The following is a 230,686-nucleotide window of genomic DNA, read 5'->3' as shown; positions in this document are numbered from 1 at the left end:
CGATGCTTTGCCGCTTGAGGTGACGCATCAGAATGATAAACCGTTCCGCCCGGTCAACCGGGAACAAACGCTTGCCGCTGTTAGCCTGTTGGAAAAAGCGCGCTATAGCGTTCTGGAACGTGAAGATAAACCGACCAGCAGCAAGCCGGGCGCACCGTTTATTACCTCCACGCTACAGCAGGCTGCGAGCACGCGTCTGGGCTTTGGCGTGAAGAAAACCATGATGATGGCACAGCGCTTGTACGAAGCGGGTTACATCACCTATATGCGTACGGACTCAACAAACCTGAGTCAGGACGCCGTCACCATGGTTCGCGATTACATCAGCGATAATTTTGGTAAAAAATATCTGCCGGAGAGCGCGAACCAGTACGCCAGCAAAGAGAACTCTCAGGAAGCGCACGAAGCTATCCGTCCCTCCGATGTCGCCGTACAGGCGGAATCACTGAAAGACATGGAAGCTGATGCGCAGAAACTGTACCAGTTGATCTGGCGCCAGTTTGTTGCCTGCCAGATGACGCCGGCGAAATACGATTCCACCACCTTAACCGTGGGCGCGGGTGATTTCCGCCTGAAAGCGCGTGGTCGTATTCTGCGTTTCGATGGCTGGACCAAAGTGATGCCTGCGCTGCGTAAGGGCGATGAAGACCGTATCTTGCCGGCGGTGGATAAAGGCGATACGTTGACGCTTGTCGAACTGACGCCAGCGCAACACTTTACCAAACCGCCTGCGCGTTTCAGTGAAGCCTCGCTGGTTAAAGAGCTTGAAAAGCGTGGTATTGGTCGTCCATCAACGTATGCGTCGATTATTTCCACGATTCAGGATCGCGGCTATGTTCGCGTTGAGAACCGTCGCTTCTATGCTGAAAAAATGGGTGAAATTGTCACCGATCGTCTGGAAGAAAACTTCCGCGAACTGATGAACTACGATTTTACCGCGCAGATGGAAGACAGCCTCGACCAGGTGGCAAATCACGAAGCCGAATGGAAAGGCGTACTCGACAACTTCTTCACCGATTTTACTCAGCAACTGGATAAAGCCGAGAAAGATCCTGAGGAGGGCGGTATGCGTCCGAATCAGATGGTGCTGACCAGCATTGATTGCCCGACCTGCGGACGCAAGATGGGTATTCGTACCGCCAGCACCGGCGTTTTCCTCGGCTGTTCCGGCTATGCGCTGTCGCCGAAAGAACGCTGCAAAACCACCATTAACCTGGTGCCGGAAAACGAAGTGCTGAACGTGCTGGAAGGCGACGACGCGGAAACGAACGCTCTGCGCGCCAAACGTCGCTGCCAGAAGTGCGGCACGGCGATGGACAGCTATCTTATCGATCCTAAGCGTAAGCTGCATGTATGTGGTAATAACCCTACCTGCGACGGCTATGAGATCGAAGAGGGTGAATTCCGCATCAAGGGTTATGACGGTCCTATCGTTGAGTGCGAAAAATGTGGCTCTGAAATGCACCTGAAAATGGGGCGTTTCGGTAAGTACATGGCGTGTACCAACGATGAGTGCAAAAACACCCGTAAGATCCTGCGTAACGGTGAAGTCGCTCCGCCGAAAGAAGATCCGGTTCCGCTGCCGGAACTGCCGTGTGAAAAATCTGACGCGTATTTTGTGTTACGTGATGGCGCTGCAGGTATCTTCCTGGCGGCAAATACGTTCCCGAAATCACGTGAGACCCGCGCGCCGTTAGTGGAAGAGCTGTACCGCTTCCGCGATCGTCTGCCGGAAAAACTGCGTTATCTGGCAGACGCGCCGCAGACGGACCCGGACGGCAACAAGTCCATGGTCCGTTTCAGCCGTAAAACCAAGCAGCAATACGTTGCCGCTGAGAAAGACGGTAAGGCGACCGGCTGGTCCGCGTTTTTTGTTGACGGTAAATGGGTTGAAGGGAAGAAATAACGGCATTCCGCCTGAATTTCTCCTTAAAGGGTCGCGTATGCGACCCTTTTTGTTTCTGGCGTATTATTTTTTGTCATGCCTATACAGCTTACATAGAAATGATATAGTGGTTATAGTTAACACGTTTTTTATTATTAAATCGTATTAGCAGCGCTAACGAGCCTGCTTTGAAACGATGATCTGATGGCATAAATCGGGATGGCTTAACATGAAATTACAGCAGCTTCGCTACATTGTTGAGGTGGTGAACCACAACCTTAATGTCTCCTCAACGGCGGAAGGGCTTTATACCTCCCAGCCAGGCATCAGTAAGCAAGTTCGTATGCTTGAAGATGAACTTGGCATCCAGATTTTTGCCCGTAGCGGTAAGCACCTGACGCAGGTTACGCCAGCGGGGCAGGAAGTCATCCGTATTGCGCGTGAGGTACTGTCGAAGGTGGATGCCATTAAGTCCGTTGCCGGCGAACATACCTGGCCGGACAAAGGCTCGTTATACATCGCGACGACCCACACACAAGCACGTTACGCACTGCCAAACGTGATTAAAGGTTTTATTGAGCGATACCCTCGCGTCTCTTTGCACATGCACCAGGGATCGCCGACGCAAATCGCCGAAGCCGTTTCGAAAGGGAATGCAGACTTTGCCATTGCGACAGAAGCCCTGCATCTGTATGACGATTTGGTGATGCTGCCTTGCTATCACTGGAACCGCTCGATCGTCGTGACGCCGGATCATCCGCTGGCGGGAAAAGCGTCCGTTTCTATTGAAGAGTTAGCGCAGTATCCGCTGGTCACCTACACCTTCGGTTTTACCGGGCGTTCGGAACTGGATACCGCGTTTAATCGTGCGGGTCTGGAGCCGCGGATAGTTTTTACCGCTACCGATGCCGATGTCATTAAAACCTATGTGCGTCTGGGCCTCGGCGTGGGGGTGATTGCCAGCATGGCGGTTGATCCCGTCTCCGACCCTGATCTTGTACGTGTTGACGCGCACGATATCTTCAGTCATAGCACCACCAAAATTGGTTTTCGTCGCAGCACGTTTTTACGCAGTTACATGTATGATTTTATTCAACGTTTCGCGCCACATCTGACGCGAGATGTGGTGGATACTGCGGTGGCGCTGCGTTCTAATGATGATATCGAAGCCATGTTTAAAGATATTAAATTGCCTGAGAAATAATACCAGCTGTTACCTCGTCGGTATCCTCCGGCATAAAGCGATACCGACGGGAAACACTGAACTAATTGATAATTTACAGTGAATAAATTAACCATATATAGTTTATGGAAAAGGTTCTCTAAAGTAGTTTCAAATTAGTCAGCTTGCCAAAAATTCCTTTCAAATATTTATAACCGATCAAACAATCGATTTATTTATCAGGACGAGTCAGAAAATTAACTGGCTTTTTTTCGCCTTTTTTATTAGGATTTCTCCTATCTGATGATTAATTGTACCGATTGTTTGGTGCCTAAATGATAAGTGATTTCGATAGTATGAGGTTAGCGATGCCTTCAGGAAACCAGCCTGCACGCAGGGATCCCGCGATGAAACGTAAAGCCTGGTTTGCTGTTTTTCTCGGCTCCGCTGTGTTCTGGATTGTCGTCGCGCTCGTGGTCTGGCAAGTGTGGGGGTAGGTCATGTCCGCACCGGAACAACACGCCACCGTAACGCCATCTCCTCATGAAAATGAACAAGAGAGCAAGAGCGGCGCAGAGAATGGGCCGGAAATCCCCACCTCCTGGACGCTTTCCCCGGAACAACGCGCGTTTATTGATCTGTTTACTGATGATGAACAGAAACAGTAATTAATACGAATTTTATTGTCATTATTATTCGCCCTCTGTCTGATACTTCGTATGACTTATTACATGCAATCGCGATGTCCCCGCTAATCAGCATATTATCGATTGCATACATACCTGTTACACATTAAGCCTCATAGCCTTCGCTCTCGAACCTTCTCCTCGTAATTTACGCCACACTCCGCTTTTCCTATGTTCTCCACTTTTATCAATTTGAGTTGTTATCAAAGCGTTACATTTTGTTTGTGTTATCTTTAATACTAACCCTGAAGAAAATCAGGGGATCCAACCCTGTCATTTAAGGAGGAGCTATGTCGTCGACCCTACGCGAAGCCAGTAAGGACACATTGCAGGTTAATGATAAAACCTACCGTTACTACAGCTTGCCTCTGGCCGCACAAACACTGGGTGATATCACCCGCCTGCCTAAATCGTTAAAAGTTTTGCTGGAGAACCTGCTTCGCTGGCAGGACGAAAATACCGTTACCGAAGACGATATTCATGCCCTGGCGCGTTGGCTGGAAACCGCGCATGCCGATCGTGAGATTGCCTATCGACCCGCTCGCGTTTTGATGCAGGACTTTACCGGCGTACCCGCAGTGGTCGATCTGGCCGCTATGCGCGAAGCGGTAAAACGTTTGGGCGGGGATACGGCAAAAGTGAATCCGCTTTCGCCAGTGGATCTTGTGATAGACCACTCCGTAACGGTGGATCGTTTCGGTGATGATGACGCTTTCGAAGAGAACGTCCGTCTGGAAATGGAACGTAACCATGAGCGCTATGTGTTTCTGAAATGGGGACAGCAAGCATTCAGTCGCTTCAGCGTTGTGCCGCCGGGAACGGGGATTTGTCACCAGGTTAACCTTGAATATTTGGGTAAAGCCGTCTGGAGCGAATTACAAAACGGTGAATGGGTGGCTTATCCGGATACGCTGGTCGGTACCGATTCCCATACTACGATGATAAATGGTCTCGGTGTGCTGGGCTGGGGCGTCGGGGGCATTGAAGCCGAAGCCGCGATGCTGGGCCAGCCGGTCTCAATGCTTATCCCTGACGTGGTGGGCTTCAAGCTGGTAGGTAAACTGCGGGAAGGTATCACCGCAACCGATCTGGTGCTGACCGTCACCCAAATGCTGCGTAAGCACGGTGTGGTTGGGAAATTTGTTGAATTCTATGGCGATGGTCTGGACACCTTACCTCTGGCCGATCGGGCAACCATTGCGAACATGTCGCCGGAATATGGCGCAACCTGTGGTTTCTTCCCGATTGATGACATCACTCTTGAATATATGCGCCTGAGCGGACGCAGTGAGGAGCAGGTCGAGCTGGTCGGCGCTTATGCTAAAGCGCAGGGGATGTGGCGTAACCCAGGCGATGAACCCGTATTTACCAGCTCGCTGGAGCTGGATATGGGGAGTGTGGAGGCGAGCCTTGCCGGGCCGAAACGTCCGCAGGATCGGGTTGCGCTCGCTGATGTCCCGAAAGCGTTCTCGGCGAGTAACGAGCTTGAAGTGAATAGCTCGCTAAAAGATCGTCAGCCAGTGGACTATACAATGAACGGGCATCAATACCAGTTGCCGGATGGTGCGGTGGTGATTGCGGCGATCACCTCCTGTACCAACACATCTAACCCAAGCGTATTGATGGCGGCGGGGCTGCTGGCGAAGAAAGCGGTTACGCTCGGTCTGAAACGTCAACCCTGGGTTAAAGCTTCACTGGCGCCTGGCTCTAAAGTCGTTTCTGACTATCTGGCGCAGGCCGGGTTCACACCGTATCTCGATGAGTTGGGCTTTAACCTCGTGGGTTATGGCTGTACTACCTGTATAGGTAATTCCGGACCGTTGCCCGATCCTATTGAGACGGCGATCAAAAAAGGCGATCTCACGGTTGGCGCAGTGCTTTCCGGCAACCGTAACTTTGAAGGACGCATCCATCCGCTCGTCAAGACGAACTGGTTGGCGTCTCCGCCGCTGGTAGTAGCTTACGCGCTGGCGGGGAATATGAATATCAACCTGACGAAAGATCCGTTAGGTCATGACAGAAAAGGCGATCCCGTTTACTTGAAAGATATCTGGCCAACTGCGCAGGAAATCGCCCGAGCCGTTGAGCAGGTGTCTACCGCTATGTTCCATAAAGAGTATGCCGAAGTGTTTGAAGGCACGCCGGAATGGAAAGCGATTCAAGTTGATCGGGCTGACACCTATGGCTGGCAGTCGGACTCGACCTATATCCGTTTGTCGCCGTTCTTTGATGGTATGCAGGCTACGCCGGATCCGGTGCAGGACATTCATGGCGCCCGCATTCTGGCGATGTTAGGCGACTCGGTGACCACCGACCATATTTCTCCGGCAGGTAGCATTAAAGCGGATAGCCCGGCCGGTCGGTATTTGCAAAGCCACGGCGTTGAGCGCAAAGACTTTAACTCCTACGGCTCCCGACGCGGAAACCATGAAGTGATGATGCGCGGTACTTTTGCCAATATTCGTATTCGTAATGAGATGGTGCCAGGCGTGGAAGGCGGGATGACGCGGCATTTGCCGGGGACGGAAGTGGTGGCTATCTATGATGCCGCCATGCAATACCAACAGGAGAATGTTCCGTTGGCAGTCATTGCCGGTAAGGAATATGGTTCTGGCTCCAGTCGTGACTGGGCTGCGAAAGGGCCACGCTTGCTGGGTGTACGCGTGGTTATTGCTGAGTCCTTTGAGCGAATTCACCGTTCTAACCTGATCGGCATGGGGATTCTACCGCTTGAGTTCCCACAGGGGGTTACGCGTAAAACGCTGGGATTAACCGGTGAGGAAGCGATTGATATTACGGACCTGCAAAACATTAAACCGGGGGCGACAGTTCCGGTAAGTTTGTCTCGGGCGGATGGGCGTAAAGAGGTGATTTTGTGCCGTTGCCGCATCGATACCGCGACGGAGTTAACTTACTATCAGAACGACGGTATTCTGCACTATGTCATTCGTAATATGTTGAAATAACATGTAAAAAAGCCTGCGTTAGCAGGCTTTTTTCTGTGCCGGGTAAACGGATATTATTTATTTAACAAATGGCCCATCTTCGCGGCTTTGGTATCCAGATAATGTTCATTATTCGGGTTACGACCCACAATCAGCGGCACGCGTTCAACGATATTGATACCCGCTTCGGTCAGAATTTCCACTTTCTTCGGGTTATTGGTCAACAAACGTACCTCGTCAACGCCCAGCAGCTTGAACATGTCCGCACACAGCGTGAAATCACGCTCGTCTGCCGCAAATCCTAACTGATGGTTGGCTTCAACCGTATCATAACCCTGGTCCTGCAACGCATAGGCGCGGATTTTATTTAGCAGGCCAATGTTGCGTCCTTCCTGACGATGATAGAGCAGAATGCCACGCCCTTCTTCAGCAATGTGGGACAGGGCCGCTTCAAGCTGGAAACCGCAATCGCAACGCAGGCTAAACAGCGCATCGCCAGTCAGACACTCAGAGTGGACACGCGCCAGGACAGGCGTTTGGCCTGTAATATCGCCAAAAATCAGCGCGACATGATCGTGTCCGGTTGCCAGTTCTTCAAATCCCACCATCAGGAAATCGCCCCAGGGGGTTGGCAGTTTGGCTTCTGCCACACGTTTAAGCTGCATGTAATTCTCCAGATTATGCTGGCACTGTCGTGCCGTCGCCTGTTGGCTTCTGTTCTGTATTGCACTATTTTGCCATAAGCCAGCGATGTTCACCTAATTGCGACAACGGATTCGCTTTTGGAATGGCACAAAATTGTCAATTTTTCCGGCGTGCGCATTTTTCAGTTATGATTGTGAGACTTATCGACGAAAGGAGAGGCAATGCTTTCAATTGCAAAGCGCACCGCAGTCGGCGCCGGGCTGCTGCTTATCATGCCGGTTGCTGTATGGGTATCAGGTTGGAGTTGGCAACCAGGGCATAATGTCTGGTGGTTAAAATCCTTGTACTGGGTAACGGAAACGGTGACACAGCCATGGGGAATTATCACTCATGTAGCGCTCTGTGCATGGTTTTTGTGGTGTTTGCGTTTTCGTCTGAAAGCAGCGGTAATGCTGTTTGCGATCCTGGCAGCAGCGATTTTAGTTGGGCAGGGCGTGAAGTCCTGGGTTAAAGACAGGGTGCAGGAACCGCGGCCATTTGTCGTATGGCTGGAAAAAACGCACCATATTCCGGTTGATGAGTTCTACACTTTAAAACGTAAAGATCGTGGGAACTTAGTCAAAGAACAATTAGCCGAACAGCGGGACGTGCCAATGTTCCTACGTAAGCACTGGCAAAAAGAAACAGGGTTTGCTTTTCCATCCGGACATACGATGTTTGCTGCCAGTTGGGCTTTGTTGGCGGTAGGATTGCTGTGGCCACGCAGACGTACGCTGACTATTGCATTCTTGCTCATCTGGGCGACGGGTGTGATGGGGAGCCGTTTGCTGCTCGGAATGCACTGGCCCCGTGATTTGGTGGTCGCAACGCTGATTTCCTGGCTGTTGGTGACCCTGGCAACCTGGCTTGCGCAGCGGATATGCGGGCCTTTAACACCGCCAGTACAGGAGACAAAAGAAATTGCGCAGCGTGAACAAGAAAGTTAGCTATGATTGATTTTTCGAATTTTGCCCTTAAATCAGAAGGCATAAAGCGCTTTTCCATTTCGCACTCGGTGTGAAAATGGTAATTTAAAGGGCTCAACGCGGTAAGTTGGACACGATTTATTCGCTCAAACCACATAACGGGAAGTAATGTGAAATATTTACTCATTTTCTTACTGGTGTTGGCGATTTTTGTTATTTCGGTGACATTAGGTGCGCAAAACGATCAACAGGTTACGTTTAATTACCTGCTGGCTCAGGGTGAGTATCGTATCTCTACGCTGCTTGCTGTATTGTTTGCCGCAGGTTTTGCGATTGGTTGGCTAATTTGCGGCCTTTTCTGGCTGAAGGTTCGAGTGTCTCTTGCGCGCGCCGAACGTAAAATCAAACGACTGGAAAACCAGCTTGCGCCTGCGACCGACGTTGCGGTATCCGCCGATTCGTCGGTTGTAAAGGAATAATTATTTATGTTGGAGTTGTTGTTTCTGCTTTTACCTGTAGCCGCTGCCTATGGGTGGTATATGGGTCGCAGAAGTGCGCAACAAACAAAGCAGGATGAAGCTAACCGACTTTCCCGTGACTATGTCGCCGGGGTTAACTTCCTCCTGAGCAACCAACAAGATAAAGCGGTGGATCTGTTCCTCGATATGCTGAAAGAGGATACGGGCACCGTTGAGGCTCATCTCACCCTCGGAAACCTGTTCCGTTCGCGCGGTGAAGTCGATCGTGCAATCCGCATCCACCAAACCCTTATGGAAAGCGCCTCGCTGACCTACGAACAGCGTTTGCTGGCAGTGCAACAACTGGGCCGCGATTACATGGCCGCCGGCCTGTATGACCGTGCGGAAGATATGTTCAATCAGCTGACCGATGAAACCGATTTTCGCGTTGGCGCATTACAGCAGTTGCTGCAAATTTATCAGGCAACCAGCGAATGGCAAAAAGCCATTGACGTTGCAGAGCGTCTGGTAAAGCTTGGCAAAGACAAACAACGCATTGAGATAGCGCATTTTTACTGCGAACTGGCGTTACAGCAAATGGGCAACGACGATATGGATCGTGCCATGACGCTGTTGAAAAAAGGGGCGGCAGCAGACAAAAACAGCGCCCGCGTTTCCATCATGATGGGGCGCGTATATATGCTGAACGGCGATTACTCCAGGGCGGTTGAAAGTCTGCAACGGGTGATTTCTCAGGATAAAGAGCTGGTCAGTGAAACGCTGGAAATGCTGCAAAGCTGCTACCAGCATTTGGGCAAAAACGATGAGTGGGCAGAGTTTTTACGCCGTGCGGTTGAGGAAAACACAGGTGCCGCCGCTGAACTGATGCTTGCAGATATCCTTGAGGCGCGTGAGGGGACTGATACCGCTCAGGTTTATATCACTCGTCAGCTGCAACGCCATCCTACGATGCGTGTATTCTACAAGCTGATGGATTATCATCTTAACGAAGCGGAAGAAGGGCGTGCCAAAGAGAGCCTGATGGTGCTGCGCGATATGGTCGGGGAGCAGGTACGTAGTAAGCCGCGCTATCGCTGTCAGAAATGCGGGTTCACGGCTTATACGCTGTACTGGCATTGTCCATCCTGTCGTTCATGGTCAACCATTAAACCTATTCGCGGGCTTGATGGACTGTAATTTTTAAAAAACATTCAATTTAGTTACAACATCCTAATGAAGTATAACCATCCCATCATCAACCTCCGCTGCCAGCTCGCCGGGCAGAAATGTAATCGTGCCTGTTAATTTTCTATTGCCGCAGGTAGAATGCACGCCGTTTACCCATTTTGCGCCACCGGTGGCGCCCATCCTCAGGAAGGTCTGGTCATGACGTTTACTGCTTCATCTTCTTCTCGTGCTGTTACTGATTCTCCTGTCGTTGTCGCTCTTGATTATGCAAATCGTGATAAAGCATTAGCTTTTGTCGACAGAATTGATCCTCGTGATTGCCGTTTGAAAGTGGGCAAAGAGATGTTCACGCTTTTTGGACCTCAGTTGGTTCGTGAACTACAACAACGTGGTTTTGATGTCTTTCTTGATTTGAAATTTCATGACATTCCCAATACAACTGCACATGCCGTAGCTGCAGCTGCCGACCTCGGCGTGTGGATGGTTAACGTACACGCCTCTGGCGGGGCGCGCATGATGACGGCTGCCCGTGAGGCCCTGGTGCCTTTTGGTAAGGATGCGCCATTGCTAATTGCTGTGACGGTTCTGACCAGCATGGAAGCCAGCGATCTCGCCGATCTCGGTGTGACGTTGTCACCAGCAGAGCATGCTGAAAGACTGGCGCGTTTAACTCAACATTGCGGGCTGGACGGTGTCGTATGCTCAGCGCAGGAAGCGGTACGTTTCAAACAGGCGTTTGGACAGGCATTTAAGTTAGTGACGCCGGGTATTCGCCCTGAAGGCAGCGAGGCGGGCGATCAGCGTCGTATTATGACGCCAGAGCAGGCGCAGTTAGCCGGTGTGGATTACATGGTGATTGGTCGTCCGGTCACGCAGTCTGCTGACCCGGCGCAGACGCTGAAGATGATCAATGCCTCTCTGAAACGAGGTGTGTAAATGAGCGATTCAAACTCTCGCCTGGTCTATTCAACCGACTCCGGGCGAATTGAAGAACCGAAGGCTGCCCCTGAGCGTCCAAAGGGTGATGGTATTGTCCGCATTCAACGCCAGACCAGTGGCCGCAAAGGGAAGGGCGTGTGCCTGATTACCGGTATTGATCAGGATGATGCTGAACTGGCTAAATTAGCCGCGGAACTGAAGAAAAAATGTGGTTGCGGTGGGGCGGTAAAAGATGGTGTGATTGAAATTCAGGGCGATAAACGTGACCTGATAAAATCATTGCTGGAAGCCAAAGGCATGAAAGTTAAACTGGCTGGCGGTTAATAAAAAGCCACGGAGATAATCCGTGGCTTTTTAAAATACAGAGCTGAAAAAGTAAACGTTTAATTATATCGAGCTGGTCAACCGTAAATTATTTACCTACCTGATGGCCAATAATACCACCGACAGCAGCACCACCCAGCGTACCCAGCGCGCTGCCATCCGTCAGGACTGCACCACCTACTGCACCCGCACCAGCCCCGATAGCGGTGTTACGGTCGCGTTTGGACCAGTTAGAGCAGGCGCTCAGAGACATTGCCAGAGTAAGCGCCAGAATGGCTGCGGTCATTTTTTTGCTCGTTACTAACATAATACTTTCTCCTGAATTATTGATTCACGGAATCCAGTGTTCTTTAAGGATAGCGCTAAATCATGACTATCAAAGATATTTCCGTGTAACCGTTTAGCGAAAGCATGACAACCAATATCCTGCAGTTGGATGTTCGCTCCTGTTATATCGCTAACATTAATTTTACGAGTTTATCCTGTTAACAACAGGTAAAAAGTCTTAATTGGGTTGTCAGATAACTCTCAGAGAAGAGATGATTTGTCTGCCGACAAATCATCTTGCGCAGGCATTATGCGTTGGTATCAATGATATTGACGGTTAATCCTGAATGCTCAAGCTGCATTTGTACGCTGGCGCTGAGCTTAGAGTCCGTCACGACGCGGCTGAACCGCTCTAAAGGCCCCAGGGTGTATGGGTGAATGGCGTCGAATTTTGAGCTGTCGGTAAGCACAATAACCTCTGCGCCTTTTTCCAGTACCGCATTAACCACATCAGAACGCATCATATCGCGTCCGGTGAAGCCGGTGTCTGCCTGCCAGCCATCAATGCCGATAAAGGCCTTACTGAAGTGTACCTGCTGGATAAACTGACGCGTTAAGGGGCCGACCATGCTTTCACTTTTCTTCTGATAAATCCCGCCGAGGAGAATCACTTCACAGGGCGTTTCTTTGAGCAGGTGAGCGATGTAGCTGCTCACCGTAATGATAGTGACATCTTTTTGCTCCGCCAGCGTTCTGGCCAGGAGCGCGTTGCTGCTGCCGTTCTCAATGAATACAGACTCGCCGGGGCTGACCAGAGATGCAGCGAATTCAGCCAGCTCACGTTTTAGCGTGAAATTGGTCATCATACGCGTTTCCACATCATCGCTGTTTAACGAAACAGCAAATCCGTGCGCACGGCGTAAATAACTCTGTTTTTCCAGCGTATTCAGATCCTGTCGAATCGTCACTTCTGAAACGCCGGTGATCTTTGCCAGATCGGCGACGCTCATCTGACCTTTATCGGTCACCATCTGCAAAATAGATTGTTGTCGGGAATTCATAGTATTAATTTTTATAGCAATGTCGTATCGGAAAATAAACGGAAGTCTGCTGATAGCAGTAACATCAAGAGAGCGATGTCATCAGATCTCCCACGGAGCTTTCTGTTTTGTTGACAAAGATTGAGTATCTTCTTTGACCGTGTTTAACAGTTCAGCCTTCAGAATTTCGAGATTGTGGATGGCTGAGTGGTAATCACCTGCAACGAGGATATCCAGCACGGTATCAATGCGTTCGGCCAGACGCTGAGCGTCGATATCAGACATGATCATCATCCAAAGGGCAAATAGAGTTTGAATTTCATGATGCAGAATTTCATGGCAAAAGAGAAGGGAAAAATAGTATTAACCTGAATGATTGAAGAATATTATATATTCTGTGATTACATACAGATAGGAACATCACGAATTGTCCATTTATGGCTATTTTCCTCGATCAATCTTTCTGCATTATCGCGTATTTTTGTTCAGGTGTCGTCGATACCATCGTTCAAACGCCGCTGCAGGCATGGGCTTGGCGAATAAAAATCCCTGACGCTCATTGACGCCATTCTTGGTCAGAAATGCATCCTCTTTTGCACTTTCAACGCCTTCGGCGATGACCTGTAGGTTGAGCGCCTGCGCAACCGCGACAATGGCCCGCACCAGCGACTGCGAAATAGGTTGCTTGTGCACATCTCTGACAAAGGTTTGATCCAGTTTTATGGCATCAAGCGGGAAGCGGGCCAGTTGAGACAGCGACGAATAGCCGGTGCCAAAATCATCCAAATGGATTTGTGCCCCCAACTGGCTAAATTGCTGAATGACGGATAGCGCCAACTGCTCATTTTCAATCAAACTGCTTTCCGTTAATTCAACATCGATGGGGCAGTATTCAAAGTTGAGATCGTGAAGCACCTGCTTGAGAGCGGTAAAAAGCGTCTGGTCGGCGAGCTGGCGCGCAGACACGTTTACCGCCACGCGTAGATTTATTCCCTTGGCACGCCATTTTGCCACCTGGCGCACAACGTCCAGAATAACCCATCGGCCGAGTGGAACAATGAGCCCTGATTCTTCGGCGTAAGAGATAAACTCTAACGGCGGTATGAGGCCACGTTCCGGGGACTGCCAACGAACCAAAGCCTCAAGACTCCGTACTTCACCGCGCCAGGTTATCTTGGGCTGATAGTGGATAACCAGTTGATCGTTTTCCAGCGCCTTACGCAGATTGGTATCCAGCCACAGATATTCAAAAACCCGCTGATTCATTTCCGGAGAGAAGACGCAAAACTGACCACGACCGCCTTCTTTTGCCGTATACATGGCCGTATCCGCGTTACGGATGACGCTCTCGCCATCCTGTCCATGCTGTGGTGCGAGAGAAATACCGATTGAACATCCGGTATAGACCTCTATTAGTCCAATGCGAAAAGGTTGACGCAGGCGCGTCAGAATACGCGATGCCGTAGCTTCCAGCGCGCCCTGAGACGTTTCGGTGGCAAGGACAATAAATTCATCACCGCCAAATCTTGCCAGTAGTTGGTTGTCGTCGAGGCAACTGAGGATTGCCAGCGATACACTCTGTAACAGCTGATCGCCAAACATATGTCCGTAGGCATCATTAACTTTTTTAAAGTTATCTAAATCGAGATATACAATCCCGACCTGGGTATCACCCGCGTTTTCGATGGCGTTGCTGATCAGCTCGTGAATTGCGTTGCGATTCGGTAAACCGGTGATGGAGTCGGTATTTGCCAACACCCGTAGACGTTCCTGCGCGCGGCGCTCTTCAGTGATATCGGTACCGGAACAGATCAGAAATATTTCGTTCTTACCGCTACCGTTATGCACAAACTTATTGCGGAACAGAAACAGACGCTGGCCTTTGCAGGTTTTAACCCAACGTTCGACCTCATAAGAATTACCATCGCGAAAAAACACCTCAATGTTGCGTCTTGAGGCTGCGGCTTCGCGCCGGCTCATAAATAGCGTGAAAACGCTTTGGCCAATCACTTCACGCTCTTTGAGACCGGTGTACTCTTCGCACAGGCGATTAAAGCGCTGGATGTTGCCCATACGGTCAAGAATGACAATGACGGCGTTAGCTTCAGAAACAACCTGCTCAGCGAAGGAGAGGCCGTGAGCCAGGTCGCGCGCGACGGAAGGGGTGTCATCCCAGGCGGATGCGCTACCGGCCCATTCGCGCTTATTGATTTTCCTGCCGACCAGATGGACGGGAATGTCGTCATCTTCAATGGGGAGTGTCATCAACAGGCTCGACGTAATCACTGTCATTTCGCGAATGCGGTCGGCTTGCTCAACTGACAATTCGACGGTCTGATCGGCTGCTGACGCTTCGTCGATAGAGAAATGCAGGATGTTGCAATCCTCTGACAGGCGCCAGTAGGGGTTATGAGTGCCCACATAGCTATACAACGTAACCCGCTCCCGGACGTCTTTCATGATGTGTACTATCCCGCTTAAAGCGCATAGAGCCTCAAAAGTATAGGTAGCCATGATTCATACAGGGTGATTATGGCTGAACGTATTGTTTTATTTATATATTGATATGTAATCCAGAATCTAAAAAAAGCAAAGCTAGCGGAACTGAAAATAGTAAAAAAATAAATTAGACCGGATGAAAGAAGTGTAGTGCGTGGTGGAGATTTGGGAGAGAAAAGAAAACGACCTTTCACAAGAAGAGAAAGGCCGTTAGCTTCATCGATGTTACGCGGCTGGACGAGCGATAACGCTGCGGGTTTCCATCCGCACTTCAGCAATGGTGACATCAATCACATCTGTGACTTTGTAAACCACTTCACCTTTGATTTGTACGGTACCGCTTTCCTGGCTGCATACCAGTTCGTCACGAACAGCATGCAGGAACGGGGCTGGAATAAATGCGACTGCACCATTATCCACTAAACGCACTCGCATACCGCCGCGGCTGACGTCAACGATCTCGGCAGCGAAGCGGGCGTCGGTGCCTGCTTTGTCGCTCAGGAAGCGGGCGTATAACCAGTCACCCACATCGCGTTCGGCCATGCGGTTCAGGCGACGACGTTCGGCCATTTGCAGGGTCGTATCATCCTGCGGACGGGCAATCGTTTCGCCTTTGATGACCGCCTTAAGCAGACGGTGGTTGATCATGTCGCCATACTTACGAATAGGAGAGGTCCAGGTGGCATAGGCTTCCAGACCCAGCCCAAAGTGCGGACCTGGCTCGGTACTGATTTCAGCATACGACTGGAACCGGCGAATACGGCTATCGAGGAAACCGGAAGGCTGCGCATCCAGTTCGCGGCGCAGTTTGCAGAAGCCTTCCAGCGTCAGAACCTCTTCGGCATCTACGTGCATACCATGGGTTTTCAGCAGCGCAGCCAGTGCGTCGGCGTTTGCCGGATCAAATCCCATATGGACGTTATAAATGCCGAAGCCCAGCGTGTCGCGAAGTACGCGTGCAGCACAAATATTTGCCGCAATCATTGACTCTTCCACGATACGGTTAGCTATGCGACGCGGTTCCGCCACAATATCCAGCACTTCGCCTTTTTCACCGAGGACAAAACGGTAATCCGGACGATCTTTAAATACCAACGCGTGGTTGTGACGCCATTCACCACGGCTCAGACAAATACGATGCAGTAGACGGATTTGTTCAGCAATTGCGTCATTTTCAGGCTGCCAGTCGCCGGTGCCTTCCAGCCAGTCAGAGACGTTATCATAGGCCAGCTTCGCTTTAGACTCGATAGTCGCTGCAAAGAAGGTGATGTTATCCTCAATCGTACCGTCGGCGGTAATGCTCATACGGCAAGCCAGAACCGGGCGCACTTCGTTAGCGCGCAGAGAGCACAGATCGTCAGACAGCTCACGTGGCAGCATCGGGATATTGAACCCCGGAAGATAGTTGGTAAACGCACGAATTCTCGCCGTTTTATCCAGTTTGCTGCCTTCTGCAATCCAGGCGGTAGGATCGGCAATAGCGACGGTTAACTGTAGCGTGCCATCGGCCAGTTCTTCGGCATACAGCGCATCGTCCATATCTTCGGTGCTGGCGCTGTCGATGGTGACGAAATTGAGGGCGGTCAAGTCCTGACGCACCAGACCTTCGTCCAGCATTTCAGTCGCTACGCCGTCCGGGGCTTCTTTTTCGAGATTATGGCGCGCCAGCGTGACCCACCACGGGACAAAGTGATCGTCCGCAAAGGTGATAAATTGGGTTAATTCAGCGTAGAAGGTGCGATCGCCTTTCAGCGGATGGCGGCGCATTTCGGCCACGGCCCAGTCACCTTCTTTAAATTCATGTTCAACGCCACGGGCGGCGCGACAAGGGATCGCATCTTTCAGTAACGGATGGTCCGGCACAATGGACAGACGGTCATTTTTGCCCTGAATTTTACCCACGAAGCGCGTCAGGAAGGGTTCGATAAGTTCTTCCGGCTCAGCAGACTCGCGATCTTTTTCCGTATGGATCACCGCAACAATACGGTCGCCATGCATCACTTTTTTCATCTGCGGCGGTGGAATGAAATAGCTTTTTTGTGCATCGACTTCCAGGAAGCCAAAGCCTTTTTCCGTGGCTTTTACCACCCCTTCAGCACGCGGCGTCTGGGAATGTAGTTGCTGTTTAAGCTGCGCTAGCAGCGGGTTGTCCTGAAGCATAATTGTCTATTTTCGTGGCTAAAAGAGCGGCTGACAGTTTTACGCGATTCTGCCAGTTGCAGCAAGCGCTCTTTAAGTAGGTGGATCGGTTAATACGTCTCGCCCAGCGCGATTTTCAAGCGATTTAACCATCCGCATAATCCACTCCAGGCCAGCAGGTTAATCGCCTGTTCTGAAGAGATACCCTGATCGAACAACGGTGTTAACAGTGCGGCGCTAAAGCGGTCGGGCGCTCGGGTGAGCCATTGTACCGCCTGCAGGGTGACGCGCTCAACCGGATGTCGTTGTTCCCAGCGCTGCAATTCACGTTCATCCTGACGAAGGACAGTGATGATGTCAGTTAATTCATGTGCGGTATGCGCGTGTTCATTAAAGCAGGCCACGCTGCCGTTAATGCGTGATGTCATCAGGGTCGTCAGAGAAAATGCCCGCGCCGGCTTATCGCTGCGTTGTATGCTGGAAATCAGTGAACTGAGTACATCTAATACGTCAGGTGAATGTGTTAGCAAGGGGAGCAGTGCGTGCAGTTCGTTGGGGTAACCCGCTATTAGTTCAACGGAGACATTCTGTTTTTCGAGCGATAATGGCGCAGGGTGCCAGATTGAGTTTGCGGCGCTAAATGGCGAAGCGTGCGCGAATTGCTGTATATCCAGACCCGGTATGCGACGTACCGGGTGGGCGCACCAGGCCTGAAGTAATGCGACTACCCGCGCCTGAAAACCAACAAAGCCGATGATTTGATTCATCAGTATGCTATCGCAGGTGGTCAGCCCGACCGCATCAAGGTGCTGACGATCGCGCTCGCCAATCACAGCAGGTGAGCTGGCGAGCTGGCGCGCATATTGGGTAATTTGCGCCAGTCGGTGATTACTTTCACGAGACGAATCAGGGCCCGGCAGCGGCGTTAAACGTGCGGCATAGTGATTACACAATCGCTGCACGCCATATACCTGAGCGACGGTCAGGGCGGTACTCATCCGTTCATAGGCGCTGAATGTATGCATCTGATCCCTGTCTACGTGAGCAGGGAAAAGAAGTTGGGCAAGTTTACGGGCAGGGGTTAACCAGGATTGAAAGGGCAAAAGTACGTCATCAGATATCGCCAGGTCCAGTAAAAAGCTGTCGTCAACATGAGCGGCCTCCGGCACCAGCGGCAGAACATCTTGCGGATACGTGCTGGATTGCGTCTCATGATACCAGTGGCTTTTGCCTACAATTCGGCGTTGTTCCATGGGCGTTCCTTGGTCTAAAAAGTGGCGACCCGGACACGTCGTCATACACCTACGCCGGATCGTTTGCGCTGCAATATCCTGACGTAAGCCGATGGGGGGATGAAAGATTGTTACGTGATAATAAATATCGGAAAAGTATATATGGCGAAGGGCAGTGGCGGAGGCGGTGAAAATCATGGGCGACGGCAGGCCGCCCACTGAAGACTAAACGATTATTTCAGATCCAGCTCGTTCATCGCTGCAATGCTGAAGCCACCATCAACGTGAACAACTTCACCAGAGATACCGGCAGACAGATCGGAGCAAAGGAATGCTGCGGAATTGCCCACATCTTCAATAGTCACGGTGCGGCGAATCGGCGTAACCGCTTCACAATGCGCCAGCATTTTACGGAAATCTTTAATGCCGGAAGCGGCAAGAGTGCGGATAGGACCTGCGGAAATGGCGTTCACTCGTACACCTTCAGGACCCATTGCGTTAGCCATGTAACGGACGTTTGCCTCCAGAGAAGCTTTCGCCAGACCCATCACGTTGTAGTTAGGGATCGCGCGTTCTGCGCCCAGGTAGGATAGCGTCAGGAGCGCAGAGCCTGGGTTCAGCATAGAGCGGCAAGCTTTTGCCATCGCAACAAAGCTGTAAGCGCTGATGTCATGAGCAATTTTAAAACCTTCGCGGGTGACCGCATTCACATAGTCGCCATCCAACTGGTCAGCAGGCGCGAAACCGATGGAATGCACGAACCCGTCGAATTTCGGCCAGGACTGGCTCAGTTCAGCGAACATCGCATCAATGCTGGCGTCTTCGGCCACATCACATTGTAGTACGATGCTGGACCCCAGTTGAGCGGCAAATTCTTCCACACGGCCTTTTAGTTTGTCGTTCTGGTAGGTGAACGCCAGCTCAGCGCCTTCGCGATGCATGGCCTGAGCGATTCCCCAGGCAATGGACAATTTACTGGCAAGACCCGTCACCAGAATACGCTTACCGGAAAGAAAACCCATAGCTTTAATCCTTATGATCAGTGCTTCTTCGTAGCAATCAATGCGTGATGATTGCCATCTCAAAAACGCGCGAAATTGGTCTGAAATTATATCCTACTCATTGTTCCTTTTTGAATGGTTATCAACCCTAAATGACTCTTGCCATTCATTGCAAATGGCGAGGATATTACTTCCTCTGGTTGTGCCTTGCCCGACCCGTATTCCATTGAAGACAATGAGAAAATACAAGCCTTTAAAGGCATTAAAATGGTATTATTAAGGTGCTAGCTGATGTTAATAAACATAGCAAGGTAAGAACTTTCTTAAAACAAAAAACATGCATATATTCAGTTTGTTATGATATATTGTTTTTATCGATCAATATCGATACATTGATCGATATTATTGATTGATTGTGATTAAAAGTGCATTATCAGGAAGTTATGATCAATTGGAGTGGTCTTATGCACTATCATTTCATCGCGGAACCGATGAGAGACACAACAAATAAGTTGCTGGGTGTGGAGATGATCGCCCGGTTTGCTGCAGATACGGTTCGCCCATTGCATGCAGATATCATCGTTTCTGCGTGGGATAGCGAACAAAAGCGTAATTTCATGCTCAAGCAAATTCAGTTAATTGCCGAAAAGCGTGATTGGTTTGAGAGCAACAATCTGCTCTGTACCCTTCATCTTATTGATGAAATGGCGCTTCTGGCAATTGGTGATCCGGTCATCAAGTCGGCCCTACACGCAATGCCCTTTATTGCACTGGAACTGTCAGAGCGTTTTCTGTCGAGTACGATTTGCCTGAATAATCTGCTGATTAATTCACTCTGTGATGGCCCAAACGCGCTATGGCTGGGCGATCTCGGCTCCGGTATCGTCGGGGCAACTCCACTGGTTTGCGGTCATTTTGACGTGGTTAAATTGGATCGCGGTTTTTTCCTTGAACAAGTAGAAAAGCCGATGTTCCCGGTGCTTATCAAAAACATCCGGGAATATTGCGATCGCGTCGCGGTGGAGGGGATTGACGACGCCTGGTTAAGCGATGTGCTGATCAATGCGGGCATTTGGGCCGTGCAGGGCGGTATTTTCCCGTCCGTTGCGTTTAACGATATAGAAGCATTGCTACCAGCAGATATTTTCCACTGACGTTATCAGAAGTCCTCCATTAGAGGAGGACTTCTGCCACGCTTGCGATCTTGTCGCCGGGCATCCACCCAAGAGAAATGGAACGTCTGGTTAGCGCCTATCCTGTTTTATATGGTTAGCTTCAAATATTGAAATCCCTTTCTGACGAATAGAATCAATCCACAAATCTGCCATCCATGCGCCAATAGCAAAATGCTGAATGGTACATTCACGCATAAGACGGTGCTCGTTCGCTATTGTTGTTGGCATCAACGCACTGTCATCCGTGTTCAGACATACCGATAGCGGGCCGGAGCGCAAGCCATATTTGTTGAATTTATCACCAGGTTTTAACCATTCTGGATTAGGCGGGTTCCAACGAAACAGGGGATGCTCATGGTATTTTTCAAACCGCCCGATGTAAATATTTGAGGTGGGGCAGGCTTCAATGACCAGCCCGATTCGACTGTATTTCTCAATGAGATAGTCCTGGATGGCTTCGTATAATCGGAGTTCGCCTGGCGAAATAATGTCCTCATCGTCGCAGGTATGTGCCACAAAACTTTCAGTGTCGCCCGGTAGACAGTTGACGGAAATTATACGATTAACGGACGGATTTTTATCGCTATCTAAATAACGTTCCCATAGCTTCTTTGCTGTCACTTTAGTTAGTGGATTTTGACCTTCACAAGCAAACATATTCCAGTCCGGAACCCATTCCTGTCGGGTGGCTATTTCAGTTTCCAGGAAAGAATAGTCGGGCCAGTTTCGGCGGAGTAACCATGCCCGGTACAAAAGGTCGGGAGTATAAATATCTTCATGCAACAATTGAGACCAATAGTGGATCTTATCCCTTAATTCATGCATCACAGGGATATGTTCAACGGTATGCTGTGAAAGTAAAACAGCCTGGTGATATGCCCAGACAAGATTATCAAGATGTTGTCCTGCGGTAATGTAGGCACGACGTTGCCGTTTTGCCCAATCGTAAACATCTACCCCTAGTGCTAATCCATGTCCTATTCGATCCCCTTCACTGAGCTGACAAAATTCGACTGCTTCATCCATTGAACGCAGCCCACATAACAGGTGGCTGTAATCTTCTCCGGCATGAACGGTGATAAATGGTCTTGGTAATCTTACCGACCAGTGTTCTCCGGCACGATACTTGGCGGCACGTAATACGCGTAACGCTGGAGCAAACACCTCAACAGGTACGTCGTTTTCATTACCCGCAACATCATAACCACGAATCAATTTACGCACATCAATCTTTTGTTCGGGACTACCGAGATTGGTCTGGTAATCCGTTTCCTGAATGGTGACCGATGCGGAAAAACTCTCTAGCGCGCGTACCTGCGTCAGTAACTCATTACGCAGTGTTTCCAATCGACGATCGTTACGCGGGTGCTTACCGTATCCCCGACGAAAGTGCACAACGATATGCGCTTGCTCAGACATTGCCCGCTGATCGTGGCGCATAAAGAAGTCAGTGAGTTTATGGTGGTAAATATTATTTTTATTGCCTAACACGAAGGTGGGACTGACTCGATACTCTCGATTAATATTGACGCTATTGTCAAAATCAACAGTATCACTGTTACTGTTATCTTTACTGGCACCAAGTCTGCCAACGTCAAAATAATCGACGAACTGACCCAAGCCGACAGCAGAGACCACCATGTAATTGCGTAAAATATTACAAACTCGGATCAAATTAATAAGAACTGACGGGTAGTGATTTGTTGACGTGTTCATCATTAATCCACAGCAGAATAATAACCACCGCTGATGACCAAAAGGATGTGTTTGAGTGGCCGTTTTTAAAATTCTTTGTTGGGGCGTTGTCGGTTCTTGCGTGTAAGGAAGATCGTGTAGCGACAAACCTTCGCCATTGGATAGGTGAGCATAGTTGATCGGGGTTGAGGTGTTGAAAATGCTGCTGAGTAAGCATGATGAATACTTTTTCATCCACTTCGGCAGATCGTTTTTTTTCAGTCTCTGGCTTTCAAAAAAAGTATATTCCTGGCGATAAGGCCATTTAACCTTTTTTCCAAGAGTATTATCATTATCAATGAAACTCAACATAGACATTGACGTATAGCCATGCCCATTGAAATGAACATGGTTATCTGCGTAAGCAATTCCATTGGGCTCGCCGGGGAAGGCAAAGGGGCATTGATTTTCTGTCAGAAGTATTACAATGTCTTGCTCTGATAATATCTTCTGAGCATGCAATTGCGCATAGGCTTTGGCAATGATCCATGCGGGATCAATCACCGAGCAAAGCATCGACCACGCTTCTAAACGTTCACGACGAACCTCAAAACAATTGCCGCGCCAGACTAAGAAATCATCCGCTAACTTGGCAATGAGTTTTAGATAGTCGCCATCTGCACAGGGGATCTGCCAGAAGCGCATATTGTTCTGAATATCTTCTTTACGAAGATGTCCACCGAAGTAGAACTGATAATCCAGCGCAGCTTGAGAAACAATTTTTTCCTCTGTATCTGTAGGACTTCTTGTGACTTCCTCTTCGCCGCGGTGGCGCATGAGCTGGTGATAGAACACCCGGTCAGATGCGAGCAATACGGAAGGTATCAGCCAGTGAGGATCTTGGTTATACATAATTTAGTTATTGACCTCTTCTCCGACGCCCTGGATAAGACCACGATAGAACCATGAAACTTGGTTATTTTCTTTAAGTAGCGACTGCATTACGCGTGAAGAATGCATGCATTTAAGAATATTATGGGCAATTTCGATATTGCTACTTGCCCACAGTTTAACTTCCTGTGTTTTGATTGTCGTATTGCCCGTCTGTTTATAGTAAAAATCGCGAATGTCAGTAAACGTCATTTTTGAAAAATAGTTTTCATTAAAGAGATCCGTCGCGTTGTTATCGCCAATAGGATAACATTCCGGAGGGTCGATATTGAATATGGGATGGCACCACATAGAAATAACAAGTTCAGCATGTTCACTTTCGTTGATTGTTTTAAGATTTAGAATGTTATCATTATCAACAGTCAAATCGACAACTCCACTGAGATTGCGTGATAAAGTACGGTCGTATTTTGTGAACTCTGTGTAATCTCTGACTATTGATGCTCTGGCGCCAGTGGCTACGTTAGTATTAACAACAAGTCCATCTTTAGTGAATGTTAATAACGCATTGATAAATATATACTCAAAGCGCCGCGCCAGATCTGATAGAAGTTCTTCCCGTGACTTTTTCTTATCTATCAAATTCATCCTAAGCACGGACAGTTGAGAAAAAACCTTATTAAAAATAACGCTGAGTAGTGGTATTAGGTTTTTACCTTTAAGTTCTGTTATTTTTCTATTTTCACACCAGTTATAAATTTTTTCTATTAACTCATTGATATTGCTGGAGTAGTCGATAGGATTGTCGGGGCGATTCAGACCATCATCACTTTCTTCTATTTCCCGGGTGTGATTCATCGCGAAAATTGAATAGAAGGGGGCTCGTAAGAAAATATCCTGAAAAAGGGCTGTAAATTTATCTTTTTGATAAAAGGTGTCTGGCAAATTTCCGGTTATAGCCAGTAGGGACCATCCAATAATTTCAAAGGCCCGGCTAAAAAAGATATGATGTCGTCGATTTAGCTGCCGGCTATAGTAATCATGGTGTGTATACAGTGCCAGCAGCAGAGAATTACCATTTTTAGCCTCTGACACCGATTTGCTTATAAACATTGGCTCCATGATAAATTCTAAGGCTGGCATACTGCGTAAAATATCCGAACTATTTTTTACTGATTCTAAGATACTTTGGTTGGTGTCATGGGCTTTCATGTCCGCGGCTATATCGCATTGCTGACTAATAAATTCTTTGCTTGCCCAATGGCATCGATTCATTTGTAATACTGGGTTGAATGCGATCAACTGGCTAAAATTAAGCTGTGCCACTTGTTGTGCCAGTTGAATATGTAGATAGGTTTCCATATTCGTGAGGGCAACACCATCGTGATGTATTTCAGCCCAGTAAGCATATTTCTGCCAGATGTCAGACGTGGTATGTTCTCGTTCCTGTAGCAACGAAGGCGGTAAGCTTCTAATTAGTTGGGTGACTTCTCTGGCGCTAATAGGGTGAACCCATTCAGTACTGCGTTCTTGCCCATTGCATAAACTATAGAAGGTGTCTTTTAATAGATCTTCATATTGCGGGAAGGTCAGGCTTGATATTTTTCTGGTGCTTTCTATTTCTGAATATTTATAGCGAATTTCCAGTCTTGGTAATATTTGTTCAATGGGTTGCAAGGGCAGGCGAATATGATTCGGGAAGACTTTTGTCAGATAGGCATCGGATAAACTCTCTGCCATATAACCAACACCGAATATATTATTAGGACCCTTAGAAAATGCTTTTTGCGTAATGTGACGATAGAGTTGATCGTCACCGCTGACTAATGGGAGGATTAGCGGACAGGAGAGTAAACAACGGATGTCATCCAACACGGCGAAACCATTGTCAATTTTCATGTCAACATCATCAATGGGCAATACTAACGCATCACAACCCAACAGGTTTACAGTGGCAATCAAGAAACGATGAAAATCCCGTTCGAGATGAATACCGGAACGGTACTTTTGAATTCTATCAATACCCCGAAGTTCATCTATTTCTTGTGGCTTTCCTAATGCACCGGCCAATGTTCTTAAAGCCTGGAAAAAAGCCTCTTTTATTGACTGGCTAATCTCAGGTTGGTTCAGTTTACCTTCAACGGAAGCATAAATAGAGGCAATAATGACTTCGGAGAAGCGGTCATCAATGTTCAATAATGTTGGATCAATAACATCGATAAAGTGCAAGTCGGGGAATTGTGACGATTTTGCGGTGTAGTTAGCCCATGCGGCGCTGGCATTGCGTAAGAAGACGGTTTTTCCCGCTCCACGTGGACCATTGATAAAAATGGCATGATGGTAACTGGTGAGCCGGGCTGTTTTGGGATCTTGTAAATCATTTTTATACTGTCGAGCCTCCAGTCCCATACGGGCCAGGTTCTCAAGCATTTTTTGAGTCGCCTGCTGTTGCCACAGGTTATTTTTCTCGCCTTTGGTGCCATCGCCACAAAAATCATCACGGTATTCGGGTAAATCTAGATCGAGTATTATCTCACTGGCCATAAGTCCCTCATGAAATTAAATCCCAAAGCATGCCGCTGTGGTTAACTAAAAGTATGCAGGAGGTGACCAGATATAACTAAAAACTGAATGGCGCATGCTTAACTAAGAGATCGATTATGTCCAGTTAAGGCCGTCTACACCTCCGTATGATGAGGCAATACTAGCATAGCTATTATGTCTAACCTACTGTTTTGGAATAGTAAAATCAATCAGTCAGCGGTGAAGAACTTCAGGCAACAGGAAACAGAAGGTTCCTGTGCCCAAAGAGGATGTCAGCTAGCGATCTTTCCGCCAGGCGTCGGCGGTAAGCGCCTCGCCAAAATGCCCTGCAATCAGGCGACGAGTCAGCTCATGCAGCGGGGAGGCCAGAACATCCGCGGTACTACCGCGCTCAACAACTTCCCCCTGATGCATGACTAATACCTGATCGCTAATGTGCTTCATCATGCCGATATGCTGAGTCACATAGATATATGAAATCCCCTGTTTTTCCTGTAATTCCAGCATCAAATTGATGAGCTGCGAACGCATCGACATGTCGAGAGAGGCAAGGGCTTCGTCGGCGATAATCACTTTAGGTCGCAAAATGAGCGCGCGGGCAAGCCCCAGGCGCTGTTTTTGCCCCGGCGCTAACATATGCGGATAATAGCTCACATGGTCAGGCAGAAGGCCAACCATGCGCATCGTTTCAATAATCTGTTTGCGACGCTGTTCAGGTTCCAGGTCGGTGTTCAGACGCAGCGGGAAATCGAGGATCTGTGAAATACGCTGACGAGGGTTAAGCGATGTTGACGGATCCTGAAAAATCATGCGGATCCGCTGACTACGGAATGAGTAATCACCATACTTTAGCGGGTGATCGTCAATCAGCAGTTCACCGCTGGTGGGTTCAATCATGCCAGCTAACATCTTTGCCAGCGTGGACTTACCGGAACCATTCTCGCCAATGACGGCGAGCGTCTGACGTTCGCGCAGGGTAAAGCTGAGTGGCTTAACGGCCTCAACGGTCTGTCGGCGAAATAAACCCGTCCGGTAGCGAAAGGTTTTGCTCAGATTGCGAACTTCGAGCAGGGTTTCTACCATCTCACTCTCTCTCCATATTCAGCGGGAAATGACAGGCGTAGAGATGATTCTTTGCTCCGGTCAGTCGTGGGGTTTCAATACATTCACGTTGAGCATAAGGGCAGCGCGGCCCCAGACGGCAGCCGATGGGTAATTGTTCCAGCAATGGAATCGCTCCTGGCATGGTATTCAAACGACTTTTATGCGGCATGGCGCTACCAAAATCAGGAATGGCGCGGATCAACGCCTGCGTATAAGGATGATGTGGAATCGTCACCAGATCTTTACTGGGCGCGGTTTCCACCGTTTGTCCGCAGTACATTACGTTGATTTTGTCTGCCCACTGGCTGAGCATTTGCAGGTCATGGCTGATCAACAAAATGGTGGTATTGCTATTTTGGTTCAGCCGGGTCAGCAGGCGAAATATTTGCGCCTGGGTCGTTGGCTCCATCGCGTTCGTCGGCTCATCAGCAATCAGCAAGCGCGGCTGATTAGCCAGTGCGATAGCGATCATTACCTTCTGACACTCGCCGTCGGTCAGTTCATACGGGAAGCTGCGCATGGCATCTTTATGGTCTTTTATCCCGACGCGGTGCAAAAGCTCAATCGCCCGGCGTTTACGCCAGCCGATGCGCTGCCACCAGCGGCCCTTGTAGGTCCAGGCTGGAATATTTTGCATCAGCTGTCGTCCAATACGCTCGGACGGATCAAGGCACGATTGCGGTTCCTGAAAGATCATGGAAACGTTATGACCGACCAGCTTGCGTCGTTCACGCGCGGAAAGGCGCAGGAGATCGATATCATCAAAGCGCATACGGTCGGCGGTTACGCGCCAGTTATCTTTAGCGACGCCGCAAATGGCCTTGGCGATCAGGCTCTTGCCGGAGCCAGACTCGCCAACCAGTCCGCGGATTTCACCCTCATTGAGGGTCATGCTGACGCGGTCAACTGCTTTTACCCAGTCGTCACCGGTTCTGAATTCAATGGTCAGGTTGCGGATATCGAGTAATGGCATTATTCCACCCCCGCAATAATTGCGCGGCGCACGCCATCACCCAGCAGGTTAACCAACAGCACGCTTATCATGATCGCCGCCCCTGGCAGCATGACAGTCCACGGTGCGACATAAATCAGCTCCAGCGCGTCGCCGAGCATGGCTCCCCATTCCGGTGATGGCAACTGCGCGCCAAGGTCGAGAAAACCCAGCGCGGCGATATCCAGGATCGCCATCGACAGCGCACGGGTGATTTCAGTGATAAGCCCGGCGGTAATATTGGGCAGAACAGCGAACCACAGGATATTGAGCGTGGTTGCGCCATCAAGGCGAGCGGCGATGACATATTCTTTTTCCAGCTCGTCATGCACCATGCTGTAGACGGAGCGAACCATCCGCGGTAACAGCGCCAACCAGACGGCAAACATCGCGTGAGTCAGATGCGGCCCGGCAAAGGCCACCACAATAATCGCCAGCAACAGCGAAGGAATCGACAGCAGGGTGTCGAGAATGTGATTGAGCACCGCGGAACGCAAACCGTGTGTTGCCCCGGCAACCACGCCAAGCAATAAACCACACAGCGTGGCGGCAAGGGTGACGACAAACGCGCCGCCCACGGTTGGGGCCGCACCGCTGAGCAGGCGGCTTAAAACATCACGCCCCAGATCATCAGTCCCGAGGAAGAAAGAGACTTCGCCATAGCGCGACCATGACGGTGGCAAAAGCTGGTAGCCGAGAAACTGTTGGTCGATGCCATAAGGCGCGAACCAACCACCAAAAATACACAGAATCGCCAGTCCCGCACAGCCATACAGGCCGATCATTGCGGTTGCATCGCCGTAAAAATTGCGCCATGCGGTGCGCAGCGTACCAGGCGGGCGCTTTTCGCTGTAGACGCTATCGTAAGGCATACCATTCCTTATGTTTCAGAGGGTTAGCCATAGCACCCAAAATATCAGAGATGACGTTAACAATGATAACCAATGAGCCTATTACCATCACACCCGCCGAAATAGCCGCGTAATCTTGCTGGCGAATCGCGTTAATCAGCCAACGGCCAAGACCTGGCCAGCTAAAGACCATCTCGGTGATCATCGCCAGCGTCAGCATGGTGGAAAACTGTAAACCCAGGCGCGGGATAACCGGTGGAAGTGCGTTGTGCAGTACGTGACGGCGTAAAATCGTTAACCGTGACAGACCACGAGTAGCCGCCGCTTTAACATAGTTTTGATCAAAGACCTCAATGGTGCTGATACGCATCAGACGAATAACTTCCGTCGTCGGTGCCACGGAGAGCGTTAATACCGGAAGCACCATATGACGGATCGCACTGACCAGCATTTCATCGCGCCAGGGCGAGTCGGTGATCCACGCATCAATAATGGCAAATCCGGTAACGGGCTTAACTTCGTAGAGCAGATCAAAACGCCCGGAAACGGGCAGCCAGCCGAGGGTCAGTGAGAAGAGCAACGTCAGCAGCAGCGCCAGCCAAAAAACCGGAATAGAAAAGCCCATCAGAGCCAATGCGCTGATGCAACGGTCCTGCCATTTATTACGTGTTATGCCCGCTAACATGCCTATCGGGATCCCGACCATCAGTGCAAAACCAAAGGCCAGAATGCACAGCTCCATCGTCGCCGGAAACACCTCTTTCAGTTGTTCTGAGATTAACTGGCCGTTAATACTGGACACACCAAAATCCCAGTGAATCAGGCCATTGAACCAGAATACCCAGGCGTTCCACAGCGATGCGCCCTGTAACGGCGCATGAGGTGTGAAGTAGCTCAGGCTGAACCCAATAAAAGTCAGGAAGAACAGGGTGACCAGCAGTAATAAAAATCGGCGCAGGGTGAAGATAATCATGGTTTTTTCACCTCTTCAGCCTTTTCCCTGGAAACCCCGGCAAAAGAAGCGTTGCCGAACGGACTGAGCACCAATCCTTTGATGTCATAGCGGTAAGCCTGCAAACGGAGCGAAGAGGCCAGCGGCAGGATCGGCAACTCGCGTGCGAGAATATTTTGCGCTTCGTCGTAGGCATCAATTCGCGAGGAGAGTTGTTGCGAAGAGAGGGCTTTGCGCAAAATGCTGTCAAACTCCGGATTGCACCAGTGGGCAAAGTTGGTCTGTGAGTTAATGGCGGCACAACTGAGCATCGGTCGGAAAAAGCTGTCAGGATCGTTACTGTCAGTTGCCCAGCCGGACAACGTCAGATCATGGTTCATATCCATTAATCGCGCCTCCTGAAAACGACCTTCTACCGGGATGATCTTCACTTTCACACCCACCTGAGCCATATCAGCCTGAATCAGCTCTGCGGTTTTCAGCGGACTGGGGTTCCAGGCCTGAGAGCTTGTGGGGACCCAAAGTTGTAACGTCAGATTTTCCAGCCCCAGCGCTTTTAACTGCTCGCGCGATTTTGCCGGGTTGTACTCAGTAATTTTAGCTTCGTTGTCATAAGCCCACGAGGCGCGGGGCAAAATAGATGCCGCGGTTTCCGCCGTACCATAGTAAATAGATTGCATTAACCGTTGGTTGTTAATAGCCAGCGCTAACGCATGTCGTACGGCAGGGTTGTTCAACGGCGGTTTATCCGTGTTGAACGCCAGATAGGCGATATTCATCCCCGGACGCAGCGTCAGACGCAGCCGAGGATCATCACGCAATATGCTGAGCTGGCTGGCAGCGGGCCAGGCCAGGACATCGCACTCGCCGGTCAGTAATTTCGATAAACGTCCGGTTCCGCCAGAGCCGAGATCCACCACGACCTGCGGCATCAAGGGGGTACCACGCCAGAATTTTTCATGCCGTTGTAGGCGAATATATTGGCCTGCACGATTTTCTGAAAGTTGGTACGGTCCAGTGCCGACGGGTTGTCTGTCGAGTAATTCCTGGCGATCCTGTTTTGCTAATTTGGCAGCATATTCTGCCGACATCACAGAGGCATAATGTGTGGCAAGGTGCCACAAGAAAGAAGCGTCGGGTTGATTTAAGCGAAATTCAACGGTGTTGTTGTCCAGCTTGCGCACGCTTTGGACGTTATCGGCGAACTGCAGGCTGTCAAAATAAGGAAAACTGCTGCCATTGACATTGTGCCACGGATGCTGGCGATCAAAGATGCGCTCGAAGGTAAATACCACATCGTCCGCATTCAGTTTGCGGGTGGGTGTGAACCAGGCTGTCTTTTGAAACGGAACATCGCGACGTAAATGAAAGCGGTAGGTTGCGCCGTTATCCATGACTTCCCAGCTTTCAGCCAGTTCTGGCACCAGGCGATAGGTATAGGGATCGACATCAAGTAGTCGGTCATACAATTGGGCCGCTAATGTGTCTACGATGAGACCGCTGCTCGCTTTTTGTGGATTGAACGTATTGACCTGCCCACTAACGCAATAGACAAAGCCACTGTCACGAATATCAGCGTACGGGGCCTGCTCAGGCGCAGCTACAGCCTGACCACTCAGAAATCCAGCCATCACGATCAGAGATGATAAAACCAGGCGCATAATTTTAAAGGGTTATATATAAAGAAGCTATCTTACTAATACTTAATGACATTTGCCATTACCGTTTGTGTTTGGGGCTGCAGGGGTGATGACCGCGAATTCAACATCGTCAGTTGGTCAAAATTCATACCTGCTATCCACGTTGCATATACTCTATTAGCTATCTTAGCATTTTCATGGCACCTCTGACTCGCTTAAACGCCGGATTCAATGGCGGGAGGTGTCTGACGGGAAAAATGAGTCTGTTGTGTGGGAGGAATGTCTGCAGAATCAGAGGAAAATAAACAAGAATGAGGCCGGGAAGAGTGAATATCTTCCCGGATGTCGAATTACTTCTGGATTTTATTAACGCGTACCACCGGCGGTTGCATTTTAGCGTCAAGGCTACCGTTAATCCTGATCATTTGATCGGGTTTTACCGTTCGGCCATCAAAGACGGCAAGCGGGATTAGCGTATTGATAGTGCCGGTTTTGTCCCGGAAGATAAACTTATCTCCTCCTTGAGCCTCAATGAGATTACCTCGTAAAGAGATGGTCGCACCGTCATGCATGGTTTTAGCTTGTTGGACGGTCATGATTCTTGCATCTTCAGTGCCACGATACCCTTCATCCAGTGCGTGCGCAGGTGGCGGGGCGGTATCTTTTTTTAATCCGCCATTATCATCGGCAAACGCTGTGGGCAATAAAAAACAACACAGTAAGGGGGCGAGAGATATTTTCATAGAGCCTCCATTGAAATCGATTTGACTTATTAAGTTTGGTTGCTATTTATTAATCTGGCGAGTGGGATAAGTCTCAAATGATAATTTTTCAATAAAACAAAGGATTGGTGCGATATAAGCGAGGCGGTGAGATGAACAGAAAGAAAGCCCATTTGCAAGGCGTAAAAGAGAGTCAACGTTTTCTGAATTTTGAATCAGGCTTTCACAAGATTGGTTTTATCTGTTTGTTCTGCATTGTTTTACTTGCTATGGCGGGATCGTTTTCCGGGGGATATTTAAGTGAGGTGACGAGAAAAAACAGCTTAAAGACAACAGAGTTACAATACGAAAGGTTTGGGCGTTTGCAAACGGAATTTAAAATTAAAATCTCTGCACAAAAGCATGATTCTGTGAACAAGACGTTACGCATTGGCGGCGATTTCAACAAATTTTATGAGATGGAAAATATTTGGCCGCAGCCAGACAGCATGTACAGCAAGGGTAACGATCTTTACCTCGTCTACAATGATTCTGAAGCAACGCAGGATTTTACTGTCTGGCTGCAGGTTACGCCCGTGAAGCCAGGAAGTGTAATGAGTTTTCTCCAGCTAAATGGCGAACCTGAAATCCGCTTCAGACAATTTATTTATCCTTAGGAGGTGGGTATGGAGATGGTCTTCCGGGCATTAGCCATTTACCTTATTTTGCTGGTGGTTTTCAAAATAGCCGGTCGCCGGGCATTGTTACAAATGACCAGCTTCGATCTGATTTTATTACTGATTATCAGTGAAGCAACTCAACAAGCCTTATTGGGTAATGATTTTTCGCTAACCGGCGCCATGATCACGATTGTCACACTGGTTACTATTGATATTCTGTTTGGTTTCATTAAGAAAAAGGTAGGTGGGGCAGAATCCGTGCTGGATGGCTCTCCGGTTATCCTGCTTGATCACGGGATACCTTTGTTGGATAAAATGAAGAAAGTGGATGTTTCTCTTGACGATATATTAGTCGCTGCACGACAAAATCAGGGGATTACCGAATCCAGTAAAATCAAGTATGCCATTCTGGAACGTAACGGACATATTTCTGTCATTCCTGAAGAGAATTAGCGAGGCGGTAATGAACACGGAGTACAATGACGCAAAAACACGCAATGAACTGACGAAACGGGTTGCAAAAACGCTTATTGATCGCGGTTTAACGTTGACTACCGCAGAATCTTGTACAGGAGGAAACTTGGCCGCCGCGCTTTGTGCACAGGCGGATACCGCAGAATTTTATGATATCGGCGTTATAACCTTTAGCGATCGTGCCAAGCAGAAAATGCTCGGCGTGCGGGCCAGTACATTGGAAAAATATAGCGCCGTTAGTGAGCAAACTGTCAGTGAGATGTCTGTAGGAATACGTGAGCAAGCCGAAACCGACATCAGTATAGCCATCAGCGGATATGCAGGGCCGGAGGGCGGGGAGGATGGTACTCCCGCAGGAACCGTGTGGTTTGCGTGGAATTTCCGCGGGCAGATAATAACAAAACGGGAATATTTTTCCGGGGATTGCCAGGACGTCATTGAAAAGGCAGTACGTTTTAGCTTGGCTGTATTGATTGAAGAAGTTTCAGCCTGGAAGAACAAATAAATAAACCAGGACTTAACCGAGGAAATATCTCCACGCTATGTGAAGTTGTCATTGTGAGAACCAGGTTAATATTAGGAAAAAAATTAAGTGTTGGGTAAATTATAAAGGTCATGTCATTCATTTTGTTCTACGCTTATTAGTCTTTGCGATGAATGATGACTCATGAGAGGTGATTGAATGACTGACCTAAATAAAGGAAAACAGACCACCAATAAAACTAATTCAGAGCGTTTTCCGCAGCCGCCTTTTCCACATCAAAAACAACCTTTTCCGGGTCTGGCTGGAAAAATGCAACCGCGTCCCGATCATGGCGAAGAAAGCTATCAGGGAAGCGGCAGGTTAAATGGTCGCAAGGTATTAATTACCGGAGGTGATTCAGGTATTGGGCGTGCAGTTGCCATTGCTTATGCCCGCGAAGGCGCCGATGTCGCGATTAATTACTTACCTGAAGAAGAGGACGATGCGCGCGAAGTTGTCGAATTGATAAAAAAAACAGGGAGACAAGTCGCGGCGATTCCCGGTGATATTCGTGACGAAACTTTCTGTAACCATCTGGTAAAACAGGCGGTAGAAGCGCTGGGAGGGTTGGATATTCTGGTGAATAACGCCGGTCGTCAGCAATTTTGCGAATCGATCGAAGACCTCACCACAGAAGAGTTTGATGCGACATTCAAGACCAATGTCTACGCCATGTTTTGGATCACCAAAGCGGCTGTTCCTCATTTCTCACGAGACAGCGTGATTATTAACACCTCGTCGGTACAGGCTTATGAGCCAAGTGAGATCCTGCTTGATTATGCTCAGACCAAGGCGGCGATAGTGGCATTTACTAAATCGCTGGCAAAGCAACTGGCACCCAAAGGGATCCGTGTGAATGCTGTGGCGCCTGGACCGTACTGGACGGTATTGCAGTGTTGCGGCGGCCAACCACAGGAAAAAATTGAGAAATTTGGCGCAAATGCGCCGCTCGGTCGGCCAGGCCAACCGGTAGAAATTGCCCCTCTGTATGTCACTTTAGCGGCTGAAGAGAACAGCTATACATCCGGTCAGGTATGGTGTTCTGACGGGGGGACCGGAACTCTCTGACGTCTATGTTCGCTGAGTCGAAACGTCCGCGGGGGAAAGCCAGCGCGGACAATATTGTTTAAGGGCAGGGGGCTGCATGTACCGCTCCCTGAATATTAACCAATGACAGCGATGCCAAGACGTTCCAGGATCAACGATGCCTGGTCGCTGTCCAGTTTAACGCCTTGCAAATCAACACCCCGGACATCGAGATCGCCCAGTTCTGAATTGGTCAAATCACAGTGCGTAAAGTTTGCTGCCCGCCAGTCGAACGATGAAAACTCGCCGCCTGAGAGGTCCGATCCACTGAACGTTGCGCCAAGTACCTGAGTACCCAGCCAGCGGTTTTCCCACAGCTCGCACTTTTCCAGTACGACTTTTGAAAAGTTGGCGTAGCTTAAGTTGGTATTGGTGATATAGGCGCTACAAAACCAGGTGCGTGTGGTAATCATATTCATAAAGCTTGCGCCGCGAAAATCTGAACCTTGTGCGCGGCAGTGGCGAATTTCGATTCCCAGCGCACTCACATTCCTGAAATCCGCCATGGAGAGATCGCAACTTTTGAAAATGGCATCTTTCAGGATAGCGCGGCTAAAATTACACCCTTTCTGGCTCTCTCGATCATAAAATTGGCAGCCAATAAACTCAGTACCGCTAAGGTCGGCACCCGAAAAATCACAGTTGAAAAATGTGCTATTTTCGACTTTCTCACCGGTGAACCTGTTTCTGTCAATTTTTTCGCCAACTAACGCAAGAGTCATCATGATTAACCTGTTTTTTTATACAGTGATTGCATCATGGTAAACTGTTTTAACCCTCGCGTCCAACGTCTGCCCCTGTACGCTAAATTTGGTGTTTCTTGAGTAACGCACGGAGCTGATGGTAGGTCAGACCTAATAATTCAGCGGCTTTTTTCTGATTAAATTTCGCTTGCTGTAAGCTGGTTTGCAAAAATTCCTTCTCCTGCTGCTGTTGGAATTCACGCAGATCCAGCGGTAAGGCTACTGATGTGTGTCTGGTTTCTTGCACCAGCGGCGGTGTGGTGTGACGCCTGAACGGGTCAATCACAATCTCATTCAGCGGGTAATCGCTGGTCCCGTGTCGGTAAACCGAACGCTCCACGACGTTTTTCAGCTCACGAATATTGCCCGGCCAACGGTAGTGGAGGAGCGTTTCTTTGGCCTCGTCGGTGAACCCTGGAAACAACGGTAACCCGATCTCACGGCACATCTGAATGGCAAAATGTTCAGCCATTAGCATGATATCGCTTTGACGTTCGCGTAACGGTGGGAGTTGCACCACATCAAAAGCCAGACGATCCAGCAGGTCGGCGCGGAACGTGCCTTCACTCACCATGCGTGGCAGGTCGGCATTGGTTGCACAAACCAGTCGTACGTTGACCTGCAGCGGCTGGCTACCGCCTACGCGTTCCAGCTCTCCGTACTCAATAACGCGCAGCAGTTTTTCCTGTACCAGCATCGGGGCGGTCGCCAGTTCATCAAGAAACAGCGTGCCGCCATCGGCGCGCTCGAAACGACCCGGATGACGTTTCTGCGCGCCAGTAAAGGCGCCAGCTTCGTGACCGAAGAGTTCAGAATCAAGTAAATTTTCGTTGAGCGCCGCGCAGTTAAGTGAAATAAACGGGCCTTGCCAGCGGGTGGAGAGATAGTGCAGGCGGTTGGCGATAAGCTCTTTCCCCGTACCGCGTTCCCCAATGACCAGCACAGGTTTATCCAGCGGCGCGAGATGAGAAACCTGCTCCAGAACTTCAATAAAGCTGTTCGCTTCGCCCAGAAGATTATCTTTGTATCCTGCCATGATGAAATTCACCATTTGTTAGTGTTATTCACCAATTTACCCTATTTATCCCGGCAGGTAAAATTGGATATTTTCAAATAATTCAATGAATTAAAAAGTTGGCATGCGAAGTGCATTAGAACAGCAGCAGGGCATTGCCCGATATCAGAACAGTAAGTGAGGATTACATTATGGGTATTTTTTCTCGTTTTGCCGACATCGTGAACGCCAACATTAATGCGTTGCTGGAAAAGGCTGAAGATCCGCAGAAGCTGGTGCGGTTAATGATCCAGGAAATGGAAGACACGCTGGTTGAGGTGCGCTCCAACTCCGCACGCGCTCTGGCAGAAAAGAAACAGTTATCGCGTCGTATCGAACAGGCCAGCGCCCAACAGGCAGAGTGGCAGGAAAAAGCAGAGCTGGCGCTGCGTAAAGAAAAAGAAGATTTGGCGCGTTCTGCGTTAATCGAAAAACAGAAACTGACTGATCTTATTGCCTCGCTGGAGCATGAGGTGACGCTGGTTGACGATACGCTGGCGCGTATGAAAAAAGAGATCGGTGAGCTGGAAAACAAACTTAGTGAAACCCGTGCTCGTCAGCAGGCGTTGATGCTGCGCCACCAGGCGGCGAGTTCTTCCCGTGATGTTCGTCGTCAACTGGACAGCGGCAAACTGGATGAAGCGATGGCGCGCTTTGAATCTTTTGAGCGCCGTATCGATCAAATGGAAGCTGAAGCTGAAAGCCATAACTTCGGTAAGCAGAAGTCTCTGGATCAGCAATTTGCTGACCTGAAAGCAGATGATGAAATCAGCGAGCAGTTGGCGCAATTGAAAGCCAAAATGCAGCAAGACAAGCAATAATAATATCTGGCGGTGCCCGAACGCGCCGCCGTTCATCACCTGTAAGGAGTACTCATGAGCGCGCTATTTCTGGCCATCCCGTTAACCATCTTTGTGCTTTTCGTCTTACCGATTTGGCTCTGGCTGCATTACAGCAATCGTTCCAGTCGCGGCGAGCTGGCGCAAAGTGAACAACAGCGTCTGGTAGAACTTAACCAGGATGCACAGAGGATGCGTGAGCGCATTCAAGCGCTGGAAGATATCCTTGATGCTGAACATCCAAACTGGAGGGACCGCTAATGGGGGGCGTTAATCTGAATAAAAAACTGTGGCGTATACCGCAGCAGGGCATGGTGAAAGGGGTTTGCGCGGGTATTGCGCATTATCTCGATGTTCCTGTGAAACTGGTGCGGATCCTGGTGGTACTGTCCATCTTTTTTGGTCTGGCCTTTTTCACCTTTGTCGCCTACATCGTACTGACGTTTGTGTTGGATCCGATGCCGGACAACGTGGTTTCCGGAGATCAGCAGCCATCAAGTGGTGAGCTGTTGGATGCTGTCGATCGTGAGCTGGCTGCAAGTGAAAAGCGTTTGCGTGAGATGGAGCGTTATGTGACGTCTGATACCTTCACATTACGCAGCCGCTTCCGCCAATTGTGAGGTTAAAAATGAATAATCGCTGGCAACGTGCCGGGCAAAAGGTAAAGCCGGGCTTTAAAATAGCAGGTAAGCTGGTGCTGCTGACTGCGCTGCGCTATGGCCCGGCAGGGGTAGCAGGGTGGGCGGTGAAGTCCGTGGCCCGACGTCCGCTAAAAATGTTGCTGGCGTTAGTACTTGAACCTTTGTTGAGCCGGGCAGCGACAAAATTGTCGAAACGCTATTCAGGTAATCAACCCTGATATCCGAAACAACAAAAGCAAGCAACAATTAATCAACATTCCCTCAGTTAATTTGCGGCAGCTCACAAATACGATTTTTTGGCTGCCAAAATTCTTTTATAACCCCCCTCCAGGCCACCTCAGCTGATTGACAGCTTATTTCCGGCAGAGTAGTCTCTTGCGTCATGGGACCGCTACCACGAGAAATGAAGGTGAACCAAAAAATCCAAAAATGTCTGAGTGAAGTCTATGGAGACACATTTTCTTCACTTCACTATGAAGCGCTGGTTGCGCGTTTAGAAAAAGCACGAAAATTAATTAAAAAAAACCGTAAAGCGCATTGGGATGAGGGCGATGTCGTTCTGATCACTTACGCCGATCAATTTTACGCGGAAGATAAAAAACCGCTGCCAACGTTTAATCAGTTTTATAATGAATGGCTTAAGTCGATATTTTCTCATGTGCACCTGTTGCCATTTTATCCGTGGTCATCGGATGATGGTTTTTCAGTAATTAATTACTATCAGGTTGCCGAAGAAACCGGTGACTGGAATGATATTAAGCAATTAGCTGAATCCAGTCGACTGATGTTTGATTTTGTTTGTAACCATATGTCAGCTAAAAGCGAATGGTTTAATAACTATTTGCAACAGCTTGACGGTTATGAAGATTTCTTTATTGCGATGGATCCTGATACGGACCTGAGCAACGTCACGCGCCCGCGCGCATTACCGTTACTGACCCCGTTTACGTTGAAAGATAATACAGTGCGTCATCTCTGGACGACGTTCAGCGACGACCAGATCGATCTCAACTATGCCAATCCATTAGTATTACTGGCGATGATCGATGTACTACTGAGTTACCTGGAGCAGGGCGCTGATTATGTCCGCCTGGATGCGGTTGGTTTTATGTGGAAAGAGCCAGGGACAACCTGTATTCACCTGGAAAAAACGCATCAGCTTATCAAACTGTTCCGCGCTATTGCTGATTGCGCGGCACCTGGTACAGCGATCATTACTGAAACGAACGTTCCGCATAAGGATAACATTTCCTATTACGGTAATGGCCGCGATGAGGCTCACATGGTGTACCAGTTCTCGCTGCCGCCGCTGGTGCTGCATGCGGTACAACGCCAGGATACAACGACATTGTGTCAGTGGGCGCAATCACTGGAACTGCCATCGACTGAGACCACATGGTTTAATTTCCTCGCATCGCATGACGGAATTGGCCTCAACCCGTTACGGGGCCTGTTACCTGAAGATGAAATCATGCGACTGGTGACGGAATTACAACAAGAAGGCGCCCTGGTTAACTGGAAGAATAATCCTGATGGTAGTCGAAGTCCGTATGAAATTAACGTCACGTATATGGATGCGTTAACGCCGGGTAATAGCAGTAATACTGAAAGATTTGCCCGCTTTATTCTCGCCCATGCCATTTTGCTGAGTTTTCCAGGCGTACCGGCGATTTACATCCAAAGTATCCTCGGGTCACGTAATGACTATAAAGGTGTGGAGGAACTGGGTTATAACCGGGCGATCAACCGTAAAAAATATCATATCAGACAAATAGAAACGGAACTGGCTGATGAAACCTGTTTGCGTCACGCCGTTTACCATGAGTTATCCCGATTGATTGTTCTACGACGTAATAATAAAGCATTCCATCCTGATAGTAATTTTAAGATTAACAGTGTTACACCGGCCGTTATGCAAATTAAGCGTACGGCAGAGACAGGCGAAGAAATTACCGGTTTATTTAATGTCAGCGGTCAGACACAAACCATTAATATTGATATTGAAAATGGATTTAATTTGATTGGCGAAGAAAGTATTTCGGGTAAGGAATTAACACTACACGCCTGGCAGGTTATGTGGGTTAAGAAATAAAAAGGAACATTTCATGCTTAAAGCTAAAATTGTGCTGATTTCAGCACTGGTGTCCTGCGCCCTGGTTTCTGGGTGTAAGGATGATAAAAAATCCTCTGTCGCAATTGAATTTATGCACTCTTCTGTAGAGCAGGAGCGGCAGGCGGTTATTGCCAAACTGATTGAGCGCTTTGAAAAAGAGAACCCCGGTATCAGCGTCAAACAGGTTCCTGTTGAAGAGGATGCTTACAACACCAAAGTGATTACCCTCGCGCGTAGCGGTTCACTTCCGGAAGTTATTGAAACCAGCCATGACTACGCGAAAGTCATGGACAAAGAATCGCTTATCGATCGTAAAGCGGTGGCGCAGGTCATTAACGGTGTAGGTGAAGACGCGTTTTATGATGGCGTACTGCGTATTGTACGCACCGAAGATGGCTCTGCATGGACCGGGGTTCCGGTCAGCGCCTGGATTGGCGGGGTCTGGTATCGCAAAGATGTACTGGCAAAAGCAGGCCTTGAAGAACCGAAAGACTGGCAGCAATTGCTCGACGTGGCGCAAAAGCTAAACAATCCTGCCAGCAAAAAATATGGTATTGCGCTCCCTACGGCGGAAAGCGTATTGACCGAACAGTCCTTCTCCCAGTTCGCGCTTTCTAACCAGGCTAACGTTTTCGATGCGCAGGGAAAGATAACCCTTGATACGCCAGAGATGGCGCAGGCGCTGGAATACTATCGCTCGCTTGCGGCAAACACGATGCCGGGTTCTAACGACATCATGGAGGTCAAAGACGCTTTCATGAACGGCACTGCACCAATGGCTATTTATTCCACCTATATCCTCCCGGCGGTGATTAAGGAGGGGGATCCTCAAAATGTTGGCTTTATGGTACCGACGGAAAAAACCTCTGCTGTATATGGCATGTTGACGTCGCTGACCATAACCGCAGGACAAAAAAACGAAGAGACAGAAGCCGCAGAAAAATTTGTCACCTTTATGGAGCAGGCCGACAACATTGCTGACTGGGTAATGATGTCCCCAGGTGCCGCGCTCCCGGTTAATAAAGCGGTGGTGAACACCTCAACGTGGAAAGATAACGCCGTCATTAAAGCGCTGGGTGAGTTACCCAATCAGCTGATTGCCGAACTGCCGAATATTCAGGTCTTCGGCGCAGTCGGCGATAAGAACTTTACCCGCATGGGTGACGTTACGGGTTCCGGCGTCATAAGCACCATGGTGCACAACGTCACGGTAGGAAAAGCTGACCTTTCAACGACGATGAAGGCCAGCCAGACCAAACTGGATGACCTTGTTGAACAGCGCTAATGGGGAAATGGAAAGCCGTGATGAATAAGTTCTTTTCAGGTCGATCGGATATGCCATTTGCCATGCTGCTGCTGGCGCCCAGTTTGCTCTTGCTGGGTGGTTTAGTTGCGTGGCCGATGATATCTAACATCGAAATCAGCTTTATGCGTCTGCCGCTCAATCCGCAAATTGAGTCAACATTTGTCGGCCTGAGTAACTATATCCGTATCTTAACCGATCCCGGATTCTGGCATTCGCTGTGGATGACGGTCTGGTATACCGCGCTGGTTGTTGCCGGGAGCACGGTGCTGGGGCTGGGAGTGGCGATGTTTTTTAACCGTGAGTTTCGTCTGCGGAAAACGGCGCGCTCACTGGTGATCCTCTCTTACGTAACGCCATCTATTTCGCTGGTGTTTGCCTGGAAATACATGTTCAACAACGGCTACGGCATTGTGAACTATCTCGGCGTTGATCTGCTGCATCTGTTTGAGCAGGCGCCGTTATGGTTCGACAATCCAGGCAGCAGCTTCGCACTGGTCGTGCTGTTCGCCATCTGGCGCTACTTTCCGTATGCCTTTATCTCGTTTCTGGCGATTTTACAGACTATTGATAAATCGCTGTATGAAGCGGCGGAAATGGATGGCGCGAACGCCTGGCAACGGTTTCGTATCGTCACGCTGCCAGCGATCATGCCGGTGCTGGCGACCGTAGTCACGCTGCGTACGATCTGGATGTTCTATATGTTCGCCGATGTTTATCTGCTGACCACTAAAGTCGATATTCTCGGGGTCTATCTCTATAAAACAGCGTTTGCATTTAATGACTTAGGCAAAGCGGCCGCTATTTCTGTCGTCCTCTTCGTCATCATTTTCGCTGTTATCCTGCTGACCAGAAAACGGGTGAACCTCAATGGCAACAAATAAACGCACGCTTGGCCGCATCGGCTTTTACTGTGGATTAATTGTCTTCCTGGGCATCACGTTATTTCCGTTTTTTGTGATGCTGATGACCTCATTCAAAAGCGCAAAAGAGGCGATCTCGCTGCATCCCACGCTGTTACCTCAGCAATGGACGCTGGAACATTACATCGACATTTTTAACCCGATGATCTTCCCGTTTGTTGACTACTTCCGTAATAGCCTGGTGGTATCGGTCACGTCATCGGTGGTGGCGGTGTTTCTCGGCGTGCTTGGGGCGTATGCGCTTTCCCGTCTGCGTTTTAAGGGACGGATGACCATCAATGCCAGTTTTTACACGGTGTACATGTTTTCGGGGATTTTGCTAGTGGTGCCGCTTTTCAAAATCATTACGGCCCTCGGCATTTATGACACCGAAATGGCGTTGATTATCACCATGGTGACCCAAACGCTGCCGACAGCCGTGTTTATGCTGAAAAGCTACTTCGACACCATTCCGGATGAGATAGAAGAGGCCGCGATGATGGATGGATTAAATCGTCTGCAAATTATCTTTCGCATCACCGTGCCGTTGGCCATGTCCGGTCTGGTTTCAGTCTTTGTGTACTGCTTTATGGTTGCGTGGAATGACTATCTGTTCGCCTCGATTTTCCTCTCCAGCGCCAGCAATTTCACCTTACCGGTCGGTCTGAACGCGCTGTTCAGTACGCCTGACTATATCTGGGGACGCATGATGGCCGCATCGTTAGTCACCGCATTGCCGGTGGTCATTATGTATGCGCTTTCCGAACGTTTTATTAAGAGTGGTTTGACCGCAGGCGGCGTGAAAGGCTAAGCGGCCAGTTTAATTAAGGAGTTGTAAATGAAGAAGTTAGTTGCCACCGAACCGCGTGTTGCAGCGCTGGTGGAATATGAAGACAGAGCAGTTTCCGCCAACGAAGTGAAAGTCCGCGTACGTTTTGGCGCACCGAAACATGGCACCGAAGTGGTCGATTTTCGCGCTGCCAGTCCGTTTATTGATGAAGATTTTAACGGCGAATGGCAAATGTTTATGCCGCGTCCGGAAGGGGCGCCGCGCGGAATTGAGTTCGGTAAGTTCCAGCTTGGCAACATGGTGGTGGGCGATGTCATTGAGTGTGGTAGCGATGTGACCGATTACGCCGTCGGCGATTCTGTATGCGGCTACGGCCCACTGGCAGAAACGGTAATCTTTAACGCCGTAAACAACTACAAACTGCGCAAAATGCCAGAAGGTAGTTCGTGGAAAAATGCCGTGTGCTATGACCCTGCACAGTTCGCCATGAGCGGTGTGCGCGATGCCAATGTGCGCGTCGGCGACTTTGTGGTCATCGTCGGGTTAGGGGCAATTGGCCAGATCGCCGTACAACTGGCTAAGAAAGCGGGTGCGTCAGTGGTTATTGGCGTGGATCCGATTGCCCATCGTTGTGATATCGCGCGTCGCCATGGGGCTGATTTCTGTCTGGATCCGATTGGCACCGACGTGGGTATGGAAATTAAAAAGCTGACCGGCAAACAGGGCGCGGATGTGATTATCGAAACCAGCGGCTATGCGGATGCGCTGCAATCGGCGCTACGCGGTCTGGCCTATGGCGGAACCATTTCCTATGTCGCCTTCGCAAAACCTTTTGCTGAAGGGTTTAACCTGGGCCGTGAAGCGCACTTCAACAACGCCAAAATCGTCTTCTCCCGCGCCTGCAGTGAACCAAATCCAGATTATCCGCGCTGGAATCGCAAGCGCATTGAGGAGACCTGCTGGGAACTGTTGATGAACGGTTATCTGAACTGTGAAGAGCTTATCGATCCGGTAGTCACCTTCGCCAGCAGCCCGGAAAGCTATATGCAGTATGTCGATCGCCATCCGGAACAGAGCATCAAAATGGGCGTGACGTTTTAATTAAGGAATACAGAAAATGAAAATCGGAACACAGAATCAGGCTTTTTTCCCGGAAAATATTCTCGAGAAATTCCGTTACATCAAAGAGATGGGTTTTGACGGTTTTGAAATTGACGGCAAATTGCTGGTCAACAATCTTGAGGAAGTGAAAGCGGCGATCAAAGAAACGGGTCTGCCCGTGACCACCGCCTGCGGGGGGTATGACGGTTGGATCGGTGATTTTATCGAAGAACGTCGTTTGAATGGTTTACAGCAGATTACACGCATTCTCGAAGCGCTGTCCGAAGTAGGCGGGCAAGGCATTATTGTCCCTGCCGCCTGGGGCATGTTTACCTTCCGCCTTCCGCCGATGACCTCTCCGCGTAGCCTGGAAGGCGATCGTAAAGCCGTCAGTGATTCATTGATTTATCTTGATAAAGTTGCCGAGCGTACGGGGACGGTGGTGTATCTCGAGCCGCTCAACCGCTATCAGGATCATATGATCAACACCCTGTCGGATGCTCGCCGCTATATCGTGGAAAACAACCTGAAGCATGTGCAAATCATTGGTGATTTTTACCATATGAATATCGAAGAAGACGATATGGCACAGGCGCTGCATGACAATCGCGATCTGTTGGGACACGTGCATATTGCGGATAACCATCGTTATCAGCCGGGGAGCGGTACGCTGGATTTCTCTGCGCTGTTTGACCAACTGCGTGAAGATAATTATCAGGGCTATGTAGTGTATGAAGGGCGCGTACGGGCGGAGAACCTGCCGGAAGCATACCGTCAGTCGCTGGCCTGGCTGCGTACCTGCTAAGAGGATTTCCGTGAAAAGTGCACTGACAAGCGCTCCGCTACGTGTCGCCATTATCGGCGCCGGGCAGGTAGCGGATAAAGTTCATGCTTCGTACTACTGCACCCGCAACGATCTGGAACTGGTGGCTGTCTGTGACAGCCGCCTGTCACAGGCGCAGGTGCTGGCAGAGAAATATGGTAATCCGCAGGTTTGGGACGATCCTCAGACGATGTTACGCGAGGCTAAGCCAGATATCGTCAGCATCTGTTCGCCCAATCGTTTTCATTATGAACACACCATGTTGGCGCTGAACGCCGGCTGCCATGTGATGTGCGAAAAGCCCCCAGCCATGACGCCAGACGAGGCGCTGGAGATGTGTCAAACGGCGCGGCGGATGGGGAAGGTACTGGCTTACGATTTTCATCATCGTTTCGCACTGGATACACAATTGCTTCGCGAACAGGTAATGAGCGGCGTGCTGGGTGAAATCTATGTCACTAATGTCCGCGCCTTGCGCCGCTGCGGCGTACCCGGCTGGGGTGTTTTTACCAACAAGGAACTGCAGGGCGGCGGGCCGCTGATTGATATCGGTATCCATATGCTTGATGCCGCGATGTATGTGTTGGGCTTCCCGGCGGTAAAGCGCGTTAACGCGCACAGCTATCAACGTATTGGTACGCGTAAGAACAGCGGCCAGTTTGGGGAATGGGATCCCGCGACGTACACCGTTGAGGATTCTCTGTTCGGCACGATCGAATTTCATAACGGCGGGATCCTGCGCCTTGAGACCTCTTTCGCGCTGAATATTCCTGAACAATCGATTATGAACGTCAATTTCTGTGGCGATCTTGCCGGGGCGACCTTATTTCCGGCGCAGGTCTATACCGATCGTGACGGAACGCTGGATGTGCTGTTCCAGCGCGAAATAGCCGATGACAATCGTCACTTTCGCAGCATGGAGTCTTTCGTAAATCACGTACAGGGCGAGCCTGTCGCTATTGCGGACGCAGAGCAGGGCGTCGTTATTCAACAACTGGTTGCCGCACTGTATGAATCGGCTGAAACAGGAACATATGTAGACTTATGACGAAGCCAGTAATGCTAACCGAACCGGCTTTTTGCCCACACAGTCTGAATAAATTCGCTTCACTCATGACGACCGGCAACGGTTATATGGGAATTCGCGCCAGCCATGAAGAAGCCTACACTTTACAGACTCGCGGCATGTATATTGCGGGACTGTATCATCGGGCAGGGAAAGGCGAAATTAATGAACTGGTTAATCTGCCGGATGTCGTGGGCGTGGAGATTACGCTTAATGGCGAGATTTTCTCGCTAACCAGCGGCGTGATTGAGAGCTGGCACCGAGAACTGGATTTTACCAGCGGTGAATTACGCCGTGCCCTGGTCTGGCGAGCGCCTGGCGGTGCACGTTTCGCTATTGAGAGTCGGCGGTTTGTCTCGGCGCAACAACTGCCGCTGTTTGCTATGGAAGTTGCTGTTACCCCATTGGGTGGTGATGCCTTCATTGGCATCTCAACCGGGATTGATGCCACGATCACCAATCACGGACGTCAGCATCTGGATGAAACGCAGGTCCGGGTATTTGGTCAGCATCTTCTGCAAGGCATTTACACCACCCAGGACAATCGTAACGATATCGCGATCACGACGTTTTGCGACGTAGACGGTACGGCGCAGCGCTGCTTCACCGCGAAAGAACGTCGGTTGTTACAACACAATAGCGTGCAGGCGAAAACCGGGCAGCGCGTTACGCTGACGAAAATTAGCTGGATCGACTGGGCGAGCGAGCGCAGCCTGTCGCTGGAGACCTGGGGACGCCAGTCGCTGCGTAATCTGGAAGCGTACGCCCAGCAGGGATATGACGCGCTGCTGGCGGAATCGACCGCCAACTGGCATGCCTGGTGGCAAAGCCATCGCGTTCAGGTCACCAGTAATGATATGAGCGATCAGCGAGCGCTGGATTATGCGCTCTATCATTTGCGTGTAATGACGCCAGATCACGATGAGCGCAGCAGTATTGCAGCGAAAGGTCTGACGGGAGAAGGGTATAAAGGCCACGTTTTCTGGGATACCGAGGTCTTTCTGTTACCGTTCCATCTCTTCACCGAGCCGAAAACCGCAAGAAGTTTATTGCGTTACCGCTGGCATAATTTGTCGGGCGCGCGTGAGAAAGCCCGCCGCAACGGTTGGCAGGGGGCGCTGTTTCCCTGGGAGAGCGCGCGCAGCGGTGAGGAAGAGACGCCTGAATTCGCGGCGATCAACATTCGTACCGGGCTGCGGCAGAAAGTGGCCTCCGCACAGGCTGAGCATCATCTCGTGGCGGATATTGCCTGGGCGGTGATCAATTACTGGCATGCCACCGGGGATATGAACTTTATGTCCCGTGAAGGTATAACGCTGCTTCTGGAAACAGCAAAGTTCTGGATCAGCAGAGCCGTTATGGTTAATGACCGTTTAGAGATCCACGATGTTATTGGCCCGGATGAATACACCGAGCATGTGAACAATAATGCGTTCACCAACTACATGGCCTGGTACAACGTGGAGCAGGCGTTGGATTTTGCGCGTCGCCTGGGCTGTAACGATGAGACCTTTATTCATCGTGCTGAGCATTTTTTACGCCATCTCTGGCGTCCGGAAGCGTTGTCCGATGGTGTGTTACCTCAGGATGACAGCTTCCTGAGCAAACCGGTTATCGATCTGTCCAGTTACAAAGCGAAAGCGGGCAAGCAGACGATTTTGCTCGATTACTCCCGCGCAGAGGTCAATGAGATGCAAATTCTCAAACAGGCCGATGTGGTGATGCTGACCTATATGCTGCCGGAGCAATTTACCCCGCAAATCTGTCTGGCGAACCTGCGGTTTTACGAGCCGCGCACCATTCATGACTCGTCTTTGAGTAAGGCTATCCATGGGATTGTGGCTGCGCGTTGTGGTGATTCAGAGCAGGGATATCGCTTCTGGCGTGAAGGATCGCTTATCGATCTCGGAGACGATCCACATAGCTGTGATGACGGTATTCACGCAGCGGCGACGGGGGCCATCTGGCTGGGTGCAATCCAGGGATTTGCCGGCGTGAATGTTCGCCACGGGGAGTTACATTTTGCCCCTGCATTACCTGACCATTGGCAAACTCTGTCTTTCCCACTGCGTTGGCAGGGTGTTGATATGCAGGTCACTATCAATAAAGCTGAAATCCGCATTAGCACCACTGAGCGTATTACCTTGTGGGTTAATGGCGAAAAGATCGCCGTCCAGGGGGCGTCAGCGATTACTTATGACGGTGTTATTACGTCTATTTATGGGACCGCTACCACAAAAAAGGATGATGAATGATACTCAAACCACAGGCCATCATTTTTGATTTGGACGGCGTGATTACCGATACCGCACATTTGCATTTTCTGGCATGGCGGCAGGTAGCCAACGAAGTAGGGATTGCGATCGACGAAGCATTTAATGACAGCCTGAAAGGGATTAGTCGCAGCGAATCACTGCAGCGTATTTTGCACCACGGCGGGAAGGCGGGGGAGTTTACTCCGGAGACTTGCGCACAATTGGCTGAGAGAAAGAACCGGCTGTACGTCCATTCTTTGCGCCAGTTAACGGTCGACTCAGTATTGCCTGGGATTCGCGAGCTGTTAATGACGTTACGGGAAGAGCGGATTCCGGTTGGGTTGGCCTCAGTGTCGCTCAATGCGCCCACTATTTTACAGGCGCTTGATCTTAGCGCTTGTTTTGACTTTTGTGCGGATGCAGCGCTGATAACCCATTCAAAACCGGATCCGGAAATATTTCTGGCGGCCTGTGCGGGGCTTGGCGTTGACCCGCAGCAGTGCATTGGCATAGAAGATGCACAAGCGGGCGTTGATGCGATCAACGCCTGCGGCATGCTCTCCGTTGGCATCGGTACGGGGCTGAACGGGGCAAGCTTGCAGCTTCCTTCAACCGAATTTTTGACGTGGCCGTGCTTATCGGCTTTCTGGCAACACGACAAGTAAAGGATTCAACATGGCACAGCTTTCGTTGCAGCATATTCAAAAAATTTACGACAACCAGGTGCACGTCGTTAAAGACTTCAATCTGGAAATTGAAGACAAAGAGTTTATTGTTTTTGTTGGGCCTTCCGGTTGCGGGAAGTCAACGACGTTGCGCATGATCGCCGGCCTGGAAGAGATCAGCGGCGGCGATCTGCTGATTGACGGTAAACGGATGAATGATGTGCCGGCGAAATCGCGCAATATTGCGATGGTTTTTCAGAACTACGCGTTGTACCCGCACATGACCGTCTATGACAATATGGCGTTTGGCCTGAAGATGCAGAAAATTGCTCCGGCAGTGATTGAGGAGCGCGTGAACTGGGCGGCGCAAATCCTTGGCCTGCGCGATTATCTGCAGCGTAAACCTGGCGCGTTATCTGGCGGTCAGCGTCAGCGCGTGGCGCTGGGACGTGCGATTGTTCGTGAGGCTGGGGTCTTCCTGATGGATGAGCCTTTATCGAATCTCGATGCCAAACTTCGCGTGCAGATGCGGGCAGAAATTAGCAAACTGCATCAGAAACTGAATACCACCATGATATATGTTACCCATGATCAAACCGAAGCCATGACGATGGCAACGCGTATTGTGATTATGAAGGATGGCATTGTTCAACAGGTTGGCGCACCTAAAACGGTTTATAACCACCCGGCAAATATGTTCGTCGCCGGATTTATTGGTTCACCGGCCATGAATTTTATTCGTGGCGCGATTGATGGTAATAAATTTGTTACCGAAACGCTGAAATTAACCATTCCCGAAAATAAATTAGCACAGTTAAAAGCGCAGGGTTATGAGCATCAGGCCGTTATACTGGGTATTCGTCCTGAAGATATACATCCGCAGCTTAATAATGAAAATAATGTATCGGCAAAAATTAGCGTGGCAGAACTAACTGGCGCTGAGTTTATGCTTTATACCGTTATTGGGGGGCATGAGTTGGTGGTCCGTGCCGGGGCAGTGAATGATTATCACGCAGGAGAAAATATCACTATTCATTTTGATATGGCGAAATGCCATTTCTTTGATGCTGAAACTGAAGTGGCTATTCAATAAAACTCCGGGGGGATACCCCCCAAACCTTGGGGCATTTTTGCGAGTATTTTAACAAGGAATAATAATGAAAACCCTACTGTCCGCTACTGCGCTGATGATGAGCGCAGGAGTGGCCTGCGCGCAGGCCGCTGAAAAGAATGACTGGCACTTTAATATTGGTGCCATGTACGAAATAGAAAACGTTGAAGGTCAGGGCGAAGATATGGATGGACTGGCTGAGCCGTCTGTCTATTTTAATGCGTCCAATGGGCCATGGAAAATATCTCTGGCCTATTATCAGGAAGGCCCGGTTGATTATAGCGAGGGTAAACGCGGTACCTGGTTTGATCGCCCGGAACTGGAAGTTCGCTATCAATTCCTCGAAAGCGAGGATGTTAATTTCGGATTGACCGGTGGTTTCCGTAATTACGGCTATCACTATGTTAATGAACCAGGAAAAGACACTGCAAATATGCAGCGCTGGAAAGTTCAGCCGGACTGGGATATTAAACTTACTGACGATTTGCGTTTTAGCGGCTGGTTGGCAATGTATCAATTCGTCAATGACTTGAGTACCACAGGTTACTCCGATAGTCGCGTTGAAAGCGAAACCGGTCTGAATTATACCTTCAACGATACGGTGGGCTTAACGGTCAACTATTATCTCGAACGCGGCTTTAATCTGGCGGAATCGCGTAATAATGGTGAGTTCTCAACCCAGGAAATTCGTGCTTACTTACCGTTATCTTTCGGCAATACCACCCTGACGCCGTACACCCGTATTGGACTTGATCGTTGGTCAAACTGGGACTGGCAGGATGATCCGGAACGCGAAGGGCATGATTTCAATCGTCTTGGTTTACTGTATGCCTATGATTTCCAGAATGGTTTATCAATGACCCTGGAATATGCCTATGAATGGGAAGATCATGACGAAGGTGAAAGCGACAGATTCCATTATGCGGGTATTGGTGTGAATTACGCATTCTAAAATGTGCAGGGGCATTGTTATGCCCCTGTTTTTACACCAGTGAGTCGGCTAACGATATTTGCGTGCTCACGGTGATGTTCTGCAATCCTTTCTCACCGGCAATCAGATTAAATAATAAATTACAGCTTTGTTCGCCGAGCTGCTGAGTTGGGACATCAATGCCTCCCGGCACGGGTGTCAGCATAAATGACAGCAGTTCATTACTGTAGCCTACAACGGCAAGCTGTTGCGGAATGGCGATATTTTTCTCAGCCGCCACGCGATATAAACTCATTAATTTTAAACTGTCGGTGGCAAATACTGCGTCGGGTAACGGTTGTTGACTCAGTAATTTCCGCGAAGCGAGCAGGGCTGTTTCATGAGTATAACCCCCATCAATAATCCACTCATCGCGTATTTGAATGTTATGTTCCTGAAGGCTGGCTTTATACCCATTGACGCGATCAATGGAAACATGAACGTCAAGCGGGGCATGTAAACAGGCAATATTACTGTGGCCGCTCTCAATAAGCGCATTTGTCAATGTAATGCTGTCGCGATAATTATCAGTGTCTACAGAATAGACATTGGCGTACTCACCTTCCACTTTACCAATAACCACGACCGGAACGTTGTATTTATCCAGTCTTGCAAAAAATGATTCATCAGCGGGAGAACTCAGCATAATGATGCCTTTGATCAATTTTTGCTTAATTTTACTCTCACATTTTTGTAAATCATCTTCGGTGCTTCGCGACGTCTGTAATATGACATCAAAACCAACTTCTTCGGCTTTGGCCGTAATAGCATGCAGCACTTCAGAGAAAAAGGGATTACCGGCGGTTGTTTTGGCAGAACGAGTCGATATCACCATTATTGCGTCAAAGCCGGAAGAGGTGAGTGCCCGAGCCAGTTTATTAGGCTGATACTGTAACTCATCAATCGCACGCAGCACTTTTTCCAGCGCTTCCGGCGAGATGTTGGTTTGCTTATTCAGCACGCGCGATACCGTAGATTTTGATACGCCAGCGGCTCGTGCAATATCATAAATGGTAGGAGACATAGATCCCAAGCTCCGTCCGAGAGTCAATGGCGGACATATTATGGAGTTCACTGCCGAATGACAACAATCACGGAATGCAGACAGAAAAATCAAAAGGCACACCGCACAATGTGTTACCTGAAGAGCAATGTGATCTGCTGGCGTGTGCGATGATAATGGAGTCGCAATATTTTCTTAAGAACTGGCGTATAGTGTTGTAGTGAAATCCAACTCTCGATCAGGAAGATATTATGTTTAAAAAAGGCGTATTAGCGTTGGCACTGGTCATTGGTATGCCGGTTTACGCTGCCGAACACTGGATTGATGTTCGTGTTCCTGAGCAATACCAACAGCAGCATATTCAGGGTGCCGTCAACATTCCGTTAAAAGTGATGAAGGCGCGTATCGCAACAGAAGTGCCTGATAAGACCGACACCGTGAAGCTGTATTGTAACTCCGGGCGTCAATCGGGACAGGCGAAGGATATGCTTGTTGAAATGGGCTACACGCAGGTGACGAATGAAGGTGGGATCAACCAGATCGCGCTGCCAAAAGTAGAGAAGAACTAAACCACCCGCATTTCTTCTGCAACAGGCGGCAGGAATAATGCCGTCTGACACCGCTCAGGTAGTTGATAAATAAGAATTGCCCCCAATCTTTACTTCCTGTTTGTTATAATTTCTTCGGTTCCTTCAGCATAACGGGATGGCGATGAAGCGACTTAAAAATGAACTCAATTCGCTGGTTAATCGCGGTGTAGATCGACATTTGCGCCTGGCTGTCACCGGGCTTAGCCGTAGCGGTAAGACGGCGTTTATCACCGCGATGGTAAACCAGTTACTCAATATTCATGCCGGTGCGCGCCTGCCGTTGCTCAGCTGCGTGCGCGAAGAGCGTCTGCTCGGCGTTAAACGGGTTCCTCAACGTGATTTTGGCATTCCGCGCTTTACCTATGATGAGGGACTGGCTCAGCTGTATGGTTCTCCGCCAGCCTGGCCGACACCAACGCGCGGGGTGAGTGAGATTCGCCTGGCCCTGCGCTATAAGTCCAATGACTCTTTGCTGCGCCACTTCAAAGACACTTCCACGCTGTACCTGGAGATCGTTGATTATCCGGGCGAGTGGCTGCTCGATCTACCGATGCTGGCGCAGGATTACCTGAGCTGGTCGCGGCAAATGACCGGATTATTACAAGGTCAGCGGGGCGAATGGTCGACCAGATGGCGACAGCTCAGTCAAGGATTAGATCCGTTAGCGCCTGCCGATGAAAACCGTCTGGCGGAAATCGCCGCCGCGTGGACGGAGTATTTGCATCAGTGTAAACAGCAGGGGCTGCATTTTATTCAGCCAGGACGCTTTGTCCTGCCGGGAGATATGGCGGGTGCGCCTGCGCTGCAATTCTTCCCGTGGCCGAATGTGGAAGAATACGGTGAGTCTAAGCTGGCGCAGGCGGACAAACACACCAACGCAGGCATGTTGCGCGAGCGGTTTAATTACTATTGCGAAAAGGTTGTGAAGGGTTTTTATAAGAATCACTTCCTGCGTTTTGATCGCCAGATTGTACTGGTGGATTGCCTGCAACCGCTCAACAGCGGGCCACAGGCGTTCAATGATATGCGTCTGGCGCTGACCCAATTGATGCAAAGCTTCCATTACGGGCAGCGTACGCTGTTTCGTCGGTTGTTCTCTCCGGTGATCGACAAACTGCTGTTTGCCGCCACCAAAGCTGACCATGTCACGGTCGATCAGCACGCCAATATGGTGTCGTTGCTCCAGCAACTGATTCAGGATGCCTGGCAAAACGCCGCGTTCGAAGGTATTAGCATGGATTGTCTGGGCCTGGCATCGGTACAGGCAACCACCAGCGGCCTGATTGATGTGAAAGGCGAAAAGATCCCGGCGCTGCGTGGCAATCGCCTGAGCGATGGCGAACCGCTGACCGTCTATCCCGGCGAAGTGCCCGCGCGGCTGCCAGGGCAAGCGTTTTGGGACAGCCAGGGATTTCAGTTTGAAGCATTTCGCCCGCAGGTGATGGATGTTGATAAACCCTTACCGCATATCCGTCTTGATGCCGCGCTGGAGTTTTTAATAGGAGATAAATTGCGATGAGCGAGCCGTTAAAACCGCGTATCGATTTTTCAGGTCCGCTAGACGTGGAACAAAACCCGGCGTTTAAAGCGCAGCAAATGTTCAATGAAACGGAAGCGCAGACCTTTGCTCCGGCGACACTGGATGAGCCTCTGGAAGACGAAGGTCAGGCAGAAGCGGTGATTGATGCTGCCTTGCGTCCTAAACGCAGTTTGTGGCGCAAAATGGTGATGGGCGGACTGGCGCTGTTCGGCGTGAGCGTTGTCGCACAGGGCGTGCAGTGGACCATGAACGCCTGGCAGACCCAGGATTGGATCGCGCTGGGAGGGTGCGCCGCGGGCGCGCTGATCGTCGGCGCGGGCGTGGGGTCGGTGGTGACCGAGTGGCGCAGGTTGTGGCGTTTGCGCCAGCGAGCGCATGAACGTGATGAAGCGCGAGACCTGCTTCATAGCCACGGAACAGGAAAAGGTCGCGCATTTTGTGAAAAGCTGGCGCAGCAGGCGGGTATCGATCAGTCGCATCCGGCTTTACAGCGCTGGTATGCCTCTATCCACGAAACGCAAAACGATCGTGAAGTCGTCAGCCTGTATGCCCATCTTGTGCAACCTGTGCTGGACGCGCAGGCGCGACGCGAAATTAGCCGTTCTGCGGCGGAGTCCACGCTGATGATTGCCGTCAGCCCGCTGGCGCTGGTGGATATGGCATTTATCGCCTGGCGCAATCTGCGGCTGATTAATCGTATTGCCTCGCTGTATGGCATTGAGCTCGGGTATTACAGTCGTCTGCGTCTGTTCCGGCTGGTGCTGCTGAATATCGCCTTTGCCGGCGCCAGCGAATTGGTCCGCGAGGTTGGCATGGACTGGATGTCGCAAGATCTGGCGGCGCGCTTATCCACACGTGCTGCGCAGGGTATTGGTGCCGGGCTGTTAACGGCGCGTCTGGGTATTAAAGCGATGGAACTCTGCCGTCCGCTCCCGTGGATCGATGACGATAAACCACGCCTTGGGGATTTTCGCCGCCAGTTGATTGGTCAGGTCAAAGAGACCTTACAAAAGAACAAGTCTCCGCGTGAAAGTTAGCCAGAAGAGGGTGCCGATCGTATAACTTTACGCCGCGGCCCCCTATTTTCCGGCGTGCTGTCAATATTTGTTGACAGAGTTCTTCCTGCAAACCAAATACTGTCTTATCATTTAACACATAATCCCTTGTCCAGGTGAAGGTTCCTATGCGTTTGGAAGTCTTTTGTGAAGACCGACTTGGTCTGACCCGCGAATTGCTCGATTTACTGGTGCTGAGAAGCATTGATTTACGCGGTATCGAGATTGACCCCATCGGGCGTATTTACCTTAATTTTGCGGAACTGGAGTTCACCAACTTCAGTAGCCTGATGGCTGAAATCCGCCGTATTTCAGGGGTTACGGATGTACGTACCGTGCCCTGGATGCCTTCCGAACGTGAACATCTGGCACTGAGCGCGCTGCTTGAGGCATTGCCTGAACCCGTTCTTTCTCTGGATATGAAAAGCAAAATTGAGATGGCGAACCCTGCGAGCTGTCAGCTTTTTGCTCACTCTCAGGAGCGGATGCGTAATCATACTGCCGCCCAGTTAATCAATGGCTTTAACTTCCAGCGCTGGCTCGAAAGCAATCCGCAGGATTCGCATAGCGAGCATGTCGTGATTAACGGACAGAATTTCCTGATGGAAATTACGCCAGTCCATTTGCAGGGTGAAAATCAGGAGCAAATGCTGACGGGAGCCGTCGTTATGCTGCGTTCCACCATCCGGATGGGGCGTCAGCTGCAAAATATGACCACGCAGGATCTGAGCGCGTTTAGCCAGATTATTGCCGTCAGCGCCAAAATGAAGCATGTCGTAGAACAGGCCCGTAAGTTGGCGACGCTGAGCGCACCCCTGCTAATCACCGGTAATACCGGTACGGGTAAGGATCTCTTTGCCCACGCCTGTCATCTGGCGAGCCCGCGCGCGGCGAAGCCGTATTTGGCGCTGAACTGTGCGTCGATTCCTGAAGACGCGGTCGAAAGCGAGCTGTTTGGTCACGCAGGGGAAGGTAAAAAAGGGTTCTTCGAGCAGGCTAACGGCGGCTCGGTGTTGCTGGATGAGATTGGCGAAATGTCGCCGAGCATGCAGACCAAATTGTTGCGTTTCCTCAATGACGGGACCTTCCGCCGGGTTGGCGAAGATCATGAAGTCCATGTCGACGTGCGTGTGATTTGCGCCACGCAAAAGAACCTGGTGGAGCTGGTGCAGAAAGGACTGTTCCGTGAAGATCTGTATTATCGTCTGAATGTGCTGACCCTCAACCTGCCGCCGCTGCGCGATTGTCCGCAAGATATCATGCCGCTTACCGAACTGTTTGTGGCGCGTTTTGCCGACGAACAGGGCGTACCACGCCCGAAATTATCCGCCGATCTCAGCACGGTGTTAACCCGCTACGGCTGGCCGGGTAACGTGCGCCAGCTTAAAAATGCCATCTATCGGGCGTTGACCCAGTTGGAGGGGTATGAGCTGCGGCCACAGGATATTTTATTGCCGGATTACGATGCAGCAACGGTTGCGGTCGGAGAAGATGTGATGGAAGGCTCGCTGGATGAAATTACCAGCCGCTTTGAACGCTCGGTGCTGACGCAACTGTATATGAACTATCCCAGCACGCGTAAACTGGCGAAAAGGCTTGGCGTTTCCCATACCGCAATAGCCAATAAACTGCGCGAGTATGGCCTGAGCCAGCAGAAAAAAAGCGAAGAGTAACGATGATAATGAAAATGCCTCCATCTGGAGGCATTTTTGTATGCAGACGCAGCTTAAGCTTTCAGTACGTCCAGCGCCGCATCATAGTCCGGCTCGTTGGTGATTTCATTAACTAACTGGCTGAAAACGACGTTGTCATTCTCATCGATAACGACCACGGCACGAGCGGCCAGGCCTTTCAGCGGGCCTTCAGCGATTTCAACGCCGTAGTTTTTCAGGAATTCTGCATTGCGCAGGGTGGACAGCGTGATAACGTTGCTCAGACCTTCCGCACCGCAAAAACGTGAGTGGGCAAATGGCAGGTCGGCTGAAATGCACAGTACGACGGTATTGTCGATTTCTGTCGCCAGTTGGTTAAACTTACGTACCGATGCAGCGCAAACGCCGGTATCGATGCTTGGGAAAATATTCAGTACTTTGCGCTTGCCTGCAAACTGGCCTAGCGTAACGTCAGACAGATCTTTAGCCACAAGGGTAAAAGCCTGAGCTTTGCTTCCTGCCTGAGGAATGGAGCCAGCGACTGCAACCGGGTTGCCCTGGAAATGAACGGTTTGTGACATGGTTATCTTCCTGTTTACATATAGTTAACGTCGAGGCTAGTTTATGCCATCAGCAGTTAACACGGCAAACGCTATTTGCGGATATCCGCTTCAGGGACTGCACTAAGGAAAACGAATGAGAACAGTAAAGGTATATGAGGAAGCCTGGCCGCTGCACACTCCCTTTGTTATTGCCCGTGGGAGTAGAACCGAAGCGCATGTGGTGGTTGTCGAAGTGGAAGAAAATGGCGTCACAGGCATCGGAGAGTGTACGCCTTATCCGCGCTACGGTGAAAGCGATGCCTCAGTGCTGGCGCAAATTATGAGTATTGCGCCACAACTGGAAAATGGACTGACGCGCGAAGAACTGCAAAAGCTGTTGCCAGCGGGAGCGGCGCGTAACGCGGTGGACTGTGCGTTGTGGGATCTGAGTGCGCGTCAACAGCAGCAGTCTCTGGCTGAACTGGTGGGTTGCGAACTGGCGGAGGTGGTGACGACAGCGCAAACGGTGGTGATTGGTACGCCGGAACAGATGGCGGCGAGCGCGGCAGCACTGTGGGAGAAGGGGGCGAGACTGCTGAAAGTCAAACTGGATGAGCGTTTAATCAGCGAACGGATGGTTGCCATTCGTGCGGCTGTTCCTGATGCCACGATCATTGTCGACGCTAACGAATCCTGGCGGGCAGAGGGGCTGGCCGCGCGCTGTCAGCTTCTGGCTGATTTAGGGGTTGCGATGCTGGAACAACCGCTCCCGGCGCAGGATGATGCCGCGCTGGAGAATTTTGTGCATCCACTACCGATCTGCGCAGATGAAAGTTGCCACACCCGCAGCAGCCTGAAAGCGCTGCACGGGCGCTATGAAATGGTCAATATCAAACTGGATAAAACGGGTGGCCTGACCGAAGCGCTGGCGCTGGCCGTTGATGCTTGCGAGCAGGGATTTGCGCTGATGCTTGGCTGCATGTTGTGTACATCCCGGGCGATTGGTGCGGCGTTACCCCTCACGCCGCAGGTCAGTTTTGCCGATCTCGATGGACCTACCTGGCTTGCCAGCGACGCGGAGCCATCCCTGCATTTTACGACCGGACAGCTTCATCTCTAGGGTGCCAACGCAGGAGATTGGACATGGCCAGCAGGTATTTCTCGCTCGCTTCATCGGATGAAATGGGCGGGAATTCGGCGGTGATACAGTGCAAGTTCAGGTCGGCACACCAGCTACCAAAAGAGCCGGGAGTTTCATAACCTACGCTGGTAACCAGGGGCAACTCAAATGACTGCGCCAGCCACGCGCCCAATTCGCTGCGTCTGGGATCTTCAATACAGGCCAGCGGATCGTGGAAAGACACCACCCAGGCGGGATGAATCCGGTGAATAAGCTGACACAGCGCCTGGGTTTCTGGTTCTGACCCCGGATGCTCGCCGGTCAGCAATACCACGTCGCGTTCTTCTGCGCTACTGTTCCAGCGATACACCGTTTCACCCGCTTTCCAGTTTGCGGCAGGAAAGTTACGGTTAAGATCTACGCCGTTCGCATTTGCGCGTAGCCCAAGCTGGCAACCGTCGGGGTTCACCGCCAGCACAACATGATGACGACGCAGGGAAGGGTTAAGCGTACGCAATGCGCAGGAAAGGGTGACGACCGATGAGTTTTCATCACCGTGTGTACCTGCCAGTATCAGGCCGCTTTCACGATCGGCTGCCAGCGCAGGAAACCAGATTAGCGGTGCGCCTAACGATGAACGTCCGTAATGTTCGGTTCCTGGTGGAAATGCGCCGCGCACGGCACGGGGACGGGTAGCGGTCATAGTCATCTCTGAATGCTCGAATAGTTACTCGCAGTGTTGTGCAAAATGTATGGATAATCAAATCGTTTTCACACACTTATCTTTTCAGGTGTAATATCACTTTCTTGTCGGAAGTTAATTGCATTTCCTGCTGGCGATACAAATAATTACACATTCACTTAGTAGCCGGAATTGAGGGTATTTTATGCAGCATTCTGTTTCAGTAACCTGTTGTGCGCTGTTGGTTAGCAGCATTTCCTTATCCTGGGCTGCTGATGTTCCCAGCGGAACGGTACTGGCAGAGAAACAAGAACTGGTGCGGCATATAAAAGATGAACCGGCGTCACTTGATCTGGCAAAGGCCGTCGGACTTCCTGAAATTCAGGTTATTCGTGATTTATTTGAAGGGTTGGTCAATCAGAATGAGAAGGGAGAAATTGTTCCTGGCGTCGCCACCCAGTGGAAAAGTAACGATAACCGCATCTGGACGTTTACGCTACGCGACAACGCGCAATGGTCCGATGGTACACCGGTAACGGCGCAGGATTTTGTCTACAGCTGGCAGCGTCTGGTTGATCCCAAAACACTATCACCGTTTGCGTGGTTTGCTGCGCTGGCGGGTATTAGCAATGCTCAGGCGATCATCGATGGCAAAGCAACGCCTGATAAGCTTGGCGTTAGCGCAGTCGATGCGCGTACATTGAAAGTTCAGCTGGATAAACCGCTCCCCTGGTTTGCCAACCTGACGGCAAGTTTTGCATTTTATCCGGTACAAAAAGCCAACGTCGAAAGCGGCAAAGAGTGGACCAAACCGGGGAATTTGATTGGTAACGGCGCCTATGTGCTCAAAGATCGCGTCGTAAATGAAAAACTGGTCGTTGTACCGAATACGCATTACTGGGACAACGGCAAAACGGTTCTGCAGAAAGTTACCTTCCTGCCCATTAATCAGGAATCGGCAGCCACCAAGCGCTACCTTGCGGGTGATATTGATATCACTGAATCCTTTCCGAAAAACATGTATCAGAAACTGTTGAAGGATATTCCGGGCCAGGTTTATACCCCGCCTCAGCTTGGCACTTACTATTATGCCTTCAATACCCAGAAGGGACCGACTGCTGATTCCCGCGTGCGTCTGGCGCTCAGCATGACGATCGATCGTCGTTTGATGGCGGAGAAAGTATTGGGTACCGGCGAGAAGCCCGCATGGCATTTTACGCCGGATGTTACGGCAGGATTTGTACCTGAACCTTCGCCGTTTGAGCAAATGAGTCAGGAAGAGTTGAATGCTCAGGCGAAAACGCTGTTGCGTGCGGCAGGCTATGGTCCACAGAAGCCGCTGAAACTGACGCTGCTGTACAACACCTCTGAAAACCACCAAAAGATTGCTATCGCTGTGGCTTCTATGTGGAAGAAGAATCTCGGCGTTGACGTAAAACTGCAGAATCAGGAGTGGAAAACCTATATCGACAGCCGTAATACCGGCAATTTTGATGTGATCCGCGCTTCCTGGGTGGGGGACTACAATGAGCCTTCGACGTTCCTGTCGCTATTAACATCGACCCATACGGGCAATATCTCCCGCTTTAATAATCCGGCATACGATAAAGTTTTAACTCAGGCTACGTTGGAAAATACCGAGAAGGCGCGGAATGCGGATTATAATACGGCAGAGAAAATTCTGATGGAACAGGCACCTATTGCACCAATTTATCAGTATACCAACGGGCGGTTAATTAAACCTTGGCTGAAAGGGTACCCGATTACTAACCCGGAAGATGTCGCATACAGTCGCACAATGTATATTGTGAAGCACTGATTAAGAAGTAGCTGGTTACCGGCATGGGCAAAGAGCGCCACTGCCGGGCAGCCCTGAGAATAAACAAAGGGTACGCGCTCCACTCAGCCAAGCCCGTTCTGATACGTTCAGCAAGAGTGATGTCGTCGCCCTTATCCCTTCTTGCCGTATCTTCAACAGAATAACCTCGTCTGTATTAATGAATTACATGCATAGGTCAAATCAGAGATGACTGGGTAATCACGGCGGGGTTTCTGGCCTAATATGGTGTTTTAACATGACAGGGGCTTGGCCGTGGAATACTCAGTACTAAGTAACAACTGCAGAATGCCGATGGTTGGTTTTGGCGTTTTTAAGGTCACCGATAAAGAAGAGTGTAAGCAGTCAGTATTAAGCGCTATTCGTACCGGTTACCGCCTTATCGATACCGCAGCCGTGTACAGCAATGAAGATGCCGTGGGTGAGGCGGTTCGTGCAGCCATTGCCGAAGGTCTGTGTACCCGCGAGGAGTTATTTATCACTTCTAAGCTGTGGGTCCAGGATATGGCCAACTACGATATGGCTCAAGCCGGTATTGAGGCGTCGCTGAAAAAATCGGGCCTGGAATATATTGATCTTTATTTATTGCATCAGGCCATGGGCGATTATTTCAGCGCCTGGCGCGCGCTGGAAGAGGCTTATGAAGTCGGTAAACTGAAGGCCATTGGCGTCTCCAACTTCTATGCGCATGTATTAGCTAACTTCTGTGAAACCGTCAGAATTAAGCCGATGGTGAACCAGGTCGAATTACATCCTTACTTTGCGCAACCTGTAGCTATCGAAACCATGAAGCGCTACAACGTTCAGCCTGAAGCCTGGGCGCCGTTAGGCGGTGGCAGGCATAAACCGTATGAAGATGAAATGCTCCAGGGGATTGCGGATGCCCATCAAAAAACGGTTGCTCAGGTCGTTCTGCGCTGGAACGTGCAGCGCGGCGTCACGGTGATTCCTAAATCCACCCGGCAGGAGCGTATTGCAGAGAATTTTGCCATCTGGGATTTCTCACTCACGGATAGCGAAATGGCGCAAATCAGTGCGCTGGATTTAGGCTATGTGGGTGAGGCGGTGAAGCACTTTAACCCTGAATTCGTTCGCGGCTGCCTTGGCGTTAAAATCCATGACTGAGCGTGGAGAAAACGTCGCGAGCTCGTAAAACGGACAACTTTTTTGCCTGCGTTAAAATGGCTGGTGTGATTTTCCACCAGCCATTTTAAGTTTCCGGGGGCTGGTGCTCCCGGCAAATCAGCAACGCATCCTCTTCACTCAATCTCTCTTTCGTCAGATTACAATATCCCTGACCACCCGTTTTTTGGTGGAAGCGACAGCTATGGCAAAGTCCAAAGCCAGGCACATTGTTGGTCCGCTGGATCCCACGTAAAAGTTCAAACAGTAGCTCCTTAAGTACAGTCGCGCGTTCACCCATCGCCGTTTCACCCGCCACCAAAAACGCTGGCGGGAGCAGGGCGTCCAGTAACGTACCGGCTGATTCAGTTAACTGTAAATGTACGCTGCGTTTATCGCGGGCATCCTGCTTACGAACAATCAGTCCTTTGCTTTCCAGCAGCTTCAGCGATTGCGATACGGTGCCTTTGGTGAGGCCGAGGTAGTCCGTTACGCCAAGCGGCGTATTGGAATAACGGTTGCAACGGGCCAGATACATTAACGCGCTGAGTTGTACAGGTTGCAGATCCGCCAGTAATGGATGTTGGCGAAACCACATCCGTGTCAGGCTGGAAAGCCTGTCCAGGACATCGAAAAGTGACATGTCGTGCATAACAACTTCCTCCTCGACATATAGTATCGATTGAAAACTATATTGACAAAGCATAAAAGTGGCGTAGCATAAATTATAGTATCGAATCGATACTATAATTTAAAAGGAGATATATCATGACTAAAGCCCGTTTTTATCATGCCGGTTGCCCGGTTTGCGTTTCCGCAGAACAAGCGCTGCTTCAGCATCTGTCCTCCGATGTTGAAATCGATATTATTCACCTGGGAGAGCAACCTGGCCGGGTTACGGAAGCAGAACAGGCTGGCGTGAAGTCCGTTCCGGCGCTGGTGATCGACGGCAATGTGCTGCATATCAATTTTGGCGCGCCCATTGAAGCGCTGAAATAACCTGGTGCGTTCGGGAAGTGGCGTAAGCAATTTCCCGAACATCCGCGGCAATAAGGAAGAGGCGTTATGAATGTGACGGGAAAATACCATCCTATAGATTGCGAACTTCACGATTATCTGGAGATCGCCTGTCTGTACCATTATTGGTTACGTATTGAGCTAACCGATGGCTCGTGTATGAATGCCACAGCGTTGACGACCTGCACCACCAGAGATAAAGAAGAGTTTCTGGTGGTGGAATACAATGGCAATCCGCTAAAAATTCGTCTGGATCGTTTGTCTGCGATCGCCGCGCTGACGGCCGGGGCGACGTTTAGCGTCGTCAGCTTTCGTTGAGTAACGACGCAACGAACGCGCCGCCGCTGTTATACGGTATAAATACGAATGTCATGCGCCTGGAAAGCCGTGGCATACTCTTTGCTGATATTTTCCTCCACGACAATCACATCAATATTGCTGCTTTCGGCGACGACATAGCGGGCGACGGCTGGGATCTTTTCCGCCGTCAGTGCGACGATAGTTTCATTGCACTGTTTGATTACCGCTTTTTTGAACTCGCAATCCGCATAATCAAATCCGGTTAAGCCGGATTCTGGCGACATCGCGCAACCGCCAATAAAACCCTGATCGAATAAGATGTTCTGCACTTGGGCGATGGCGGCGGCCCCCACACATCCACCCGAGGATCTCTGTACCGCGCCGCCTAACATGATGACCTCAAACAGCGGTTTTTCCAGCAAAACGGCGGCAATCTCTGGGGAGTTGGTCACTACGGTTAACGCCAGTTCGGCGGGCAGAGCTTCAGCCATCGCTAAATTTGTGCTGCCCGTGTCGATAAAAATGCAGCTGCCGGATTTGACCAACCGGGCGCACCTCTGCGCGATACTGTTTTTTTTCGCCACATTAATGTTCTTGCGTACGGCGATGTCTTCGGATTCAGGAAGGGCAATGACCGCGCCGCCATAAACCTTTTTACACACGCCATCTTTACTTAGCTCATGTAGGTCGCGGCGGATCGTATGTTCAGAAACGCCTAGCCGACTGGCGAGCTCGGAACAAATGACTCTGCCGTTTTCCTGCAAGATCTGATAGATAAGCGCCTGGCGCTGTTCCGGGAAGGCAGCATAATCAAGCATAAATACTCCAGATAAAACAAATAACGAGCAATAATGAGCATGATCGTGCATGATGATTAACGATGTCAACACCCTTGAGAACGTATTGTTCGGAATACTACGAGAAGAGGTTCGTGATGAAGATTGCGCATATGGCTTTATGGACACAGGATCTCGAGCAGCAAGCTCGTTTCTGGGTCACGTTCTTTGACGGCAAGATTAACGAAAAATACTGCAGTAAAACCAATCCTGGATTTGAATCTTATTTTGTTCGTATTGGCGATGAGGTTGCGATTGAAATAATGACCAAACCGGGCCTTACAAGACGACAGCCAGACAATAACACCTGTGGATGGGTACACCTTGCGCTCTCCGCAGGCTGCGCGGAAAAAGTTGATGCCATCGCGAGACTCGCGCAGGAACAGGGGATTTTAATTTCTGCTCCACGAACCACCGGTGATGGCTATTACGAAGCGGTAATACAAGATCCTGACGGCAATTTAATTGAGATTGTTGCCTAACGTTGTACAAATTTCCCTGCTGATAAATGGCATCGGGGACTGATCATTGATGAGTATTGTTCATAGGTTCGTTCTTATTTAATCCTCTAATCAGCGGTGCGTTAGGCCTCTATAATTTTACTGTTTTCAGTATCCGGCGGCAGTACGCTGGCGTTATTTTGGAGAGTCATACATGCAACATCAACTGGATGCCAGACAGCAGGCAATCATACCTATTGCCGCGTTTACCGCTACAGGCCAGGGCGAAAACCTGGACGCGGCGTTGAATGCCGGGCTGGATGCGGGACTCACCCTCAATGAAGTGAAGGAAATTCTACAACAGCTTTATGCTTACTGCGGTTTCCCCCGCAGCCTGAACGGACTTGCTTGTTTAATGTCTGTGGTTAAACGCCGTAGAGAAAGAGGAATTACCGACGCAGAGGGAAATCCGGCCACGCCGCCGACGGAGGGCTGGGACAGCTTCCAGGCGGGGAGTCGCACACAGACCCAGCTCGTTGGGCATCAGGTCAGTGGGCCGCTGTTCGACTTTGCCCCTGTCATTGATGTCTGGCTAAAGGCACATTTATTTGGCGATATTTTTCAGCGTGACGTCCTTAACTGGAAGATGCGGGAGCTGGCGACGGTTTCTGCGTTAGCGGTATTAGGCGGTGTGAACAGTCAACTGAAGAGCCATTTTGCTATCAGTCTGAATATCGGTATGACTACTGATCAACTGATTGAATTTATTGCAATACTTGAACAGCATTGTGGTGCTGAGATCGCGACTAATGCCCGCGCGGTTCTTGATGAATGTCGCTTATGAATGCTGGTTAAGGTAGTACCTAATCCCTGAGGAAATCATAATGGTCATGAACGTGAAGGGTTATGCCGCTCTGGCGGTGAAAGAAGATTTAGTTCCACACAGCTTTGTTCGTCGCGATCCGCGCGAAGATGATGTGGTGATTGATATCTTGTATAGCGGTGTTTGCCACTCAGATATCCACAACGCCTATAATGACTGGGGCAGCGCTAAGTATCCGATGGTTCCGGGACACGAAATCATTGGCCGTGTGGTGCATGTCGGGAAGTCGGTGACCAAATTTGCCGTAGGCGATCTCGCCGGGGTTGGCTGTATGGTTGACTCATGCCAGCATTGTAGCGCCTGCAAACAGGGGCTGGAGCAATATTGCGAAGAGGGTAACACGCTCACGTATAACGATATCGATCGTCATGACGGGCTGCCTACCTTCGGGGGCTATTCCGACAAGATTGTCGTTACCGAAAAGTTTGTGGTGAAGGTGCCAGAAGGGATAGATTTACGCGGTGCCGCGCCGCTGCTTTGTGCCGGGATCACCACATGGTCGCCGCTGCGTCACTGGCAGGTTGGTGAGGGCAGTAAAGTCGCGGTTGTTGGGTTGGGCGGCCTTGGGCATATGGCCATCAAACTCGCTAATGCGTTGGGGGCTGAAGTTACGCTGTTCACGCGTTCGCCGGGCAAAGAAGCAGATGCCAGACGTCTGGGTGCCAGTCACGTTGTGCTTTCCACTGACCCTGAGCAGATGAAGGCCGCAGCTAATCAGTTTGACCTGATTATTGATACTGTCCCGTACGTTCATGACCTGAATCCCTATATCCCAACGTTGGCGCTAAGCGGTACGCTGGTGCTGGTTGGCTATCTGGGCGCGTTGGATCCGTTCCTGAATACGGTTCCCCTGATTCTCGGGCGGAAATCTGTTGCGGGGTCGGTTATCGGCGGGATTGCAGAAACGCAGGAGATGTTGGATTTTTGCGGCCAGCACGGTATTACAGCCGATGTCGAAGTGATCAATATTCAGGATATTAATAACGCCTGGCAGCGGATGTTGAAAAGCGATGTGAAATACCGCTTTGTAATTGATATTGCCTCGCTGAAATAACGGTAAAAAAGACGCGGATTTCCGCGTCTTTACTTTTTGTTAGTGTGCCGATGGCGATACTTCAGGATTATCCATATACAGCGTCTGGCTGGGGAATGCAAAGTCGGCGCCGTTTGCCTGGACTATCGAAATAATTTTCAAATAAACGTCTTGTTGTACTGTAAGCCATTCCTGCCATACGGTAGTTTTCGTGAAGCAATACACCATGATATTTAATGATGAATCTGCAAATTCATTGAAATAGACCAGTAGCGTTTGCTTCTGGTCTATCCCTGGATGATTTTGCAGCATTTGCCTGACCGCCTCGACAACAGCCTCAATTTTATCGGCATCTTCATATCGTAACCCGATCACCGTTTTGATTCTTCTGTTGGTCATACGCCCTGGATTTTCTACGCTGATAGAGGAGAAAATCGAGTTGGGTACATATAACGGACGATGATCGAAGGTGTTAATTTTGGTCATTCGCCAGCCAATTTCTGTCACAGTGCCTTCAATATTACGGTCCGGGGAACGGATCCAGTCGCCGATGCTAAACGGTCTGTCGAAATAGAGCATAATGCCGGAGAAAAAATTGCTCAGGATGTCTTTACCTGCCATACCTACAGCGATACCACCGATGCCGCCAAAGGTTAGCAGACCAGATAAGCTCATGCCGAAATGTTCGCCATACAGCAAAATGATGGCGACCACGATGGTAATCTTAATGATCCGCGACAGGATCCTCGCGCTGGTAATATCTCTGCCTTTATTAATCTGCGTTTTTTCAAACTGATTAATCACCAGAAAGAGTTTGATCGTCAGAATCAGCGCAATCAACGAGGTGCAGATAAAATCGACTACGCTGGGAGAGATAAATTTCAGGTTGTAACTCTCGATCACGTTATTGGCAATACTGCCGAACGTTCCAATGATAATGGCATAGACGAAAAATTGTGCCGCATGAAATATGAATCCTTTGCAACGTCTTTCGCCACGGTGAAACCAAACGCTCATCAGCACCAGTGCGGTAAAACAACTGAGAATTACCGTCAAATTAAACGCATTATTCATAAACAGTTCAGCGATCATGATCCTTCCTGGCAGCTCCGTGGTTGCTAAATATCATCTGACATTCTGCTCATCGGATATTTTACGCAGTTTTGGCGCTCAGATCATTAACCAAAGGGCGAGAGAAATAATGCAATCAGCGCTAATTTCAGCGCAATCGCGCAGGTGTCACTCGTGAAGGAGCGTTATGTAGCAGACAGTAAGTTGATGTCATGGTATTGTTAGCGCAAAGTAACAAGCTTTTCATCTGCAAAAGGACAGTACTATGATCATGGCTAAGCTGAAGACAGCGAAGGGACGAAAGTTTTTGTTGTGCCTGCTTGGGGTGTTTATTATCGCTGCATCGGTAGTCACGCGAGCGACGATCGGCGGCGTTATTGAACAGTATGGCATTCCGCTATCCGACTGGACCGCCTCAATGTATGCCATTCAATCTGCAATGATTTGTGTCTACAGCATGGTGTTTACCATTCTGCTTGCCATCCCTCTGGGCATCTACTTCCTCGGTGGCGACGAGAAACACTAATTATTTGTTATGCCGGATGAATATCCATCCGGCATTGTATGGTGTGGTTAGTCGTCTTCGTCGTCGTCCAGCTCAACGGGCGTCTGATACTGATCCGGCTTGATAACCAGCAGGTCACAGCGTAGATGATCGATAACCTGTTCCGCGGTATTTCCCAGGAACGCGGCAGAGATGCCGGTACGTCCAACGGTGCCCAGGACCACGATGCCCGCCTGTAAGTGTTCGGCTAAATCAGGAATAACCTCTTCAGGTAATCCCTTTTCAACATGCGTTACTTTCTCATCGATACTGAATTTCTGGCGTAAGGCTTTCATGGCCAGCAGATGCTGTCCACGGATCGCATCGTTATATACGCTGGGATCAAATTCAGGGAGTTCAATCGCAATGTTGATGGGGGTAACAGGGTAGGCGCCAACCAAATGCACTTCGGTATGGTTAACCTGTTCCGCCAGTTGCAGCGTTTCTTTAACCAGTTTTTCATTGAGGGAGTTGTGATAGGCCTCTTCACTGGCGAGGTTCACCGCAACCAGCGCTTTACCGCCCTCAGGCCACGGCTGGTCTTTAACCATCCACACCGGGCTTGGACATTTACGCAATAAATGCCAGTCGGTCGGGGTGAAAATCACGGCTTCCAGACGGTCGTGTTGGTGCGCCATTTTTAGCACCAGATCATGCCTGGCGCTGATGACTTCCTGGATGATGGCTTCAAAGGGGCGGTTGTGCCAGACTACTTTTATCTCAAGAGGGATCCCTGCTTCGATGTAGTATTTCGCTTGTTCACGTATCCACGCCGTTCGCTGGCTGATGACACCCTGACGCATTGCCGTACGCTCATCGGGCGACAGCAGGGTGGTCATCTCATAGGAAAAGTCGTAGATCGGCAAAAAGGCTTTAATTTTGCCACCAATCCGTTGATGCAAATAAACAGCTCGCCGTAATGCTGGTTGATCGTCCTGGTTAGGGTCGATGACGACCAGCATATTTTTATACATAGCCATACAGGGTCTCCTTACAACTGTCATCGCAGTTTGTAATTAAAAGAGTAACCCAATAATGTGGATTGAAACAGGGGAGAACCTCCTGCCAGATCAATAAATCGGGAAAATTTAGTGATTTGACAGAAGGATAACAGAGATATTTGCAGAACGATTATGCAACGTTACGCGTGTGACCAGCAAGAACTGCCAGAGCGTCGCTATTCTCAATAGTGATATATTTGCCTTTTACCGCCAGCATACCGCTTTTCTGGAAACGACCCAGCAGACGGCTAATTGTTTCAACCGTCAGACCGAGGTAGTTACCGATGTCGCCACGGGTCATGGTCAGGCGGAATTCACGAGGCGAGAATCCACGCTGGGCGAAGCGGCGGGACAAATTGTAGATAAAGGCCGCCAGGCGTTCTTCAGCGTTTTTCTTCGACAACAGCAGGATCATGTCCTGGTCGCCTTTGATTTCGCCACTCATCAGACGCATCATCTGTTGACGCAGATTCGGCATTTTGCCGGACAGGTCATCCAGAGTTTCGAAAGGAATCTCGCATACCATTGAGGTTTCCAGCGCCTGGGCAAAGCTGGGGTGATGACCGCTGCCAATCGCGTCAAAACCTACCAGGTCACCTGCCAGATGGAAACCGGTGATTTGCTCATCGCCTTGCTCGGTAATGGTATAGCTTTTAATCGTTCCGGAGCGGATAGCATAAAGTGATTTAAGCTCATCACCTGCTTTAAAGAGCGTCTGCCCCTTTTGGATAGGCTTTTTGCGCTCGATGATGTTATCGAGCTGGTCAAGCTCATGCTCGTTAAGTGTGAACGGGATGCAAAGCTGGCTGATGCTGCAATCCTGGCAATGGATAGCACAACCGCCAGACTGAATGCGCCGTATAATTCGCTTTTCCGGGATCATAGGTCTGCTCAAGCCGTAATTGATATTTGTCAATTTTAACATCTTTTTGGTGAGCACGTAAGCCTGAGCTACTCCCAATAGAGAATAATTCAGGCATAACTGGGTTGAATGTTTGTATCTACCTGATTAACCGCACTTTATTTAAGGCTGTATTATGTGGAAGTGTGATGAATAAGGCATTAATTGCCTAGATTCTAGAGTAGCAAATAGCCCTCATGACGCAATAGCCACTCTTTTCGTTGCACACCACCGGCATATCCGGTCATGGTACCGTTACGCCCAATGACGCGATGACAAGGGACGACAATGCTTACCGGGTTTGATCCATTCGCCGCCCCGACGGCTCTGGCAGCACCAGGACGTCCCAGTTGTTCGGCCAGTTGACCATAATGCATGACCTGTCCACAGGGAATGGTACGTAACGCTTGCCAGACTTCACGCTGGAAAGGTGTCCCCGCGGTGGCGGTTTCCAGTGTGTCAATAATGCTAAGGTTTCCGGCAAAATATTCAGCCAGCTTATCACTCAATCCGCCAGGGTTTTTGGCAGCGATACGCTGATAACCTTCAGCGCGATAATGAATGTCCAGCAACTGCACCATACGATCGCTGTGTTGATCCCATTCGACCGCGCGCAGACGAAATTGCTCATCGCAAATAATCCACAGCGGGCCCAACGGTGTGGCGATGGTGTCTTCCAGTAAGTTCAGCATCCGTTTCTCTCATTACAGCATTACAGGCAAGGTGACACATTATCACGCCAGTTATCGTCGCAGCTATACCTCTAAAAATGGATATCAGTTTGTTGGAAGTAGATCGCTTTCACGGCGTGAATCTGGTGAATTATTGGAAATAATCGTAAACCGTTGTCGGTATAACAGTGCGCGGTTATGATAAGACCCGTCGTAATACGCTGGAGGATGAAACATGAACCTTGATGACGCATCGTTGTTTCTTGACGCGATGGGGGATGTTCAACCGCTGAAAGGCTGCACCGAGGTGCACTGGCAGCCCACGCGCAATCTCCGCGCTCCGGCACGTATTGATACGCTCCAATTGGATAATTTTCTCTCGACGGGTTTTCTCGATATTGTCCCGTTAAGCGTACCATTGGAATTTCGTCGCGAAGGTTTGCAGCACGGCGTGACTGACAAGCTACGAACCGGCAAATATCCGCAGCAGGCGAGTCTCAATCTCGTCCGTCAGCCCGTTGAAACCTGCCGTCAGATGCTCTTCAGTTTTATTCTGCAGGCACAGCAAGAAGGATTGCGTAACGTGCTGGTGATACACGGCAAGGGGCGCGACGATAACTCTCATGCCAACATTGTTCGCAGCTATGTAGCGCGTTGGCTGACGGAATTTGAAGATGTACAAGCCTACTGTGCCGCACTGCCGCATCACGGCGGCAGCGGGGCATGCTATGTGGCATTACGTAAAACCGCGCAGGCAAAACAGGATAACTGGGAGCGTCATGCTAAGCGCAGTCGCTGACCGACATAAACATCAGGCGGCCAGCACCCGGTTCCGCCCTTCGTTTTTGGCTTTGTACAGCGCGTCGTCAACGCGTTTGAATAGCTCATCGATGCTTTCATTCGTTTCGTGCCGCGCAACGCCGATGCTGACGGTAAAGCGGGGAAGGCCAGGGAGCGTCACCTTGGCCACCGCCGCGCGTATTACTTCTGCGAGATTAAGGGCAACCTCCAGTGAGGTTCGTGGCAGAAGGAGCACAAATTCTTCACCTCCCCAGCGAAAAATCAGGTCGTCCTTTCTTGCACAGGACTCCAGCGTTCGTGCCAGAGCGCAAAGCACATCGTCACCTCTTAAATGACCGAAGAGATCGTTAATGCTTTTAAAGCGATCGGTGTCGATTAACAGCAGGCTGTAGTCCTGCGTTAATGACATCGCGTGCGTCTGTTGCGGTTCGGTTACCTGATAAAAATGTCGGCGGTTCAGTAATCCGGTCAGGGCATCACGCAGGGCCGCTTGTTCAAGTTCCTGCTCCAGCCTTTTTTGTTCGGTAATGTCATGAATGATGCACAGCATGAGCTTATTGCCATAGATTTCTATCGGCCCGGCATAAGTTTGTACGTGACGTGAGGAACCATCAGCAAGCTTATGAACAAAATGCAAGGGCTTATGGCCGCCGGGCAGATGGGCGATTTCATGCATCACCGGTAGGATATGACGGCCCAGCATGTTGATTTCCCATGTATGTTTCTGGCACATCACATCATGGCTGTAACCATAAAAATTCAGGGCACTGAGATTCGCATCGACGATCAAACCATCTCGAGATGGATCGATAAGTAACATCGGCGCGGAATTAGTCTGGAAGAAGCGCGCGTAAAATCCCTGCTTGTTTCGCTGATAGTTCGCAGAACGACTGGCTTTCAGTCCCTGCGCGGTCGGTGTTTCAATGCCTTCGAAAACGATGATATCGCCAATATCCGGGAGCGAGTTAATGGACAGGCGGCTGGCCATCGCAGTTTCCTCACCGTTGCGATAAACCGTGAGAATTTCCACAATATAGTGATGATTTTTCAAGTCGCTGAGATACATGGTTAAATCATTTTGTGCATATGTTGAGAATATGCCTTTTCGCAGTGGAGAAAAACAGGGATCCTGCATTAGCTCCCGTGCAACGGCATTTGCGAACACAAGTTCTTCGGTATGTGGTGAAACTATCCAAACCGGAAGAGTTAATAAATCCAATGAATGCAGCGCGGTTATATTCATCGATAATCCCGTTATCTTATCTGCTGTGTTGCCCATTTAATGGCGAATTTTTTATATTACCGTCTCATAATGTTTTGATTGTCGGTGAGACAAGGGGGTACAACTGGTTTTTTTTGATGTTGGTTGCAATTCATGGTACTGGCTATGCCAATAATAGTAGACACTATTTTGGCATGTTTACCGTTATCGCTAAAATATACTTTCAATTTTTAATTCTAGTGCCAGACGCGGTTTCAACATCAATATATTTGAATGAATGGGGCTGGAATCATCAACAAAAATGGTGATCCCCATACATTGGGTCACGCCACCAGATAATCGCCAGAAGGCAGCTCAATGTCAGCCAGAGATCGCCACCTTGACTGTACTCATATTTTTACACTGTGTATTAGTTAGAACCACAAAATATTAAGAATGCTGCAATAGTGCTTATATATGTATTCATGATAATTATAACTCTGTACGTTTTACATTCGCTGCGTGCTCACCATCACAATAATCTGATAACAAACCTGGCCATCACCTTTGGTGGAGTAAATCACTGGATTAAGGCAAATAAATAGCGCCATTGTGTGCTTTAAGTAAAAAGGTTATCGACTCTTATTGAATATTCACTTTTCGTATCCGGGCTATGGCAATTTATATGGCAGGTGCTATAAAAAATAATATTCTCCTCGTTTTCTTGGTAAACAGGGCTAAAATGTTAAATGATATTAGCGTCAGGACCTTTATTGTTTTATTTTTGGTGATTACGGCAGTGGCTCTCAATGTGGTGGAAATAATACTTTCAGCCAGCGTTGATGTTATTATTGGTACCAACTTAGTAAGCTTTATTTCTATAGTATGTCTGTGGGGGTATATGACCAAATATCTGGTAATGCCGATTAATACGGTTAAAAGAAGTATTGAAGAGGTTACATCCGGGAATCTGGCGATCAGCATTCCAGAATTTGGTAATAACTGCGCGGGTAGACTTATTCCGGGCATCAATAGCTTATCCAGTAATATTTCAACACTTGTGAATGAGATAAGGATATCTTCACAAACGGCGATGGCGCTCTCAGAACAGCTTGCAGAACGTAGCGCCGAGCTTTCAGTGAAAACAGAACAGCAATCCGGAGCATTAATGCAGACGGCTGCCAACATGGATGAGATCGCGGTGAATACGCGAAACAATGCTGATAACACGCAAATAGCCAGCGCCCAGGCGACAATTGCTACGCAGTGCGCCCGACAGGGGGGCGAATTAATGGTGCAGGTGGCGACAAATATGCGATCAATCACCGAATGCGCGGAACAGATGACTGAAATTATTACGCTGATAGATGGTATCGCATTCCAGACAAATATTCTGGCATTGAATGCAGCTGTGGAAGCGGCGAGGGCCGGGGAACATGGCAAAGGGTTTTCCGTGGTGGCCGGTGAGGTAAGAAAGCTGGCGCACCGTAGCGCAGATGCAGCTAAAAATATTAAACAGCTGATTGCCCAGACTCATCAAAATGTTCAGCAAGGCGCGGCTATCGTACGCGAAGCAGAAAAAAATATGCAGGATATCGTCGGGGGCGCCGGGCAATTAAGCCAGTTAATGGGCGAGATATTAACAACTACCCAGGAACAGGAGAAAGGGATCATCAGGATCACGCATGCTCTGGCCGAACTGGAGAACGTAACGCAAAGTAATGCCGTTATGGTGGATGAGCTTTCTGATTCCTCTGGCATCCTGAAAAACCAGGTTATTGATCTCCAGTCCCGGACCCATCAATTTCGCTTAAGTAAGACACTTGAGCCCGCAATACACCAGCGAGCATAACAGGCTCTCTCTCACCACAAGCGTCGCATTCGTCGACGCTTTTTCTGTTATCGGATACTTTTATGAATCATTTCAGCGCAATGGGACAATGAGATATTGCTTAACCTATTCTGACGGCTAGACTATCGAAAAAAGCTGAATGTTTGTGGAGGCGTTGTGGAAGCCATTAAGGGAACGGATGTTAATGTGCCAGATGCCGTGTTTGCTTGGCTGCTGGATGGCCGTGGTGGGGTGAAACCGCTGGAAAATAACGATGTTATCGACGCTCAGCATCCCTGCTGGCTGCATCTTAATTATACCCATTCTGAAAGTGCGCAATGGCTGGCGACCACGCCTCTGCTTCCTAATAATGTGCGTGATGCGCTGGCGGGTGAAAGTACGCGTCCACGCGTAAGCAGAGTCGGGGAAGGTACGTTGATCACGCTGCGCTGTATTAATGGCAGCACCGACGAGCGACCTGATCAGCTGGTCGCTATGCGCCTATATATGGATGAACGTCTGATTGTCTCAACGCGCCAGCGCAAAGTACTGGCACTGGATGATGTGGTCAGCGATCTCCAGGAAGGTACAGGGCCGGCTGACTGCGGTAGCTGGCTGGTGGATGTCTGCGATGCGTTAACCGATCATGCCAGCGAGTTTATCGAGCAACTGCACGACAAGATTATAGACCTGGAAGATAACCTGCTCGATCAGCAAATCCCCCCACGCGGATTCCTGGCATTACTGCGCAAGCAACTGATTGTGATGCGCCGCTATATGGCGCCTCAGCGGGATGTCTATGCGCGCCTGGCGAGTGAGCGTTTAGCCTGGATGACCGACGATCATCGGCGACGGATGCAGGATATCGCCGACAGGCTGGGAAGAGGGCTGGATGAGATAGACGCCTGTATCGCCCGGACCGGTATCATGGCGGACGAAATTGCGCAGGTTATGCAGGAGTCTCTGGCGCGCCGCACCTATACAATGTCCTTGATGGCGATGGTTTTTCTACCCAGTACATTTTTAACCGGGCTATTTGGCGTTAACCTCGGTGGTATCCCCGGCGGAGGCTGGCAGTTTGGCTTCTCACTTTTCTGTATTCTGTTAGTGGTCCTGATTGGTGGTGTTACTTTATGGTTGCATCGTAGTAAATGGTTGTAACAACAACATTTTTTAGCGACTTTTGCGCATGAAAACGGGCAGGTTTTTGAGCGAAGTCAATAAACCATCTACCTATTCGGGGCAATATCTCACTCGCAGGTGAATGCAACGTCAAGCGATGGGCGTTGCGCTCCATATTGTCTTACTTCCTTTTTTGAATTACTGCATAGCACAATTGATTCGTACGACGCCGACTTAGATTAGTCGGCTTTTTTTTGCCTGCAGGAAATCAGCGTCTACCCTAAAAGAGTCAACCTGATGACTGGAGGGCTATATGACCTGTCTGATTGCAATGCTACAGCGGCAAGTACTAAACGCTGATTCGCTACCCACCGACCCGGTTCCTGTTCCCGATCCGCTACCTCGTCCGCAGCCTATGCCGGATCCGCCCCCGGATGAAGAGCCGATTAAATTGTCGCATCGCGAGCGCAGATCTGCGAGGATACGCGCCTGCTGAATGTGAGTTTTTACCGCGAGATTAAATTGTGACCGCTTTTTCGACCCTGAATGTTTTACCTGCCGCCCAACTCGAGAACCTCAACGAGCTGGGCTACCTTGAAATGACGCCTGTTCAGGCTGCTGCGTTACCGGCAATCCTGGCGGGGAGAGATGTTCGCGTGCAGGCTAAAACCGGCAGTGGCAAAACGGCTGCTTTTGGTCTTGGATTGTTGCAGCATATTGATGCCGCGCTGTTTCAGACGCAGTCTCTGGTGCTGTGCCCAACGCGTGAGCTTGCCGACCAGGTGGCAGGGGAACTGCGTCGTTTAGCGCGCTTTCTGCCAAATACCAAGATCTTAACCCTGTGCGGCGGGCAGCCCTTTGGCGCACAGCGTGACTCCCTACAACATGCGCCACATATTATTGTCGCCACGCCTGGGCGTTTACTTGACCACCTGCAAAAGGGCACCGTTTCTCTGGACGCTCTGAATACGCTGGTGATGGATGAAGCCGACCGCATGCTGGATATGGGCTTTAGCGATGCGATTGATGAGGTGATTCGCTTTGCACCAGCGTCACGTCAGACGTTACTGTTTTCTGCGACCTGGCCGGAGGCGATTGCCGCCATCAGCGGTCGGGTACAGAAAGATCCGCTCACGATCGAAATTGATACGGTGGATGCGCTGCCGGCGATTGAACAGCAATTTTTTGAAACGTCCAGCCACGGTAAAATCCCGCTACTGCAAAAATTGCTCAGTCAGCATCAGCCCGCATCCTGCGTGGTTTTTTGTAATACCAAAAAAGATTGCCAGGCCGTTTGCGACGCACTGAATGCGGCAGGGCAAAGCGCACTCTCGTTGCATGGTGATCTTGAACAGCGCGATCGCGATCAGACGCTGGTACGTTTTGCCAACGGTAGCGCACGTGTACTGGTTGCTACCGATGTGGCCGCGCGTGGTCTGGATATCAAGTCGTTGGAACTGGTGGTTAACTTCGAGCTGGCGTGGGATCCTGAAGTCCATGTCCATCGTATTGGACGTACTGCTCGCGCTGGTAACAGCGGTCTGGCGATTAGTTTCTGCGCGCCGGAAGAAGCGCAACGTGCCAATATCCTGGCTGAAATGCTGCAACTCAAACTGAACTGGTTGCCTGCGCCAGGCAATGGTTCAATCCTGCCGCTGGAAGCTGAGATGGCTACGTTGTGCATTGATGGCGGTAAAAAGGCTAAAATGCGTCCCGGCGATGTTCTCGGCGCTCTGACCGGCGACATTGGTCTGGATGGGGCTGATATCGGCAAAATCGCCGTCCATCCGGCGCATGTCTATGTCGCAGTACGCCAGACTGTGGCGCATAAGGCATGGAAAAAATTGCAAAACGGAAAGATTAAAGGCAAGACCTGCCGCGTTCGTTTATTGAAATAAATGCGCGTTGGAGCGCCCGATGGCGCTCCGCTTATCTGGCATGATAAGTTACTTCACTTCCACAACGTTCAGGCGCAACTCATCCAGTTGGGTATCATCCTCTTCTGGCTGCCAGCCCGCGGGTTGCAGCGGGATCTCTTCGCGGTCAAACGCTAAATCACCACCGTCCACAACTTCTGAGCCGTGTTTAATGCCTTTAAAATCGAACAGATTGATATCACTCAAATGAGAAGGTACAACGTTCTGCATTGCGCTGAACATGGTTTCAATGCGGCCTGGATAGCGTTTGTCCCAGTCGCGTAGCATGTCGGCGATGACCTGACGTTGCAGGTTAGGCTGTGAGCCACACAGGTTACACGGAATAATCGGGAAACCTTTCGCTTCAGAGAAACGCTCAATATCTTTCTCACGGCAGTAGGCCAGTGGACGGATCACGATGTGCTTACCATCATCACTCATCAGCTTCGGCGGCATACCTTTCATTTTCCCGCCGTAGAACATGTTTAAAAACAGTGTTTGCAGGATGTCATCACGATGGTGGCCGAGCGCAATCTTGGTGGCGCCTAACTCGGTTGCCGTGCGGTACAGAATGCCGCGACGCAGGCGAGAGCAGAGCGAGCAGGTCGTTTTACCTTCAGGAATTTTATCTTTGACGATCCCGTAGGTATTTTCTTCGACGATTTTATACTCAACGCCCAACTGTTGCAGATACTCCGGCAGAATATGCTCCGGGAAGCCAGGTTGTTTCTGATCGAGGTTAACCGCAACTAAGGAAAAACTGATCGGCGCGCTTTGCTGCAAATTACGCAGGATCTCCAGCATGGTATAGCTGTCTTTCCCTCCGGAAAGGCACACCATAATGCGATCGCCGTCTTCGATCATATTGAAGTCGGCAATCGCTTCGCCCACGTTGCGACGCAGACGTTTTTGCAATTTGTTCAGGTTGTATTGTTCTTTCTTGCTAATATCTTGATTTTGCGACATTTAATAGAGGCTCAATTCATATTGTGGCATCAGAAGAGTATGCATCACGCCGGATAGTCCGGCAAAAGAAGTCTGATATAAAAACTGTGGCGTGTATGGTACGGATAAGCGGGAAAAATGTCAGCACATTTAGGACAGGAATCGTGGGGTATGAAGGGGAAAACAAAAAGCCCGCCACGATGTGCGGGCCAGACAGCTTAGCGGACAACCAGAACTGAACACTCCGCATGACGCACCACGGCTGCGGCGTTAGAACCCAGCAGGTAAGTGGTGATGTCAGGTCGGTGAGAAGCGATAATGACCATATCAGCCGGTAATTTTTTAGCCATCTCCAGAATTTTATCTTTCGGCGCACCTTCCGCGACATGAACGTGCACTCTGTCCGTTGGGATATTGAACTTCTTGATAATCTCTTCCAGTTGAGATTTCGCTTCGGCTTTCAGATCGTCCATGGCCGGCAACTCTGCCGAGTAGGCCAGTCCCAGGGAAGCATAATAGGGCAGTGACGGAATAACGGTCAAAAAATGGACCTGCGCATCGTCAATTTTTGCTTCTGCTTCAACATGGGCAATAACGCGTTGAGTTAATTCTGAGTCTGAAATATCGATGGGTACAAGAATCGTTCTGTTCATAAAACCTCCTGTTTAAGTATCCATCTAAAGCTTACCGCGTAATGGCACTTTATGTACAATGACAAAGATCACATTTTGGCATCACTTTATTTTGATTTCAGGGAATTTTCCTTTTATTACCCCATCATAAAATCGACCTTTAGAGACGACGCTCAGGAAATCACGAAAAATACGGGCAGGCACATGCTGGTATTGCAGCGTAGACAATTGATGAAAGCGAATTTCAAGCGTGCAGGAGGATTCGTCATAACCGACGGATGCAATACGGGATGATTTTACAGGGTGATGATTCATTGCAGGTATCCTCTACTACAGGTCTTTATGCAATATATCATCTATCAGGGATGTGTTTTGAAGCAACAGATATAATGTTTTGATCTGGATAAACCGCCGTTGCCGGCGGGCTGACGAATCAGAACTGGTATACCATACCCAGAGCTACAACGTCATCGGTAGAGATGTTGTTACGAGTGTAGAAGCTGTCATCTTCGTCCAGCAGGTTGATTTTGTAATCAACATAGGTGGACATGTTTTTGTTGAAGTAGTAAGTCGCACCTACGTCAGCATATTTCACCAGGTCTTTGTCGCCGTCGGTAGAGTTCAGGTCTTTACCTTTAGACATCAGGAAAGATACTGCCGGACGCAGACCAAAGTCGAACTGGTACTGTGCAGTGACTTCGAAGTTCTGCGTTTTGTTGGCTACACCGCTGTCGCCGTACGGAGTCATGTTACGGGTTTCGGAGTACATAGTTGCCAGGTAGATATTGTTGGCGTCGTATTTCAGGCCGGTAGTCCACGCGTCAGCCTTGTCGCCGCCTGCATTGTAGGAATTGATCTGCTCGTTAGTACGATCAGAAGAAGTATAGGCGGCACCGAAGCTTACGCCCATACCCAGATCGTAGGTAGAGGAGATACCGAAACCGTCCCCATTGTCGTAACGTGCATCGCCATCTTTGCGGTTATTAGTACCTACGTTATCATCGTTAAGGCTTTGGTTTTCGTTTTTACCCTGATACTGCAACGCAAAGTTCAGACCGTCCACCAGCCCGAAGAAGTCGGTGTTACGGTAGGTTGCAACACCGTTTGCACGGCCGGTCATGAAGTTATCTGACTGAGTGTAAGAGTCACCGCCGAATTCTGGCAGCATATCGGTCCAGCCTTCAACGTCGTACAGTACGCCGTAGTTACGACCGTAGTCGAATGAACCGTAGTCGCCGAATTTCAGACCGGCAAAGGCCAGACGCGTAAAGCTGTTGCCATGATCGCTTTCTGTAGTGTTAGCATTAACCTGATATTCCCACTGACCGAAACCAACCAACTGGTCGTTGATCTGGGTTTCGCCTTTGAAGCCCAGACGCATATAAGTCTGATCGCCATCTTTAGAAGAGTCGTCAGAGAAGTAATGCAGGCCGTCTACTTTGCCATAGAGATCTAATTTGTTGCCGTCTTTATTATAAACTTCAGCAGCGTGAGCCGCGCCTGCAGCCAGCAGGGCAGGAATTACGAGAGCCAGTACTTTTCTGTTCATTGAAATAATCCTTTAGTTTTTTTATTTAACCTGTGACTACCCATGTTGGGAGTAAAAGCATGCTAAAGGAGAAGTTCCGTAAAGAGATAAATATGAATTGTTACGTCTTAAGTAAAACCTTAAATAAATAATTCCACAGAAACAGTGATAATTTCAATGAATGTGTTTATTAAAAATATATAAAATAAAAATTATACAAGTGAATTTTGTTGAGCTATTCTGCGCGTGTTATATGCCTTTATTGTCACGTTTTATTTTTTCGTTGACGTATTGATAGCCAATATTAATTAGCCAGCGAATAAATTGACAAGCCCGAACAACTGTTCGGGCTTTTTTTTCGTTCCACTTTAACGCTGAACTAAGCGTATTACTCGGTTCCGCTCTTTTCCGCCTTACCTGCCAGTTGCGCCAGGAAATCGTAGCGTTTTTGCAGATCGGCTGTTGCATCTTTCCACAGCTGTTCAGCCACTTCAGGCTGTTGGGCATTTAAGCGGCGGAAGCGCTGCTCGTTAAGTAAAGTTTCAGCCAGTGCATCTGACGGCGGGCGAGAATCCAGCGCCAACGGCAGTTTACCTTCGTCAGCACGACGCGGATCAAAGCGATACAGCGGCCAGAATCCGGTTGCCGTGAGCTGACGCATCTGATCGTGGCTCAACGCGAGATCATAACCATGCTCCTCGCAAGGGCTATACGCGATAATCAGCGACGGCCCCGGATAGGATTCCGCTTCCTGAATAGCTTTCACCGTCTGGTTCAACTGGGCACCCAGGGAAATCTGCGCGACATAAACATGCCCGTACATCATCATACTGACACCAAGATCTTTACGAGCCTTACGTTTGCCGTGCTCCCCAAATTTAGTGACAGCCCCAAGAGGCGTGGCTTTTGATGCTTGTCCGCCCGTGTTGGAGTAACACTGGGTATCCAGCACCAGAATATTGACGTTCTCGGTCAGACTCAGGACGTGATCCAGCCCGCCGAAGCCAATATCGTAGGCCCAGCCATCACCGCCAATCAGCCAGATGGATTTCTCAACCAGCGCGTCGGCATCGGTTAACAACTGCTGTGCGCCTTCGACATCTTTCAGGTGCTGGCGCAGGGCCGCTACTTGCTCACGACGAACCTCCGGCGTGGCTTCTGCATGCAGCGCATCATTCAGTTCAGCCGGGATGTTATCGGCAAACTGCTCCAGCAGACGCATAACGCGCACTCGGTGTTGATCCACCGTCAGACGGAAGCCCAGGCCAAACTCGGCGTTATCTTCAAACAGCGAGTTTGCCCATGCTGGCCCACGCCCATTGGCGTCTGTGGTGTAGGGCGTTGAGGGCAGGTTACCGCCATAAATTGATGAACACCCGGTGGCATTCGCAATCAACATCCGGTCACCGTACAGCTGAGTGAGTAGTTTGATATACGGCGTTTCACCGCAGCCAGAGCAGGCACCGGAATATTCAAATAACGGCGTAATCAGCTGCGAGGTGCGAATATCAATACGTTCCAGTTTGGTGCGATCAATTTCCGGCAGATCGAGGAAGAAGTCATAGTTAACTTTTTCTTCTTCAACATGCTCAAGGCGCGACATCATATTGATGGCCTTGATTTCTGGATTTTGACGATCTTTCGCCGGGCACACTTCGACGCACAGATTACAACCGGTGCAATCCTCTGGCGCGACCTGCAGAACATATTTCTGACCACGCATATCGCGTGATTTCACATCCAGAGAGTGCAGGCTGGCAGGGGCGTTTTCCATCGCTTCTGGGGAAACCACTTTGGCGCGGATTGCCGAGTGCGGGCAAGCGGCAACGCAGTGGTTACATTGCGTACACAGCTCTTCTTTCCAGATGGGGATCTCTTCGGCGATATTACGTTTTTCCCAACGCGTGGTGCCCATTGGCCAGGTACCGTCTGGCGGCAGCGCGGAAACGGGAAGCGCATCACCCAGACCGGCGAGCATTGCTGCGGTGACGGTTTTCACGAAATCTGGTGCGGCATCAGAAACCACCGGTGGGCGGTTGGCGCTATGCGGATCAACCGGCTGCAGGGCTACTTCGGCGACGGATTCACGCGCCAGAGCCAATGCCTGCCAGTTACGTTCGACCAGATCCTGTCCTTTACTGCTGTAGCTTTTCGCAATCGCACCCTGCAATTCGATCAACGCGCTGTCGCCGGGTAAGATTTGCGTCAGGTGGAAGAACGCCATTTGCATCACGGTGTTTATACGCGCCGCCAGACCACACTCACGGGCGATTTTGGCCGCATTAATGACGTAGAAACGGGCTTTCTTTTGATTCAGTACAGCCTGAACTTCCTGCGGCAAACGCGACCAGACTTCATCCACGTTATACGGGGTATTAAGCAGGAAGATACCACCTGGTTTCAGGCGCTCGGCCATTTGATACTTATCGATAAATTGCAACTGGTGGCAGCCGACAAAATCGGCTTGTGAAACCAGATACGCTGAGCGAATGGGATGTTCGCTGACGCGCAGGTGGGAAACGGTCAGGCCGCCTGCTTTTTTCGAGTCATAGACGAAATAACCCTGCGCATACCACGGCGTAGAGTTACCGATAATCTTGATATTGTTTTTGGTGGCCGACACGCTGCCATCGCTACCCAGGCCGTAAAACAGCGCTTCGAGCTTAGCGGTGCCGGGCAGGGTGTTTTCTGGCAAAGGCAATGACAGGTTGGTGACATCATCATAGATACCGACCGTGAAGCGTGGTTTTGGTTTCGCGCTATTCAGCTCATTAAAGACCGCCATGACGCAGTCGGGTCCAAACTCTTTGGACGAAAGACCATAGCGTCCGCCAATCACACGCGGTAAGGTTTCTCGTTCACCACAGTTAAACGCTTCCGCCAGCGCGGTCATGACATCCAGGTATAATGGTTCTGCCTGCGCGCCGGGTTCTTTGGTGCGATCCAGAACGGCGATGCTCCGTACGGTTTCCGGTAGGGCGCGCAGCAAATGTCTGGCAGAGAATGGGCGGAACAGGCGCACTTTCAGCACGCCAACTTTCTCGCCGCGAGCCAGCAGTTCTTCGACGACTTCTTCACAGGTGCCAATCGCCGAGCCCATCAAAATAATGACGCGTTCTGCCTGCGGATGGCCGTAATATTCAAATGGCTGGTACTGGCGACCCGTTGCTGCGGCGAAGTCGTTCATCGCCTGTTCTACATGATCGTAAACCGCGTTGTACCACGGGTTGGTCGCTTCGCGTGACTGGAAGTAGGTGTCCGGATTCGCTGATGTACCGCGGATAACCGGATGCTCTGGATTTAGCGCCCGAGCGCGGTGAGCATCGATCTCCGCCTGAGGCATCAGTCCGAGGATCGTGTCATCGGCCAGCGGCACAATTTTGTTGATCTCATGCGATGTACGGAAACCATCAAAGAAATGAATAAACGGGACCCGGCTTTTGAGGGTGGCCATTTGCGAAATTAGCGCAAAGTCCTGTGCTTCCTGAACACTGCTGGCGCACAGCATCGCGCATCCCGTTTGACGTACCGCCATCACGTCGGAATGATCGCCAAAGATCGATAACGCGTGAGTCGCAATCGTACGTGCCGCAACGTGCAGTACAAACGGGGTCAACTGACCGGCCAGTTTGTACAGCGTTGGGATCATCAGCAGCAGGCCCTGCGATGAAGTAAACGACGTAGAGAGCGCACCGGTCTGCAACGCGCCGTGAACGGTCGCTATAGCACCGCCTTCTGACTGCATTTCTACGACGCGAGGAGTATCCCCCCATACGTTTTTAAGCCCGTTCCCGGCCCAGGCATCCGCCTGTTCAGCCATCGTCGAACTGGGCGTAATCGGGTAGATGGCGATAACTTCGCTGGTACGAAATGCGACCGAAGCAACCGCACCATTACCGTCAATTGTTTGCATACTGACACCCTTACATTGCGCAAAAAGAGGGACTCGCGTAACAGCGGCGAATCCTGTAATTATCCTTCTATTTTAGCAAAAGCCATTCAGGCGCATTTTCGCTTTTGTGTCCCTGGAATAAAGAGAATGAATGGTTTGATCAAAGGAGCAGGCAAAAAATTGCCAGAAAATGTAAACAGCGCGCATAAATGCGTGGTTTGCCTCTCGACGGCAGTGTGTCTGCTGCCTATTATTTATGGCTGTGTCGTTTGGTTAATATTCAGAGGGGAGTAAGATGCGCGCAGCGTTTTGGGTAGGGTGTGCCGCGTTATTATTATCGGCGTGTAGCAGTGAACCTGTTCAGCAGGCAACTGCAGCACATGTTGCACCGGGCATGAAGGCAGCAATGTCCAGTTCCGGAGAGGCAAATTGCGCCATGATTGGTGGTTCGCTCTCTGTGGCCCGTCAACTGGATGGCTCAGCCATCGGGATGTGTGCGCTACCCAACGGCAAACGCTGTAGTGAACAGTCGCTTGCCGCCGGAAGCTGCGGGAGCTATTGAGCCACCTCGTTTATTACATTAAATCCGCAAGTTTATACGTCAGCGTTTGTTCTGCCGTCGCCAGTGTCAACTGGTCAGCAGTCAAATCGACCTGTGCGCCTTGCTTAAACATTTCGCTGACGATGCCGTCGAGCGCGTTAAGCTGTGGATCGGCGCACATCATGCGAGTCATCGCCATATTTTTCACTTTCAACTCGCCGTCGGACAGCTTGCCCTGGCCGTGGAATTGATTACACATCTTTCCCGATACCGTCATGTTTTCGCCAAAACTCAATTCGGGTGGGTTGTTGGCGACGGTAACAGCTTTACCATTCACGCTCTGCAAAACGAAACGGTGATGCTGTAACTGGTCGCGATTGACGGAAACTTTTCCACTGCTCACACAGCCGGCCATCAGCGTGCTGAGGGCAATTAACGTGACAACTTTCTTCATTAAAATTCTCTAAGTTCGTGACCGGAATACATTTAATATAATAATGATACTGACTATTTTATCATCGGCAATTATCTGAAAATGCCCCCCTAAAGCCAGGGGGCACAAGGATTAGAAGAGGGCGTTTGGACAGGTTTCGCCTTTGGCGATTTGTTTCAGATTTTGCAGAGTCGTTTCAGAAATGCTGGTCAGCGCTTCGGCGGTCAGAAACGCCTGATGCCCGGTAAATAGCACGTTATGACAGGCTGACAGACGGCGGAACACGTCATCCTGAATCACATCATTGGATTTATCTTCAAAGAACAGATCGCGTTCGTTTTCATATACATCCATACCCAGTGAACCAATTTTCTGGTTTTTCAGAGCATCGATAGCCGCTTGTGAATCGATCAGCGCCCCACGACTGGTGTTAATAACCATCACGCCGTTTTTCATTTGCTCAAAGGCTTCCTGGTTGAGCAGATGATAATTCTCCGGCGTTAACGGGCAGTGCAGGGAGATAACATCGGACTCCGCAAACAGCGTTTTAAGATCGACATATTCCACGCCTAATTCCAGAGCAGCGGCACTTGGGTAGGGATCGAACGCCAGCAGGCGCATACCAAAACCTTTCAGGATCCGCAGCGCAGCAATACCGATTTTACCGGTACCAATCACCCCAGCCGTTTTGCCATACATGGTAAAGCCGGTCAGCCCTTCAAGAGAGAAGTTGGCATCACGGGTACGTTGATACGCGCGATGAATACGGCGGTTCAGGGTCATCATCATGCCAATCGCATGCTCAGCGACGGCTTCAGGCGAATAGGCCGGGACGCGTACCACCTGCAGACCCAGCTCTTTTGCCGCGTCGAGATCGACGTTATTGAACCCGGCACAGCGCAGGGCGATATATTTCACACCCAGCTTTTTCAGTTCTTCCAGAACCGGTCGGCTGCCATCGTCGTTGACGAAGATGCATACCGCTTCGCAACCATGGGCTGTTTTAGCTGTTTTCTCCGTCAACAGAAAGTCAAAAAATTCAAGTTCAAAACCAAAAGCCTCGTTAACCTGCTGCAGATACTTTTTGTCGTACTGTTTTGTACTATAGATGGCGAGTTTCATAAGACTTTCTCCAGTGATTTTGACGTCACATTAGTTCAATTCAAATTATTTTACAAAATCTAAAAAGTTATTGATAGTCATAGAAGTAATGAATAATTTTAGAGTATCTCTTCTTAATGTGGTCACATTGCTGGATTTAAACCACTTTACTCAGCATAGGGTGATGGCGGAGTAGATACACACTCTTTAGCTGAGTAGTATGAAATTTCAGCGTGGGCAGGCAAAATGCCGTGAGCAGAGGGATTAGGGACAGACGAAAGTGAGGTACATTCACATTCTTCCTTGGGGGATGTCTTAACATAACTAGAAATATAGCAAATACATAAGGTTAAATGTGGGTCGACATGAGTGTTAGCTTTTACCTGGCCGTTCCTGACTATAGACATTTGTACTGATAGTAGACTCTTGTCTCCAGGAGTCTACTATCGCCGAACAAAGTATATTTGTGTTATTCAGAAGGCCTGAATTCGCTATCTATTCATTGATTTTCCAGTATTGCCCAGCTTCAATGTAGCTTAGCCCGATGCGTTGGGATGCTCGCTTGTTATCATTAATAAGATAAAAAATATCTGAAAGCACAGAACGTTCTTCGCTTGGGTAACTATGGCCTATAAAGCTAGTATCAACGCTGGTTGCGTCAATCGATTCTATTCCAGGATAATAAATCAAACCAGTAGACGAATCACCCGCTCGCGGATAACGGTGTATCGCCTGGGATGCGGCTAACGCCTTATCTGTTGATGAAGCATACAAAGTAACAGGCTCTCCTTTTGCCACCAATGCAGGGGCAATGTCTCGTTTGAAAACATCGGCATCTATGTCAGGAGCAGTTAGAATGACCTCTTTTATACGATTTCGATAATCTGGATTTGTATTCAATACATCAATAACCGCCCGCGATAAAATTCTATTACCCATACTGTGGGCTATCAGGTAAATATTTTTTGAATCAGATTTCTCAAGAAAATCGATAAGGAAATGTTTTAGGTTGGTTTGTGTCCACTCAGCATTTTGCTCATCAATGGTATAAGCAGAGGTTCTGGCTTGTGAAGGCCAACTATAAAAAACAGGGACCATATCGATGTTTAAATCATAGTATATTTGAGCTGTTTTTCTGGCTGCCTCGGCGAATGAAACATTATACCCATGAACAAAAATGAAGGTCTTTTTCTCTGGTGTATTGCTTACTGTAGACACAAGGTAATTGAAAAAATCATTTTTAGCTAAAGGCGTTACACCAAGTAAGGCTACGTGTTTTTTAGGGTCTTCTTTGAACTCAAGTTTTAAAAATGAAGGTTGTTCAGTTACTCCTATAATGTGGTGTCGAGGAATGCTAACTTCACAGAATCCATAGGAGATTGAGGCTCGATTGATTCCATATGATTGGTTGGGTGGTGCGCCGCTGTTCTGATTTCTATCGGTGGCATACAAAACCTTGACAATGGCATAATCTGGTTTTTGAGCTGAAATATCTATTTCATTGCTGCTGGATGCCATACTGGTAACACCAGTGTTGGACGTGCTGCAACCACTTAGTATAGCGATAAAAATACTGAAAGCTATGTATTTTAATGTTTTCATTTTACTTGGCCTTGCTTCAAATTTGGTTAGAGCGCCTTTACCTTTATTGATGTTTTTCTGAATATTGCCGACTAAAATTAAGTGGGGGTAATTAATATTTACGTGTTTTCGCAGGGGATAGCATTAATAAAATGGTTTTAATTTGGACTGGCAGGATAATAATATTTTATTAGTGGCTGTTTATTAGATGACGCATGTAGTTAGGCAAAGAGTATGCGACTTCTGATTGATACCTCGCGAGTAATTACTACGAACTTCTTACCGAATACTCACTGTTTCTGACTCATATTTTCAGGAAGCAACTAGCATGGTTTCTGCGGTCGGTTGATCAAACGCTCTTCACTATGAGGGAGACAGCATGTTTGGACTTGAAACGCTTGATATATTAATTGGGATGATGACTGTGTATTTCATTTTTGGGATAGCGTGTACCGCGATTGTTGAAACTATTTCTGCGTGGGCCTGTATTCGTAGTCAAAATCTTGAAGTGGCGCTGAACGAGTTCCTTTCAGGCGAGTTGGCGCAAAATCAGCAATTTATTACTCAGTTTTTTGAACATCCGTTAATTCAGTCCCTAAGTAAAGGAAACCAGGGGCGTCCTTCCTATATTCCCCCAGACATTGTCGCGCAAGTCGTGGAGGCGTTAGTTGTCAGCAAAAGTGCGATGGCAACGCTCTCCGCTGGAGTAAACGCGCTGCCGGGAAATGCCAAAAATAACCGGATCAAAGGCATCCTCGAAACAGTGGTGGCGCAGACGGGCAATAACGCGGCCACGTTTCGCAACGCGGTTGCAAAACAGTTTGATGCGGTAATGGATCGCGCCTCGGGTTGGTACAAACGAAAAATGCAGACCATCACGTTGATTGTCGCCACCGTTTTGGTTCTGGGGGGAAATATTGACAGCCTCAATCTTGCGACGGTGCTGGCCTCCAATCCTGAGGTTCGAGAAAAAATGGTGGCGATCGCGCAGCAGGAAGTCAATGAGGCGAAAAATCAGGCTCAGGACGAGGACCGTATCGCGACAGCTGAAGGTAAATATAAACACGCGATTGCCGTTATGCAGTCTGCAGGTTTCGAACTGGGCTGGAAAGGATGGCCTCAAGGGGCTGCGGAATGGCTGGCAAAAGTGATGGGACTGCTGGTGACTATTTTCGCCGTCTCACTTGGCGGACCTTTCTGGTTCGATATTCTTCAACGGGTTATGCAAGTCCGTTCCACAGGCCCAAAACCCGCAGAGCAGGGTAAATCCGACAGCATGAAAAAGTAAGTGAAGTGTAATGATTAACTATCAATAGAGAGGGGCATCATGATACTTACGCCAGCACAGAAAAGTCTCTGTGAACGAGTCCTGAATGCGTTTGAAACCGGCTCGGCCGAAGGTGATTACTCGGCTATCGCGATATTCCATGATGGCCCTCACGGGATCAGGCAGATCACTTACGGTCGTTCACAAACTACGGAATACAGCAAATTGCAGGATCTGGTGACCCGTTACGTTAATGAAAATGGGCGATTCAGTGCCGATCTTGCTCCGTTTGTTCCAAAGATAGGTAATATCGCACTGGTTGACAATGAACCGTTTAAAGACTTATTACGACGAGCAGGGCGCGATGATCCGATAATGAAATCGGTACAGGATCGGTTCTTTGATGAGCGCTACTATCTGCCTGCGCTGAAATGGGCACAGGACTTTGGTTTTAAAGATGCGCTTTCACTTCTGGTCATCTATGACTCATTTGTTCATAGCGGCGCTATTTTGACGTTCTTGCGCGCCCAGTTTCGTGAAGTGCCTCCAGCCAGTGGGGGTGATGAACATACCTGGATTTCCCAGTATGTTGAAGTGAGAAATTCATGGTTAGCCAACCATAGCAACCCCGAACTTCATCCTACCGTTTATCGTACAAAATGTTTGCGATTTGAAATAGATCGCGGCAACTGGGATCTTTCACAGGTCCCCATTAATGCCAACGGTATACTCGTCGGGCCATCACCTGATATATCAATCACTCAGACGTCGCTACCTCCGGTGGAACAACCCAGCGTTCCGTATTTTGGCGAGGAAACACTCGTCTCTGGTTTTGCAGATAACGCCGCGTCGATCGCAACTGACGAGTGGCTGTTTTTTGGCGAGCAGCGCTACAACCGCAATGGTGGCCTTCTTCATTCCGGACACAAAGAGGGTGAGGATGGCTGGTGGCAACGTGTTGGCCTGTATTGGGCAAAAATCGGGCGGGACGATCTGGACGGGCGAGATCATGACTGGCCGTGGTCGGCGGCGTTTATTTCATGGGCCATGCGTCAGGCTGGCGCGGGGGAGCGTTTTTCCTACTCCGCTTCGCATGCGACGTACATCAGCAAATCGATTCGCGACAGAAATCAGGGCAATGCCAAAGCGTTGTACTGGGGATACAGGCTGAATGAGCATAAACCGCAGGTGGGGGATTTAGTCTGTTGGGACAGAGATCCCGACAAAGTCGTTGATTACGATCATCAGCATCTGGGCAACTACAGTAGTCACACCGACTTAGTTGTTTCCGTTGGCACTAATGAGATTGAAATTATTGGCGGTAATGTTGGTAATTCGGTGACGCGACGCCCGTTGGCGCTCACCGCCGACGGGTTCCTTGCCAGCGATGTACAAGGAGGGGAAACGCTGTTTGCCATCATGGGGTATCGCGGAGAGTGAAAAATGAAACGATCTAATATAGTGCTTAATTCCGCTGCCCGGATGATGTTGTGCACTTTCCTTTTACTGAGTGGGTGTGCCTTATTCGTTTCACACTACGATGCAGGAGCGTACCAGAACTTCACAAATTTGAAGGCGTTCCACCTTAAATTTCTCGAAGATAATACAGCTAAACCCGGGAATACCTTTGATGAAACTAAGGTAAAGGCTACCTGCGATACCGGGGACCTCAAGTTCCGTGAAGCGACTGAATATGCTGCAGGCAAGCATGATGACTCACGTGTACGGGCTATTCATTACCTCGATAATGTCTTTGAGAGTGATTGCCGAATGGCGATGAAGGATAAAAAGTTATTTAGCGTCGCCTATGTGAACGAAAAAATCGATGTAGTTAAGTTGAACTACGATCTGGCCATTCGGGGAGAAACTTCCCGCGTGGGGTCTGTTGTAAAATAGGGGATGAAAAATGTCAGATATTGATGATGCCATGAATGCGATTAAAAATGAGGTTGCTGAATCCATTAAAGAACAACTGAAAGCGCTCTTGCTCTCAGCTGCAAAAGATACGAATGAGGTAATAAACGATACCGGTAAGAAAGTTGCATACTGGCTGCGTCTTCGTGGGCAGGGAAAACTGAGTGACAGTGAACTGGAGGCGTTGCTCTACGCCAGAGATCAACTACTGCGACAATATAAAAACACGGTGGCAATTACAGCAAGAGCTCAGGTTGAGAAGATTGCTATTTCGCTGGTTAATATTGTGCTCGACAAATTATTGGGCATTGCCTTTCACCAGAAATGAGGCACGGCATAGGGCGAACAGGGAAAAAAATGGTCGGTTTTCTGCGTTACTGACGGATATGGTACAGGAGTACCTCCCTGAGAGACCACTATTTTTTATTATCCACAACCTATAAATATTACATATATTTCAATGGCATCTATTCTTAAGGTGGGCATGTTTAGTTAAACATGCCACAATACAGGCCTAAACCGGCTTAAATTTTGCTAAATCAGGATATTAACTACCCATGAAGGGTAAATATAAAGCCGTTCTGGCACTCCTTTTATTATTGATTCTCGTGCCGCTGACGCTGGTGATGACGCTTGGTTTGTGGGTCCCGACCCTGGTGGGCGTCTGGTTACCTGTGGGGACACGTATCGCGCTGGATGAGAGTCCACGGCTGACACGGCATGGGCTGCATATCCCGGAACTCCGCTATCTGGTCGATGATTGCCCGCTGGCGCGCATTACTCAGGCGGACCTGTCCCATCCCAGCCGCTGGTTGCTCAATGTCGGGACAATTGAGCTGGATTCCGCTTGCCTGGCCAAATTACCGCAGACAGAAGCGTCTCCGGTAGCACCCAAAACGCTGGCTGAATGGCAATCGATGCTGCCCAATACCTGGATTAACATCGACAAACTTATTCTTTCTCCCTGGCAGGAATGGCAGGGGAAACTGTCGCTTTCGCTAGCGCCCGCTACTCAGCAACTGCGCTACCAGGGTGAAAAGGTTAAATTCCAGGGGCGTCTGCATGGGCAAAATCTCACGGTAAATGAGCTGGATGTCGCTGCATTTGAAGGACAACCGCCGGTAAAACTGGTCGGTGAATTTACTATGCCGCTGGTTCCGGATGGGTTACCAGTGAGCGGTCATGCCGTTGCGACGCTGAGCTTGCCGCAGGAACCCACGCTTGTGGATGCCGAACTGGAGTGGCAAGAAAACAGCGGACAACTGATCGTCATGGCGCGGGATAGTGCCGATCCACTGCTCGATCTTCCGTGGGAAATAACCCGCCAGCAGTTGACCATCAGCGATGGTCGTTGGAACTGGCCTTATCAGGGATTCCCGCTAAGCGGGCGGCTGGGCATGAAAGTTGAAAACTGGCAGGCAGGGCTGGAAAACGCCGTGGTGAGCGGGCGTCTGAACATTCTGACGCAAGGCGATGCCGGTAAAGGAAATGCCGTTTTAACGCTGGGGCCAGGTAAGTTGGGTATCGATAATAACGAGATGCCGTTACAGCTGATCGGCGAAGCGAAACAGGGCGATCTGATCTTCTACGCAAAATTACCCGCCAAACTCACCGGCAGCCTGAACGATCCGCAACTGGCGTTTGAGCCTGGGGCGCTGTTGCGTTCGCGGGGGCGGGTAATTGATTCGCTGGATATTGACGAGATTCGTTGGCCGTTGGCGGGCGTAAAGGTAACACAACGCGGGGTGGATGGCCGTCTACAGGCTATTTTGCGTGCGCATGAAAACCAGATGGGGGGCTTTGAACTGCATCTGGATGGTCTGGCAAATGATTTTCTTCCTGATGCCGGTCGTTGGCAATGGCGCTACTGGGGCGAAGGCAGCTTTACGCCGATGCATGCTCGCTGGGACGTGGCGGGTAAGGGGGAATGGCATGACAACACGCTGAAGCTCTTTGATCTCTCCACCGGATTTGATCACCTGCAATACGGCACCATGACGGTGGAAAATCCACGCCTGGTAATGGATGAGCCGATCGTCTGGGTACGGGACGCGACCAAACCGACGTTTAGCGGCGCACTATCACTGGACGCAGGAAAAACCGTCTTCACCGGCGGAAGCGTCTTACCTCCCTCAACGCTAAAGTTCAGCGTGGAAGGCAGCGACCCGACGATTTTCCAGTTCAAGGGCCAGCTTCACGCGGGTGCGATTGGCCCCGTACAGCTAAATGGTCGTTGGGACGGGATCCGTCTGCGCGGGCAGGCCTGGTGGCCAAAACAATCACTCACCGTGTTCCAGCCGCTGATCCCGCCTGACTGGAAAATGAAACTGCGTGAAGGTGATCTCTATGCGCAGGTCGCATTCTCGGCCGCGCCGGAACAGGGCTTTGAAGCAGGCGGTCATGGGGTATTAAAAGGCGGTAGCGCCTGGATGCCTGATAACCAAATTAATGGCGTCGATTTTATCTTGCCGTTTCGGTTTAGCGAAGGTGCATGGCAACTAGGTACGCGTGGGCCTGTTTCACTGCGTATTGCGGAAGTCGTGAATCAGGTGACGGTGAAAAATATTACTGCCGATCTGCAGGGCGCGTACCCCTGGAGTGAAGGCAATCCATTACTGCTGAGCGATGTCAGCGCCGAACTGCTGGGAGGCAAAGTCATCATGCAGCAACTGCGGATGCCACAGCACGACCCAGCCTTATTAAGGGTGCAGAATATCTCCTCCAGCGAGCTTATTAGCGCGGTTAACCCCAAGCAATTCGCCATGTCGGGTCCGGTCAGTGGCGCGTTGCCATTATGGTTAGATAACGAAAAGTGGATCATCAAAGACGGCTGGTTAACCAACCCAGGTCCAATGACGCTGCGCATTGATAAAGACACGGCGGATGCCGTCGTTAAAGATAATATGGCGGCTGGCGCGGCAATTAACTGGCTGCGCTATATGGAAATAACCCATTCCTGGACGAAAATAAACCTGGATAACCTGGGCGTCTTAACGATGCAGGCAACCGTTACTGGCAATAGTCGAGTCGATGGCAAAGTGGGTACGGTTAATTTGAATTACACCCATGAGGAAAACATCTTTACGCTATGGCGCAGTTTGCGTTTTGGTGACAATTTACAGGCATGGCTTGAGCAAAATGCAGCGCTGCCGGAAACCCATTGCCTGGAAGGCAAGGAATGTGAGGAACAACAATGAAAACGATAGCCGCCATGCTGAGTTTGCTGGCTTCATCTCTGGTGGTAGGTTGTACCCCAAGAATCGAAGTGGCTGCGCCAAAAGAGCCGATCACGATTAATATGAACGTCAAAATTGAGCATGAAATCCATATCAAAGTTGATAAAGACGTTGAGAGCTTATTGAAATCGCGCAGCGATCTGTTCTGAGGTAATGATGAAAAAACAGCTTGCAGCGATCCTGGTGGCGCTGAGTTTTATCACCAGCAATGCGTGGGCGTTGACCCTGAATGAAGCCAGAACCCAGGGGCGGGTGGGGGAAACACTTAATGGTTATCTGGTGGCATTACAAACCGATGCTGAAACGCAGGCGCTGGTGAGTGAGATTAATAAGGCGCGAAGCGCCAGTTATCAGCAGCTGGCTGAGAGCAATAATATTCCGCCAGACGAAGTGGCAAAAATGGCCGGGCAGAAGTTAGTTGCTCGCGCTAAACCGGGGGAGTATGTGCAAGGTATAAACGGTAAGTGGTTGAAAAAATAATGGATTGTTGTTTATAAAATCCGATTTTCAATTGACTCGCTAAAAAGTAATAGGCGGCAGCGATTAATTAATACACTATAGTTCACTCAATTATTATCAAGGAGTGATGATGACGCTTTATCAGATAAAGCCCGCTTTTCAGGCGCTTTTACGCCCATTAATGTTCAGGCTTCATAAAAAAGGCGTCACAGCAAATCACGTTACTCTTGCCGCGATGGCGCTTTCTATTGTCACCGGCGCCGTGCTGGTCGTTTTTCCCCATCCTCAATATTTTATTCTCTTGCCTGGCGTATTGTTTATACGGATGGCGCTTAACGCGCTGGACGGCATGTTGGCGCGTGAATGCAATCAACAATCACGCCTTGGGGCCATTCTTAATGAGAGTGGAGATATTCTTTCCGATCTTGCGCTTTATCTGCCATTTATGCTGCTTCCAGGCAGCAACGGACTGATGGTTATCGTGATGCTGTTCTGTGCGGTGATGACGGAGTTCTGTGGCGTTCTGGCGCAAACGATTAATGGCGTCCGCAGCTATGCCGGGCCGTTGGGTAAAAGCGACAGAGCGCTGGTATTTGGTACGTGGGGGCTGGCGCTCTCGCTTTGGCCGCAGCTAGTGCAGTGGAACAATATCCTCTTTGGGGTAGCCATATTTTTGCTGATCTGGACAGTGATTAACCGCTGTAAAAGTGCATTACGCGAAGAGGGCGTGAAATGATGCTGCTGGAAAAATCCCTCGCGGTTATTTTCGCGCTGTTGTTGGTCGCAACAGCGGTGAATGGTTTGCTGGTGTGGCTACGTCCAGGCAAAGACTGGCGGGAGCTGACGCTACGCATTCGCACCTGGTGGATAATCATCGTACTGTTTTCTCTGGCTATTTTAAGCCCAAACTGGCTGGCGTTAACTTTTTTCGCATTGGTAAGTTTTATGGCGCTAAAAGAGTTTTTGACGCTGACGCCTTCGCGCCAAACCGATCGCATGCCACTGCTGTGGATGTTTATTGCTATCCCGATTAACTACTGGCTGATTGGCATCAATTGGTACGGCATGTTTGTGGTGTTTATCCCGGTATACGCATTCTTATTCTTACCCGTACGAATGGTCATTGCGGGCGATACGCAGGGGTTCTTGCGCTACGCTTCGCAGCACCACTGGAGCCTGATGACCACCGTTTTTGCCTTCAGCCATGTTGCGTTTTTGCTGGTTCTGCCGGATGACGGCAAACAAACCGGCGCATTGCTGGTGCTGTTCCTGGTTGGCTTAACGGAATTCAACGATATCGCGCAGTACCTGTGGGGCAAATCGATTGGGCGGATCAAAGTGATGCCCACAGTCAGCCCTAATAAGACGCTGGCGGGACTGGTTGGCGGCGTAGCGACCACCACGCTGTTGGCCGCGTTGTTAGGACCGTTGATGACGCCGCTAAGCATACCGCTGTCGCTACTGGCTGGCTTTATTATCGGTATTAGCGGTTTTTGTGGCGATGTAGTGATGTCGGCTATCAAACGTGATATTGGCGTGAAGGACAGTGGAACACTGCTGCCTGGCCATGGCGGGATCCTTGATCGGCTTGACTCTCTGATCTTCACAGCTCCCGTATTTTTCCATTTCATTCGCTACTTTTGCTACTAACTTATGCTGAGTTCAATTCTGCGAACGCTGTTTACGCTGTGTATCGTCTGGCCGGTGATTTGGCTGTGGTTGGGGCTGCGTATCAGACATCGGGAGCGTTTGCCCACCCGCGGACCGGCAATTATTGTCGCCAATCACAACAGCCATATGGATGTGTTTGCGTTGCTTTCGCTCTTTCCGCTGCGCCGGCAGTCATTGGTTCATCCGGTGGCTGCCGCTGACTATTTCCTGCGTAATAAAGCAATGGCCTGGTTTGCGCTAAATATTCTCAACATTATTCCTATCTCGCGAAAGGGCGGAGAAACCAATCCGCTGGCGCAGTGTGAACAGGCATTACGCGACGGAAAGATCCTGATCCTCTTTCCGGAAGGGACGCGGGGAGAGCCTGGAAAATTATCGCCGTTGAAGTCAGGGTTATGGCATCTGAGCCAGCACGTACCTGAGGTACCGATTATTCCCGTCTGGCTACGTGGCACAGAATCTGTCATGGCGAAAGGGAATCGTATACCGCTCCCGCTGTTTATTGATGTCAATTTTGGCAGTGCTTTGTATTTTCATGGGGATAAATCTCTCTTCATGGACGGGCTCAGACAGCAACTGTTGCTGTTGGAGCAACAAACTAAAGGATTACATTCGCATGAGTAATACACGCGTACCTGACGAACGTCATTTTGTGACCAGTGACAACACCGAATTGTTTTATCGCTACTGGCCGGCAATTGCCCCTGACGCAGCGCCTAAAGTGATCGTCATGTTCCATCGCGGACACGAACATTCCGGGCGCCTACAGCATATTGTGGATGAGTTAGCGATTCCGGATACCACATTTTATGCCTGGGATGCGCGAGGTCATGGCCATTCTCCGGGCCAACGTGGCTATAGTCCTTCTTTGGCGCGTTCAGTTCAGGATGTCGAAGAGTTTGTGCGTTTCGCCGCCGCAGACAGCCATGCCGCAATGGAAGATGTGGTGGTCGTGGCGCAGAGCGTTGGCGCGGTACTGGCCGCGACCTGGGTACATGACTACGCACCCGCTATTCGTGGACTCGTACTGGCATCTCCGGCCTTCAAAGTGAAATTGTATGTGCCGTTTGCCCGTCAGGGGTTGGCATTGATGCACCAGTTGCGCGGCCTGTTTTTCGTCAACTCTTATGTTAAGGGTAAATACCTGACGCATGACGTCGATCGTGTGGCGAGCTTTAACCTTGATACCCAGATCACCCGGGCTATTGCGGTGAACATCTTGCTGGATCTCTACAAAACGGCGGAACGCATTGTCAGCGATGCCGCCGCCATTACGCTACCAGTGCAGTTACTGGTGTCCGGCGATGATTTCGTTGTGCATCGCCAGCCGCAAATTGATTTTTATCAGCGCCTGAGAAATCCCCTCAAGGAACTGCACGTGTTGCCGGGGTTTTACCACGACACGCTGGGCGAAAAAGACCGGCATCTGGCGTTCGCTAAAATGCGTGATTTCATTTCTACGCTTTACGCTATGCCGCCGCAGCATTTTGATTACAGCAACGAAGATCGCTGGAGCCCTGGCGCCGATACCTGGCGGATGCTCAACGGGGGACCCGCGCCGTATTCTCTCGACGACATTGCGTACCGTGGCCTGCGCTACGGAATGAAGCTTCTGGGCACGCAATCGACGGGCGTTCGTCTTGGGTTTGAAACAGGCTTTGATTCCGGCAGCACCCTGGATTACGTCTATCGCAACCAGCCGCAGGGTAACGGTGCGCTGGGGCGTTTAATCGACAAGAACTACCTGAACAATGTCGGCTGGCAGGGGATCCGCCAGCGTAAGATTCATTTGCAGATGCTGATTAGTAAGGCTGTTGCACAGTTGGATGAGCGGGGTACGTCGGTACATGTGGTGGATATTGCTGCCGGACACGGACGTTATGTGCTCGACGCGCTGGAGGGCGAAAAGGCAGTACGTTCAATTTTACTGCGTGATTACAGTGAACTGAATGTGAATAAAGGTCGGGAAATGATCGCCAGCAGAGGCATGGCTGACATTGCGCGTTTTGAGCAAGGCGATGCCTTCAACCGCGAACAGCTGGCGGCGCTGGAGCCTCGTCCTGCTCTGGGGATCGTCTCTGGTTTGTACGAGCTTTTTCCTGAGAATTCGCTGGTCAAAAACTCTCTGGCCGGGCTGGCAGAGGCGATACCGCCGGGGGGCGTATTGATTTACACCGGGCAGCCGTGGCATCCGCAGCTTAAAACGATAGCCTGGTCGCTGACCAGTCATAAAGACGGCAAAGCATGGGTTATGCGCGTGCGTACACAGGGTGAAATGGATGCGCTGGTCCGCGAAGCGGGCTTTGAGAAGTGTGCGCAGCTGATTGATGAGTGGGGTATTTTTACCGTTTCCATGGCGGTACGCCGTGCTTCCTGAACAGCGTAAAATTATGGTGCAGGCAGTCGGGTGGTTGCTGCTGCTGGCCCCCTTTTTTCCTTACGTACGGCAAGGTGAATCAGTTTACCGCCTGGCAGGATGCTCAATTTCACAACGTTGGCAGCATCGTTTTTACCTGGGAATCTGCCATTCCTTTTATTCCGTGGACCATCATCCCGTACTGGAGTCTGGATCTTTTTTACGGGTTATCTCTGTTTGTTTGCACTACACGTTTCGAGCAGCGTCGACTGGTGCTCCGGCTGGTGCTGGCATCAATAATTGCCTGCGGCGGCTTTTTACTGTTTCCGTTGCAGTTTAGTTTTACGCGTCCTGAGGTGACCGGTGCGGCAGGGTGGCTGTTCGCACAACTGGAACAGTTCGATCTACCCTATAACCAGTCGCCGTCACTGCATATCATACTCTGCTGGCTGCTGTGGCGGCACTTCAGTCGCTATCTGTCCGGCGGCTGGCGCAGGCTATGTGATAGCTGGTTTTTACTGATCGCTATATCCGTGCTGACCACCTGGCAGCATCATTTTATCGATATTATTACCGGTCTGGCGACAGGGATGCTGATTGACTGGCTGGTCCCGGAACAACACCGCTGGCGCTGGTGTAAGCCGGATGCTGCTCGCCTGAGGCTGATGCGTCGTTATCTGTTTGGATCAGCATTATGTTTTATCACCGCCGCATTGCTGACGCCGTGGTTGTTATGGCCTGCGCTGGCATTGCTGATGGTTGCGTGGGGTTACGCTGGATTCGGCGCAGCGGTGACGGCTAAAGATCCGCAGGGCCAACTGCCTCCCGCCGTTTACTGGCTGTCATTACCGTGGCGAGCGGGAATGTGGCTGTCGATGCGCTGGTTTACCCGACGTCTGCCTGCGATAAGCCCGGTGGTGGCTGGCGTGTATCTCGGCTGTTACCCGCACAGCGTGCCTGCGCAAAATGCGGTGCTGGACGTGACCTTTGAGTTTCCACGTGGTCGTGCGACGGCTTCGCGTGTTTATCACTGCGTACCGATGCTGGATTTAGTGATCCCGAATGAATCCGAACTGCAGCAGGCGGTGAATACGCTGGAGACTCTGCGTGAGACGCAGGGCTCGGTGCTAGTTCACTGTGCCTTAGGTCTCTCGCGCAGTGCGATGGTGGTTGCGGCGTGGTTGTTACGTTACGGTCATGCGGCGACGGTAGGGCACGCCGTGGCGCAGATTCGGGCGAGTCGGCCACAGGTGGTACTGACAGATAAACATCTGGAGATGCTGCAACAATGGCAACAGAAAGTGACGACGTAACAGAAAGTGAAGATCTTCAGAGTGGTTTGTTGCGACATACGTTAGCGAGCTGGCGCTTCATCCTGCTTTTTTCCCTGCCGCCGCTGGCGTGGGTGCTTTTTGTCGCGCCGCCAGGAATACTGCGAGCCGTTATCGCCCTGTTATGCGCCATAGTCTGGTTTGGCTGTTGGCGATTATGGCTCGACGAACGTTATTTTTCGCTGATCACCGCACAAAACAATACGCAGGCTGGAGAGGCGCTGTACTTTATCTGGCAACGTGAACGACTGAAGACACTCACGCTGGCCGATCGCCAGTCAGGCGCATTAAAACAGTATCGACATACGCTCTGCATGGTTGCGGTTCAGTGGGCTTTCTGGCTCGTGCAGTTGGTATAGCATTCATTCGGATTATTCATCGACATCGCAATAGTTGCCACACGGCATCAAACTGATGTTGATATAGTTCAACACCGGTCGCGTCGTGGAGTGAAATCATGTGGCTTCTCAAGTGGTATGTCTGGAATCGTTGGGTGTTCAAGCTGTTAAGCCGGGATGTCGCGGAGCCGGAACAATTTTTACTTCATTGCTGGGAAGAAAATCTGGCGAAGTGCAGGGAATATGCCACCATCTGGCGTGATATTAATCGCATTCACGGCAAGCAGGTACATGTGCGGGCAAAGAAGTAGGTACCGAGAATCCCTCCCACCGGATGGTGAGAGGGTGAATTATCAGGCAGCAACCACGCTGTCGATAGCGGCTTTCGCATCGGACTGTGCTTTAGATGCCACTTCCGGGCCGTAAGCGATACCTTCAGCAAAGACAACGTTCACGTCGGTGATACCGATAAAGCCCAGGAACACGTTCAGGTACGGTGTGATCAGGTCAGTCGGCGTATCTTTATGAATACCACCACGGCTGGTCAGCACCACTGCGCGTTTACCGGTCACCAGACCTTCCGGACCTTTCTCGGTATAACGGAAGGTCACGCCAGCACGGGCAATCAGGTCAAAGTAGTTTTTGAGTTGCGTCGGAATGTTGAAGTTATACATCGGCGCGGCGATAACAATCACATCATGCGCTTTCAGTTCAGCGATCAACTCGTCAGACAGCGCCAGCGCTTCTTGCTGACGCGGCGTCAGCGGCGCATCGCTTGGGCGCAGCGCACCCACCAGTTCGCCATCCAGCACCGGAACAGGATTTGCAGCCAGGTCGCGGACGGTGATTTCATCAGCAGAGTGCTTTTCACGCCACTGTTCAACAAAATAATCAGACAACTGACCAGACTGAGAGTACCCTGCCAGAATACTGGATTTAAGAACTAATACCTTGCTCATGGGTGTTTCCTTTTATGTGTTTGAAGGGGTAGTGCCCCGTTGCTTGTTGACACTTTATTCACAATCCTGTCGCAGTGATAGCGCAATATATCGAATCCTATGTTCGAAATTATTGAACAACACATAAAAAGCCCCGATGTGGTACTCTATATCTATCATCTAAAAGAGATTTAACCCGGCAGAACTCTGCCTTTTAACGCTATGACAGAACAACCAAAATTAACCTTCAACATGCTGCAACAACAGCTGGACTCGCTGATGCTGCGCGACAGGCAGCGTTTTGCGCGCCGTTTGCACGGCGTGAAGAAGGTTAAAAATCCTGATGCACAACAGGCCATTTACCAGGAGATGGCAAAAGAGATCGACCAGGCAGCCGGTAAAGTTGTGCTGCGTGAAGCGGCGCGTCCGGTCATCAGCTACCCGGAAAACCTGCCCGTCAGCCAGAAAAAACAGGATATTCTGGAAGCCATTCGCGACCATCAGGTGGTGATTGTGGCTGGTGAGACCGGTTCAGGTAAAACCACCCAGTTGCCGAAAATCTGTATGGAGCTGGGACGCGGGGTAAAAGGGCTGATCGGCCATACCCAGCCGCGTCGTCTGGCGGCGCGTACTGTGGCGAACCGTATCGCGGAAGAGCTGCAAACCGAGCCGGGCGGCTGTATCGGTTATAAAGTCCGTTTTAGCGATCATGTTAGTGACAACACCATGGTTAAGCTGATGACGGATGGGATCTTGCTGGCGGAAATCCAGCAGGATCGGCTGCTAATGCAGTACGACACCATCATCATCGATGAAGCGCATGAACGCAGTCTGAACATTGATTTTCTGCTTGGCTACCTGAAAGAACTTCTGCCGCGTCGTCCGGATCTAAAGATTATCATCACTTCGGCGACCATTGACCCGGAACGCTTTTCTAAGCATTTCAACAATGCGCCGATTATCGAAGTCTCTGGCCGAACCTATCCGGTGGAAGTACGCTATCGACCGATTGTTGAAGACGCAGATGACACTGAGCGCGATCAGCTACAGGCAATTTTTGATGCCGTAGATGAGTTAGGGCGTGAAAGTCAGGGCGACATTCTGATCTTCATGAGCGGCGAGCGCGAAATCCGCGACACCGCCGATGCCCTGAATAAGCTGGATTTGCGTCACACCGAAGTGCTGCCACTGTATGCGCGTCTCTCCAATAGCGAGCAGAACCGTGTATTCCAGTCACACAGCGGTCGTCGTATTGTGCTGGCCACCAACGTGGCGGAAACCTCGCTGACCGTACCGGGCATCAAGTATGTGATTGACCCGGGCACTGCGCGTATTAGTCGTTACAGTTACCGTACTAAAGTCCAGCGTTTGCCGATTGAACCGGTGTCGCAGGCCTCTGCCAACCAGCGTAAAGGCCGCTGCGGTCGTGTTTCAGAAGGGATCTGTATTCGTCTGTATTCTGAGGACGACTTCCTGTCGCGTCCGGAGTTTACCGATCCGGAGATCCTGCGTACCAACCTGGCGTCCGTTATTTTGCAGATGACCGCGCTGGGGTTGGGGGATATCGCGGCGTTCCCGTTTGTTGAAGCGCCGGATAAACGCAATATTCAGGACGGGGTGCGCCTGCTCGAAGAGCTGGGGGCGATAACCACCGACGAACAGGCAACCGCTTATAAGTTAACGCCGTTGGGCCGTCAGCTGTCGCAACTGCCGGTGGATCCGCGTCTGGCGCGTATGGTGCTGGAAGCGCAAAAACATAGCTGTGTGCGTGAGGCAATGATCATCACCTCGGCGCTGTCCATTCAGGATCCGCGCGAGCGCCCAATGGACAAGCAGCAAGCTTCCGACGAGAAGCACCGCCGCTTCCATGACAAAGAGTCTGATTTCCTGGCGTTTGTGAACTTATGGAATTACCTCGGCGAGCAGCAAAAAGCGTTGTCGTCAAACCAGTTCCGCCGTCAGTGTAAAGTCGACTTTCTTAATTATCTGCGCGTACGTGAATGGCAGGATATCTACACGCAACTGCGCCAGGTGGTAAAAGAGTTAGGGATCCCGGTTAACAGCGAACCTGCTGAATACCGGGAAATCCACGTCGCATTGTTGACCGGTTTACTGTCGCATATCGGGATGAAAGATGCCGATAAACAGGAGTTTACCGGTGCGCGTAACGCCCGCTTCTCGATCTTTCCGGGCTCCGGTCTATTTAAAAAACCGCCGAAGTGGACGATGGTAGCGGAGTTGGTGGAAACCAGCCGCCTGTGGGGACGTATTGCCGCGCGTATCGATCCCGAGTGGGTGGAGCCAGTTGCGCAGCATCTGATCAAGCGATCATACAGTGAACCGCACTGGGAGCGCGCGCAGGGCGCGGTAATGGCGACAGAAAAGGTCACCGTCTACGGCTTACCGATTGTTGCTGCCCGTAAGGTGAACTACAGCCAGATCGATCCGGCGCTGTCGCGTGAACTGTTCATTCGTCATGCGCTGGTGGAGGGTGACTGGCAAACGCGCCATGCTTTCTTCCGTGACAACCTGAAGCTACGGGCTGAGGTGGAAGAGTTAGAACATAAATCGCGCCGTCGCGACATCCTGGTCGATGATGAGACGCTGTTTGAGTTTTACGACCAGCGTATTAGCCATGATGTGGTTTCTGCCCGCCACTTCGATAGCTGGTGGAAGAAAGTCTCCCGCGAGACCCCGGACCTGCTCAACTTTGAAAAGAGCATGCTTATCAAAGAGGGCGCGGAAAAAATCAGTAAGCTGGATTATCCGAACTTCTGGCACCAGGGCAATCTCAAACTGCGTTTGAGCTACCAGTTCGAACCGGGAGCCGATGCGGACGGTGTGACCGTGCATATTCCGCTCCCACTGCTCAATCAGATCGAAGAGAGCGGTTTTGAATGGCAAATTCCAGGCCTGCGCCGCGAGCTGGTGATCGCCCTGATTAAGTCGCTGCCGAAACCGGTACGACGTAATTTTGTGCCTGCTCCGAACTATGCTGAGGCATTTTTAGGCCGCGTGACGCCGCTGGAACTGCCGCTGCTGGACGCGCTGGAACGTGAACTGCGCCGGATGACCGGTGTCACCGTTGACCGCGATGACTGGCATTGGGATCAGGTACCCGATCACCTAAAAATTACCTTCCGGGTGGTGGATGATAAGAACAAGAAGCTACAGGAAGGGCGTTCGCTACAGGATCTGAAAGACGCCTTGAAGGGTAAGGTTCAGGAAACGCTGTCCGCGGTGGCGGATGACGGTATCGAACAGAGCGGGTTGCATATCTGGAGCTTCGGGCAGCTTCCGGAAAGTTACGAGCAAAAACGCGGCAACTATAAGGTAAAAGCGTGGCCAGCGCTGGTCGATGAGCGTGACAGCGTTGCCATCAAATTGTTTGATAATCCGCTGGAGCAGCAACAGGCCATGTGGTGCGGTTTACGCCGCCTGTTGCTGTTAAATATTCCTTCGCCGATTAAATACTTACACGAGAAGTTGCCTAACAAAGCCAAGCTGGGGCTGTATTTTAACCCGTATGGCAAAGTGCTGGATTTGATTGACGACTGTATCTCCTGCGGTGTGGATCGGTTGATCGACGCCCATGGTGGTCCCGTGTGGACGGAAGAGGGCTTTGCGGCGTTGCATGAGAAGGTGCGGGCTGAACTGAACGATACGGTGGTGGATATCGCGAAGCAGGTCGAACAGATCCTGACCGCGGTGTTTAATATCAATAAACGTCTGAAAGGGCGTGTGGATATGACCATGGCGTTAGGGCTTTCAGATATCAAAGCGCAAATGAGCGGGCTTGTGTACCGCGGATTTGTTACCGGCAATGGTTTCAAACGTCTCGGCGATACGTTGCGCTATTTGCAGGCTATTGAAAAGCGTCTGGAAAAACTGGCCATCGATCCACACCGCGACCGCGCACAGATGCTGAAAGTGGATAGTGTGCAGCAGGCCTGGCAGCAATGGTTCAATAAACTGCCGCCTGCACGCCGTGAAGATGACGACGTCAAAGAGATCCGCTGGATGATAGAAGAGCTGCGCGTCAGCTACTTTGCTCAGCAGCTTGGTACGCCGTATCCTATTTCAGATAAACGTATTCTGCAGGCGATGGATCAGATCACGGGATAACGCGGTGCGGGACTGTAGGCCGGACACGGCGTAGCCGCCATCCGGCCTCTGTACCCGGTAAAGAATAAACACCAGGAGTCATGAATATGAGTCAGTTTCCGACGCTTTCCGCGACCACGCTGGCGGCGATTAATACTGTAGGGCAATGGCTGGCGCAGAGCGATTTTACGGGGGGCATCACGGTTCAGTCAGATTGCGTAATTCTGGCGGGGAACGCGGTGATCCCGACCATCGACGCCGCCTGTCGGATCGCGAAAGACCAACAGGTTCCCTTATTGATTAGTGGGGGCATCGGCCATTCCACGCGCTTTCTGTATGACGCGATTGCCCGACATCCTCGCTACAATATTATTCGAACCACCGGACGTGCAGAAGCGGCGATCCTTGCCGATATCGCTCACCAGTTCTGGCACATTCCGGGGGAGAAGATTTGGGTGGAAGACCAGTCAACAAACTGCGGTGAGAATGCCCGATTTAGCTGTGCGTTACTGAGCCAGGCGACAGAAAGCATTCATACCGTCATTGTGGTACAGGATCCGACCATGCAACGCCGCACGATGGCCACGTTTCAGCGCGTAACCCGCGATGAGCCGCATGCACCGCGCTGGTTGGGTTTCCCGGGATTCGTCCCGGAGTTGGTCCAACAGCGCGACGGCGTGGACTTTGCGCCAACGGTCGAAGGACTATGGTCGGTAGATCGCTATCTTTCGCTCATTACCGGAGAGTTGCCGCGCCTGCGGGACGATGTTAATGGCTATGGTCCCTGTGGCCGCGATTTTATCGTGCATGTGGATATTCCAGGTAACGTTGAGGCAGCCTGGCAGCAACTGAAAAGCGATACCACGTTGTCAGACTTACTGGAGAGCCGCTCTCTGTGATCTCCGCTGCCCGTTTGTAAGCGTTTTGCTGCAAACGGGCATAAATCCCGCCCGTTTTTTCCTTTCATCATCGCTTTGCCAGGCGCTTTTATGAAGCCGCTCACAGAACAGTCACTGTCGTGATAATTCGTCAGGCATGATTGATATTAATTAACAATAGTTTTACTTGTTAAAAACAAATCAATCACAGGAGAAGCGCATGTCAGTACCCGTACAACATCCTATGTATATCGATGGGCAGTTTGTGACCTGGCACGATGACGCCTGGATTGATGTCGTCAATCCGGCCACGGAAGAGGTTATCTCACGTATTCCGGATGGACGTGCCGAAGATGCGCATAAAGCGATAGACGCCGCCCAGCGCGCTCAGCCTGAGTGGGAAGCGCTGCCTGCCATTGAACGGGCGAACTGGCTACGCAAAATATCTGCGGGTATCCGTCAACGCGCCAGCGAAATCAGCGCATTGATAGTGGCTGAAGGTGGGAAAATACAGCAACTGGCCGACGTTGAAGTCGCATTTACCGCCGATTATATCGATTACATGGCGGAGTGGGCACGTCGTTATGAAGGCGAGATCCTGCAAAGCGATCGCCCGGGCGAAAATATCCTGCTGTTTAAGCGCGCTCTGGGCGTGACGACGGGCATTCTACCGTGGAATTTTCCGTTCTTCCTGATTGCTCGCAAACTGGCCCCCGCGCTGTTGACGGGCAATACCATTGTTATTAAACCGAGTGAGTTTACGCCCAACAATGCCATCGCTTTTGCCAAAATTGTTGATGATATCGGCTTGCCGCGCGGGGTATTTAATCTGGTCCTTGGACGCGGTGAAACGGTCGGCCAGGAACTGGCCGGAAACCCGAAAGTCGCAATGGTCAGCATGACCGGTAGCGTTGGCGCGGGCGAGAAAATTATGGCTGCAGCGGCCAAAAACATCACTAAAGTCTGCCTGGAACTGGGGGGGAAAGCCCCGGCGATCGTGATGGATGATGCTGACCTTGAACTGGCCGTGAAGGCAATTGTTGACTCACGGGTGATCAATACCGGACAGGTATGCAACTGTGCCGAACGTGTGTACGTCCAGAAAGGTATTTATGACCAGTTCGTTAATCGCCTGGGGGAAGCGATGAAAGCTGTACAGTTCGGCAATCCGGCTGTGCGCAATGACATTGCGATGGGACCGTTGATTAACGCCGCTGCGCTGGAACGAGTAGAGCAGAAAGTTACGCGAGCGGTGCAGGAGGGGGCCAGAGTGGTGCTGGGCGGTAAGGCGGTAGAAGGCAAAGGCTATTACTATCCACCGACATTACTGTTAGATGTGCGCCAGGAGATGGCGATTATGCACGAGGAGACATTTGGTCCGGTGCTGCCTGTGGTGGCGTTTAATACGCTGGAAGAGGCGTTGACGATGGCCAACGACAGCGATTATGGATTGACCTCATCGATTTACACGCAAAATCTGAACACGGCGATGAAAGCGATTAAGGGGCTGAAGTTTGGCGAAACCTATATTAACCGTGAAAACTTCGAGGCAATGCAGGGCTTCCACGCAGGGTGGCGCAAGTCCGGGATTGGCGGGGCAGACGGTAAACACGGTCTGAACGAATATCTGCAAACGCAGGTGGTTTATCTGCAGTCCTAAGTTTTTAGCCGGGTGAGTTTGTACGTCACCCGGCGCAATTCTTACACTTTGGCGGCTATACCGTTCATTCGACCTCCGCCACAACGTCAGAGCTTGATAAATTTATCCAGCGTACGAATAAGTTGGGTCACAAAACCGTACTCGTTATCGTACCAGGCGACGGTTTTTACCAGTTGCAGATCGCCCACTTCGGTAATCTCGGTTTGTGTCGCATCAAATACCGAACCGAAATGTGAGCCAATCACATCTGACGAGACAATCTCCTCGTCGGTATAGCCAAATGACTCATTATTCAGCGTGGCTTTTTTCAGCGCGTCATTAACCTTTTCAGCGGTAACCTTTTTACCCAATACCGATACCAGTTCCGTGACGGATCCGGTTTTCACCGGTACGCGCTGGGCGTGGCCTTTTAATTTTCCGCTCAATGCCGGAATCACCAGGCCAATCGCTTTCGCCGCACCGGTGGTATGGGGAATGATGTTCTCTGCCGCCGCCCGCGAGGCGCGCAGATCTTTTCCGCGAGGGCCATCTACCAGCGATTGTGTCCCCGTGTAGGCATGGATGGTTGTCATGGTGCCCAGTTGAATACCGAAGTTGTCATGCAGGGCTTTCGCCATCGGCGCCAGGCAGTTAGTGGTGCACGATGCGACAGAGATAATTCGATCGTTCGCATCCATCGTGTCGTCGTTCACGTTAAAAACAATGGTTTTCATGTCCCCGGCAGGGGCGGATATCAGGACTTTTTTGGCCCCTGCGTCCAGGTGCGCGTTGGCTTTTTCCGTTGAGGTATAAAAACCGGTACATTCGATGATGATCTCTGCGCCGGTGGTTTTCCACGGGATATTTTTGGCCTCTTTTTCTGCATAAACAGCGATTTTTTTACCGTCGACAATCAGCGCGTCTTCGGTAAAGTCGATACTCCAGGGAAATGGACCGTAATTTGAGTCGTGTTTTAACAGATAGGCGAGAATTTTGGGCGAGGTCAGGTCATTAATGGCGACGACCTCCACGCTGCTTTTGACCTCCAGTAGTCGACGCAATACCAGACGACCGATACGACCAAAACCGTTAATGCCAATTTTACTCATGGTTTTCTCCTGTCAGGATGAGGCGGTACGACATATTTTCCCTACCAGGCATAGTCCAGTCAGGCATCCGGGGCAATAGCTGTTTTTGCGCTTAAACGTAACTGACTGATAATGGATGAACAAAAATTAATGAATTTTTAACAAAAGCCCGTTATGTTGACGCATTATTATTTTTATTCAGGAAGTGTTATGGGGAATAAGTATTCTGGCCTGCAAATTGGTATTCACTGGCTGGTTTTTTTGTTGGTCATTGTGGCCTACAGCGCCATGGAGTTTCGCGGGTTTTTCCCGCGTAGCTATCGTCCCTTGTTCAACATGGTGCACGTATCCTGTGGCATCACGATTTTAACGCTGATGGTGGCGCGTCTGCTGGTCAGGCTGAAATATCCGGCGCCGCCGATTGTGCCAAAACCGAAACCGATGATGACCGGAATGGCGCATCTGGGGCATCTGGTTATCTATCTGTTATTTATTGCGTTGCCGATTATTGGTCTGGTGATGATGTACAACCGGGGGAATCCGTGGATTGCATTTGGCATTGTCATGCCATATGCGGCAAAAGCCAACCTTGACCTCGTGGAGATGCTGAAGTCCTGGCACGTGACGCTGGCAAACCTGGGCTATTTTGTTATTGGTTTGCATGCCGCGGCTGCCCTGATGCATCACTACTTCTGGAAGGATAATACGCTGCTGCGCATGATGCCGCGTAAGCGTTCCTGACGTAACGCCCCGCAAGTGTGGGGCTTTTTTACCCCTTTCAAATCGAGATACCTTTCGTCCTTATCGTTCCGGTTAAATGAACATCTTCCTCTGCGGAATAAAACAGAAATTATTTTTCCAGATGCGATAAAAGCTTACCGACGAGATGGTTAAACAACACCCAGTTCGCTACTTTCGTCACTTGATCGCCGTCCTCATTAAAACTACTGTATATAAATACAGTTAAGTGAGAGGCCGATTATTATGTTGTTTTTCCAGCCTGCAAAACGTCGACAAACGAAAAATTTTCCCCTGTTCAGCGACCTTGTGCCCTGTGGTTTTCCTTCTCCAGCGCAGGACTACGTTGAGAAAGGTATCGATCTCAATGACCTGCTGGTACAGCATCCCAGCGCAACCTATTTTGTTAAATCATCGGGTGATTCTATGGTCGGGGCGGGGATCGGTGAGGGTGATTTGCTGATTGTCGACAGCGCCAGAAACCCGGCTCATGGAGACATCGTGATTGCCGCCATTGAGGGAGAATTCACTGTTAAACGTCTGCAATTGCATCCAATTGTGATGCTCAGGCCAGAGAACAGAGCCTACACGCCCATCATAATCAGCAGCGAGGATTCGCTGGATATCTTTGGCGTGGTGACGTTTATCGTTAAGGCGGCTGGCTAATTATGTTTGCCCTGGTGGATGTTAATTCGTTTTACGCCAGTTGTGAGATGGCATTCAGGCCCGATCTGAAAGGCAAACCGGTTGTGGTTCTTTCCAATAACGACGGTTGTGTTATCGCCTGTAGCGCGAAGGCTCGGGCGCTTGGCGTGACAATGGGTGCTCCGTACTTCAAACAGAAAGATCTGTTCCGGCGCTACGGCGTGGTGTGTTTTAGTTCCAACTATGAACTGTATGCGGATATGAGCGGCCGGGTCATGTCTATCCTGGAAGACCTCTCTCCACATGTGGAAAGGTACAGTATTGATGAGGCCTTCTGTGATTTGACGGGAGTAAGAAACTGTAGGGATCTGACGGATTTTGGTCTCGAAATAAGGGCCACAATTCTACAGAAAACACGACTTCAGGTTGGCGTTGGCATAGCCCAGACCAAAACGCTGGCAAAACTCGCGAATTACGCCGCCAAAAGATGGCAGCAACAAACCGGCGGAGTGGTGGATTTATCAAATATTGAGCACCAGCGTAAGCTGATGGCCGCACTCCCTGTTGGTGAAGTGTGGGGCGTGGGCCGCCGTATCAGTAAAAAACTGGACGCGATGGGGATTAAAACCGTCCGTGACCTGGCTGATACCGACATTCGTTTTATTCGCAAACACTTCAACGTTGTTCTTGAAAGAACCGTACGGGAATTGCGCGGTGAGTCGTGCCTGGCGTTGGAAGAGTTTGCGCCGGTTAAACAGGAAATCGTCTGCTCACGATCGTTTGGTGAAAAACTCACGGACTATAACGCGATGCGTGAAGCAATTTGCACCTATGCCTCACGTGCGGCGGAAAAGCTGCGCGGTGAGCATCAGTTCTGTCGATTTATCTCTGTGTTTATCAAAACCAGTCCATTTGCCCTAAAGGACCCTTATTACGCTAACAGCGCGTCGGTAAAACTGCTGATCCCGACCCAGGACACACGGGAAATTATGAGTGCGGCAACGCGCAGCCTGGACGCTATCTGGCGAGAGGGGCAACATTATCAAAAAGCGGGTGTGATGTTGGGCGATTTTTTTAGTTCTGGCGTGGCACAACTGAATCTGTTTGATGGCAACGCCCCCCGGCACGGCAGTGCGGAACTGATGAGGGTGATTGATCGGCTGAATAAAAAGGGGCGCGGGACAATCTGGTTTGCCGGACAGGGGATTGAGCAGTCGTGGCAAATGAAACGAGAAATGCTCTCACCTCGCTATACGACGCGTTTTACTGATTTACTGCGCGTGAGGTGAGTATTAATACCGGTTGATTCAAATCTTAATGTATCGATGACGGGTAGTAAAGATAAAGAGCTGGTGGTCGTTCCGGGGGCTAACCGAACTGGAGGCGAGAAGTATTTCGCTAATTATGCCACCCAGAAAAACACTCGACGATTATATCAACAATGAATTCGACCCATCTGACTTGGCTGCAATTTATAACGTGTGTCGCCTGAAGTGTGAGGTGAAATTTAAGAACGCTTGCCACGCCTCTGGTATAGCCATTAAGGGGGGAGTGATGTTACAGCAAACCATTTTGGACGTGTGTTGCGGCCCCCGCATGTTCTGGTTTAACAAACTGGACACCCGCGCCGTGTTCGCAGATACATAGCACAATAAAAAAGCAGGATAATAATCCTGCTTTGATCTGTGGTTTCTTAGTTATTTTCCAGACAGTTTTCTCCAGATACTCTGGCTAATGCCAAAAGCAACAGCTAAGAAAACAAGACCAGACCAACGCTCTATCCCTTGCGCCATCACCAGCATAGCAACTCCGATACATCCAAGAGGAATAGCAGTGATAACAAAAAGAATAATACCCCAAAAAAATTGGCCTGCAGTGGGCTCTTGAGACATGACAACACCTTTAATGAAGGAAACCGTTAACTAACGCGCCATTTTTTATGGTTATTATATAGTTCCATGTAGCACTGAGGCTTCTGTGTTTGCTGTACCTTCCCTGGGCGTGTCTGCTAATTTTACAAAAGTAACTAGTTGTTTCAACTCCTATTTATGGTGGGTGTTATGCTTCCCACGTTTGTCTGCTAAGTCGCGATTAACCAGCCTCTACTCCTGAGTGGGGGTAAATCACGCTGGTGGTTTGAGTGTACAACAGCAAACGATCTGGTTGTTGTGGTCGGCGGCGTGGAATACCCACTAACTTTCACGGTAAACGGTAAAAAACCTGACGCCAACGGGAATGTTACTATCAGCACCGGCACAACTGCTGCTGTAACAGACGTTCGTTTGGGGACGGTGATTTCGACTAACCTCATTTTTAGGAATCCGGGGCGCAGATTTTGGGGGCATAGAAAAGACTTCGTATGTCCGCATATGGTTGATAGCGGCTTAACATAAGTCACTGATATTAAATAAATCTTATATTTTACAATCATATAAAAATTCTGATAGTATACCCCCCTATAGTATCTGGAGGGCGTATGCCACATTCACCTGAAGATAAAAAACGTATCCTCACCCGTGTTCGTCGTATTCGCGGTCAGGTTGACGCGCTTGAGCGCGCGCTGGAGTCCGGCGAACCGTGCCTTGCGATCCTGCAACAAATTGCCGCTGTACGCGGCGCATCCAATGGCCTGATGGGCGAAATGGTGGAGATCCACCTGAAAGACGAACTGGTCAGCGGCGAGACAACGCCAGACCAGCGAGCCGTACGTATGGCTGAAATCGGCCATCTTCTTCGCGCTTATCTAAAATAACACCATCACCTCGCAATAATGGGAAGAGACAAATGAAATCACGTGCAGCAGTTGCATTTGGCCCCGGCCAACCGCTAAAAATTGTCGAAATCGACGTCGCACCGCCAAAGAAAGGTGAAGTTCTGGTTAAAATTACCCACACTGGCGTGTGTCATACTGACGCTTTTACGCTCTCAGGCGACGATCCGGAAGGGGTATTCCCGGCGGTGCTTGGCCATGAAGGCGGCGGTATTGTGGTTGAAGTGGGCGAAGGCGTCACCAGCCTGAAAGCGGGCGACCATGTCATTCCCCTGTACACGGCAGAATGCGGTGAGTGTAAGTTCTGTAAATCGGGGAAAACCAACCTGTGTCAGGCTGTACGCGCCACCCAGGGCAAGGGCCTGATGCCGGATGGCACGACTCGCTTCTCATATAACGGTGAGCCGATTTATCACTATATGGGCACCAGTACCTTCAGTGAATATACCGTTTGCGCGGAGATCTCACTGGCGAAGGTTAACCCGCAAGCTCCGCTGGACAAAGTGTGTCTGCTGGGCTGTGGCGTCACTACCGGGATCGGAGCAGTACATAACACTGCGAAAGTGAAAGAAGGCGATACCGTGGCCGTATTTGGTCTTGGCGGCATCGGCCTGGCGGTGATTCAGGGCGCGGTGCAGGCGAAAGCCGGACGTATTCTGGCCGTTGATACCAATCCGGAGAAATTCAAACTGGCTGGTGAAATGGGCGCGACTGATTTCATCAACCCGAATGATTACGATAAACCGATTCAGGATGTGATTGTTGAGCTTACCGATGGCGGTGTGGACTTCAGCTTTGAATGTATCGGCAACGTTAACGTGATGCGTGCGGCGCTGGAATGCTGCCATAAAGGGTGGGGCGAGAGCATCATCATCGGCGTGGCAGGTGCCGGACAAGAAATCAAAACGCGTCCGTTCCAACTGGTTACCGGGCGAGTCTGGCGCGGTTCGGCGTTCGGTGGCGTGAAAGGGCGCACTCAACTCCCGGGAATGGTCGAAGAAGCGATGAGCGGGAAAATTCAGTTGGATCCGTTTATCACTCATCGCTTACCGCTGGAGCAAATTAACGAAGCATTCGATTTAATGCATCAGGGTAAGTCCATCCGTACCGTTATCCATTTTGGCGATAACTGATTCATTGGCCAGCGGATTTCTCCGCTGGCACTTTCCTGAATTTTTTAGAATTATGTTGTGAAAGTGTGACGAATCCGGCGCTTTTTGCGGTAAGTAAACCTCACGGATTGCCGATGACTATCTAACGGGCGTGTTTTCACGCATAAACCCTACAAGAGAGTCGACGGTCATGGACAACACAACATCGATGCAGGCCCAGCATAAACTGGGTTTTTTGCATCAAATCCGACTGGTTCCGCTGTTTTCCTCCATTCTCGGTGGCATCCTTCTGTTGTTCGCCTTAAGTTCAGGGCTGGCAAGCTATTTTCTTATGCAGGCCGATCGCGATCAGCGCGATGTGACCGACGAGATTCAGGTCAGGATGGGGTTATCTAACAGCTCTAACCACTTACGCACCGCACGTATCAACATGATCCATGCCGGCGCGGCGAGTCGTATTGCCGAAATGGATGACATGAAGGCCAATATCGCCGAGGCAGAAAAACGGATTAAGCAATCGCAGGACGGCTTCAATGCTTATATGTCGCGTACGGTGAAAACGTCTGCTGATGAAGCGTTAGACGCCGAATTAAGCGCCAGCTTCAAAGCCTATACCGACGGTTTACAGCCAATGCTGAAATACGCTAAAAACGGCATGTTTGAAGCGATTATCAACCACGAAAATGAACAGGCCAGACCGCTGGATTCTGCCTACAACAAGGTGCTGCTGAAAGCCATTGAAATTCGCACTGCCAGGGCGAATAACCTCAGCGAGCAGGCGCACCGACGTACGCAACTTGGTATGGCGTTTATGCTCGGCGCATTTGCCCTCGCGCTGGTGCTCACCGTGATGACGTTTATCGTTCTGCGCCGCACCGTTATTCATCCTCTGTTACGTGCAGCCCTGCGCATCGAGCAAATTTCGGCAGGCGACCTGACTATGCCGGAGGAGCCGACCGGGCGCAGTGAAATTGGTCGCCTGAGCCGTCATCTGCAAACTATGCAGCATTCGCTGGTGAAAACCGTGGGTACGGTGCGCCAGGGGGCAGAGGAAATTTATCGCGGTACCAGTGAGATTTCTGCAGGGAATACCGATTTGTCCTCACGTACGGAGCAACAGGCCGCGGCGATTGAAGAAACGGCGGCCAGTATGGAAGAGCTAACGGCTACGGTGAAGCAAAACGCTGACAACGCGCACCATGCGAGCAAGCTGGCGGAAGATGCTTCCGGCAAGGCGAGTCGTGGCGGTCAGATGGTTTCTGGCGTGGTGAAAACCATGGGCAATATCTCAGGTAGTTCGAAGAAAATCTCTGAAATCACAGCCGTTATAAACAGCATTGCTTTCCAGACGAATATCCTGGCGTTGAACGCGGCGGTAGAAGCGGCGCGGGCGGGAGAGCAGGGACGAGGGTTTGCCGTGGTCGCCAGCGAGGTGCGCACGCTGGCGAGCCGAAGCGCTCAGGCGGCAAAAGAGATTGAGGGTTTGATTAGCGAATCGGTACGACTCATTGACCAGGGATCCGATGAAGTGGTCGCGGCGGGTAATACCATGACGGATATTGTCGATGCGGTAAAACGCGTGACCGACATCATGTTGGAAATTGCGGCGGCCTCTGATGAGCAGAGCCGGGGCATTGTGCAGGTGAGCCAGGCGATTTCGGAGATGGATAAGGTGACGCAGCAAAACGCCTCTCTGGTTGAAGAAGCGTCGGCCGCAGCGGCATCGCTGGAAGAACAGGCCGCACGTTTAACTGAAGCCGTCGGCACATTCCGCTTGCAGGGCGCAAGTGCGATAAAGCGCGCTCCTGGTACCAAAACGTCGAGCCATTCAAGTCCGCAGGCAGCAACGGCCAGTGGTGATAACTGGGAAACGTTTTAACACGCTATAAGGGACCAGATGGTCCCTTAATTTTTGGTATCAAAACGGTATGGTTTTGCGTATCGCGCCAATGAGGATTTGTGCGGCAGAGGAAAGCTGCACGTCTACACGGGTAAGAATGCCAATAGGTTCACCCGCCCCGTGGGTGGGAATCGGCAATGATACCAACGTCGCCTGACGTAAATCTTCCCGGACCGCGCCTGACGGCACAAACCATACATAGTCGTAGTCAACCGTCAACTGGCGGGAAAGCGATGCTGACAGCGTTTCGATGCAGCCCGGCGGCATTTTGCAACCCTGGCTTTGCAGCAGCGTCTCCGCGTGCTGACGAGGAGCCGTTCCTTTTGGTGACACCACAACAGGCCATTCCATCACCCGACTCAGCGTGATGGTTTCCTGCAACAACGGGTGGTTAGGTCGCACAACCAGTTTGAGCGACTCAAGGAACAACAGCTCGTAATTCAGACCGACCATTAATTCCGGATCGGCCATCCGACCGATACCGAGATCGATTTCTCCCGATTTTAAACCGGCCAGAATCATGGGATTACTCATGGTGGCAACTTGCAGCGTCGTTTCCATTTGCTGCTTATGGAACGGACCGATTACCGCCGGAAGAATACCCAACGCAGCGGTGGGTAAGGCCCCAATCCGTACGACGTCAGTCTGCGACTCTTCGCGCTGGTTTAACGCCTGTCCGGCAGTATTGAGCGCGTCCAGTACTCTCACCGCGTGGGTAAGAAACTGCTCGCCGGGCAATGTTAACTGCGCGCCAAGGCGACCGCGTTCAAAGAGCCGGGTACCGGTCAACTGCTCCAGTTCATTTAGTGTTTTGGAGAGGGCCGGTTGGCTCAGATTAAGGGTTTCAGCCGCGCGCCCCAGCGTTCCCTGTTGTGCAACGGCGACAAAAGTATGCAGGTGGCGCAAGCGAATGCGCTGATTGAACAGAACATTTTTTTCCATAAGCGATGTTAAAAACAGAGCCGTATCGGTGACAAGTGAAGTTGTTTGTTTTTGATAACTTGATAGCAAAATATTATTAACATTTATCATGTTTTACTTACAACTTATTTATTTTGCTTGTGTTTTGTACAGTCAGGCAGGGTGGTGGGATCATGGAAGGGAATGTATCCGGTCGTTATACTTTGAATATTGTTTGCTTTTGCACCCTTTATCTTCACAAGGCACTGATTAATGATACATGTAGTAGGACACCATAATCCCGATAGCGATGCCATTTGCACTGCCGCAATGACGGCGCGTTGGCTTACCTTACGCGGTCAGCAGGCAACGGCATGGCGTCTGGGGGAAGCTAACCGCGAAACGCAATTTATCTTTGCGCAAGCGGGGCTGACACTGCCTGAACGACTGACGTTTGAATTGACCGATCGTGACGTCTGGTTGGTTGATTTCACCGAACCTGCCCAGGGACCGCAATCGCTGGCAGACTGTAACGTCGTGGGGATTATCGATCATCACCGACTTGGGGGATTAGTCACCCGTCTGCCGCCAGAAGTGTGGGTGAAGCCTGTCGGCAGTAGCGCAACGCTGTTATGGCAACTGATGTCGGAAGATGAGCGTAGCCAGTTATCTCCTGCGGAGGCCGTTTTGCTGCTGGGTGCCGTGTTGAGTGACACTGTCACGCTTCGTTCACCCACGACCACCGCCGACGATCGCCTGGCGGTCGATGCGCTGACTCAAAAGGCTGGTGTAGACCTTGATGCCTTCAGCCGTGACCTGCTGTCTGCCAAAACGAGCGTGGAAGGAATGAGTGCCCGCGAACTCCTGCAGAAAGACATTAAAACCTTCACTATCCATGGGCATCAGGTCTGTGTGGCGCAACTTGAACTGTATGCACTGCAACAGGTTGATACAGTGCTGGATGAATTACGCCAGGAAATGGCGCGCTATGCGCAGGAAAAAAATGCCGCGCTGGTTGTGCTCATGCTCACCGATATTAATCTGGGCGACACCAGTCTGTGGTTTGCCGGTTCTGAGCTTTCAGACATCCCGCAGCCCTGCAAGGTGGAAGGTATGCTCAGCCGTAAAAAACAGATGCTCCCCTGGCTGGAAAGTCATTTAAAACCACGCCAGTAGGTTCTGTTCGCCGTCTGTATAGGGTGGGAAATTTACGCGGGGTCACACTTTGTAAATTCTTCCCACCGGACTTTGCAGCGTTCTCTACACTCCAGGTAATATTCACTGGAGGCATGACATTATGGCGAACACCATCACGGCAGATGAGATTCGGGAACAATTTTCGCAGGCAATGTCAGCAATGTACCAGCAGGAAGTCCCGCAGTATGGCACGTTGCTGGAACTTGTCGCTGATGTGAATCTGGCGGTACTGGAAAATAACCCGACGTTGCATGAAAAACTGGCTAATGCGGATGAACTGGCCCGGCTAAACGTTGAGCGCCACGGAGCCATCCGGGTGGGTACTGCGCAGGAACTTTCTACGCTGCGCCGGATGTTTGCCATTATGGGCATGTATCCGGTGAGTTATTATGACCTCTCTCAGGCCGGCGTCCCTGTACATTCCACGGCTTTTCGGCCCATCGACGATGCATCGCTTTCGCGCAACCCGTTTCGGGTATTCACATCGTTATTACGGCTCGAATTAATCGAGAACGTAGCGCTGCGGCAAAAGGCTTCGGAGATCCTCGCGAAACGCGACATTTTCACTCGTCGTTGTCATGAACTGCTGGATGAGTTTGATGCGCAGGGCAGTTTTACGCCTGAGCAGGCGCAGGAGTTTGTCCATGAAGCACTGGAAACTTTCCGCTGGCATCAGCACTCCACGGTAGATGAAGCGACCTATCACGCATTACACAACGAACACCGGTTGATTGCCGATGTGGTGTGTTTCCCTGGTTGTCACATCAACCATCTGACGCCGCGCACGCTGGATATTGACCGGGTACAGTCCATGATGCCGGAATGCGGTATAGAGCCGAAAATATTGATTGAAGGGCCGCCGCGCCGCGAGGTGCCGATTTTATTACGTCAGACCAGTTTCAAAGCACTGGAAGAACCGGTGATGTTTGCCGGTGAAATGCGCGGTACTCACACGGCGCGTTTTGGTGAGATTGAACAGCGCGGCGTAGCGCTCACGCCGAAAGGCAGAGCCTTGTATGACGAACTGCTGAATAAAGCGGGAACGGGAAAAGATAATCTGACGCATCAGTTACATCTTCAGGAGGTTTTCAAGGCGTTCCCGGACAGTGAGTTTCTGCTGCGCCAGCAGGGACTTGCCTGGTTTCGTTATCGACTGACGCCATCAGGCGAAGCGCATCGCCAGGCTATTCGCCCGGATGACGACCCGCAACCGCTTATTGAGCGCGGCTGGCTGGTTGCGCAACCTATCACCTACGAAGATTTCTTACCGGTGAGCGCTGCGGGGATTTTCCAGTCAAATCTGGGTAATGAAACTCAGGCTCGCAGCCATGGGAATTCCAGCCGCGATGCGTTTGAACAGGCTCTGGGTTGCACGGTATATGACGAGTTTATGCTGTATCAGGAGGCGGAGGAGAGAAGTAAACGGCGGTGTGGTTTACTTTAACGGAATTTACACGGGATTCGGTCTGTTCCCATCGACATAAAATATTTTCGATTTTGTACAGATAATCGGCGACCAACAATTGGATTATTAATGAATTTTGTCTAGAGTGAGCGGTCAGAAATGTGCACTCTCTTGCCGCAGATTTTGACCGGCGCGGGACCATTTACACGACCAGAAGGACTCACTTTCAGGCATGAATCGCAGACGATTTATTAAAGGTTCAATGGCAATGGCCGCCGTGTGCGGAACCAGTGGTATTGCATCACTCTTTTCCCGCGCCGCCTTTGCGGCAGAGTCTGACATTGCAGACGGAAAAACCGTACGTTTTGATTTTTCCGTTCTGCAATCGATGGCCCACGACTTAGCACAGAAACCCTGGGGCGGCGCGCCGCGTGCGTTACCCGACACGCTGGCGAAATTGACGCCGCAGGCCTACAACAGCATTCAATATGACGCAGAGCAGTCTCTGTGGAACAATGTTGAAAATCGTCAGCTTGATGCGCAGTTCTTCCATGTGGGAATGGGATTCCGCCGCCGGGTTCGCATGTTCTCGGTCGATGACAGTACGCATATGGCGCGTGAAATCCACTTCCGTCCGGAGCTGTTTAAGTACAACGACGCGGGTGTGGATACCAAACAACTGGAAGGGCAAACTGACCTCGGATTCGCGGGTTTCCGCGTGTTTAAAGCGCCAGAACTGGCCCGTCGTGATGTGGTTTCTTTCCTCGGCGCCAGCTACTTCCGCGCAGTGGATGACACCTACCAGTACGGTTTATCGGCGCGTGGTCTGGCGGTAGATACCTATACCGACAGCAAAGAAGAGTTTCCTGATTTCACCGCTTTCTGGTTCGAAACGGTCAAACCGGGAGCGACCTCCTTTACCGTGTATGCGCTACTTGATAGCCCAAGCGTAACAGGCGCCTTTAAGTTCACGATCCACTGCGAGAAAACGCAGGTGATCATGGATGTACAAAACCATATCTACGCGCGTAAAGACATTAAACAGCTCGGCATTGCGCCGATGACCAGCATGTTCAGCTGTGGTAACAATGAACGCCGGATGTGTGACACCATTCACCCACAAATTCATGACTCCGATCGTCTGGCGATGTGGCGGGGCAACGGCGAGTGGATCTGCCGTCCGCTGAATAACCCGCAAAAACTGCAGTTCAATGCCTATACCGATAACAACCCGAAAGGGTTTGGTTTACTGCAGCTCGATCGCGACTTCTCTCATTACCAGGACATCATGGGCTGGTATAACAAGCGTCCTAGCCTGTGGGTCGAGCCGCGTAACCAGTGGGGCAAGGGGACCATCGGCCTGATGGAGATCCCGACGACGGGCGAAACGCTGGATAACGTTGTCTGCTTCTGGCAGCCGGAGAAGTCGATTAAAGCCGGCGATGAGCTGGAATTTAAATATCGTCTGTACTGGAGCGCGCAGCCGCCGGTACGTTCGCCGTTAGCTCGCGTGATGGCGACCCGTACCGGCATGGGCGGCTTCCCGGAAGGATGGGCGCCGGGCGAGCACTACCCGGAGAAATGGGCGCGCCGTTTTGCCGTGGACTTCGTCGGTGGCGATCTGAAAGCCGCTGCGCCGAAAGGCATTGAACCGGTGATTACGCTCTCCAGCGGTGAAGCGAAACAGATTGAGATCCTCTACGTGGAGCCTATCGACGGCTACCGTATCCAGTTTGACTGGTATCCGACGTCTGACTCAACCGACCCGGTAGATATGCGTATGTTCCTGCGTTGCCAGGGCGACGCCATCAGCGAAACCTGGCTGTATCAGTACTTCCCGCCAGCGCCGGATAAACGTCAGTACGTTGACGACCGTGAGATGCGTTAATCACGACCGCAATGGCTCTCCAGGTGGAGAGCCATATCTGCAATCTTTCTGAAAATAGTCTGTACGCTATTTACTCGATCCTGTTCGCATTTTTCTGTATGGCAAATGGGTACTCTGGGGCTGTGTATTTCTTATACACGTTCTTGTCCACTAACAGGGAGAAAGTATGTTTCCAGAATACAGAGACCTTATTTCCCGACTGAAAACCGAGAACCCTCGCTTTCTGTCCTTATTCGAAAAACACAACAGCCTTGATCATGAGATCTCCAGACTGGAAGGTTCGGATGGTCGGGGGTATAGTTTGGACATTGTTCGCCTTAAGAAACAGAAACTCCACCTGAAGGAAGATCTGCTCAAAATTTTGCAAAAAGAGAGTGTCGGTGAGAGCTAAGTAAAACAGCGCTTGCTGTGTAAAAGGGCTTCCAAAAGGGAAGCCCTTCCTGTTTTATTGTGAGCAGAATTAGCTGCTTAACGAGCGTAACGGAAAGAAAATGCCAGAAGTGATAACCATTAGTGACACGCTGGAACTGCGTGCCGTAGAAGAACAACACGTCACCCCTCTGCATCAATTGGTGCTCAAGAATAAAACCTGGCTCCAGCAGTCGCTGAACTGGCCGCAGTTTGTGACGTCAGAGGAGGACACCCGCAAGAATGTGCAGGGCAACATGATGTTGCATCAGCGCGGTTACGCCAAAATGTTCCTGATTTTTGCACAACAGAATGTGGTAGGTGTCATCGCGTTTAACCAGATAGAGCCACAGAACAAAGCGGCCTATATTGGTTACTGGCTGGATGAAGCTCAGCAGGGTAAGGGCATTATGTCCCAGGCGCTGCAGGCATTGATTCATCATTATGCGCAGCGCCAGGAAATTCGCCGTTTTGTGATTAAATGCCGCGTAGAGAACGTTGAGAGCAACCAGGTGGCATTGCGCAATGGCTTCCAACTGGAAGGATGTTTACGTCAAGCGGAGTTCCTCAATGGTGATTACCATGATGTGAATCTCTATGCCCGCATCATTGATGGTCCCTCAGAATAAGCCTGCGATAGGTGTGCGCGTAATGCGTTGCTCAGCGTTGATCACCTTCGGCCCGCGCAGATGAATAGCATCGCCATCAAACGCTTCAATGTGCGCCTGGCCGGTTATCTCAATGTGATTCTCGACTAACACTTCTCCAAGAACGCAGGCGTGACCTTCAACCAGGATATGATCGTCTAGCTGGATTGGTCCGCCGCGTAATGTAGCATGTCCCCCGACCAACACATGGTGCTTCAGCACGCAGTTACCCTCGACTACCGCGTGTTCCGCCACCTGTGAGCTGTAGCGCAGGGTAGGAATCGCATCTTCATCGGTTCCGGCGATGACGCGCGCATGTCCGTAGACTTTGGCGCAATCGCAAATCCAGACATTATTCTCTTCATTACCTTCCACCTGGGCGAAATCAAAAACTTCCGCCCGATGCTCAATAAAGGCATAGTTGATATTCGCATCGCCATAGATCTGCGCCTGATGCACTATGCGTGAGTGGCTGACGGTCGCCCGATCATAAATCTGCAGCAACTGGTCGTTTTCAAGAGTGAGTCCCCTGGCGGCAATGATTTCGGACCCACATACAACGCGTGCATTACCGTGCAGAAGGCACTCGCCGCGAATAACAGAATTCTGAATCGTGACGTTGTCACGTATTTGTGCGTGATGGCTGATTTCTGCCCGGTCAATCCACACGGCATCGCCTATTTGCGCGCCATCTCTGACTACGCTTGCCTGAGTAACCCGGGCGTTTCCGGTTATCGATGCGCCGGAAAATGCGAGCGCATTCTCATCGTAAATCCAGCAATCACCGCTTTGCGACAAGACGCTTTCATCATCAATCCAGCCGCCAGGCGTACCGGCGGTAACATCATTAAAATCAATGAGGGCAATGATTTGGCGTAGTAATACGCTTTTTTTATTGCCATTATCCTGGTAACTAAAGGAGCGAAGCTCATCGCTGAGTCGATATTTGGTCATTGCTCATTTCCATGTTGCGCACCTTAGTTAAACGTAGCAAAGTTTTCCGCACTGGCTAAACCAACTGAAATTCCATAAAATGCATTTCAAATATACTTTAAAAAATAAACAAAATGAGTAAGAGCAAACAGAGTGAACGGGTTCTCAATCTTCCGGCCGGTTATTTTGGCATGGTACTGGGGACAATCGGGATGGGATTCGCCTGGCGTTATGCCAGCCAGATATGGCCGGTGAGCCACTGGATTGGCGATGGGTTAGTGATCCTGGCAATGGTCATTTGGGGGCTGCTGACGCTGGCTTTTATGTATCGCTTGCTGCACTTCCCGCACAGCGTACTGGCTGAAATTCGTCACCCGGTGATGAGTAGCTTTGTCAGTCTGTTTCCGGCCACAACCATGCTGGTAGCAATTGGTTTTGTTCCCTGGTATCGACCGCTGGCGATCGGGTTATTCGGCATTGGCGTGGTGATACAACTGGCGTACGCGGCCTGGCAAACGGCAGGATTATGGCGTGGAGCGCATCCAGAGGAGGCCACCACGCCGGGTCTGTATCTGCCGACCGTCGCCAATAACTTTATCAGCGCAATGGCCTGTGGTGCACTTGGTTTCAATGATGCCGGATTGGTGTTTTTGGGGGCCGGGGTTTTTTCCTGGCTCAGCCTGGAACCGGTGATCCTGCAACGTTTACGTAGCTGCGGGGAGCTGCCATCGGTCTTACGGACTTCGCTTGGCATTCAACTGGCGCCCGCGCTGGTCGCCTGTAGCGCCTGGCTTAGCGTCAACGGCGGAGAGGGTGATACGTTAGCCAAAATGCTGTTCGGCTATGGTCTGCTGCAGCTTCTGTTTATGCTACGTCTCATGCCATGGTATCTGTCTCAACCATTTAATGCCTCGTTCTGGAGCTTCTCGTTTGGCGTGTCGGCCCTGGCGACGACGGGCCTGCATCTCGGACACGGCAGCGAATCAGGATTTTTTCATACGCTGTCTATCCCACTGTTTATTTTTACCAATTTTATCATTGCATTATTACTGATACGTACGCTTGCTTTGCTGATGCAGGGAAAGCTGCTTATCCGCACAGAACGTGCTGCATTACTGAAATCTGAGGATAAATGATGACTCATTGCGACGAAAACTACTTTACTGAGAAATACGATTTAACCCGTACGCATTCCGATGTTGTTGAAGCGGCAAAAGTGGTCGCGCTAGGTAAAACATTAGATCTGGGCTGCGGTAATGGTCGTAACAGTCTGTACCTTGCGGCAAACGGCTATGACGTTACCGCATGGGATAAAAACCCCATGAGCATAGCGAACCTTGAGCGTATTAAAGCGGCGGAAGGACTGACCAACCTGCATGCGCAGGTCGCAGATCTTAACGCCTTACGCTTTGATGGCGAATATGATTTTATTCTTTCTACCGTTGTGCTGATGTTCCTTGAGGCTAAAACTATCCCAGGACTGATAGAGAATATGCAGCGCTGCACGAAGCCAGGCGGATATAATTTAATCGTTGCGGCAATGGACACTGATGATTTCCCGTGCACTGTTGGTTTTCCGTTTGCCTTTAAAGCGGGTGAATTACGCAACTATTACAGCGGGTGGGATCTGCTGAAATACAACGAAGACGTGGGTGAACTTCATCGTACGGATGAAAACGGTAATCGCATTAAACTGCGCTTTGCCACTATGCTGGCACGCAAAACTGCCTGAACCTCCTGTCTGGGTTAACTCTCTCTGCGTTCAGCATTTTTTATGTTGAGCGCAAAGATAAAATTGTGCGGTCCTTACCATTTTTAGTGCATCCAAAATGAATCTGTTTTGCTATTCTTTTTAGGCATCATTGCGAAAACTAAAGGGATCGTTTCATGCGTACTCATACTTTATTTAAAGTTGCAGTGCTTACTGGCTTGTTGGCATTATCCGGCTGTGCGTCAAAAGTAACCGAACCGGATAAATATTCTGGGTTTTTAAAAAATTACTCTGATCTGAAGGAAACAAAATCGGCAACCGGACAAACGGTACTCCGTTGGGTTGACCCGAACTACAACGAATCCAAATATGACAACATTGTATATAACCCGGTAACGTATTATCCGGTTCCTAAACCTACTACGCAGGTAGGGCAGAAGGTTCTTGATCAACTACTGACCTACACCAATACACAGTTGAAATCCGCAATCAGTAAACGTAAACCCCTGGTGACTACCCCTGGGCCACGTAGCCTGATTTTCCGCGGGGCAATTACCGGTGTAGCGACCAGTAAAGAAGGGCTGCAGTTCTACGAAGTGATCCCGGTTGCGCTGCTGGTTGCGGGAACGCAAATGGCAACGGGTCACCGTACCATGGATACCAACCTCTACTTCGAGGGTGAGTTGATTGATGCGGCGACCAATAAACCGGTTGTTAAGGTTGTACGTAAGGGTGAAGGTAAAGATCTGAACAACGAAAGCACGCCGATGGCGTTCGAAACGTTGAAGAAAGTTGTTGATGACATGGCGACTGATGCTTCCATGTTTGACGTGAACAAAAAAACACAATAATAATGATGAACGCACCATCTAAGGATGGTGCGTTTTTTTATGCCGCCCGGCGACGATATACGAGTTTACCCATCAGCGCTTCTGGTCGGGCAAACATCACCAGATTCCCCAGCAAAATCAATACTAATCCCACAATCGCATTTACCTGCCAGATATACCCTTCATACAATGTTGACAGCGTCAGTGCGACCAGAGGAAAAAGCAGCGTACTGTATGCGGCCTTACTGGGACCAATACGACCGACCAGTGTGAAATAGGCGCCAAAGGCAATCACCGAACCAAAAATAGCCAGGTACAGCAGTGCGCTAAGATAGCTGAAAGTCCACTGCGGAGTGAAGTCATCGCCACGCATTAGCGCAATAGCGGCGATCAGCAACGTGCCGTACAACATGGCCCAGCTATTGGTGGTCAATACTTCCAGCCCTTTTTTCTGGTGGCGCAGACTTATCATGTTGCCCAATGAAAAACCAAAGGTTCCCAGAGCGCTTAAGCCGATGCCCAGCAGAAGTGAATGGTTGAACCCACTGTTGAGCAAGTCCTGCCAGAACAGGGTGACAATGCCGGTCAGACCGAGACCGGCGGCAATATAAAAGCGCATCGGCGGTTTTTGGCCGAAAAACAGAAAGCTATTGACCGCATTGAACAGGACGGCCATCGAGAAAATCACCGATTCAAGGCCCGTGTTAATCCACGCCGCAGCCGTATAAAAACACCAAAAGTTAAAGCAAAAAACGCATCCGCCTTGTAACAGACAAAACAGATGGTCACGACCAGATAGTTTGCGTAATTTACCGCTAACCAACAGGATTATTATCATTACCGAGCTGGCAACGGCAAAGCGCCAAAAGATAGATACCGGCGCTGAAACCGGCCCTTGCTGCAGATAAATGGCAATCCATGTCGTTCCCCAAATCACTACCACCAGGCAGTACAATAGTGCGTTCATACAACTCTCTCTTTTTGGTCTTCAGGCGCACACTGTGTCACGTTGGGTAGCAGGGGGCTTTCATCCGATTGCGGTGGACTTGCAAAATCTTGCGCTTTTTTTCGCGCAAATGTGAAAAGGAAGCTGTTAACAATATGTAGCTGATATAGACTGAAAGCCTGCTAACTTATTTTGAATGTGATGGTATGTCTCAGCCCTACGGTGCCTTTGAAAATTTACGCAAACACAATGCCGTGCTGCACGAGTCGGTTGCGTTACATTCAGGGATCCAACTGGCGGCCTGGTCAAATAAGCGTGATACCATTACCCAGTATTGTGATCACCATACCCTCAGCTTATATGTCGCCGATGGCTACGAGAGTTACCACAAGACGGCCGGCGGCTGGAAGAATGGCGGTGGGCCGGACCGTTTTTGCCTGATGCCGAAAGAGAGCGAATCCAGTTGGGATATCCGCGACGATCTTTCCTTTGTGCATCTCTATTGTACAGACGGCCATTTGCGCGAAGTGGGGGAAAAAGTCTGGGACAAAAGCCCTTATAGCTTCACGCTGGATGAGCATACGTTTGGTAGCGATCCGGGGATAACAGCGGTTTATCGTCAGTTTTTACTCGGGAATGACTGGCAACAACCGGCCAATCATCTCACGCTCAGCGCCGCGTCTTCGCTACTGCTCACGCATCTGATTCAGCATTACAGCAACGTCCAATGGCAGTTGCCCGCTGTCACCGGGGGACTTGCGCCTGCCACATTGCGCAACGTGCTGGCCTACATAGAAGCGCATCTGGCGTACCCCATCACCCTGAGCGATTTGGCAAGCGAGGCGGCGCTGAGTGAATTCCACTTTGCCAGAATGTTTCGCCAGTCAATGAATATGGCGCCGCATCAGTACGTTATGCAACGACGTATGGTATTAGCCCAGCATCTGGTCTGTCATTCTTCCCGCAGTTTGTCGGATATTGCGATGGCTTGCGGGTTCAGTTCGGCGAGCCATTTCAGCAACCGGTTTAAGCAGGTGACGGGTAAAACGCCAACGCAGTTACGTACGGCGAAATAAAGTAAACACCGCGTAACACATACCTCCGGCGATCAGCCCCCAAAATGCAGACCCAACTCCCCATAGCGTCAGGCCACTGGCAGTGACCAGAAAAGTAATGATAGCCGCATCACGCTCGGCTTCATGATGCAATGCCTGGTACAAGCTGCCGCTAATCGTGCCAAGCAACGCCAAACCCGCCAGCATTTGGATCCAGCTTACGGGCAAGGCTGCCATCAGCCCGGTGACCGAACCGCCAAACCCCCCAGCCAGAAGATAGAAGACACCCGCCGCCGCCGCGGCTAGCCAACGTCGTTTGGCATCAGGATGCGCTTCGGGACTTTGGCAAATTGCCGCGGTTATAGCGGCAATGCAAATGGAATAGACACCAAAAGGGGAAAACAGCAGCGCCAGCAGACCGGTAAAGACAATCAACGGTGAAACGGGTAACGCATAACCTGACGCCTTCATGGTGGCGATACCGGGAGCATTTTGCGAGGCCATGGTGACCAGAAACAGCGGCAGTGCGATGCTAATGCTGTGGGCAAATGAAAAATGCGGGGCAATAAACTCGGGTAACACTGGAGATAAACTTACCTCATTAGTGACAATGTCACCTTTTATCAGCGCGATGATTATACCTACCAGCATCGCGGCGATCGTCGCATACCGTGAGGCAATGACTTTAAACGCTAACCATGCCACCAGCATGCTACCGCACAAGATAAGCTCACTGTTAAGGCTATTGAACGCCTGCAGGCCAAAGCGTAGCAGGATCCCGGCCAGCATTGCTGACGCCAGCGAGTGAGGGATTATTTTCATCAGTCGGGCAAAGAGTCCGGTTACGCCGCACAGCACAATTAAGGCGTTAGCCACGATAAAAATACCGATCGCATCCTGAATCGTTACTCCTTGCAGGCCCGTAACCAGCAGTGCGGCGCCGGGTGTTGACCATGCAGTGAGAACAGGGGCGCGATACCATAATGTCAGCGCCAGCGTGCTAACGCCCATCGCTATTCCCAGCGCGGTCATCCAACCCGCAATTTGCCCAGTCGTCGCACCTGCGGCCAGCGCCGCTTGCCAGATAATGGCTGCCGAGCTGGCGTAACCGACCAGCACCGCGACAAAACCTGATAGCACGGTAGGCAAAGGGATTGAAAATGTGCGCATAGCAACTCCGTGTGCGTTATAACGGTCAGTTACTGTAGCACTGTGCGTTATAGCGTACAAGTGCTAAGCTGTAGCCTTGATAAGGAAGGGCGAAGGAGGAGAAATATGGATAACTTAACTCACTATCTGGCGACGACGCTCAGAACGCTACGCCACCAGCGGGAATGGAGTCTCTCGCGTCTGGCGGAGGAAACCGGCGTGTCAAAAGCGATGCTGGGGCAGATTGAGCGCAATGAATCCAGCCCTACAGTGGCGACCTTGTGGAAAATCGCCACCGGGCTGAATGTCCCATTTTCGACGTTTATTTCACCACCTGATTCAGAGGGTTCCTCGACTTTTGATCCCCAACACCAGGCGATGGTCGTCACGCCGCTGTTCCCGTGGGATCCTCAGTTGTGTTTCGATCACTTTTCGATACTGCTGGCACCCGGCGCGCTCAGTGAATCCACGCCACACGAAAGCGGTGTTATAGAGCATGTAGTGGTGATTAGTGGTCTACTGGATATGTGCATTGATGGTCTATGGCGTACCATTAAAGCCGGTGAAGGTGTCCGTTTTGCCGGTGATACGGCCCATAGTTACCGTAACAGCGGTGAACAAACGGTTCACTTTCATTCGCTGATCCATTACCCGCGCAGTTGATCGGGAAAACTATTCCGAAATGCCGCGCTTGTGACTACAATAGCCGCCATTTTTACCGCTTGTGGATGGTAACAACTGTATGCGCCAGCAACCTCATCACCTTGAATTGTTAAGCCCGGCCCGGGATACCGCCATTGCGCGCGAAGCCATTTTACACGGTGCAGACGCCGTTTACATTGGCGGACCGGGATTTGGCGCGCGTCATAACGCCAGCAACAGCCTGAAAGATATCGCCGAACTGGTGCCATTCGCTCATCGCTTCGGGGCGAAAATCTTTGTGACGCTGAATACGATTTTGCACGATGATGAACTGGAGCCCGCACAGCGATTAATTACCGATCTGTACCAGACCGGTGTTGATGCTCTGATTGTGCAGGATATGGGGATTCTGGAGCTGGATATTCCCCCCATTGAGCTGCATGCCAGCACGCAGTGTGATATTCGCAGCGTCGAGAAGGCGAAGTTTCTGTCTGATGTCGGATTCACCCAGATTGTCCTGGCGCGGGAACTGAGCCTTGAGCAGATTAACGCCATCCACCAGGCCACGGACGCGACCATTGAATTTTTCATTCACGGTGCGTTGTGCGTTGCCTATTCAGGTCAGTGTTATATTTCACATGCGCAAACCGGGCGTAGCGCTAACCGCGGCGACTGTTCCCAGGCTTGCCGTTTGCCGTATACCCTGAAAGACGATCAGGGGCGCGTGGTGTCCTATGAAAAACACCTGCTATCGATGAAAGATAACGATCAGACCGCCAACCTCGGCGCGTTGATTGATGCAGGCGTGCGTTCCTTCAAAATTGAAGGGCGCTATAAGGACATGAGCTATGTGAAGAATATTACCGCGCATTATCGTCAGATGCTCGACGCCATCATTGAAGAGCGCGGCGACCTGGCCCGTTCATCAGCCGGACGCACCGAACATTTCTTTACCCCCTCCACGGAAAAAACCTTCCATCGCGGTAGCACCGATTATTTTGTCAATGCGCGTAAGGGCGATATCGGCGCGTTTGACTCGCCAAAATTCATTGGTCTGCCGGTTGGTGAAGTCCTGAAGGTCGCGAAAGATCATCTGGATGTTGAGGTCACCGAGCCGCTGGCGAACGGCGATGGTCTGAACGTGTTAATCAAGCGTGAGGTGGTTGGTTTCCGTGCCAATACCGTTGAAAAAACGGGGCACAATCGATATCGGGTGTGGCCGAATGAAATGCCAGCCGATTTGCACAAAGTGCGTCCGCATCATCCGCTGAACCGTAATCTCGATCATAACTGGCAGCAGGCGTTAACCAAAACCTCCAGCGAACGTCGTATCGCGGTTGATATTGAGCTGGGTGGCTGGCAGGAGCAGTTGATCCTGACACTCACCAGTGAAGAGGGGGTGAGCGTTACTCATACGCTGGACGGTCACTTTGACGAAGCGAACAATGCAGAAAAAGCGTTGAGCAATCTGCAGGATGGTCTGGCCAAACTTGGACAAACGCTTTATTACGCCCGCGATATTCAGGTTAATCTGCCGGGGGCGCTGTTTGTGCCAAACGGTCAACTCAATCAACTGCGACGTGAAGCTGTCGATATGCTGGATGCGGCGCGTTTGCAAAACTATCAGCGCGGCAGTCGCAAACCGGTTTCACAGCCTGCGCCGGTGTATCCACAAACTCATCTGAGCTTCCTGGCAAACGTCTACAACCATAAAGCGCGTGAGTTTTATCACCGTTATGGCGTTCAGTTGATTGACGCGGCCTATGAAGCGCACGAAGAAAAGGGCGATGTGCCGGTGATGATCACCAAACATTGCCTGCGTTTTGCGTTTAACCTGTGCCCGAAACAGGCGAAAGGAAACATCAAGAGCTGGAAAGCCACACCGATGCAACTGGTAAACGGCGATGAAGTTCTGACGCTGAAATTTGATTGCCGACCGTGCGAAATGCATGTAATCGGCAAGATGAAACATCACATTCTGAAGATGCCGTTGCCGGGCAGCATCGTCGCTTCCGTCAGTCCTGAAGATCTGATGAAAACATTGCCGAAGCGCAAACCTTAACCCTGGTGAGTATCGGGTTTGCGTGATTTTTGCCAGTAATGATGTTCGCGAAGATCGGCGGCGGATTCTTCCGCCGTCACGCGCAGCTCATCGCTGTCGGCGGTGTGCCGTAATACGTGATCGGCATTCTGCACCTGAAGATATTCATGCCCCTGATTGGTTGCGAGAAGTTGACCTGAAAAAAGCGCGCTGGCCAGCAATAACACCGTTAATCCTTTCTTAAACATCTTGCACCCTCTGGTACGTTAGCAACGGAAGTGGCGATAATTTCACCTAGTGACTATTCAATATTTTAATCGGTGAAATGGCAATCTCTGTTTTGCCAGTGAGATGTTTTTTGCATTTTTGTTTGGTTAACGTTGGGATTTGTTACAACCGGGAAGCATCGCGCTGCCCGGTTGTTTTCAGGGAGAGTCTCAGGACTTAAAGCCAGCAGCCGTCATCAGTAAACGAAAGAACATACCGACGGCGGCCAGGGCCAGCACGCTGCCACCCCAGAGGATCACTAGCCACATCAGGCGTTTCCAGATTGATTGTTGCATCAATGATACCCCTCACCATGTTGAACTTTGCCGCGGAAAACGTAGTAGCTCCAGGAGGTATATACCAGGATTATCGGGATAATCAGTAGGGCGCCAACCAACATAAAGCCTTGGCTTTGCGCTGGCGCTGCTGCCTGCCAGAGCGTAATGGACGGCGGAATAATATGCGGCCATATGCTGATCCCCAGACCGCTGAACCCAAGGAAGATCAATCCCAGCGTCAAAACAAACGGTAGTGCATGGCTGTGTTGTTGGTCCAGTGAGCGCCACAGCCACATACTGATCAACAGCACCAGCAGCGGAACCGGCATCAGGAACCACAGGTTGGGCAGGCTAAACCAGCGCTCGGCAATCGCACTGTGCGCCAGCGGCGTCCACAGGCTGATGATGGCGATAACAACCAGCATCGCCAGCAACAGTTTTTTGGCCACGCGGCGCATTTTATCCTGCAACGGATTTTCGCTTTTCATCACCAGCCATGTTGCTCCCAACAGGGCGTAGGCCACGACCAGCCCAACACCACAGAACAGCGTGAACGGGGTCAGCCAGTCGAAAGGACCACCGCTGTAGCTGCGTCCGGTGACAGAGAATCCGTTAAGCACGGCACCTACCACGATGCCCTGAGTGAATGTCGCCAGAATTGAGCCGCCGAGAAAAGCTTTATCCCAGAATGGTCGATGTGCTGGCGTGGCATTAAAGCGAAACTCAAAAGCGACGCCGCGAAAAATCAGGCCGAGCAGCATCAGGGTTAGCGGGATCGTCAGCGCATCGACAATCACTGCATAGGCCAGGGGGAAAGCGCCGAATAATCCGGCCCCGCCCAGTACCAGCCACGTTTCGTTGCCGTCCCATACGGGGGCGACGCTATTCACCATCACATCACGGTCATCAGCATCCTGAATTGCAGGAAACAAAATGCCGATACCGAGATCGAAACCATCCATCACGATGTACATCAACGTGGCGAACACGATAATGACAAACCAGATAACTGATAAATCGATACCCATTAGCGGTGAGCCTCCGGTTGAGAATCAAGAACTGCAGCAGAAAGCGGTCGTGCAGGCGTGCCGGATGGCGGCGTTGACGGATCATCTTCCTGAGGCCCTTTACGGATCAGGCGAATCATGTAGCTGTAACCGACGCCAAACACTGAGCTGTACACCACAAAGAATGACAGCAAGCTGATGCTCATATGTAGATCGCCATGCGCGGATACTGCATCTGCGGTACGTTGCAGACCGTAGACCACCCACGGTTGACGGCCAACTTCAGTGGTTACCCAGCCAGCCAGTATGGCAATCAGACCGGAGGGACCCATCCATAATGCAAAACGCAGGAAAGGATGTGAGGTGTATAGCCGCTGCTTGTAACGTAGCCGCAGGGCGATCGCGCCCAGCAGGATCATCAGCATGCCTAGCCCTGCCATAATGCGAAACGACCAGAACACCATGGTTGAGTTGGGTCGATCTTCTTTAGGAAACTCTTTTAGGGCCGGGACTTGTTTATCCAGGCTGTGGGTCAGGATCAGACTGCCCAGCGCCGGGATCTCCAGTCCATAGCGGGTACGCTCCTGTTCCATATCCGGCCAACCGAACAGCAATAGCGGAGTAGGTTCACCGGGCGGATTTTCCCAATGTCCTTCAATCGCCGCAATTTTTGCTGGCTGGTGTTTCAGCGTATTCAAACCGTGCATATCACCAATCAATGCCTGTAACGGGGCGACGATTAATGTCATCCACAGCGCCATTGAAAACATAGCGCGAATAGCTGGCGTATTGTTTCCGCGCAGCAAATGCCACGCCGCAGAAGCCGCGACAAATAACGCGCTGCTGAGGAAGGCGGCTACAGACATATGCAGCAAACGATAAGGGAATGAGGGATTGAAGATAACGGCGAACCAGTCGACGGGAACAACCTGCCCATTAACGATTTCATAGCCTTGCGGCGTCTGCATCCAGCTGTTGGAGGCGAGGATCCAGAAGGTAGAAATAATGGTACCCAGTGCAACCATACAGGTCGCGAAGAAGTGCAGGCCAGGGCCCACGCGATTCCAGCCGAACAGCATTACTCCAAGGAAACCCGCTTCGAGGAAAAAGGCGGTTAACACTTCATAGGTCAGTAGCGGTCCGGTGATACTCCCGGCGAACTCGGAAAAACCGCTCCAGTTGGTGCCGAATTGATAGGCCATCACCAGCCCGGAAACCACGCCCATACCAAAGTTTACGGCGAATATTTTGGACCAGAAATGATATAGCGAGCGCCAGGTGGGATTTTTCGTTTTTAACCATAGTCCTTCGAGCACTGCCAGATAACTGGCGAGCCCGATGGTAATGGCCGGAAAGATAATGTGGAAGGATACCGTAAACGCGAACTGGATCCTCGCCAGGTGAAACGCGTCAAGACCGAACATGCTTAACTCCGCAGGCAAAATTGATTTGGCGCAATTCTAAGCCTGGGAAGCAATAGAGGGCAGAAACAGAACAGTTCTTTTTAACCATAACAGTTGCACTATTGCTATGGTTTTCACAAAAGCAGGGACCTTCAATGTTGATGCCTTGATTAGTTCAAAAAGTGAATTAGCACTTTGTTATATTCGCCGCAAATAATTCATTGGAACAATAAAATGAGCGGAATCGACTTTGTCGTTTTGTGGGTTGACTCAAGTGATTTAGTCTGGCAGGCTAGTTTTTCCCAACATAAAGCCGCGTGTTACCACGATGAGGGTGCTATACATCCGGCACGGTTCAGGGATATGGGTATCTTTAATTATTGGTTCAGATGTGTTGAAAAATATGCACCATGGGTCAGGAAGATACATTTAGTTACATGCGGACAAATTCCTGCATGGCTTAATGTTCATCATAAGAAATTAAATATCGTTTTTCATGAGCAGTTCATCGAAAGTAAGTATCTGCCTACCTTCAACTCAAATGCGATAGAACTTAATATCCACAAAATTAATGATTTGAGTGATAAGTTTGTGTTATTTAATGATGATACTTTCATCACGGCACCGCTGAGCGAAAACTTCTACTTTGATCACGGTAAACCTAATGACTTTCTGATTTTAAAGAGAAATCCACCAACCAATAAAGATGACCTTATCATGAGTTCATCAGATTTTCTCAATGTCAGCATCTTAAATAGCCACTTTAGTAAACATGTTACAATGCGAGAGAATAAGAGTAAATATTACAACATGTGTTACAAAAGACGACTATTGAAAAATTTTTCTAACAGAAAAGAGAAGTTTTTTGAAGGCTTTTACAGCCGACATATTCCACAGCCATTTTTGAAAAGCACATTTAATGAGATATGGCAGGTAGAAGAAAAACTGCTGAGAGAAACGATCAGCAAGAAATTCAGAGAGCCTTTGTGCTTAACGCAATATTTATTCCGTTACTGGCAACTGGCTAAAGGAACGTTTAACCCACAAAATCCCCTAAAGAGAGGGAAGTATTTTAATTTGTCTTCTAAAAGTATCAATGATGCTATCAAAACGCTAACCGATGGAACCGCTCAGGTCTGCTTTAATGATACAGAAATACTTAATGATTTTGATGCTGTGACCAATAAGTTGCGAACAGCCTTTGAGAAAAAGCTCAGTGAGAAATCAGAGTTTGAGCTTTAAAGTGATCGCTGCGCACCTTTCATAAAAAATCTAACCGTTATGAAATCTAATCAAATTTTGGTCATAACAGTTATAAAAAATGTCTTGATTATGTAAACTGATATACACAGTGGTTGTCACCAACACCGGTAATCAGGACGAAACATGAAAAAGTACCAGCGACTGGCAGAGCAAATTCGCGAGCAAATCGCGTCTGGCGTATGGCAACCCGGCGATCGTCTGCCTTCTTTGCGTGAGCAGGTGGTCAGCAGCGGGATGAGTTTTATGACCGTTGGCCATGCCTATCAGTTGCTGGAAAGCCAGGGCCGGATTATTGCCCGGCCACAGTCGGGTTACTATGTTGCCGCACGTCCCGAACGCGAGCTGGCAGCGCCGCCAGCGCAGGTGATGCGCGACGAAGCGGTGGATATCAACACCTACATTTTTGATATGCTACAGGCCAGTCGGGATGCGTCGGTGATGCCATTTGCCTCTGCGTTCCCTGACCCGCGTCTGTTCCCCCTCCAGCAGTTAAACCGCTCGCTGGCGCAGGTGAGTAAAACGGCCACGGCGATGAGCGTGATCGAAAACTTGCCTCCGGGGAATCAAGAGCTGCGCCATGCCATCGCCCGCCGCTATGCCCAACAGGGGATGACTATTTCACCTGACGAAATTGTGATCACCACCGGTGCGCTAGAAGCCCTAAACCTGAGCCTGCAGGCGGTCACCGAGCCGGGTGACTGGGTAATTGTCGAAAACCCCTGTTTTTATGGCGCATTGCAGGCACTGGAGCGATTACGTCTGAAGGCGCTGTCTGTTGCCACTGATGTTAAAGAAGGGATCGATCTTACCGCGCTCGAGCAGGCATTGCAGGAGTATCCGGTAAAAGCGTGTTGGTTGATGACCAACAGCCAAAATCCGCTGGGGTTTACGCTCAGCGCAGAGAAAAAAGCGCATCTGGTCGCATTACTGGAGAAATATCATGTGATGCTGATTGAAGATGATGTTTATAGCGAACTGTACTTTGGTCGAGAAAAACCGCTCCCCGCCAAAGCCTGGGATCGCAGCGATAGCGTTCTGCATTGTTCATCATTCTCAAAATGCCTGGTGCCCGGATTTCGTATTGGCTGGGTGGCGGCAGGGAAACATGCCCGGCGCATTCAGCGACTCCAGCTAATGAGCACCTTATCCACCAGTTCCCCCATGCAGCTTGCTCTCGTGGACTATTTGTCAACCCGACGCTATGACGCGCATCTGCGCCGTTTACGCCGTCAACTTGCAGAACGCAAACAGCAGGCCTGGCAAACGCTACTGCGCCATCTTCCGGCGGAGGTCAAAATTCACCACAACGACAGCGGCTATTTTCTGTGGCTCGAACTGCCGGAACCGCTGGATGCGGGAGAGCTCAGTACGCAAGCGTTGGCGCACCACATCAGCATTGCGCCGGGGAAAATGTTCTCAACCTCGGGAAGCTGGACACGTTTCTTTCGCTTTAATACCGCATGGCACTGGGGAGAACGCGAGGAACTGGCGGTGAAACAGCTTGGAAAATTAATTCGCGAAATGATGAAATAAAATCTAACGCGCTATTCAATATAAAAGAATAGTGCGTTCTTATTTTCGAAATAGAGAATACCGAACCCTGATGTTATTTATATCGGGTGCTACCATACAAAAAATCAATAGTTCTTACTATTGCCACCTCTACGCCTAACTCCTTGTCTATACTCCAGAAGATTAAAACACCCGGTCAGAATCAGTAGCGTAATGAGCGTTAGCTCACAACCTGATTAAATTTCCTTGCGCCAGCAGGAACGCTTAGCACACCCCGACTATTTTTAGGAAAGGACATATATTTACGGCAAGGCTGCCGCTCAATATTTTTTCGACAGGAGTAAGATGTTATGAGCAAGCAATTTGCCCTCAGTAGCCTGTGTGCGCTCAGTATGACGCTGATGACTGCACAGGCAGCCGAACCCCCTACATCATTAGATAAACCGGAAGGCCGCCTGGATATTATTGCCTGGCCGGGTTATATCGAGCGCGGACAAACCGATAAACAATATGACTGGGTCTCGCAGTTTGAGAAAGATACCGGCTGCGCGGTCAATGTTAAAACGGCGGCCACATCTGATGAGATGGTCAGCCTGATGGCAAAAGGCGGCTACGACCTGGTGACCGCGTCCGGTGACGCTTCACTGCGTCTGATTATGGGTAAACGCGTGCAGCCGATTAACACTGCGCTGATCCCAAACTGGAAAAGTATCGATCCACGCGTGGTGAAAGGCGAGTGGTTTAACGTTGGCGGAAAAGTATATGGCACCCCGTATCAGTGGGGACCAAACTTGCTGATGTATAACACCAAAACTTTCCCAACACCGCCAGATAGCTGGAACGTGGTGTTTGTTGAGCAAAAACTTGAGGATGGAAAAAGCAATAAAGGACGCGTGCAGGCCTACGATGGCCCGATCTATATCGCCGATGCCGCGTTATTCGTTAAAGCCACCCAGCCGCAATTAGGCATCACCGATCCCTACCAACTCACCGAACAGCAGTATCAGGCGGTTATAAAAGTCCTGAGCGATCAGCATGCGCTAATCCATCGCTATTGGCACGATACCACTGTGCAAATGAGTGACTTCAAAAACGAAGGCGTGGTGGCATCCAGCGCCTGGCCTTATCAGGCTAACGCCCTGAAAGCAGAAGGTCAGCCTGTTGCCACGGTATTCCCAAAAGAAGGGGTTACCGGTTGGGCTGACACCACCATGCTGCATAGTGCAGCGAAACACCCGGTGTGCGCTTACAAATGGATGAACTGGTCATTAACCCCGAAAGTACAGGGCGACGTAGCCGCCTGGTTTGGTTCTCTGCCAGTGGTGCCTGAAGGATGTAAAGCCAGCCCGCTGTTGGGTGAAAAGGGCTGTGAAACCAACGGCTATAGCTACTTTGACAAAATCGCCTTCTGGAAAACGCCAATGGCGGAAGGTGGCAAATTCGTTCCTTACAGTCGCTGGACGCAGGATTACATCGCCATTATGGGCGGTCGTTAATTCCGCTGGGGGTTTTATGACGTACGCAGTAGAGTTTCATAACGTCTCGCGTCTGTACGGGGATGTTCGTGCAGTTGATGGAGTGAGTATTGCGATTAACGACGGGGAGTTTTTTTCTATGCTGGGGCCATCCGGCTCCGGCAAGACCACCTGTCTGCGCCTGATTGCCGGGTTCGAGCAGCTTTCAGGCGGCGCAATCACCATTTTTGGAAAACAAGCCAGCGAATTGCCGCCCTGGGAGCGGGACGTCAATACGGTATTTCAGGATTACGCGCTATTCCCACATATGTCGATCCTCGACAACGTTGCTTACGGGCTGATGGTCAAAGGGATTGATAAAAAACAGCGTCACGCCAAAGCCCGTGAGGCGCTTGATAAGGTCGCACTCGGTTTTGTTCATGAGCGCAAACCGTCACAGCTTTCCGGCGGACAACGTCAGCGCGTGGCGATTGCCAGGGCCTTGGTTAATGAGCCACGCGTCCTGCTGTTGGATGAGCCGCTCGGGGCTTTGGATCTTAAGTTGCGCGAACAGATGCAATTAGAGCTGAAGAAGTTACAGCAATCTCTCGGTATCACCTTCATTTTTGTCACTCACGATCAGGGCGAAGCGCTGTCGATGTCTGACCGTGTGGCGGTGTTTAATAACGGTCGCATCGAACAGGTGAACTCGCCGCGTGAACTGTACATGCGACCGCGTACGCCGTTTGTGGCAAGTTTCGTCGGGACGTCCAATGTCTTTGATGCCACGATGTCAGCGAACGTTTGCGGGCTACAGGGAATGTTTTCCCTGCGTCCGGAACACATTCGTCTGAATGATATTGGGGGAGAAGTCCAGGCTCCGGGCGTTATCCAGGCGGTGCAGTACCAGGGCGCGGCGACACGGTTTGAACTGAAACTCGCCGGCGGTGAAAAGTTGCTGGTTAGCCAGGCGAACCTGACGGGAGAAATGCTGCCCTCAACGCTGTCGCCGGGTCAGCAGGTGATGGCATCGTGGTCACGCGACGTGATGGTGCCGCTGGTTGAGGAGAGGTGAATGGCTATGAACGTCTTACCTTCGCCATCGCAACCGACAAATCTGAACAAGATCTCCGGTTTCTTCTGGCGTAATCCGGGGCTGGGGCTGTTTTTACTGCTTCTCGGGCCGCTGATGTGGTTTGGCATCGTCTACTTTGGCTCACTGCTGACGCTGTTGTGGCAAGGTTTTTATACCTTCGACGATTTCACCATGTCGGTTACGCCGGACCTGACGCTGGCGAATCTGCAGGCGCTGTTTAATCCCGCCAACTACGACATCATTTTGCGTACCCTGACGATGGCGATAGCGGTCACCATTGCCAGCGCGATTCTGGCGTTTCCAATGGCGTGGTATATGGCGCGCTATACCAGCGGCAAAATGAAAGCCTTTTTTTACATTGCGGTGATGCTGCCGATGTGGGCCAGCTACATTGTTAAAGCCTACGCGTGGACGTTACTGCTGGCGAAAGACGGCGTGGCGCAGTGGTTTTTAACCCATCTTGGGCTGGAGCCGCTGCTGCTTTCGTTCCTGACGCTACCTGCTGTTGGCGGCAATACGTTGTCGACCTCAGGGTTAGGGCGCTTTCTGGTGTTCGTCTACATCTGGTTGCCGTTTATGATCCTGCCGGTACAGGCCGCATTGGAGAGGCTTCCTCCGTCACTGTTACAGGCTTCCGCTGATTTGGGCGCACGCCCTCGTCAAACCTTCCGCTATGTGGTCCTTCCGCTGGCAATACCCGGTATCGCGGCGGGATCGATCTTTACCTTCTCTCTGACGTTGGGCGACTTTATCGTGCCGCAACTGGTGGGACCGCCGGGGTATTTCATCGGCAACATGGTGTATTCGCAACAAGGGGCGATCGGCAATATGCCGATGGCGGCGGCATTTACTCTGGTGCCGATTGTGTTAATCGCACTGTATCTGGCGTTCGTGAAGCGTCTGGGAGCTTTCGATGCACTCTGAACGCGCACCCTGGTTACTCAAACTGGCGGCATGGGGCGGGGTTATTTTCCTGCACTTTCCCATCCTCATCATCGCCACCTATGCTTTTAATACTGAGGAGGCTGCTTTCAGTTTTCCACCGCAGGGGTTAACGCTGAAGTGGTTTAGCGTTGCGGCACAGCGTAGCGATATTCTGGAATCAGTGACGTTGTCACTTAAAATCGCTGCGTTGTCGACGGCCATTGCTCTCGTTCTGGGGACGCTGGCCGCTGCCGCGCTGTGGCGTAGGGACTTTTTTGGCAAGAGTGCAATATCGCTGTTGCTGCTGTTGCCAATCGCGTTACCGGGGATCATCACCGGTCTGGCGCTGTTGACGGCGTTTAAAACCATCAACCTGGAACCGGGTTTTCTCACCATCGTGGTGGGGCATGCGACGTTTTGCGTGGTGGTGGTGTTTAACAACGTAGTGGCGCGTTTTCGCCGTACCTCATGGAGTCTGGTTGAAGCGTCTATGGATCTTGGCGCCAACGGCTGGCAAACCTTTCGTTACGTGGTGCTGCCGAACCTGGCATCGGCACTGCTGGCAGGAGGGATGCTGGCGTTTGCCTTGTCATTTGATGAAATCATCGTGACAACGTTCACTGCCGGACATGAAAGAACACTTCCTTTGTGGCTGCTCAATCAATTGGGTCGTCCACGAGATGTGCCTGTCACCAACGTTGTGGCATTGCTGGTAATGCTGGTGACTACACTGCCAATTTTAGGGGCCTGGTGGCTAACGCGTGAAGGCGACACTCTCGCCGGAAACGGTAAATAAACGACGATATGGGAAATTGCTATGCAACATCAATTACTGATTAATGGCGAGCTGGTCAACGGTGAAGGTGAAAAGCAGCCGGTCTATAACCCTGCCACTGGTGAACTGATTCTGGAGATTGCAGAGGCCTCAGCCATGCAGGTTGATGCCGCGGTCCGTGCGGCCGACCATGCATTTGCCAGTTGGGGGCAAACCACACCGAAAGTGCGTTCCGAGTTACTGCTGAAACTGGCGGATGCTGTCGCGGATAACGCGCAAACATTCGCTGAGCTGGAATCGCTCAACTGCGGTAAGCCGCTGCACTGTGTGCTCAACGATGAAATTCCGGCCATCGTCGATGTTTTCCGCTTCTTCGCCGGGGCAGCCCGCACCCTGCAAGGCCAGGCCGCCGGAGAGTATCTGGAAGGGCATACGTCAATGATTCGCCGGGATCCGCTGGGCGTGGTCGCCTCCATTGCGCCGTGGAACTACCCGCTGATGATGGCGGCGTGGAAACTGGCTCCGGCGCTGGCGGCGGGGAACTGCGTGGTGATTAAACCGTCGGAAATTACCCCATTGACGGCGCTTAAACTGGCCGAGTTTGCCAAAGATATTTATCCGGCAGGCGTTGTTAACGTGCTGTTTGGTCGCGGTAAAACGGTGGGGGATCCGCTGACCGGACATGAAAAAGTCCGCATGGTTTCGCTAACCGGCTCAATTGCCACTGGCGAACACATTATTCAGCACACCGCGCCGTCAATTAAGCGCACACATATGGAACTGGGCGGCAAAGCCCCGGTGATCATTTTTGATGATGCGGATCTGGATGCGGTAGTGAGCGGCGTGCGAACCTTTGGTTATTACAACGCCGGACAAGACTGTACCGCCGCTTGTCGAATCTATGCCCAGAAAGGCATTTATGACGCGTTGGTTGAGAAACTCGGCGCGGCGGTTGCCAGCCTGAAAATTGGCGCGCCGAACGACGAATCGACGGAGCTGGGACCGGTAAGTTCGCAGGCACATCTTGATCGCGTGGCCAAAGCGGTCGATGAGGCCAAAGCCCTGGGGCATATCAAGGTTATCACCGGTGGTAAAAAAGTGGATGGTGCAGGCTACTACTTTGCCCCAACGCTGCTGGCCGGGGCGAAGCAAGAAGATGCCATCGTGCAGCGGGAAGTTTTTGGTCCGGTGGTCAGCGTGACCGTATTTGATGATGAAGACCAGGTACTGGCGTGGGCGAATGATTCGAAATACGGACTGGCATCTTCCGTCTGGACCCGGGACGTCGGACGCGCGCATCGGTTCAGCTCTCGTCTGCAATATGGTTGCACCTGGGTCAATACCCATTTTACGCTGGTCAGCGAGATGCCGCACGGCGGGCAAAAACAGTCTGGTTATGGCAAAGATATGTCGGTGTACGGACTGGAGGATTACACGATTGTTCGCCATGTCATGATCAAGCATGAGTGACATTTTAAGCGTGAATATCTAATGCGGCACGGATAGCTAAAAATCAGCAAACGGGTGTCTATACTATTCGCGCCACTGGCCTCGTCGCCATCGGACGGCGGTAAGTTGGAAATATCCGCGAGGTCAGGCTAATTGATACGACAAAGCCCCAGTTTAACGCCGGGGCTTTGTGCTTTCAGGTATACCGTCCGGTTATTAGCGGCGCAAGCTGCAAAGCCAGGCTAGTAGCGCACAGACGCTCAGCACCAGCCCCAGTTGTTGCACCATGCCAGCCAATCCCAGCATCATTCCCAGTAACAGGTAATAGCTTAACCCGAACAAAGCACCGGCGGCCCCGGCCTGTTCACGATATCGACGCAGAGCCTGGCTCAATACATTGGGAATGGCGATACCATAGGCCAGTACCACCCCAAACACCGGTATCAGGATCCATGCAGTATGCTGTAGCCACCACGCCGCCAGACCTGACAACACGGCCAGCGCGCAAGCATGACGTACCAACTGTTCCGGCGTCAGACCGGTAGTTAACAGCCGCCGATTCAGCAGGCTCCCCGACAGCGAAGCCAGCGCAAGTAACACTCCTGTCCAGCCAAAGGCTCTGGAACTCCATCCCAACTGCCCGAAAAGAAATGGCGCCAGGCTGTAATAACTAAACAGCATGGTATTTAACAACGCGACCAGGATGGCATTTTTCCACAGCTCACTGTCTCGCGCCATACGGGGAAAGAGCACCGTCATCCGTGGGCGGACCGTATTCTCCGGCCTTGTTTCCGGCAAAAGGGTTGCTGTCAGTATGAGCAGTAATATCGCCAGTAAAACAAGGGCAACGAATACACCAACATGACCATAGAAGCTTACCACCCAGCCTCCGCTTAGCAGGCCAAAAACCGGACTCAGTGCCAGCGCGGCACCCATCACAGAAAAGACGCGGGATAGCGTGGTTGATTCATAACTGTCCCTCAACATGGTCTGTACCACGACTGACCCGGCAGCCGCTCCGATGGCTGACACCATCCGCGCCAGTAGCAACACGTTGAAATTGGTGGCAACAATGGCCAATGCGCAACCTGTGCTGTAGCAGATAAGTCCTGCCAGCATCGCCCGCCGTCGCCCGATACTGTCGCTCAGCCAGCCCCATATCGTCACACCGACGGCGAAGGCAACAAAGTAAACGGAGAGTGTTTGAGCCGCACGTTCACTGCTGATGTGAAAAGCGCTGGCTATGCCAGGCAATGCCGGGCTGTAAATGGTTTCCACCAGTTGTGGGAACATAATCAGTAGAGTAAGGAGCCACAGCGGCGGGCGACGAAGAATATTCATAGCAATATCCGTAGAGACCGAAAACAGGCGGGCATTATTGCTGAAAGGGGTGTGTCTTATTACTATTAGCAGGACTTTAAATATCAAAAATCGGACAGATAATGAAAATTGCCCCCGATGAAATTTTCGATGCGGATAGCTTTGATAACCCGGTAATCGGGATTGCCGCCGATATGGGCGTACACGATTCAGGACGCCATAGCCACCTTCGTCATCAGCTCCTTTTTTCGGCTGCGGGGAGCATCACGATTGAGCTGGAGCAGGCCCTGTGCCAGCTGCCGCCACGCCGAGCGGTCTGGATCCCGGCTGGTACGGTTCATCGCGCCATCATGCGTGGCGTAATGGCTTATCGTTCTTTGTACTTTTCAACCTCGCTGCCGTTATCCAATCTGCCAATGCAAATCGTCGAGGTTAATTCTCTTTTTTTCGAAGTCATAGAACGCATGGCCTTTTGGTCATGGGATATGCCTGCGGTGCAACAGGCCAGCCTCATCACCGTTTTTTGTCAGGAATTGCGGGCCGCGCGCAGTGAAAACTGGACATTACAATTTCCCTCAGATCCACGGCTGGACATATGGCTTGAGCAATTGCGTATGGGCGCGTTACCACCGCGACTGAATCAGTTGTCCCAACAGGTTGGGGCGTGTGAGAGGACAATCAGCCGGATCTTTATCAGAGATACCGGGATGAATTATCAGAACTGGCGGCAGCAATTTAGACTGTTAAAGGCCATGGAAATGCTGGCGGACGGGAGTCATATTAGCCACGCGGCGCAACATCTGGAATTTGTCAGTGACAGTGCTTTTATCGCATTTTTCCGTCAGCACACTGGCACCACACCGGCCCGGTTTACAGGTAATTAATGCCGCAGAAGGGTTAGGGATATTACAACCTGAGGGTAATTTACCAGATGAAGGCAGGGTGGGAAGATTATTGACTAATGGCAGAGAGAAGTCCTCTCTGCCAGTGGACGCTGCCATTAATCAAGAAGTTTCACATCAAGCAAACCAGCCGAACCTTGCGGAAATCAGACTGAATAGTCCTACAGCAGCAAATATATTTATCAGCACCACAGTTTTACTGGAAACATTCATTTGTGCCACCTTTCGTTTTAACCCCTATGGGTATAGTACGGGTTATAACTATCCGCAATAGTACGAAATCTGAACATAATGAAAACGGGTTGTTTTACCGCTGTTTCTCTTAAAATAATTAATAAAACTTGATGTGAGTCATGAAAAAGAGCATATTGCGCGCGATTTTACCTTCTGGCCTGGATGGCTTACATGTCTCTGTACCAAAAAATGTTGGTCTTTTATGCAGTGATGGCCGCTATCACGGCAATCATCACCTGGTTTTTGTCCCGCGATAAAAAGCGGATCCGCTTTCTCAGCGCGGTATTAGTCGGGGCGACCTGGCCAATGAGCTTCCCCGTCGCGCTGATGTTTTCACTTTTCTGATGAGGCCGTTTCAGACGGAAAGTAGGGTATCTAAACGTTTTTTGTCGGCTTCCGTGACATCCTGTGGGTGCTGATACCCCACGTTCTCATTCGCGCGTGTATACAAAGCAACCAGCCAGTCGTAAACGTAGCGACTTGCACCGTGCGAAGGCTGTTCTTCCAGTTTGGCCAGGCGCGACATTGGTTGTTGCTTTGGCGCGCTAAAAATAGCCGCGCCTTTTTGGATCCTGCTGGCAGGGCGCTGTTCCTCAGCAACGTTGGTAAATCCAAGCCAGGTAATAAAATCCCCAATATCGGCATGTAGCTGCGCTGCACAGACGTTTTCACGCTGCATAATATGCTGTAAGCGTTGCGGCATATCCAGGCGATAGCTGGTGGTAACGAGGATATCAGCCACCTGCCTTAGCGTACGAGGATCGAGGCCTAAACGGCGCGCATTATTTTCATCGCGGCACCACTGGCGCACGTGATTAACCCACATTTTGTGTGCCTGGTATCCAGTTTCTTTACTTTCCTGCGAGTGCGGCATGTCACGCACTTCAGCAAACAGGTCGATCTCTTCATTAAATAACCCGTTCACCTGTTCCTCACGCGGCTGATGAACACGCAGAAGAGACTCAAAGAGGCGCATTGGCGGCAGTAAACCCTCCAGGAGTTCCCCATGTTTTGCCGCCTGGGATTGTAACTGGCGGATCACCGACTCGCTGCTACCTGACTCATTATCACGGGTGTTAATCCAACTCATCAGCGTTTCGCGGATGCGCTGTTGGTGCTGTTCGCGCAGAGAGGTCAGCCTGGCCTGACGCTGTTGTGGTGAAGTCGCCTGAGTCAGCCATTCGACAAGGCGTTGTAAGCTGTGGTTATCCAGCGCCTGTAGCGTCCCCCAGTGCAGTCCCGGTTTGCCCATTAATTGCTGTACTGACTCATCCAGGTTTTGCTGGGTGCTAAAACGCGCATCCTGTGGGGTAATGGCCCAGACTACGCCCGGTAATGCGGCGTCATGTACGGGTTGCGTATCGTTGACCCAGCCCAGTAGCTTGCGGGTAATGGTTGGCGTCTGGGCGCGGGTAGATACCGCGTTGCAGATTAGGAGCACATCCGGTTGCAGATGCTGGCGATAATGCTCCAGCATCCAGCCTAATTTTGCCTGCCACAGCGGATGGGAATGAGCATCCGGGGCGAGGGGAATATCGAGCAGGTCGACATTCTCCAGCACAGTATCTTCCACCGTCAGGACCAGCTCGCGCGTCAGCAGTGCCAGCGAGGTTTGCGAGAGACTGACCGCATTGAGCAACTGATGATTTTCAATCGGATGAACGACTACATCACTTTGTGCTTCACTCCCATGCAATGCCGCCTGAGTGAGAAAACTTTCGGCAGGTAAGCCAAAATGATCAACCAGCAGGCTCAGTGGGGCCGCTAATTCTTGCGCGTTCCCGGTTTGTTGCAACGTATGCGCCAACGCCAGCCACTGTTGCGTTAGCTCTGGTTGTTCTCCCCACAATAATGCCCAGGCGTTTGCCCGGGTCGTCAGATCCAGAGCGGGCAGCAGCGTGGCAAACTGATGCCATAGCGCATCGTCAATTTGCTGTTGGTTAGCCGGTACGCAGGAGCGCCAGAAACGACCGATTGTCGCGACATCCTGAGCAGTAATACCTTGCACCGGATGACGCTGACGCAGCGTTTGCCATTTTTCCAGGCGCGCTTCAATAATCGATTTCTCAACCTGGCGGTTGTCCGGGAGCGCACAGAACTGCGTGATAAACAGCTGTACCAGTTCGGCTTCACTGAGTAAGCGTAAGCGCAACGGCCATTCGCTATTCAGCAGATTATCTTCACGCGTAAAGCGAATCGCCATATTGGTCGGTGCATGCCCCGGATTAATATGCGAAAAATAATCAAAACTGCGATCCGGGGTCACGATGTTCATTTTGCCGTTGGCATTGCTGCACAATGCCGCGAGCAGATGCGCTTTTGCTGATTGTGAATGCCCGTATAACCCAACACAGCCTCGTGCTGAAAAGGTCGCCGTCAGCGCAGATTCATTAACCGCGGCTAACGTAAGTTGTGTCAGCAGGGCATCCGCCTCATCATCAAGACGAACCGAATGCTGGCGGGACTCTGTTACCCACTCGATGGCGGCCTGCGCGGTGTTTAACATCTTACTCATTTCAGGTACACGCTCCCGCTATCAATCCAGTAATGGCTACCGCTATGGCGACGATCCGCCAGCGTATTCAGTTTTAACGTTAAGGCATTCGCGGCAACGGGGGTGCCATCCTGTAACCAGGCATCGCTGAGTACGAAGCATTCCGGGCCGCTCTCTTTGCTGCCGCCACGTAACTGCAGCCGTACATTTAATACGCCATCTCCGGCGATGCTTTTTGCCAGTTCGGCAGAATTTATGCTCAGCGTATACAGCGGCGTGGCAGGCCATCGGCTGTTTGCCAGTTGGCGGAAACCTAACGTCACATTGCCGCGCAGCGGGAAGTGCAAACGGGTATCCAGCTTCGCGCCGGGTTTATCCAGATCGATATCGTGATACCAGATGTTCTCATCGCGCAGCGTGTTGACCGTATTATCCAGCACACCAAGATAACGTACGGTCGAATAAGCGCCGATATCGGCAGCTTTAAAATTGAAGCGCGGTAAACGCAGATCCAGTGCCAGGCTGCATAGCATTGCGCCGACTGCTGCGGTGGATTTGGGGTTGCCAATCCGCCCTTGCTGACTGAACGGATACCACTCGTGGACCCGATAGTTATCCATCCAGATCATACGATTAACCGGAACGGGTTGAAGATGGCGGATCAACGCCTGTACGCCCGGTAAACAGGCGGGTCTGCCGGTCACTAATAAAATGTCGCAACGATAATGTGAAATAGCCTCACAGACCGCGTGCAGCGGCGAGGTCAGGGTAAATTTCCCCGCCAGTAACGCTTCTTGTAACTGCCTGAACTGCACCTGTAACGGCACGCTCAAAACATCAAACGCTGGTGAACCAGAGGGCAACGCATGATCGATAGCCTGTTGGATATAGTTCATCACGTTACGCGTGGGTTGCTGGCTAAGCAGCTCGCCAAAGGTAGCATGCAGCCCGGCTACCGGATCGTTAATATCGCTTTGTTCCCAAGCGGAGAGCACCGCATGACCGAGCGGCATAAAGAGTTGTAATGCCGTTTGCTGACGCAGAATTGCCTGAGTATCGATGCGCCCGGAATCGCCAAACAGCGTAGCCAGTAATGCAGCGGCGTCGGTCACGCCAGCCTGCTGCAAGCGGGTTTGCAGGGCAGGTAGCACGCAACGCTGAATCACGTCCAGCAGCATGTCATCGCCCGCGACCTTAAACCCTTCGCGAAACAGCAAATGTGGAGTGATCTTGACGTTCGCACCAACGCCGTCATCAAGCTGATAATGGACGACGGCCATATCCGTTGTGCCACCGCCAATATCGATGGATGCCACGCGCAGCGCACGGCCTTTTATCTCACCTAGTTCCGGCAGACGGTCCGGACGGGAAAGGGCATTAAAAAACGATTCGGTATGGCCATCGTAGTGGGAAATCGCCTCGTTATACAGCCACACCAACTGACCGCAGCTGGCCTCATCCCATTCCATCTGAATCTCAGGGACGGGAACCACGCTCTTTTCCTGCTGCTTGCGGGTGGTGAAGTCTTCATCCTGCGGGTGCCAGCCCATCGCTTTCCAGACCAGTGCAATGGCTTCAAACATACGCAGGCGGAAAATCTCGCGCTCCTGTTTTGGCATCGCTGATGGCAGGGTCAGGATCAATGTGCGCAACTGGCGAGGAGAGGCCGGGAAACCGAGGCGCAAACGCGTCGCCACGCTGTTAATTTGACCCAGTGCCTGAGCCAGGATCTCACACAGCATATGCGTCATCAACGTGCTGCGGCTGTATTGCGGTGAGAACACCGGCAGACGGTCATCCTGCGGCAGGCTGAACAGCGGTTGTCCGTCATCATTCATTAGATTCATCAGCGGGAAGGCGGTAGCCAGCGGTTCGCGCTGGGTTTTGCCATTCATCTGGCTAAAGCGCCAGTCATGCAGCACAGGCGTTTCATCCCACAGATAACGGCGCGGGCTGGAGATCCCGCTGCTGCCTTCCGTACCCATACGTTGCATCGCCAGCTTGCGGGCTTCATCGCCCACGCGAACAATCGACGGCCAGATAAAGGCGTCATCACGACCGCTCTCAACGGAAAAGTGCTGTTTACCGAACCGCGCTTCGGAAAACTCCAGTCGGCTGGTGAATAGCGGATCGTTAAGAAACTGCGGCTCGCTTAATGACCGCACCTGTAATTCAGCGGTCTGGCGCAGTCCATCATTGGCATCGCCGTGATCCTCAATCAGGACGCCGCAGGTATGGGTATTACCAATATCCAGGATCAGATCAACGGGAATTGCCGGTGTGCTGAGTGTATGTGTGACCAGCTTGACTTCCGGAATGGAAAGCTGTTCGCCTAACAGGGTTAACAAATTTAACCAGTGCGCCTGATATTCAAAGTTACGCAGCGCCTGCTGGATCTCATGTTCTGAGCGGTTCTCGTGCTGAGTGGCATGGTGCATAAAGGATTCGCGCAGCCAGCCGTCAATCCAGGTCTGGTCGAGGAAATCGGCAATTTCGTTGTCATGCCAGGCCAGTGCAAATCGCGTACCGTTAAGCAGGTCATTTTCGTTAGGGGTTAACGCTGCCGGGGCATTTTCAGTGAGCTGGCTGTCCAGCGCCAGGGTAATGCGGTGGGTGTTGCCCGCGCTGTCAGGTTGTGCCAGTTTTCGTACCTGTACACGCGCCCAGTTATCCGGGCCTTCAACAAACGTACGCGGCGGATTAAAGCGCAGGAACGGCAGCGGTAGCCAGACGCCGTCGAGCACGTCCAGAGAATAATGCAGCGTCTGGGTGCTTTCCGGTTTCACCACTTCGGGCTGACTGCCGGTGCTGCCCGGCAAGGTATAGCGTCCCGTTATCAGATCGAAGTCCAGCCGTAGCAGGGGACCGTTGGCCGTTTTGCGCACAAAGCGGCCATGATGTGCAGACTCCTGCGGCGTCAGGCCAAAATCCAGAAATTGCACACCGCTATTGGCGATGAGCGTCACGCTCTGTTTGTAGTCACACAGATTCACCAACATAAAATCAGGCACCTATCTTTTTGATCGTCAGAGGAATTTCCGCGTGATCGTCATATCGTGCGGTACAGGCTGCGACGTCATTGGTTCCCGCTTTGCAGGTAATTTCAGGCATCGGATAACGTGAGCCATCCGTGCAACGGGCATTGCCGCGACTCTTAATCATTAATTCGCCCGACTGATGCAAACCAGAGAAAATCTCGGCACGACAAACAATATTGTCGCCATGCACTACGCGTGCAGTGCCTTTATTCGTCTGGATCTGATAGCGCAGCGACGGCGCTTTGCCGCTGACCGGATCTTTCACGTCGACGATGACGCGCCAGTTACCGTTGAGGAAACGCGTCGTTCCTGCTTTCATCTGGCTGGCATCCATTACCAGCGCGTCTTTGGGAATAGCGGCAATCACCACCGGCCCTGCGCCAGGTTTCTCTTTTTTCGCTAGCGGAATGACTTCAGCCCGATGCAACGGCAGTGCAGAGGTCAATTCCGGCAAAGGCGTCATGTCTGCTTTAGCGACGGCAATGGGGGCGACTGAAGGGGTAGGGATAACGGCATGTTGTTTCCACAGCAGCGGTCCGACAATGGCTGCGATAATTACGGCGGCAACGGGCAGACTCCACAGCGGCAGGCGACGTGCGGGCTTCACCTGTACCGGTGGCGTTGTGACTTCCGGTTCGTTAATCATGACCAGCGGTTGTGGTTCAGGTTCAACCGGTTTTGGCGGTTCAACGATTGGCGTCAGTAAAGGGGCATCGGCCTCAGTGAAGGTGATTTCAGGTGAAGTCTCTTCTTTCGGGTCAGGTTCTGTCACAGTGACAACCGGTGGAATATCAGCAAGGCGCAGGCAATCGAGCACATCGTCGCGGGGATTTTCATTCAGATTGACGAAGCCCCAGAACGTAATGACGGGTTTGCCATCAACCAGAAACACGTGGTTCTCGCCAGGAAACTGGATGGCTTTTTCGAGCAATGAACCAAACAGCTGGAGGGAGGTTTTTCCCGATTGCAGGCTTTTACGGCTCAGGGCCGCCGCATTTTCCAGCGTGCTCCCCAGATAGCGCAGCGCACGAAAACGTGCCTCTTCATCAGCGGTTTTCCATGCAACGGCTTTTCCTTCAACCGGGGAATACCAGTCAACCCGATCGCCGTTGTCGTTAATTTGTGGGATCGCCAGACAATCCACCATCGCCTGCTGTTTACGCAAACGAAGCGTTTCACGAATTTGCAGTGCTGAATCAAACACGGCCTGACCACCGCCACCCACGGCCTGATAGTCATCCAAATTGCCGCTGCGCAAGAGAGTTTTTGCCACGTTGTTACCCCTTAGACTTCTTCACACATCTACTTTACGTTTTATAAAAACGAGCAAACGGCGAAAGAGAGGCAAAAAGGGGCTAATTTTCATGGCATAGAGTGTCGGGAAAAATCTTGACGTTTTAAAAAAGACTTAAGGGAAATTAATTCGCTTGTGGTGATGAATTATTCAGCGAAAACCACCGGATTAGAATAACCTGATAGTGATTTGTTATTGGTCAGTTTTTGTCAGCTATGCTCTGATATTCCGGTTAATAATAAAATAAGAAGGCTTATAACCATGATTGCAAGGAAAACGTTACTCGCGCTGGCGCTCAGCGCTGTCTTACCGTCAGGCGCAGCGTTCGCGGCCAGCACGGACACCATCATCTATTGCTCTGAAGCATCGCCGGAGTCATTTAACCCGCAAATCGCCAGTTCCGGTCCCTCATTTGTGGCCAGTTCTCAGGTGCTCTATAACCGACTTATCAACTTTGATCCGGTAAAGAATACCCCAATACCGTCTTTGGCAACGGACTGGACAATTTCTCCCGATGGGAAGACTTACACGTTTACTCTGCGTCAGGGGGTGAAGTTCAACAGTAATAAATTCTTTAAACCCACCCGCGACTTCAACGCCGATGACGTGGTTTTCTCGGTATTACGCCAGAAAGATGCCGATCATCCGTACCACAAGGTTTCTCAGGGCAGCTACGAATACTTTAACGATGTCGGTCTGGATAAACTGATCAAAGAAGTGAAGAAGGTGGATGATTATCACGTTCAGTTTGTGCTGAATGAACCTAACGCCGCGTTTCTTGCCGACTGGGGGATGGATTTCGCTTCCATTCTCTCTGCGGAATATGCCGACGCGATGCTGAAAAAAGGCACCCCGGAAAACGTTGATAACTGGCCGATTGGCACCGGGCCATATGTGTTGCAGCAGTACAAACAGGATTCGCAAATCCGCTATCTCGCTAACCCTAACTACTGGGATGGCGCTGTCCCAACGAAGCACCTGATCTTCTCCATCACGCCAAACGTTCAGACCAGATTGGCAAAACTGCAAACCAATGAATGCCAGATAATCCCGGCGCCAGCCCCCGTACAATTTGACGAGATTAAAAAGAATAAAGATTTGACGTTGCATTCGGTTGAAGCGCTGAACGTCGGGTATCTGGCGTTTAATACCGAGAAAAAACCGTTTGATAACGTGTTGGTGCGTCAGGCGTTGAACTACGCGACCGATAAAAAAGCCATTATTAACGCCGTCTTTTTGGGTTCCGGGACGGTGGCAAAATCGCCGATTCCACCGAATATGATGGGGTTCAATAAAGATCTAAAAGATTATGCTTACGACCCGCAAAAAGCGAAAGATCTGCTCAAACAGGCTGGGCTGGAAAACGGATTCGAAGCGACGCTGTGGTCAATGCCGGTTCAGCGTCCATACAACCCCAACTCCCGACGTATTGCCGAGATGATCCAGAGCGATTGGGCAAAAGTCGGCGTGAAGGCAAAAATAGTGTCGTACGAGTGGGGCGAATATCTCTCCGGAATGCGCAAAGGCGAGCATGACACCGCGCTGTTCGGCTGGATGTCAGACAACGGCGATCCGGATAACTTTGCCGATGTACTGCTGGGCTGCGACAGCATTAAAACCGGATCTAACGCCGCGCGCTGGTGCGATAAAGAGTATAATTCTCTGGTTCAAAAGGCGAAACTGGTGAGCAAACCTGAAGAACGCGCCGCGCTTTACCAGCAGTCGCAAGAGATTTTCTACCAGCAGGCTCCGTGGATAGCCCTGGCAAATGGTAAAACGTTCTATGCCACGCGCAGCAACGTCAGCGGATACAGCGTCAGCCTGATGGGCAGTGATTTTTCAAAAGCAAAATTAAATTAATGAGTTAAGGAGAGGTTATGTCGCATCTGGATGAGGTCAGCGCACGAGTTGATGCCGCCATTGAAGAGAGCGTCATTACGCATATGAATGAATTGCTGATTGAACTCAGCGATGATGTCGCGCTGAGCCGGGAAGATCGTTACACCCAGCAACAGCGTTTGCGTACGGCTATCGCACATCATGGCCGTCAGCATAAAGAGGATATGGAAGCCCGTCGCGAACAGTTGACCAAAGGCGGCACAATCCTTTAATTCGTTATTACTGTTATCCGGTCTGTATATTCAGGCCGGATAAGTTTTGTAGGCCTGATAAGCGAAGCGCCATCAGGCAGTTAAAAAGAGCGTCTCGCGACCAACCAGGCCCCGACGACCAGCAGCACCGCGCCGCAAACTGGCCCCACCAGCGCACGTAGCGGTACGCCATGACTGCGCAGAATATCCAGCACCAGTCCGCCAATTAACTGGCTGGCTACCAGTACCGCAATCGTGGTGGCAGCCCCCACATTTTGATAGCCGCTGATACTGGCAAAAACAAAAAAAGACCCCAGCAAACCGGGGATCAGCGTCCACCAGCGCACGCTGGAGACCAGTTCGCCAAACCCCGCAGCGCCTTGCTTAAACCACAGAATGCTGACAAACAGTACAATCCCAACCAGTGAGTTCAGCAGCATGGCAATCAGGATCGTCGAGGAGGTCTGCGTAATACGCACCATTAAGGTATTTTGCACCACCAGACCAATACCTGCGGCAATCAGAAAGGCGAGGGTCAGCGTCTGATTCATCTGCCGGCATCCGGATCGCGACGATCGTCTAACTGTAACTGCATAAAGGTCAGATCCAACCAGCGACCAAATTTGGTGCCGACCTGCGGCATTTGTGCCGTGATCTTAAATCCCAGCGTACTGTGCAAATGTAGCGACGCCTGATTCTGAGACTCAATCCCCGCCACCATCACATGTTTGCCGCACGTGCGCGCTTCTTCTATCAGTCGGCTGAGCAGCGCTCGTCCCAGGCCCTTGCCCTGATGATCAGGATGGACATACACCGAATGTTCAACGGTATAACGAAATCCGTCAAAGTTGCGCCAGTCGCCGAACGAAGCATATCCGGTGACCACGCCGTTTTCTTCACTTACCAGCACGGGATACCCCACCAATTGGCGTGCTTCGTACCACGAGATACGGTTTTCGGCATCGACCGTTTGATCGTTCCAGATAGCCGCCGTATGCAGTACCGCGTGGTTATAAATTTCAGCAATAGCGGCGCAGTCTGCTTTGCTGGCAAATCTAATTGACATGTTGAACCTCAGGGCTTGTTCACTATAGTATTACAATATGAATACTATTGAAGACAGCATAAATCAACGGATCGGTGCAAGAATTCGCCTTGAACGAGAATCTCGCGGCTGGTCTCTGACGGAACTCGCCGAGCGCGCAGGCGTGTCGCGGGCAATGATCCATAAAATAGAGCGCGGGGAGAGCAGCCCCACGGCCACGCTGCTGGGCAGGCTCTCCGGGGCGTTTGGAATCAGCATGTCGATGCTGATTGCGCGGGCCGAAATGCAGGAGGGCAAGTTGCTGCGCCTCGCTGACCAGCCCGTCTGGCACGACCCGCAAAGCCACTATCTGCGACGTCATGTTTCACCGCGTAGCGATCTACCCATCGACCTGGTACAGATCGAATTGCCCGCCGGAAGCGATATCCCAATGCCAGCCTCTTCCTACGTGCAGGCCAGGCAGCTTATCTGGCTACAGCAAGGGGAGTTAGTCTTTGTGGAAGGCGATGTGCGTCATGAAATGAAAGCAGGCGATTGTCTGGAGCTGGGCCCGCCGAATGACTGTCGGTTTATCAATGAAACCGCGCAAACCTGCGTTTATCTGGTTGTGCGATTAAACCATGTCGTGAGCTAAATGCTGGCGCAGGCTGCTACTATTGATGGATTCATGCTAAAAGCAGAGGAGCACATCATGGGTCAACAGACTAATCGTAATCGCCGCTGGGTACTGGCTTCCCGCCCGCATGGCGCGCCAATCCCGGATAACTTCCGTCTTGAAGAAGATGAAGTCGCAACGCCGGGAGAAGGTCAGGTTTTGCTGCGCACCGTTTTCCTTTCTCTCGATCCTTACATGCGTGGGCGCATGAGCGATGAACCGTCTTACTCGCCTCCCGTTGAAATTGGCGGCGTGATGGTTGGTGGCACGGTGAGCCGCGTGGTGTCCTCTAACCATCCTGATTACCAGCCAGGCGAATGGGTGCTGAGCTATAGTGGTTGGCAGGACTATGACATTTCAGACGGTAACGGACTGGTGAAGCTTGGCGATAATCCTGAACATCCTTCCTGGGCGCTGGGTGTTTTGGGAATGCCGGGATTTACCGCCTATATGGGCTTGCTGGACATCGGCCAGCCGAAAGCCGGGGAAACGCTGGTTGTCGCCGCTGCAACTGGCCCGGTGGGCGCAACGGTTGGACAGATTGGTAAGCTCAAAGGGTGTCGGGTGATCGGTGTGGCGGGCGGGGCAGAGAAATGCCGGCATGCCACTGAAGTGCTGGGCTTTGATGTTTGTCTCGATCACCATGCGCAAGATTTTGCGCAACAACTGGCAAAAGCGTGTCCACAGGGGATTGATATTTACTACGAGAACGTGGGCGGTAAGGTGTTTGACGCCGTACTGCCGTTACTCAATACCTCTGCGCGCATACCGCTTTGCGGACTGGTCAGCGGTTACAACGCGACATCGCTTCCGACCGGCCCTGACCGATTACCATTGCTGATGGCAACCTTACTGAAAAAGCGTATCCGGATGCAGGGTTTTATTATTGGTCAGGATTATGGTCACCGCATTCATGAGTTTCAGCGGGAGATGGGGCGTTGGATTAAAGAGGGTAAAATCCACTACCGTGAGCAGGTCACTGACGGTCTGGAGAATGCGCCGCAGACCTTTATCGGTTTGCTGACCGGGAAAAACTTCGGCAAGGTGGTTATTCGCGTAGCAGACGATGCATAAAGAGTGCTGGCGGGAGCGATTCCCGCCAGTATTATTCAAAACGCCAGGCCAGATTAATACCCACGCCATAGTTTCGTCCTGGCGCCGGTTCGTAGTATCTGTCCCTTGTTTCATTAACAATCACCGACCCAGCATAGGCCTTATCAAACAGGTTATCCACCCGACCGAACAGGTCGATCATGAGACTGCTGTAATAAAATTTATAGCCGGTATTCAAGCCAACTACGGTATATGACGGGGCTTTCGCCGTGTTTTCATCATTGGCCATAATGTCGCCCATATAACGCACATCTGCTCCCGCATACCAACCTTCATCTGGCACGTAACCCAGTGAGGCAAATCCCATGTTTTGCGCTATGCCGGGCAGTCGGTTGCCGTTGCAGTTTTGATCGCCACAGACGTTGCTGCGATAGGTTGCATCGAGCCAGGTCCATGCTGCTTTTACGCGCCAGTTTGTGGCAAAGCGTTGGTCCCAGGATAGCTCGCCACCCTGACGGCGGGTTTTACCGGCGTTTTTATAAGTCGTACGACCACCGTTGTTACTATCAACCACAATCTCGTCATCGGTATCGGTCTGAAATAGTGCCGCGGTAAAAAGTCCATCGCCGATGCGTGTTTTGCTGCCGATTTCAATAGTGTCATTCGTGGACGGCTGTAAACCCAAATTCATGCCGCTTTGTCCATCGGAACGGTAGGAGAGTTCGTTAATCGTGGGGGTTTCAAATCCTCTCCCCGCAGCCAGATAGACATTCCAGGCGTCAGTCATTGCATACTTCAACGATCCGGCGGGCAACCATTGGTGATAACTTACGTCGCCGCTGTCATCTCCGTTATCAACAGTAATGTAGCGATCGTTGGAATCAAACCATACGGAACTGTAACGAACGCCGGCATCCAGCGAAAGCTTCTTCGTCAATTGCCACTGGGTTTGCAGATAGGGATCGACGTTCCACATCAGGTTACGTTCATTGCGTCGCAGGTCGCCTTTCTGACCGTACTCAGGGACACCATTATCAAGACGATAGTTGTTATAGCCTTTACGGTTTTCACTCATGTTTTCATAGTTCACTCCGGTGGTGAAAGTCACCGGAATCCCCAATTCGCCACGATGAGTCCAACGGTTATCTATCCCCTGATAATGACGTTGCAAGGTGATGACACCGCCGGCATGAGAAGAATTTAACTGTGGGTCCATTGGGATCGACTGATACTGGGTGGTTTCGCGCTCTCCTGCATAGGCCATGACACTGATATCATCCTGCGCGCTAAGTTGGCGTTCATAGCGCAATCCCGCCTGGGTCTGCTTGATGGTTTTTCGCGTATTGAATTGCTCCGCGCGGGGCGATTGCTGCGGATTGGCATTCCATTCTGACTTCGTCAGGCCTCCGGGATCGTCGGCCTTAATATCCACGCTGTTGAAAATCAGGGTTAGTTTACTCACGTCATCAACACGTACTCCCAGTTTGGCGTTAGCCAGATTTTTTTGCGCGCTGCTGTCATCACGATACCCGTGGGTAGTAAATCGTGTTGTTGAAACGGTGTAATCCACATCACCTGGCTGAGTACCGTCACCCAGTGCTCCGGTGGCCTTTACACCATAGCGCCAGGTGCCAAAACTACCGTAATAGCTGCTGGCCTCAATGGTTGGCGGTTCACGCCCTGTTTCAGTACTGACATTAATTACACCGCCGGAAGCATTACCATACAGCGCAGAGAAGGGCCCCCGTAGGACTTCAATATTTTGTACGCTGCTGATATCGATATTGGATGTTTGACCTTGCCCATCCGGCATGGTGGCTGGGATTCCGTCTACGTACATACGAATGCCGCGGATGCCATACGTGGTTCTTGAACCAAAGCCGCGAATCGACAACTGGAGGTCCTGTGCGTAGTTCTGCCGATTTTGCACCTGTAACCCAGGGACGCTGGTCAGCGATTCGGACAGGTTAATGCGCGGTGTTGCCAGACGCATATCTTCACCGGCAACAACGCTGACGGCAGCAGGCGTATCCAGTTCTGAAACAGATTGTGGTGTCGCGCTAACGATCAGCGTTTGCTCGTTTAGCTCACTTTCTGCCGCGGCAAAAGTCGAGAGAAAGACAGGCAGTAATGAAACAGGAAAGACAATATAGCGGGCTGAAAAAATCGTCATGAATAAGGCCAATGTATGATGCTGACGCCGGAAAACGGACGGTAAGCATGTGAATTTTTTTATAAAAAAGATGAATTTTAGCGCTGCTGAATTGCGGTAATTTTTCGGGCAATGAAAAGGAGTGTAGTCAATATGTGAAGAAGTGCTCCACTTTGCGATGAATAATGATTACTATTCTCATTCTTAAAAAGGCAAAACCATGATTTTGCTCATTGAAGCTATGTGAAGCAGTAACAAACGAATTTATCAAAGGGAGTCGTCATGTCTTTACGTCATCTGTTTTCGCCGCGCCTGCGTGGTTCTTTACTGTTAGGTTCACTGCTCGTGGCATCATCTTTTACTACGCAGGCTGCAGAAGAACTGCTGCGTAAAGCCGTGGGCAAAGGTGCCTATGAAATGGCATACAGCCAGCAAGAGAACGCGCTGTGGCTGGCGACCTCACAGAGCCGCAAACTGGATATCGGCGGGGTGGTTTATCGTCTTGACCCTGTCACCCTCGAAGTGACTCAGGTTATTCACAACGATCTCAAACCGTTTGGCGCTACCATCAATAACACCACGCAAACGCTGTGGTTTGGTAATACGGTAAACAGTGCGGTGACGGCGATGGATGCTAAAACAGGAGCGGTCAAAGGGCGCCTGGTGCTGGATGCGCGTAAGCGTTCTGAAGATGTGCGCCCGCTGCAGCCGCGTGAACTGGTCGCCGATGATGCTACCAACACGGTATACATTAGCGGTATTGGTAAAGAGAGCGTCATTTGGGTCGTGGACGGTGAGACGATCAAACTTCAGGACACAATCCAAAATACTGGCAAAATGAGCACCGCTCTGGCTATCGACAGCAAAGCTAAACGCCTGTACACCGCCAATGCGGACGGTGAATTCATCACTATCGATACCGCCAATAACAAAATTCTCAGCCGTAAAAAGCTGCTGGATGATGGAAAAGAGCACTTCTTTATCAACCTGAGTCTGGACACGGCGGGTAACCGCGCATTTGTTACCGACTCTAAGGCTGCGGAAGTGCTGGTTATCGACACCCGCAACGGCAATGTACTGGCGAAAGTCGCCGCGCCGGAATCTCTGGCCGTGCTGTTCAACCCGGCACGTAATGAAGCCTACGTGACCCATCGTCAGGCCGGCAAAGTGAGCGTGATCGACGCGAAAAGCTACAAAGTCGTTAAAACGTTCGAGACCCCAACATTCCCGAACAGCCTGGCGCTCTCTGCCGACGGTAAAACGCTATACGTCAGCGTGAAACAGAAATCCACCCGCGAGCAGGAAGCTACCCAGCCGGACGATGTTATTCGTATCGCGCTGTAATTAACCGGAGGGGGAAACCCCTCCTGTCATTTCTCTAAACCTCACGATACGCCTCGTTACACCCCGCCAGTAGCCTGACTAACTTCAGGGACTTACACTACGCCCTCAACGGCTAACTGAATAACGCGGGAATACCATGAAAAAGCCATTTATGTGTCTTTGTGCAGGCGTAATGCTGTTTACGCTGGCAGGCTGCACGACCAATTACGTTATGACGACCAAAAGCGGACAAACCATTACCACCCAGGGTAAGCCACAACTGGATAAAGATACGGGAATGACCAGCTATACCGATCAGGATGGGAATGCGCGGGAAATTAACAGCAACGACGTCGCGCAGCTCATTGAAGCAGACTAAAAAAGAAGGCCTGAAGGGGTAACCTGTCAGGCCTTTTTATCCTTACGGCGCGGTGCGGTGGATTTCCGCTACGCGTTTACGCACGCCGAACCAGCCTGCAACCAGCAGGATGGCAATTAACGGTAATGATGCGATAGTATAAGTGCCGTTTGGATAATCAAACGCCATCAGCACCAGCACACTCAGCAGGAACAGCAACGTGAGCCACGAGGTAAACGGCGCACCCGGCAGTTTAAAACTGACGTCTGCGGTTTTACCTTCTTTAATCGCCCGGCGCAGACGCATCTGGCAAACCATGATAAATCCCCACGACGCAATGATGCCCAGCGAGGCGAAGTTAAGCACGATCTCGAACACCTGCGACGGCACCAGATAGTTCAGAAATACCCCTACGACATACACGACCAGCGTGGCGAGGATCCCTGCCCATGGCACCTGTTGGCGGCTCATTTTAGCCATAAATTTTGGCGCGGAACCGCCCATCGACATGGAACGTAAAATACGGCCAGTGCAGTACAGGCCGGAGTTCAGGCTGGAAAGCGCCGCGGTGAGCACCACAATATTCATGATGCTGCCGATATACGGCACGCCAAGTTTGGAGAAGAAGGTGACAAACGGACTTTGTCCCGCCTGATAGGCGTTCCAGGGCAGAAGTAGAACCAGCAGGACCACTGAACCCACGTAGAACAGACCGATACGCCAGATAACGCTATTGATCGCTTTTGGCACCATCGTTTGCGGATCTTTGCACTCACCAGCGGCAGTGCCGACCAGTTCGATGGAGGCAAACGCGAAGACGACTCCCTGGACCAGCACCAGCGCTGGCAGCAGGCCATGCGGGAAAAATCCGCCGTTGTCGGTTATCAGGTGAAAACCCGTGGCGTTGCCATCCAGAGGTTTTCCGCTACCTAAGAAAACGGTACCCACAGCCAGGAAAATCACAATCGCCAGCACTTTGACCAGCGCAAACCAAAACTCCATCTCTGCGAACCACTTCACGCCGATCATGTTCATGGTGCCGACAATGGCCAGCGCCCCGAGGGCGAACACCCACTGCGGCACGTCGCCAAATGCGCCCCAGTAATGCATATACAGCGCAACTGCGGTGATATCGACAATACCGGTCATCGCCCAGTTGATGAAATACATCCAGCCCGCCACATAGGCGGCTTTCTCACCTAAAAATTCGCGGGCGTAGGAGACAAAGCTACCGCTGGAAGGGCGGTGCAAAACCAGTTCGCCGAGCGCGCGAAGAATAAAGAACGAAAAAATACCGCACACCAGATAGACCAGCGCCAAAGCGGGGCCAGCCATCTGCAACCGTGCACCTGCCCCTAAAAACAACCCGGTACCAATCGCGCCGCCAATGGCGATCATTTGTACCTGTCGATTCCCCATCGCCTTGTGATACCCCTCTTCGTGAGCATTCAACCAGCGTCGTTTCGCCGCATGTTGTTCCGCGGCTTGCGTGGTGTGTGTGTTCATTACTTTTCCTGTTGACCTGACAAAAATACAAAATCCTTTTTGCCGCACCTGCTGCGGCGAAAACAGCGTTACCCTTCATTGTGTTACGGGGGGAAAACTGCCGGCCGAGCATCCTACATTCAATTGTTCACTTGCGCAAAGCCCCGATAACAAGAATGCAGCATTTTTGTGCAGCCGGAACTGGCGCGGTGTGGCCTCGATTCAGCCAATAAAAGAGAGGGGGCGTTTAACCAGCTAGAGGAGTGCGCTTATCAAGACATTCGCCCGGTAAGCGCCGTAACGTTATGCTGATGCGCCAAAGACCTGAACGGCCTGCTGTAAGCGTGATGAACGCTGGGTCAGATCGGCGGTAGCGTCAGTGACGCGCTCCACCATTTCGGCGTTATTGTGTGTCATGGCGCCCACGCGTGAAATCGAATCGTTAATCAGATCCAGCGCCTGGGTTTGCTCTCGCGTGGCCAGACTAATATCTTTGATCATCATCGACATCTGCAAGACATCACCAATCATGCCGGTGAGATGCGTTTCCGTTTTCTCCACCATTTTAACGCCGCTGTTAACGTTGGCGACGTTCTTCTCGATCAGTTGTTTAATCTCTTTTGCCGCGGACGCTGAGTGCTGCGCCAGATTGCGCACTTCTGCCGCCACAACGGCGAATCCACGCCCGGATTCCCCGGCTCGTGCGGCTTCAACCGCGGCATTGAGCGCCAAAATATTGGTCTGAAAGGCAATGCTGTCGATAACGCCAATGATGTCGACAATCTGCCCATTATCACGCGAGATTGCCTGCATCATGGCAATGGTTTGTTTCATGATATCGCCGCCTGCTGCCGCGTTGGCGCTGGTTTTATCGGCCATGGTCATAGTATGCGCTGCGGTATCAGCGGTTTGCTGTACCGCGCTGCCAATTTCTTCGAGGGCAGCAGCAGTTTGTTGCAGGTCAGCGGAGGTTTCTTCTGAACGTTTGTGCAACGCAGAACCTTCTTTTGACACCCGCTGGCTAATTGCGCGAATACCGGATAGTTGCGTACTGACGTCATCGACCAGCGAATTCAAATTAAGCCCGGACTGATTAACCAGACGCATCAACATTCCGATCTCATCGACCCTGTTTAAATGACAGTTATCAGGTTTACGACCCGACACCACTTTTTTCATTTGCGTCAGTAGCGTATTAACTGGCTGACAAATTTGATACTTAAGGTAAATAGCCAGTGCCAGAAAAAGCACCAACAGCCCACCTGCCTGAATAAAGAGGGGGACGGGGATAAAAATTAATAACAGCACCAGCAGGGCAGCTACCCCTAAACTATAATTAACTCGCTGGCTAATACTCAGCCATTTAAACGCAGAAACCCATGACAATATGCCACGACGAATGACAAGGCCTTTAAAAAGGCGAAAGTGTTTAAACTGCTGACTATTTATTTTTTGATATAAGCTTTCGCTTTTCGTTATTTCATCGCGCGAAGGAACCGTCCGTACCGAGATGTAACCGGTGAGTTTTTCATGATGCCAGACCGGTGTCACGTTGGCTCGCACCCAGTAATGGTCGCCATTCTGCCGCCGGTTTTTCACCATTCCCGTCCAGCTGTCTCCCTGCTGTAGCGTGTACCACATATCGGCGAACGCGGCGGGAGGCATGTCAGGATGGCGAATAATATTATGTGGTTCGCCCATTAACTGATGCTCGTTAAATCCGCTGGCGTCGATAAAAGCGGTGTTGGCGTAGGTAATATGACTTTCTTTATCTGTCGTCGAGAGCAGCGTCGCTTTATCGTTAAGTGCATACTCAATTTGTGTAACGGGCATGTTACTTTTCATAGAGGCCCCATGATGGTATGTATAATTCATACAAAAATCCCCGCAATAAAAATCGGGGGATATTAAAAAACTGTATTAAACCGTTTTAATAAGAAACGCTGTATTCTCTACTAATCATCATTGCTGTGGAAGTGCTTAAATTAAAAAATCCTATATGTACTATCCATTAAGCGTCATAAAAGTGAAACATTTAATACAACCGCATAACCTTGCAAGTCGTTTAACCTGACTTAACGTAAATCGCGCTAAAAAACGTTTTCGCAAAAAGAAAACAGGCATGAACTTATTTTGATGTTATTTCTGTGAGAGTCGCGCCCCTATTATATTTTGTAGGTCATGAATTTTGCATGTTTTCCATTGAGTGTTCTGACCAGTCAAGGAATCCACTGGTATTATCCCTGATGGCAACAGGGCTGGTTATCTACTTTTTAGCTGAGCAAATGTGAATTAAGTGTTTCATTATGGTTATTTGATAATTTAATAATAAAGACATGTTAACAAACATGGGCCTGTAACATGTCATATCGCCTGAGTATTCTGGATAAAAGCCCCGTTGGGGAAGGAGAAACTGCCGTGATGGCGCTTGCCCGGACCTTGCGTCTGGCGCAACTGGCAGAAGAGTGGGGATACCATCGTTTCTGGATCGCGGAACACCATAATACACCACAGCTGGCCAGCCCATCGCCGGAGCTGGTGATCGCCTGGCTCCTCGGACAAACCCAGCGAATCCGCGTAGGTTCCGGCGGCGTGATGCTGCAGCATTACAGTCCGTACAAAGTGGCGGAAAACTTCAATCTTTTGGCATCACTGGCACCGGGGCGTGTTGATCTTGGTGTAGGAAAAGCGCCAGGCGGCTTACCCCTGTCGACTCAGGCGTTACAGTTGGGACTTCATGCGGATGAAAAAGGCAGTTTTGCTGACCAGCTTTCCCAGCTTAAGGACTGGCTGGCGTTAAGCGGAACGGAAAGCGGGGAAGCGGTATTCCCGACGCCAATCCCACCGCAACCGCCGGAAGGATTTGTTCTGGGAGCCAGTGTGCAAAGCGCTCAGCTGGCAGCGCAATCCAACTGGAATTTCATCTTCGCGGCACACCTCAACGGTGACAGAGCGTTATTGCGTGACGTTTTGTCCTTTTGGCAGACCCACAGTACACGCCCGACGATAGTCGCCGTCCAGGTGATTGTGGCTGACAGTAACGACACCGCCGCGCAGCTTGCCGAAAATGTGCAGATCTGGGGCGTGGAACTAGAAAATGGGCAACGCGTCACAGTTGCCAGCGAAGAGCAGGCGCTGGCATTCGCTGCGCAGGCTGGCAGTTCTCCCCGCAAAATCGCACGTCGTGAACAGGCCTTATTATACGGTACCGCCCACGACGTGCTGGCAAAACTGAACGGCCTGCACGCGCAATTTGGCATTAATGAGTTCATTATCGACACGCCAGTGGCAGAGGGGCACGCGCGTCTGACGTCGCTACGTTTGTTGGCACAAGCCCATAACGCCGTGGAGGTGGTCTGATGACGCTGGCGACAACGCTTATCAACTGGCGTCGTGAATTGCATCAACATCCCGAACTTTCTCTGCAGGAAGTGGCGACGACGGCGCGTATTCGCGACTGGTTGCACGGTGCTGATGTCCAGATTCTGCCATTCAACCTGAAAACCGGTCTGGTCGCGGAAATTGGTCAGGGAGAAGAGATCATCGCATTGCGGGCGGACATTGATGCCCTCCCGATAGAAGAAAGCGCCGATGTTCCGTTTCGCTCACTCACACCGGGGGTGATGCACGCCTGCGGGCACGATATTCACACCAGCGTCATGCTTGGCGCCGCACTGCTGCTTAAGCAGCAGGAAGCTGACTTACCGGGGCGAGTCCGTATTTTGTTTCAGCCCGCTGAAGAAAGTTTTGGTGGCGCAAAAACACTGATTCGCGCCGGTGCTCTGCAAAACGTCGCGGCTATTTTTGGCATGCACAATGAACCGGGATTGCCGGTAGGAGAGTTCGCTACGCGCGGTGGTGCATTCTATGCCAATGTTGATCGCTTTGTGTTACGTATCAATGGCAAAGGCGCACATGCGGCGCGTCCGCATGAAGGCAAAGACGCCATCCTGCTCGCCAGCCAACTGGTAACAGTTTTGCAAAGCGTTGCCAGTCGCGATGTTAACACCCTGGATTCAGTGGTGCTCAGCGTGACCCGTATTCAGGGAGGAAACACGTGGAACGTGCTGCCAGAGTCCGTAGAGCTGGAAGGAACGCTCAGAACGCATCGCATTGAAGTGCAGCAGCAGGTCAAAGCCCGGGTTAATGATATCGCGGCCGGATTTGCCCACGCTTTTGGCGCACAAATTGATGTTATCTGGCACGCGGGACCGACCGCGCTGGTGAACGATGATCGTTGGGCCGATATCGCCACCGCCGTGGCGAAACAATCAGGCTATGCCACCCACCATGCCGACCTGCATATGGGCGGGGAGGATTTTGCCGTCTACCTGCAAAATACGCCTGGGGCGTTCGTCAGTATTGGCAGCGCCAGCGAATACGGATTACATCATCCGGGATTTAATCCGGATGAACGTTTAATAGAACCCGCCGCGCACTATTTTGCTCATTTAGCAAAAACGGCATTCGCACACATTTAATTTTATCTGTTGGATAGGGGTTATTATGGCTGAAAATCGGCAACTACGGCTCGGCACTATTCTGCATGGCGCATCGGGTAATATGTCTGCATGGCGTCATCCGGCAGCGCAGGCCGATGCCAGTATTAATTTTGACTTTGTTAAAGAAACAGCGCTTATTGCGGAAAAAGGGAAGTTGGATTTTATTTTTGTCGCCGATGGTCTGTATATTAATGAAAAATCAATCCCGCATTTTTTAAATCGCTTTGAGCCGCTGACGGTATTATCTGCGTTGGCCAGCATCACTCGCAATCTGGGACTGGTTGGCACTGTCTCCACGTCATACAGCGAGCCCTTTACCACCGCCCGGCAGTTTGCCAGCCTCGACCATCTCAGCCAGGGCCGTGCCGGATGGAACGTGGTGACGTCGCCTCTGGAAGGGTCGGCAAAAAACTATTCCCGCGCCCAGCATCCAGAGCATGCCCAGCGTTATCGTATTGCCGATGAATATTTACAGGTGGTGAAAGGACTGTGGGATTCCTGGGAAGATGATGCTTTTACCCGTAATAAGGCAAGCGGGGAGTTTTTTAATCCGCAAAAACTGCACACGCTTAACCATCATGGGGATTATTTTCAGGTCGCCGGGCCGTTAAATATCGGGCGTACGCCACAAGGCCGTCCAATTATATTTCAGGCAGGTGCTTCATCCGATGGCAAGAAATTAGCGGCGCAGCATGCCGATGCCATTTTCACTCATCAGGAGTCGCTGGCAGAGGCTAAAGCGTTCTATCAGGATGTAAAAAGCCAATTAGCAACCACCGGGCGCGGTCCTGATCAACTGCATATATTCCAGGGCGTCAGCGTTATTGTTGGCGACAGCGCAGAGGACGTGGAGCAGCAGTATCAGACGACCGCTGCGCTGGTTTCCATCACTGACGCACTGAACTACCTTGGCCGCTACTTCGAACATCATGATTTTGCCCAATATCCGCTGGACGCACCGTTCCCGGATCTGGGATCCCTCGGACAAAACAGCTTTCGCAGCACGACCGATGAGATCAAGCGCAATGCGCGCGAGCGTTGCTTAACGCTACGTCAGGTTGCCCTGGAAGCGGCCAGCCCGCGTCCGCGTTTTAGCGGCACGCCTCAACAGGTGGCCGACGGACTTCAGCAGTGGTTCGACGAGAAAGCCGCTGACGGTTTTATTATTCAGGGAGGAACGCCGGATACCTTCCCACGATTTGTTGAGCAGGTTATCCCCGTGCTTCAGGCTCGTGGTCTGTTCCGCCATGAATATCCCGGTACGACCCTGCGCGCAAGCCTGGGATTAGCGACACCTGCAAATCAATTCACACAATAAGAGAAAAACGCTATGCAGAAAAAATCAGTATTCCTCGCGCTGTCGCTGGCTTTCAGCGCGACCGTCTGGGCAAATGACGTGACCATTAACGGCACGGGCGTAAGCCTGGAAGCCAATAAAACGCCGATTAATACGGCAAAAAATCCGCAGGCGATTGCGCAATTACCCGCGAACCTGCACCTGGCCGTACCGGGCAAATTTACTGTGGCGATTGCCGGGCTCAGCCAGCCGCCGCTGACCGTCTTTGCCGATGACAATAAAACACTGATCGGCAGCGAGGCGGACATTGCCCGTCTGGTGGCAGACAGTTTGGGTCTGGAACTCAACGTTGTGCCTACATCATGGGAAGACTGGCCGCTGGGGGTCACCTCCGGCAAATACGATGCCGCGATCAGCAATATTACCGTCACAAAAGCGCGCAAAGAGAAATTCGATTTCGCGACCTATCGTAAGGACTCCCTGGGCTTTTATGTCAAAACCGGCAGCAAGCTGAAGAAAATCGAGCAGGCGGAAGATATCGCCGGTCTGCGCATTATCGTCGGTTCGGGGACGAACCAGGAAGCCATCCTGCTGGCCTGGAACGATGAAAACGTGAAGAAAGGGTTACAGCCGTTTACGCCAGTGTATACCAAAGACGATGCCGCCCAGACTCTGGCCCTGCAGTCAGGTCGCGCTGATGCCTACTTCGGTCCTAACGTTATCGGCGCGTGGAAAGCCGCGCTCAACGGTAAAACGCAGTTGGTGGGTAGCGTTGATGGCGGTTGGCCAAAAGCGGCACATATCGCCGTGACGCTGAAAAAAGACAGCGGTTTGGTGCTGCCTGTGCAAACCGCCCTCAACGGCGTGATTGGCAACGGCGACTACGACAAGGTACTGAACCGTTGGGGGGAAGGGGTGGAACGCATTCCGCAATCTGAAATCAACCCAGCCGGGTTAGGCGACTAAGGAGGTCATCGTGAGCGATCAATTTCGCGTGGTCTCACCTGAAGCCAGCGAGCTGCAACCCATTTTGAACGGTCTGTTTGGTGAATATGCCGCCCGCTATGGCGATTATTTTTCTCGCGACGCAGAGGTGGAACTGACCGAATGGTATCTGGCGCCGCAGGGACTGTTTGTGGTCCTGGAGCGTGGCGGTGAGATTATCGCCACCGGAGCCTACAAACCTTACGACAAAGACACCGCCGAGATTAAGCGTATCTGGACGAAAAGCACGCTACGTCAGCAGGGACTGGCGGCGCGCGTGGTGCAGGAACTGGAGCGTCGGGCGCTGCTCGCGGGCTACAGCCGCATATATCTGACCACAGGATTTCGCCAGCCGGAGGCCGTCCGGCTGTATTTAAGTCAGGGCTACGATCCGCAATTTGATACGGCGCGGGATCCGGAAGAGTACAGCCAGCCGCCGTTTGATGGACGACTGCGCTTTACCAAACTGTTGACCATCGCCGGTCAGGCCAGAATAGCCTGAGGAGATAAAATGAAAACGACTGATAGCATTAAAGTCGTACCGGCGCGCTATCCTATGCGCACCGTGGGAGCGGTTGTTGCCTTGTTTGTCCTGGCGGTGATTATCCAGTCCGTGGCATTTAACCCGCGCTGGGAATGGGCCGTATTTGCCCGCTGGTTCTTTGATCCGGTTATCTTGTCCGGTCTCGGACAAACATTGTTGCTGACGCTTATCGGTACGCTGTTGAGTATTATCATCGGCGGTCTGCTGGCGCTGGCGCGACTTTCATCTTCCTGGTTGCTGAACGGTCTGGCATGGGGATACATCTGGCTGTTTCGTTCATTACCGTTGATTGTGGTGCTAATCGTTCTGTACAACTTCTCCTATCTGTATGACACGTTGACGATTGGTATTCCGTTTACTCCGCTTCAGTGGGGCAGTTTTGAGACCATCAATGTACTCGGCCAGTTTTCCACTGCGGTAGTCGGCCTGACGCTGGTGCAAAGCGCCTATACCGCTGAAATTATTCGTGGTGGATTTTTGGGGGTTGATCACGGTCAGTACGAGGCTGCGGCGGCGCTGGGCTTACCGGCATGGCGACGTACGCTGCGAATTATCCTGCCGCAGGCGCTGCGCACTATATTGCCTGCCGGGTTCAATGAAATCATCAGTCTGGCGAAAGGGACGGCGATGGTATACGTGCTTGCCATGCCTGAGTTGTTCTACACCATCCAGATGATCTACAACCGCACGCAGGAGGTGATCCCGCTGCTGATGGTCGGCGCGGTGTGGTATCTGGTAATTACCAGCGTCCTGTCGCTAATTCAGCACCTGGTCGAACGCGCGCTGGCACGTAGCGAACGACGTTCAGCGATCAATACCGCCCGGGTGAGTCGTGCAGCAAAACGCAGTCGTCAACGTCCACAGCAGGAGGCCGCCCATGTCCCACTCGCCTGAAGGCCATATTTCTATTACCGGCGTCAGCAAATACTTCGGCCGCCATAAAGCGTTGGATAACGTATCGCTGGAGATCCCGCCCGGTACGGTAACCGTTATTCTTGGCCCATCCGGTTCCGGGAAATCCACGCTTTTGCGGACAATCAACCATCTGGAGCGTGTGGATGAAGGGTTTATTCAAATTGATGGCGATTACATTGGTTATCGTCGGCAGGGAGATAAGCTGTATGAGCTGAAAGAGGCGGAAATTTTGCGCCAGCGCGTCAACGTCGGCTATGTGTTTCAGAACTTTAATCTGTTCCCACACCTAACGGTGCTGGAGAATTTGATTGAAGCGCCCATTGCACACGGACTGGCATCGCGTAAAGCCGCCACCGAGCGGGCATTAACCCTGCTTGATGCGGTAGGGCTGCGTAATAAAGCCGATGCCTGGTCGCGTCACTTATCCGGCGGACAACAACAACGTATCGCCATTGCCCGTGCACTGGCATTAAATCCGCGCGTCATGCTGTTTGATGAACCCACGTCAGCGCTTGACCCCGAACTGGTGGGCGAAGTGCTGGATGTGATTAAAACGCTAGCGCAGTCGGGAACCACGCTGGTTGTGGTAACGCACGAGATTGGCTTCGCCCGGGAAGTGGCGGACCAGGTGGTGTTTATGGTCGATGGCAAAATTGTCGAGCAGGGCAGCAGCGAACAGGTGCTGAATCATCCACGCCACACGCGCACTCATCAGTTTTTGTCGAAAGTGCTTTGATACACATTGCGGCACAAGGCTGTGCCGCACAGGGGTTATACAGTGACGACGATTTTGCCTACCTGACCGTTGGCTTCCATGTATTGATGTGCCTTGACGATATCATCAAAGGCAAAGGTTTTATCAATCAGCGGTTTGAGCTGCCCGGACTGCAACCCTTCAAAGATAAACCGCTTCGCTCGCGAAAGTTTTTCTGCGTCCGAGGTGATCTCAAAAATTTCATAACCACGGAAAGTCAAATGGCGACCGAGGATCTCAATGACCGGTATAGAAAGGTCGCGTGCATCAAGCGAGCCATATTGGAAAAAGATCCCACCGGCTGGCATCACCTGGGCAATTTTTGCCACTCCCGGGCCTCCGACCGGGTCGAAGACCACTCGGGTTCCTTTGCTATCAGTAATCCGTTGAATCTCAGCCACCAGATCCTGCTCCTGGCTTGCAATAACCTCTGCCGCACCCAGTTGCAGTAGCTGAGCTCGTTTCTCACTGGTCCGCGTCATCGCAATAGGCTTTGCGCCGAGCATATTAGCAATCTGAATTGCCGCCAGTCCGACGCTACTGGAAGCAGCATTGATCAGCACATTATCTCCAGGTTTAATATCCGCATATTCAACCAGTGCACCGAATGCGGTCACATACATCATCCAACTGGCGGCGGCTTCGGCAAAGCTGAGGTTTTGCGGATGTTTTACGACCGCGTGTGCCGGGGCATTAACGACTTCTCCATACATACCATATTGATGAAAGCTGAAAGCCGGGATGACGCTAACATCATCGCCAGGTGCAAACTCACGTACGTTGTCTCCTACGGATTCAACGACTCCGGCAGCTTCATAACCCAACCGTGCCGGGAAATTAGGTTGGTAAATATACTGGCCTGTGCGGTACATAATCTCCGCACGGTTGATACCAATAGCCCGTACGCGGATCTGAACCTCATTCGCACCAGGCGCGGGAACCTGCATGTCCTGAATCTTCAAGACGTCAGCACCACCAATTTGATTAAAAACTACGACCTTAGACATAGCAGACCTCAGTAAATTGTTCTGTATTGGGTCCGCACAATTTAACGATTCAGATGAGAGTGAAAAACCGCAGTTGCGGAACTTCACTATTACTGATTTTGTAATAATCCATGAAGCCGCAGTTTTTGTTGGCTAAAAAGTTCGCATAACCAGTCAATGAATACCCGCACCCGAGGGGCGAGATGACGTCTGTCCGGGTAAAGCACTGAAACCGGTTTTGATTCCCCGGCGTAATCGGCCAGTACCTCAACGAGCTGACCCGACTGGAGGTAGGGGGCCAGCACGGCATGCACACCGCGGATGATGCCGAGTCCCGATAAACAGCCGGTCAGCAATATATCGGAGTTATCAACGCTTATCCGTCCGGTGGGCGTGAATGATAAAATTTCACCTCCGCTGATGAAGGTCCACTCCAGCGCTTCGCGGTGACGCTCGCTGAAAAAGTTAAGTGCCTGGTGTCGGGATAAATCCTCTGGCGTCTGCGGTACGCCATGTTGTTGCAAATAATCCGGTGACGCACAGGTCACCATCTTTACTTCACCGAGTCGCCTGGATATCAGGGAAGAGTCTTGTAACTCGCCGATACGGATCATGCAGTCGATACCTTCGGCAAGCATATCGATTCTACGGTCGGTGGAGGTGAGCACCATCTCGATATCAGGATACCGCGACTGGAAATCTTTCAGCGCAGGAACTAACACGGAGTGCGCCAGCGACAGAGGGGCATTAACCCTGAGTTTTCCGCGTGGCGGGCGAGTTGGCGAGAAAGAGGCCATGATGTCATCAACGTCACTGAGCAGTATTTTTGTGCGTTGATAAAAAGCGTCACCTTCATCGGTCAGCGACACTTTACGGGTTGTGCGGTTAAGCAACTTGGCCCCAAGCTCGTCTTCAAGGTGCTGGATGGCTTTGGTCACTGCGGGGCGATGCAGGTGTAACACGTCTGCAGCTCTGGCAAATCCCCCTTGCTCAACAACTTGTATAAAAATGGACATGTATTCAAACATACTCGAACGCATCGCTTATTATCTCCCGGTATCCGATCATTGTTATTATGAGAGTAATAATCATGTCTGCATAGGTTGTTGAATGCTGCTCTACACTTAGGGTTTTAACGTTGAGGGTTGCAGCATGATTAAGGTCTATGGGGTGCCGGGCTGGGGATCGGCCATCAGTGAAGTGATGCTCACACTGGCGGAGATCCCTTACAGTTTTATTAATGTCGACGGCTTTGATAGCGATGGTCCTTCGCGGGAACTGCTTAAGACAATGAATCCGCTATGCCAGGTGCCCACACTGGTGCTGGAAAATGGCGAAGTCATGACGGAAACGGCGGCGATCGCCCTGATGATCCTCGATCGTTGTCCAGAACTTTCGCCCTCCGTTGGGCGCAGCGAGCGTCAGCAGTTCCAGCGTCTGTTGATATGGCTGGTGGCAAATGTCTATCCCACGTTTACCTATGCCGATTATCCTGAACGCTGGGTGCCGGATGCTCCGGCGCAGTTGAAAAAAAATTGTATTGAGAACCGAAAATCTCTCTATATGTGGTTGAATAACCAGCTAAGCGCCGAGCCGTACGCGCTCGGAGAGCAGTTAACCTTGCTGGACGTTTATATTTGCGTGATGCGCAGCTGGGGGCCGGGACATGACTGGTTCCAGGACAATACGCCGAATATTAGCGCCATCGCCGATGCGGTTTGTCAGCATCCGAGGCTACGTACTGTGCTGAAAAACAATAAGATTATTTGAGAAAACACGCTTTCTGACCAAAACAATAAGGAACCTGCTATGCCGCACGTTGATATTAAATGTTTTCCCCGCGATCTGAGCGACAAGCAAAAATCCGCACTGGCGGCGGATATTACCGAAGTCATTATTCGTCATTTGCAAAGCAAAGACAGCTCGATAAGCGTGGCGCTGACTGAAGTTGAGCCAGAGGCGTGGCAGGGCGTGTGGGATGCGGAGATTAAGCCGCAGATGGCAACGTTAATAAAAAAACCTGACTACAGCATGTAAGATAAAACGGGCGAATTTTCCGCCCGTTTTCAACAGGTTTACGGTGTAACGATGTTAAACCAGAATTCGAACTTATCCATATAGCCGAGCATAGCGTCAAGTTTAGCGCCGTCGCCGGTTATCTTCACGTCACCGCTGTCTTGAGCCTGTTTCAGCGTCACTTCCTTGAGGATGATTTTATTCAGCGTGTCGCGATTCAGCGTGATCGTGGCGTCAGCCTCTTTTGCCTCGGCATTGGCGGTATGGTTTAGCACGCCATTTTCCAGCTCAAGCTTGTATTTACCGCCGTCGCTGCCAAGGTCGATGTTAAACACCGATTTGGCATCACCCGCTTTCTGCCCGTTAATATGTACCGCCAGATAGTCGAAGAACATTTCCGGCGTCATGGCGCGTACGGTATCCGGGCTGGCGGTGTTCGGGGTTGGGCCTTTAACCACACCATTACGCAGCTCTTGCGCACCGGTCAGGTAGAAGTTGCGCCACGGGCCGGATTCAGCCTGGTATCCTAGCTGTTCCAGCGCATCAGCTTCCAGATTGCGCGCGGCCTGGTTATTGGGATCGGCAAACACCACTTTGCTCACCACCTGAGCCACCCAGCGATAGTTACCCTGGTCATAGTCGGCTTTTGCTTTCTGCAGAATGGCATCCGCTCCACCCATATAGTCGACGAATTTCTTCGCGGCTTCTTCCGGTGGCAGTTCATCCAGCGTTGCCGGGTTGCCATCAAACCAGCCGAGATAGAGCACATAGGTCGCTTTCACATCATGACTGACGGAACCATAGTAGCCGCGGTTAGCCCAGGTATGCGCCAGCGAGCCCGGCAGTTTAAAGTTCGCGGCGATTTCATCGCGGGTCAGACCTTCGTTAGCCATACGCAGCGTCTGGTCGTTAATGTAACGATACAGATCCCGCTGACTTTTCAGCAGGTTCACGACTTTGTCATTACCCCAGGTTGGCCAGTGGTGCTGCGCCATCAGGATTTCTGCTTTATCTCCCCAGCGTACAATCGCTTCGTTGATGTATTTGGACCACGGCAACGGCTCACGAATTTTGGCCCCGCGCAGGGAGTAGGTGTTGTGCAGGGTGTGAGTGACGTCTTCAGCAGACTCAATCAGTTTTTTCTCTTCGATGTACCACAGCATTTCCGAAGGCGCTTCGGAGCCTGGGGCCAACATGAAGTCATAGGTCAGGCCATCAATGACCTCTTTTTGCCCGTCTTTTTCAATTATATTGGTTGGCGCAATCAGGGTGACGGTTCCCGCGGAGGTTGTGGTTCCCAGTCCGGCACCAACCTGACCTTTGGCATCAGGTTTTAGTAGATTGCCGTACATATAGCTCGCGCGACGGCTCATAACGTTGCCGGCCATGATATTCTCAGCCACCGCCGCCTCCATAAAGCCAGCAGGTGCATAAATCTTCACTTTGCCCGCTTTAACATCGGCTTCGTCAACAACGCCGCGCACGCCGCCGTAATGGTCAACGTGGCTGTGTGTATAAATCACCGCGACAACGGGTTTTTGACCGCGATTTTTAAAGTAAAGATCCATCCCGACTTTGGCCGTTTCTGCTGATACCAGCGGGTCAACAACGGTGACGCCTTCTTTACCTTCAATGATCGTCATGTTGGACAGATCGAGGTTACGGATCTGATAAACGCCTTCCGTCACTTCAAACAGTCCGCTGATGTTGATCAACTGGGACTGACGCCACAGGCTCGGGTTTACCGTATCCGGGGATTTATCACCTTCTTTAATGAACGCATATTGTTGCGGATTCCAGATGACATTTCCTTGCTCACCTTTGATCACATCCTGAGGAATAGGGGCGATGAAGCCTTTATGAGCATCGGTAAAGTCGGTGTTATCGGAGAAGGGCAGTTGGTTGTAGAGCGCATTGTTCGCTTGTTGCGTGGAAGCGGTTGCGTCTTTTGGCGCTTCAGCGGCAATCAGGGGAGCAGAGGCAGAGGTGAGTAACCCGGCAAGGATAAAACTTTGTGCGATTCTATTCAGTTGCATCGTAAAACCTCTCTGACACTTTATAAGTACAGTTGGGGGATGCTGCTTTGACTGATTGGGTTTGGAAGAGATATTTGAGTTAGAGCAAGATTAACTATAATTCACGCAAATGATTCAGCAAGGAAGTACAGCGATTCATCCGACTGGTTTTTCGGAGGTTTTAAGAACACGGCGAGGGATGGAAAGCATGAGTTGCCATCCGTTAGCAGACAATTATTCACCTGCGGTAATGCGTCTTCCGCTGGAGACAAACGTTCCGGCCCCAAGGTGATGCAGGGTAGTGAGCTGGTCATCATCAAACTGCCATCGTCCTTCCACGAAGGCTCTCTCATCAGCGGCCGCCGAGACCACTTCCCCAAACAGGGTGTCATACTTTTCCTGCGCCGCCGTTGCAGGCAGTAGACGGCATTCCATCCAGGCCAGGCATTTTGCTTCTATGAGCGGTAAACCCAGCACCGGTCCTTGCACCACAGGAATGCCGTAGCAGTTGAATTTATCTTCCACACGGCCGGAAACGCTGCCAACGGCCCAGGTCCAGTTGGCGGCGGCAACTCCCGGAATAACGATGCCAAACATGCCGCTGCGTTCAATTAGCTCACGTGACCAGGCTGTCTTGTCGACAACAATCGCGATACGCGGTGGTTCAAACTCAACGGGCATCGACCACGCTGCAGCCATCACGTTCCGCCGCTCTGTATGATCGTCTCGACTGGTGATTAAAATGGTCGGGCCGTGATTTAGCAGTCGGCTGGCATGTTTTAATTCGAGAGGACGAAAATGGCTCATGGATGCTCCTTGGCTGAGAGATAACACACCACAATTAACTTAGATATTAACGGTATTAGCGATTTTGTCGCCTCGTGAGGAAGAACAACGCACAAAATCGAGGGCGTAAAATTAAAAATGCGTTATAAGTACAACATTACACAAACAGGAAGCTGGTATGACGCCTTTTTTAAACGCTTATTTTGCCCGTATTGGCTGGTCAGGTTCGGCCAACGCCAACATTGAAACCCTGCGAGCGCTGCATTTACTGCACAACAGCGCCATTCCTTTTGAAAATCTCGATGTGCTGCTGCCACGCGAAATGCAACTCGACGACGCATCGCTGGAAGAGAAGCTAGTGACGGCGCGTCGCGGCGGTTATTGTTTTGAGCAAAATGGGTTATTTGAGCGGGCGCTCCGCGAAATCGGTTTTACCGTCCGCAGTTTACTTGGACGTGTGGTGCTGGCAAATCCGTCAAGCCTACCGCCACGCACGCATCGTCTGCTGCTGGTTGAGCTACAGGGAGAACAGTGGATCGCTGACGTCGGATTTGGTGGGCAAACGCTGACCGCACCGATTCGTCTGCAGGCAGATGTTGCACAGCACACACCACACGGGGAGTATCGTCTGATTCAGGACGGTGAAGACTGGATTTTGCAGTTCCGTCATCACGAACACTGGCAATCAATGTACCGTTTTGACCTGGTTATGCAGCATCAGAGCGATTATCTGATGGGCAACTTCTGGTCGGCGCATTGGCCGCAGTCGCATTTTCGTCATCATCTGCTAATGTGCCGTCATCTGCCAGACGGCGGTAAATTTACGTTAACCAATTTTCATTTTACCCATTATCAGGATGGCCATGCGGTAGAGCAGATTAATCTGCCCGACGTCGCCAGCCTGTACGCCTTATTGCAGGCGCGGTTTGGATTGGGCGTGGATGATGTGAAGCATGGATTTACTGAAGCAGAATTGGCGACGGTAATGGCGGCGTTTGATACGCACCCGGAAGCGGGGAAATAACGCCATCGGGAATAGTGCCGGATGCGGCGTAATCGTCTTATCCGGCCCACAGGAATAGATTAAAAATCTATTGCCCACTCTGCATGGAACAGGATCACCGCCGAACCAGTAATGGTGACTTTTTCCGGCTGGTTATCACGAATAGCGACCGTCACATCAACTATACCGTCACGACCCAGCGCACGGCCCTGATGCCCCTGAACACGTAACGTTTTGCCATCATGCGCCATCAGCCGGTGGTGAACCAGCCACGCGCCCATCGGCCCGTTGGCATTGCCCGTGACTGGATCTTCCACAATACCAATTGCGGGAGAAAACATGCGTCCATCGGTGGCGTTTTCGCCCTTACGGATTTGAAAAGGGAAGAAACCGTTACAGCCAATTTGTTGGCTGATTGTCGCCAGCGCCTGCAAATCTGGGGAAAGGGCGTCCAGGTCTACCTCAGGCTTTAGCGGAATCATCACTTTCGAATGGCCGGTGGTGGCAACCTGGATCGGCAGCCCTGGCTGCATATCGTCTTCGCTCAGATGCAGCGCGTGGATAATTGCAGTACGAACAGCGCCTTCCAGCGGAGGCTCAAATCCAGGTATTCCTTGCTCAAGGCTAATACGATAGTCATCCCCGATGGCTTCGATATCCACCCGATGACGTCCGGTCATCGAGGTTTGCCAGACGGTAGTGTTGCCCAGCCCCAGCACATTGGCCCGCACATAGTGCGCCGCGACGGTAGCATGTCCACAGATGGGGACTTCGACCGTCGGCGTGAAATAGCGGATGTGTACATCGCTCTCGTTGCTGGTCAGCAGGAATGCGGTTTCCGAATGACGCAGCTCGCGGGCAATCAGCTGCATCTGCGCTTCGCTCAGTCCGTCAGCATGCAGCACCACTCCCGCTGAATTGCCGCGAAAGGGGACCGAGGTAAAGGCATCGACGTGGTAAACCTGTGGTTTCATTAGCGTTCTCCCTGAGATAGAGAAGCATCATAGCGTGCAAAATGCCGGATGGCGACGCCCTGCGTCTTATCCGGTCTACGGACCGGATAAGACATCAGAGACAATTAGCGGCGCGAGCGCACAATTTGATAGCGGCGGGTGAAGTACTCAAACGGCGCACTCCACACGTGGACCAGACGTGTGAACGGAAACAGTAAGAATATCGTCATGCCTAACACCAGATGAGCACGGAATATCGGCGCCACGCCATCCAGATGCGCAGATGCGCCGCCCTGGAAAGTCACCACCGACTGCGCCCAACCGACCAGTTTCAGCATTTCACTACCGTCAGGGTGTTGTGCGGAGAACGGAATAGTGGTTAAGCCGAGAATGCATTGAACCAGCAGAATGCACAGGATCAGAATATCGGCGGTGGATGATGTTGCGCGAATGCGTGGATTAGTCAGGCGGCGCACCAGCAAACCCGCGCCCCCAACCAGCGTTAACACGCCGCAGACACCGCCGAGAATCATTGCCATTTGCTGTTTCACCGCAATCGGCAGGAACCAGGCGTACATCCAGTGCGGGGTCAACATGCCAAACAGGTGACCGAAAAAAATCCCCAGAATGCCGATATGGAACAAGTTTGACCATAATACCATACCGCGTTTGTCCAGCATTTGGCTGGAAGAGGCGCGCCAGGTGTATTGCCCGTAGTCGTATCGCAACCAACTACCGAGGATAAACACCGTGCCGCACAGATACGGGTAGATATCGTAAAAGAAGACGTTCAGATACTGTATCATTTCGGACCTCCCGCGCTGACGTCGACATACTGCGGCGCCACGTCCTGGCTAAAGCGTCGTTGATAGTTTTGTAACGGTGAACTGTCACAAGCGGTGGCGTTATCTTCAATAAACTTCACCTGTTCCTCTTCCCAGACTGCATCCAGCGCCTGACGGGTATCATCACGTGTTTCTGTGCCAACCTGCCTGGTGACACTGTCACTTGAAAGGGAACTTCCGGCAAGCAGCAGCAGGGCGTCAAACAACTGATACCACGGCGTATCGCGCTGTTTTAAGCGACCGCCAAGCAGCGCCAGAATGGGGGCGACATTCTGTAATCCTTCTTTGGCCTGGGCCTCCGGCAGCACGCTTAAATACTCCAGATACAACGGTAGATGATCCGGCAGCTCGCGGCAGTTAAGCTGGAGCCCGACCTTTTCATACTGCGCCAGCAGATCAACCATCGCCTGGCCGCGGTCACGTGACTCGGCATGGACATGTTCGAAAAGCAACAGTGAGGTGGCGCGCCCCCGATCAAACACCTCACACCATTCGGCTTGCTTATCCAGTAATGGGGCATTGAGTAGTCCCCGGCTAAATTCGGTAAGCATTGGGGCATCGCTGGACACCAGCGCCAGCGCGTCGTCTTTACACTCCCACAGCAACTCGTCCGGATATTCCAGCAGCAGTCCGATAATCTTCAGAATTTGCATTATTCACCCTCCGCTTTATCGCGCACTTCGGTGATGTCGATGGCATCAATACGGCTGCTGTTAAACAGGTTGAATTTGGTATCCGAACCGTGACAGCCGTCGCCAAAGGTGAAACCACAACCGTTTTTCTCCGGGAAAGCGTCGCGCGCCATTTCACGGTGGCTGGTCGGGATCACGAAGCGGTCTTCATAGTTGGCGATAGCCAGATAGCGATACATCTCCTCGACTTGTTCAACCGTAAGACCGACTTCCTCAATGGCGCGGGTATCCGTCACGCCTTCGACGGTTTGTGAGCGCATATAGTGTCGCATCGCCATCATACGTTTCAACGCGCGCAATACCGGACCGGTATCGCCAGCACTGAGCATGTTGGCGAGGTACTGTACCGGGATACGTAGTGATTCCACCGCCGGCAAAATGTTGCCATTGTGCGGTAGGCCACCGGCATCAGCCACCGACTGAATCGGTGACAACGGCGGCACATACCAGACCATTGGCAGGGTGCGATACTCAGGGTGTAACGGCAGCGCCAGCTTCCAGTCCATTGCCATTTTGTAGACTGGCGAACGTTGGGCGGCGTCGATAACATTCTGCGGAATGCCTTGTTTTAACGCCTCTTCGATAACTGCCGGATCGTGCGGATTGAGGAACACATCGCACTGACGTTCATACAGATCGGTCTCATGCTCGGTGCTGGCCGCTTCCTCAATGCGGTCGGCGTCGTACAGCAATACGCCGAGATAGCGGATGCGCCCGACGCAGGTTTCCGAACATACCGTCGGCTGGCCGGATTCAATACGCGGGTAGCAGAAAATGCACTTCTCTGACTTACCGCTCTTCCAGTTAAAATAGATTTTCTTGTACGGACAGCCGCTGATGCACAAGCGCCAGCCGCGGCATTTGTCCTGGTCGATCAGCACAATGCCGTCTTCTTCACGCTTATAGATGGCACCGCTCGGGCAGGTAGCGACACAGCTTGGGTTCAGGCAGTGTTCACAAAGTCGCGGCAAATACATCATGAAGGTGTTTTCGAACTGACCGTACATCTCCTTCTGCATTTTCTCGAAGTTACGGTCACGGGCGCGTTTTGAGAATTCGCCGCCGAGCAGTTCTTCCCAGTTGGGGCCCCAGATAATCTTGTCCATCCGTTTGCCGTCAATCAACGAACGTGGACGCGCAGTGGGCTGGTTTTTGCTTTCCGGTGCGCTATGCAGATGTTGGTAATCATAGGTAAACGGTTCATAGTAATCATCGATTTGCGGGATCACCGGGTTGGCGAAAATTTTGGTAATCACCCCCATCTTGCCGCCCAGACGCGGTCTTATCTTGCCGTTAACATCGCGAACCCAGCCGCCTTGCCACTCCTCCTGATCTTCCCAATTTTTCGGATAACCAATCCCTGGTTTGGTCTCGACGTTGTTAAACCATGCATATTCCATCCCTTCGCGCCCGGTCCAGACGTTTTTACAGGTGACGGAGCAGGTGTGGCAGCCGATACACTTGTCCAGATTAAGAACCATTCCTACCTGTGAGCGTATTTTCATTTTTTCGCCTCCTGTACCTGGTCGCGACCTTCATCATCCAGCCAGTTAATATTTTTCATTTTTCTAATCATGATGAACTCATCGCGGTTAGAGCCGACCGTGCCGTAATAGTTAAAGCTGTACGCCAACTGCGCATAGCCGCCGATCATATGCGTCGGTTTTGGGCAGACGCGGGTGACCGAGTTATGGATCCCGCCACGCATCCCGGTGACTTCCGAGCCGGGAATGTTCATGATTCGTTCCTGAGCGTGATACATCATGGTCATTCCCGGTGGCACGCGCTGACTCACCACTGCACGCGCGGTGAGCGCGCCATTGGCGTTAAAGGCTTCAATCCAGTCGTTATCTTCAATACCCAACTCTTTGGCATCGGTCTCGCTGATCCAGACAATCGGTCCGCCGCGCGACAGCGTCAGCATCAGCAGGTTTTCGCTGTAGGTAGAGTGGATGCCCCATTTCTGATGCGGCGTCAGGAAGTTGAGCGCTTTTTCCGGGAAACCGTTTGGTGGAACTTCACGCATTTCGCTGACGCTGCGGGTATCAATTGGCGGACGATACGCCACCAGGCTTTCACCAAATGCACGCATCCACGCGTGATCCTGATACAACTGCTGGCGACCGGACAGGGTGCGCCATGGGATCAGCTCGTGGACGTTGGTATAGCCTGCGTTATAGGAGACATGTTCGCTTTCAAGGCCGGACCAGGTAGGGCTGGAGATAATTTTGCGCGGCTGCGCCTGAATATCGCGAAAACGGATCTTCTCATCTTCTTTGTTCAACGCCAGATGCGTATGGTCGCGTCCGGTCATCGCCCCCAGCGCTTCCCAGGCTTTGACCGCCACCTGACCGTTGGTTTCCGGCGCCAGGGCGAGGATCACCTCCGACGCATCCAGTGCGGTGTCGATCAGCGGGCGACCTTTCGCCGGACCTTCGCGCTTGGTGTAGTTCAGCTTGCCGAGGAAATCGACCTCGGTCTGGGTATTCCAGGAGATACCTTTGCCACCGTTTCCGAGTTTGTCCATTAGCGGGCCGAGCGAGGTAAAACGTTCGTAGGTGGCAGGGTAGTCACGCTCAACGACAGCAATATTAGGCGCAGTTTTTCCTGGAACAAGATCGCATTCGCCTTTGCGCCAGTCGAGGATGTCAAACGGCTGCGCCAGTTCTGCCGGTGAGTCGTGTTGCAGCGGTTGCAGGACGACATCTGTTTCTTGCCCAAGGTGCCCGACACAGACCTCTGAGAACACTTTGGCGATGCCTTTATAAATTTCCCAGTCGCTCTTCGATTCCCACGCCGGATCGACCGCCGCTGACAGCGGGTGAATAAACGGATGCATATCCGAGGTGTTCATATCGTCTTTTTCATACCAGGTCGCGGTCGGCAGAACGATATCGGAGAACAGACAGGTGCTCGACATACGGAAATCGAGCGTGACCAGCAGATCAAGCTTGCCTTCAATCGCCGCGGACTGCCATTCCACCTCTTCAGGTTTAATACCCTCGCTTGAACCGAGCGCTTCTCCCTGGATCCCGCTTTCGGTACCCAGTAAATACTTGAGCATGTATTCATGCCCTTTACCGGAGGAACCGAGCAGGTTAGAGCGCCAGACAAAAAGGTTTCGCGGATGGTTGTGGCCGCTGTCCGGCTGCTCGCAGGCAAAACGGATATCACCCGATTTCAGCGCTTGTGCGGTGTATTCCACAGGAGACAAGCCAGCCAGCTCAGCCTTCGCTTTCACGGTCAATGGGTTGAGGTTAAGCTGCGGGGCGGACGGCAGCCAGCCCATTCTTTCGGCGCGTACGTTAAAGTCGATTAAATGTCCGCTAAATTTCGACGTGTCGGCCAGCGGAGAGAGGAGTTCCTGAGCGGTGAGTTTTTCATAACGCCACTGGCTGGAGTGGTTGTAGAAAAATGAAGTGCTGTTCATCTGACGCGGCGGACGGTTCCAGTCCAACGCAAAGGCCAGCGGTAACCAACCGGTTTGCGGACGCAGTTTCTCTTGGCCCACATAGTGCGCCCAGCCTCCGCCGCTTTGTCCCACGCAACCACAGAACACCAGAATGTTAATCATCCCACGGTAGTTCATATCCATGTGATACCAGTGGTTGACGCCAGCCCCGAGAATGATCATCGAACGGCCATGCGTTTTATGCGCCGTATCGGCAAACTCGCGGGCGATTTGTTCGATATGTCGGCGTGGCACGCCGGTAATTTGCTCGCCCCAGGCCGGAGTGTAGGCTTTCACTTCGCTGTAATCTTGTGCGCTATGAACGTCATCCAGACCACGATCGAGGCCATAATTCGCCAGCACCAGATCATAAACGCTCACCACCGGGCAACGGCTGCCATCGGCGAGGGTGAGACGTTTTACCGGAAGTTGCCGTACCAGCACAGGTTCTTGTTTGACGCTGCGAAAATGAGGGTTTTCGTTGCCGCCAAAGTAGGGGAATGCTACCCCAGCCACTTCATCATGCTGACCCAGCAACGAGAGGGAAAGTTCTGTTTCTGCCCCAGCGGCCAACGACTCGAGGTTCCATTTGCCTGTTTCACCCCAGCGAAAGCCGATGGAGCCGTTCGGCACGACCAGCTCACCTTCACTGTTAAAGGCCACGGTTTTCCACTCGGGATTGTTGCTTTCGCCGAGACCATCGACAAGGTCTGAGGCGCGCATCATACGTCCAGGCACGTAGCTGCCATCTTCCCGGGTATCCAGTAAAACCAGCATCGGCATGTCGGTATAGCGGCGACAGTAATTGAGGAAATAATCGCTGGGATTGTCGAGGTGGAACTCTTTCAGGATGACGTGGCCCATCGCCATCGCCAGCGCGCTGTCGGTCCCTTGCTTAGGTGCCAGCCACTGATCGCACAGTTTGGCGACTTCCGAGTAGTCGGGCGTAATGGCAATCGTCTTGGTGCCTTTGTAGCGCACTTCAGTAAAAAAGTGCGCGTCCGGCGTACGGGTCTGCGGGACGTTAGATCCCCAGGCGATGATATAACTGGAGTTATACCAGTCGGCGGATTCAGGAACATCAGTCTGCTCGCCCCAGGTCATCGGTGACGCAGGCGGTAAGTCGCAATACCAGTCATAAAAACTCAGGCAGGTGCCGCCAAGAAGGGAAAGATAACGCGTGCCTGCGGCATAGGAGACCATCGACATCGCAGGGATTGGGGAGAAGCCGGCCACGCGATCCGGGCCGTAGGTCTTCACCGTCCAGACGTTGGCGGCAGCAATCAGCTGATTAAGTTCTTTCCAGTTGGAACGGATGAAACCACCGCGACCGCGTACCTGCTTGTAGCTCTGGCATTTTTGCGGGTCGTTCATAATCGATTCCCAGGCCAGCACCGGGTCGGACTGGCGGGTCAGGGCGTCGCGCCACAATTCGATCAAGCGTTTACGCACTAACGGATATTTCAGGCGGTTGGCGCTGTAAAGATACCAGGAGTAGCTGGCGCCGCGCGGACAGCCGCGGGGTTCATGGTTAGGCAGGTCAGGTCGGGTACGCGGGTAGTCAGTTTGCTGTGTTTCCCAGGTTACCAGTCCGTTTTTGACGTAGATTTTCCAGCTACATGAGCCGGTACAGTTCACGCCGTGGGTAGAGCGCACAATTTTATCGAACTGCCAGCGTTGGCGATAACTGTCTTCCCAGTCCCGGTTGGTGTGCATCACTTGCCCATGCCCCTCGGCAAACGTATCGCCCTTTTGTTTAAAGTAGCGAAAGCGATCTAACAGTTTACTCATGACATAACTCCTGCTTCGATAATATTGCCGACGGTGAATCGCACACCAGGTCTGCCTGAATGTCCGAGCCTGCGGTATCCATTTCGTTATTTTTTTTGTGATTTACGGCCATAGACCAGCCAGGTCACCAGCACACAGACGATGTAAAACACCAAAAATATTTTCATAGCCCCCACCGGAGAGCCGGTAAGCGCCAGGGATGAACCAAACGCTTTGGGGATGAAGAAGCCCCCCACAGCGCCGATGGCAGAGATGAATCCAAGCGCTGCGGCGGTGTCGGTTACCGCTTCACGCTGGGCCTGTTCCTCTGTGCCACCGCGCAGTTTCACCCGGTAAATCGTGATTTTGCGAAAGATCACCGCAATCATCTGGAAGGTCGACCCGCTTCCCAGACCCGCGGTCAGGAACAGCCCCATAAACACCAGATAGAAGGCGACAAAGTTTCCTTCTCCTGAGCCCGGCAGAGTAAGAAACAGCAGGGCGCTGAACAGTGCCATAAAGATGAAGTTAATTAACGTGACGCGTACACCGCCGAACTTGTCAGAGATAACGCCGCCCGCCGATCGCGCAAGCGCGCCGATGAAGGGGCCGAAGAACGCCAGTTGCAGAATATTCACGTCAGGAAATTGGGTTTTCGCCAGCATGGCAAAACCAGCCGAAAAGCCGATAAATGACCCGAAAGTCGCGAGATACAGCAGGCTTAACAGCCACAAGTGAAAACGCTTGAGGACCGGTAGCTGGGAAGCAATAGAAGCCTTCGAACTGGCAATATCATTCATTCCCATGCCTGCCGCCAGGGTGGCTATCAGCAGAAGTGGAACCCAAATCCATGCGGCATTGGCCAGCGACAGTAATGAGCCGTCAGCTTGCGGTACGCTCTGGACGCCCAAAAAGGTAAATATGGGCAGAAAAATCACCAGCGGCGCGATTAGCTGCATCACGCTGACGCCGAGGTTGCCAAGGCCGCCGTTAACCCCCAACGCACTGCCTTGCTTTGCTTTGGGGAAGAAAAAGCTGATGTTGCCCATGCTGGAGGCAAAGTTAGCGCCAGCAAAACCGCACATCAGCGCAATAATAATAAATACTCCAAACGGAGTAGCGGTATTTTGCACGGCAAATCCCAGCCAGACGCAGGGAATAACCAGAATAATCGTGCTAAAAATGGTCCAACGGCGACCGCCAAATATAGGTACCATAAAGGAGTAGGGAACGCGCAATATTGCCCCAGAAAGGGAGGGTAATGCCGTTAATAAAAACAGTTGATCGGTGGTGAAATTAAAACCAATTTTATTCAGATTGACGGCTACGGCGCTAAACAGCATCCAGACGCAGAAGGCAAGTAAAAGGCAACTTACTGATATCCAAAGATTTCTACGGGCAATGTGCTTGCCTTTGTTTTCCCAAAAGGCGGGGTTTTCTGGTTTCCAGTCAGTCAAAAGATAACGATTATTTTTCTCATTTGATGATGACATATTATTCTCCATGCACATGCCGTTCATGAAAAAGAAATAAACGCATACAGGCCGCGCGGCTTCTTTTTAGAAACTATTGAAAGGTTTTGGGAATATTGACTGAAAGAATAGATAAAAAAGTGCAATAACGCGGGATGAGGGGAGAATTACATGTTGGTTAAGTGTTACTAATTGTAAACTTAAAAGAGGTATTGTTTATTCATCTATAACATTAGCTAAATAACTCCAGCGTAATCATACGATCCAGGTGGCGATCAAAAGCAGGATCGGCCATTTCCTCGATGCCCAACATATACATACCATCCAGGCCGCACACCAGTGCGATTAAACGCCATGCGACGTCAGCGGCATCTGGGGTGGATGAAAACTCACCGGCTTTCTGTCCCTGAATGATGATATTGGCCGTTTCCTCATGCCACATCCGCATGGTTAGCAGATAGGCGCTTTTGATTTCTGGATCTTTACCGGCTACAACCTGCGCTTCACGCCACAGCTTAATATAGGGTTCGAAGCCGCCATCTTCACTGCCCAGCATGGCATGCAGTCGCTCACGGAAGCTGGCATCCTCACTGACCAGTTCCGCATCAAGCAGGGTACGGATCAGGCGCACAAAAGCCTGAGACTTGAGTTCACCGGCAGAGGCAAAATGATGATGCACCTGACCCGTCGCCACATGGGCTTCCGCCGCTATACGTCGTACGGTCATGGCAGTAAACCCTTCTTCCAGCGCAACGCGCATTGCCGCTTGCAGAATCACTTCCCGACGTTCATCCCGATTCAGATAGCTCATCATTCCTCCTGTATCTCAATAGCACGCAGTCTAACAAAAAGTTGGACATATGTTCAATTTTCCGTAGGATCGCTAAAGCTGGACATGTGTCCAGTTTCGGTTTCGTTAGGGAGTTTTATGTTTCGTCAGTGGTTAACGTTAGTCATTATTGTACTGGTCTACATCCCTGTTGCGATTGATGCAACGGTGCTGCACGTTGCCGCGCCCACGCTGAGTATGACGCTGGGTGCCAGTGGCAACGAGCTGCTGTGGATTATTGATATTTATTCGCTGGTAATGGCCGGCATGGTGTTGCCAATGGGGGCATTGGGCGATCGCATCGGTTTTAAACGTCTGCTGCTGTTGGGCGGGGGCTTATTTGGTCTGGCATCGCTGGCCGCCGCTTTTGCCCACAGCGCCAGTTGGCTGATTGCCACGCGGGCGGTATTGGCGATCGGGGCGGCGATGATTGTTCCGGCTACGCTGGCGGGTATTCGTTCCACCTTTGCCGAGCAGCGTCATCGCAATATGGCGCTCGGCGTCTGGGCCGCCGTTGGGTCCGGCGGCGCGGCGTTTGGGCCATTAGTGGGCGGCATACTGCTGGAGCACTTCTATTGGGGATCCGTGTTCTTAATCAATGTGCCTATTGTTGTGGTGGTAATGGCATTGACGGCTCGTTTCGTGCCGCGCCAGGCTGGACGTCGAGATCAATCGTTAAATTTCGGTCATGCGATAATGCTGATTGTCGCTATTCTGCTGCTGGTCTATAGCGCCAAAACCGCACTGAAAGGTCATATGGCGACCATTGCCATCGTGCTGACATTGTTAACCGGAGCATTGCTGTTGGGGCAGTTTGTCCGTATCCAGCTAGCGGCTTCCCGGCCAATGATTGATATGCGGCTGTTCACGCATCGCATTATCTTAAGCGGCGTAGTAATGGCGATGACCGCGATGATTACGCTGGTTGGTTTCGAATTGCTGATGGCTCAGGAGCTCCAGTTTGTCCACGGTTTGACGCCGTATCAGGCTGGTCTGTTTATGCTGCCGGTGATGCTGGCAAGCGGTTTCAGTGGACCCATTGCCGGCATGTTGGTGTCACGTCTGGGGTTACGTTGTGTGGCAACGGCGGGTATGGCGCTCAGCGCCGTCAGTTTTTACGGTCTGGCGATGACGGATTTCAGTACGCAGCAAATACAAGCGTGGATATTGATGGCCTTGCTCGGATTCAGTGCGGCAAGTGCGCTTTTGGCCTCAACTGCGGCAATCATGGCAGCAGCACCGGCAGAAAAAGCGGCAGCGGCTGGCGCCATTGAGACGATGGCTTATGAACTTGGCGCCGGGCTTGGCATCGCTATCTTTGGCTTACTGTTGAGCCGTAGCTTTTCTGCCTCAATTCTGCCGCCAGCCGGACTCAATCCGCAGGAGATAGAGCGCGCCTCATCATCAATGGGTGAAGCGGTACAACTGGCGCATTCGCTCCCGTCGTCGCTGAGTGAGGCATTGCTGGCGGCTGCCAGAGAAGCCTTTACCTGGTCACATAGCGTGGCCTTAAGCAGCGCTGGCAGTATGCTTATCGTATTAGCGATAGGGATGTGGTTCAGTCTGGCAAAGATACAGCGTCAATAACTAGTGGGCTAAATGACAGGGGTAATCCATCTCTTCGACTTCTTTTCCACTCAAGCGAGCGTATTGCCCCGTCAGTCTCCAGAATGCAGGTTGAGTTTCCGTATAGATCTCTGCCGCTAACACCAGGCGGCGGCGATCTACCTCGTTAAGTTCCAGTAGCGTCCACGGCACAAAATAGCGTTCGCTACCCGTCAGGGTAAACCACAGCGGGCACCCACAGCCTGAACAGAAGAAACGTTCACCACGATTTGAAGAAGGAAAGTGCGAGGGTTGGGCTGAATCCGGCGACATCTGCGGATGAGCGCTGGCCTCCAGATACATAGCGATGCCACCCGACCATTTCTGACACAACGTACAGTGGCAGGCATAGACATCCAGCATTTCGACGTCAACGGTAAAATGACTCTGTCCGCAAAGACAACGACCAGTGAACGTCTGCACGGCATACTCCTTATGACCGAGACTACATCAAGAGAAAAAGCCAGCCCTGAAAGGACTGGCTTTGTATTCAGACTACAACAAAATTAGAACTGGTAGTTCAGACCAACAGCCACGATGTTGTCAGTGCTTACGCCGGCAGCATTGGTGAAGGCATTGTCATCCAGCAGGTTGATTTTGTAATCAACGAAGGTAGACATGTTTTTGTTGAAGTAGTAGGTAGCACCCAGGTCTACGTATTCAACCAGATCCTGGTCGCCGTAATTGTTGATGTCTTTACCTTTGGATTTCAGGTAAGCAACGGACGGACGCAGACCGAAGTCGAACTGGTACTGTGCAACAACTTCAAAGTTCTGTGCTTTATCAGCGATACCGTTAACTTTAGAACCATAGGTGGTCATGTTGCGGGTTTCGGAGTAGGTGGTTGCCAGGTAGATGTTGTTCGCATCATATTTCAGACCAGCAGCCCATACTTCAGCGTTTTTACCGTCAGCTTTGAACGCGCTGCCAGCACGGCTCTGAGAGTCAGTACGGTCAGATTTCGCATAGGTAGCACCTACGCCGAAGCCTTCATACTCGTAAGTAGAAGACAGACCGAAACCGTCGCCATTAGCTTCTTTGTCGTTGCTACGGTCATTTTTGCCCTGGTACTGAGCAGCAAAGTTCAGACCTTCAACCAGACCGAAGAAGTCGGTGTTACGGTAGGTTGCAACGCCGGTAGTACGACCAGTCATGAATACGTCAGTCTGGGTCCAGGTATCGCCACCGAACTCTGGCAGAACGTCGGTCCATGCGCCGATGTCGTAAGCTACGCCGTAGTTACGACCGTAGTCGAAAGAACCGTATTCAGCGAATTTCAGGCCAGCAAATGCCAGACGGGTTTTGTCTGCTTCGGAACCCTGATCTTCAGAACGGTTGCCTTTGAATTCATATTCCCACTGACCAAAACCAACCAGCTGGTCGTTGATCTGAGTTTCGCCTTTGAAGCCCAGACGCGCATAGGTTTTGTCGCCATCGCTGCTGGTGTCATCAGAGAAATAATGCTGAGCGTGAACTTTACCGTAGATATCCAGTTTGTTTGCGTCTTTGTTATATACCTCAGCCGCGTTTACTGCACCTGCCGCCAACAGGCTAGTCACTGCCACTGCAACTAATTTAAGTTTCATTCTAAATAATCCTTATAATTTTTTCTTGGTGTGTTTCCTAAACCATTGCTAAACGAAGGGGTTCGTCAATGGCAAACCATTTTTAAATGACGCAGTGGTATAAGTTCAATAATAAGTTTCATAATATTGCGAAATATTTGAAGTTGTGTGATCCAGATCTACATAATACAGCTGATTATATTAATCTTAATATGTGACAGATCTGGTTAGATATATTTACGCAGGGGACTATTATGGCAACTATGATTTAAATGGCGTTAGTTTCGCTTGTATAATATATACATGCGGAGGGTTATAGATAAACATGAAATACTTTCACGCGTTAACTAATAATCATATATTTAACATTTAATTAAACAAATATAAACATAAAACACAAGTGCAATGAGCATAATTATCCATCAGTCTGGCTAAAGTATAGCCGGATTTTATTTGTTTGTGATAAAACCCGGTTTTTTTCAGGCGCGGCGAGTTGCCACCCAGCAGAGCAGTGAGCCAGCGCAGACCATCAGCGCGCCTTGCCAAAAAGAAAGTGAGAGCGGGGCGCTGAGTAGCACGGCGGCCAGCGCGGAGGACAGTACGGGAGTAAAATAAGAACCTACCGCCATAATGGTGACATTACCGTGCAAAATACCAATATTCCACGCAGCATAGGCAAATCCTAATGTTAATGCTGCAGTGAACATCTTAATCGTCACCGGAGTGCTGAAAACCATCTCCGGCTGTGGGGTGACAAAATAGTAAATCCACAGACTTGCGGCGGTCAGTAAAACGAACACCGTGATGCCGTTAAAGCCTTTTGCATATTTATTGGTCACTGTGCAATATGTGGCCCAGATAAAAGATCCCAGAAAGGCGAGAAAATAGCTGAGTGGACTACTGGCAACATTGCTGATAATTTCGCCTGGATTGAGACCATTTTCACCGCCCAGTACCCAACAAACGCCGGTCAATGCGATAATTAATCCAGGAATGACCAGCCAGGTTGATTTTTGACCATTAAATAATATGGCGAACAATATCGTCAGGCTTGGCCAAAGATAATTTACCATCCCCACTTCAATAGCCTGATGACGGGTAGCGGCATAACCCAGGGCCAGCGCTAAACAAATTTCATAGCTCACAAAAAGCACGCTACCGGCGATTAAATAACGAACAGGAATTTTTCTGATATTTGGAAATCCGACGGTAAATATGAGCAACAGGCCGCTTAATGAAAAAATCATCGCTGCGCCGCCAGCAGGTCCCAGTCCCTCACTCACTCCCCGAATAAGTCCAACCATCGTGCTCCAGAGTACGATGGCAATCAGACCAATTAACGTTGCTTTTTGTTTTGTCATTCTGTTTCTCTGTCCATGCCACTGGCAAAAAATAAGCTGAAATTTATAGCACTTTTACACCGTAGCGCGCTAATTAATTACCTTTTACATACCTCCTTATGGGTATAAGGGTTAAACAAAGTGCACTATTTAGTAGCGGAACCGTTTCGTTTTTGATTTGACGCAAAAAAAATATGGATATAGCTGATAGTTTCGTCGCGAAGTTGTACATGTCATCTTTCAGGCTGCCTCGATTACGCGCTTTGAGAGATTTCTTGTACGAATCCCTGCAAAAAAGAGGAAAGCAATGGACGTCAGCCGCAGACAATTTTTTAAAATCTGCGCGGGCGGTATGGCGGGAACAACAGTAGCCGCTCTGGGTTTTGCACCCAAAATGGCACTGGCTCAGGCGCGAAACTATAAGTTATTACGCGCCAAAGAGATCCGAAACACCTGCACATACTGTTCCGTAGGTTGCGGGCTATTAATGTATAGCCTGGGTGATGGAGCAAAAAACGCCAAAGAGTCGATTTACCATATTGAAGGGGATCCGGATCATCCGGTGAGCCGAGGGGCGTTATGTCCTAAGGGCGCAGGATTACTGGATTACGTACACAGTGAAAACCGTCTGCGTTACCCGGAATATCGCGCTCCAGGTTCCGACAAATGGCAGCGTATCAGCTGGGATGAAGCTTTCTCCCGCATCGCGAAGCTGATGAAAACTGACCGTGACGCCAACTTTATTGAGAAAAATGAGCAGGGCGTAACGGTTAACCGCTGGCTTTCCACCGGGATGCTGTGTGCATCTGCAGCCAGTAATGAAACCGGCATGCTGACGCAAAAATTTGTGCGCTCACTCGGCATGCTGGCAGTAGACAACCAGGCGCGCGTTTGACACGGACCAACGGTAGCAAGTCTTGCTCCAACATTTGGTCGCGGTGCGATGACCAACCACTGGGTTGATATTAAAAATGCTAACGTCGTGATGGTGATGGGCGGTAACGCCGCTGAAGCACATCCGGTGGGATTCCGCTGGGCGATGGAAGCTAAAAACAACAATGACGCCACGCTGATTGTTGTTGACCCTCGTTTTACACGTACAGCCTCGGTGGCGGATATTTACGCACCGATCCGTTCCGGCACGGACATTACGTTCCTGTCCGGCGTTTTGCTGTACCTGATTGAAAACAACAAAATCAACGCTGAATACGTTAAGCATTACACCAACGCCAGCCTGCTGGTGCGGGAAGACTTTACGTTCGAAGACGGCCTGTTCAGCGGCTACGATGCGGAAAAGCGTCAGTACGATAAATCGTCCTGGAACTATCAGTTCGATGAAAACGGCTACGCCAAACGCGATGAGACATTAAGCCATCCGCGCTGCGTATGGAACCTGCTGAAACAGCATGTATCCCGCTACACGCCGGCTGTGGTGGAAAACATCTGTGGTACGCCGAAAGAAGACTTCCTGAAAGTCTGCGAAGTGCTGGCCTCCACCAGCGCGCCCGATCGTACCACCACCTTCCTGTATGCGCTGGGCTGGACGCAGCATACCGTCGGGGCGCAAAACATCCGCACCATGGCGATGATCCAGCTGCTGCTCGGTAATATGGGGATGGCCGGTGGTGGTGTCAACGCCTTGCGCGGTCACTCCAACATTCAGGGGTTAACCGACTTAGGTCTACTCTCTACCAGCCTGCCGGGCTACCTGACGCTGCCGTCAGAGAAACAGACAGATCTGCAAACCTATCTGGCTGCGAACACGCCAAAAGCGACATTGGCCGATCAGGTTAACTACTGGGGCAACTATCCGAAGTTTTTCGTTAGCCTGATGAAATCCTTCTACGGCAATGCGGCGCAGAAAGAGAATGACTGGGGCTTTGAGTGGTTGCCGAAGTGGGATCAGTCCTACGACGTGATCAAGTACTTCAACATGATGGACAGCGGAAAAGTCACCGGTTACATCTGTCAGGGCTTTAACCCGGTTGCGTCCTTCCCGGACAAAAACAAAGTGGTGCAGTCCCTGAGCAAACTGAAGTATCTGGTCGTTATCGATCCGCTGGTGACAGAAACTTCAACGTTCTGGCAAAACCACGGCGAATCAAACGATGTTGATCCGGCATCTATCCAGACCGAAGTCTTCCGTTTGCCGTCAACCTGCTTTGCGGAAGAGGACGGTTCAATTGCCAACTCCGGTCGCTGGTTGCAGTGGCACTGGAAAGGTCAGGACGCGCCGGGCGAAGCCCGTAACGACGGCGAAATTCTGGCCGGTATATACCACCGTCTGCGCGATATGTATCGCACCGAGGGCGGTAAAGCCGCAGAACCTGTACTGAAAATGAGCTGGAACTATAAGCAGCCGGACGAACCACATTCAGAGGAAGTGGCGAAAGAGAACAACGGCTACGCGCTGGAAGATCTCTATGATGCCAACGGTGTGCTGATTGCGAAGAAAGGCCAGTTGCTCAATAGCTTTGCGCTGCTGCGTGATGATGGTACTACGTCATCTTCCTGCTGGATTTATACCGGGAGCTGGACCGAGCAGGGCAACCAGATGGCCAACCGCGATAACTCCGACCCGTCAGGGCTGGGTAATACGTTGGGTTGGGCATGGGCATGGCCACTGAACCGTCGCGTTCTGTATAACCGCGCGTCAGCGGATCCGCAGGGTAAACCGTGGGATCCAAAACGCATGCTGATCCAGTGGAGCGGTACGAAATGGACGGGGAATGACATCCCGGACTTCAACACCGCGGCACCAGGCAGCGGCACCAATCCGTTTATCATGCAACCGGAAGGTCTGGGACGTCTGTTCGCCATTGATAAGATGGCGGAAGGGCCGTTCCCGGAACACTACGAGCCGATGGAAACGCCGCTGGGTACAAATCCGCTGCACCCGAACGTAATCTCCAACCCGGCAGCCCGTCTGTACGAGGCGGATAAGCTACGTATGGGCACCAAACAGGATTTCCCGTACGTTGGGACGACTTATCGTCTGACCGAACACTTCCATACCTGGACCAAGCACGCATTGCTGAATGCGATTGCCCAACCAGAACAGTTTGTGGAAATCAGCGAAACGCTGGCGGCAGCGAAAGGTATTAATAACGGCGATCACGTGAAAGTCAGCAGCAAACGTGGATTTATTCGCGCAGTTGCGGTGGTGACACGTCGTTTGCGTACTCTGAACGTCAACGGTCAGCAGGTCGAAACGGTTGGGATCCCGATCCACTGGGGCTTTGAAGGAGTCGCGCGTAAAGGCTTTATCGCCAACACCCTGACGCCGAATGTCGGTGATGCAAACTCGCAAACGCCGGAATACAAAGCGTTTTTAGTTAACATCGAGAAGGCGTAAGGGGGCGAATATATGTCTATGGAAACGCAGGACATCATCAAACGGTCCGCAACAAACTCCATCACGCCGCCGCCTCAGGCCCGTGATTACAAAGCAGAGGTCGCGAAACTGATCGATGTGTCCACCTGTATAGGCTGTAAGGCCTGCCAGGTGGCATGTTCAGAGTGGAACGATATCCGCGATGAAGTCGGCCATTGCGTCGGGGTGTATGACAACCCTGCCGATCTCAGCGCCAAATCCTGGACGGTAATGCGATTTAGCGAAACCGAACAGAACGGCAAGCTGGAGTGGCTAATTCGTAAAGACGGCTGTATGCACTGTGAAGATCCGGGCTGCCTGAAGGCGTGCCCGTCTGCCGGGGCGATTATTCAGTACGCCAACGGGATTGTCGATTTCCAGTCAGAGCACTGCATTGGCTGTGGCTACTGTATTGCCGGGTGTCCATTTAATATTCCGCGCCTCAATAAAGAGGATAACCGCGTGTATAAATGTACGCTGTGTGTGGACCGCGTCAGCGTCGGGCAGGAACCTGCCTGCGTCAAGACCTGTCCGACCGGGGCAATACATTTCGGCACTAAGCAGGAAATGCTGGAAATGGGCGAACAGCGGGTGGCCAAACTGAAAGCACGCGGTTATGAACACGCCGGTCTCTACAACCCGGAAGGTGTTGGGGGAACGCATGTGATGTACGTTCTGCACCATGCCAACCAGCCGGAGCTGTACCACGGCCTGCCGAAAGAACCGCAGATCGATACCTCTATCAATCTGTGGAAAGGGGCGCTGAAACCGCTGGCTGCTGCCGGATTTATCGCCACCTTCGCCGGACTTATTTATCACTACGTTGGTATTGGTCCGAATAAGGAAGTGGACGACGAGGAGGATCATCATGAGTAAGTCGAAAATGATTGTGCGCACGAAGTTTATCGACCGCGCCTGTCACTGGACGGTGGTGATCTGCTTCTTCCTGGTGGCGCTGTCGGGAATTTCCTTTTTCTTCCCGACTCTGCAATGGCTGACGCAGACTTTCGGTACACCGCAGATGGGGCGTATTTTACACCCGTTCTTCGGACTGCTGATCTTCGTGGCGTTAATGTTCATGTTTGTACGCTTTGTTCACCACAATATCCCGGATAAAAAAGATATCCCGTGGCTGAAAAACATTGTGGAAGTGCTGAAAGGCAATGAACATAAAGTGGCGGATGTGGGCAAGTACAACGCCGGACAGAAAATGATGTTCTGGTCGATCATGAGCATGATTTTCGTGCTGCTGATTACCGGCATTATTATCTGGCGTCCGTACTTTGCGCAGTTCTTCCCGATGCAGGTCGTGCGTTACAGCCTGCTGATCCATGCTGCGGCGGGCATTATCCTGATGCACGCCATCCTCATTCATATGTATATGGCATTCTGGGTGAAAGGTTCGATTAAAGGCATGGTGGAAGGGAAAGTGAGCCGTCGCTGGGCGAAGAAGCACCACCCGCGTTGGTATCGCGAAGTCGAAAGACAAGAAGCGAAAAAAGAGAGCGAGGAAGGGGTTAATTAATCCCAGACGTTCTCCACGTAATGGCGCTACCTCGGTAGCGCCATTTTTTTGCCAAAAAAACGTCATGTTACTGTCATCTGCTAAACGTAAGGTGTTGTCTTTCCAATAATAGAAGAGTTAAAAGACAATGCATCTGGTGAAAAAATTACTCGCAGTTAGCGTGTTTCTTTGTGCGTCCGCTCAGGCGCAGAACATCCTCGAATTTCCTCAGCCGGAAAATAACCCGGAAGAGTTTTATGCCGTAACTGAAATTCCGGCAGGTGGAATGATTAAATATGAAACCGACGCCAAAACTGGTTTTATCGTTGCTGACCGTTTCCAGTCTATGCCGGTTGCTTATCCCGCCAACTACGGTTCACTAACCCAGTCTTTAGCCGGTGACGGCGACCCGCTGGACGTCATCTTTTATACCCGTGCGCCGTTGGCCCCTGGAACATTGATTAAGCTGCGCGCCATTGGCGTGCTGAAGATGATCGACGGCGGAGAAAAGGACGACAAAATTGTCGCCGTTCCGGCCAGTAAAATTGACCCGACTTATGATGGCATCAAAGAGCTGAGCGATCTGCCCAAGATTGAAGTGCAACGCCTGGAATCTTTCTTCCGCGTGTACAAAGATCTGCCGGAAGGGCGCAAGAAGGTCGAATTAAACGGTTTCAACGACGCCGCCACGGCTAAGCAAGAGATCAAACAGGCCTGGGATGCCTGGAAAGAGAAAAAACCAAAGTAATAAATGGCATGCCGGATGGCAAAAGTTTATCCGGCATTCAACTTTTATCACTGCACTGCCAGTTTGCGCAGGCGTGAAGTATCCACGTTTTTTTGGGCCTCTGCCAGGCTCCAGGTATTTTGCAGGTTTAACCACATTTCGGGTGAACTACCAATTACGACAGAGAGTTTGATCGCCATCTCAGGCGTGAGGGCCGCTTTCCCGGCTAATAGTCGGCTTGCCGTCGAAGGTGCAATCTCCATCGCCCTGGCAAATTCGCGCAGACTGACATTGAGTTCGTCCAGTGCTTCCTGAATGATATCCCCAGGGCGGGGATGATTTGCCATTTTCATCAATGATAGTCCTCGTAGTCCAGTATGTACGCGTCGCCATTGACGAATTCAAACGTAATACGCCAGTTACCTGAAACAGAAATTGCCCAAACTCCATCACGCTCGCCTATAAGAGAATGAAGCTTATAACCGGGCATATTGATATCTGTAACCTTACTTGCCGCATCAATAACAGCAAGTCTGTGTCGTAATCGTCGGACATGCTTCGCCATAACGCCTGATGTTCGCCCATGAAGAAACAAGTCACGCAATCCTTTGTGTCTGAAGTTCATGATCATCCATATCTTCCTTGTTCCTTCAAGAGGAACATTACCATTAATGTTCCTTTAAGCGCAACACCAGGATTGCGATGTTTTAAATTTTGCGGCGAATGTGCACAAAGAAAAAGGGAGAAGGGGAATATCTGGAAAGCGTCACGCAAGAATTGCCGGATGACGGGCCTACACGCACATTTTGCTGATGTAGGCCGCCATCCGGCAATGCGGTTTACTCCAGTTGTGAGTTCAGCCGCGCAATCTCCTTACGCCATTGTGCCTGTAACAGCGGTTTTTGATGCTTCGGCTTACGAGCGAGATCGTCGGCCAGCCGCTGCTCCAGTTCGAGAAGTTGTTCCAGTAACGCATCACTGTCGCAGCTTATTTCATTTCTCGCTTCGACCACCATTTTCGGGACAGGTATCTCAGCAGATGTTTCCCGAATTCGCGCGTTGATCGCGTCCAGATCGTGCCATTCGCTGAGTTCGCCGTTATCAATAAACCAGAACCGGTTACAACTTTTGCTGATAAGCTGGCGATCGTGGCTTACCAGCAGCACGCCTCCGTGATAGCTTTGCAGCGTTTCAGCCAGCGCCTCTTTGCCTTCCATATCCAGATGGTTGGTCGGTTCATCGAGCATCAGCAGGCTATAACGCGCCAGAGTCAGTCCAACAAACAATAACCGGGAGCGCTCACCACCGCTTAATGTACTGACCCGCTGCGCGTGACGAACCCATGGAAAGCCCGCGCTAATCAGCGCCATTTTGCGGATATCAGGCTGAGGAGCGAACGCTTCCAGCGCGTCAAACAGCGAATCGTCATCAGCGAGTTGGTGCAGCGTCTGATCGTAATACCCCAGCGTAACGCGCGGGTGTAACACCAATGAAGGCGATGCCAGCTGTGACTGAAACTGTTGCCAGATAAGCCTTAACAACGATGATTTCCCGCAACCGTTGCGCCCGACAATCGCCACGCGATCGCCGCTTTTTACCCGAATACCGGCAATCGAAAACAGCGTATCGGCGCCAGGAGCAGGGGCCACAGACAGATGAGTCATCTCCAGCAAACGATCCGCACGCAGGGCGTCACCCTGCAATGTTAGTGTCCACTGACTTCCCGAGGTTACTTCGGTCTGTACCTCTTTCAGGCGCAACACCTGTTTTTCCATCTGCTTTGCTTTACGGGAAAGATCTTCGTTGTCGTAGACCCGTCCCCAGGTCGCCAACCGTTTGGCGCTGGCGGTGACGCGATCGATCTCCTTTTGTTCAGCCTTATGGCGCAAGGCATCGCTGGTGTCTCTGTCTACCAGAGCCTGACGCGCCGCGCTACAGGGGAGATCGAAGGCATGCAGGGTGCGATCGCGCAGGATCCAGGTTCCGTGAGTCACGGCATCCAGCAACTGCGGGTCGTGGGAAACAACCACAAAACTACCAGACCAGTTCTGTAAGAACTGTTCCAGCCACAGTAATGTGGGCAAATCCAGGTGGTTACCTGGCTCATCCAACAGTAGCAGGTCAGGGTTTCGCATCAGCGCCCGCGCTAATAACAGACGCGTGTGTTGTCCGCCGCTCAGCGTTTGTGCTGTCAGAGATAAATTCTCCGGCGTGAAACCCATTTCGGCCAGCAACGCTTCAACTCGCCATTGTTGGCTCGCGCGTTCATGCTCGGGAAGTTGAGCAAGCACCGCCTCTTGCAACGTCAGCGGCAGTATATCGTCAGGTAAATGTTGCTCCACACGCGCAAGATGACAGTGATTCGCCTGCGCAATTGTCCCGCTGGTGGGTGAAATCGTGCCATCGAGTAGTTTTAACAGCGTACTTTTGCCGCAGCCGTTGTAACCGATAAGTCCGATGCGGTCGCCTTTTTTCAGGGTGAAAGAAAGATCGTCGAATAGCGTACCGAATGCCGTATCAACGTGTAAGGATTGTGCGGTTAGTAATGTGCTCATTGTTGCTTACTCAAGAGTTACAGGCGTAAAAACGCCTCGTCAAACATCGCTGACGATAACCCGGTAAGCCCGAGAGAAGGGGATTGAGAAGTTAGCTTCGCTCAAGCAGAAGTTATCGCAGCACGATACCGATAACGCTTGAGCACTGGCGATCGCCAAAAGCATGTGAAACGATAAAACGTTCACAGTACAGCATAAGTATCCTCCTTTTGTTTTTCAGAATGTTAATAGGTGATGAAAGTGTAATCGCAACATACGCAGTAGCGCAAGCTTTGAACGCCCAGCAGATTACAAGACAAATAAATCATGCAAAAGTTAATTTTCTTCGCGTCGAAAGCTTGAGTTAATGATCACAATAACGCTCAACATTCTCCGGTATCCTGTCGCGCACTATTTTATTATTTGGAGAATAGATGACATGAAAAAAACAATGACATTGACGATGATTGCGCTGGGATGTTTATTTGCAAATGCACAAGCAAGTGAAAAACTAGCGGGTAATGAGATACTTAAAGTGCAAAAAGGTGGTGTTCCTGACAAAATTTACACGCAGAATAAACCACATTTAAAGATTGCCACCTATAACATTGGTAAAAATGAAGCATCTGCTGATGTGGCGGATTTTACGGCACTTAATTCGGCCATAAAAAGAATAGATGCAGATATTATTGCTGTACCAGAGGTTGATAATAAAACAGGGCGCAGTCAAAAGATTGATCAACTCAAAAAAATCGCTGATGCCAATAAACTGTATTACGCCTTCGGTAAAGCACTCGATTTTGATGGCGGTGAGTACGGGTTAGGACTGCTTTCCAAATATAAAATATTGCATACGCAGGTGGTAAAATTACCGTCGGGTAATGCTGAACAACGCGTGGCGTTACTGGCGCAGGTTGACGTTCCTGGGTTTGATTCTGCTCCCATCATTATGGTGACTCATCTCGACTGGCAAAAAGATCCCACCATGCGTACGGAACAAGCCCGCTATCTGTTAGATATCAGCATTGGCGACGCGACATCAGATTTCCCGGATATCGCCTCCTCAATTAAGATCCTTGCAGGGGATTTTAATTCGACCCGGGATGAGCAGCCACTTAAAGAAATACGTTACTTTTTCAATGAAGTGACGAAAGAAGGAATTGATACGCGCAGTTGGCCAGCCGTTAATCCTGCGATCGATATAGACCATATTTTCACGTTTAAAGGTCAGAAGTGGAACGTCAAAAACCTGGAAATCCCACATAATTCGCCAGAGTTTACGTGGTCTACGGCGAGCGATCACCTGCCGGTTATTGCTGAACTTGAACTTTCAGAACAGTAATCTACATACAGTATTTCGTTCATCGAACGCTTAAAATTGCCCGGCAGACACAGCTGCCGGGCAAACCGTCAAATAGAAGTACGACGGTAGTCGCGATATTCCGCCTGCCAGAAATTATCGTCAATCGCCTGTTGCAGCGCTTCGGCGGACGTTTTCACCGCCACGCCTTGCTGCTGGGCCATTTTACCCACGGCAAAGGCAATCGCGCGGGAAACGATCTGAATATTTTTCAGTTCTGGTAACACCAGTCCTTCGCCGTTCAACACCAGCGGAGAATACTGCGCCAGTGTTTCACTGGCTGACATCAGCATTTCATCGGTAATGCGCGATGCGCCAGAAGCAATAACACCCAGCCCGATACCCGGGAAAATATAGGCGTTGTTACACTGGGCAATCGGGAAGACTTTTTCCTTCCACACTACCGGCGCGAACGGACTACCGGTCGCAACCAGCGCGTTACCTTCGGTCCAGGCGATAATATCCTGTGGCGTAGCTTCCACGCGTGAAGTCGGGTTAGACAGCGGCATGACGATCGGGCGCGGACAATGCTTGTGCATTTCGCGGATGATCTCTTCGGTAAACAGGCCGGTCTGTCCGGAAACACCAATCAGGATGTCCGGCTTAACGTTACGCACTACGTCGAGCAACGACAACACATCCTCTTGCGTATCCCAGTGCTGCAGATTTTCGCGTTTTTGCACCAGTTTGGTCTGGAAGGAGAGCAGGTTCGGCATTTTGTCGGTTAACAGGCCGAAGCGATCGACCATAAACACGCGTTGACGCGCCGCTTCCTCGCTTAAACCTTCACGCTGGATTTGCGCGATGATCTGCTCGGCAATCCCGCAACCGGCGGAGCCCGCCCCGAGGAACACGATATTCTGTTCACTTAACTGGCTACCCGCCGCGCGGCTGGCGGCAATGAGCGTACCAACGGTAACGGCTGCGGTGCCCTGAATATCGTCGTTAAATGAGCAAATTTCATCGCGATAGCGGTTCAGCAACGGCATCGCATTTTTCTGTGCGAAGTCTTCGAACTGCAGCAGTACGTCCGGCCAACGATGCTTCACAGCCTGGATAAATTCATCGACAAATTCGTAGTATTCATCATCAGTGATACGCGGGTTACGCCAGCCCATATACAGCGGATCGTTCAGCAGTTGCTGATTGTTGGTACCGACGTCCAGAACGACCGGCAGGGTGTAGGCCGGACTAATCCCACCACACGCGGTATACAGCGACAGCTTACCGATCGGAATACCCATCCCGCCGATCCCCTGGTCGCCAAGGCCCAGAATACGTTCACCGTCGGTAACGACGATGACTTTGATATTGTGGTTAGGCACGTTCTGCAGGATATCGTCCATATTGTGGCGGTTCTGATAAGAGATAAATACGCCGCGCGCGCGACGGTAGATCTCAGAGAAACGCTCACAGGCAGCACCTACCGTTGGGGTATAGATAACCGGCATCATCTCATCAAGGTGATTATGCACCAGTCGGTAAAACAGGGTTTCGTTGGTGTCCTGGATGTTGCGCAGGTAAATATGCTTGTCGATTTCGGTTTTGAATCCCTGATATTGGATCCAGGCGCGTTCAGCCTGTTCTTCAATCGTCTCGACCACTTCCGGCAGTAACCCCAGCAGGTTGAAGTTACGGCGTTCTTCCACACTGAAAGCGCTCCCTTTATTCAGTAAAGGGAATTCCAGCAGTACCGGGCCAGCGTAGGGGATGTAAAGGGAACGCAGTTTTTTAGTTTCGTTTTCCATGTCACTCACTCTTTTTTGAATAACCGTCCCTGGCGTTCTTTATGATCGAGTGTGGCCTGTCCGCCAGGGAAACGGGCGAAGTATAAAGCATTGTGAATGGGTTAAGGGGTTTTATAAGCAAAAACACCACTGCGGTTGCAATGGTGTTTATCTCGTTATTCAGTCAGACCAGCGAAAGGCTATTTGCCGTCAGCGCGGCGCTTTCTTCCGGTAGGATTGTTGACCACACTGGTTTTGTCACCTTCGGTCACGACTTTACGTTGGTTTGAGATTTTGTGGTCCAGTCCAAGAATATGACGGGCCTGGCGGTTCGATTTCATTCTAACTCCTTAATCCTGTTTCTGGTTTCAAGGGCGAGTCCGTATAAAAACGGACGAAATACAACCTGATAGAAAGCCGATGTTTAAAATAACGGCTTTCAGGATGGTCGGTCATTTTATCTGAAAGGTCAATGCTTAAGCGGTAAATGCAGAACTATCCCGTATGTGTCATGCATTTTCTCAGGCGTCCTATACTTGTAACTTCAACGACAACACAGGAGAACGGTAATGACTATCCATAAGAAAGGTCAGGCACACTGGGAAGGCGACATTAAGCGCGGTAAAGGTACCGTATCGACTGAAAGCGGCGTGCTGAATCAGCAACCGTATGGGTTTAATACCCGGTTTGAAGGGGTAAAAGGCACCAATCCTGAAGAGTTGATTGGCGCGGCTCATGCGGCTTGCTTCTCAATGGCGCTTTCGTTAATGCTGGGTGAAGCGGGCTTTACGCCAGATGCCATTGATACCACTGCCGATGTTTCTCTGGATAAAGTGGATGCGGGTTTTGCGATAACCAAAGTAGCGCTGCACAGTGAAGTAAGCGTTCCGGGGATAGACGCCGCCACGTTTGACGGCATCATCCAGAAAGCGAAAGCCGGATGCCCTGTTTCGCAGGTACTGAACGCGGAAATTACACTGGATTATCAGCTGAAGTCTTAATCGTGGCGTGCCGGATGCGACTACGTCTTATCCGGCACCCGATGATGTTATTGCGCCACCCAGCCGCCATCCATATTCCACGCAACGCCGCGCACCTGTGCCGCACCGTCTGAACATAAAAATAACGCGAGTTCCCCTAATTGCTCCGGCGTGACAAATTCACGCGACGGTTGCTTTTCCGCCAGCAGGGCGTCACGTGCGACGTCAGGAGCCGCGCCTTCGGCAATACGTTTATCAATCTGCTGCTGGACCAACGGTGTGAGCACCCAACCGGGGCACAGCGCATTGCAGGTAATGCCCGTCTGCGCGGTTTCCAGCGCAATGGTCTTGGTTAATCCCACCACGCCGTGCTTCGCCGCTACGTAAGCGGATTTCTCTTTAGAAGCCACCAGGCCGTGAACCGAGGCGATATTAATGATGCGTCCCCAGTTTCGTGCGCGCATACCCGGCAGCGCCAGCCGCGTAGTGTGAAAAACGGAGGAGAGGTTAATAGCAATAATCGCATTCCATTTTTCAACCGGGAAGGTTTCTACCGGAGACACATGCTGGATCCCGGCGTTGTTGACCAGGATATCCACACCGCCAAATTCGCTTGCAGCATAGCGCATCATGTCAGCAATTTGCGCCTCATCGCTCAGGTCCGCGCCGTGGTAGCCTGGCGTTTTGCCATACTGCGCCACGGCGTCTTTGGCGGCTTCGACATCACCAAATCCGTTGAGGATCAACGTAGCGCCCGCTTGTGCCAGCACCTGAGCGATGCCTAATCCAATACCGCTGGTCGAGCCGGTAACCAGCGCGGTTTTTCCCGTTAAGTTCATGATGATTCTCCTTAAACAATTCCGGTGGTGTAGAAGACGCCGATAACAAACAGCACGGCCAGGCTTTTGATCACGGTGATGGCGAAAATCCCGCCATATGCCTGACGATGGCTGAGGCCGGTAATAGCCAGCAGGGTAATGACTGCGCCGTTGTGCGGCAGGGTGTCCATGCCGCCACTGGCCATTGACGCCACGCGGTGGAAGACTTCGAGTGGAATATTGGCGGCATGGGCAGCGGCAATAAAAGTGTCAGACATGGCGGCAAGGGCAATACTCATCCCACCCGATGCCGAGCCGGTGATCCCGGCCAGCGTGGTGATGCTGATGGCTTCGTTAAGAAGCGGGTCAGGGATCGCCGCCAGCGCTTTTGACAACACAAGGAAACCCGGCAGGGCAGCGATCACCGCACCAAAACCATACTCCGACGCGGTATTCATGGCCGCGAGGATCGCGCCGCCAACCGCCGTTCTGCTGCCTTCCGCCAGGCGGCCTTTAATGTTGCGATAGCCGAACAGCACCACCAGTAAGATCCCTGAAATCAGCGCCGCTTCCACTGCCCAGATAGCGGTGATTTTACCGACTTCGGTGGTAATCGGTTTGGCAAGGCCTGGCAGTTCCAGTTGATGTGTTGCGCCATACCACTGTGGGATCCAACGGGTAAACAGCAGGTTAAACACCCCAACCAGAATCAGCGGAGAGATAGCGATTATCGGGTTTGGCAGGTTAATGTTATCCGGCGTTTCCGGCTCGTTTAACAGTTCAGTGCCATAGCCTTCATCCTTAGCCTGCGCTTTACGACGCTGACGTTCGAGATAAACCAGACCGACGAAAATAATAAACAGTGAGCCTATCAGCCCCAGCCACGGTGCGGCCCAGGCGTTAGTCCCAAAGAAACTGGTCGGAATAATGTTCTGGATCTGCGGCGTGCCAGGTAAGGCGTCCATCGTGAAGGAGAACGCGCCCAGCGCGACGGTGGCCGGGATCAGGCGCTTAGGAATATTACTCTGGCGGAACAGCTCCGCCGCAAATGGATACACCGCAAACGCCACGACGAACAGCGATACCCCGCCGTAGGTTAACAGCGCGCACACCAGCACGATCACCGGGATGGCGTGACGCCGCCCGAGGATATTGATGGCGGCGGCAACAATTGAGCGGGAAAAACCAGATAACTCGATTAACTTGCCAAACACCGCTCCCAGCAAAAACACCGGGAAGTACAGCTTCACAAAACCGACCATTTTTTCCATAAACAGGCCGGTGAAGGCAGGGCCGACGGCGCTGGGTTCGGTGAGCAATACAGCACCTAATGCCGCGATGGGGGCAAACAGGATGACGCTATATCCGCGATAGGCTGCAAGCATCAGCAGGCCCAGCGCTGCCAGGGCGATTAATACACTCATCATGACTCCTCAATATCATTGTTATAGTGGGGTACAGAAAGAGAAGTTACGGTTTCAGGGCAAAGCGCAGTTGATGCTCTCTGCGTTGTTGGATGTACTCTTTGCGCGAATCATCCCAGCGATAAAATCCCTGGCCGCTGCGCAACCCGGTATCACCGTTGGCGACCTTGTCAGCGACCAGCGACATCATGTCGCTACCTGTTGCCAGCTCCGGTAACAGATGCCGACAAATGTCCTGTACCGTAGAAAGACCGGTCATATCAGCCGCCTCCAGCGGGCCAACCATGGCATAGCGTCGTCCGAGCGAGGCACGCATTACCTGATCCACCACCTCCGCGCTGGCGATACCGCTTTTAACGATATGCAACGCTTCACGCAGCAGGGCGAATTGCAGACGGTTGCCGACAAACCCTGGCGCGGCGCGATCGAGCACGACCGCTTCCAGTTGCATCGACAGCAGTAGTTGTTGTAATTCATGAAGATATTCCGCCTTCGTTGCCGTCCCCGGCACAATTTCAACCAGCGGAATAAAGTGCGGCGGGTTCCAGAAATGGGCGATCAGCAACCGCTCAGGATGGGCAAGTTTTTCTGCCAGAGCATCAGGTGGCAGTCCGCTGGTATTACTGGCGATCACCGCCTCCGGTGCGATCAGCTTTTCCAGTTGCGCATACAGCGCATGCTTAAGTTCGAGGCGTTCCGGGATGGCTTCAATCAGCAATCCGCACGCGGCAATATCCTGTAGCGACGTCGTACCGTGTAGACGATTCATAACCGATGCTTTTTCGCTTAGAGCAAATTGTTCAGTAGCAATAAGCTCATCCACAATATCGCTGGCATTATGGCTAATTTCCGCAATTCGGCTGCTATCGGTGTCGTACAACCAGATATCGTGACCAAAGCGGGCAAAGTGGGTGGCGATGCCGACGCCCATTAAACCCGCGCCCAGTACGCAAATTTGCTTATTTTTCATGAGATCCTCCCGGACGTTCTACTGCCAGTGCGACCCCCTGACCACCGCCTACGCACAGTGTGGCCAACCCTTTGGCGGCGTTGCTGCGGGCCATTTCATGCAGCAGGGTCACCAGAATCCGGCACCCGGACGCGCCAATCGGATGACCCAGCGCGATCGCGCCGCCATTGACGTTAACTTTGCTGCTGTCCCAGTTCAGTGATTCGCCAACCGCCAGCGCTTGTGCGGCAAATGCTTCGTTGGCTTCAATGAGATCAACATCGTTCAGCGTCCAGCCAGCCCGTTTCAGACACTGAAGTGACGCTTCTACTGGCCCAATGCCCATAATGGCCGGATCGACGCCGGAAACCGCGTAGCCCGCCACCCGTCCCAGAACTGGCAAATTGAGTTCTGCGGCTTTGGCGGCGCTCATTAGCATCACCGCCGCGGCGCCATCATTGATTGAAGAAGCATTCCCGGCGGTCACCGTGCCGTTTCCTGGCCGAAACGCTGGCTTGAGCTGCGCCAGCTTATCGGCCTGAGTATCCGGGCGAGGCTGTTCGTCACGGTCCACTACACGCGGCGGTTTTTTCCCCTGCGGAACGCTGACCGGGGTAATCTCCGCACTAAAACGACCGGCTTCCATTGCGGCAGCCGCTTTTTGCTGGGAGTGCAGAGCAAATGCGTCCTGTTGCTCACGACTGATAACAAACTTATCTGCCAGATTTTCCGCGGTAATGCCCATGTGATAGTCGTTGAAGGCATCCCACAAACCGTCATGTACTACGCTGTCTTTCAGGCTGGCATGACCCAGGCGCAGACCTGCCCGCGCGCCGTCGAGAAAATAGGGCGCGTTGCTCATGCTCTCCTGCCCACCGGCAATCACAATTTGCGCATCACCGCAGCGAATCGTCTGTACCGCCTGATGCACCGCCTTCAGACCCGAGCCGCACACCAGATTAATGGTTAGCGCTGGCGTAGTGGCCGGCAAACCCGCACGTAACGCCGTCTGTCTGGCAGGGTTTTGACCACAGCCCGTCGTGAGCACCTGACCCAAAATCACTTCATCAATTTGCTCTGGTGCCACCGCCGTTTTTTCCAGCAGGGAACGGATCACCACCGAACCGAGTTCAACCGCCGAAAGCGGCGCCAGCGCGCCATGAAAACTGCCAATCGGGGTGCGCGTTGCCGCGACAATAACAACATCCTGCATGGTCAGCTCCTCAGTTAAATTGCATTTCGGGGACATTTTCAGGCACGATCAGCTTGCCGGCGGTTCTGGCGACGATTTCATCCACGCTGATACCCGGGGCGCGTTCACGCAGAATGAACGCCCCATCAGCAATCTCCAGCAGCGCCAGATCGGTAAGCACGCGTTTGATGCAGGCCACGCCGGTCAGCGGCAGAGTGCATGCAGGAAGTAATTTTGACTCACCGCTTTTGGAGGCATGGGTCATTACAACGATGATGTTGTCGGCTCCGGCCACCAGGTCCATTGCGCCCCCCATGCCTTTCACCATTTTTCCGGGGATCATCCACGAGGCGATATTGCCGTTAACATCGACTTCAAACGCGCCGAGCACCGTCAGGTCAACGTGGCCGCCGCGGATCATCGCGAAGGATTGCGCCGAGTCGAAAATCGCTGCGCCTTTGCGCGCCGTCACGGTCTGTTTTCCGGCGTTGATCATGTCCGCATCAATTTCGTCTTCGGTGGGAAACGGCCCCATACCCAGCAAACCGTTTTCCGATTGCAGCATCACGTCCATACCATCGGGGATGTAGTTCGCTACCAGAGTGGGAATACCAATCCCAAGGTTGACGTAATAACCGTCGCGCAGCTCACGGGCGACACGCATTGCCATTTGTTCACGCGTTAACATGGTCAGGCTCCTTTCTGGCGCAGGGTGCGTTGTTCAATACGTTTTTCAAATTGCCCCTGAATAATGCGGTTAACAAAAATTCCGGGGGTATGAATCGCAGAGGGATCCAACTCGCCAGGGGGGACGATCTCTTCGACTTCCACTACGGTAATGCGCCCGGCAGCGGCCATCAGCGGATTAAAATTCTGTGCGGTATGGCGATAGATAACATTGCCGTACCAGTCGGCTTTCCAGCCTTTGACCAGCGCAAAATCCCCGGTTATGGCCTGCTCTAAAATGTACGGACGTCCGGCAAACTCGCGCACCTCTTTTCCTTCGGCCACGGGAGTACCGTATCCGGTCGCGGTGAAGAAAGCGGGGATCCCCGCGCCGCCAGCGCGCAACTGCTCCGCCAGCGTGCCTTGCGGCGTCAGGATGGCTTCCAGTTCGCCACTAAGCACCTGCTTTTCAAACAGCGCGTTTTCACCCACATAGGATGCGACCACTTTGCGCACCTGACGCGTTTCCAGCAGCACGCCGAGACCAAAACCGTCCACGCCGCAGTTGTTTGACACCACGGTAAGTCCCTGAACTTCCCGACGACGTACTTCGGCAATCAGATTTTCAGGGATCCCACACAAGCCAAAACCGCCCGCCAGCAGCGTCATGTTGTCGGTCAGTCCTTCCAGCGCCTCTTGATACGTGGCGACCCGTTTATCCAGTCCAGCCATATACTTGCCCCTCCTGTTGTCCTTGCCGACATCATTGGGGGAGAAAAATGATTTGTTAATTTTAAATTTGTGACTCACTCATTGGGTTTTTTTATCAATTTAATGTTAATTAAAGGTATTCAACAAGTTAAAGGAATGCGAAATGGGAATGAGCATCAAACAGTTACGCGCGTTTTTAGCGGTAGCTCACACTCTGAATTTCGCTCATGCCAGTGAAAGACTGAATATGTCGCAACCCGCATTAAGCCTGGCGATCAAAGGACTGGAGGATTCGTTAGGTGGAGCTTTACTGTTGAGAACCACCCGCAAAGTGACCCTGACGCAGGAAGGGGAAACGTTGCTGAACATGGGGCGACAGCTGCTTGCGGACTGGGAGAACACGGAAGAGGCAATGCGCCAGCGATTCACGCTGCAACGCGGTAAAATCTCTATTGCCGCCATGCCTTCATTTGCTGCTAACGTCCTGCCGTCAGTACTGAAGACGTTTCGTGATTCCTATTCCGGTATCAACGTAACGGTGCACGATGTGATTAACGAACAGGTCATTGAGATGGTGAGTGAAGGGCGGGTGGAGATGGGCATTGCCTTCGAACCGGACTATTCCGGGCATCTGCATTTCACCCCGCTTGGCGTGGATCGTTTTATTGCGATTGTCCCGCCAACCTGCCGACTGGCAGGGCGGGATCGTATTGCATGGCGTGAACTGCTGACGCTGGATTTCATCACCCTGCAACGTCCTTCCGCCGTGCGTCTGATGCTGGAAGAACAGCTGGTGCAAAGCGGGCATTCGCTGGAGGTGGCGCTGGAGAGCCATCAACTGGTGACCGTTGGCCGGCTGGTGGCTAAGGGCCTGGGCGGCAGCGCCGTACCCGCGCTGTGCCGTACGCAAATGACAGAATTAGGCGCAACCTGTATCGATCTGGACACGCCGGTGATCCAGCGTCGGATCGGCGTTCTGCGTTCGGCACATCATAAGTTATCTACTGCCTCAGAAGTGCTGGTGGATACTCTGAAAAAGGCGTATTGCGCCTGAGTTTCCGCCGCGTTCAGCTCACGTTAACCGCCCGCCAGCAGCGAACCTCACATCCTGATTCGCTGGACCGCAAGATCTGTTTATTCTCACAGCCACGGATCGCCAACGGACATCTGTCACGAAAAAAACAGCCCTCAGGCAGCGTTCGGTTCCCCGGTAGTTCGGTTTTCCGTAACACTAAATCCTCCGCCAGCGGTGCTCCCGTTTTAGGGACGGAGTCCAGTAATAATCGCGTGTAGGGATGAGCAGGATGAGTAAGAACCTGCTGCGTTTCGCCCAGTTCAACAATTTGCCCAAGGTACATCACCGCCACGCGATCGCTCATATGGCGAACCACCGACACGTTATGCGATATCAGCACATAGGTCAGATTTCTGCGGGCCTGCAATGACACCAGCAGGTTAAGAATTTGCGCCTGCACGGAAATATCCAGCGCCGAAGTGGGTTCATCCAGTACGATCACGTCCGGCTCAGACGACAACGCCCGGGCAATGGCAATACGCTGACGCTGCCCGCCGGAGAACGCATGCGGCAGACGGTCGAGATATTCAGGGCGGATCCCTACCTGTTGCGCCAAATCTTCGGCAAGAATGCGGCGTTCACGCTCGGAGCTTCGTTTCTGGATCCACACCGGTTCGGTGATAATTCGCCACACCGGCAAACGCGGATCAAGCGATGAAAGCGGGTCCTGAAAGACCATCTGCATGCCGCTGTGCTGCTTGTCATTGTGGCGAGAGTAGTTTCCCTGACTCGGTTGCAGCATCCCCATCAGCAGTTGCGCCAGCGTACTTTTTCCGCAGCCCGACTCACCGACAATCCCCAGCGTTTCTCCCTGACGAATCTGTAAATTCAGACCGTTGATCGCATGCACCCGTTCGGTAACCTTGCCGAGCCAGTTTTTACGCGCGGGAAAGCTGACATGAACATCCTGCAGGGCCAGTAAAAATTCAGACATGTGTTGTCTCCAGTTGCGGATACCAGCAGGCAGATTGTTGATCCGCGCCTCCCTGACTGCTTAATGCAGGCGTCTCGTCACAGCGAGGGCCAGCCGCAAAACAGCGCTCACGAAATGCGCATCCGGTCGGTAAGCGGGTTAAATTCGGTACGGTGCCGGGAATGGCAGGCAGCAATGCGCGCGGTTCGCCGTGTTCCGGCGCACATTTCAGCAAGCCGATGGAATAGGGGTGCGTCGGATGCTGAATAACGGTTGGTGTTGGGCCGCTCTCAATCACGCTTCCGGCATACATGACGTATAACCGGTCGCACAATTGTGAAACCACCGCCATATCATGGCTGATAAATAGCACCGCTGTCCCGCTGGCGCGCGCTTTTAGCTTCAGCAAACGCAGCACCTGCAGTTGTACCGTGACGTCAAGTGCGGTGGTCGGTTCATCGGCAATGATCAGTTCCGGCTCGCAGGAAAAGGCCAGCGCAATCATCACCCGCTGGCGCATACCGCCGGAAAGCTCAAACGGGAAACGTTTCATCACTTCCGCCGCGTCCGGAATTTGCATCTCCTCCAGTAAAGCGATGGCTTTCTGGCGAGCATCCGCGCGGCTTAACGCCTGGTGATGGCGGATAACTTCCACCATCTGCTGGCCGATACGTCGCGTGGGATTAAGCGCGGTCATGGGCTCCTGGAAGATCATGGCGACGCGTGCGCCACGCCATTGGCGCATCTGCTTTTCGCTGGCGTTGAGCACATCTTCACCCAGCAGCGAAACGCGTCCCTGGTGAATATGATAACTGCCCTCCGGCAGCAGCCGCATGGTAAGCATCGCCGTCACGGACTTGCCGGAACCGGATTCACCGACCACGCCGACAATTTCTCCACGGTTGATATGCAGCGAAACATGATTCAGCGCATGCACGTCAGCTTTATAGCCGGGGAAACTCAGATGCAAATCCTCAATTTCCAGTACGGGTTGTGTCATGACTGTTTTCCTCCGGCTTTTGGATCCAGCAGGTCGCGAATACCATCGCCAAAAAGATTAAAGCCCACGGCGGTAATCAAAATTGCGGCACCGGGAAAGGCGCAATACCACCACTGATCAAGCACGTAGTTGCGGCCAATCGCCACCATCGCCCCCCATTCCGCGCTGGGTTGCTGTGCGCCCAGACCAATAAACCCGAGCGTGGCGGCCATCAGGATCGCACTGCCGATATCCAGCGATGCCTGCACAATCAGCGGTGGCAGAGAGTTACGTAAAATGTGCCAGCTAATCAGATGCCAGCGTGAAGCGCCGTAGGTCCGCGCAGCCTGCACATAGGTAAACTGGCGCACCACTAACGTCTGGCCGCGGGCAAGGCGCACATAAAAAGGAATACGTACGACTGCAATTGCCAGCATGGCGTTGAACAGGCTGGGTCCCAGCGCGGCGGCCAGTGCCATCGTCAGCACCAGCGAAGGGATGGACAGCATGATGTCCATTATTCGCATAATGATGGCATCGGCGCGTCCGCCCATGACACCAGACAGACAACCCAGCAGCGAACCCAACCCACCGGCAATTCCCACCACCACCAGACCAGCGACGACCGACTGCTGGCTTCCGACCAGTACGCGGCTGAACAGATCGCGGCCCACTTCATCGGTACCAAACCAGTGAGCGGCAGATGGTGGCAGCAGGCGCGCACTTAAATTGATGGCATTAGGATCGTAAGGCGTAATCCACGGTGACAGCACCATCAGCAACAGTATCAGTACAATGATGACCCCGCCTACCAGCGTCAGCGGGCTGCTTTTCATCATCCAGAACAATTTCGCCCAGTCCGTGCGACGGCGTGATGTCTGCGGGGCGGTCGGTGTTTCTTGGGTGAGCATCATTCAGCACCCCCGCGTCCAATTCGTGGGTCAATCCACAGGTAGAGTAAATCCACCACCAGGTTGACCAGCACATAAGCGAAAGAGACCACTACGGCAAATCCCATCACCGCCGGGAAGTCGAGCGCCTGGATCGACGTTACTACCCAGGCGCCCATTCCAGGCCAGGCGAATACCGTTTCGGTGAGTACCGCACCGTAGAGCAGATCGCCCAATGCCAGGCCGAGAACCGTTATTGATGGGATAAGCGCATTCGGCAACGCGTAACACAACACGATGTACCAGCCCGGCAGCCCGCTGGCGCGCGCGGTACGAATGTAATCTTCACTCAGTTGCTCCAGCATAGCGGAGCGAATCTGGCGGGCAACGATCCCTAAGTGCACAAAAGCCAGCGTCAGTGATGGTAGGATCAGGTGCTGGAGCGCATTGAAAAAGACTTCACCATTGCCTTCCAGCAGGGCATCAATCAGGTAGAACCCAGTGACATGAGCCGGTGGATCCAGCCAGTCGTCTAACCGACCACCGCCGGGCAAAATTTGCAGATGACCGTAAAACAGCACGATAACCCCCAGCCCCAGCCAGAATGCAGGCGTGGAGATGCCGGTAATCGCCATCAGGCGAACGAGGTGATCAAGCCAACGGTTGCGCCAGACCGCAGATAAAATACCTAACGGAATACCGATCACCAGCGCCAGCAGCAAAGAGCAGAAAGCCAACTCCAGAGTAGCGGGAAAGAAGATACGCAGCTCATCCAGTACCGGACGACCGGTGCGAATGGAAATGCCTAAATCGCCCTGAAAGATATCGCTCACATAGCGAAAGAACTGCACATATAGCGGCTGGTTCAGCCCCAGTTGTTGGCGAATATTTTCGACTATCTCATCGCTGGCGCGATCGCCCGCCAGCAACCGCGCGGGGTCGCCTGGGATCAGGTGCGAAATAATAAAGGTGATCACGCAAACACCGATAACCACCAGAATAAGACCCCAGCATCGCTGGCGTAAAATGCTCCAGAACGTCATTAGCTTCCCCTTGCGGAGCCTGAGTGGCTCCGCATCAACGTGGCTTATTTACTCATGGTGGAGATGTTGAAGACCTGTTCCAGCATGGGGTTAAATACAAATCCTTTGACGTCTTTGTTCATCGCCAGTTGATAGTTTTTCTGGAATAAATAGACGTAGGCCGCTTCATCAATCACGATGGTTTGCGCCTGATGGTAATCATTGGTTCTGGCGACCGGATCGGTGGTGGCTAATGCGCTACGCAGCAGCTTATCGACCTCACTATTTTCGTAGAACGAACGGTTACCCGGCAGACCTTTTTTATCTGACTCAAACCAGTAGTTCATAAACATGTACGGGTCGGCGAAATCCGGACTCCAGTTGCCGATAGCAATGTCGTAATCCCCTTTACCCACACGGTCACGCATGGTGGCATTCGCCAGTTTTTCCAGCTTCACCTTAATACCCAGCTTGTTGAGACTGGCCTGGGTTGAGAGGGCAATCGGTTCCCAGTTAGGGTCATTATCTGAATACAAGAAGCTCAGGCTTTCGGGTTTGCTCGTGACTTTGTCCCATGCAGCTTTCGCTTTGGCTTCATCAAAACTGTATTGCATAGCCTTGTCATCAAAACCCCACATACCTTCAGGGATCGGACCGCGCATCTGTTTACCATTGCCACTGAGGATCCCATTCACCATGCCCTTATAATCGGTGGCCCACGAGATGGCGCGGCGTAAATCCACCTGATTGAGCGGCGCTTTACTGTTGTTCAGATACAGATAGGTCACGCGCAGTGAGGGATAATCCGCTACGTTAACTTTGCCTTCCTGTTTTAAAGCGGCAAGTTGGTCGACAGGAAGCGCATCGGCAATATCGATATCGCCACGCGACAATTGCAGGCGACGGGAGGCGCTTTCACCAATGATTTTTACCGAAACCCGCTTAAACGCTGGTTTGGGCCCGGAATAATGCGGGTTTGGCACCAGCACCAGCTGCTGTCCTTTTTGCCAGCTTTTCAGCATGAAGGGACCGGAGCCTGCCGTGTTCTGCGCCAGGAATCCGCGGGCATCGTCTGCGGCATGCTCTTTTAAGATTGCCGGGTTGATAATTGAGGCCCCGTCATTTGCCAGCGTATACAGGAATGGCGCGAACGGCTGGCTGAGGGTAAATTTCACCGTGTTGTCATCAATGGCCTCAATCTTCAGATCTTTCGGAAATGCTTCCGCGGGTCCCTGGCCAATTTTGAGCAGGCGCTCAAAGGATTGTTTCACCGCATCCGCCGTCACGGGCGTACCGTCGGCGAATTTGGCATCGTTTTTCAGGGTAAACGTCCACTCTTTCTGATCGTCAGAGGCTTTCCAGCCGCTGGCTAAATCACCTTCAACTTCCGTGGAGCCTTTACCGCCTTCGGTTTTGTACTGAACCAAACGTTGATAAGAGGGATAGGTGACCGTCCAGTCGTTGTTATCGATGGTCACGGCCGGGTCGAGCGTTTGCGGATCGGCGGCTTTACCGATGACCAGCATATCTTTAGGCACGGCGGCCTGCGCGGCAGGCAGGGCAAATGCCAGCGCAACGGCGATCAGAGCGGGGCGAAAAAACGCATTTAACGCAGGTGTAGTCTTCATAACCAGGCTCCAGAATTAAAAGGGATGTTGTGTTGTTATGGGGGGAACAGGGAAACAGGCTATCTGGTCGTCAAGCAGCGGGTAGCGGGCGGCATCAGGTAATTCAAAATGCCACCACTCGCTGTTGATGCCGACAAAACCGCCACCGAACATAATGGCGTTGAGTAGTAACCGGTTACGCTGTGCGGCTGGTGGAACAGAGGGGTGCCAGGCATGGGAACGGTCGTGCATCTCATCAAAACCCGCGCCCATATCGAGAACATTGCCACGCTCGTCCATCAGCGTAACGTCGATGGCCGTCCCGCGGCTGTGATTGGATCCAATCGCCACATCGACGACGTACTGGGGATCCGGGCACGCATTCCACAGCACCGCCTGCGCCTGCTGGGGGCGATACGCGTCATACACTACAAGCTTCAGGCCCGCCAGTTGCGCGATACTAATGCTTTTAGCCAGCGCGGTTACCGCCTCGCTGTGTAACAGGCAGCGCGCTTCCCGGTAGATAGGCGCGCCGGTAATGTTGTCGGCAGTGGCGTATTTGAGATCGATATACAGCGACGGGAATATCACCGACAGATCGACCAGTTCTGGGGTTTCTGACATAGCACATTTCCTGTTTATTGTTCGAATTGACCAAACTGTTGTTGTAACTGGCGATTGGTTTGCAGGCGTCCTGCGAGGGAATCACCAAGTTGCTCCACCACCGCAGAAAGTAATAAGTTGAACAGACAGCTCACGGGAGCCAGAGAATCCCAGAAATGTCCGGTGTCGGTTTTTACCTGAAGTAAATCAAGGTCATAATCCCTGGCCCACGGACACCACACATCGGTGATCAGCGCCAGCGGAATCTGACGTTCTGTCGCAACACGGCAATATTGTCGGGAGATGGCGGAGTAGGCGCGCATGTCGGTGATCACCACGTATGGCTGGTTAAATCCCGAATTCAGCGACTCGACCCAACTGCCGGAAAGCCCCTCGGAGTAACTGACTTTAGGCCGCAGATATTCCAGGTGACTAAAAAAGGCGTTAGCAATTCCACGAGTAGACTGGATCCCAAGGATGTAAACCGCTTCCGCATGCGCCAGCTGCTGCGCAATGCGTAAAAATGTATCGCTTTGCGCGAGTTGATAGACGTGGGTAATGGCGTCGATTTCCAGTAACAGCGACTGCTGTGCGCGATCCGGCAGGCTTTGTTGCTGGTGCCAGGAATCCAGCCGCTCGTTCATTCCCCAGGGTTGATAGGGGACAACCGGCAGCTCACGCAGGCTGGCTTTTGCATCCTCCAGATTGCGAAAGCCCAGCTTACGCAGATAGCGTCCTACGGTAATGCCACTGGTTCCTGCCGCTTTAGCGATGCCATCCGCAGTTTCAAAAGGGATCTGTACACCATGGGCTAACAGCCACCCGGCTACGCGCTTTTCGCTCGGCGTAAGCTGGCTGAAGGTCTGTTCTATGCGGGTAAATAATTCAGGTTTCGCTGTCATTACCTTCTCGCTGTTAGTTGTCTGTCAGATTACGGCTCACTGTTAGTGAATTAACAATGCAGGACGCGTGCCAAGTCACAGACAGCGGCACGCAGGCTGTTTTTGTTAAAACACAAACCATATTCATTAACTAATGATCAACATTTGTGCAGCGTAGTTCAGTTTTGGTGCAGCGACAGAAGAGCGGGGTATGAATCTGCTGATTTCGTCGGAACGATCACATTGTCGGCAACATTTCCTCTCAAACATCAGAATCAGTAATGGGAAATATAACTTTCAGCCATATCAATAATGGCAATCTTTATTCTTATGACGGTAGGGGTATTATTTTTTGCGAACTACATTAACGGTTTGAAGCGCAAGTGTAGATATTATTTATATTATAAATGGAGTACTACAATGAATAAATTCTCCCTTTCTACAGCAGGTATTCTGGTCGCAGCGCTGTTAACCAGCGTTAGCGTCAATGCAGCCACTGATAGCGCGAAAACTGAAGTGACGCCGAAAGGCATGAGCTGCCAGGAGTTCATCGATCTGAACCCGCAGACCATGGCTCCGGTGGCTTTCTGGGTGCTTAATGAAGACGAAGATTTCAAAGGTGGTGATTACGTTGACTATAACGAAACCGTGACTACAGCTGTCCCTCTGACCGTTGAGCTTTGTAAAAAACATCCGCAGAGCGAATTAAGCAAAATAAAAGACGAAATCAAAAAAGAATTATCCAAATAAGATTAAACCGTTATTAAAACCCAGCCAAAGTGCTGGGTTTTGCTATTTGTGACGCTGTCACTTATTTATTTTGCAATACTTAAGGAAACTTTATAAAGATAAAAACGCCGGTGCCGATACTGGGTAAAAGTTAGCCTTTTGCAGAAGGAGTTTGTATGGCCTGGTATCCTACTCGTATTTCAACGCGTTTAACCATTGGTGGCATTCTGCTGCTTGCAGTCACTACACTTGTTATTGTTGCGATTATGCTCTGGCGAGGGCAGCCGCGCGTCGTTGAAATCAATACCGCCCTGATCGAAGAAACGGGGCAAGGTTTAACCCGTCAGTTAAGTACCGTGTTGTCGCGAATTGAAGGTGAGACCGTCGGTTTGTCGCGACTGGCCGAAGTGCTGCCCAACGATGAATCGCTATATCAAAGCGTTGTTCCACATTTGATAGGTGAAGATAAAGAGTCGATCATTACCGGCGGCGGCATTTGGCCAGAACCAGACGCTTTCACCGCAGGCGTAGAAAAGCGCAGCTTTTTCTGGGCGCGTAACGCTGAAGGAAAGCTGATGTACTCCAACGACTATAACGTCGAAGGATCAAGCGGATACCACAATGAAAGCTGGTATCAGCATGCCAAGGGACATTCACAAAACAGCTGCTTATGGTCTGATGTTTACCAGGATGCCAGTTCCGGGGTCAACATGGTAACCTGCAGCGTTCCTTATCAACTGGCCGGTAAGTTTGCCGGCGTCGCCACTACCGATATTCGTCTCGATAACGTTGCCACCTTTATGCAACAGCAGGGAAACAGCACCGGTGGTTACGCGTTCGTGGTGGATAAACAGGGACAAATTCTCTATTTCCCGCAGGCAGACCTGACAAAACACAAAACCATTAACGATCTGGCGCAAAGCGCGCAATGGCTTATCCCGGTGGAAAACGGTCTTAAATCTTTACGTCCGGCAGATGGTGTGAAAACGATTACGCTTGCCAACGACAATGTGTTGAATACGCCGACCCGGGTAATGCTATTCCCGATGGCGGATACCGGCTGGGTCGTGGGGCTGGTGACGCCTGAATCACGCATCGTCGGTCTCGCCAAAGTGATGATGCAGGACGTGCTGGAAGTGTTGATCCCAATTATGACGCTATTGCTGGTGGGATCCTGGCTGGTGGTTCGCCGACTGATTTCGCGTCTCGATGATACTCGCCAGGCGCTCGATGATATTGCGCAGGGCGAAGGCGATCTTACCCGTCGTCTGGATGTGCGCGGCAAAGATGAGATTTCGGCTATCGCCGAGGCGTTTAATCTGTTCGTCGATAAAATATCAGCCATCCTGATCACCGTCAGAAGCAGCAGCGTTGTAGTGGCGAATAACGCCGTCAGCCTGGCAGACAGCAATATGGAACTCTCATCTCGCGTCACGCAGCAGGCCGCTGCGCTGGAAGAGAGTTCGGCGGCGATGGAACAGTTAAATGCGACCGTTCACCAAAATGCCAGTAATACGCAACTGGCAGATGAGCTATCCGATAGCACCGCGCAAACGGCCAACCGCTGTGGTGATGTCATGCAGGGCGTGATCTCAACAATGGATAACGTCAGCGCGTCATCCGGGAGAATGGTAGAAATTGTCGCGGTGATTGACAGCATTGCGTTCCAGACCAATATTCTTGCCCTGAACGCCGCCGTTGAAGCCGCCAGAGCGGGCGATGCAGGTAGAGGGTTCGCGGTTGTCGCCTCTGAAGTACGTACGCTGGCCCAGCGTAGTGCCACCGCCGCGCAGGAAATTAAAGCATTGATTGATGAATCTGTATCTCATGTTGGTAGCGGAAGTCAGCAAATTCACAATGCAGGCGAACGGCTGGGAGAACTGGTCAATAACGTACGGCAGGTGCGTCAGTTGATGGGGGAAATACGCGTTGCAGGCGAAGAACAGCGTAAAGGCGTCTCCGAAGTCACGCTGGCCGTTACCGAAATGGACAGCACCGTTCAGCAGAATGCCTCGTTAATTGATGATGCCGCCGCACGTACACAGACCCTAAAAGAGGAAGCGGAACAACTGGCGCTGCTGGTCTCGTCGTTTAGATTACCAGAACCCACTACTGCCTGAGCAGCGAGTGAAGTCCGGGTGCAGGCATTGCACCCGGACAGTCGATTAATGATCAAGGTACAGGTAGTGCATCCAACTGGTCATGCGCAAGAGTATTTTCCGTAGCAATGATAATGCTTCAAAATGCTGAGCTGAATAGACGGCAACCTGAGCGGCAACACCGTCTGGGAGTTGCTGTTCAGCCTGATTATTATCAACTTCGATACTGACCAGCACTTTGTTACTGCCCGGTGTGACGTTTAAGGATTGCAATGTTCCCTGGGCATAATAAGCCCCGGTAGGGATCACGGGGGCAACACTGACGACTTTTCCTTGTATTACTTGTCCCGGCAAGCCATTGAAGACAATCTCAGCGTCATCCCCCACATTAAGACGTAAGATCGAATTTTGACGAAACGCCGCAACAATTTGGTTTTTGTGCGCAGGAATAAACACCATAACAGGCTTAAAAGGCAGTCTCGACGCATAGGTTCCCGGACGAACCAGTAATTGGCTGACATAACCGTCGCTGGGGGCGCGAACAATGGTTTGCTCATAATTAAATCGAGCCTCATCAATTTGAGCTTGCAGACTGGCGATCTGCGAGTTTTGTCCATGAATGGTGCTGTCGAGTTCTTTCTGAATACTGTTCAGTTCAGCATTGGCGGCGTTCATCGCCGCGTCCTGAGCCAGATAATCCTGGCGCGCAGTATCAATATCATTGGCAGTAAATGGGTTCACTTTTGCCTGACTGCCTTTCTGGTAGCGCTGATAGTTTTTGTAATATTTATCACGTTCAGCCCTGGCCTGTTCTAGCTGCAGTCGCGCGCTATTGCGTTTCTCCTCAAGGGCCAAAACATCATGTTTTGCCGTAACAATGTCCGCTTCAAGCTTTTCCAGTTTAGCTTTATAACGGGCAGGATCGATTTTAAACAGGACATCTCCTTTTTTTATTGGTGTGTTAATTTTGTCTGTTACTTCTGAAACCACCCCGGTAACTTGCGGAACAACGGGAATACCCACAACCAATTTTTGTGCATCTTCTGTATAGGGATGATTATAATTCATGGTAAGGATCAGTGCCCCAAGCATGACCACGCCCCCCAATACCGCTGAAGGTAATGTCCACTTATTCAACGGAACCTTAAATACTTTAAAAATGACGTAAACGATAGCGGCGTAGGTTAATGTTAATAATATTTCCACGATTAATTTACCTTTGGATCCTGCGGGCTGTATGCGCTATTAGTTTGTTCATGTGTTTTTTCCAGTATCGCAATCCGCGCGCTTAGCTCAGCGATATTATGTCCTGAGGTATTTCCATGCCAGCCATGCTTATCACTGTATAATGTTGCCCAAATCCAGAGAAATGGCCAAATCGCATGTAATGTAAATAAACTGACCCAACCCGCGACATGTATGGCATCGAGGTGAGGGTGGTTGCGTTTCTTAGCGATCTCGTACGGGATGTCGTGCAAGATTAATACGCCATAAAAAATAATTAAGAACACCAGGATGAGTATTGCTAATGATAAATAATTGAGCAACATAGGAACTCCAATAAGAACCATTTTTATTGGCCGACATTATCGCTGCATTTTTATTAGCAAGTAGTTTTAATGTATTGCAAGTATAAAATCAGACTTTCTTGTAAGGCTAATGTTAATAATCAAATCCAAAAATGGACTTTTCAGGTTTGATTTTTTCTCTATTACCGATAATCATTAATAAGATTATTTAGTGAATTATACTGAGCCTTCTATGACCAGCAATACTGAACAAACCGGTAGCAGCGAAGAACTCCTTGCGACTAATATAACCAAACTTTTCAACGCATTACTGCCACTTTCTGAAGCCCAATCGCTATATCGTAGCGGTTCTTTTATTATGGATTCTCAGGGGGAGAACGGGATCTGGTTGTTGACCGAAGGTAGAATAGTCATTCGCCGACGCACTGATGGGCTAATCCTGGCCAGTCAGCAGGCACCGATGATGCTGGGAATGGCCGAGTTCTTTCTTCCTACAGGGCATAACTTTTATGATATTGAAGCGGTCAGCCCATGTACTACTCATGTAGTAAAGAAAACGGATTTCATGACTATCGTTAACCGTGATCGACTCTGGGAATCTGTGGCAATAGTTGAAGCCTATATTATTCAGGTAATGAGCCAGCGCGATCGCCTAATCACCAGTCGAACCGCAACTGATATGGTTTGGGGACATCTTGAACTTTTACAACAAGAGCCTGATGACATCAAAAAAAGAATCCCGGCGGTACAATATATCAGGGAGCGAACCGGACTTTCTCGCAGCACCATTATGGATACGCTTGCCCGGTTAAAACGACAGGGCGCGATCCAGCTGCACCGTGGTCATTTAGTCTGCATAGCGGCAGATTAATCACCGCACCCGACCATGATTTAAATACATTATAATGGGTTTTATCACGGACTTGTGGCGTTAAATCCATTAAAACATATGTTATCCGCTTTGTATTAATCTCGACTTAACTCTATAATATTGTGTGTAAACTGGCATTTATCCAAATAAGGGCCAATATTATGGATTTAACACTCAATACGGCTGCTGATATCGTCAAACTACTCTGTGACAGATTGCGTAAAGAACGACTCGCGCGGCAAATGACGCAGGCTGAGGTTGCCGCGCGTTCAGGTGTCGGTGTGAATACCGTTTCGAATCTGGAAACAGGTAAGAACGTAGGATTTGAGAATCTGGTCAAAGTCGCAATGGTGTTAGGTTATGGCGATGCGCTGGAGGGTTTATTCAAACCCAGGATTGACAGTCTGGATGATATTTTGCGTTACGAGAAGAGCGCGGTACGTCAGCGGGTGAAAAGGAAAAATTCTGATGCCTGAACAAGTTGATGTCTTTTATGAAGGTTGGGGTGAGAAATGGTTGTGGGGAAAACTGGTGTCTTCCACAGCCCTGACCGGACGCCCGTTGATCGCCTTTGAATACAGTGAAGACGCCATACGTAAAGGGTTGGAACTGTCCCGGCTGATGTTACCACTGAACGGCCCACGTTTACGCAGGGATTTCCCGGCTCATCAATTGGGATTACCTGGACCAGTCTATGATTCGCTACCTGATGGCTGGGGTATGCTGTTGATGGACCGATTATTTAAACGTCGCGGACTAAACGCAGCGCGCATAGGTCCTTTGGAGCGGTTAACCTGGGTCGGCAACAACGCGATGGGCGCCATGACATTCCAGCCCGTTCAGTCAGATGTCGAGAAGATTTCAAAAGAGGATGTTCCTCTCGAACAACTGGCCGCAGAGGTGCAAGAAGTCCTGAGTGGAGACGGCGGGGAATTCTTGCAAAAATTGCTTCAGATGGGCGGATCGCCACAAGGGGCAAGGCCAAAAGCGTTACTTTATCGTGACACTGTCACGTCAAAATTTACCACTGCGCCGCTACCAGGGAGCGAAAGCTGGCTGATTAAATTTCCCGCCAGGCATGAGCATGCTGAAGTATGTGCCATCGAAGCGGTTTATGCTGAATGCTTGCGTCAATGTGAGATTACCACGCCCGATACGGCATATTTTGAGCTGCCTGGCGGGCAAGCGGCATTTGCCACCCGGCGTTTCGACCGTGACCAGTCGATACGTATTCCAATGCAGAGTCTGGCGGCACTTACCGGAGCAAATTACCAGTTACCCGGCGCTTTAGATTACCGGGATTTTCTGCGCGCCACGCAGATCTGTACCAATGATGTCAGAGAAAAAGCGAAAGCGTTCGAACGCGTGGTTTTCAACGTGGCATTCAACAATCGTGACGATCATCCGAAGAACTTTGCTTATTTAATGTCAGCAGATGGAAACTGGACTCTGGCTCCGGCTTACGACGTCACCTGGTGTGAAGGACCCGGCGGGTACCACCAAATGGACGTGCTGGGGGAAGCGCTGGATATCGAAAGAAAGCACCTTCAGTTGCTTGGCGTTCAGGAAGCTGAGCTCTCTGCTGACGAGGTGAACGCCATAATCGAAAAGATCTGCCACTTTGCGATAGGGCTGAGCGCTATCGCCAGTGACAAATACCCCGATCAGATAACGCAAACCACGCTGGATACGATCCAGAAACAAATTAATGATAATGTCCGCCGATTACTGTCCCGGTGATGCAGATACAGTCGCTACACTGGCCTAAAGATAACCATTAACGCCCCCAACGGCTGCGAATATAGGTTACGGCCTCCTGCGTTTGCGGCTGATTAAGATAATCTTCGCGAAACAGGATGGTGCCGTTGATGTGTGGTTCGGACTCGTTCAGATCGAGCTGCTTTTTCAGTTCTGGCACGCCGCCTTTAACTGTCCAGTCCGGCTCTTTTCGAGACGGTTCGCCGACCTTATACAGCGCCACACCAATATAGAGGCGGGTATTGGTTGATTTCACAACATCTGCCCACCATTTCGCCAGCACATCGTATCGTGCCGCATCACGGGCAAAAGGCCAGTACAACTGTGGGGCGATGTAGTCCAGCAAGCCTAATTGCACCCAGCGACGAGTATCGGCATAGGATTCATCATACGCTGCCGCGCCACGGGTGTCGGAACCCGCAGGATCGTGAGAGCGATTGCGCCACACCCCCGCGGGGCTGACGCCAAACTCCACCTCAGGCTTAAGTTTCTTGATGGTCCGCGAGACCTGGGCGATCAGTCGTTGCGTGTTATCGCGCCGCCAGTCAGCTTTGGAATCAAACCCCTGACCATATTTTCTGAAGGTCTGGCTGTCGTTAAGCGCTGAACCGGGAGACTCGGTATAGAAGTAGTCATCAAACTGCACGCCGTCGACCGGATAATGTTCCACCACTTCCGCCACGATGCTGGTGATCCAGTCGCGCACTTCGGGAATACCAGGATCTAACACGAAACGCTCGCCCGAGGTGCGGATCCAGTCCCGATGCAGGACATAAACACTGGAAGGCGTCTGCGACAGCGTGCTGTTTAATTCGGTGATCGTTGACGGTTTGATATTAACGGACACGCGGTAGGGGTTAAACCAGGCATGGACTTTCATGCCGCGTTTATGCGCTTCATCGAGCATAAACTGTAGCGGATCGTAACCCGGATCCTGACCAATCGTGCCGGTTAGCGTATCTGACCAAGGCAAGATTTTAGATTGCCACAATGCGGTACCATCGGGTTTGACCTGGAAAAAAACGGTGTTGATGCCAAGACGTTTCAGGTTATCCAGCTTATCCGTCAACGCTTTCTGCTGCAGGCTGATACGGATGGCAGGGGAACTGACATTCACTGATGAGATCGGCGGCCAGTCCAGACGGGAAACCGTCGCCAACCAGATTCCGCGCACCGGCTCCTTAATCTGTTGCGGTTTATTCACCGGAGGTAGTGGGGTGACTTTGGGAGCGGGCGGCTGTGAAGAGCAACTGCCCAGTAACAACATACTGCCCACAAGTACCGCGAACCATTTCAGGTTAGTTCGCGGTAATCTGGCATGGCAACGGACGAAGATATTCGCCAGTTTTTTCTGATATTTTCCTGAAAAGAAACCGGATGCTGGCATCAGACTTTGCTCTTATTTTTTCTTGTTGCGGCTGTTAGCCCAGGGATCAATAGCAGGTGCGGTGTTGTTGAACGGGGTCACGTCATGCAGCGAATCAAGATAGAGCGCTTCAACTTCAGCACGCGCCCACGGCGTACGGCGCAAAAACTTTAAACTGAATTTAACGCTTGGTTCATTTTTAAAGCTGTTGATGTTAATGCGTTGAGCAAGCTCAGCCCAACCAAAACGATCAACCAGTGCATTGACCTGCATTTCTAGCGTTACGCCATGTAAAGGGTCTTTTGAAGTACGAGCATTCATATGAAGTCCAGTTCGGTATTTCCAGATTTTGTCAGTTATGCAACGAGACAGATTACAAGAAAGCGGAACGACCAGCAATGGCCCAAATCGGCACTGATCTTCCAAGGAACGTTCGCTGAAACTGTAAAAAGAAGAGGGCGGACAAACCTGACACTTCAGGCTAATCGCGATAGAAGAACTCTTCAGAAGCGATTGTTAGTAGTGGTGTCAACCAATGTCCAAATGCCAGCAAACGAAAGACTAATGGGGACTTAATTCTATGACTTTATGCGAATCACTTAATTTAACATAATATACATTATGCGCACTAACGTTGTAGTAGCTAAATTGAGATGTCCGTCTTCTGACAATAAGACATGTCCGCGCTACAGTCTCACCACAGCGATCACTGCTTTCAAAGGATGAGACTCATGACGGCATACGATGACACAGGCTGGTTTATGGATCCCCCGCAAGTTGCGGCCGCCTCGTGTGCATCAGCCACGACCGCGTCGGGCCTGCACCGGAGAACTCATCCAGATTGATGGCTGTGAGCATCGCTGGTTCGAGGATCGTGGTCCGGCCTGCACGCTGCTCGGCTACACCGATTTTGGTCCCACACTGATTAGGATATCGCAATACCTCTCGCCCTTAGGCTACGTCTGCTTGAATTGATTGCCTCAAGAAGGCGGAGGCGGCTTTCGCAGAGAAGTTGGCCTGGCTGGAGGCTACTCATCCGGCGCGACAATTCTTATCGCAGTTCAGGCTCCCAGAGACCGTGCAGCCTGGGCGCTGGGGATTGTTTCATCAGGTGTAATGGCTGGCAATCTTGTCGGTCCACTTGCCGGAGGATGGCTTCCTGGTCTGATCGGTATTCGAACCACGTTTTTCTGTGCAGGTGCGCTGATATTTCTGTCCTTTATCATGACCCTCACTCTCATTCGCGAAGAGGTGCAAAAGCCTGAGAATACGGTGGCAAAAACGGCAGTGAGCTGGTCGCAGTTGCCTGCCCGTACTGTAATTGCTTTTGTTACCAGCTCATCTGAAATAGCAAAAGCCTGGGCATAAAAATATGAATTGCTGACATCAAAATAACCGTAATGTACTGGGGGAAGATGACCGGAGATGCCCGTTCATATGAACGTCCCCCCTGATTAAGGATGGCGTTGCATCGACTCATTGAACTCACAGCGCTAAGCAGACTTTTCAACATTTGGACATTTCTAACGAGCCAGTGATTAGAAAATTCTGGTGAGCTTTGACAAGTAGGTAATAACGGTAATCAAATTGCCACCCTCCGATACAGGATGTGTTGTGCTAACCGGTGATCAGAGGGCAACGCGGGATGCACGAACTCTTCAGTTTTATTCATGCCCAACCGTATCATCAGACGCTCTGACGGTTTATTCAGTACGGAAGTAAATGAAACCACCTCACTTAACGCCAGCTCCTCGAAAGCAAACGTCAGGCACGCCTCGGCGGCCTCCAATGCAAGCCCTTGATGCCAGTAGGATTTAGCAAGACGCCAGCCTATTTCGGTACAGGGTGAAAAGTGAAATTTATCAGGTTGTGGATGTAAACCTACACACCCCACAAACTGGTGTGTTTCTTTAAGTTCAACGGCCCAGAATCCCCAGCCGCGCTCTGTAATGCCTTCCTGGAATCTGGCAGTCAGGTTGTCGCTTTCCGTTCGTTGCAGCGGAGCCGGAAAAAAACGCATCACGTCCGGATCGGCATTTAACGCGGCAAACGGGGCTTTGTCTTTGGCTTCCCACGGGCGTAAAATCAGTCTTGATGTTTCCAGCATATTTCTGCCCTTCTCCTGTATTTTCATATAATCTTCTAAAAGAAATGGCTCATCGGCAAGGACTTATGTAACCCTTTCCGCCTTTTTCTCTCATACTGGAGATTCATTCATGGCCGACTGGAATCCTTCGCTTTATCTGCAATATGAAACTGAACGTTCAAGACCCGCTGCGGATTTACTCAGCAGAGTGGCGTTAGAGAATGTCCATTCAGTCGTCGATCTTGGCTGTGGTCCGGGAAACAGTACGGCATTACTGCATCAGCGCTGGCCCTCGGCTGTAATAACAGGGATTGATACCTCACCCGCCATGCTTAATGAGGCGCGCAAGGCATTACCAACATGCCGCTTTATTGAAGCGGATATCTGTAAATTCCAGACAGAGCAGCCTCTTGAACTGCTATATGCAAATGCTTCGTTGCAGTGGGTTCCCGATCACTATGATTTGTTCCCGCATCTGGTATCGCTACTGGCTCACAATGGCGTGCTGGCTGTACAAATGCCGGATAACTGGCTGGAGCCAACGCATGTTTTTGGATTTGCCCCTATATTTCCAGACACCT

General features: G+C 51.2%; 214 protein-coding genes and 5 pseudogenes (1 of these 219 cut by a window edge). 125 read left to right on the top strand and 94 right to left on the bottom strand.

The annotated features are described in order from the left end of the window. From topA to acnA, 5 genes are all read left to right on the top strand, one after another. Positions 1–1,906 carry the 3' portion of a type I DNA topoisomerase gene (topA, locus tag FDX14_RS22625; RefSeq protein WP_137350289.1) on the top strand. It extends 692 nt beyond the left edge of the window, so the window shows 1,906 of its 2,598 coding nt (coding positions 693–2,598); its start codon lies beyond the left edge, outside the window; it ends in the stop codon at positions 1,904–1,906. A gap of 208 nt (positions 1,907–2,114) precedes the next feature. Next, positions 2,115–3,089, top strand: a complete 975-nt coding sequence (cysB, locus tag FDX14_RS22620; RefSeq protein WP_042308079.1) for an HTH-type transcriptional regulator CysB — start codon at positions 2,115–2,117, stop codon at positions 3,087–3,089. Between the two features lie 293 nt (positions 3,090–3,382). Continuing rightward, positions 3,383–3,544 carry a YmiA family putative membrane protein gene (locus FDX14_RS22615; protein ID WP_094301001.1) on the top strand — a complete coding sequence of 54 codons (162 nt, stop codon included), beginning with the start codon at positions 3,383–3,385 and terminating at the stop codon, positions 3,542–3,544. A 3-nt stretch (positions 3,545–3,547) separates the two neighbouring features. Further along, the gene (locus tag FDX14_RS25260; RefSeq protein ID WP_167371244.1) at positions 3,548–3,715 is read left to right on the top strand and encodes a YciX family protein; all 168 of its coding nucleotides are present in this window, start codon (positions 3,548–3,550) and stop codon (positions 3,713–3,715) included. 308 nt (positions 3,716–4,023) lie between these two features. Then, positions 4,024–6,699 (top strand): aconitate hydratase AcnA, encoded by a 2,676-nt coding sequence (gene acnA / locus FDX14_RS22610; RefSeq protein ID WP_137350288.1) that lies wholly within the window; start codon positions 4,024–4,026, stop codon positions 6,697–6,699. 53 nt (positions 6,700–6,752) lie between these two features. Here acnA and ribA read toward each other — a convergent pair whose 3' ends face one another. Next, positions 6,753–7,343 (bottom strand): GTP cyclohydrolase II, encoded by a 591-nt coding sequence (ribA, locus tag FDX14_RS22605; protein ID WP_038640958.1) that lies wholly within the window; start codon positions 7,341–7,343, stop codon positions 6,753–6,755. Between the two features lie 201 nt (positions 7,344–7,544). Here ribA and pgpB point away from each other — a divergent pair, with 201 nt between their 5' ends. The 5 genes from pgpB to yciH all read left to right on the top strand — a co-directional run bounded on the left by pgpB (position 7,545) and on the right by yciH (position 11,197). Beyond that, on the top strand, positions 7,545–8,309 hold the full coding sequence (gene pgpB, locus FDX14_RS22600; RefSeq protein WP_137350287.1) for a phosphatidylglycerophosphatase B: 765 nt from the start codon (positions 7,545–7,547) through the stop codon (positions 8,307–8,309). A 149-nt stretch (positions 8,310–8,458) separates the two neighbouring features. Continuing rightward, positions 8,459–8,767 carry a LapA family protein gene (locus FDX14_RS22595; RefSeq protein WP_006684318.1) on the top strand — a complete coding sequence of 103 codons (309 nt, stop codon included), beginning with the start codon at positions 8,459–8,461 and terminating at the stop codon, positions 8,765–8,767. A gap of 6 nt (positions 8,768–8,773) precedes the next feature. After that, positions 8,774–9,943 (top strand): lipopolysaccharide assembly protein LapB, encoded by a 1,170-nt coding sequence (lapB, locus tag FDX14_RS22590; protein ID WP_137350286.1) that lies wholly within the window; start codon positions 8,774–8,776, stop codon positions 9,941–9,943. A gap of 189 nt (positions 9,944–10,132) precedes the next feature. Beyond that, the gene (pyrF, locus tag FDX14_RS22585) at positions 10,133–10,870 is read left to right on the top strand and encodes an orotidine-5'-phosphate decarboxylase (RefSeq protein WP_137350304.1); all 738 of its coding nucleotides are present in this window, start codon (positions 10,133–10,135) and stop codon (positions 10,868–10,870) included. Next, positions 10,871–11,197 carry a stress response translation initiation inhibitor YciH gene (yciH, locus tag FDX14_RS22580; protein ID WP_061381244.1) on the top strand — a complete coding sequence of 109 codons (327 nt, stop codon included), beginning with the start codon at positions 10,871–10,873 and terminating at the stop codon, positions 11,195–11,197. A gap of 88 nt (positions 11,198–11,285) precedes the next feature. On the opposite strand, the gene osmB is transcribed toward yciH, so the two are convergent. From osmB to fabI, 7 genes are all read right to left on the bottom strand, one after another. Further along, a complete protein-coding gene (osmB, locus tag FDX14_RS22575; RefSeq protein WP_038640946.1) occupies positions 11,286–11,504 on the bottom strand; it encodes an osmotically-inducible lipoprotein OsmB in 219 nt (72 codons plus the stop codon). 268 nt (positions 11,505–11,772) lie between these two features. Continuing rightward, entirely contained in the window at positions 11,773–12,525 is a 753-nt protein-coding gene (gene yciT, locus FDX14_RS22570; protein ID WP_042308090.1) for a DNA-binding transcriptional regulator YciT, read from the bottom strand. Positions 12,526–12,606: 81 nt separating this feature from the next. After that, positions 12,607–12,789: a YciZ family protein gene (locus FDX14_RS22565; RefSeq protein ID WP_042308514.1), complete on the bottom strand. Its 183-nt coding sequence runs from the start codon at positions 12,787–12,789 to the stop codon at positions 12,607–12,609. A gap of 183 nt (positions 12,790–12,972) precedes the next feature. Next, positions 12,973–14,964, bottom strand: a complete 1,992-nt coding sequence (gene pdeR, locus FDX14_RS22555) for a cyclic di-GMP phosphodiesterase (RefSeq protein ID WP_079223970.1) — start codon at positions 14,962–14,964, stop codon at positions 12,973–12,975. Positions 14,965–15,228: 264 nt separating this feature from the next. After that, a complete protein-coding gene (locus FDX14_RS22545) occupies positions 15,229–17,163 on the bottom strand; it encodes an exoribonuclease II (protein WP_042308094.1) in 1,935 nt (644 codons plus the stop codon). 89 nt (positions 17,164–17,252) lie between these two features. Then, positions 17,253–18,395: a carboxymuconolactone decarboxylase family protein gene (locus FDX14_RS22540; RefSeq protein ID WP_137350284.1), complete on the bottom strand. Its 1,143-nt coding sequence runs from the start codon at positions 18,393–18,395 to the stop codon at positions 17,253–17,255. Positions 18,396–18,607: 212 nt separating this feature from the next. Beyond that, positions 18,608–19,396, bottom strand: coding sequence for an enoyl-ACP reductase FabI (fabI, locus tag FDX14_RS22535; RefSeq protein WP_042308097.1), 789 nt, complete (start codon positions 19,394–19,396; stop codon positions 18,608–18,610). A gap of 443 nt (positions 19,397–19,839) precedes the next feature. Here fabI and FDX14_RS22530 point away from each other — a divergent pair, with 443 nt between their 5' ends. Next, positions 19,840–20,529, top strand: a complete 690-nt coding sequence (locus tag FDX14_RS22530) for an EAL domain-containing protein (protein WP_137350303.1) — start codon at positions 19,840–19,842, stop codon at positions 20,527–20,529. A gap of 90 nt (positions 20,530–20,619) precedes the next feature. Here FDX14_RS22530 and rdrB read toward each other — a convergent pair whose 3' ends face one another. The 8 genes from rdrB to FDX14_RS22490 all read right to left on the bottom strand — a co-directional run bounded on the left by rdrB (position 20,620) and on the right by FDX14_RS22490 (position 31,940). Next, complete coding sequence (gene rdrB, locus FDX14_RS22525; RefSeq protein ID WP_137350283.1) at positions 20,620–23,136, bottom strand: antiviral RADAR system adenosine deaminase RdrB; 2,517 nt, start codon at positions 23,134–23,136, stop codon at positions 20,620–20,622. A 3-nt stretch (positions 23,137–23,139) separates the two neighbouring features. Beyond that, a complete protein-coding gene (gene rdrA / locus FDX14_RS22520; RefSeq protein ID WP_137350282.1) occupies positions 23,140–25,659 on the bottom strand; it encodes an antiviral RADAR system adenosine triphosphatase RdrA in 2,520 nt (839 codons plus the stop codon). Between the two features lie 276 nt (positions 25,660–25,935). Continuing rightward, positions 25,936–26,742 carry a peptide ABC transporter ATP-binding protein SapF gene (gene sapF / locus FDX14_RS22515; RefSeq protein WP_016153235.1) on the bottom strand — a complete coding sequence of 269 codons (807 nt, stop codon included), beginning with the start codon at positions 26,740–26,742 and terminating at the stop codon, positions 25,936–25,938. Position 26,743: 1 nt separating this feature from the next. Further along, positions 26,744–27,736, bottom strand: a complete 993-nt coding sequence (gene sapD / locus FDX14_RS22510; RefSeq protein ID WP_003020556.1) for a peptide ABC transporter ATP-binding protein SapD — start codon at positions 27,734–27,736, stop codon at positions 26,744–26,746. Beyond that, on the bottom strand, positions 27,736–28,626 hold the full coding sequence (sapC, locus tag FDX14_RS22505; RefSeq protein ID WP_016156640.1) for a peptide ABC transporter permease SapC: 891 nt from the start codon (positions 28,624–28,626) through the stop codon (positions 27,736–27,738). The genes sapD and sapC overlap by 1 nt, the downstream gene beginning before the upstream one ends. Further along, positions 28,613–29,578 (bottom strand): peptide ABC transporter permease SapB, encoded by a 966-nt coding sequence (sapB, locus tag FDX14_RS22500; RefSeq protein ID WP_061381249.1) that lies wholly within the window; start codon positions 29,576–29,578, stop codon positions 28,613–28,615. Before sapB ends, sapC begins: the two co-directional genes overlap by 14 nt. Next, positions 29,575–31,218 (bottom strand): ABC transporter substrate-binding protein SapA, encoded by a 1,644-nt coding sequence (gene sapA / locus FDX14_RS22495; protein WP_137350281.1) that lies wholly within the window; start codon positions 31,216–31,218, stop codon positions 29,575–29,577. The genes sapB and sapA overlap by 4 nt, the downstream gene beginning before the upstream one ends. Before the next feature lie 329 nt (positions 31,219–31,547). Next, the gene (locus FDX14_RS22490) at positions 31,548–31,940 is read right to left on the bottom strand and encodes a YdeI family stress tolerance OB fold protein (protein ID WP_042308109.1); all 393 of its coding nucleotides are present in this window, start codon (positions 31,938–31,940) and stop codon (positions 31,548–31,550) included. A 131-nt stretch (positions 31,941–32,071) separates the two neighbouring features. On the opposite strand from FDX14_RS22490, the gene FDX14_RS22485 reads away from it, so the two are divergent. The 4 genes from FDX14_RS22485 to FDX14_RS22470 all read left to right on the top strand — a co-directional run bounded on the left by FDX14_RS22485 (position 32,072) and on the right by FDX14_RS22470 (position 34,643). Then, positions 32,072–32,575 (top strand): hypothetical protein, encoded by a 504-nt coding sequence (locus FDX14_RS22485; protein WP_137350280.1) that lies wholly within the window; start codon positions 32,072–32,074, stop codon positions 32,573–32,575. A gap of 9 nt (positions 32,576–32,584) precedes the next feature. Beyond that, on the top strand, positions 32,585–33,031 hold the full coding sequence (locus tag FDX14_RS22480; protein ID WP_038640925.1) for a DUF421 domain-containing protein: 447 nt from the start codon (positions 32,585–32,587) through the stop codon (positions 33,029–33,031). A 10-nt stretch (positions 33,032–33,041) separates the two neighbouring features. After that, the gene (locus FDX14_RS22475) at positions 33,042–33,557 is read left to right on the top strand and encodes a 2-oxo-tetronate isomerase (RefSeq protein ID WP_252182551.1); all 516 of its coding nucleotides are present in this window, start codon (positions 33,042–33,044) and stop codon (positions 33,555–33,557) included. Between the two features lie 177 nt (positions 33,558–33,734). Next, positions 33,735–34,643, top strand: coding sequence for an SDR family oxidoreductase (locus FDX14_RS22470; protein ID WP_042308117.1), 909 nt, complete (start codon positions 33,735–33,737; stop codon positions 34,641–34,643). Positions 34,644–34,738: 95 nt separating this feature from the next. On the opposite strand, the gene FDX14_RS22465 is transcribed toward FDX14_RS22470, so the two are convergent. Both FDX14_RS22465 and pspF read right to left on the bottom strand, forming a co-directional pair. Continuing rightward, a complete protein-coding gene (locus tag FDX14_RS22465) occupies positions 34,739–35,383 on the bottom strand; it encodes a QnrB family quinolone resistance pentapeptide repeat protein (RefSeq protein WP_137350302.1) in 645 nt (214 codons plus the stop codon). Between the two features lie 82 nt (positions 35,384–35,465). Next, positions 35,466–36,455, bottom strand: coding sequence for a phage shock protein operon transcriptional activator (gene pspF, locus FDX14_RS22460; RefSeq protein WP_167371245.1), 990 nt, complete (start codon positions 36,453–36,455; stop codon positions 35,466–35,468). 155 nt (positions 36,456–36,610) lie between these two features. Between pspF and pspA the strand changes: the two genes are divergently transcribed. The 15 genes from pspA (at position 36,611) to FDX14_RS22385 (ending at position 51,019) form a co-directional block, all read left to right on the top strand. Beyond that, positions 36,611–37,279 (top strand): phage shock protein PspA, encoded by a 669-nt coding sequence (pspA, locus tag FDX14_RS22455; protein WP_003020532.1) that lies wholly within the window; start codon positions 36,611–36,613, stop codon positions 37,277–37,279. Positions 37,280–37,333: 54 nt separating this feature from the next. Then, positions 37,334–37,558, top strand: coding sequence for an envelope stress response membrane protein PspB (gene pspB / locus FDX14_RS22450; protein WP_004193245.1), 225 nt, complete (start codon positions 37,334–37,336; stop codon positions 37,556–37,558). Beyond that, complete coding sequence (gene pspC / locus FDX14_RS22445; RefSeq protein ID WP_061381254.1) at positions 37,558–37,917, top strand: envelope stress response membrane protein PspC; 360 nt, start codon at positions 37,558–37,560, stop codon at positions 37,915–37,917. Before pspB ends, pspC begins: the two co-directional genes overlap by 1 nt. 8 nt (positions 37,918–37,925) lie before the next feature. Continuing rightward, the gene (gene pspD, locus FDX14_RS22440; RefSeq protein WP_038640914.1) at positions 37,926–38,156 is read left to right on the top strand and encodes a phage shock protein PspD; all 231 of its coding nucleotides are present in this window, start codon (positions 37,926–37,928) and stop codon (positions 38,154–38,156) included. Between the two features lie 164 nt (positions 38,157–38,320). Continuing rightward, complete coding sequence (locus FDX14_RS22435; RefSeq protein ID WP_137350278.1) at positions 38,321–40,030, top strand: sugar phosphorylase; 1,710 nt, start codon at positions 38,321–38,323, stop codon at positions 40,028–40,030. Positions 40,031–40,043: 13 nt separating this feature from the next. After that, entirely contained in the window at positions 40,044–41,336 is a 1,293-nt protein-coding gene (locus FDX14_RS22430; protein WP_137350277.1) for an ABC transporter substrate-binding protein, read from the top strand. Between the two features lie 20 nt (positions 41,337–41,356). Continuing rightward, positions 41,357–42,238: a carbohydrate ABC transporter permease gene (locus FDX14_RS22425; protein ID WP_042308518.1), complete on the top strand. Its 882-nt coding sequence runs from the start codon at positions 41,357–41,359 to the stop codon at positions 42,236–42,238. Further along, a complete protein-coding gene (locus FDX14_RS22420) occupies positions 42,225–43,067 on the top strand; it encodes a carbohydrate ABC transporter permease (RefSeq protein WP_003020474.1) in 843 nt (280 codons plus the stop codon). The genes FDX14_RS22425 and FDX14_RS22420 overlap by 14 nt, the downstream gene beginning before the upstream one ends. Before the next feature lie 27 nt (positions 43,068–43,094). Next, positions 43,095–44,147, top strand: a complete 1,053-nt coding sequence (gene ycjQ / locus FDX14_RS22415; RefSeq protein WP_069324992.1) for a D-guloside 3-dehydrogenase — start codon at positions 43,095–43,097, stop codon at positions 44,145–44,147. Positions 44,148–44,163: 16 nt separating this feature from the next. After that, positions 44,164–44,952 (top strand): 3-dehydro-D-guloside 4-epimerase, encoded by a 789-nt coding sequence (gene ycjR, locus FDX14_RS22410; RefSeq protein WP_137350276.1) that lies wholly within the window; start codon positions 44,164–44,166, stop codon positions 44,950–44,952. 10 nt (positions 44,953–44,962) lie between these two features. Then, a complete protein-coding gene (gene ycjS, locus FDX14_RS22405; protein ID WP_061381259.1) occupies positions 44,963–46,018 on the top strand; it encodes a D-glucoside 3-dehydrogenase in 1,056 nt (351 codons plus the stop codon). After that, positions 46,015–48,291: a glycoside hydrolase family 65 protein gene (locus FDX14_RS22400; RefSeq protein WP_137350275.1), complete on the top strand. Its 2,277-nt coding sequence runs from the start codon at positions 46,015–46,017 to the stop codon at positions 48,289–48,291. The genes ycjS and FDX14_RS22400 overlap by 4 nt, the downstream gene beginning before the upstream one ends. Then, entirely contained in the window at positions 48,288–48,956 is a 669-nt protein-coding gene (pgmB, locus tag FDX14_RS22395; RefSeq protein ID WP_042308133.1) for a beta-phosphoglucomutase, read from the top strand. The genes FDX14_RS22400 and pgmB overlap by 4 nt, the downstream gene beginning before the upstream one ends. Before the next feature lie 10 nt (positions 48,957–48,966). Then, positions 48,967–50,049, top strand: a complete 1,083-nt coding sequence (locus FDX14_RS22390; protein WP_042308134.1) for an ABC transporter ATP-binding protein — start codon at positions 48,967–48,969, stop codon at positions 50,047–50,049. Between the two features lie 64 nt (positions 50,050–50,113). Beyond that, on the top strand, positions 50,114–51,019 hold the full coding sequence (locus tag FDX14_RS22385; protein ID WP_079224008.1) for an OmpG family monomeric porin: 906 nt from the start codon (positions 50,114–50,116) through the stop codon (positions 51,017–51,019). 31 nt (positions 51,020–51,050) lie between these two features. Here the strand turns inward: FDX14_RS22385 and FDX14_RS22380 are convergent, their stop codons facing one another. Further along, entirely contained in the window at positions 51,051–52,061 is a 1,011-nt protein-coding gene (locus FDX14_RS22380) for a LacI family DNA-binding transcriptional regulator (RefSeq protein WP_042308138.1), read from the bottom strand. A 230-nt stretch (positions 52,062–52,291) separates the two neighbouring features. Between FDX14_RS22380 and pspE the strand changes: the two genes are divergently transcribed. From pspE to tyrR, 4 genes are all read left to right on the top strand, one after another. Further along, positions 52,292–52,609 carry a thiosulfate sulfurtransferase PspE gene (gene pspE, locus FDX14_RS22375; protein WP_137350274.1) on the top strand — a complete coding sequence of 106 codons (318 nt, stop codon included), beginning with the start codon at positions 52,292–52,294 and terminating at the stop codon, positions 52,607–52,609. 142 nt (positions 52,610–52,751) lie between these two features. Next, positions 52,752–54,149, top strand: coding sequence for a YcjX family GTP-binding protein (locus FDX14_RS22370; protein WP_061381518.1), 1,398 nt, complete (start codon positions 52,752–52,754; stop codon positions 54,147–54,149). Further along, the gene (locus FDX14_RS22365; protein ID WP_137350273.1) at positions 54,146–55,207 is read left to right on the top strand and encodes a YcjF family protein; all 1,062 of its coding nucleotides are present in this window, start codon (positions 54,146–54,148) and stop codon (positions 55,205–55,207) included. The genes FDX14_RS22370 and FDX14_RS22365 overlap by 4 nt, the downstream gene beginning before the upstream one ends. 146 nt (positions 55,208–55,353) lie before the next feature. After that, positions 55,354–56,898, top strand: coding sequence for a transcriptional regulator TyrR (gene tyrR, locus FDX14_RS22360; RefSeq protein WP_061381265.1), 1,545 nt, complete (start codon positions 55,354–55,356; stop codon positions 56,896–56,898). Between the two features lie 53 nt (positions 56,899–56,951). Here tyrR and tpx read toward each other — a convergent pair whose 3' ends face one another. Next, on the bottom strand, positions 56,952–57,458 hold the full coding sequence (gene tpx, locus FDX14_RS22355) for a thiol peroxidase (protein WP_042308146.1): 507 nt from the start codon (positions 57,456–57,458) through the stop codon (positions 56,952–56,954). Positions 57,459–57,573: 115 nt separating this feature from the next. On the opposite strand from tpx, the gene ycjG reads away from it, so the two are divergent. Beyond that, positions 57,574–58,539, top strand: coding sequence for an L-Ala-D/L-Glu epimerase (gene ycjG / locus FDX14_RS22350; protein ID WP_137350272.1), 966 nt, complete (start codon positions 57,574–57,576; stop codon positions 58,537–58,539). On the opposite strand, the gene mpaA is transcribed toward ycjG, so the two are convergent. Next, positions 58,514–59,242: a murein tripeptide amidase MpaA gene (mpaA, locus tag FDX14_RS22345; protein ID WP_061381267.1), complete on the bottom strand. Its 729-nt coding sequence runs from the start codon at positions 59,240–59,242 to the stop codon at positions 58,514–58,516. The two genes, ycjG and mpaA, sit on opposite strands and share 26 nt — an antisense overlap. A gap of 184 nt (positions 59,243–59,426) precedes the next feature. On the opposite strand from mpaA, the gene mppA reads away from it, so the two are divergent. Next, the gene (gene mppA / locus FDX14_RS22340) at positions 59,427–61,040 is read left to right on the top strand and encodes a murein tripeptide ABC transporter substrate-binding protein MppA (protein WP_137350271.1); all 1,614 of its coding nucleotides are present in this window, start codon (positions 59,427–59,429) and stop codon (positions 61,038–61,040) included. A 273-nt stretch (positions 61,041–61,313) separates the two neighbouring features. Beyond that, complete coding sequence (locus tag FDX14_RS22335) at positions 61,314–62,183, top strand: aldo/keto reductase (RefSeq protein WP_061381269.1); 870 nt, start codon at positions 61,314–61,316, stop codon at positions 62,181–62,183. Positions 62,184–62,268: 85 nt separating this feature from the next. Here the strand turns inward: FDX14_RS22335 and FDX14_RS22330 are convergent, their stop codons facing one another. Next, the gene (locus tag FDX14_RS22330; RefSeq protein ID WP_137350270.1) at positions 62,269–62,832 is read right to left on the bottom strand and encodes a MarR family winged helix-turn-helix transcriptional regulator; all 564 of its coding nucleotides are present in this window, start codon (positions 62,830–62,832) and stop codon (positions 62,269–62,271) included. Between the two features lie 116 nt (positions 62,833–62,948). Here FDX14_RS22330 and FDX14_RS22325 point away from each other — a divergent pair, with 116 nt between their 5' ends. Further along, complete coding sequence (locus FDX14_RS22325; RefSeq protein WP_137350269.1) at positions 62,949–63,179, top strand: glutaredoxin family protein; 231 nt, start codon at positions 62,949–62,951, stop codon at positions 63,177–63,179. A gap of 66 nt (positions 63,180–63,245) precedes the next feature. Next, complete coding sequence (locus FDX14_RS22320) at positions 63,246–63,515, top strand: Rho-binding antiterminator (protein WP_042308163.1); 270 nt, start codon at positions 63,246–63,248, stop codon at positions 63,513–63,515. A 29-nt stretch (positions 63,516–63,544) separates the two neighbouring features. Here FDX14_RS22320 and FDX14_RS22315 read toward each other — a convergent pair whose 3' ends face one another. After that, positions 63,545–64,315 carry a DeoR/GlpR family DNA-binding transcription regulator gene (locus FDX14_RS22315; RefSeq protein WP_042308165.1) on the bottom strand — a complete coding sequence of 257 codons (771 nt, stop codon included), beginning with the start codon at positions 64,313–64,315 and terminating at the stop codon, positions 63,545–63,547. Between the two features lie 116 nt (positions 64,316–64,431). Here FDX14_RS22315 and FDX14_RS22310 point away from each other — a divergent pair, with 116 nt between their 5' ends. From FDX14_RS22310 to FDX14_RS22300, 3 genes and pseudogenes are all read left to right on the top strand, one after another. Next, positions 64,432–64,815 (top strand): VOC family protein, encoded by a 384-nt coding sequence (locus FDX14_RS22310; RefSeq protein WP_042308166.1) that lies wholly within the window; start codon positions 64,432–64,434, stop codon positions 64,813–64,815. 157 nt (positions 64,816–64,972) lie between these two features. After that, positions 64,973–65,617: pseudogene (locus tag FDX14_RS22305) on the top strand (carboxymuconolactone decarboxylase family protein); the annotation flags it as partial. Between the two features lie 40 nt (positions 65,618–65,657). Then, positions 65,658–66,710, top strand: a complete 1,053-nt coding sequence (locus FDX14_RS22300; protein WP_042308170.1) for an NAD(P)-dependent alcohol dehydrogenase — start codon at positions 65,658–65,660, stop codon at positions 66,708–66,710. Between the two features lie 39 nt (positions 66,711–66,749). Here the strand turns inward: FDX14_RS22300 and FDX14_RS22295 are convergent, their stop codons facing one another. After that, positions 66,750–67,781 carry a mechanosensitive ion channel family protein gene (locus FDX14_RS22295; RefSeq protein WP_042308171.1) on the bottom strand — a complete coding sequence of 344 codons (1,032 nt, stop codon included), beginning with the start codon at positions 67,779–67,781 and terminating at the stop codon, positions 66,750–66,752. Positions 67,782–68,025: 244 nt separating this feature from the next. Between FDX14_RS22295 and FDX14_RS22290 the strand changes: the two genes are divergently transcribed. Further along, complete coding sequence (locus tag FDX14_RS22290; protein WP_042308173.1) at positions 68,026–68,286, top strand: DUF2534 family protein; 261 nt, start codon at positions 68,026–68,028, stop codon at positions 68,284–68,286. A gap of 47 nt (positions 68,287–68,333) precedes the next feature. Here the strand turns inward: FDX14_RS22290 and uspE are convergent, their stop codons facing one another. The 3 genes from uspE to ogt form a co-directional block, all read right to left on the bottom strand. Then, entirely contained in the window at positions 68,334–69,284 is a 951-nt protein-coding gene (uspE, locus tag FDX14_RS22285; protein WP_042308175.1) for a universal stress protein UspE, read from the bottom strand. A 151-nt stretch (positions 69,285–69,435) separates the two neighbouring features. Continuing rightward, on the bottom strand, positions 69,436–70,188 hold the full coding sequence (fnr, locus tag FDX14_RS22280) for a fumarate/nitrate reduction transcriptional regulator Fnr (protein WP_003020397.1): 753 nt from the start codon (positions 70,186–70,188) through the stop codon (positions 69,436–69,438). Positions 70,189–70,382: 194 nt separating this feature from the next. Continuing rightward, positions 70,383–70,898 carry a methylated-DNA--[protein]-cysteine S-methyltransferase gene (gene ogt / locus FDX14_RS22275; RefSeq protein WP_038640835.1) on the bottom strand — a complete coding sequence of 172 codons (516 nt, stop codon included), beginning with the start codon at positions 70,896–70,898 and terminating at the stop codon, positions 70,383–70,385. A gap of 214 nt (positions 70,899–71,112) precedes the next feature. Between ogt and smrA the strand changes: the two genes are divergently transcribed. Further along, entirely contained in the window at positions 71,113–71,676 is a 564-nt protein-coding gene (smrA, locus tag FDX14_RS22270; protein ID WP_042308178.1) for a DNA endonuclease SmrA, read from the top strand. A 12-nt stretch (positions 71,677–71,688) separates the two neighbouring features. Here smrA and FDX14_RS22265 read toward each other — a convergent pair whose 3' ends face one another. After that, the gene (locus FDX14_RS22265; RefSeq protein WP_079224040.1) at positions 71,689–72,921 is read right to left on the bottom strand and encodes a GGDEF domain-containing protein; all 1,233 of its coding nucleotides are present in this window, start codon (positions 72,919–72,921) and stop codon (positions 71,689–71,691) included. Positions 72,922–73,621: 700 nt separating this feature from the next. Here FDX14_RS22265 and FDX14_RS22260 point away from each other — a divergent pair. The 4 genes from FDX14_RS22260 (at position 73,622) to dbpA (ending at position 77,730) form a co-directional block, all read left to right on the top strand. Then, on the top strand, positions 73,622–74,731 hold the full coding sequence (locus FDX14_RS22260; protein ID WP_137350301.1) for a methyl-accepting chemotaxis protein: 1,110 nt from the start codon (positions 73,622–73,624) through the stop codon (positions 74,729–74,731). 156 nt (positions 74,732–74,887) lie between these two features. Continuing rightward, positions 74,888–75,871 (top strand): zinc transporter ZntB, encoded by a 984-nt coding sequence (gene zntB / locus FDX14_RS22255; RefSeq protein WP_042308182.1) that lies wholly within the window; start codon positions 74,888–74,890, stop codon positions 75,869–75,871. A gap of 274 nt (positions 75,872–76,145) precedes the next feature. Beyond that, on the top strand, positions 76,146–76,328 hold the full coding sequence (gene ynaL, locus FDX14_RS22250; protein ID WP_072014740.1) for a proline-rich small protein YnaL: 183 nt from the start codon (positions 76,146–76,148) through the stop codon (positions 76,326–76,328). 28 nt (positions 76,329–76,356) lie between these two features. After that, positions 76,357–77,730 carry an ATP-dependent RNA helicase DbpA gene (gene dbpA, locus FDX14_RS22245; protein WP_042308184.1) on the top strand — a complete coding sequence of 458 codons (1,374 nt, stop codon included), beginning with the start codon at positions 76,357–76,359 and terminating at the stop codon, positions 77,728–77,730. A 48-nt stretch (positions 77,731–77,778) separates the two neighbouring features. Here the strand turns inward: dbpA and ttcA are convergent, their stop codons facing one another. The 5 genes from ttcA to nifJ all read right to left on the bottom strand — a co-directional run bounded on the left by ttcA (position 77,779) and on the right by nifJ (position 84,766). Then, positions 77,779–78,714: a tRNA 2-thiocytidine(32) synthetase TtcA gene (ttcA, locus tag FDX14_RS22240; protein WP_042308186.1), complete on the bottom strand. Its 936-nt coding sequence runs from the start codon at positions 78,712–78,714 to the stop codon at positions 77,779–77,781. Between the two features lie 197 nt (positions 78,715–78,911). Beyond that, positions 78,912–79,346: a universal stress protein UspF gene (uspF, locus tag FDX14_RS22235; protein ID WP_006684401.1), complete on the bottom strand. Its 435-nt coding sequence runs from the start codon at positions 79,344–79,346 to the stop codon at positions 78,912–78,914. Between the two features lie 81 nt (positions 79,347–79,427). Beyond that, a complete protein-coding gene (locus FDX14_RS22230; RefSeq protein ID WP_069324961.1) occupies positions 79,428–79,640 on the bottom strand; it encodes a KTSC domain-containing protein in 213 nt (70 codons plus the stop codon). 118 nt (positions 79,641–79,758) lie between these two features. Then, positions 79,759–80,874, bottom strand: a complete 1,116-nt coding sequence (ompC, locus tag FDX14_RS22225; RefSeq protein ID WP_137350268.1) for a porin OmpC — start codon at positions 80,872–80,874, stop codon at positions 79,759–79,761. Positions 80,875–81,241: 367 nt separating this feature from the next. Beyond that, positions 81,242–84,766, bottom strand: coding sequence for a pyruvate:ferredoxin (flavodoxin) oxidoreductase (gene nifJ, locus FDX14_RS22220; protein ID WP_137350267.1), 3,525 nt, complete (start codon positions 84,764–84,766; stop codon positions 81,242–81,244). Between the two features lie 274 nt (positions 84,767–85,040). On the opposite strand from nifJ, the gene FDX14_RS22215 reads away from it, so the two are divergent. Beyond that, positions 85,041–85,307, top strand: a complete 267-nt coding sequence (locus tag FDX14_RS22215; protein WP_003833199.1) for a putative hemolysin — start codon at positions 85,041–85,043, stop codon at positions 85,305–85,307. 13 nt (positions 85,308–85,320) lie between these two features. Here the strand turns inward: FDX14_RS22215 and hslJ are convergent, their stop codons facing one another. The 3 genes from hslJ to FDX14_RS22200 form a co-directional block, all read right to left on the bottom strand. After that, positions 85,321–85,740 carry a heat shock protein HslJ gene (gene hslJ, locus FDX14_RS22210; protein ID WP_137350266.1) on the bottom strand — a complete coding sequence of 140 codons (420 nt, stop codon included), beginning with the start codon at positions 85,738–85,740 and terminating at the stop codon, positions 85,321–85,323. Positions 85,741–85,851: 111 nt separating this feature from the next. Next, positions 85,852–86,841 carry a 2-hydroxyacid dehydrogenase gene (locus tag FDX14_RS22205; protein WP_079224047.1) on the bottom strand — a complete coding sequence of 330 codons (990 nt, stop codon included), beginning with the start codon at positions 86,839–86,841 and terminating at the stop codon, positions 85,852–85,854. 474 nt (positions 86,842–87,315) lie between these two features. Continuing rightward, positions 87,316–88,422, bottom strand: coding sequence for an alpha/beta hydrolase (locus tag FDX14_RS22200; RefSeq protein ID WP_137350265.1), 1,107 nt, complete (start codon positions 88,420–88,422; stop codon positions 87,316–87,318). A gap of 358 nt (positions 88,423–88,780) precedes the next feature. On the opposite strand from FDX14_RS22200, the gene FDX14_RS22195 reads away from it, so the two are divergent. The 14 genes and pseudogenes from FDX14_RS22195 to FDX14_RS22130 all read left to right on the top strand — a co-directional run bounded on the left by FDX14_RS22195 (position 88,781) and on the right by FDX14_RS22130 (position 101,284). After that, positions 88,781–89,689: a hypothetical protein gene (locus tag FDX14_RS22195; protein ID WP_061381273.1), complete on the top strand. Its 909-nt coding sequence runs from the start codon at positions 88,781–88,783 to the stop codon at positions 89,687–89,689. A gap of 39 nt (positions 89,690–89,728) precedes the next feature. Next, a complete protein-coding gene (locus tag FDX14_RS22190) occupies positions 89,729–91,108 on the top strand; it encodes a DUF2272 domain-containing protein (RefSeq protein ID WP_137350264.1) in 1,380 nt (459 codons plus the stop codon). 3 nt (positions 91,109–91,111) lie between these two features. After that, the gene (locus FDX14_RS22185) at positions 91,112–91,564 is read left to right on the top strand and encodes a hypothetical protein (RefSeq protein WP_137350263.1); all 453 of its coding nucleotides are present in this window, start codon (positions 91,112–91,114) and stop codon (positions 91,562–91,564) included. 10 nt (positions 91,565–91,574) lie between these two features. Then, positions 91,575–91,910, top strand: coding sequence for a hypothetical protein (locus FDX14_RS22180; protein WP_042308203.1), 336 nt, complete (start codon positions 91,575–91,577; stop codon positions 91,908–91,910). A 229-nt stretch (positions 91,911–92,139) separates the two neighbouring features. Continuing rightward, positions 92,140–94,779 (top strand): YdbH family protein, encoded by a 2,640-nt coding sequence (locus FDX14_RS22175; RefSeq protein ID WP_137350262.1) that lies wholly within the window; start codon positions 92,140–92,142, stop codon positions 94,777–94,779. Next, complete coding sequence (locus tag FDX14_RS22170) at positions 94,776–94,967, top strand: YnbE family lipoprotein (protein ID WP_042308207.1); 192 nt, start codon at positions 94,776–94,778, stop codon at positions 94,965–94,967. Before FDX14_RS22175 ends, FDX14_RS22170 begins: the two co-directional genes overlap by 4 nt. Before the next feature lie 7 nt (positions 94,968–94,974). Next, positions 94,975–95,298 carry a YdbL family probable chaperone protein gene (locus tag FDX14_RS22165; protein ID WP_042308209.1) on the top strand — a complete coding sequence of 108 codons (324 nt, stop codon included), beginning with the start codon at positions 94,975–94,977 and terminating at the stop codon, positions 95,296–95,298. 109 nt (positions 95,299–95,407) lie between these two features. Continuing rightward, a complete protein-coding gene (locus FDX14_RS22160; RefSeq protein ID WP_137350300.1) occupies positions 95,408–96,013 on the top strand; it encodes a CDP-alcohol phosphatidyltransferase family protein in 606 nt (201 codons plus the stop codon). Next, positions 96,010–96,927, top strand: a complete 918-nt coding sequence (locus FDX14_RS22155; RefSeq protein ID WP_042308212.1) for a phosphatidate cytidylyltransferase — start codon at positions 96,010–96,012, stop codon at positions 96,925–96,927. Before FDX14_RS22160 ends, FDX14_RS22155 begins: the two co-directional genes overlap by 4 nt. A 3-nt stretch (positions 96,928–96,930) precedes the next feature. Continuing rightward, positions 96,931–97,572, top strand: coding sequence for a lysophospholipid acyltransferase family protein (locus FDX14_RS22150; protein ID WP_137350261.1), 642 nt, complete (start codon positions 96,931–96,933; stop codon positions 97,570–97,572). Then, the gene (locus FDX14_RS22145) at positions 97,565–99,325 is read left to right on the top strand and encodes a bifunctional alpha/beta hydrolase/class I SAM-dependent methyltransferase (RefSeq protein WP_137350260.1); all 1,761 of its coding nucleotides are present in this window, start codon (positions 97,565–97,567) and stop codon (positions 99,323–99,325) included. The genes FDX14_RS22150 and FDX14_RS22145 overlap by 8 nt, the downstream gene beginning before the upstream one ends. Next, positions 99,315–100,617 (top strand): annotated as a pseudogene (locus FDX14_RS22140) (phosphatase PAP2/dual specificity phosphatase family protein). Before FDX14_RS22145 ends, FDX14_RS22140 begins: the two are co-directional and overlap by 11 nt. Further along, positions 100,593–100,994: a hypothetical protein gene (locus FDX14_RS22135; protein WP_079224061.1), complete on the top strand. Its 402-nt coding sequence runs from the start codon at positions 100,593–100,595 to the stop codon at positions 100,992–100,994. Before FDX14_RS22140 ends, FDX14_RS22135 begins: the two are co-directional and overlap by 25 nt. A gap of 98 nt (positions 100,995–101,092) precedes the next feature. After that, complete coding sequence (locus FDX14_RS22130; RefSeq protein ID WP_042308220.1) at positions 101,093–101,284, top strand: hypothetical protein; 192 nt, start codon at positions 101,093–101,095, stop codon at positions 101,282–101,284. Between the two features lie 42 nt (positions 101,285–101,326). Here FDX14_RS22130 and azoR read toward each other — a convergent pair whose 3' ends face one another. Continuing rightward, a complete protein-coding gene (gene azoR, locus FDX14_RS22125) occupies positions 101,327–101,932 on the bottom strand; it encodes an FMN-dependent NADH-azoreductase (RefSeq protein WP_006684422.1) in 606 nt (201 codons plus the stop codon). 201 nt (positions 101,933–102,133) lie between these two features. Here azoR and hrpA point away from each other — a divergent pair, with 201 nt between their 5' ends. The 3 genes from hrpA (at position 102,134) to aldA (ending at position 108,553) form a co-directional block, all read left to right on the top strand. Continuing rightward, entirely contained in the window at positions 102,134–106,036 is a 3,903-nt protein-coding gene (gene hrpA / locus FDX14_RS22120; RefSeq protein ID WP_137350259.1) for an ATP-dependent RNA helicase HrpA, read from the top strand. 80 nt (positions 106,037–106,116) lie between these two features. Continuing rightward, positions 106,117–106,914 carry a YdcF family protein gene (locus FDX14_RS22115; protein ID WP_170973611.1) on the top strand — a complete coding sequence of 266 codons (798 nt, stop codon included), beginning with the start codon at positions 106,117–106,119 and terminating at the stop codon, positions 106,912–106,914. Between the two features lie 199 nt (positions 106,915–107,113). Continuing rightward, complete coding sequence (gene aldA / locus FDX14_RS22110; protein ID WP_137350257.1) at positions 107,114–108,553, top strand: aldehyde dehydrogenase; 1,440 nt, start codon at positions 107,114–107,116, stop codon at positions 108,551–108,553. A gap of 86 nt (positions 108,554–108,639) precedes the next feature. On the opposite strand, the gene gap is transcribed toward aldA, so the two are convergent. Next, entirely contained in the window at positions 108,640–109,641 is a 1,002-nt protein-coding gene (gene gap / locus FDX14_RS22105) for a type I glyceraldehyde-3-phosphate dehydrogenase (RefSeq protein WP_137350256.1), read from the bottom strand. Positions 109,642–109,830: 189 nt separating this feature from the next. On the opposite strand from gap, the gene cybB reads away from it, so the two are divergent. The 4 genes and pseudogenes from cybB to FDX14_RS25550 all read left to right on the top strand — a co-directional run. After that, the gene (cybB, locus tag FDX14_RS22100) at positions 109,831–110,361 is read left to right on the top strand and encodes a cytochrome b561 (protein ID WP_042308232.1); all 531 of its coding nucleotides are present in this window, start codon (positions 109,831–109,833) and stop codon (positions 110,359–110,361) included. A 243-nt stretch (positions 110,362–110,604) separates the two neighbouring features. Beyond that, entirely contained in the window at positions 110,605–111,024 is a 420-nt protein-coding gene (locus tag FDX14_RS22095) for a translesion error-prone DNA polymerase V autoproteolytic subunit (RefSeq protein WP_137350255.1), read from the top strand. Between the two features lie 2 nt (positions 111,025–111,026). Further along, positions 111,027–112,292 (top strand): Y-family DNA polymerase, encoded by a 1,266-nt coding sequence (locus tag FDX14_RS22090; protein ID WP_137350254.1) that lies wholly within the window; start codon positions 111,027–111,029, stop codon positions 112,290–112,292. Between the two features lie 265 nt (positions 112,293–112,557). Continuing rightward, positions 112,558–112,644: pseudogene (locus tag FDX14_RS25550) on the top strand (SAM-dependent methyltransferase); the annotation flags it as partial. Positions 112,645–112,700: 56 nt separating this feature from the next. Here FDX14_RS25550 and FDX14_RS22080 read toward each other — a convergent pair. Continuing rightward, on the bottom strand, positions 112,701–112,895 hold the full coding sequence (locus FDX14_RS22080; protein ID WP_042308241.1) for a hypothetical protein: 195 nt from the start codon (positions 112,893–112,895) through the stop codon (positions 112,701–112,703). A gap of 584 nt (positions 112,896–113,479) precedes the next feature. On the opposite strand from FDX14_RS22080, the gene FDX14_RS22075 reads away from it, so the two are divergent. From FDX14_RS22075 to FDX14_RS22065, 3 genes are all read left to right on the top strand, one after another. Next, a complete protein-coding gene (locus tag FDX14_RS22075) occupies positions 113,480–113,755 on the top strand; it encodes a metal/formaldehyde-sensitive transcriptional repressor (protein ID WP_003833178.1) in 276 nt (91 codons plus the stop codon). Positions 113,756–113,787: 32 nt separating this feature from the next. Continuing rightward, positions 113,788–114,906: an S-(hydroxymethyl)glutathione dehydrogenase/class III alcohol dehydrogenase gene (locus tag FDX14_RS22070; protein WP_038640779.1), complete on the top strand. Its 1,119-nt coding sequence runs from the start codon at positions 113,788–113,790 to the stop codon at positions 114,904–114,906. Positions 114,907–115,075: 169 nt separating this feature from the next. Further along, positions 115,076–116,764 (top strand): methyl-accepting chemotaxis protein, encoded by a 1,689-nt coding sequence (locus tag FDX14_RS22065; RefSeq protein WP_061381287.1) that lies wholly within the window; start codon positions 115,076–115,078, stop codon positions 116,762–116,764. Between the two features lie 39 nt (positions 116,765–116,803). Here FDX14_RS22065 and FDX14_RS22060 read toward each other — a convergent pair whose 3' ends face one another. Beyond that, positions 116,804–117,727, bottom strand: a complete 924-nt coding sequence (locus FDX14_RS22060) for a LysR substrate-binding domain-containing protein (protein ID WP_038640774.1) — start codon at positions 117,725–117,727, stop codon at positions 116,804–116,806. A gap of 231 nt (positions 117,728–117,958) precedes the next feature. On the opposite strand from FDX14_RS22060, the gene FDX14_RS22055 reads away from it, so the two are divergent. From FDX14_RS22055 to rimL, 5 genes are all read left to right on the top strand, one after another. Next, complete coding sequence (locus FDX14_RS22055; RefSeq protein WP_137350253.1) at positions 117,959–118,861, top strand: manganese-dependent inorganic pyrophosphatase; 903 nt, start codon at positions 117,959–117,961, stop codon at positions 118,859–118,861. A 121-nt stretch (positions 118,862–118,982) separates the two neighbouring features. Beyond that, positions 118,983–120,326, top strand: coding sequence for a 2-oxoadipate dioxygenase/decarboxylase HglS (gene hglS, locus FDX14_RS22050; protein ID WP_137350252.1), 1,344 nt, complete (start codon positions 118,983–118,985; stop codon positions 120,324–120,326). Between the two features lie 193 nt (positions 120,327–120,519). Further along, a complete protein-coding gene (locus tag FDX14_RS22045; RefSeq protein WP_079224079.1) occupies positions 120,520–122,175 on the top strand; it encodes a glucan biosynthesis protein D in 1,656 nt (551 codons plus the stop codon). A 166-nt stretch (positions 122,176–122,341) separates the two neighbouring features. Continuing rightward, positions 122,342–122,566: an HP1242/YdcH family protein gene (locus FDX14_RS22040; RefSeq protein ID WP_006684453.1), complete on the top strand. Its 225-nt coding sequence runs from the start codon at positions 122,342–122,344 to the stop codon at positions 122,564–122,566. Positions 122,567–122,666: 100 nt separating this feature from the next. Further along, complete coding sequence (rimL, locus tag FDX14_RS22035; protein ID WP_137350251.1) at positions 122,667–123,212, top strand: 50S ribosomal protein L7/L12-serine acetyltransferase; 546 nt, start codon at positions 122,667–122,669, stop codon at positions 123,210–123,212. On the opposite strand, the gene ydcK is transcribed toward rimL, so the two are convergent. After that, on the bottom strand, positions 123,204–124,184 hold the full coding sequence (ydcK, locus tag FDX14_RS22030; protein WP_137350250.1) for a YdcK family protein: 981 nt from the start codon (positions 124,182–124,184) through the stop codon (positions 123,204–123,206). The two genes, rimL and ydcK, sit on opposite strands and share 9 nt — an antisense overlap. A 113-nt stretch (positions 124,185–124,297) precedes the next feature. Between ydcK and tehA the strand changes: the two genes are divergently transcribed. The 3 genes from tehA (at position 124,298) to FDX14_RS22015 (ending at position 126,725) form a co-directional block, all read left to right on the top strand. Continuing rightward, complete coding sequence (gene tehA / locus FDX14_RS22025; RefSeq protein WP_042308256.1) at positions 124,298–125,299, top strand: dicarboxylate transporter/tellurite-resistance protein TehA; 1,002 nt, start codon at positions 124,298–124,300, stop codon at positions 125,297–125,299. Then, on the top strand, positions 125,299–125,895 hold the full coding sequence (tehB, locus tag FDX14_RS22020) for a tellurite resistance methyltransferase TehB (RefSeq protein WP_137350299.1): 597 nt from the start codon (positions 125,299–125,301) through the stop codon (positions 125,893–125,895). Before tehA ends, tehB begins: the two co-directional genes overlap by 1 nt. Positions 125,896–126,050: 155 nt before the next feature. Then, entirely contained in the window at positions 126,051–126,725 is a 675-nt protein-coding gene (locus tag FDX14_RS22015) for a DUF3313 domain-containing protein (protein WP_038640757.1), read from the top strand. A 37-nt stretch (positions 126,726–126,762) separates the two neighbouring features. Here FDX14_RS22015 and FDX14_RS22010 read toward each other — a convergent pair whose 3' ends face one another. After that, positions 126,763–127,671, bottom strand: coding sequence for a DMT family transporter (locus tag FDX14_RS22010; protein ID WP_137350249.1), 909 nt, complete (start codon positions 127,669–127,671; stop codon positions 126,763–126,765). A gap of 185 nt (positions 127,672–127,856) precedes the next feature. Between FDX14_RS22010 and FDX14_RS22005 the strand changes: the two genes are divergently transcribed. Continuing rightward, complete coding sequence (locus tag FDX14_RS22005) at positions 127,857–128,726, top strand: AraC family transcriptional regulator (RefSeq protein WP_137350248.1); 870 nt, start codon at positions 127,857–127,859, stop codon at positions 128,724–128,726. Here FDX14_RS22005 and FDX14_RS22000 read toward each other — a convergent pair. Next, positions 128,709–129,875, bottom strand: a complete 1,167-nt coding sequence (locus tag FDX14_RS22000; protein ID WP_137350247.1) for a benzoate/H(+) symporter BenE family transporter — start codon at positions 129,873–129,875, stop codon at positions 128,709–128,711. The genes FDX14_RS22005 and FDX14_RS22000 overlap by 18 nt on opposite strands. 105 nt (positions 129,876–129,980) lie before the next feature. Here FDX14_RS22000 and FDX14_RS21995 point away from each other — a divergent pair, with 105 nt between their 5' ends. Further along, the gene (locus FDX14_RS21995) at positions 129,981–130,517 is read left to right on the top strand and encodes a helix-turn-helix domain-containing protein (RefSeq protein ID WP_137350246.1); all 537 of its coding nucleotides are present in this window, start codon (positions 129,981–129,983) and stop codon (positions 130,515–130,517) included. A gap of 79 nt (positions 130,518–130,596) precedes the next feature. Continuing rightward, positions 130,597–132,558: a peptidase U32 family protein gene (locus tag FDX14_RS21990; RefSeq protein ID WP_042308264.1), complete on the top strand. Its 1,962-nt coding sequence runs from the start codon at positions 130,597–130,599 to the stop codon at positions 132,556–132,558. Here the strand turns inward: FDX14_RS21990 and FDX14_RS21985 are convergent. The 4 genes from FDX14_RS21985 to FDX14_RS21970 form a co-directional block, all read right to left on the bottom strand. Then, on the bottom strand, positions 132,555–132,785 hold the full coding sequence (locus FDX14_RS21985) for a DUF2554 family protein (protein WP_042308265.1): 231 nt from the start codon (positions 132,783–132,785) through the stop codon (positions 132,555–132,557). The genes FDX14_RS21990 and FDX14_RS21985 overlap by 4 nt on opposite strands. Before the next feature lie 189 nt (positions 132,786–132,974). After that, positions 132,975–133,100, bottom strand: a complete 126-nt coding sequence (locus FDX14_RS21980) for a DUF2474 domain-containing protein (protein WP_064507023.1) — start codon at positions 133,098–133,100, stop codon at positions 132,975–132,977. After that, positions 133,100–134,110: a cytochrome d ubiquinol oxidase subunit II gene (gene cydB / locus FDX14_RS21975; RefSeq protein WP_061381297.1), complete on the bottom strand. Its 1,011-nt coding sequence runs from the start codon at positions 134,108–134,110 to the stop codon at positions 133,100–133,102. Before cydB ends, FDX14_RS21980 begins: the two co-directional genes overlap by 1 nt. Further along, positions 134,110–135,513, bottom strand: a complete 1,404-nt coding sequence (locus FDX14_RS21970; RefSeq protein ID WP_137350245.1) for a cytochrome ubiquinol oxidase subunit I — start codon at positions 135,511–135,513, stop codon at positions 134,110–134,112. The genes cydB and FDX14_RS21970 overlap by 1 nt, the downstream gene beginning before the upstream one ends. Positions 135,514–135,726: 213 nt before the next feature. Between FDX14_RS21970 and FDX14_RS21965 the strand changes: the two genes are divergently transcribed. From FDX14_RS21965 to patD, 7 genes are all read left to right on the top strand, one after another. Beyond that, the gene (locus tag FDX14_RS21965) at positions 135,727–136,734 is read left to right on the top strand and encodes a stealth family protein (protein WP_137350244.1); all 1,008 of its coding nucleotides are present in this window, start codon (positions 135,727–135,729) and stop codon (positions 136,732–136,734) included. Between the two features lie 144 nt (positions 136,735–136,878). Continuing rightward, on the top strand, positions 136,879–138,288 hold the full coding sequence (locus FDX14_RS21955; protein WP_042308272.1) for an aminotransferase-like domain-containing protein: 1,410 nt from the start codon (positions 136,879–136,881) through the stop codon (positions 138,286–138,288). A 329-nt stretch (positions 138,289–138,617) separates the two neighbouring features. Then, on the top strand, positions 138,618–139,763 hold the full coding sequence (gene ydcS / locus FDX14_RS21950; RefSeq protein ID WP_042308274.1) for a putative ABC transporter substrate-binding protein YdcS: 1,146 nt from the start codon (positions 138,618–138,620) through the stop codon (positions 139,761–139,763). A 16-nt stretch (positions 139,764–139,779) separates the two neighbouring features. Next, positions 139,780–140,796 carry an ABC transporter ATP-binding protein gene (locus FDX14_RS21945; RefSeq protein ID WP_137350243.1) on the top strand — a complete coding sequence of 339 codons (1,017 nt, stop codon included), beginning with the start codon at positions 139,780–139,782 and terminating at the stop codon, positions 140,794–140,796. Next, positions 140,797–141,741: an ABC transporter permease gene (locus tag FDX14_RS21940; RefSeq protein ID WP_061381299.1), complete on the top strand. Its 945-nt coding sequence runs from the start codon at positions 140,797–140,799 to the stop codon at positions 141,739–141,741. Next, positions 141,731–142,537, top strand: coding sequence for an ABC transporter permease (locus tag FDX14_RS21935; RefSeq protein WP_003020204.1), 807 nt, complete (start codon positions 141,731–141,733; stop codon positions 142,535–142,537). Before FDX14_RS21940 ends, FDX14_RS21935 begins: the two co-directional genes overlap by 11 nt. Before the next feature lie 21 nt (positions 142,538–142,558). Next, a complete protein-coding gene (gene patD, locus FDX14_RS21930; protein ID WP_061381300.1) occupies positions 142,559–143,986 on the top strand; it encodes an aminobutyraldehyde dehydrogenase in 1,428 nt (475 codons plus the stop codon). Positions 143,987–144,181: 195 nt separating this feature from the next. On the opposite strand, the gene FDX14_RS21925 is transcribed toward patD, so the two are convergent. Further along, positions 144,182–145,306 carry a multidrug effflux MFS transporter gene (locus FDX14_RS21925; RefSeq protein WP_137350242.1) on the bottom strand — a complete coding sequence of 375 codons (1,125 nt, stop codon included), beginning with the start codon at positions 145,304–145,306 and terminating at the stop codon, positions 144,182–144,184. A 101-nt stretch (positions 145,307–145,407) separates the two neighbouring features. On the opposite strand from FDX14_RS21925, the gene FDX14_RS21920 reads away from it, so the two are divergent. Then, positions 145,408–146,169 carry an AraC family transcriptional regulator gene (locus tag FDX14_RS21920; RefSeq protein ID WP_137350241.1) on the top strand — a complete coding sequence of 254 codons (762 nt, stop codon included), beginning with the start codon at positions 145,408–145,410 and terminating at the stop codon, positions 146,167–146,169. A 135-nt stretch (positions 146,170–146,304) separates the two neighbouring features. Here FDX14_RS21920 and yncL read toward each other — a convergent pair whose 3' ends face one another. Further along, positions 146,305–146,400 carry a stress response membrane protein YncL gene (yncL, locus tag FDX14_RS21915; protein WP_071524268.1) on the bottom strand — a complete coding sequence of 32 codons (96 nt, stop codon included), beginning with the start codon at positions 146,398–146,400 and terminating at the stop codon, positions 146,305–146,307. Positions 146,401–146,592: 192 nt separating this feature from the next. Here yncL and FDX14_RS21910 point away from each other — a divergent pair, with 192 nt between their 5' ends. Further along, a complete protein-coding gene (locus FDX14_RS21910; RefSeq protein WP_016153148.1) occupies positions 146,593–146,766 on the top strand; it encodes a GhoT/OrtT family toxin in 174 nt (57 codons plus the stop codon). Between the two features lie 10 nt (positions 146,767–146,776). Here the strand turns inward: FDX14_RS21910 and FDX14_RS21905 are convergent, their stop codons facing one another. From FDX14_RS21905 to FDX14_RS21895, 3 genes are read right to left on the bottom strand one after another with little or no spacing between them, the layout of a single operon-like run. Then, positions 146,777–148,936, bottom strand: coding sequence for a virulence factor SrfC family protein (locus FDX14_RS21905; protein WP_137350240.1), 2,160 nt, complete (start codon positions 148,934–148,936; stop codon positions 146,777–146,779). Beyond that, positions 148,933–151,914: a virulence factor SrfB gene (locus FDX14_RS21900; RefSeq protein ID WP_137350239.1), complete on the bottom strand. Its 2,982-nt coding sequence runs from the start codon at positions 151,912–151,914 to the stop codon at positions 148,933–148,935. Before FDX14_RS21900 ends, FDX14_RS21905 begins: the two co-directional genes overlap by 4 nt. Positions 151,915–151,918: 4 nt before the next feature. Next, positions 151,919–153,226 (bottom strand): SrfA family protein, encoded by a 1,308-nt coding sequence (locus FDX14_RS21895; protein WP_137350238.1) that lies wholly within the window; start codon positions 153,224–153,226, stop codon positions 151,919–151,921. A 282-nt stretch (positions 153,227–153,508) separates the two neighbouring features. On the opposite strand from FDX14_RS21895, the gene FDX14_RS21890 reads away from it, so the two are divergent. After that, positions 153,509–155,107, top strand: a complete 1,599-nt coding sequence (locus tag FDX14_RS21890; protein WP_137350237.1) for an ABC transporter substrate-binding protein — start codon at positions 153,509–153,511, stop codon at positions 155,105–155,107. A 17-nt stretch (positions 155,108–155,124) separates the two neighbouring features. Beyond that, entirely contained in the window at positions 155,125–155,358 is a 234-nt protein-coding gene (locus FDX14_RS21885; protein WP_003020183.1) for a YdcY family protein, read from the top strand. A gap of 80 nt (positions 155,359–155,438) precedes the next feature. Here the strand turns inward: FDX14_RS21885 and FDX14_RS21880 are convergent, their stop codons facing one another. Beyond that, positions 155,439–155,888, bottom strand: coding sequence for a DMT family transporter (locus FDX14_RS21880; protein WP_079224119.1), 450 nt, complete (start codon positions 155,886–155,888; stop codon positions 155,439–155,441). Next, positions 155,885–156,403: a GNAT family N-acetyltransferase gene (locus FDX14_RS21875; RefSeq protein WP_042308291.1), complete on the bottom strand. Its 519-nt coding sequence runs from the start codon at positions 156,401–156,403 to the stop codon at positions 155,885–155,887. The genes FDX14_RS21880 and FDX14_RS21875 overlap by 4 nt, the downstream gene beginning before the upstream one ends. Positions 156,404–156,440: 37 nt before the next feature. Here FDX14_RS21875 and FDX14_RS21870 point away from each other — a divergent pair, with 37 nt between their 5' ends. Continuing rightward, a complete protein-coding gene (locus FDX14_RS21870; RefSeq protein WP_042308292.1) occupies positions 156,441–157,016 on the top strand; it encodes a helix-turn-helix domain-containing protein in 576 nt (191 codons plus the stop codon). A 57-nt stretch (positions 157,017–157,073) separates the two neighbouring features. Beyond that, positions 157,074–158,111 (top strand): NADPH-dependent curcumin/dihydrocurcumin reductase, encoded by a 1,038-nt coding sequence (curA, locus tag FDX14_RS21865; protein ID WP_061388458.1) that lies wholly within the window; start codon positions 157,074–157,076, stop codon positions 158,109–158,111. Positions 158,112–158,142: 31 nt separating this feature from the next. On the opposite strand, the gene pqqU is transcribed toward curA, so the two are convergent. After that, a complete protein-coding gene (gene pqqU, locus FDX14_RS21860; protein ID WP_137350236.1) occupies positions 158,143–160,263 on the bottom strand; it encodes a TonB-dependent receptor PqqU in 2,121 nt (706 codons plus the stop codon). A 261-nt stretch (positions 160,264–160,524) separates the two neighbouring features. Here pqqU and yncE point away from each other — a divergent pair, with 261 nt between their 5' ends. Further along, positions 160,525–161,586, top strand: a complete 1,062-nt coding sequence (gene yncE / locus FDX14_RS21855) for a 7-bladed beta-propeller protein YncE (protein ID WP_137350235.1) — start codon at positions 160,525–160,527, stop codon at positions 161,584–161,586. Between the two features lie 136 nt (positions 161,587–161,722). Then, positions 161,723–161,944: a YgdI/YgdR family lipoprotein gene (locus FDX14_RS21850; protein ID WP_137350234.1), complete on the top strand. Its 222-nt coding sequence runs from the start codon at positions 161,723–161,725 to the stop codon at positions 161,942–161,944. A 42-nt stretch (positions 161,945–161,986) separates the two neighbouring features. On the opposite strand, the gene ansP is transcribed toward FDX14_RS21850, so the two are convergent. Next, positions 161,987–163,429 (bottom strand): L-asparagine permease, encoded by a 1,443-nt coding sequence (ansP, locus tag FDX14_RS21845; protein WP_137350233.1) that lies wholly within the window; start codon positions 163,427–163,429, stop codon positions 161,987–161,989. A gap of 282 nt (positions 163,430–163,711) precedes the next feature. Continuing rightward, the gene (locus tag FDX14_RS21840; protein ID WP_137350232.1) at positions 163,712–165,253 is read right to left on the bottom strand and encodes a methyl-accepting chemotaxis protein; all 1,542 of its coding nucleotides are present in this window, start codon (positions 165,251–165,253) and stop codon (positions 163,712–163,714) included. 516 nt (positions 165,254–165,769) lie between these two features. Here FDX14_RS21840 and FDX14_RS21835 point away from each other — a divergent pair. The 7 genes from FDX14_RS21835 to FDX14_RS21805 are packed head-to-tail and all read left to right on the top strand — an operon-like array spanning position 165,770 to position 172,386. After that, positions 165,770–166,768, top strand: a complete 999-nt coding sequence (locus tag FDX14_RS21835; RefSeq protein WP_137350231.1) for an MsnO8 family LLM class oxidoreductase — start codon at positions 165,770–165,772, stop codon at positions 166,766–166,768. Beyond that, positions 166,768–167,889 carry an amidohydrolase gene (locus tag FDX14_RS21830; protein WP_042308306.1) on the top strand — a complete coding sequence of 374 codons (1,122 nt, stop codon included), beginning with the start codon at positions 166,768–166,770 and terminating at the stop codon, positions 167,887–167,889. The genes FDX14_RS21835 and FDX14_RS21830 overlap by 1 nt, the downstream gene beginning before the upstream one ends. Positions 167,890–167,914: 25 nt before the next feature. After that, complete coding sequence (locus FDX14_RS25805) at positions 167,915–169,228, top strand: LLM class flavin-dependent oxidoreductase (protein ID WP_137350230.1); 1,314 nt, start codon at positions 167,915–167,917, stop codon at positions 169,226–169,228. Between the two features lie 12 nt (positions 169,229–169,240). After that, positions 169,241–170,173: an ABC transporter substrate-binding protein gene (locus FDX14_RS25800; protein ID WP_006684496.1), complete on the top strand. Its 933-nt coding sequence runs from the start codon at positions 169,241–169,243 to the stop codon at positions 170,171–170,173. A gap of 10 nt (positions 170,174–170,183) precedes the next feature. After that, positions 170,184–170,693, top strand: a complete 510-nt coding sequence (locus tag FDX14_RS21815) for a GNAT family N-acetyltransferase (RefSeq protein ID WP_042308308.1) — start codon at positions 170,184–170,186, stop codon at positions 170,691–170,693. A 9-nt stretch (positions 170,694–170,702) separates the two neighbouring features. Next, on the top strand, positions 170,703–171,629 hold the full coding sequence (locus FDX14_RS21810) for an amino acid ABC transporter permease (RefSeq protein WP_042308309.1): 927 nt from the start codon (positions 170,703–170,705) through the stop codon (positions 171,627–171,629). Beyond that, complete coding sequence (locus FDX14_RS21805; RefSeq protein WP_137350229.1) at positions 171,613–172,386, top strand: amino acid ABC transporter ATP-binding protein; 774 nt, start codon at positions 171,613–171,615, stop codon at positions 172,384–172,386. Before FDX14_RS21810 ends, FDX14_RS21805 begins: the two co-directional genes overlap by 17 nt. A gap of 35 nt (positions 172,387–172,421) precedes the next feature. Here the strand turns inward: FDX14_RS21805 and FDX14_RS21800 are convergent, their stop codons facing one another. Beyond that, on the bottom strand, positions 172,422–173,411 hold the full coding sequence (locus FDX14_RS21800) for a zinc-dependent alcohol dehydrogenase family protein (protein WP_042308314.1): 990 nt from the start codon (positions 173,409–173,411) through the stop codon (positions 172,422–172,424). 89 nt (positions 173,412–173,500) lie between these two features. Continuing rightward, positions 173,501–174,430, bottom strand: coding sequence for a LysR family transcriptional regulator (locus FDX14_RS21795; protein WP_042308315.1), 930 nt, complete (start codon positions 174,428–174,430; stop codon positions 173,501–173,503). 112 nt (positions 174,431–174,542) lie between these two features. Here FDX14_RS21795 and FDX14_RS21790 point away from each other — a divergent pair, with 112 nt between their 5' ends. Both FDX14_RS21790 and pptA read left to right on the top strand, forming a co-directional pair. Further along, entirely contained in the window at positions 174,543–175,160 is a 618-nt protein-coding gene (locus FDX14_RS21790) for a glutathione S-transferase family protein (protein ID WP_137350228.1), read from the top strand. A 39-nt stretch (positions 175,161–175,199) separates the two neighbouring features. Further along, entirely contained in the window at positions 175,200–175,427 is a 228-nt protein-coding gene (pptA, locus tag FDX14_RS21785) for a tautomerase PptA (RefSeq protein ID WP_137350227.1), read from the top strand. 38 nt (positions 175,428–175,465) lie between these two features. Here pptA and FDX14_RS21780 read toward each other — a convergent pair whose 3' ends face one another. Together FDX14_RS21780 and FDX14_RS21775 are read right to left on the bottom strand one after the other, a co-directional pair. Then, positions 175,466–177,442 carry an alkyl/aryl-sulfatase gene (locus FDX14_RS21780; RefSeq protein WP_137350226.1) on the bottom strand — a complete coding sequence of 659 codons (1,977 nt, stop codon included), beginning with the start codon at positions 177,440–177,442 and terminating at the stop codon, positions 175,466–175,468. Positions 177,443–177,655: 213 nt separating this feature from the next. Then, a complete protein-coding gene (locus tag FDX14_RS21775; RefSeq protein WP_061381314.1) occupies positions 177,656–178,228 on the bottom strand; it encodes a flavin reductase family protein in 573 nt (190 codons plus the stop codon). 157 nt (positions 178,229–178,385) lie between these two features. Here FDX14_RS21775 and nhoA point away from each other — a divergent pair, with 157 nt between their 5' ends. Next, on the top strand, positions 178,386–179,231 hold the full coding sequence (nhoA, locus tag FDX14_RS21770; protein ID WP_061381316.1) for an N-hydroxyarylamine O-acetyltransferase: 846 nt from the start codon (positions 178,386–178,388) through the stop codon (positions 179,229–179,231). A 59-nt stretch (positions 179,232–179,290) separates the two neighbouring features. Here nhoA and FDX14_RS21765 read toward each other — a convergent pair whose 3' ends face one another. From FDX14_RS21765 to FDX14_RS21735, 7 genes are all read right to left on the bottom strand, one after another. After that, on the bottom strand, positions 179,291–180,184 hold the full coding sequence (locus FDX14_RS21765) for a PhzF family isomerase (protein ID WP_137350225.1): 894 nt from the start codon (positions 180,182–180,184) through the stop codon (positions 179,291–179,293). A gap of 104 nt (positions 180,185–180,288) precedes the next feature. Continuing rightward, complete coding sequence (gene narI / locus FDX14_RS21760; protein WP_038640663.1) at positions 180,289–180,969, bottom strand: respiratory nitrate reductase subunit gamma; 681 nt, start codon at positions 180,967–180,969, stop codon at positions 180,289–180,291. Next, a complete protein-coding gene (gene narW, locus FDX14_RS21755) occupies positions 180,966–181,661 on the bottom strand; it encodes a nitrate reductase molybdenum cofactor assembly chaperone (RefSeq protein WP_137350224.1) in 696 nt (231 codons plus the stop codon). Before narW ends, narI begins: the two co-directional genes overlap by 4 nt. Next, positions 181,661–183,205, bottom strand: coding sequence for a nitrate reductase subunit beta (gene narH / locus FDX14_RS21750; RefSeq protein ID WP_042308334.1), 1,545 nt, complete (start codon positions 183,203–183,205; stop codon positions 181,661–181,663). Before narH ends, narW begins: the two co-directional genes overlap by 1 nt. Next, positions 183,202–186,942 (bottom strand): nitrate reductase subunit alpha, encoded by a 3,741-nt coding sequence (locus FDX14_RS21745; RefSeq protein WP_137350223.1) that lies wholly within the window; start codon positions 186,940–186,942, stop codon positions 183,202–183,204. Before FDX14_RS21745 ends, narH begins: the two co-directional genes overlap by 4 nt. An 86-nt stretch (positions 186,943–187,028) precedes the next feature. Then, on the bottom strand, positions 187,029–188,414 hold the full coding sequence (locus tag FDX14_RS21740; protein ID WP_079224170.1) for a NarK family nitrate/nitrite MFS transporter: 1,386 nt from the start codon (positions 188,412–188,414) through the stop codon (positions 187,029–187,031). Between the two features lie 211 nt (positions 188,415–188,625). Then, on the bottom strand, positions 188,626–189,204 hold the full coding sequence (locus FDX14_RS21735) for a TetR family transcriptional regulator (protein WP_061381320.1): 579 nt from the start codon (positions 189,202–189,204) through the stop codon (positions 188,626–188,628). A gap of 117 nt (positions 189,205–189,321) precedes the next feature. Here FDX14_RS21735 and FDX14_RS21730 point away from each other — a divergent pair, with 117 nt between their 5' ends. Then, the gene (locus FDX14_RS21730; protein ID WP_137350222.1) at positions 189,322–190,809 is read left to right on the top strand and encodes an MFS transporter; all 1,488 of its coding nucleotides are present in this window, start codon (positions 189,322–189,324) and stop codon (positions 190,807–190,809) included. Here the strand turns inward: FDX14_RS21730 and FDX14_RS21725 are convergent, their stop codons facing one another. The 3 genes from FDX14_RS21725 to yddG all read right to left on the bottom strand — a co-directional run bounded on the left by FDX14_RS21725 (position 190,810) and on the right by yddG (position 193,753). Next, positions 190,810–191,250: a GFA family protein gene (locus FDX14_RS21725; RefSeq protein WP_038640650.1), complete on the bottom strand. Its 441-nt coding sequence runs from the start codon at positions 191,248–191,250 to the stop codon at positions 190,810–190,812. A gap of 83 nt (positions 191,251–191,333) precedes the next feature. After that, positions 191,334–192,413, bottom strand: coding sequence for a porin OmpD (ompD, locus tag FDX14_RS21720; protein ID WP_137350221.1), 1,080 nt, complete (start codon positions 192,411–192,413; stop codon positions 191,334–191,336). Positions 192,414–192,871: 458 nt separating this feature from the next. Further along, positions 192,872–193,753 carry an aromatic amino acid efflux DMT transporter YddG gene (yddG, locus tag FDX14_RS21715; RefSeq protein WP_137350220.1) on the bottom strand — a complete coding sequence of 294 codons (882 nt, stop codon included), beginning with the start codon at positions 193,751–193,753 and terminating at the stop codon, positions 192,872–192,874. A 286-nt stretch (positions 193,754–194,039) separates the two neighbouring features. Here yddG and fdnG point away from each other — a divergent pair, with 286 nt between their 5' ends. The 4 genes from fdnG (at position 194,040) to FDX14_RS21695 (ending at position 199,357) form a co-directional block, all read left to right on the top strand. Continuing rightward, the gene (fdnG, locus tag FDX14_RS21710) at positions 194,040–197,087 is read left to right on the top strand and encodes a formate dehydrogenase-N subunit alpha (RefSeq protein ID WP_137350219.1); all 3,048 of its coding nucleotides are present in this window, start codon (positions 194,040–194,042) and stop codon (positions 197,085–197,087) included. Positions 197,088–197,099: 12 nt separating this feature from the next. Then, a complete protein-coding gene (fdnH, locus tag FDX14_RS21705) occupies positions 197,100–197,981 on the top strand; it encodes a formate dehydrogenase N subunit beta (protein ID WP_061381322.1) in 882 nt (293 codons plus the stop codon). Further along, positions 197,974–198,630 (top strand): formate dehydrogenase-N subunit gamma, encoded by a 657-nt coding sequence (gene fdnI, locus FDX14_RS21700; RefSeq protein ID WP_016153106.1) that lies wholly within the window; start codon positions 197,974–197,976, stop codon positions 198,628–198,630. Before fdnH ends, fdnI begins: the two co-directional genes overlap by 8 nt. A 127-nt stretch (positions 198,631–198,757) precedes the next feature. Next, a complete protein-coding gene (locus FDX14_RS21695; protein ID WP_061381323.1) occupies positions 198,758–199,357 on the top strand; it encodes an inorganic diphosphatase in 600 nt (199 codons plus the stop codon). A gap of 47 nt (positions 199,358–199,404) precedes the next feature. Here FDX14_RS21695 and FDX14_RS21690 read toward each other — a convergent pair whose 3' ends face one another. From FDX14_RS21690 to FDX14_RS21680, 3 genes are all read right to left on the bottom strand, one after another. Then, positions 199,405–199,689: a HigA family addiction module antitoxin gene (locus FDX14_RS21690; RefSeq protein WP_061381324.1), complete on the bottom strand. Its 285-nt coding sequence runs from the start codon at positions 199,687–199,689 to the stop codon at positions 199,405–199,407. Further along, positions 199,689–199,967, bottom strand: coding sequence for a type II toxin-antitoxin system RelE/ParE family toxin (locus FDX14_RS21685; RefSeq protein ID WP_061381325.1), 279 nt, complete (start codon positions 199,965–199,967; stop codon positions 199,689–199,691). The genes FDX14_RS21690 and FDX14_RS21685 overlap by 1 nt, the downstream gene beginning before the upstream one ends. A 208-nt stretch (positions 199,968–200,175) precedes the next feature. Then, on the bottom strand, positions 200,176–201,891 hold the full coding sequence (locus tag FDX14_RS21680) for an ABC-F family ATP-binding cassette domain-containing protein (protein ID WP_137350218.1): 1,716 nt from the start codon (positions 201,889–201,891) through the stop codon (positions 200,176–200,178). Between the two features lie 418 nt (positions 201,892–202,309). On the opposite strand from FDX14_RS21680, the gene FDX14_RS21675 reads away from it, so the two are divergent. Beyond that, complete coding sequence (locus tag FDX14_RS21675) at positions 202,310–203,212, top strand: endonuclease/exonuclease/phosphatase family protein (RefSeq protein ID WP_079224185.1); 903 nt, start codon at positions 202,310–202,312, stop codon at positions 203,210–203,212. A gap of 68 nt (positions 203,213–203,280) precedes the next feature. Here FDX14_RS21675 and maeA read toward each other — a convergent pair whose 3' ends face one another. Next, positions 203,281–204,978: a malate dehydrogenase gene (maeA, locus tag FDX14_RS21670; protein WP_137350217.1), complete on the bottom strand. Its 1,698-nt coding sequence runs from the start codon at positions 204,976–204,978 to the stop codon at positions 203,281–203,283. 179 nt (positions 204,979–205,157) lie between these two features. After that, positions 205,158–205,298, bottom strand: a complete 141-nt coding sequence (gene sra, locus FDX14_RS21665) for a stationary-phase-induced ribosome-associated protein (RefSeq protein WP_038640628.1) — start codon at positions 205,296–205,298, stop codon at positions 205,158–205,160. A gap of 228 nt (positions 205,299–205,526) precedes the next feature. Here sra and osmC point away from each other — a divergent pair, with 228 nt between their 5' ends. Beyond that, on the top strand, positions 205,527–205,958 hold the full coding sequence (osmC, locus tag FDX14_RS21660) for a peroxiredoxin OsmC (protein WP_042308368.1): 432 nt from the start codon (positions 205,527–205,529) through the stop codon (positions 205,956–205,958). 47 nt (positions 205,959–206,005) lie between these two features. Here the strand turns inward: osmC and FDX14_RS21655 are convergent, their stop codons facing one another. Genes FDX14_RS21655 through FDX14_RS21630 form a run of 6 tightly spaced genes read right to left on the bottom strand, consistent with a single transcriptional unit; the run spans position 206,006 to position 211,718 of the window. Continuing rightward, positions 206,006–206,776, bottom strand: a complete 771-nt coding sequence (locus tag FDX14_RS21655; protein ID WP_137350216.1) for a 3-hydroxybutyrate dehydrogenase — start codon at positions 206,774–206,776, stop codon at positions 206,006–206,008. An 11-nt stretch (positions 206,777–206,787) separates the two neighbouring features. Continuing rightward, positions 206,788–208,182, bottom strand: coding sequence for a GntP family permease (locus FDX14_RS21650; RefSeq protein ID WP_204554957.1), 1,395 nt, complete (start codon positions 208,180–208,182; stop codon positions 206,788–206,790). A gap of 43 nt (positions 208,183–208,225) precedes the next feature. Next, positions 208,226–209,149 (bottom strand): 3-hydroxyacyl-CoA dehydrogenase family protein, encoded by a 924-nt coding sequence (locus FDX14_RS21645; protein ID WP_137350215.1) that lies wholly within the window; start codon positions 209,147–209,149, stop codon positions 208,226–208,228. Continuing rightward, positions 209,139–210,341: an acetyl-CoA C-acetyltransferase gene (locus FDX14_RS21640; RefSeq protein ID WP_137350214.1), complete on the bottom strand. Its 1,203-nt coding sequence runs from the start codon at positions 210,339–210,341 to the stop codon at positions 209,139–209,141. The genes FDX14_RS21645 and FDX14_RS21640 overlap by 11 nt, the downstream gene beginning before the upstream one ends. 10 nt (positions 210,342–210,351) lie before the next feature. Continuing rightward, the gene (locus tag FDX14_RS21635; RefSeq protein WP_042308378.1) at positions 210,352–211,008 is read right to left on the bottom strand and encodes a CoA transferase subunit B; all 657 of its coding nucleotides are present in this window, start codon (positions 211,006–211,008) and stop codon (positions 210,352–210,354) included. Between the two features lie 2 nt (positions 211,009–211,010). Next, positions 211,011–211,718: a CoA transferase subunit A gene (locus FDX14_RS21630; protein WP_042308380.1), complete on the bottom strand. Its 708-nt coding sequence runs from the start codon at positions 211,716–211,718 to the stop codon at positions 211,011–211,013. A 142-nt stretch (positions 211,719–211,860) separates the two neighbouring features. On the opposite strand from FDX14_RS21630, the gene FDX14_RS21625 reads away from it, so the two are divergent. Next, on the top strand, positions 211,861–212,751 hold the full coding sequence (locus FDX14_RS21625) for a LysR family transcriptional regulator (protein ID WP_137350213.1): 891 nt from the start codon (positions 211,861–211,863) through the stop codon (positions 212,749–212,751). Positions 212,752–212,764: 13 nt separating this feature from the next. On the opposite strand, the gene FDX14_RS21620 is transcribed toward FDX14_RS21625, so the two are convergent. From FDX14_RS21620 to FDX14_RS21590, 7 genes are read right to left on the bottom strand one after another with little or no spacing between them, the layout of a single operon-like run. After that, on the bottom strand, positions 212,765–213,706 hold the full coding sequence (locus FDX14_RS21620) for an ABC transporter ATP-binding protein (RefSeq protein WP_137350212.1): 942 nt from the start codon (positions 213,704–213,706) through the stop codon (positions 212,765–212,767). After that, positions 213,699–214,685, bottom strand: coding sequence for an ABC transporter ATP-binding protein (locus FDX14_RS21615; protein WP_042308384.1), 987 nt, complete (start codon positions 214,683–214,685; stop codon positions 213,699–213,701). Before FDX14_RS21615 ends, FDX14_RS21620 begins: the two co-directional genes overlap by 8 nt. Beyond that, positions 214,682–215,578 (bottom strand): D,D-dipeptide ABC transporter permease, encoded by an 897-nt coding sequence (ddpC, locus tag FDX14_RS21610; protein WP_042308386.1) that lies wholly within the window; start codon positions 215,576–215,578, stop codon positions 214,682–214,684. The genes FDX14_RS21615 and ddpC overlap by 4 nt, the downstream gene beginning before the upstream one ends. Next, positions 215,575–216,597 (bottom strand): ABC transporter permease, encoded by a 1,023-nt coding sequence (locus FDX14_RS21605; protein WP_042308389.1) that lies wholly within the window; start codon positions 216,595–216,597, stop codon positions 215,575–215,577. Before FDX14_RS21605 ends, ddpC begins: the two co-directional genes overlap by 4 nt. A 44-nt stretch (positions 216,598–216,641) precedes the next feature. Beyond that, positions 216,642–218,204: an ABC transporter substrate-binding protein gene (locus FDX14_RS21600; protein WP_137350211.1), complete on the bottom strand. Its 1,563-nt coding sequence runs from the start codon at positions 218,202–218,204 to the stop codon at positions 216,642–216,644. A 15-nt stretch (positions 218,205–218,219) separates the two neighbouring features. Continuing rightward, positions 218,220–218,807, bottom strand: coding sequence for a D-alanyl-D-alanine dipeptidase (gene ddpX / locus FDX14_RS21595; RefSeq protein ID WP_137350210.1), 588 nt, complete (start codon positions 218,805–218,807; stop codon positions 218,220–218,222). A gap of 14 nt (positions 218,808–218,821) precedes the next feature. Further along, positions 218,822–219,688 carry a MurR/RpiR family transcriptional regulator gene (locus tag FDX14_RS21590; protein ID WP_061381334.1) on the bottom strand — a complete coding sequence of 289 codons (867 nt, stop codon included), beginning with the start codon at positions 219,686–219,688 and terminating at the stop codon, positions 218,822–218,824. 399 nt (positions 219,689–220,087) lie between these two features. Here FDX14_RS21590 and hdeB point away from each other — a divergent pair, with 399 nt between their 5' ends. Next, complete coding sequence (gene hdeB, locus FDX14_RS21585) at positions 220,088–220,417, top strand: acid-activated periplasmic chaperone HdeB (protein WP_032939734.1); 330 nt, start codon at positions 220,088–220,090, stop codon at positions 220,415–220,417. Between the two features lie 155 nt (positions 220,418–220,572). Further along, positions 220,573–222,516: a methyl-accepting chemotaxis protein gene (locus FDX14_RS21580; protein ID WP_061381335.1), complete on the top strand. Its 1,944-nt coding sequence runs from the start codon at positions 220,573–220,575 to the stop codon at positions 222,514–222,516. A gap of 45 nt (positions 222,517–222,561) precedes the next feature. On the opposite strand, the gene FDX14_RS21575 is transcribed toward FDX14_RS21580, so the two are convergent. Together FDX14_RS21575 and FDX14_RS21570 are read right to left on the bottom strand one after the other, a co-directional pair. After that, the gene (locus FDX14_RS21575) at positions 222,562–223,701 is read right to left on the bottom strand and encodes an HlyD family secretion protein (RefSeq protein ID WP_061381336.1); all 1,140 of its coding nucleotides are present in this window, start codon (positions 223,699–223,701) and stop codon (positions 222,562–222,564) included. 2 nt (positions 223,702–223,703) lie between these two features. Further along, on the bottom strand, positions 223,704–224,045 hold the full coding sequence (locus FDX14_RS21570; protein WP_042308402.1) for a DUF3302 domain-containing protein: 342 nt from the start codon (positions 224,043–224,045) through the stop codon (positions 223,704–223,706). A gap of 211 nt (positions 224,046–224,256) precedes the next feature. Here FDX14_RS21570 and FDX14_RS21565 point away from each other — a divergent pair, with 211 nt between their 5' ends. The 3 genes from FDX14_RS21565 (at position 224,257) to FDX14_RS21555 (ending at position 226,635) form a co-directional block, all read left to right on the top strand. Beyond that, positions 224,257–224,895 carry a helix-turn-helix domain-containing protein gene (locus tag FDX14_RS21565; RefSeq protein ID WP_052511176.1) on the top strand — a complete coding sequence of 213 codons (639 nt, stop codon included), beginning with the start codon at positions 224,257–224,259 and terminating at the stop codon, positions 224,893–224,895. A 161-nt stretch (positions 224,896–225,056) separates the two neighbouring features. After that, positions 225,057–225,371, top strand: coding sequence for a helix-turn-helix domain-containing protein (locus tag FDX14_RS21560; RefSeq protein WP_042308404.1), 315 nt, complete (start codon positions 225,057–225,059; stop codon positions 225,369–225,371). Then, positions 225,364–226,635, top strand: a complete 1,272-nt coding sequence (locus tag FDX14_RS21555) for a type II toxin-antitoxin system HipA family toxin (RefSeq protein WP_061381337.1) — start codon at positions 225,364–225,366, stop codon at positions 226,633–226,635. Before FDX14_RS21560 ends, FDX14_RS21555 begins: the two co-directional genes overlap by 8 nt. A gap of 37 nt (positions 226,636–226,672) precedes the next feature. Here FDX14_RS21555 and FDX14_RS21550 read toward each other — a convergent pair whose 3' ends face one another. Together FDX14_RS21550 and FDX14_RS21545 are read right to left on the bottom strand one after the other, a co-directional pair. Next, complete coding sequence (locus FDX14_RS21550; RefSeq protein ID WP_042308408.1) at positions 226,673–228,040, bottom strand: glycoside hydrolase family 10-like protein; 1,368 nt, start codon at positions 228,038–228,040, stop codon at positions 226,673–226,675. A gap of 12 nt (positions 228,041–228,052) precedes the next feature. Continuing rightward, positions 228,053–228,340 carry a VF530 family protein gene (locus FDX14_RS21545; RefSeq protein ID WP_137350209.1) on the bottom strand — a complete coding sequence of 96 codons (288 nt, stop codon included), beginning with the start codon at positions 228,338–228,340 and terminating at the stop codon, positions 228,053–228,055. 414 nt (positions 228,341–228,754) lie between these two features. On the opposite strand from FDX14_RS21545, the pseudogene FDX14_RS25545 reads away from it, so the two are divergent. Next, a pseudogene (locus tag FDX14_RS25545) lies at positions 228,755–228,928 on the top strand (ISNCY family transposase); the annotation flags it as partial. Between the two features lie 87 nt (positions 228,929–229,015). Next, positions 229,016–229,342: pseudogene (locus FDX14_RS21535) on the top strand (MFS transporter); the annotation flags it as partial. Positions 229,343–229,601: 259 nt separating this feature from the next. Here the strand turns inward: FDX14_RS21535 and FDX14_RS21530 are convergent. Further along, positions 229,602–230,126 (bottom strand): GNAT family N-acetyltransferase, encoded by a 525-nt coding sequence (locus tag FDX14_RS21530; protein ID WP_137350208.1) that lies wholly within the window; start codon positions 230,124–230,126, stop codon positions 229,602–229,604. Between the two features lie 109 nt (positions 230,127–230,235). Between FDX14_RS21530 and FDX14_RS21525 the strand changes: the two genes are divergently transcribed. Beyond that, positions 230,236–230,686: methyltransferase domain-containing protein (locus FDX14_RS21525; RefSeq protein WP_137350207.1), on the top strand; the 451-nt coding region annotated here is incomplete at its 3' end.

Origin of the sequence: Citrobacter sp. wls710, assembly GCF_005281115.1 — a bacterium.
GTDB lineage: Bacteria > Pseudomonadota > Gammaproteobacteria > Enterobacterales > Enterobacteriaceae > Citrobacter > Citrobacter werkmanii.
This window is presented reverse-complemented; position numbering and strand designations above follow the sequence as displayed.

What these genes read in the sequence shown, in the direction of transcription:
- FDX14_RS21625 (WP_137350213.1), top strand. Translation starts at nt 211,861, where the DNA reads ATGGGAATGAGCATCAAACAGTTACGCGCGTTTTTAGCGGTAGCTCAC.
- pqqU (WP_137350236.1), bottom strand. Translation starts at nt 160,263, where the DNA reads ATGACGATTTTTTCAGCCCGCTATATTGTCTTTCCTGTTTCATTACTG.
- FDX14_RS22435 (WP_137350278.1), top strand. Translation starts at nt 38,321, where the DNA reads ATGGGACCGCTACCACGAGAAATGAAGGTGAACCAAAAAATCCAAAAA.
- smrA (WP_042308178.1), top strand. Translation starts at nt 71,113, where the DNA reads ATGAACCTTGATGACGCATCGTTGTTTCTTGACGCGATGGGGGATGTT.
- sapF (WP_016153235.1), bottom strand. Translation starts at nt 26,742, where the DNA reads ATGGTAGAAACCCTGCTCGAAGTTCGCAATCTGAGCAAAACCTTTCGC.
- ddpX (WP_137350210.1), bottom strand. Translation starts at nt 218,807, where the DNA reads ATGTCAGAAACCCCAGAACTGGTCGATCTGTCGGTGATATTCCCGTCG.
- uspE (WP_042308175.1), bottom strand. Translation starts at nt 69,284, where the DNA reads ATGGCTATGTATAAAAATATGCTGGTCGTCATCGACCCTAACCAGGAC.
- yciH (WP_061381244.1), top strand. Translation starts at nt 10,871, where the DNA reads ATGAGCGATTCAAACTCTCGCCTGGTCTATTCAACCGACTCCGGGCGA.
- FDX14_RS22370 (WP_061381518.1), top strand. Translation starts at nt 52,752, where the DNA reads ATGAAGCGACTTAAAAATGAACTCAATTCGCTGGTTAATCGCGGTGTA.
- FDX14_RS21910 (WP_016153148.1), top strand. Translation starts at nt 146,593, where the DNA reads ATGTCTCTGTACCAAAAAATGTTGGTCTTTTATGCAGTGATGGCCGCT.
- FDX14_RS21695 (WP_061381323.1), top strand. Translation starts at nt 198,758, where the DNA reads ATGCATCTGGTGAAAAAATTACTCGCAGTTAGCGTGTTTCTTTGTGCG.
- cysB (WP_042308079.1), top strand. Translation starts at nt 2,115, where the DNA reads ATGAAATTACAGCAGCTTCGCTACATTGTTGAGGTGGTGAACCACAAC.
- fdnI (WP_016153106.1), top strand. Translation starts at nt 197,974, where the DNA reads ATGAGTAAGTCGAAAATGATTGTGCGCACGAAGTTTATCGACCGCGCC.
- gap (WP_137350256.1), bottom strand. Translation starts at nt 109,641, where the DNA reads ATGAGTAAAATTGGCATTAACGGTTTTGGTCGTATCGGTCGTCTGGTA.
- FDX14_RS22200 (WP_137350265.1), bottom strand. Translation starts at nt 88,422, where the DNA reads ATGAAAACATTAAAATACATAGCTTTCAGTATTTTTATCGCTATACTA.
- pdeR (WP_079223970.1), bottom strand. Translation starts at nt 14,964, where the DNA reads ATGAAAGACGTCCGGGAGCGGGTTACGTTGTATAGCTATGTGGGCACT.
- FDX14_RS21620 (WP_137350212.1), bottom strand. Translation starts at nt 213,706, where the DNA reads ATGTCTGAATTTTTACTGGCCCTGCAGGATGTTCATGTCAGCTTTCCC.
- FDX14_RS21555 (WP_061381337.1), top strand. Translation starts at nt 225,364, where the DNA reads ATGCCTGAACAAGTTGATGTCTTTTATGAAGGTTGGGGTGAGAAATGG.
- FDX14_RS22320 (WP_042308163.1), top strand. Translation starts at nt 63,246, where the DNA reads ATGAATGTGACGGGAAAATACCATCCTATAGATTGCGAACTTCACGAT.
- acnA (WP_137350288.1), top strand. Translation starts at nt 4,024, where the DNA reads ATGTCGTCGACCCTACGCGAAGCCAGTAAGGACACATTGCAGGTTAAT.
- tyrR (WP_061381265.1), top strand. Translation starts at nt 55,354, where the DNA reads ATGCGTTTGGAAGTCTTTTGTGAAGACCGACTTGGTCTGACCCGCGAA.
- FDX14_RS21615 (WP_042308384.1), bottom strand. Translation starts at nt 214,685, where the DNA reads ATGACACAACCCGTACTGGAAATTGAGGATTTGCATCTGAGTTTCCCC.
- FDX14_RS21900 (WP_137350239.1), bottom strand. Translation starts at nt 151,914, where the DNA reads ATGTTGGTGAATCTGTGTGACTACAAACAGAGCGTGACGCTCATCGCC.
- FDX14_RS22215 (WP_003833199.1), top strand. Translation starts at nt 85,041, where the DNA reads ATGCGCGCAGCGTTTTGGGTAGGGTGTGCCGCGTTATTATTATCGGCG.
- sra (WP_038640628.1), bottom strand. Translation starts at nt 205,298, where the DNA reads ATGAAATCGAACCGCCAGGCCCGTCATATTCTTGGACTGGACCACAAA.
- FDX14_RS22380 (WP_042308138.1), bottom strand. Translation starts at nt 52,061, where the DNA reads ATGTCTCCTACCATTTATGATATTGCACGAGCCGCTGGCGTATCAAAA.
- FDX14_RS22365 (WP_137350273.1), top strand. Translation starts at nt 54,146, where the DNA reads ATGAGCGAGCCGTTAAAACCGCGTATCGATTTTTCAGGTCCGCTAGAC.
- cydB (WP_061381297.1), bottom strand. Translation starts at nt 134,110, where the DNA reads ATGGGTATCGATTTATCAGTTATCTGGTTTGTCATTATCGTGTTCGCC.
- ynaL (WP_072014740.1), top strand. Translation starts at nt 76,146, where the DNA reads ATGACCTGTCTGATTGCAATGCTACAGCGGCAAGTACTAAACGCTGAT.
- ydcK (WP_137350250.1), bottom strand. Translation starts at nt 124,184, where the DNA reads ATGACCAAATATCGACTCAGCGATGAGCTTCGCTCCTTTAGTTACCAG.
- FDX14_RS22060 (WP_038640774.1), bottom strand. Translation starts at nt 117,727, where the DNA reads ATGGAAAAAAATGTTCTGTTCAATCAGCGCATTCGCTTGCGCCACCTG.
- FDX14_RS21850 (WP_137350234.1), top strand. Translation starts at nt 161,723, where the DNA reads ATGAAAAAGCCATTTATGTGTCTTTGTGCAGGCGTAATGCTGTTTACG.
- sapC (WP_016156640.1), bottom strand. Translation starts at nt 28,626, where the DNA reads ATGCCTTACGATAGCGTCTACAGCGAAAAGCGCCCGCCTGGTACGCTG.
- FDX14_RS21980 (WP_064507023.1), bottom strand. Translation starts at nt 133,100, where the DNA reads ATGCAACAATCAATCTGGAAACGCCTGATGTGGCTAGTGATCCTCTGG.
- FDX14_RS22300 (WP_042308170.1), top strand. Translation starts at nt 65,658, where the DNA reads ATGGTCATGAACGTGAAGGGTTATGCCGCTCTGGCGGTGAAAGAAGAT.
- mpaA (WP_061381267.1), bottom strand. Translation starts at nt 59,242, where the DNA reads ATGACCGCTACCCGTCCCCGTGCCGTGCGCGGCGCATTTCCACCAGGA.
- FDX14_RS22485 (WP_137350280.1), top strand. Translation starts at nt 32,072, where the DNA reads ATGAACAGAAAGAAAGCCCATTTGCAAGGCGTAAAAGAGAGTCAACGT.
- FDX14_RS22115 (WP_170973611.1), top strand. Translation starts at nt 106,117, where the DNA reads ATGAATATGAGTCAGTTTCCGACGCTTTCCGCGACCACGCTGGCGGCG.
- FDX14_RS21635 (WP_042308378.1), bottom strand. Translation starts at nt 211,008, where the DNA reads ATGTTAACGCGTGAACAAATGGCAATGCGTGTCGCCCGTGAGCTGCGC.
- ompC (WP_137350268.1), bottom strand. Translation starts at nt 80,874, where the DNA reads ATGAACAGAAAAGTACTGGCTCTCGTAATTCCTGCCCTGCTGGCTGCA.
- FDX14_RS21640 (WP_137350214.1), bottom strand. Translation starts at nt 210,341, where the DNA reads ATGCAGGATGTTGTTATTGTCGCGGCAACGCGCACCCCGATTGGCAGT.
- fnr (WP_003020397.1), bottom strand. Translation starts at nt 70,188, where the DNA reads ATGATCCCGGAAAAGCGAATTATACGGCGCATTCAGTCTGGCGGTTGT.
- FDX14_RS21920 (WP_137350241.1), top strand. Translation starts at nt 145,408, where the DNA reads ATGAAAATTGCCCCCGATGAAATTTTCGATGCGGATAGCTTTGATAAC.
- mppA (WP_137350271.1), top strand. Translation starts at nt 59,427, where the DNA reads ATGCAGCATTCTGTTTCAGTAACCTGTTGTGCGCTGTTGGTTAGCAGC.
- uspF (WP_006684401.1), bottom strand. Translation starts at nt 79,346, where the DNA reads ATGAACAGAACGATTCTTGTACCCATCGATATTTCAGACTCAGAATTA.
- FDX14_RS22290 (WP_042308173.1), top strand. Translation starts at nt 68,026, where the DNA reads ATGATCATGGCTAAGCTGAAGACAGCGAAGGGACGAAAGTTTTTGTTG.
- FDX14_RS21840 (WP_137350232.1), bottom strand. Translation starts at nt 165,253, where the DNA reads ATGAAAAGTAACATGCCCGTTACACAAATTGAGTATGCACTTAACGAT.
- FDX14_RS22315 (WP_042308165.1), bottom strand. Translation starts at nt 64,315, where the DNA reads ATGCTTGATTATGCTGCCTTCCCGGAACAGCGCCAGGCGCTTATCTAT.
- azoR (WP_006684422.1), bottom strand. Translation starts at nt 101,932, where the DNA reads ATGAGCAAGGTATTAGTTCTTAAATCCAGTATTCTGGCAGGGTACTCT.
- FDX14_RS21775 (WP_061381314.1), bottom strand. Translation starts at nt 178,228, where the DNA reads ATGAGCCATTTTCGTCCTCTCGAATTAAAACATGCCAGCCGACTGCTA.
- FDX14_RS22045 (WP_079224079.1), top strand. Translation starts at nt 120,520, where the DNA reads ATGAATCGCAGACGATTTATTAAAGGTTCAATGGCAATGGCCGCCGTG.
- FDX14_RS21730 (WP_137350222.1), top strand. Translation starts at nt 189,322, where the DNA reads ATGTTTCGTCAGTGGTTAACGTTAGTCATTATTGTACTGGTCTACATC.
- FDX14_RS22065 (WP_061381287.1), top strand. Translation starts at nt 115,076, where the DNA reads ATGGACAACACAACATCGATGCAGGCCCAGCATAAACTGGGTTTTTTG.
- FDX14_RS21990 (WP_042308264.1), top strand. Translation starts at nt 130,597, where the DNA reads ATGCGCCAGCAACCTCATCACCTTGAATTGTTAAGCCCGGCCCGGGAT.
- FDX14_RS22400 (WP_137350275.1), top strand. Translation starts at nt 46,015, where the DNA reads ATGACGAAGCCAGTAATGCTAACCGAACCGGCTTTTTGCCCACACAGT.
- FDX14_RS21935 (WP_003020204.1), top strand. Translation starts at nt 141,731, where the DNA reads ATGCACTCTGAACGCGCACCCTGGTTACTCAAACTGGCGGCATGGGGC.
- FDX14_RS21925 (WP_137350242.1), bottom strand. Translation starts at nt 145,306, where the DNA reads ATGAATATTCTTCGTCGCCCGCCGCTGTGGCTCCTTACTCTACTGATT.
- ycjQ (WP_069324992.1), top strand. Translation starts at nt 43,095, where the DNA reads ATGAAGAAGTTAGTTGCCACCGAACCGCGTGTTGCAGCGCTGGTGGAA.
- FDX14_RS22330 (WP_137350270.1), bottom strand. Translation starts at nt 62,832, where the DNA reads ATGCACGACATGTCACTTTTCGATGTCCTGGACAGGCTTTCCAGCCTG.
- aldA (WP_137350257.1), top strand. Translation starts at nt 107,114, where the DNA reads ATGTCAGTACCCGTACAACATCCTATGTATATCGATGGGCAGTTTGTG.
- hdeB (WP_032939734.1), top strand. Translation starts at nt 220,088, where the DNA reads ATGAATAAATTCTCCCTTTCTACAGCAGGTATTCTGGTCGCAGCGCTG.
- yncL (WP_071524268.1), bottom strand. Translation starts at nt 146,400, where the DNA reads ATGAATGTTTCCAGTAAAACTGTGGTGCTGATAAATATATTTGCTGCT.
- fabI (WP_042308097.1), bottom strand. Translation starts at nt 19,396, where the DNA reads ATGGGTTTTCTTTCCGGTAAGCGTATTCTGGTGACGGGTCTTGCCAGT.
- FDX14_RS21685 (WP_061381325.1), bottom strand. Translation starts at nt 199,967, where the DNA reads ATGATCATGAACTTCAGACACAAAGGATTGCGTGACTTGTTTCTTCAT.
- ribA (WP_038640958.1), bottom strand. Translation starts at nt 7,343, where the DNA reads ATGCAGCTTAAACGTGTGGCAGAAGCCAAACTGCCAACCCCCTGGGGC.
- FDX14_RS22185 (WP_137350263.1), top strand. Translation starts at nt 91,112, where the DNA reads ATGAAACGATCTAATATAGTGCTTAATTCCGCTGCCCGGATGATGTTG.
- FDX14_RS21970 (WP_137350245.1), bottom strand. Translation starts at nt 135,513, where the DNA reads ATGTTCGGTCTTGACGCGTTTCACCTGGCGAGGATCCAGTTCGCGTTT.
- FDX14_RS25805 (WP_137350230.1), top strand. Translation starts at nt 167,915, where the DNA reads ATGGCTGAAAATCGGCAACTACGGCTCGGCACTATTCTGCATGGCGCA.
- FDX14_RS22470 (WP_042308117.1), top strand. Translation starts at nt 33,735, where the DNA reads ATGACTGACCTAAATAAAGGAAAACAGACCACCAATAAAACTAATTCA.
- hslJ (WP_137350266.1), bottom strand. Translation starts at nt 85,740, where the DNA reads ATGAAGAAAGTTGTCACGTTAATTGCCCTCAGCACGCTGATGGCCGGC.
- FDX14_RS21870 (WP_042308292.1), top strand. Translation starts at nt 156,441, where the DNA reads ATGAATACTATTGAAGACAGCATAAATCAACGGATCGGTGCAAGAATT.
- FDX14_RS21680 (WP_137350218.1), bottom strand. Translation starts at nt 201,891, where the DNA reads ATGAGCACATTACTAACCGCACAATCCTTACACGTTGATACGGCATTC.
- FDX14_RS22430 (WP_137350277.1), top strand. Translation starts at nt 40,044, where the DNA reads ATGCTTAAAGCTAAAATTGTGCTGATTTCAGCACTGGTGTCCTGCGCC.
- narW (WP_137350224.1), bottom strand. Translation starts at nt 181,661, where the DNA reads ATGCAAATTCTGAAGATTATCGGACTGCTGCTGGAATATCCGGACGAG.
- FDX14_RS22425 (WP_042308518.1), top strand. Translation starts at nt 41,357, where the DNA reads ATGAATAAGTTCTTTTCAGGTCGATCGGATATGCCATTTGCCATGCTG.
- ogt (WP_038640835.1), bottom strand. Translation starts at nt 70,898, where the DNA reads ATGCTGAACTTACTGGAAGACACCATCGCCACACCGTTGGGCCCGCTG.
- yncE (WP_137350235.1), top strand. Translation starts at nt 160,525, where the DNA reads ATGTCTTTACGTCATCTGTTTTCGCCGCGCCTGCGTGGTTCTTTACTG.
- ycjR (WP_137350276.1), top strand. Translation starts at nt 44,164, where the DNA reads ATGAAAATCGGAACACAGAATCAGGCTTTTTTCCCGGAAAATATTCTC.
- FDX14_RS22015 (WP_038640757.1), top strand. Translation starts at nt 126,051, where the DNA reads ATGCGTACTCATACTTTATTTAAAGTTGCAGTGCTTACTGGCTTGTTG.
- pyrF (WP_137350304.1), top strand. Translation starts at nt 10,133, where the DNA reads ATGACGTTTACTGCTTCATCTTCTTCTCGTGCTGTTACTGATTCTCCT.
- FDX14_RS21800 (WP_042308314.1), bottom strand. Translation starts at nt 173,411, where the DNA reads ATGTCTAAGGTCGTAGTTTTTAATCAAATTGGTGGTGCTGACGTCTTG.
- FDX14_RS22160 (WP_137350300.1), top strand. Translation starts at nt 95,408, where the DNA reads ATGACGCTTTATCAGATAAAGCCCGCTTTTCAGGCGCTTTTACGCCCA.
- FDX14_RS22145 (WP_137350260.1), top strand. Translation starts at nt 97,565, where the DNA reads ATGAGTAATACACGCGTACCTGACGAACGTCATTTTGTGACCAGTGAC.
- FDX14_RS22420 (WP_003020474.1), top strand. Translation starts at nt 42,225, where the DNA reads ATGGCAACAAATAAACGCACGCTTGGCCGCATCGGCTTTTACTGTGGA.
- FDX14_RS22260 (WP_137350301.1), top strand. Translation starts at nt 73,622, where the DNA reads ATGTTAAATGATATTAGCGTCAGGACCTTTATTGTTTTATTTTTGGTG.
- FDX14_RS21810 (WP_042308309.1), top strand. Translation starts at nt 170,703, where the DNA reads ATGAAAACGACTGATAGCATTAAAGTCGTACCGGCGCGCTATCCTATG.
- pspA (WP_003020532.1), top strand. Translation starts at nt 36,611, where the DNA reads ATGGGTATTTTTTCTCGTTTTGCCGACATCGTGAACGCCAACATTAAT.
- FDX14_RS21940 (WP_061381299.1), top strand. Translation starts at nt 140,797, where the DNA reads ATGGCTATGAACGTCTTACCTTCGCCATCGCAACCGACAAATCTGAAC.
- FDX14_RS21550 (WP_042308408.1), bottom strand. Translation starts at nt 228,040, where the DNA reads ATGCCAGCATCCGGTTTCTTTTCAGGAAAATATCAGAAAAAACTGGCG.
- FDX14_RS22095 (WP_137350255.1), top strand. Translation starts at nt 110,605, where the DNA reads ATGTTGTTTTTCCAGCCTGCAAAACGTCGACAAACGAAAAATTTTCCC.
- ansP (WP_137350233.1), bottom strand. Translation starts at nt 163,429, where the DNA reads ATGAACACACACACCACGCAAGCCGCGGAACAACATGCGGCGAAACGA.
- ompD (WP_137350221.1), bottom strand. Translation starts at nt 192,413, where the DNA reads ATGAAACTTAAATTAGTTGCAGTGGCAGTGACTAGCCTGTTGGCGGCA.
- FDX14_RS22000 (WP_137350247.1), bottom strand. Translation starts at nt 129,875, where the DNA reads ATGCGCACATTTTCAATCCCTTTGCCTACCGTGCTATCAGGTTTTGTC.
- FDX14_RS21590 (WP_061381334.1), bottom strand. Translation starts at nt 219,688, where the DNA reads ATGACAGCGAAACCTGAATTATTTACCCGCATAGAACAGACCTTCAGC.
- FDX14_RS21655 (WP_137350216.1), bottom strand. Translation starts at nt 206,776, where the DNA reads ATGAACTTAACGGGAAAAACCGCGCTGGTTACCGGCTCGACCAGCGGT.
- FDX14_RS22180 (WP_042308203.1), top strand. Translation starts at nt 91,575, where the DNA reads ATGTCAGATATTGATGATGCCATGAATGCGATTAAAAATGAGGTTGCT.
- FDX14_RS21560 (WP_042308404.1), top strand. Translation starts at nt 225,057, where the DNA reads ATGGATTTAACACTCAATACGGCTGCTGATATCGTCAAACTACTCTGT.
- FDX14_RS21955 (WP_042308272.1), top strand. Translation starts at nt 136,879, where the DNA reads ATGAAAAAGTACCAGCGACTGGCAGAGCAAATTCGCGAGCAAATCGCG.
- FDX14_RS22055 (WP_137350253.1), top strand. Translation starts at nt 117,959, where the DNA reads ATGATACATGTAGTAGGACACCATAATCCCGATAGCGATGCCATTTGC.
- narH (WP_042308334.1), bottom strand. Translation starts at nt 183,205, where the DNA reads ATGAAAATACGCTCACAGGTAGGAATGGTTCTTAATCTGGACAAGTGT.
- FDX14_RS22170 (WP_042308207.1), top strand. Translation starts at nt 94,776, where the DNA reads ATGAAAACGATAGCCGCCATGCTGAGTTTGCTGGCTTCATCTCTGGTG.
- narI (WP_038640663.1), bottom strand. Translation starts at nt 180,969, where the DNA reads ATGATACAGTATCTGAACGTCTTCTTTTACGATATCTACCCGTATCTG.
- pspD (WP_038640914.1), top strand. Translation starts at nt 37,926, where the DNA reads ATGAATAATCGCTGGCAACGTGCCGGGCAAAAGGTAAAGCCGGGCTTT.
- hrpA (WP_137350259.1), top strand. Translation starts at nt 102,134, where the DNA reads ATGACAGAACAACCAAAATTAACCTTCAACATGCTGCAACAACAGCTG.
- FDX14_RS25260 (WP_167371244.1), top strand. Translation starts at nt 3,548, where the DNA reads ATGTCCGCACCGGAACAACACGCCACCGTAACGCCATCTCCTCATGAA.
- FDX14_RS21790 (WP_137350228.1), top strand. Translation starts at nt 174,543, where the DNA reads ATGATTAAGGTCTATGGGGTGCCGGGCTGGGGATCGGCCATCAGTGAA.
- pptA (WP_137350227.1), top strand. Translation starts at nt 175,200, where the DNA reads ATGCCGCACGTTGATATTAAATGTTTTCCCCGCGATCTGAGCGACAAG.
- osmB (WP_038640946.1), bottom strand. Translation starts at nt 11,504, where the DNA reads ATGTTAGTAACGAGCAAAAAAATGACCGCAGCCATTCTGGCGCTTACT.
- FDX14_RS21765 (WP_137350225.1), bottom strand. Translation starts at nt 180,184, where the DNA reads ATGAAACCACAGGTTTACCACGTCGATGCCTTTACCTCGGTCCCCTTT.
- FDX14_RS22615 (WP_094301001.1), top strand. Translation starts at nt 3,383, where the DNA reads ATGATAAGTGATTTCGATAGTATGAGGTTAGCGATGCCTTCAGGAAAC.
- FDX14_RS21545 (WP_137350209.1), bottom strand. Translation starts at nt 228,340, where the DNA reads ATGAATGCTCGTACTTCAAAAGACCCTTTACATGGCGTAACGCTAGAA.
- FDX14_RS22465 (WP_137350302.1), bottom strand. Translation starts at nt 35,383, where the DNA reads ATGACTCTTGCGTTAGTTGGCGAAAAAATTGACAGAAACAGGTTCACC.
- patD (WP_061381300.1), top strand. Translation starts at nt 142,559, where the DNA reads ATGCAACATCAATTACTGATTAATGGCGAGCTGGTCAACGGTGAAGGT.
- sapB (WP_061381249.1), bottom strand. Translation starts at nt 29,578, where the DNA reads ATGATTATCTTCACCCTGCGCCGATTTTTATTACTGCTGGTCACCCTG.
- FDX14_RS22150 (WP_137350261.1), top strand. Translation starts at nt 96,931, where the DNA reads ATGCTGAGTTCAATTCTGCGAACGCTGTTTACGCTGTGTATCGTCTGG.
- FDX14_RS22230 (WP_069324961.1), bottom strand. Translation starts at nt 79,640, where the DNA reads ATGAATCATCACCCTGTAAAATCATCCCGTATTGCATCCGTCGGTTAT.
- FDX14_RS22205 (WP_079224047.1), bottom strand. Translation starts at nt 86,841, where the DNA reads ATGAAACTCGCCATCTATAGTACAAAACAGTACGACAAAAAGTATCTG.
- rdrA (WP_137350282.1), bottom strand. Translation starts at nt 25,659, where the DNA reads ATGGCCAGTGAGATAATACTCGATCTAGATTTACCCGAATACCGTGAT.
- FDX14_RS22565 (WP_042308514.1), bottom strand. Translation starts at nt 12,789, where the DNA reads ATGTCTGATATCGACGCTCAGCGTCTGGCCGAACGCATTGATACCGTG.
- FDX14_RS22310 (WP_042308166.1), top strand. Translation starts at nt 64,432, where the DNA reads ATGAAGATTGCGCATATGGCTTTATGGACACAGGATCTCGAGCAGCAA.
- cybB (WP_042308232.1), top strand. Translation starts at nt 109,831, where the DNA reads ATGGGGAATAAGTATTCTGGCCTGCAAATTGGTATTCACTGGCTGGTT.
- FDX14_RS21885 (WP_003020183.1), top strand. Translation starts at nt 155,125, where the DNA reads ATGTCGCATCTGGATGAGGTCAGCGCACGAGTTGATGCCGCCATTGAA.
- FDX14_RS22165 (WP_042308209.1), top strand. Translation starts at nt 94,975, where the DNA reads ATGAAAAAACAGCTTGCAGCGATCCTGGTGGCGCTGAGTTTTATCACC.
- FDX14_RS22075 (WP_003833178.1), top strand. Translation starts at nt 113,480, where the DNA reads ATGCCACATTCACCTGAAGATAAAAAACGTATCCTCACCCGTGTTCGT.
- FDX14_RS21605 (WP_042308389.1), bottom strand. Translation starts at nt 216,597, where the DNA reads ATGACGTTCTGGAGCATTTTACGCCAGCGATGCTGGGGTCTTATTCTG.
- FDX14_RS22190 (WP_137350264.1), top strand. Translation starts at nt 89,729, where the DNA reads ATGATACTTACGCCAGCACAGAAAAGTCTCTGTGAACGAGTCCTGAAT.
- tpx (WP_042308146.1), bottom strand. Translation starts at nt 57,458, where the DNA reads ATGTCACAAACCGTTCATTTCCAGGGCAACCCGGTTGCAGTCGCTGGC.
- FDX14_RS22265 (WP_079224040.1), bottom strand. Translation starts at nt 72,921, where the DNA reads ATGAATATAACCGCGCTGCATTCATTGGATTTATTAACTCTTCCGGTT.
- FDX14_RS22540 (WP_137350284.1), bottom strand. Translation starts at nt 18,395, where the DNA reads ATGGAACAACGCCGAATTGTAGGCAAAAGCCACTGGTATCATGAGACG.
- FDX14_RS22490 (WP_042308109.1), bottom strand. Translation starts at nt 31,940, where the DNA reads ATGAAAATATCTCTCGCCCCCTTACTGTGTTGTTTTTTATTGCCCACA.
- FDX14_RS21630 (WP_042308380.1), bottom strand. Translation starts at nt 211,718, where the DNA reads ATGGCTGGACTGGATAAACGGGTCGCCACGTATCAAGAGGCGCTGGAA.
- FDX14_RS22080 (WP_042308241.1), bottom strand. Translation starts at nt 112,895, where the DNA reads ATGTCTCAAGAGCCCACTGCAGGCCAATTTTTTTGGGGTATTATTCTT.
- FDX14_RS21905 (WP_137350240.1), bottom strand. Translation starts at nt 148,936, where the DNA reads ATGAGTAAGATGTTAAACACCGCGCAGGCCGCCATCGAGTGGGTAACA.
- FDX14_RS21780 (WP_137350226.1), bottom strand. Translation starts at nt 177,442, where the DNA reads ATGCAACTGAATAGAATCGCACAAAGTTTTATCCTTGCCGGGTTACTC.
- FDX14_RS21600 (WP_137350211.1), bottom strand. Translation starts at nt 218,204, where the DNA reads ATGAAGACTACACCTGCGTTAAATGCGTTTTTTCGCCCCGCTCTGATC.
- FDX14_RS21830 (WP_042308306.1), top strand. Translation starts at nt 166,768, where the DNA reads ATGACGCTGGCGACAACGCTTATCAACTGGCGTCGTGAATTGCATCAA.
- sapA (WP_137350281.1), bottom strand. Translation starts at nt 31,218, where the DNA reads ATGCGCCTGGTTTTATCATCTCTGATCGTGATGGCTGGATTTCTGAGT.
- FDX14_RS21740 (WP_079224170.1), bottom strand. Translation starts at nt 188,414, where the DNA reads ATGTCATCATCAAATGAGAAAAATAATCGTTATCTTTTGACTGACTGG.
- FDX14_RS21745 (WP_137350223.1), bottom strand. Translation starts at nt 186,942, where the DNA reads ATGAGTAAACTGTTAGATCGCTTTCGCTACTTTAAACAAAAGGGCGAT.
- FDX14_RS22295 (WP_042308171.1), bottom strand. Translation starts at nt 67,781, where the DNA reads ATGATCGCTGAACTGTTTATGAATAATGCGTTTAATTTGACGGTAATT.
- pgmB (WP_042308133.1), top strand. Translation starts at nt 48,288, where the DNA reads ATGATACTCAAACCACAGGCCATCATTTTTGATTTGGACGGCGTGATT.
- FDX14_RS22155 (WP_042308212.1), top strand. Translation starts at nt 96,010, where the DNA reads ATGATGCTGCTGGAAAAATCCCTCGCGGTTATTTTCGCGCTGTTGTTG.
- FDX14_RS21570 (WP_042308402.1), bottom strand. Translation starts at nt 224,045, where the DNA reads ATGTTGCTCAATTATTTATCATTAGCAATACTCATCCTGGTGTTCTTA.
- FDX14_RS21880 (WP_079224119.1), bottom strand. Translation starts at nt 155,888, where the DNA reads ATGAATCAGACGCTGACCCTCGCCTTTCTGATTGCCGCAGGTATTGGT.
- ycjG (WP_137350272.1), top strand. Translation starts at nt 57,574, where the DNA reads ATGAGAACAGTAAAGGTATATGAGGAAGCCTGGCCGCTGCACACTCCC.
- FDX14_RS21805 (WP_137350229.1), top strand. Translation starts at nt 171,613, where the DNA reads ATGTCCCACTCGCCTGAAGGCCATATTTCTATTACCGGCGTCAGCAAA.
- FDX14_RS22005 (WP_137350248.1), top strand. Translation starts at nt 127,857, where the DNA reads ATGTCTCAGCCCTACGGTGCCTTTGAAAATTTACGCAAACACAATGCC.
- lapB (WP_137350286.1), top strand. Translation starts at nt 8,774, where the DNA reads ATGTTGGAGTTGTTGTTTCTGCTTTTACCTGTAGCCGCTGCCTATGGG.
- FDX14_RS22175 (WP_137350262.1), top strand. Translation starts at nt 92,140, where the DNA reads ATGAAGGGTAAATATAAAGCCGTTCTGGCACTCCTTTTATTATTGATT.
- yciT (WP_042308090.1), bottom strand. Translation starts at nt 12,525, where the DNA reads ATGAATTCCCGACAACAATCTATTTTGCAGATGGTGACCGATAAAGGT.
- FDX14_RS22090 (WP_137350254.1), top strand. Translation starts at nt 111,027, where the DNA reads ATGTTTGCCCTGGTGGATGTTAATTCGTTTTACGCCAGTTGTGAGATG.
- FDX14_RS22130 (WP_042308220.1), top strand. Translation starts at nt 101,093, where the DNA reads ATGTGGCTTCTCAAGTGGTATGTCTGGAATCGTTGGGTGTTCAAGCTG.
- FDX14_RS22070 (WP_038640779.1), top strand. Translation starts at nt 113,788, where the DNA reads ATGAAATCACGTGCAGCAGTTGCATTTGGCCCCGGCCAACCGCTAAAA.
- FDX14_RS21945 (WP_137350243.1), top strand. Translation starts at nt 139,780, where the DNA reads ATGACGTACGCAGTAGAGTTTCATAACGTCTCGCGTCTGTACGGGGAT.
- osmC (WP_042308368.1), top strand. Translation starts at nt 205,527, where the DNA reads ATGACTATCCATAAGAAAGGTCAGGCACACTGGGAAGGCGACATTAAG.
- yddG (WP_137350220.1), bottom strand. Translation starts at nt 193,753, where the DNA reads ATGACAAAACAAAAAGCAACGTTAATTGGTCTGATTGCCATCGTACTC.
- FDX14_RS21890 (WP_137350237.1), top strand. Translation starts at nt 153,509, where the DNA reads ATGATTGCAAGGAAAACGTTACTCGCGCTGGCGCTCAGCGCTGTCTTA.
- FDX14_RS22545 (WP_042308094.1), bottom strand. Translation starts at nt 17,163, where the DNA reads ATGCTTCAGGACAACCCGCTGCTAGCGCAGCTTAAACAGCAACTACAT.
- rimL (WP_137350251.1), top strand. Translation starts at nt 122,667, where the DNA reads ATGCCAGAAGTGATAACCATTAGTGACACGCTGGAACTGCGTGCCGTA.
- FDX14_RS22480 (WP_038640925.1), top strand. Translation starts at nt 32,585, where the DNA reads ATGGAGATGGTCTTCCGGGCATTAGCCATTTACCTTATTTTGCTGGTG.
- pspE (WP_137350274.1), top strand. Translation starts at nt 52,292, where the DNA reads ATGTTTAAAAAAGGCGTATTAGCGTTGGCACTGGTCATTGGTATGCCG.
- FDX14_RS21690 (WP_061381324.1), bottom strand. Translation starts at nt 199,689, where the DNA reads ATGAAAATGGCAAATCATCCCCGCCCTGGGGATATCATTCAGGAAGCA.
- tehA (WP_042308256.1), top strand. Translation starts at nt 124,298, where the DNA reads ATGAGTAAGAGCAAACAGAGTGAACGGGTTCTCAATCTTCCGGCCGGT.
- FDX14_RS22195 (WP_061381273.1), top strand. Translation starts at nt 88,781, where the DNA reads ATGTTTGGACTTGAAACGCTTGATATATTAATTGGGATGATGACTGTG.
- FDX14_RS21530 (WP_137350208.1), bottom strand. Translation starts at nt 230,126, where the DNA reads ATGCTGGAAACATCAAGACTGATTTTACGCCCGTGGGAAGCCAAAGAC.
- fdnH (WP_061381322.1), top strand. Translation starts at nt 197,100, where the DNA reads ATGTCTATGGAAACGCAGGACATCATCAAACGGTCCGCAACAAACTCC.
- FDX14_RS21580 (WP_061381335.1), top strand. Translation starts at nt 220,573, where the DNA reads ATGGCCTGGTATCCTACTCGTATTTCAACGCGTTTAACCATTGGTGGC.
- FDX14_RS22475 (WP_252182551.1), top strand. Translation starts at nt 33,042, where the DNA reads ATGAACACGGAGTACAATGACGCAAAAACACGCAATGAACTGACGAAA.
- FDX14_RS22135 (WP_079224061.1), top strand. Translation starts at nt 100,593, where the DNA reads ATGGCAACAGAAAGTGACGACGTAACAGAAAGTGAAGATCTTCAGAGT.
- ttcA (WP_042308186.1), bottom strand. Translation starts at nt 78,714, where the DNA reads ATGTCGCAAAATCAAGATATTAGCAAGAAAGAACAATACAACCTGAAC.
- FDX14_RS21795 (WP_042308315.1), bottom strand. Translation starts at nt 174,430, where the DNA reads ATGCGTTCGAGTATGTTTGAATACATGTCCATTTTTATACAAGTTGTT.
- pspF (WP_167371245.1), bottom strand. Translation starts at nt 36,455, where the DNA reads ATGGTGAATTTCATCATGGCAGGATACAAAGATAATCTTCTGGGCGAA.
- nifJ (WP_137350267.1), bottom strand. Translation starts at nt 84,766, where the DNA reads ATGCAAACAATTGACGGTAATGGTGCGGTTGCTTCGGTCGCATTTCGT.
- FDX14_RS21835 (WP_137350231.1), top strand. Translation starts at nt 165,770, where the DNA reads ATGTCATATCGCCTGAGTATTCTGGATAAAAGCCCCGTTGGGGAAGGA.
- maeA (WP_137350217.1), bottom strand. Translation starts at nt 204,978, where the DNA reads ATGGAAAACGAAACTAAAAAACTGCGTTCCCTTTACATCCCCTACGCT.
- FDX14_RS22010 (WP_137350249.1), bottom strand. Translation starts at nt 127,671, where the DNA reads ATGAACGCACTATTGTACTGCCTGGTGGTAGTGATTTGGGGAACGACA.
- FDX14_RS22530 (WP_137350303.1), top strand. Translation starts at nt 19,840, where the DNA reads ATGCACTATCATTTCATCGCGGAACCGATGAGAGACACAACAAATAAG.
- ydcS (WP_042308274.1), top strand. Translation starts at nt 138,618, where the DNA reads ATGAGCAAGCAATTTGCCCTCAGTAGCCTGTGTGCGCTCAGTATGACG.
- ddpC (WP_042308386.1), bottom strand. Translation starts at nt 215,578, where the DNA reads ATGATGCTCACCCAAGAAACACCGACCGCCCCGCAGACATCACGCCGT.
- FDX14_RS22385 (WP_079224008.1), top strand. Translation starts at nt 50,114, where the DNA reads ATGAAAACCCTACTGTCCGCTACTGCGCTGATGATGAGCGCAGGAGTG.
- sapD (WP_003020556.1), bottom strand. Translation starts at nt 27,736, where the DNA reads ATGCCATTACTCGATATCCGCAACCTGACCATTGAATTCAGAACCGGT.
- curA (WP_061388458.1), top strand. Translation starts at nt 157,074, where the DNA reads ATGGGTCAACAGACTAATCGTAATCGCCGCTGGGTACTGGCTTCCCGC.
- FDX14_RS21995 (WP_137350246.1), top strand. Translation starts at nt 129,981, where the DNA reads ATGGATAACTTAACTCACTATCTGGCGACGACGCTCAGAACGCTACGC.
- FDX14_RS22390 (WP_042308134.1), top strand. Translation starts at nt 48,967, where the DNA reads ATGGCACAGCTTTCGTTGCAGCATATTCAAAAAATTTACGACAACCAG.
- FDX14_RS21565 (WP_052511176.1), top strand. Translation starts at nt 224,257, where the DNA reads ATGACCAGCAATACTGAACAAACCGGTAGCAGCGAAGAACTCCTTGCG.
- FDX14_RS22325 (WP_137350269.1), top strand. Translation starts at nt 62,949, where the DNA reads ATGACTAAAGCCCGTTTTTATCATGCCGGTTGCCCGGTTTGCGTTTCC.
- FDX14_RS21735 (WP_061381320.1), bottom strand. Translation starts at nt 189,204, where the DNA reads ATGAGCTATCTGAATCGGGATGAACGTCGGGAAGTGATTCTGCAAGCG.
- FDX14_RS21875 (WP_042308291.1), bottom strand. Translation starts at nt 156,403, where the DNA reads ATGTCAATTAGATTTGCCAGCAAAGCAGACTGCGCCGCTATTGCTGAA.
- FDX14_RS21675 (WP_079224185.1), top strand. Translation starts at nt 202,310, where the DNA reads ATGAAAAAAACAATGACATTGACGATGATTGCGCTGGGATGTTTATTT.
- pgpB (WP_137350287.1), top strand. Translation starts at nt 7,545, where the DNA reads ATGCTTTCAATTGCAAAGCGCACCGCAGTCGGCGCCGGGCTGCTGCTT.
- FDX14_RS21650 (WP_204554957.1), bottom strand. Translation starts at nt 208,182, where the DNA reads ATGATGAGTGTATTAATCGCCCTGGCAGCGCTGGGCCTGCTGATGCTT.
- FDX14_RS21985 (WP_042308265.1), bottom strand. Translation starts at nt 132,785, where the DNA reads ATGTTTAAGAAAGGATTAACGGTGTTATTGCTGGCCAGCGCGCTTTTT.
- FDX14_RS21645 (WP_137350215.1), bottom strand. Translation starts at nt 209,149, where the DNA reads ATGAAAAATAAGCAAATTTGCGTACTGGGCGCGGGTTTAATGGGCGTC.
- rdrB (WP_137350283.1), bottom strand. Translation starts at nt 23,136, where the DNA reads ATGTATAACCAAGATCCTCACTGGCTGATACCTTCCGTATTGCTCGCA.
- pspB (WP_004193245.1), top strand. Translation starts at nt 37,334, where the DNA reads ATGAGCGCGCTATTTCTGGCCATCCCGTTAACCATCTTTGTGCTTTTC.
- tehB (WP_137350299.1), top strand. Translation starts at nt 125,299, where the DNA reads ATGACTCATTGCGACGAAAACTACTTTACTGAGAAATACGATTTAACC.
- hglS (WP_137350252.1), top strand. Translation starts at nt 118,983, where the DNA reads ATGGCGAACACCATCACGGCAGATGAGATTCGGGAACAATTTTCGCAG.
- FDX14_RS25800 (WP_006684496.1), top strand. Translation starts at nt 169,241, where the DNA reads ATGCAGAAAAAATCAGTATTCCTCGCGCTGTCGCTGGCTTTCAGCGCG.
- pspC (WP_061381254.1), top strand. Translation starts at nt 37,558, where the DNA reads ATGGGGGGCGTTAATCTGAATAAAAAACTGTGGCGTATACCGCAGCAG.
- FDX14_RS21965 (WP_137350244.1), top strand. Translation starts at nt 135,727, where the DNA reads ATGAGCGGAATCGACTTTGTCGTTTTGTGGGTTGACTCAAGTGATTTA.
- FDX14_RS22040 (WP_006684453.1), top strand. Translation starts at nt 122,342, where the DNA reads ATGTTTCCAGAATACAGAGACCTTATTTCCCGACTGAAAACCGAGAAC.
- nhoA (WP_061381316.1), top strand. Translation starts at nt 178,386, where the DNA reads ATGACGCCTTTTTTAAACGCTTATTTTGCCCGTATTGGCTGGTCAGGT.